This window comes from Mycobacterium sp. HM-7 (genome assembly GCF_053852335.1).
In genome coordinates, this window is the sequence record NZ_CM132657.1 from 1979251 (window position 1) to 2206117 (window position 226867).

General features: G+C 67.2%; 220 protein-coding genes, 3 tRNA genes and 2 pseudogenes (2 of these 225 running past the window's edge). 146 read left to right on the plus strand and 79 right to left on the minus strand.

The window, feature by feature from the left end; translation table 11 throughout:
- The 10 genes from murG to ACWW1C_RS09525 form a co-directional block, all read left to right on the plus strand.
- On the plus strand, positions 1-378 hold the end of the coding sequence (murG, locus tag ACWW1C_RS09480; protein ID WP_455984212.1) for an undecaprenyldiphospho-muramoylpentapeptide beta-N-acetylglucosaminyltransferase. The gene continues 693 nt to the left of window position 1, outside the view; only the last 378 of its 1071 coding nucleotides appear in the window; its start codon lies off the left edge, out of view; its stop codon occupies positions 376-378.
- Between the two features lie 38 nt (positions 379-416).
- Positions 417-1826: a UDP-N-acetylmuramate--L-alanine ligase gene (gene murC, locus ACWW1C_RS09485; protein WP_455984213.1), complete on the plus strand. Its 1410-nt coding sequence runs from the start codon at positions 417-419 to the stop codon at positions 1824-1826.
- On the plus strand, positions 1823-2839 hold the full coding sequence (locus ACWW1C_RS09490) for a cell division protein FtsQ/DivIB (protein WP_455983194.1): 1017 nt from the start codon (positions 1823-1825) through the stop codon (positions 2837-2839). Before murC ends, ACWW1C_RS09490 begins: the two co-directional genes overlap by 4 nt.
- A gap of 217 nt (positions 2840-3056) precedes the next feature.
- Entirely contained in the window at positions 3057-4235 is a 1179-nt protein-coding gene (ftsZ, locus tag ACWW1C_RS09495; protein WP_455983195.1) for a cell division protein FtsZ, read from the plus strand.
- Positions 4236-4277: 42 nt separating this feature from the next.
- Positions 4278-4988, plus strand: a complete 711-nt coding sequence (gene pgeF / locus ACWW1C_RS09500) for a peptidoglycan editing factor PgeF (protein ID WP_455983196.1) — start codon at positions 4278-4280, stop codon at positions 4986-4988.
- On the plus strand, positions 4985-5764 hold the full coding sequence (locus tag ACWW1C_RS09505; protein WP_455983197.1) for a YggS family pyridoxal phosphate-dependent enzyme: 780 nt from the start codon (positions 4985-4987) through the stop codon (positions 5762-5764). Before pgeF ends, ACWW1C_RS09505 begins: the two co-directional genes overlap by 4 nt.
- Before the next feature lie 65 nt (positions 5765-5829).
- The gene (locus ACWW1C_RS09510) at positions 5830-6474 is read left to right on the plus strand and encodes a cell division protein SepF (protein WP_455983198.1); all 645 of its coding nucleotides are present in this window, start codon (positions 5830-5832) and stop codon (positions 6472-6474) included.
- A 122-nt stretch (positions 6475-6596) separates the two neighbouring features.
- Complete coding sequence (locus ACWW1C_RS09515; RefSeq protein WP_061005129.1) at positions 6597-6890, plus strand: YggT family protein; 294 nt, start codon at positions 6597-6599, stop codon at positions 6888-6890.
- Between the two features lie 268 nt (positions 6891-7158).
- The gene (gene wag31, locus ACWW1C_RS09520; protein WP_455983199.1) at positions 7159-7956 is read left to right on the plus strand and encodes a DivIVA-like cell division protein Wag31; all 798 of its coding nucleotides are present in this window, start codon (positions 7159-7161) and stop codon (positions 7954-7956) included.
- A gap of 10 nt (positions 7957-7966) precedes the next feature.
- Positions 7967-8464: a hypothetical protein gene (locus ACWW1C_RS09525; RefSeq protein ID WP_455983200.1), complete on the plus strand. Its 498-nt coding sequence runs from the start codon at positions 7967-7969 to the stop codon at positions 8462-8464.
- Between the two features lie 141 nt (positions 8465-8605).
- Here ACWW1C_RS09525 and ACWW1C_RS09530 read toward each other — a convergent pair whose 3' ends face one another.
- Positions 8606-8848: a hypothetical protein gene (locus ACWW1C_RS09530; RefSeq protein WP_455983201.1), complete on the minus strand. Its 243-nt coding sequence runs from the start codon at positions 8846-8848 to the stop codon at positions 8606-8608.
- 117 nt (positions 8849-8965) lie between these two features.
- Between ACWW1C_RS09530 and ACWW1C_RS09535 the strand changes: the two genes are divergently transcribed.
- The 8 genes from ACWW1C_RS09535 to ACWW1C_RS09570 all read left to right on the plus strand — a co-directional run bounded on the left by ACWW1C_RS09535 (position 8966) and on the right by ACWW1C_RS09570 (position 20143).
- A complete protein-coding gene (locus ACWW1C_RS09535; RefSeq protein WP_455983202.1) occupies positions 8966-10459 on the plus strand; it encodes a nitrate/nitrite transporter in 1494 nt (497 codons plus the stop codon).
- Positions 10460-10583: 124 nt separating this feature from the next.
- Complete coding sequence (locus ACWW1C_RS09540) at positions 10584-11288, plus strand: FadR/GntR family transcriptional regulator (RefSeq protein WP_455983203.1); 705 nt, start codon at positions 10584-10586, stop codon at positions 11286-11288.
- A 12-nt stretch (positions 11289-11300) separates the two neighbouring features.
- Positions 11301-12131, plus strand: coding sequence for a sterol desaturase family protein (locus tag ACWW1C_RS09545; protein WP_455983204.1), 831 nt, complete (start codon positions 11301-11303; stop codon positions 12129-12131).
- A 149-nt stretch (positions 12132-12280) separates the two neighbouring features.
- Positions 12281-16333 carry a molybdopterin-dependent oxidoreductase gene (locus ACWW1C_RS09550; RefSeq protein ID WP_455983205.1) on the plus strand — a complete coding sequence of 1351 codons (4053 nt, stop codon included), beginning with the start codon at positions 12281-12283 and terminating at the stop codon, positions 16331-16333.
- A gap of 65 nt (positions 16334-16398) precedes the next feature.
- Entirely contained in the window at positions 16399-17691 is a 1293-nt protein-coding gene (locus tag ACWW1C_RS09555) for a GTP cyclohydrolase II (RefSeq protein WP_455983206.1), read from the plus strand.
- Complete coding sequence (locus ACWW1C_RS09560) at positions 17688-18911, plus strand: URC4/urg3 family protein (protein WP_455983207.1); 1224 nt, start codon at positions 17688-17690, stop codon at positions 18909-18911. The genes ACWW1C_RS09555 and ACWW1C_RS09560 overlap by 4 nt, the downstream gene beginning before the upstream one ends.
- A gap of 9 nt (positions 18912-18920) precedes the next feature.
- The gene (gene upp / locus ACWW1C_RS09565; protein WP_455983208.1) at positions 18921-19550 is read left to right on the plus strand and encodes a uracil phosphoribosyltransferase; all 630 of its coding nucleotides are present in this window, start codon (positions 18921-18923) and stop codon (positions 19548-19550) included.
- Positions 19551-19561: 11 nt separating this feature from the next.
- Positions 19562-20143 (plus strand): nucleoside deaminase, encoded by a 582-nt coding sequence (locus tag ACWW1C_RS09570; RefSeq protein ID WP_455983209.1) that lies wholly within the window; start codon positions 19562-19564, stop codon positions 20141-20143.
- A 19-nt stretch (positions 20144-20162) separates the two neighbouring features.
- On the opposite strand, the gene ACWW1C_RS09575 is transcribed toward ACWW1C_RS09570, so the two are convergent.
- The 5 genes from ACWW1C_RS09575 to ACWW1C_RS09595 form a co-directional block, all read right to left on the minus strand.
- A complete protein-coding gene (locus ACWW1C_RS09575) occupies positions 20163-20516 on the minus strand; it encodes a hemophore-related protein (RefSeq protein WP_455983210.1) in 354 nt (117 codons plus the stop codon).
- Between the two features lie 74 nt (positions 20517-20590).
- Positions 20591-21985: a glycoside hydrolase family 1 protein gene (locus ACWW1C_RS09580; protein ID WP_455983211.1), complete on the minus strand. Its 1395-nt coding sequence runs from the start codon at positions 21983-21985 to the stop codon at positions 20591-20593.
- A gap of 29 nt (positions 21986-22014) precedes the next feature.
- The gene (locus ACWW1C_RS09585) at positions 22015-22596 is read right to left on the minus strand and encodes a TetR/AcrR family transcriptional regulator (RefSeq protein WP_455983212.1); all 582 of its coding nucleotides are present in this window, start codon (positions 22594-22596) and stop codon (positions 22015-22017) included.
- A gap of 37 nt (positions 22597-22633) precedes the next feature.
- Positions 22634-23257, minus strand: a complete 624-nt coding sequence (locus ACWW1C_RS09590; RefSeq protein WP_455983213.1) for a mycothiol-dependent nitroreductase Rv2466c family protein — start codon at positions 23255-23257, stop codon at positions 22634-22636.
- A 105-nt stretch (positions 23258-23362) separates the two neighbouring features.
- Entirely contained in the window at positions 23363-23986 is a 624-nt protein-coding gene (locus tag ACWW1C_RS09595; protein ID WP_455983214.1) for a TetR/AcrR family transcriptional regulator, read from the minus strand.
- 104 nt (positions 23987-24090) lie between these two features.
- Between ACWW1C_RS09595 and ACWW1C_RS09600 the strand changes: the two genes are divergently transcribed.
- From ACWW1C_RS09600 to ACWW1C_RS09615, 4 genes are read left to right on the plus strand one after another with little or no spacing between them, the layout of a single operon-like run.
- Positions 24091-24630: a carboxymuconolactone decarboxylase family protein gene (locus ACWW1C_RS09600; RefSeq protein ID WP_455983215.1), complete on the plus strand. Its 540-nt coding sequence runs from the start codon at positions 24091-24093 to the stop codon at positions 24628-24630.
- 40 nt (positions 24631-24670) lie between these two features.
- Positions 24671-25318 (plus strand): nitroreductase family protein, encoded by a 648-nt coding sequence (locus tag ACWW1C_RS09605; RefSeq protein WP_455983216.1) that lies wholly within the window; start codon positions 24671-24673, stop codon positions 25316-25318.
- 53 nt (positions 25319-25371) lie between these two features.
- Positions 25372-25884: a YkgB family protein gene (locus ACWW1C_RS09610; RefSeq protein ID WP_455983217.1), complete on the plus strand. Its 513-nt coding sequence runs from the start codon at positions 25372-25374 to the stop codon at positions 25882-25884.
- A gap of 31 nt (positions 25885-25915) precedes the next feature.
- Positions 25916-26365, plus strand: coding sequence for a cupin domain-containing protein (locus tag ACWW1C_RS09615; RefSeq protein WP_455983218.1), 450 nt, complete (start codon positions 25916-25918; stop codon positions 26363-26365).
- A 108-nt stretch (positions 26366-26473) separates the two neighbouring features.
- On the opposite strand, the gene ACWW1C_RS09620 is transcribed toward ACWW1C_RS09615, so the two are convergent.
- Positions 26474-27814, minus strand: coding sequence for an FAD-dependent oxidoreductase (locus tag ACWW1C_RS09620; RefSeq protein ID WP_455983219.1), 1341 nt, complete (start codon positions 27812-27814; stop codon positions 26474-26476).
- Between the two features lie 255 nt (positions 27815-28069).
- Here ACWW1C_RS09620 and ACWW1C_RS09625 point away from each other — a divergent pair, with 255 nt between their 5' ends.
- The gene (locus ACWW1C_RS09625) at positions 28070-28513 is read left to right on the plus strand and encodes a hypothetical protein (protein WP_455983220.1); all 444 of its coding nucleotides are present in this window, start codon (positions 28070-28072) and stop codon (positions 28511-28513) included.
- Between the two features lie 427 nt (positions 28514-28940).
- A complete protein-coding gene (locus ACWW1C_RS09630; RefSeq protein ID WP_455983221.1) occupies positions 28941-30638 on the plus strand; it encodes a diguanylate cyclase domain-containing protein in 1698 nt (565 codons plus the stop codon).
- Positions 30639-30776: 138 nt separating this feature from the next.
- Here the strand turns inward: ACWW1C_RS09630 and ACWW1C_RS09635 are convergent.
- Positions 30777-30862, minus strand: a tRNA-Leu gene (locus ACWW1C_RS09635).
- A 74-nt stretch (positions 30863-30936) separates the two neighbouring features.
- Between ACWW1C_RS09635 and ACWW1C_RS09640 the strand changes: the two genes are divergently transcribed.
- The 3 genes from ACWW1C_RS09640 (at position 30937) to ACWW1C_RS09650 (ending at position 34296) form a co-directional block, all read left to right on the plus strand.
- Positions 30937-32268, plus strand: coding sequence for a M20/M25/M40 family metallo-hydrolase (locus ACWW1C_RS09640; protein WP_455983222.1), 1332 nt, complete (start codon positions 30937-30939; stop codon positions 32266-32268).
- A 29-nt stretch (positions 32269-32297) separates the two neighbouring features.
- The gene (locus tag ACWW1C_RS09645) at positions 32298-32822 is read left to right on the plus strand and encodes a YbhB/YbcL family Raf kinase inhibitor-like protein (RefSeq protein WP_455983223.1); all 525 of its coding nucleotides are present in this window, start codon (positions 32298-32300) and stop codon (positions 32820-32822) included.
- A 118-nt stretch (positions 32823-32940) separates the two neighbouring features.
- Positions 32941-34296, plus strand: a complete 1356-nt coding sequence (locus ACWW1C_RS09650) for a hypothetical protein (RefSeq protein WP_455983224.1) — start codon at positions 32941-32943, stop codon at positions 34294-34296.
- On the opposite strand, the gene ACWW1C_RS09655 is transcribed toward ACWW1C_RS09650, so the two are convergent.
- Positions 34274-35743 carry a WS/DGAT/MGAT family O-acyltransferase gene (locus ACWW1C_RS09655; protein WP_455983225.1) on the minus strand — a complete coding sequence of 490 codons (1470 nt, stop codon included), beginning with the start codon at positions 35741-35743 and terminating at the stop codon, positions 34274-34276. The two genes, ACWW1C_RS09650 and ACWW1C_RS09655, sit on opposite strands and share 23 nt — an antisense overlap.
- Before the next feature lie 32 nt (positions 35744-35775).
- Positions 35776-36327, minus strand: coding sequence for a 2,4'-dihydroxyacetophenone dioxygenase family protein (locus ACWW1C_RS09660; protein ID WP_455983226.1), 552 nt, complete (start codon positions 36325-36327; stop codon positions 35776-35778).
- Positions 36328-36428: 101 nt separating this feature from the next.
- Between ACWW1C_RS09660 and ACWW1C_RS09665 the strand changes: the two genes are divergently transcribed.
- Positions 36429-37433, plus strand: a complete 1005-nt coding sequence (locus ACWW1C_RS09665; protein WP_455983227.1) for an AraC family transcriptional regulator ligand-binding domain-containing protein — start codon at positions 36429-36431, stop codon at positions 37431-37433.
- Here ACWW1C_RS09665 and ACWW1C_RS09670 read toward each other — a convergent pair.
- The 3 genes and pseudogenes from ACWW1C_RS09670 to ACWW1C_RS09680 form a co-directional block, all read right to left on the minus strand.
- Positions 37430-38488, minus strand: a complete 1059-nt coding sequence (locus ACWW1C_RS09670) for a quinone-dependent dihydroorotate dehydrogenase (protein WP_455983228.1) — start codon at positions 38486-38488, stop codon at positions 37430-37432. The two genes, ACWW1C_RS09665 and ACWW1C_RS09670, sit on opposite strands and share 4 nt — an antisense overlap.
- Positions 38489-38648: 160 nt before the next feature.
- Positions 38649-38858 (minus strand): annotated as a pseudogene (locus ACWW1C_RS09675) (DUF5703 family protein); the annotation flags it as partial.
- Positions 38858-39892: a YncE family protein gene (locus ACWW1C_RS09680; RefSeq protein WP_455983229.1), complete on the minus strand. Its 1035-nt coding sequence runs from the start codon at positions 39890-39892 to the stop codon at positions 38858-38860. The gene ACWW1C_RS09680 and the pseudogene ACWW1C_RS09675, both read right to left, overlap by 1 nt.
- A 127-nt stretch (positions 39893-40019) precedes the next feature.
- Here ACWW1C_RS09680 and ACWW1C_RS09685 point away from each other — a divergent pair, with 127 nt between their 5' ends.
- The 6 genes from ACWW1C_RS09685 (at position 40020) to ACWW1C_RS09710 (ending at position 44121) form a co-directional block, all read left to right on the plus strand.
- Complete coding sequence (locus ACWW1C_RS09685; RefSeq protein WP_455983230.1) at positions 40020-40331, plus strand: hypothetical protein; 312 nt, start codon at positions 40020-40022, stop codon at positions 40329-40331.
- A gap of 53 nt (positions 40332-40384) precedes the next feature.
- The gene (locus ACWW1C_RS09690; protein WP_455984214.1) at positions 40385-41215 is read left to right on the plus strand and encodes an undecaprenyl-diphosphate phosphatase; all 831 of its coding nucleotides are present in this window, start codon (positions 40385-40387) and stop codon (positions 41213-41215) included.
- Between the two features lie 16 nt (positions 41216-41231).
- A complete protein-coding gene (locus ACWW1C_RS09695) occupies positions 41232-41951 on the plus strand; it encodes a histidine phosphatase family protein (RefSeq protein ID WP_455983231.1) in 720 nt (239 codons plus the stop codon).
- A gap of 29 nt (positions 41952-41980) precedes the next feature.
- On the plus strand, positions 41981-42574 hold the full coding sequence (locus tag ACWW1C_RS09700) for a DUF3090 domain-containing protein (protein WP_455983232.1): 594 nt from the start codon (positions 41981-41983) through the stop codon (positions 42572-42574).
- Positions 42561-43376 carry an SCO1664 family protein gene (locus ACWW1C_RS09705; protein WP_455983233.1) on the plus strand — a complete coding sequence of 272 codons (816 nt, stop codon included), beginning with the start codon at positions 42561-42563 and terminating at the stop codon, positions 43374-43376. The genes ACWW1C_RS09700 and ACWW1C_RS09705 overlap by 14 nt, the downstream gene beginning before the upstream one ends.
- A gap of 79 nt (positions 43377-43455) precedes the next feature.
- Positions 43456-44121, plus strand: a complete 666-nt coding sequence (locus tag ACWW1C_RS09710) for a GNAT family N-acetyltransferase (protein ID WP_455983234.1) — start codon at positions 43456-43458, stop codon at positions 44119-44121.
- A gap of 66 nt (positions 44122-44187) precedes the next feature.
- Here the strand turns inward: ACWW1C_RS09710 and ACWW1C_RS09715 are convergent, their stop codons facing one another.
- Complete coding sequence (locus tag ACWW1C_RS09715; protein WP_455983235.1) at positions 44188-44445, minus strand: hypothetical protein; 258 nt, start codon at positions 44443-44445, stop codon at positions 44188-44190.
- A gap of 142 nt (positions 44446-44587) precedes the next feature.
- Between ACWW1C_RS09715 and ACWW1C_RS09720 the strand changes: the two genes are divergently transcribed.
- Genes ACWW1C_RS09720 through ACWW1C_RS09735 form a run of 4 tightly spaced genes read left to right on the plus strand, consistent with a single transcriptional unit; the run spans position 44588 to position 48990 of the window.
- The gene (locus ACWW1C_RS09720) at positions 44588-45361 is read left to right on the plus strand and encodes a 3'(2'),5'-bisphosphate nucleotidase CysQ (protein WP_455983236.1); all 774 of its coding nucleotides are present in this window, start codon (positions 44588-44590) and stop codon (positions 45359-45361) included.
- A gap of 38 nt (positions 45362-45399) precedes the next feature.
- On the plus strand, positions 45400-46659 hold the full coding sequence (gene mshC / locus ACWW1C_RS09725; RefSeq protein ID WP_455983237.1) for a cysteine--1-D-myo-inosityl 2-amino-2-deoxy-alpha-D-glucopyranoside ligase: 1260 nt from the start codon (positions 45400-45402) through the stop codon (positions 46657-46659).
- A gap of 31 nt (positions 46660-46690) precedes the next feature.
- A complete protein-coding gene (locus tag ACWW1C_RS09730) occupies positions 46691-47566 on the plus strand; it encodes an SDR family oxidoreductase (RefSeq protein WP_455983238.1) in 876 nt (291 codons plus the stop codon).
- Positions 47567-47568: 2 nt separating this feature from the next.
- Positions 47569-48990: a DUF1254 domain-containing protein gene (locus tag ACWW1C_RS09735; protein WP_455983239.1), complete on the plus strand. Its 1422-nt coding sequence runs from the start codon at positions 47569-47571 to the stop codon at positions 48988-48990.
- 220 nt (positions 48991-49210) lie between these two features.
- Here ACWW1C_RS09735 and ACWW1C_RS09740 read toward each other — a convergent pair whose 3' ends face one another.
- Entirely contained in the window at positions 49211-50068 is an 858-nt protein-coding gene (locus ACWW1C_RS09740; protein WP_455984215.1) for a PAC2 family protein, read from the minus strand.
- Positions 50069-50333: 265 nt separating this feature from the next.
- On the opposite strand from ACWW1C_RS09740, the gene metH reads away from it, so the two are divergent.
- From metH to ACWW1C_RS09760, 4 genes are all read left to right on the plus strand, one after another.
- Positions 50334-54128, plus strand: coding sequence for a methionine synthase (gene metH, locus ACWW1C_RS09745; RefSeq protein WP_455983240.1), 3795 nt, complete (start codon positions 50334-50336; stop codon positions 54126-54128).
- Between the two features lie 25 nt (positions 54129-54153).
- The gene (locus ACWW1C_RS09750) at positions 54154-54795 is read left to right on the plus strand and encodes an HAD family hydrolase (RefSeq protein WP_455984216.1); all 642 of its coding nucleotides are present in this window, start codon (positions 54154-54156) and stop codon (positions 54793-54795) included.
- A 78-nt stretch (positions 54796-54873) separates the two neighbouring features.
- Positions 54874-56328 (plus strand): sugar porter family MFS transporter, encoded by a 1455-nt coding sequence (locus ACWW1C_RS09755; RefSeq protein WP_455983241.1) that lies wholly within the window; start codon positions 54874-54876, stop codon positions 56326-56328.
- Positions 56329-56496: 168 nt separating this feature from the next.
- Positions 56497-57462 carry a hypothetical protein gene (locus ACWW1C_RS09760; RefSeq protein ID WP_455983242.1) on the plus strand — a complete coding sequence of 322 codons (966 nt, stop codon included), beginning with the start codon at positions 56497-56499 and terminating at the stop codon, positions 57460-57462.
- A 182-nt stretch (positions 57463-57644) separates the two neighbouring features.
- Here ACWW1C_RS09760 and ACWW1C_RS09765 read toward each other — a convergent pair whose 3' ends face one another.
- Positions 57645-59051, minus strand: coding sequence for a DUF222 domain-containing protein (locus ACWW1C_RS09765; RefSeq protein WP_455983243.1), 1407 nt, complete (start codon positions 59049-59051; stop codon positions 57645-57647).
- Positions 59052-59213: 162 nt separating this feature from the next.
- Between ACWW1C_RS09765 and ACWW1C_RS09770 the strand changes: the two genes are divergently transcribed.
- From ACWW1C_RS09770 to ACWW1C_RS09785, 4 genes are all read left to right on the plus strand, one after another.
- On the plus strand, positions 59214-59495 hold the full coding sequence (locus ACWW1C_RS09770) for a phosphoribosyl-ATP diphosphatase (protein WP_455983244.1): 282 nt from the start codon (positions 59214-59216) through the stop codon (positions 59493-59495).
- Positions 59492-60361, plus strand: a complete 870-nt coding sequence (gene hisG, locus ACWW1C_RS09775) for an ATP phosphoribosyltransferase (protein WP_455983245.1) — start codon at positions 59492-59494, stop codon at positions 60359-60361. Before ACWW1C_RS09770 ends, hisG begins: the two co-directional genes overlap by 4 nt.
- A gap of 63 nt (positions 60362-60424) precedes the next feature.
- Complete coding sequence (locus ACWW1C_RS09780; protein ID WP_455983246.1) at positions 60425-60928, plus strand: DUF4126 family protein; 504 nt, start codon at positions 60425-60427, stop codon at positions 60926-60928.
- A complete protein-coding gene (locus ACWW1C_RS09785) occupies positions 60915-62291 on the plus strand; it encodes an FAD-containing oxidoreductase (RefSeq protein WP_455983247.1) in 1377 nt (458 codons plus the stop codon). Before ACWW1C_RS09780 ends, ACWW1C_RS09785 begins: the two co-directional genes overlap by 14 nt.
- Here the strand turns inward: ACWW1C_RS09785 and ACWW1C_RS09790 are convergent.
- From ACWW1C_RS09790 to ACWW1C_RS09800, 3 genes are read right to left on the minus strand one after another with little or no spacing between them, the layout of a single operon-like run.
- On the minus strand, positions 62275-62910 hold the full coding sequence (locus ACWW1C_RS09790) for a flavodoxin family protein (protein WP_455983248.1): 636 nt from the start codon (positions 62908-62910) through the stop codon (positions 62275-62277). The two genes, ACWW1C_RS09785 and ACWW1C_RS09790, sit on opposite strands and share 17 nt — an antisense overlap.
- Positions 62911-62919: 9 nt before the next feature.
- Positions 62920-63447 (minus strand): SRPBCC family protein, encoded by a 528-nt coding sequence (locus tag ACWW1C_RS09795; protein ID WP_455983249.1) that lies wholly within the window; start codon positions 63445-63447, stop codon positions 62920-62922.
- On the minus strand, positions 63434-63760 hold the full coding sequence (locus ACWW1C_RS09800; RefSeq protein WP_455983250.1) for an ArsR/SmtB family transcription factor: 327 nt from the start codon (positions 63758-63760) through the stop codon (positions 63434-63436). The genes ACWW1C_RS09795 and ACWW1C_RS09800 overlap by 14 nt, the downstream gene beginning before the upstream one ends.
- A 362-nt stretch (positions 63761-64122) precedes the next feature.
- Between ACWW1C_RS09800 and ACWW1C_RS09805 the strand changes: the two genes are divergently transcribed.
- Positions 64123-64419, plus strand: coding sequence for a hypothetical protein (locus ACWW1C_RS09805; RefSeq protein ID WP_455983251.1), 297 nt, complete (start codon positions 64123-64125; stop codon positions 64417-64419).
- A gap of 639 nt (positions 64420-65058) precedes the next feature.
- Positions 65059-65295 (plus strand): hypothetical protein, encoded by a 237-nt coding sequence (locus tag ACWW1C_RS09810; protein WP_455983252.1) that lies wholly within the window; start codon positions 65059-65061, stop codon positions 65293-65295.
- A 10-nt stretch (positions 65296-65305) separates the two neighbouring features.
- On the opposite strand, the gene ACWW1C_RS09815 is transcribed toward ACWW1C_RS09810, so the two are convergent.
- Together ACWW1C_RS09815 and ACWW1C_RS09820 are read right to left on the minus strand one after the other, a co-directional pair.
- Complete coding sequence (locus ACWW1C_RS09815) at positions 65306-66106, minus strand: thioesterase family protein (RefSeq protein ID WP_455983253.1); 801 nt, start codon at positions 66104-66106, stop codon at positions 65306-65308.
- A complete protein-coding gene (locus tag ACWW1C_RS09820) occupies positions 66103-66936 on the minus strand; it encodes a RecB family exonuclease (RefSeq protein WP_455983254.1) in 834 nt (277 codons plus the stop codon). Before ACWW1C_RS09820 ends, ACWW1C_RS09815 begins: the two co-directional genes overlap by 4 nt.
- Positions 66937-67056: 120 nt before the next feature.
- Here ACWW1C_RS09820 and ACWW1C_RS09825 point away from each other — a divergent pair, with 120 nt between their 5' ends.
- Positions 67057-67884, plus strand: coding sequence for a tRNA (adenine-N1)-methyltransferase (locus ACWW1C_RS09825; RefSeq protein WP_455983255.1), 828 nt, complete (start codon positions 67057-67059; stop codon positions 67882-67884).
- Here the strand turns inward: ACWW1C_RS09825 and ACWW1C_RS09830 are convergent.
- Genes ACWW1C_RS09830 through ACWW1C_RS09840 form a run of 3 tightly spaced genes read right to left on the minus strand, consistent with a single transcriptional unit; the run spans position 67881 to position 69242 of the window.
- A complete protein-coding gene (locus tag ACWW1C_RS09830; protein ID WP_455983256.1) occupies positions 67881-68174 on the minus strand; it encodes a DUF503 domain-containing protein in 294 nt (97 codons plus the stop codon). The two genes, ACWW1C_RS09825 and ACWW1C_RS09830, sit on opposite strands and share 4 nt — an antisense overlap.
- Positions 68175-68181: 7 nt before the next feature.
- A complete protein-coding gene (locus ACWW1C_RS09835; RefSeq protein ID WP_455983257.1) occupies positions 68182-68718 on the minus strand; it encodes a hypothetical protein in 537 nt (178 codons plus the stop codon).
- Between the two features lie 17 nt (positions 68719-68735).
- Positions 68736-69242 carry a hypothetical protein gene (locus ACWW1C_RS09840; RefSeq protein ID WP_455983258.1) on the minus strand — a complete coding sequence of 169 codons (507 nt, stop codon included), beginning with the start codon at positions 69240-69242 and terminating at the stop codon, positions 68736-68738.
- Positions 69243-69409: 167 nt separating this feature from the next.
- Here ACWW1C_RS09840 and arc point away from each other — a divergent pair, with 167 nt between their 5' ends.
- Positions 69410-71248: a proteasome ATPase gene (gene arc / locus ACWW1C_RS09845; protein ID WP_455984217.1), complete on the plus strand. Its 1839-nt coding sequence runs from the start codon at positions 69410-69412 to the stop codon at positions 71246-71248.
- 57 nt (positions 71249-71305) lie between these two features.
- On the opposite strand, the gene ACWW1C_RS09850 is transcribed toward arc, so the two are convergent.
- Positions 71306-72460, minus strand: a complete 1155-nt coding sequence (locus ACWW1C_RS09850) for a hypothetical protein (protein ID WP_455983259.1) — start codon at positions 72458-72460, stop codon at positions 71306-71308.
- 42 nt (positions 72461-72502) lie between these two features.
- Here ACWW1C_RS09850 and dop point away from each other — a divergent pair, with 42 nt between their 5' ends.
- From dop to prcA, 4 genes are all read left to right on the plus strand, one after another.
- Positions 72503-74011 (plus strand): depupylase/deamidase Dop, encoded by a 1509-nt coding sequence (gene dop / locus ACWW1C_RS09855; RefSeq protein ID WP_455983260.1) that lies wholly within the window; start codon positions 72503-72505, stop codon positions 74009-74011.
- Between the two features lie 74 nt (positions 74012-74085).
- Positions 74086-74280 carry a ubiquitin-like protein Pup gene (locus ACWW1C_RS09860; RefSeq protein ID WP_061001614.1) on the plus strand — a complete coding sequence of 65 codons (195 nt, stop codon included), beginning with the start codon at positions 74086-74088 and terminating at the stop codon, positions 74278-74280.
- Complete coding sequence (prcB, locus tag ACWW1C_RS09865; RefSeq protein ID WP_455983261.1) at positions 74277-75143, plus strand: proteasome subunit beta; 867 nt, start codon at positions 74277-74279, stop codon at positions 75141-75143. Before ACWW1C_RS09860 ends, prcB begins: the two co-directional genes overlap by 4 nt.
- Positions 75143-75928, plus strand: coding sequence for a proteasome subunit alpha (gene prcA / locus ACWW1C_RS09870; protein ID WP_455983262.1), 786 nt, complete (start codon positions 75143-75145; stop codon positions 75926-75928). The genes prcB and prcA overlap by 1 nt, the downstream gene beginning before the upstream one ends.
- On the opposite strand, the gene ACWW1C_RS09875 is transcribed toward prcA, so the two are convergent.
- On the minus strand, positions 75929-76543 hold the full coding sequence (locus ACWW1C_RS09875) for a TetR/AcrR family transcriptional regulator (protein WP_455983263.1): 615 nt from the start codon (positions 76541-76543) through the stop codon (positions 75929-75931).
- An 83-nt stretch (positions 76544-76626) separates the two neighbouring features.
- Between ACWW1C_RS09875 and ACWW1C_RS09880 the strand changes: the two genes are divergently transcribed.
- The 4 genes from ACWW1C_RS09880 to ACWW1C_RS09895 all read left to right on the plus strand — a co-directional run bounded on the left by ACWW1C_RS09880 (position 76627) and on the right by ACWW1C_RS09895 (position 79574).
- Positions 76627-77610, plus strand: coding sequence for a nitrilase-related carbon-nitrogen hydrolase (locus ACWW1C_RS09880; RefSeq protein WP_455983264.1), 984 nt, complete (start codon positions 76627-76629; stop codon positions 77608-77610).
- On the plus strand, positions 77607-78632 hold the full coding sequence (locus ACWW1C_RS09885; RefSeq protein WP_455983265.1) for an agmatine deiminase family protein: 1026 nt from the start codon (positions 77607-77609) through the stop codon (positions 78630-78632). Before ACWW1C_RS09880 ends, ACWW1C_RS09885 begins: the two co-directional genes overlap by 4 nt.
- A 165-nt stretch (positions 78633-78797) precedes the next feature.
- Positions 78798-79073: a DUF3303 domain-containing protein gene (locus ACWW1C_RS09890; RefSeq protein WP_455983266.1), complete on the plus strand. Its 276-nt coding sequence runs from the start codon at positions 78798-78800 to the stop codon at positions 79071-79073.
- A 63-nt stretch (positions 79074-79136) separates the two neighbouring features.
- Positions 79137-79574, plus strand: a complete 438-nt coding sequence (locus ACWW1C_RS09895) for a VOC family protein (RefSeq protein ID WP_455983267.1) — start codon at positions 79137-79139, stop codon at positions 79572-79574.
- Here the strand turns inward: ACWW1C_RS09895 and ACWW1C_RS09900 are convergent.
- From ACWW1C_RS09900 to ACWW1C_RS09915, 4 genes are all read right to left on the minus strand, one after another.
- A complete protein-coding gene (locus tag ACWW1C_RS09900; protein WP_455983268.1) occupies positions 79561-82128 on the minus strand; it encodes an NAD-glutamate dehydrogenase domain-containing protein in 2568 nt (855 codons plus the stop codon). The genes ACWW1C_RS09895 and ACWW1C_RS09900 overlap by 14 nt on opposite strands.
- 76 nt (positions 82129-82204) lie before the next feature.
- Positions 82205-83659: an NAD-dependent succinate-semialdehyde dehydrogenase gene (locus ACWW1C_RS09905; protein ID WP_455983269.1), complete on the minus strand. Its 1455-nt coding sequence runs from the start codon at positions 83657-83659 to the stop codon at positions 82205-82207.
- Entirely contained in the window at positions 83656-84996 is a 1341-nt protein-coding gene (gabT, locus tag ACWW1C_RS09910) for a 4-aminobutyrate--2-oxoglutarate transaminase (RefSeq protein WP_455983270.1), read from the minus strand. Before gabT ends, ACWW1C_RS09905 begins: the two co-directional genes overlap by 4 nt.
- A gap of 140 nt (positions 84997-85136) precedes the next feature.
- Positions 85137-86150 carry an AraC family transcriptional regulator ligand-binding domain-containing protein gene (locus tag ACWW1C_RS09915; protein WP_455984218.1) on the minus strand — a complete coding sequence of 338 codons (1014 nt, stop codon included), beginning with the start codon at positions 86148-86150 and terminating at the stop codon, positions 85137-85139.
- A 121-nt stretch (positions 86151-86271) separates the two neighbouring features.
- Here ACWW1C_RS09915 and ACWW1C_RS09920 point away from each other — a divergent pair, with 121 nt between their 5' ends.
- Positions 86272-88293 carry a fatty acid desaturase gene (locus ACWW1C_RS09920; RefSeq protein WP_455983271.1) on the plus strand — a complete coding sequence of 674 codons (2022 nt, stop codon included), beginning with the start codon at positions 86272-86274 and terminating at the stop codon, positions 88291-88293.
- A 164-nt stretch (positions 88294-88457) separates the two neighbouring features.
- Here ACWW1C_RS09920 and ACWW1C_RS09925 read toward each other — a convergent pair whose 3' ends face one another.
- From ACWW1C_RS09925 to ACWW1C_RS09940, 4 genes are all read right to left on the minus strand, one after another.
- Positions 88458-89999 carry an APC family permease gene (locus ACWW1C_RS09925; protein WP_455983272.1) on the minus strand — a complete coding sequence of 514 codons (1542 nt, stop codon included), beginning with the start codon at positions 89997-89999 and terminating at the stop codon, positions 88458-88460.
- On the minus strand, positions 89992-90843 hold the full coding sequence (locus ACWW1C_RS09930; protein WP_455983273.1) for a universal stress protein: 852 nt from the start codon (positions 90841-90843) through the stop codon (positions 89992-89994). The genes ACWW1C_RS09925 and ACWW1C_RS09930 overlap by 8 nt, the downstream gene beginning before the upstream one ends.
- A 3-nt stretch (positions 90844-90846) precedes the next feature.
- Positions 90847-92790 carry a primary-amine oxidase gene (locus ACWW1C_RS09935; RefSeq protein WP_455983274.1) on the minus strand — a complete coding sequence of 648 codons (1944 nt, stop codon included), beginning with the start codon at positions 92788-92790 and terminating at the stop codon, positions 90847-90849.
- Between the two features lie 62 nt (positions 92791-92852).
- Positions 92853-94283: a gamma-aminobutyraldehyde dehydrogenase gene (locus tag ACWW1C_RS09940; RefSeq protein ID WP_455983275.1), complete on the minus strand. Its 1431-nt coding sequence runs from the start codon at positions 94281-94283 to the stop codon at positions 92853-92855.
- A gap of 139 nt (positions 94284-94422) precedes the next feature.
- On the opposite strand from ACWW1C_RS09940, the gene ACWW1C_RS09945 reads away from it, so the two are divergent.
- Positions 94423-95958, plus strand: a complete 1536-nt coding sequence (locus tag ACWW1C_RS09945) for a PucR family transcriptional regulator (protein ID WP_455984219.1) — start codon at positions 94423-94425, stop codon at positions 95956-95958.
- Here the strand turns inward: ACWW1C_RS09945 and ACWW1C_RS09950 are convergent, their stop codons facing one another.
- On the minus strand, positions 95959-98766 hold the full coding sequence (locus ACWW1C_RS09950) for an MMPL/RND family transporter (protein ID WP_455984220.1): 2808 nt from the start codon (positions 98764-98766) through the stop codon (positions 95959-95961).
- A 41-nt stretch (positions 98767-98807) separates the two neighbouring features.
- Positions 98808-99239: an MmpS family transport accessory protein gene (locus tag ACWW1C_RS09955; protein WP_455983276.1), complete on the minus strand. Its 432-nt coding sequence runs from the start codon at positions 99237-99239 to the stop codon at positions 98808-98810.
- Positions 99240-99766: 527 nt separating this feature from the next.
- Here ACWW1C_RS09955 and ACWW1C_RS09960 point away from each other — a divergent pair.
- Positions 99767-100036, plus strand: coding sequence for a metal-sensitive transcriptional regulator (locus ACWW1C_RS09960; RefSeq protein ID WP_455983277.1), 270 nt, complete (start codon positions 99767-99769; stop codon positions 100034-100036).
- A gap of 13 nt (positions 100037-100049) precedes the next feature.
- Here the strand turns inward: ACWW1C_RS09960 and ACWW1C_RS09965 are convergent, their stop codons facing one another.
- Positions 100050-100754, minus strand: coding sequence for a cupin domain-containing protein (locus tag ACWW1C_RS09965; RefSeq protein ID WP_455984221.1), 705 nt, complete (start codon positions 100752-100754; stop codon positions 100050-100052).
- 222 nt (positions 100755-100976) lie between these two features.
- Here ACWW1C_RS09965 and ACWW1C_RS09970 point away from each other — a divergent pair, with 222 nt between their 5' ends.
- Positions 100977-101183 carry a hypothetical protein gene (locus tag ACWW1C_RS09970; protein WP_455983278.1) on the plus strand — a complete coding sequence of 69 codons (207 nt, stop codon included), beginning with the start codon at positions 100977-100979 and terminating at the stop codon, positions 101181-101183.
- A 75-nt stretch (positions 101184-101258) separates the two neighbouring features.
- On the opposite strand, the gene ACWW1C_RS09975 is transcribed toward ACWW1C_RS09970, so the two are convergent.
- Positions 101259-102098 carry an alpha/beta hydrolase gene (locus ACWW1C_RS09975; RefSeq protein WP_455983279.1) on the minus strand — a complete coding sequence of 280 codons (840 nt, stop codon included), beginning with the start codon at positions 102096-102098 and terminating at the stop codon, positions 101259-101261.
- 112 nt (positions 102099-102210) lie between these two features.
- Between ACWW1C_RS09975 and ACWW1C_RS09980 the strand changes: the two genes are divergently transcribed.
- The 7 genes from ACWW1C_RS09980 (at position 102211) to ACWW1C_RS10010 (ending at position 110315) form a co-directional block, all read left to right on the plus strand.
- Entirely contained in the window at positions 102211-102774 is a 564-nt protein-coding gene (locus ACWW1C_RS09980; protein WP_455983280.1) for a TetR/AcrR family transcriptional regulator, read from the plus strand.
- 52 nt (positions 102775-102826) lie between these two features.
- Positions 102827-104185 carry a Pup--protein ligase gene (gene pafA, locus ACWW1C_RS09985; protein ID WP_029105057.1) on the plus strand — a complete coding sequence of 453 codons (1359 nt, stop codon included), beginning with the start codon at positions 102827-102829 and terminating at the stop codon, positions 104183-104185.
- Between the two features lie 71 nt (positions 104186-104256).
- Positions 104257-105243 (plus strand): helix-turn-helix transcriptional regulator, encoded by a 987-nt coding sequence (locus ACWW1C_RS09990; RefSeq protein WP_455983281.1) that lies wholly within the window; start codon positions 104257-104259, stop codon positions 105241-105243.
- The gene (locus tag ACWW1C_RS09995; protein WP_455983282.1) at positions 105240-106220 is read left to right on the plus strand and encodes a helix-turn-helix transcriptional regulator; all 981 of its coding nucleotides are present in this window, start codon (positions 105240-105242) and stop codon (positions 106218-106220) included. Before ACWW1C_RS09990 ends, ACWW1C_RS09995 begins: the two co-directional genes overlap by 4 nt.
- 31 nt (positions 106221-106251) lie before the next feature.
- On the plus strand, positions 106252-106515 hold the full coding sequence (gene tatA, locus ACWW1C_RS10000) for a Sec-independent protein translocase subunit TatA (protein WP_455983283.1): 264 nt from the start codon (positions 106252-106254) through the stop codon (positions 106513-106515).
- A 61-nt stretch (positions 106516-106576) separates the two neighbouring features.
- Positions 106577-107518, plus strand: coding sequence for a twin-arginine translocase subunit TatC (gene tatC, locus ACWW1C_RS10005; RefSeq protein ID WP_455983284.1), 942 nt, complete (start codon positions 106577-106579; stop codon positions 107516-107518).
- Positions 107502-110315: a DEAD/DEAH box helicase gene (locus ACWW1C_RS10010; RefSeq protein ID WP_455983285.1), complete on the plus strand. Its 2814-nt coding sequence runs from the start codon at positions 107502-107504 to the stop codon at positions 110313-110315. The genes tatC and ACWW1C_RS10010 overlap by 17 nt, the downstream gene beginning before the upstream one ends.
- Before the next feature lie 12 nt (positions 110316-110327).
- On the opposite strand, the gene ACWW1C_RS10015 is transcribed toward ACWW1C_RS10010, so the two are convergent.
- A complete protein-coding gene (locus tag ACWW1C_RS10015; protein ID WP_455983286.1) occupies positions 110328-111206 on the minus strand; it encodes an MBL fold metallo-hydrolase in 879 nt (292 codons plus the stop codon).
- Positions 111207-111394: 188 nt separating this feature from the next.
- On the opposite strand from ACWW1C_RS10015, the gene ACWW1C_RS10020 reads away from it, so the two are divergent.
- Positions 111395-112141, plus strand: a complete 747-nt coding sequence (locus ACWW1C_RS10020) for a DUF4333 domain-containing protein (RefSeq protein ID WP_455983287.1) — start codon at positions 111395-111397, stop codon at positions 112139-112141.
- A 73-nt stretch (positions 112142-112214) separates the two neighbouring features.
- Here ACWW1C_RS10020 and ACWW1C_RS10025 read toward each other — a convergent pair whose 3' ends face one another.
- A complete protein-coding gene (locus ACWW1C_RS10025) occupies positions 112215-113165 on the minus strand; it encodes a 5'-3' exonuclease (protein ID WP_455983288.1) in 951 nt (316 codons plus the stop codon).
- A gap of 67 nt (positions 113166-113232) precedes the next feature.
- Between ACWW1C_RS10025 and ACWW1C_RS10030 the strand changes: the two genes are divergently transcribed.
- Both ACWW1C_RS10030 and ACWW1C_RS10035 read left to right on the plus strand, forming a co-directional pair.
- The gene (locus tag ACWW1C_RS10030) at positions 113233-114357 is read left to right on the plus strand and encodes a M24 family metallopeptidase (protein ID WP_455983289.1); all 1125 of its coding nucleotides are present in this window, start codon (positions 113233-113235) and stop codon (positions 114355-114357) included.
- A 43-nt stretch (positions 114358-114400) separates the two neighbouring features.
- Positions 114401-115726, plus strand: coding sequence for an ABC1 kinase family protein (locus ACWW1C_RS10035; protein WP_455983290.1), 1326 nt, complete (start codon positions 114401-114403; stop codon positions 115724-115726).
- A gap of 37 nt (positions 115727-115763) precedes the next feature.
- Here ACWW1C_RS10035 and ACWW1C_RS10040 read toward each other — a convergent pair whose 3' ends face one another.
- From ACWW1C_RS10040 to ACWW1C_RS10060, 5 genes are read right to left on the minus strand one after another with little or no spacing between them, the layout of a single operon-like run.
- Positions 115764-116429 (minus strand): TetR/AcrR family transcriptional regulator, encoded by a 666-nt coding sequence (locus ACWW1C_RS10040; RefSeq protein WP_455983291.1) that lies wholly within the window; start codon positions 116427-116429, stop codon positions 115764-115766.
- Positions 116429-117349, minus strand: a complete 921-nt coding sequence (locus ACWW1C_RS10045) for a fumarylacetoacetate hydrolase family protein (protein WP_455983292.1) — start codon at positions 117347-117349, stop codon at positions 116429-116431. Before ACWW1C_RS10045 ends, ACWW1C_RS10040 begins: the two co-directional genes overlap by 1 nt.
- Before the next feature lie 11 nt (positions 117350-117360).
- A complete protein-coding gene (locus ACWW1C_RS10050; RefSeq protein ID WP_455983293.1) occupies positions 117361-118026 on the minus strand; it encodes a VOC family protein in 666 nt (221 codons plus the stop codon).
- Positions 118023-118421, minus strand: a complete 399-nt coding sequence (locus ACWW1C_RS10055) for a hypothetical protein (protein ID WP_455983294.1) — start codon at positions 118419-118421, stop codon at positions 118023-118025. Before ACWW1C_RS10055 ends, ACWW1C_RS10050 begins: the two co-directional genes overlap by 4 nt.
- A 59-nt stretch (positions 118422-118480) precedes the next feature.
- Positions 118481-119308, minus strand: coding sequence for an SDR family NAD(P)-dependent oxidoreductase (locus tag ACWW1C_RS10060; RefSeq protein ID WP_455983295.1), 828 nt, complete (start codon positions 119306-119308; stop codon positions 118481-118483).
- Positions 119309-119485: 177 nt separating this feature from the next.
- Between ACWW1C_RS10060 and ACWW1C_RS10065 the strand changes: the two genes are divergently transcribed.
- Positions 119486-119818 carry a hypothetical protein gene (locus ACWW1C_RS10065; protein ID WP_455983296.1) on the plus strand — a complete coding sequence of 111 codons (333 nt, stop codon included), beginning with the start codon at positions 119486-119488 and terminating at the stop codon, positions 119816-119818.
- A gap of 170 nt (positions 119819-119988) precedes the next feature.
- The gene (locus tag ACWW1C_RS10070; protein ID WP_455983297.1) at positions 119989-120525 is read left to right on the plus strand and encodes a class I SAM-dependent DNA methyltransferase; all 537 of its coding nucleotides are present in this window, start codon (positions 119989-119991) and stop codon (positions 120523-120525) included.
- On the opposite strand, the gene ACWW1C_RS10075 is transcribed toward ACWW1C_RS10070, so the two are convergent.
- On the minus strand, positions 120503-120898 hold the full coding sequence (locus ACWW1C_RS10075; protein WP_455983298.1) for an MmcQ/YjbR family DNA-binding protein: 396 nt from the start codon (positions 120896-120898) through the stop codon (positions 120503-120505). The genes ACWW1C_RS10070 and ACWW1C_RS10075 overlap by 23 nt on opposite strands.
- 114 nt (positions 120899-121012) lie before the next feature.
- On the opposite strand from ACWW1C_RS10075, the gene ACWW1C_RS10080 reads away from it, so the two are divergent.
- From ACWW1C_RS10080 to ACWW1C_RS10090, 3 genes are read left to right on the plus strand one after another with little or no spacing between them, the layout of a single operon-like run.
- Positions 121013-122950: an alkaline phosphatase family protein gene (locus ACWW1C_RS10080; protein ID WP_455983299.1), complete on the plus strand. Its 1938-nt coding sequence runs from the start codon at positions 121013-121015 to the stop codon at positions 122948-122950.
- Positions 122951-122978: 28 nt separating this feature from the next.
- On the plus strand, positions 122979-125036 hold the full coding sequence (ligA, locus tag ACWW1C_RS10085; RefSeq protein ID WP_455983300.1) for an NAD-dependent DNA ligase LigA: 2058 nt from the start codon (positions 122979-122981) through the stop codon (positions 125034-125036).
- A gap of 17 nt (positions 125037-125053) precedes the next feature.
- Positions 125054-125758: a hypothetical protein gene (locus ACWW1C_RS10090; protein ID WP_455983301.1), complete on the plus strand. Its 705-nt coding sequence runs from the start codon at positions 125054-125056 to the stop codon at positions 125756-125758.
- Here ACWW1C_RS10090 and ACWW1C_RS10095 read toward each other — a convergent pair.
- The 5 genes from ACWW1C_RS10095 to ACWW1C_RS10115 form a co-directional block, all read right to left on the minus strand.
- On the minus strand, positions 125749-127335 hold the full coding sequence (locus tag ACWW1C_RS10095) for a polyamine aminopropyltransferase (protein ID WP_455983302.1): 1587 nt from the start codon (positions 127333-127335) through the stop codon (positions 125749-125751). The two genes, ACWW1C_RS10090 and ACWW1C_RS10095, sit on opposite strands and share 10 nt — an antisense overlap.
- Positions 127335-127793 (minus strand): DUF350 domain-containing protein, encoded by a 459-nt coding sequence (locus ACWW1C_RS10100; protein WP_455983303.1) that lies wholly within the window; start codon positions 127791-127793, stop codon positions 127335-127337. Before ACWW1C_RS10100 ends, ACWW1C_RS10095 begins: the two co-directional genes overlap by 1 nt.
- A gap of 25 nt (positions 127794-127818) precedes the next feature.
- On the minus strand, positions 127819-128235 hold the full coding sequence (locus tag ACWW1C_RS10105; protein WP_455983304.1) for a DUF4247 domain-containing protein: 417 nt from the start codon (positions 128233-128235) through the stop codon (positions 127819-127821).
- 9 nt (positions 128236-128244) lie between these two features.
- Positions 128245-128856 (minus strand): DUF4178 domain-containing protein, encoded by a 612-nt coding sequence (locus ACWW1C_RS10110; RefSeq protein ID WP_455983305.1) that lies wholly within the window; start codon positions 128854-128856, stop codon positions 128245-128247.
- Between the two features lie 100 nt (positions 128857-128956).
- On the minus strand, positions 128957-129622 hold the full coding sequence (locus ACWW1C_RS10115) for an amino acid-binding protein (RefSeq protein ID WP_455983306.1): 666 nt from the start codon (positions 129620-129622) through the stop codon (positions 128957-128959).
- A 113-nt stretch (positions 129623-129735) separates the two neighbouring features.
- On the opposite strand from ACWW1C_RS10115, the gene gatC reads away from it, so the two are divergent.
- Genes gatC through ACWW1C_RS10130 form a run of 3 tightly spaced genes read left to right on the plus strand, consistent with a single transcriptional unit; the run spans position 129736 to position 132607 of the window.
- Positions 129736-130035 (plus strand): Asp-tRNA(Asn)/Glu-tRNA(Gln) amidotransferase subunit GatC, encoded by a 300-nt coding sequence (gene gatC / locus ACWW1C_RS10120; RefSeq protein WP_455983307.1) that lies wholly within the window; start codon positions 129736-129738, stop codon positions 130033-130035.
- Complete coding sequence (gene gatA / locus ACWW1C_RS10125) at positions 130032-131516, plus strand: Asp-tRNA(Asn)/Glu-tRNA(Gln) amidotransferase subunit GatA (RefSeq protein WP_455983308.1); 1485 nt, start codon at positions 130032-130034, stop codon at positions 131514-131516. Before gatC ends, gatA begins: the two co-directional genes overlap by 4 nt.
- Positions 131517-131575: 59 nt before the next feature.
- Positions 131576-132607 (plus strand): ATP-dependent 6-phosphofructokinase, encoded by a 1032-nt coding sequence (locus ACWW1C_RS10130; protein ID WP_455983309.1) that lies wholly within the window; start codon positions 131576-131578, stop codon positions 132605-132607.
- Here ACWW1C_RS10130 and ACWW1C_RS10135 read toward each other — a convergent pair.
- Positions 132604-133605, minus strand: coding sequence for a glycerophosphodiester phosphodiesterase family protein (locus tag ACWW1C_RS10135; RefSeq protein ID WP_455983310.1), 1002 nt, complete (start codon positions 133603-133605; stop codon positions 132604-132606). The two genes, ACWW1C_RS10130 and ACWW1C_RS10135, sit on opposite strands and share 4 nt — an antisense overlap.
- A 58-nt stretch (positions 133606-133663) precedes the next feature.
- Here ACWW1C_RS10135 and gatB point away from each other — a divergent pair, with 58 nt between their 5' ends.
- On the plus strand, positions 133664-135160 hold the full coding sequence (gene gatB, locus ACWW1C_RS10140) for an Asp-tRNA(Asn)/Glu-tRNA(Gln) amidotransferase subunit GatB (protein ID WP_455983311.1): 1497 nt from the start codon (positions 133664-133666) through the stop codon (positions 135158-135160).
- Here the strand turns inward: gatB and ACWW1C_RS10145 are convergent.
- Together ACWW1C_RS10145 and ACWW1C_RS10150 are read right to left on the minus strand one after the other, a co-directional pair.
- Entirely contained in the window at positions 135157-136266 is a 1110-nt protein-coding gene (locus ACWW1C_RS10145; RefSeq protein ID WP_455983312.1) for a hypothetical protein, read from the minus strand. The two genes, gatB and ACWW1C_RS10145, sit on opposite strands and share 4 nt — an antisense overlap.
- A gap of 27 nt (positions 136267-136293) precedes the next feature.
- Positions 136294-137469 (minus strand): PQQ-dependent sugar dehydrogenase, encoded by a 1176-nt coding sequence (locus tag ACWW1C_RS10150; protein ID WP_455983313.1) that lies wholly within the window; start codon positions 137467-137469, stop codon positions 136294-136296.
- 139 nt (positions 137470-137608) lie between these two features.
- On the opposite strand from ACWW1C_RS10150, the gene ACWW1C_RS10155 reads away from it, so the two are divergent.
- Entirely contained in the window at positions 137609-138505 is an 897-nt protein-coding gene (locus tag ACWW1C_RS10155; protein ID WP_455983314.1) for a DoxX family protein, read from the plus strand.
- A gap of 35 nt (positions 138506-138540) precedes the next feature.
- Here ACWW1C_RS10155 and ACWW1C_RS10160 read toward each other — a convergent pair whose 3' ends face one another.
- Complete coding sequence (locus ACWW1C_RS10160) at positions 138541-138951, minus strand: PH domain-containing protein (RefSeq protein WP_455983315.1); 411 nt, start codon at positions 138949-138951, stop codon at positions 138541-138543.
- Between the two features lie 261 nt (positions 138952-139212).
- Between ACWW1C_RS10160 and ACWW1C_RS10165 the strand changes: the two genes are divergently transcribed.
- The 3 genes from ACWW1C_RS10165 to ilvC all read left to right on the plus strand — a co-directional run bounded on the left by ACWW1C_RS10165 (position 139213) and on the right by ilvC (position 142692).
- The gene (locus tag ACWW1C_RS10165; protein WP_455983316.1) at positions 139213-141063 is read left to right on the plus strand and encodes an acetolactate synthase large subunit; all 1851 of its coding nucleotides are present in this window, start codon (positions 139213-139215) and stop codon (positions 141061-141063) included.
- A 37-nt stretch (positions 141064-141100) separates the two neighbouring features.
- Positions 141101-141607, plus strand: coding sequence for an acetolactate synthase small subunit (gene ilvN, locus ACWW1C_RS10170; RefSeq protein WP_155899492.1), 507 nt, complete (start codon positions 141101-141103; stop codon positions 141605-141607).
- Between the two features lie 83 nt (positions 141608-141690).
- Positions 141691-142692, plus strand: a complete 1002-nt coding sequence (gene ilvC, locus ACWW1C_RS10175; protein WP_455984222.1) for a ketol-acid reductoisomerase — start codon at positions 141691-141693, stop codon at positions 142690-142692.
- Between the two features lie 63 nt (positions 142693-142755).
- Here the strand turns inward: ilvC and ACWW1C_RS10180 are convergent, their stop codons facing one another.
- The 3 genes from ACWW1C_RS10180 to ACWW1C_RS10190 form a co-directional block, all read right to left on the minus strand.
- Positions 142756-143085, minus strand: a complete 330-nt coding sequence (locus ACWW1C_RS10180) for a hypothetical protein (protein WP_455983317.1) — start codon at positions 143083-143085, stop codon at positions 142756-142758.
- Positions 143086-143239: 154 nt separating this feature from the next.
- Complete coding sequence (gene wrbA, locus ACWW1C_RS10185) at positions 143240-143839, minus strand: NAD(P)H:quinone oxidoreductase (RefSeq protein WP_455983318.1); 600 nt, start codon at positions 143837-143839, stop codon at positions 143240-143242.
- A 14-nt stretch (positions 143840-143853) separates the two neighbouring features.
- The gene (locus ACWW1C_RS10190; protein ID WP_455983319.1) at positions 143854-145314 is read right to left on the minus strand and encodes a phytoene desaturase family protein; all 1461 of its coding nucleotides are present in this window, start codon (positions 145312-145314) and stop codon (positions 143854-143856) included.
- An 87-nt stretch (positions 145315-145401) separates the two neighbouring features.
- Here ACWW1C_RS10190 and serA point away from each other — a divergent pair, with 87 nt between their 5' ends.
- From serA to ACWW1C_RS10240, 10 genes and pseudogenes are all read left to right on the plus strand, one after another.
- The gene (gene serA, locus ACWW1C_RS10195; protein ID WP_455983320.1) at positions 145402-146988 is read left to right on the plus strand and encodes a phosphoglycerate dehydrogenase; all 1587 of its coding nucleotides are present in this window, start codon (positions 145402-145404) and stop codon (positions 146986-146988) included.
- Positions 146985-147995: a 3-isopropylmalate dehydrogenase gene (locus ACWW1C_RS10200; protein WP_455983321.1), complete on the plus strand. Its 1011-nt coding sequence runs from the start codon at positions 146985-146987 to the stop codon at positions 147993-147995. Before serA ends, ACWW1C_RS10200 begins: the two co-directional genes overlap by 4 nt.
- Positions 147996-148008: 13 nt before the next feature.
- Positions 148009-148587 carry a hypothetical protein gene (locus tag ACWW1C_RS10205; protein WP_455983322.1) on the plus strand — a complete coding sequence of 193 codons (579 nt, stop codon included), beginning with the start codon at positions 148009-148011 and terminating at the stop codon, positions 148585-148587.
- Between the two features lie 28 nt (positions 148588-148615).
- Positions 148616-149497, plus strand: coding sequence for a class A beta-lactamase (gene bla / locus ACWW1C_RS10210; RefSeq protein WP_455983323.1), 882 nt, complete (start codon positions 148616-148618; stop codon positions 149495-149497).
- A gap of 9 nt (positions 149498-149506) precedes the next feature.
- Complete coding sequence (locus ACWW1C_RS10215; protein ID WP_455983324.1) at positions 149507-150781, plus strand: DUF7373 family lipoprotein; 1275 nt, start codon at positions 149507-149509, stop codon at positions 150779-150781.
- A gap of 78 nt (positions 150782-150859) precedes the next feature.
- Entirely contained in the window at positions 150860-151486 is a 627-nt protein-coding gene (locus ACWW1C_RS10220) for a dihydrofolate reductase family protein (protein WP_455983325.1), read from the plus strand.
- Positions 151483-151791, plus strand: coding sequence for a hypothetical protein (locus tag ACWW1C_RS10225; protein ID WP_455983326.1), 309 nt, complete (start codon positions 151483-151485; stop codon positions 151789-151791). Before ACWW1C_RS10220 ends, ACWW1C_RS10225 begins: the two co-directional genes overlap by 4 nt.
- Before the next feature lie 33 nt (positions 151792-151824).
- On the plus strand, positions 151825-152109 hold the full coding sequence (locus ACWW1C_RS10230) for a hypothetical protein (RefSeq protein ID WP_455983327.1): 285 nt from the start codon (positions 151825-151827) through the stop codon (positions 152107-152109).
- Positions 152110-152225: 116 nt separating this feature from the next.
- Positions 152226-152700, plus strand: a pseudogene (locus ACWW1C_RS10235) (DIP1984 family protein).
- A gap of 535 nt (positions 152701-153235) precedes the next feature.
- A complete protein-coding gene (locus ACWW1C_RS10240; RefSeq protein ID WP_455983328.1) occupies positions 153236-155248 on the plus strand; it encodes a hypothetical protein in 2013 nt (670 codons plus the stop codon).
- A gap of 128 nt (positions 155249-155376) precedes the next feature.
- Here the strand turns inward: ACWW1C_RS10240 and ACWW1C_RS10245 are convergent, their stop codons facing one another.
- Positions 155377-156591 (minus strand): MFS transporter, encoded by a 1215-nt coding sequence (locus ACWW1C_RS10245; protein ID WP_455983329.1) that lies wholly within the window; start codon positions 156589-156591, stop codon positions 155377-155379.
- Between the two features lie 74 nt (positions 156592-156665).
- On the opposite strand from ACWW1C_RS10245, the gene ACWW1C_RS10250 reads away from it, so the two are divergent.
- The 5 genes from ACWW1C_RS10250 (at position 156666) to ACWW1C_RS10270 (ending at position 160468) form a co-directional block, all read left to right on the plus strand.
- A complete protein-coding gene (locus ACWW1C_RS10250; protein WP_455983330.1) occupies positions 156666-157856 on the plus strand; it encodes a prolyl oligopeptidase family serine peptidase in 1191 nt (396 codons plus the stop codon).
- Between the two features lie 26 nt (positions 157857-157882).
- The gene (locus ACWW1C_RS10255) at positions 157883-158665 is read left to right on the plus strand and encodes a fumarylacetoacetate hydrolase family protein (protein WP_455983331.1); all 783 of its coding nucleotides are present in this window, start codon (positions 157883-157885) and stop codon (positions 158663-158665) included.
- Position 158666: 1 nt separating this feature from the next.
- Positions 158667-160136 (plus strand): glutamate--tRNA ligase, encoded by a 1470-nt coding sequence (gene gltX / locus ACWW1C_RS10260; protein WP_455983332.1) that lies wholly within the window; start codon positions 158667-158669, stop codon positions 160134-160136.
- A 127-nt stretch (positions 160137-160263) separates the two neighbouring features.
- Positions 160264-160335: transfer RNA gene (locus ACWW1C_RS10265), tRNA-Gln, on the plus strand.
- A gap of 60 nt (positions 160336-160395) precedes the next feature.
- Positions 160396-160468 (plus strand) — tRNA-Glu (locus tag ACWW1C_RS10270).
- Between the two features lie 54 nt (positions 160469-160522).
- Here ACWW1C_RS10270 and ACWW1C_RS10275 read toward each other — a convergent pair.
- The 3 genes from ACWW1C_RS10275 to ACWW1C_RS10285 all read right to left on the minus strand — a co-directional run bounded on the left by ACWW1C_RS10275 (position 160523) and on the right by ACWW1C_RS10285 (position 163883).
- Positions 160523-161737, minus strand: coding sequence for a DUF1501 domain-containing protein (locus ACWW1C_RS10275; RefSeq protein WP_455983333.1), 1215 nt, complete (start codon positions 161735-161737; stop codon positions 160523-160525).
- 10 nt (positions 161738-161747) lie between these two features.
- The gene (locus ACWW1C_RS10280; protein ID WP_455983334.1) at positions 161748-163061 is read right to left on the minus strand and encodes a DUF1800 domain-containing protein; all 1314 of its coding nucleotides are present in this window, start codon (positions 163059-163061) and stop codon (positions 161748-161750) included.
- Positions 163062-163181: 120 nt separating this feature from the next.
- A complete protein-coding gene (locus ACWW1C_RS10285; RefSeq protein ID WP_267316889.1) occupies positions 163182-163883 on the minus strand; it encodes an IclR family transcriptional regulator in 702 nt (233 codons plus the stop codon).
- Positions 163884-163958: 75 nt separating this feature from the next.
- On the opposite strand from ACWW1C_RS10285, the gene leuC reads away from it, so the two are divergent.
- The 3 genes from leuC (at position 163959) to ACWW1C_RS10300 (ending at position 166915) form a co-directional block, all read left to right on the plus strand.
- Positions 163959-165395 carry a 3-isopropylmalate dehydratase large subunit gene (leuC, locus tag ACWW1C_RS10290; protein ID WP_455983335.1) on the plus strand — a complete coding sequence of 479 codons (1437 nt, stop codon included), beginning with the start codon at positions 163959-163961 and terminating at the stop codon, positions 165393-165395.
- Positions 165396-165407: 12 nt separating this feature from the next.
- The gene (gene leuD / locus ACWW1C_RS10295; RefSeq protein ID WP_455983336.1) at positions 165408-166001 is read left to right on the plus strand and encodes a 3-isopropylmalate dehydratase small subunit; all 594 of its coding nucleotides are present in this window, start codon (positions 165408-165410) and stop codon (positions 165999-166001) included.
- Positions 166002-166249: 248 nt separating this feature from the next.
- A complete protein-coding gene (locus ACWW1C_RS10300; protein ID WP_455983337.1) occupies positions 166250-166915 on the plus strand; it encodes an HU family DNA-binding protein in 666 nt (221 codons plus the stop codon).
- A gap of 70 nt (positions 166916-166985) precedes the next feature.
- On the opposite strand, the gene mutT1 is transcribed toward ACWW1C_RS10300, so the two are convergent.
- The 3 genes from mutT1 to cofC all read right to left on the minus strand — a co-directional run bounded on the left by mutT1 (position 166986) and on the right by cofC (position 170909).
- The gene (gene mutT1, locus ACWW1C_RS10305; protein ID WP_455983338.1) at positions 166986-167915 is read right to left on the minus strand and encodes an 8-oxo-(d)GTP phosphatase MutT1; all 930 of its coding nucleotides are present in this window, start codon (positions 167913-167915) and stop codon (positions 166986-166988) included.
- A 58-nt stretch (positions 167916-167973) separates the two neighbouring features.
- A complete protein-coding gene (locus ACWW1C_RS10310; protein ID WP_455983339.1) occupies positions 167974-170166 on the minus strand; it encodes an RNA degradosome polyphosphate kinase in 2193 nt (730 codons plus the stop codon).
- A gap of 77 nt (positions 170167-170243) precedes the next feature.
- A complete protein-coding gene (gene cofC, locus ACWW1C_RS10315) occupies positions 170244-170909 on the minus strand; it encodes a 2-phospho-L-lactate guanylyltransferase (RefSeq protein ID WP_455983340.1) in 666 nt (221 codons plus the stop codon).
- Positions 170910-170971: 62 nt separating this feature from the next.
- Between cofC and ACWW1C_RS10320 the strand changes: the two genes are divergently transcribed.
- The 3 genes from ACWW1C_RS10320 to ACWW1C_RS10330 all read left to right on the plus strand — a co-directional run bounded on the left by ACWW1C_RS10320 (position 170972) and on the right by ACWW1C_RS10330 (position 174255).
- Positions 170972-171952: an NAD(P)H-dependent glycerol-3-phosphate dehydrogenase gene (locus ACWW1C_RS10320; RefSeq protein ID WP_455984223.1), complete on the plus strand. Its 981-nt coding sequence runs from the start codon at positions 170972-170974 to the stop codon at positions 171950-171952.
- Between the two features lie 3 nt (positions 171953-171955).
- Positions 171956-173059, plus strand: a complete 1104-nt coding sequence (locus tag ACWW1C_RS10325; protein WP_455983341.1) for a cystathionine gamma-lyase — start codon at positions 171956-171958, stop codon at positions 173057-173059.
- Between the two features lie 77 nt (positions 173060-173136).
- Positions 173137-174255 carry a D-alanine--D-alanine ligase family protein gene (locus ACWW1C_RS10330; RefSeq protein WP_455983342.1) on the plus strand — a complete coding sequence of 373 codons (1119 nt, stop codon included), beginning with the start codon at positions 173137-173139 and terminating at the stop codon, positions 174253-174255.
- Here ACWW1C_RS10330 and ACWW1C_RS10335 read toward each other — a convergent pair.
- A complete protein-coding gene (locus ACWW1C_RS10335; protein ID WP_455983343.1) occupies positions 174252-174827 on the minus strand; it encodes a DUF3515 domain-containing protein in 576 nt (191 codons plus the stop codon). The genes ACWW1C_RS10330 and ACWW1C_RS10335 overlap by 4 nt on opposite strands.
- Before the next feature lie 69 nt (positions 174828-174896).
- Between ACWW1C_RS10335 and ACWW1C_RS10340 the strand changes: the two genes are divergently transcribed.
- Positions 174897-175859, plus strand: a complete 963-nt coding sequence (locus ACWW1C_RS10340; protein WP_455983344.1) for a thiamine-phosphate kinase — start codon at positions 174897-174899, stop codon at positions 175857-175859.
- A 9-nt stretch (positions 175860-175868) separates the two neighbouring features.
- On the plus strand, positions 175869-176552 hold the full coding sequence (locus tag ACWW1C_RS10345; RefSeq protein WP_455983345.1) for a uracil-DNA glycosylase: 684 nt from the start codon (positions 175869-175871) through the stop codon (positions 176550-176552).
- A 233-nt stretch (positions 176553-176785) separates the two neighbouring features.
- On the opposite strand, the gene rpmB is transcribed toward ACWW1C_RS10345, so the two are convergent.
- Positions 176786-176980, minus strand: coding sequence for a 50S ribosomal protein L28 (gene rpmB, locus ACWW1C_RS10350; RefSeq protein WP_029105766.1), 195 nt, complete (start codon positions 176978-176980; stop codon positions 176786-176788).
- Between the two features lie 261 nt (positions 176981-177241).
- On the opposite strand from rpmB, the gene ACWW1C_RS10355 reads away from it, so the two are divergent.
- Genes ACWW1C_RS10355 through ACWW1C_RS10365 form a run of 3 tightly spaced genes read left to right on the plus strand, consistent with a single transcriptional unit; the run spans position 177242 to position 181873 of the window.
- Positions 177242-178915, plus strand: coding sequence for a DAK2 domain-containing protein (locus ACWW1C_RS10355; protein WP_455983346.1), 1674 nt, complete (start codon positions 177242-177244; stop codon positions 178913-178915).
- 2 nt (positions 178916-178917) lie between these two features.
- Positions 178918-181137, plus strand: coding sequence for an ATP-dependent DNA helicase RecG (recG, locus tag ACWW1C_RS10360; protein ID WP_455983347.1), 2220 nt, complete (start codon positions 178918-178920; stop codon positions 181135-181137).
- Between the two features lie 28 nt (positions 181138-181165).
- Complete coding sequence (locus tag ACWW1C_RS10365) at positions 181166-181873, plus strand: HNH endonuclease family protein (protein ID WP_455983348.1); 708 nt, start codon at positions 181166-181168, stop codon at positions 181871-181873.
- Positions 181874-182196: 323 nt separating this feature from the next.
- Here the strand turns inward: ACWW1C_RS10365 and ACWW1C_RS10370 are convergent, their stop codons facing one another.
- From ACWW1C_RS10370 to ACWW1C_RS10380, 3 genes are all read right to left on the minus strand, one after another.
- On the minus strand, positions 182197-182550 hold the full coding sequence (locus tag ACWW1C_RS10370; protein ID WP_455983349.1) for a hypothetical protein: 354 nt from the start codon (positions 182548-182550) through the stop codon (positions 182197-182199).
- Positions 182551-182941: 391 nt separating this feature from the next.
- Positions 182942-183778: an aldo/keto reductase gene (locus tag ACWW1C_RS10375; protein WP_455983350.1), complete on the minus strand. Its 837-nt coding sequence runs from the start codon at positions 183776-183778 to the stop codon at positions 182942-182944.
- A 5-nt stretch (positions 183779-183783) separates the two neighbouring features.
- Positions 183784-184638 carry an aldo/keto reductase gene (locus tag ACWW1C_RS10380; protein WP_455984224.1) on the minus strand — a complete coding sequence of 285 codons (855 nt, stop codon included), beginning with the start codon at positions 184636-184638 and terminating at the stop codon, positions 183784-183786.
- On the opposite strand from ACWW1C_RS10380, the gene ACWW1C_RS10385 reads away from it, so the two are divergent.
- From ACWW1C_RS10385 to mutM, 10 genes are all read left to right on the plus strand, one after another.
- Complete coding sequence (locus ACWW1C_RS10385; protein ID WP_455983351.1) at positions 184631-185782, plus strand: alpha/beta hydrolase; 1152 nt, start codon at positions 184631-184633, stop codon at positions 185780-185782. The genes ACWW1C_RS10380 and ACWW1C_RS10385 overlap by 8 nt on opposite strands.
- Before the next feature lie 48 nt (positions 185783-185830).
- Positions 185831-186664, plus strand: a complete 834-nt coding sequence (locus ACWW1C_RS10390; protein ID WP_455983352.1) for a DsbA family protein — start codon at positions 185831-185833, stop codon at positions 186662-186664.
- Between the two features lie 32 nt (positions 186665-186696).
- Complete coding sequence (locus tag ACWW1C_RS10395; RefSeq protein WP_455984225.1) at positions 186697-187269, plus strand: vitamin K epoxide reductase family protein; 573 nt, start codon at positions 186697-186699, stop codon at positions 187267-187269.
- A gap of 34 nt (positions 187270-187303) precedes the next feature.
- A complete protein-coding gene (locus ACWW1C_RS10400; RefSeq protein ID WP_455983353.1) occupies positions 187304-190687 on the plus strand; it encodes a pyruvate carboxylase in 3384 nt (1127 codons plus the stop codon).
- Positions 190684-191241, plus strand: a complete 558-nt coding sequence (gene rsmD / locus ACWW1C_RS10405; protein ID WP_455984226.1) for a 16S rRNA (guanine(966)-N(2))-methyltransferase RsmD — start codon at positions 190684-190686, stop codon at positions 191239-191241. Before ACWW1C_RS10400 ends, rsmD begins: the two co-directional genes overlap by 4 nt.
- A gap of 43 nt (positions 191242-191284) precedes the next feature.
- Positions 191285-191761 carry a pantetheine-phosphate adenylyltransferase gene (gene coaD / locus ACWW1C_RS10410; RefSeq protein WP_455983354.1) on the plus strand — a complete coding sequence of 159 codons (477 nt, stop codon included), beginning with the start codon at positions 191285-191287 and terminating at the stop codon, positions 191759-191761.
- 89 nt (positions 191762-191850) lie between these two features.
- Entirely contained in the window at positions 191851-192588 is a 738-nt protein-coding gene (sepIVA, locus tag ACWW1C_RS10415; protein WP_455983355.1) for a cell division protein SepIVA, read from the plus strand.
- 57 nt (positions 192589-192645) lie between these two features.
- Positions 192646-193218: a YceD family protein gene (locus tag ACWW1C_RS10420; protein WP_455983356.1), complete on the plus strand. Its 573-nt coding sequence runs from the start codon at positions 192646-192648 to the stop codon at positions 193216-193218.
- Positions 193215-193946, plus strand: a complete 732-nt coding sequence (gene rnc, locus ACWW1C_RS10425) for a ribonuclease III (RefSeq protein ID WP_455983357.1) — start codon at positions 193215-193217, stop codon at positions 193944-193946. The genes ACWW1C_RS10420 and rnc overlap by 4 nt, the downstream gene beginning before the upstream one ends.
- Positions 193939-194799 (plus strand): bifunctional DNA-formamidopyrimidine glycosylase/DNA-(apurinic or apyrimidinic site) lyase, encoded by an 861-nt coding sequence (gene mutM, locus ACWW1C_RS10430; RefSeq protein WP_455983358.1) that lies wholly within the window; start codon positions 193939-193941, stop codon positions 194797-194799. The genes rnc and mutM overlap by 8 nt, the downstream gene beginning before the upstream one ends.
- Positions 194800-194808: 9 nt before the next feature.
- On the opposite strand, the gene ACWW1C_RS10435 is transcribed toward mutM, so the two are convergent.
- From ACWW1C_RS10435 to ACWW1C_RS10445, 3 genes are all read right to left on the minus strand, one after another.
- A complete protein-coding gene (locus ACWW1C_RS10435; protein WP_455983359.1) occupies positions 194809-195585 on the minus strand; it encodes an Rv0361 family membrane protein in 777 nt (258 codons plus the stop codon).
- Between the two features lie 94 nt (positions 195586-195679).
- Positions 195680-196414, minus strand: coding sequence for an Rv0361 family membrane protein (locus ACWW1C_RS10440; RefSeq protein WP_455983360.1), 735 nt, complete (start codon positions 196412-196414; stop codon positions 195680-195682).
- An 87-nt stretch (positions 196415-196501) separates the two neighbouring features.
- The gene (locus ACWW1C_RS10445; protein WP_455983361.1) at positions 196502-197203 is read right to left on the minus strand and encodes a hypothetical protein; all 702 of its coding nucleotides are present in this window, start codon (positions 197201-197203) and stop codon (positions 196502-196504) included.
- 102 nt (positions 197204-197305) lie between these two features.
- Between ACWW1C_RS10445 and ACWW1C_RS10450 the strand changes: the two genes are divergently transcribed.
- The 9 genes from ACWW1C_RS10450 to ACWW1C_RS10490 all read left to right on the plus strand — a co-directional run bounded on the left by ACWW1C_RS10450 (position 197306) and on the right by ACWW1C_RS10490 (position 210342).
- Positions 197306-197713: an OsmC family protein gene (locus ACWW1C_RS10450; protein ID WP_455983362.1), complete on the plus strand. Its 408-nt coding sequence runs from the start codon at positions 197306-197308 to the stop codon at positions 197711-197713.
- A gap of 14 nt (positions 197714-197727) precedes the next feature.
- On the plus strand, positions 197728-198015 hold the full coding sequence (locus ACWW1C_RS10455) for an acylphosphatase (RefSeq protein ID WP_455984227.1): 288 nt from the start codon (positions 197728-197730) through the stop codon (positions 198013-198015).
- Positions 198016-198066: 51 nt separating this feature from the next.
- Complete coding sequence (gene smc / locus ACWW1C_RS10460; RefSeq protein ID WP_455983363.1) at positions 198067-201651, plus strand: chromosome segregation protein SMC; 3585 nt, start codon at positions 198067-198069, stop codon at positions 201649-201651.
- A gap of 62 nt (positions 201652-201713) precedes the next feature.
- Positions 201714-203066 (plus strand): signal recognition particle-docking protein FtsY, encoded by a 1353-nt coding sequence (ftsY, locus tag ACWW1C_RS10465; RefSeq protein WP_455983364.1) that lies wholly within the window; start codon positions 201714-201716, stop codon positions 203064-203066.
- A 251-nt stretch (positions 203067-203317) separates the two neighbouring features.
- Entirely contained in the window at positions 203318-204637 is a 1320-nt protein-coding gene (locus ACWW1C_RS10470) for an ammonium transporter (protein ID WP_455983365.1), read from the plus strand.
- Positions 204638-204688: 51 nt separating this feature from the next.
- Positions 204689-205027, plus strand: coding sequence for a P-II family nitrogen regulator (locus ACWW1C_RS10475; RefSeq protein WP_020103781.1), 339 nt, complete (start codon positions 204689-204691; stop codon positions 205025-205027).
- Between the two features lie 17 nt (positions 205028-205044).
- On the plus strand, positions 205045-207534 hold the full coding sequence (locus ACWW1C_RS10480; protein ID WP_455983366.1) for a [protein-PII] uridylyltransferase: 2490 nt from the start codon (positions 205045-205047) through the stop codon (positions 207532-207534).
- A gap of 134 nt (positions 207535-207668) precedes the next feature.
- Positions 207669-209243, plus strand: coding sequence for a signal recognition particle protein (ffh, locus tag ACWW1C_RS10485; RefSeq protein ID WP_455983367.1), 1575 nt, complete (start codon positions 207669-207671; stop codon positions 209241-209243).
- Between the two features lies 1 nt (position 209244).
- On the plus strand, positions 209245-210342 hold the full coding sequence (locus ACWW1C_RS10490; RefSeq protein ID WP_455983368.1) for an amidohydrolase family protein: 1098 nt from the start codon (positions 209245-209247) through the stop codon (positions 210340-210342).
- 1 nt (position 210343) lies between these two features.
- Here the strand turns inward: ACWW1C_RS10490 and ACWW1C_RS10495 are convergent, their stop codons facing one another.
- Both ACWW1C_RS10495 and ACWW1C_RS10500 read right to left on the minus strand, forming a co-directional pair.
- Positions 210344-211177 (minus strand): D-alanyl-D-alanine carboxypeptidase family protein, encoded by an 834-nt coding sequence (locus ACWW1C_RS10495; RefSeq protein ID WP_455983369.1) that lies wholly within the window; start codon positions 211175-211177, stop codon positions 210344-210346.
- Between the two features lie 64 nt (positions 211178-211241).
- Positions 211242-212120 (minus strand): D-alanyl-D-alanine carboxypeptidase family protein, encoded by an 879-nt coding sequence (locus tag ACWW1C_RS10500; RefSeq protein ID WP_455983370.1) that lies wholly within the window; start codon positions 212118-212120, stop codon positions 211242-211244.
- 72 nt (positions 212121-212192) lie between these two features.
- On the opposite strand from ACWW1C_RS10500, the gene ACWW1C_RS10505 reads away from it, so the two are divergent.
- The 5 genes from ACWW1C_RS10505 (at position 212193) to trmD (ending at position 214727) form a co-directional block, all read left to right on the plus strand.
- Positions 212193-212624: a nuclear transport factor 2 family protein gene (locus ACWW1C_RS10505; RefSeq protein WP_455983371.1), complete on the plus strand. Its 432-nt coding sequence runs from the start codon at positions 212193-212195 to the stop codon at positions 212622-212624.
- A 165-nt stretch (positions 212625-212789) separates the two neighbouring features.
- Positions 212790-213266: a 30S ribosomal protein S16 gene (gene rpsP / locus ACWW1C_RS10510; RefSeq protein WP_455983372.1), complete on the plus strand. Its 477-nt coding sequence runs from the start codon at positions 212790-212792 to the stop codon at positions 213264-213266.
- Positions 213263-213505 (plus strand): RNA-binding protein, encoded by a 243-nt coding sequence (locus ACWW1C_RS10515; RefSeq protein WP_003881089.1) that lies wholly within the window; start codon positions 213263-213265, stop codon positions 213503-213505. Before rpsP ends, ACWW1C_RS10515 begins: the two co-directional genes overlap by 4 nt.
- Before the next feature lie 2 nt (positions 213506-213507).
- Positions 213508-214035, plus strand: a complete 528-nt coding sequence (rimM, locus tag ACWW1C_RS10520) for a ribosome maturation factor RimM (RefSeq protein ID WP_455983373.1) — start codon at positions 213508-213510, stop codon at positions 214033-214035.
- A 5-nt stretch (positions 214036-214040) separates the two neighbouring features.
- Positions 214041-214727 (plus strand): tRNA (guanosine(37)-N1)-methyltransferase TrmD, encoded by a 687-nt coding sequence (trmD, locus tag ACWW1C_RS10525; RefSeq protein ID WP_455983374.1) that lies wholly within the window; start codon positions 214041-214043, stop codon positions 214725-214727.
- Between the two features lie 19 nt (positions 214728-214746).
- Here trmD and ACWW1C_RS10530 read toward each other — a convergent pair whose 3' ends face one another.
- Positions 214747-215667, minus strand: coding sequence for a serine hydrolase (locus ACWW1C_RS10530; RefSeq protein ID WP_455983375.1), 921 nt, complete (start codon positions 215665-215667; stop codon positions 214747-214749).
- A gap of 315 nt (positions 215668-215982) precedes the next feature.
- Between ACWW1C_RS10530 and rplS the strand changes: the two genes are divergently transcribed.
- The 4 genes from rplS (at position 215983) to ACWW1C_RS10550 (ending at position 218357) form a co-directional block, all read left to right on the plus strand.
- Positions 215983-216324 carry a 50S ribosomal protein L19 gene (rplS, locus tag ACWW1C_RS10535; RefSeq protein WP_133762512.1) on the plus strand — a complete coding sequence of 114 codons (342 nt, stop codon included), beginning with the start codon at positions 215983-215985 and terminating at the stop codon, positions 216322-216324.
- Positions 216325-216367: 43 nt separating this feature from the next.
- Positions 216368-217237: a signal peptidase I gene (gene lepB / locus ACWW1C_RS10540; protein WP_455983376.1), complete on the plus strand. Its 870-nt coding sequence runs from the start codon at positions 216368-216370 to the stop codon at positions 217235-217237.
- 8 nt (positions 217238-217245) lie between these two features.
- Positions 217246-217959, plus strand: coding sequence for a ribonuclease HII (locus tag ACWW1C_RS10545; RefSeq protein ID WP_455983377.1), 714 nt, complete (start codon positions 217246-217248; stop codon positions 217957-217959).
- Positions 217960-218051: 92 nt separating this feature from the next.
- Positions 218052-218357, plus strand: a complete 306-nt coding sequence (locus ACWW1C_RS10550) for a DUF2469 domain-containing protein (protein WP_003893809.1) — start codon at positions 218052-218054, stop codon at positions 218355-218357.
- A 17-nt stretch (positions 218358-218374) separates the two neighbouring features.
- Here the strand turns inward: ACWW1C_RS10550 and ACWW1C_RS10555 are convergent, their stop codons facing one another.
- A complete protein-coding gene (locus tag ACWW1C_RS10555; RefSeq protein ID WP_455983378.1) occupies positions 218375-219589 on the minus strand; it encodes a cytochrome P450 in 1215 nt (404 codons plus the stop codon).
- A gap of 142 nt (positions 219590-219731) precedes the next feature.
- Here ACWW1C_RS10555 and ACWW1C_RS10560 point away from each other — a divergent pair, with 142 nt between their 5' ends.
- Both ACWW1C_RS10560 and ACWW1C_RS10565 read left to right on the plus strand, forming a co-directional pair.
- Positions 219732-220265: a TetR/AcrR family transcriptional regulator gene (locus ACWW1C_RS10560; RefSeq protein ID WP_455983379.1), complete on the plus strand. Its 534-nt coding sequence runs from the start codon at positions 219732-219734 to the stop codon at positions 220263-220265.
- Positions 220266-220325: 60 nt separating this feature from the next.
- On the plus strand, positions 220326-220994 hold the full coding sequence (locus ACWW1C_RS10565) for a PadR family transcriptional regulator (RefSeq protein ID WP_455983380.1): 669 nt from the start codon (positions 220326-220328) through the stop codon (positions 220992-220994).
- Positions 220995-221027: 33 nt separating this feature from the next.
- On the opposite strand, the gene ACWW1C_RS10570 is transcribed toward ACWW1C_RS10565, so the two are convergent.
- Entirely contained in the window at positions 221028-222581 is a 1554-nt protein-coding gene (locus ACWW1C_RS10570; protein ID WP_455983381.1) for a PTS transporter subunit EIIC, read from the minus strand.
- 138 nt (positions 222582-222719) lie between these two features.
- On the opposite strand from ACWW1C_RS10570, the gene ACWW1C_RS10575 reads away from it, so the two are divergent.
- Positions 222720-223202 (plus strand): PTS sugar transporter subunit IIA, encoded by a 483-nt coding sequence (locus ACWW1C_RS10575; RefSeq protein WP_455983382.1) that lies wholly within the window; start codon positions 222720-222722, stop codon positions 223200-223202.
- A 3-nt stretch (positions 223203-223205) separates the two neighbouring features.
- Entirely contained in the window at positions 223206-223592 is a 387-nt protein-coding gene (locus ACWW1C_RS10580) for a DUF2237 family protein (RefSeq protein WP_455983383.1), read from the plus strand.
- A 3-nt stretch (positions 223593-223595) separates the two neighbouring features.
- Here ACWW1C_RS10580 and ACWW1C_RS10585 read toward each other — a convergent pair whose 3' ends face one another.
- The gene (locus ACWW1C_RS10585; protein ID WP_455983384.1) at positions 223596-225302 is read right to left on the minus strand and encodes a 3-ketosteroid-delta-1-dehydrogenase; all 1707 of its coding nucleotides are present in this window, start codon (positions 225300-225302) and stop codon (positions 223596-223598) included.
- Positions 225303-225446: 144 nt separating this feature from the next.
- On the opposite strand from ACWW1C_RS10585, the gene ACWW1C_RS10590 reads away from it, so the two are divergent.
- The 3 genes in view from ACWW1C_RS10590 to ACWW1C_RS10600 are tightly spaced (at most 4 nt apart) and all read left to right on the plus strand, a layout consistent with a single transcriptional unit that may run on beyond the window.
- Positions 225447-226577, plus strand: a complete 1131-nt coding sequence (locus tag ACWW1C_RS10590; protein WP_455983385.1) for a Rieske 2Fe-2S domain-containing protein — start codon at positions 225447-225449, stop codon at positions 226575-226577.
- Positions 226577-226855, plus strand: coding sequence for a ferredoxin (locus tag ACWW1C_RS10595; protein WP_455983386.1), 279 nt, complete (start codon positions 226577-226579; stop codon positions 226853-226855). Before ACWW1C_RS10590 ends, ACWW1C_RS10595 begins: the two co-directional genes overlap by 1 nt.
- A gap of 4 nt (positions 226856-226859) precedes the next feature.
- Positions 226860-226867 carry the 5' end (the start) of an SDR family NAD(P)-dependent oxidoreductase gene (locus ACWW1C_RS10600; RefSeq protein ID WP_455983387.1) on the plus strand. It continues 793 nt past the right edge of the window, so 8 of the gene's 801 nt are visible here — the first part of the coding sequence; the start codon lies at positions 226860-226862; its stop codon lies beyond the right edge, outside the window.

The window sequence follows — 226867 nt, forward strand, 5'->3', positions numbered from 1 at the left end:
GGCCTGCCGTACCTCGATCGCATGGATTTGGCTTACGCGGCAGCAGATCTGGCCATCTGCCGGTCCGGGGCGATGACCGTCGCCGAGGTCAGCGCGGTCGGTCTGCCCGCGGTCTACGTGCCGCTGCCGATCGGCAACGGCGAGCAACGACTCAATGCACTCCCGGTGGTCGACGCCGGCGGCGGCCTACTGGTCGACGACGCCGAGCTGACCCCGGACTACGTCACCGAACGGATCGGAACTTTGATGGGCGACACCGCCGCACTGGACCAGATGACGACGGCGGCCGCGCTGGCCGGCCACCGCGACGCGGCCCGGCGGGTGGCGCAGATCGCCCTGGAAGTCGCGGGCCTCACGGCCGAATCGGGCCTTCGGTGACGGCGCGGGAGCTGCCGCCCGAGCTGGCTCGGGTGCACATGGTCGGCATCGGCGGTGCCGGCATGTCCGGGATCGCCCGGATTCTGCTTGACCGCGGCGGTCAGGTGTCCGGCTCGGACGCCAAGGAGTCCCGTGGTGTCGCGGCGCTGCGGGCGCGCGGTGCCGCGATCCGGATCGGGCACGACGCGTCGTCGCTGGACATGCTGCCCGGCGGCCCGACCGTCGTGGTCAGCACGCACGCCGCCATCCCGAAGGACAACCCGGAGCTGGTGGAGGCCCAGCGGCGCGGCATCCCGGTGATCATGCGTCCGGTCGTGCTCGCGAAGCTGATGGACGGCTACCGCTCGGTGCTGGTGACCGGCACCCACGGCAAGACCACGACCACCTCGATGGTCATCGTGGCGTTGCAGCACAGCGGCTTCGACCCCTCGTTCGCCGTCGGCGGCGACCTGGGTGAGGCCGGCACCAACGCGCACCACGGCAGCGGTGACTGCTTCGTCGCCGAGGCCGACGAGAGCGACGGCTCGCTGCTCGAGTACACCCCCGACGTGGCGGTGGTGACCAACATCGAGGCCGACCACCTGGACCACTTCGGCAGCGTCGAGGCCTACACCGCCGTGTTCGATGATTTCGTGGCCCGGCTGCGCCCCGGCGGCGCGCTCGTGGTGTGCGCCGATGACCCGGGTGCAGAGGCGCTGGCGCAGCGGTCGGCGGAGCGCGGTGTTCGGGTGCTGCGGTACGGCATGGGCAGTGCACAGCGCACGGATCTGGAAGTGACGCTGCTGACCTGGCAGCAGCAGGGCACCGGTGGGGTGGCGGCCATCCAGCTGGCGGGGGAGCCGCACCGCCGCGGCATGCGCCTGTCGGTGCCGGGCAAGCACATGGCGCTCAACGCCCTGGCCGCGCTGCTGGCGGCCCGGGAGGTCGGCGCCGATCCGGAGGCGGTGCTCGACGGCCTCACCGGGTTCGAAGGTGTGCGCCGCCGCTTCGAGGCGGTCGGAACCGCTTACGGCGTCCGGGTTTTCGACGATTACGCGCACCATCCCACCGAGGTCCGGGCGACACTCGAGGCGCTGCGGGCAGTGGCCGGGACGTCGCGGTCCATCGTCGTTTTCCAGCCCCATTTGTATTCGCGGACACAGACTTTCGCCAAGGAATTCGGCCAGGCGCTGGACCGTGCCGACGAGGTGTTCGTCCTCGATGTCTATGCCGCGCGGGAAACCCCGATGGCCGGGGTCAGCGGCGCGAGCATCGTCGAACACGTCTCGGCCCCGGTGCATTACGTGCCGGATTTCTCCGCCGTCGCTGAGCAGGTGGCGGCCAAGGCCGGTCCCGGTGACGTCATCGTCACCATGGGCGCCGGCGACGTCACGCTGTTGGGTCGCGAGATTCTGACCGCTCTGGAGGTCAAGGCTGACCGCGCCGCTCCGGGACGGCCCACGTCGTGACCGTGGCGGACGGCTCGGGGGAGCCGGATCCGGTTGCGGCGCAGGGCGACAGGGCGGCAGAGGTCGCTCCTGACGCGGCCGAGCCGGCCGACGCGGCAGAGGCCACGACGGAGCCGATCGAGGGCGCCGCGGCAGACGGGTCCGCAGCAGAAGAGGCTGCTGCGCCGGACTCCGCGTCGGCCGATCCCGCGTCACCCGACTACGAGGGGCCCCGTCGCCGCGCTCGGCGCGAGCGGGAGGAACGCCGGATCGCGCTGGACCGGGCCAGGGCCCTGGAGCAGGCGCGTCAGGAAGCCCGGCGCCGGGCGGCGGGCCTCAGCGAGCAGCCGAAGGCGCCCACCCGGGGCGTCATCCGCGGGCTGAAGCTGTTGCTGTGGTCAGCGGTGGCCGCCGTCCTCGCGGTCGCACTGGGCCTGGTGCTGTACTTCACGCCGATCATGGCGGTCCGCCACACCGTGGTCACCGGCCTGGGAACGCTGACCGAGGACGAAGTGACGAAGGCGGCCGCGGTGAAACCGGAGACGCCGCTGCTCCAGGTCAACACCGACGCGGTGGCCGAACGGGTCGCCACGATCCGGCGGGTGGCCAGTGCCCGGGTCCAGCGGGAGTACCCGTCCACGCTGCGGATCACGGTGCTGGAGCGGGTCCCGGTGGCGGCCAAGGAGTACCCCGATGGCCCGCACCTCTTCGACCGCGACGGCGTGGATTTCGCGACCGAACCGCCGCCGCAGGGACTGCCCTACCTGGATGCCGACAATCCCGGGCCGAAGGACCCCGCGACCCTGGCGGCCCTCGAGGTGCTGCTGTCGCTGCGTCCCGAGGTGTTCAGCCAGGTCGCCAGGGTCGGGGCGCCGTCGGTCGCCGGTGTCACCCTGACCCTGAACGACGGTCGTGAGGTCATCTGGGGGACCACCGACCGTACGGAAGAGAAGGCCCTGAAATTGGGGGCGCTGCTCACCCAGCCGGGTCACACCTATGACGTGTCCAGTCCTGACCTGCCGACTGTGAAGTAGCTCATCACTTGCCGGCCGGCCGGCGCAGCTCGGTGCGCAAGGGCCGAAGAAAAAACGCGTGAACTCTCGGCGCGCCTGCACGGCTGCGGCGTGGCGGCGCCCTACCGTTCTGTTTGCGCGGAACAACTTGACATAACTCTAACCCTATGGTTGAGGTTTAGGGTTGGAATTCGAGAAGTTTTGCTCCGGACAAACCCAGCAGGGAGGAAGACGACCCATGACACCCCCGCATAACTACCTCGCCGTCATCAAGGTGATCGGTGTCGGCGGCGGCGGCGTCAACGCCGTCAACCGCATGATCGAACAGGGCCTTCGTGGCGTCGAGTTCATCGCGATCAACACCGACGCGCAGGCGCTGCTGCTCAGTGAGGCAGACGTCAAGCTCGACGTGGGCCGCGACTCGACCCGCGGCCTGGGTGCCGGCGCCGACCCCGAGGTCGGGCGCAAGGCTGCCGAAGATGCCAAGGACGAGATCGAGGAGCTGCTGCGCGGCGCCGACATGGTGTTCGTCACCGCCGGTGAGGGTGGTGGCACCGGTACCGGTGGCGCGCCCGTCGTCGCGTCCATCGCTCGCAAGCTCGGCGCGCTGACCGTCGGTGTGGTGACGCGGCCGTTCTCCTTCGAGGGCAAGCGCCGCTCGAACCAGGCCGAAACGGGTATCCAGGCACTGCGCGAGAGCTGCGACACCCTGATCGTCATCCCCAACGACCGCCTGCTGCAGATGGGCGACGCCGCCGTCTCGCTGATGGACGCGTTCCGCAGCGCCGACGAGGTGCTCCTCAACGGTGTGCAGGGCATCACCGACCTGATCACCACGCCCGGTCTGATCAACGTCGACTTCGCCGACGTCAAGGGCGTCATGAGCAGCGCCGGTACGGCGTTGATGGGTATCGGCTCGGCCCGCGGCGACGGACGCGCGCTCAAGGCCGCCGAGATCGCCATCAACTCGCCGCTGCTGGAAGCCTCGATGGATGGCGCCCAGGGCGTGCTGATGTCGGTGGCCGGTGGCAGCGACCTGGGTCTCTTCGAGATCAACGAGGCCGCGTCGCTGGTGCAGGACGCCGCGCACCCCGAGGCCAACATCATCTTCGGAACCGTCATCGACGATTCGCTGGGTGACGAGGTCCGGGTCACGGTCATCGCGGCCGGATTCGACACCGCGGGTCAGAGCCGCAAGCCGGTCACCTCGGCAGTGCCGGGCGCCGGATCGGCGGCACCGGCCGCCGGCGGCGCGCACCGGGCGCAGACCTTCTCGACCGCCAGCGCGGGCAAGCTCGGAGCCTTCGGCACCGACCCGGGCAGCGTGCCGGCGGCGACGAACGGTGTGACGGTGAGTGTTGGTGGCCGCGGTGACGACGATGACGACGTCGACGTGCCGCCGTTCATGAAGCACTGACGATCGCCGAGTGACGCGGCTACGCATGATAAATCTGGAATCGTGACGTTCCGTATCCGCAGAGTGACTACGACGCGTGCGGGCGGGGTCTCGAAGGCCCCGTTCGACACGTTCAACCTGGGTGACCATGTCGGCGACGACCCGAAGGCGGTGGCGGCCAACCGGACTCGGCTGGCCGACGCCATCGGGCACGGCCCGCTGGTGTGGATGAACCAGGTGCATGGTGACCATGTCGAAGTTGTCGAGGGCCCTGGAACTGGAGCCGGGGGAGCCTACGACAACACCGACGCGCTGGTCACCGCGACGCCGCGGCTGCCGCTTGCGGTGATCACCGCCGACTGTGTGCCGGTGCTGTTGGGTGATGCGCGCGCGGGTGTGGTGGCCGCCGTGCATGCCGGACGGGTCGGCGCGCAGAAGGGCGTGGTGCTGCGGACCGTCGAGGCCATGCAGAAGCTCGGCGCCCAGGTGCAGGACATCTCGGTGCTGCTCGGACCGGCGGTGAGCGGCCGTAACTACGAGGTGCCCTACGAGATGGCCGACGACGTGGAGGCGGTGCTGCCCGGCAGCATCACCACGACCGCGCGCGGCACCGTGGGTCTGGATCTGCGGGCCGGCATCGCCAAGCAGTTGGCGGGGTTGGGTATCAAGGCCATCGACATCGACCCGCGCTGCACGGTCGACGATCCGAAACTGTTCAGCCACCGACGTGGCGCCCCGACCGGGCGGCTGGCGTCGGTGGTGTGGATGGAATGACCGGCGCGCCGCGCGAGGCCGAACTGGCCGCGTCGCTGGCCCGGATTCAGGCGCGTATCGACGCTGCCGCGGCAGCTGCCGGCCGGGATCGGGCCGATATCGAATTTCTTCCGGTGACCAAATTCTTTCCGGCCGCCGATGTTGTTGCTCTCTATGGACTGGGGTGCCGGGCATTCGGCGAATCGCGGGAGCAGGAAGCCGCGGGCAAAGTCGTTGAGGTGTCGCACACTTTGTCTGGCAAATTGTTCGATTGGTCATCGAACATAGAGTCGAACAATGTAATTCGGTGGCACATGATCGGTCGAATTCAGCGCAACAAAGCGCGGGCCGTGGCCGGCTGGGCTTCGGTGGCGCATTCGGTGGACACCGGACCTTTGGTGGCGGCGCTGTCCCGTGGTGCGGTCGAGGCGCTGGACCAAGGGCGCAGGTCCGAGCCGCTGCAGGTCTATATCCAGGTCAGCCTCGACGGGGATCCGGCTCGCGGTGGGGTGCCGGTGGATCGGCCCGATCTGGTCGACGAATTGTGCGCGGCCGCGCATGCCGCCCCCGGACTGGGTTTGGCGGGCCTGATGGCGATCCCGCCGCTGGCCAGTGTGGCCGAAGCGGAGTTTGCGCGGCTGGAGACTGAATTGCTCAGGGTCCAAACGCAATACCCGCACCGGCTGGGGCTGTCCGCGGGCATGTCGAATGACCTCGAAGTTGCGGTGCGACACGGGTCAACGTGTGTGCGTGTCGGTACCGCGCTAATGGGACCACGTCCTCTAACGTCACCATGAGTAGTCACTCCAGTCACACTTACATCACAGTCACCAGACACCACATTCTTAGCTAGGGGCATCCCATGAGCACACTGCACAAGGTCAAGGCCTACTTCGGTATGGCGCCGATGGACGACTATGACGACGAGTACTACGACGACGAAGAACGTCCGGCTCGCGAGTACGCGCCGCCGCGTCGCCCCCGTGAGGAGCGCTTCGAGGAAGAGGGCTACGGCCGTGGTGAGCCGCGCGGCTACGACGACCGTCGCGAATACGCACGCGAAATGGAAAGCGCCCCAATGGGTTACCGCGGCGGATACGACGAGATGCCGGCTCGCGGCCCGCGCGAGTTCGAGCGTCCGCGCTTCAACACCCTGCGTGGTGCGACCCGTGGGGCCGTGGCCATGGAGCCCCGCCGCATGGCCGAGCTGTTCGAGGCCGGCAGCGCGCTGGCCAAGATCACGACGCTGCGGCCCAAGGATTACAGCGAGGCTCGCACCATCGGTGAGCGCTTCCGCGACGGCACCCCGGTGATCATGGACCTGGTGTCGATGGACAACGCCGACGCAAAGCGCCTGGTCGACTTCGCTGCGGGCCTGGCGTTCGCGCTGCGCGGCTCGTTCGACAAGGTCGCCACCAAGGTCTTCCTGCTGTCGCCGGCCGACGTCGATGTCAGCGCCGAAGAGCGTCGCCGGATCGCCGAGGCGGGTTTCTACAGCTACCAGTAACACCACTACAGCTGCACGCAAGACCCCTTCGGCCACCGGCCGGAGGGGTCTGCGTTAGGTAGGCTCGTTCCCAGGCGCCGACAGCAGTCGGCGCTTTTCCCGCGCTAGTGAGGTCTGTTGCATTGACCCTGTTCTTCGACATTCTGGGTTTTGCGCTGTTCGTCTTCTGGCTGCTGTTGATCGCCCGCGTGGTGGTGGAGTTCATCCGCGGATTCAGCCGGGACTGGCAGCCGAGGGGACTGACCGTGGTGATCCTCGAAGTGATCATGACGGTGACCGATCCTCCGGTGAAGCTGCTGCGGCGCTTGATCCCTCCGCTGACCATCGGACCGGTCCGGGTCGACTTGTCGATCGTGGTGCTGCTCATGGTGGTGTTCATCGGTATGCGGCTGTCGTTCGATCAGGTCGGGGCCTGAACGCGACATTCCTCTGACCTGCAGAAGCGCATTAATTACATTTATGTAATTAATGCGCTTCTTTCGTTTTGGTCAATTGGCGCACAGCGCCGGGCGGCGCCCGCGAATTCCAATGAAACATTGAAATTCGTTCTTAATTCCGGACCTCGCCTGCAACCGACGGGTCTGCTGTGACAGGATGGACGCCAGTTACTCCACGATCGCTCTACACTTTGATCGCTCTACACTTTGACACCGATTGACGGTCCAGACTGCAAGGGGGCAGAAGATGCCGCTAACTCCGGCTGACGTCCACAACGTCGCATTCAGCAAGCCGCCGATTGGCAAGCGCGGTTATAACGAGGACGAGGTCGATGCATTCCTCGATCTCGTCGAGACTGAGCTGACCCGGCTGATCGAAGAGAACAGCGATCTGCGGCAGCGGGTCGCCGAGCTCGACGCCGAGCTCCAGTCGGCCCGCACCGGCCAGCCGGTCGCGGCTCCGGTCTTCACCAAGCCCGAGCCGGAGCCCGAGCCCGTTGCGGCACCCGCGCCGGTGGCGGCTCCCGTCGCCGCGCCGGTTGGCGAGGACCACCACGTCCGCGCGGCCAAGGTGCTGAGCCTGGCCCAGGACACCGCTGACCGCCTCACCGGTTCGGCCAAGGCCGAGGCCGACAAGACCCTCGCCGATGCCCGCGCGCAGGCCGACGCCCTGCTCAGCGATGCCAAGCACACCGCCGAGACCACGGTCGCCGACGCCAAGGCCCGCGCCGAGGCCATGCTGGCCGACGCGCAGACCCGTTCGGAGACCCAGCTGCGTCAGGCTCAGGACAAGGCCGACGCCCTGCAGGCCGACGCCGAGCGCAAGCACACCGAGATCATGGGCAACATCAACCAGCAGCGCACCGTGCTGGAAGGCCGCCTGGAACAGCTGCGCACGTTCGAGCGCGAGTACCGCACCCGCCTCAAGACCTACCTGGAGTCCCAGCTCGAAGAGCTCGGCCAGCGTGGCTCTGCCGCGCCGGCGGATTCGGCGGCCGGTGGCGAAGGTGCTGGCTTCGGCCAGTTCAACCGGGGCAACAGCTGACGGCTGACCAATGCTGATCATTGCCCTGGTCCTTGCCCTCATCGGCCTGACCGCGCTGGTGACCGCAATCGTCACCAGCAATGAGCTGATCGCCTGGGTGTGCATCGGCGCCAGCGTCATCGGGGTCTTGCTGCTCATCGTCGACGCGTTGCGGGAACGCTCGCGCGGCGGTGGAGCAGCTGCCGAATCCGGCGCTGCCGCTGACGACGCCGCCGACACCGCTGTGGTGGCCGCCGTGGACTACCCCGAAGACGACGCCGAGGGTGAAGCCGAAGCTGAAGCGGAGCCGGAAACGGTTGTCGCCGAAGCGGTTTCGGTCGAAGCCGACGAGGCCGAGCCCGAAGAGGTCGAGCCCGAAGAGGTCGAAGCCGAAGAGGCGGAAGCCGGCGACTCTGAAGCCGAAGCTGCCGACGCCGACGCTGAAGCCCAAAACGCCGAAGCCGAGGACGTCGAAGTCAAGGACACCACAGAAACCACAGCGGACGAGGGCGAAGCCAAGAAGGCCTGAGTCCTGCCCCACCAGTTTCACCGAACTCACCGTCGCGACGGATTTCCACCACGTGTGGCCGTCACGGCGGTGATTTTTCGTTCATCCCCGCCACGGTGTTCGGCGGTCTCCCGACGCCGACAGGGAAGTACCTGCCGTCAATCACGAGGCACTGGCAGCCGCGGTGATTGAGCCCAGGTACTTTCTCGGGCCGTCGGAGGTCCCTGAGTTCAACAACCGTCGGCGGATCGCCGCTGCGGTTGAAGTCACGTACTTCTCGGCCCTTTCCACCGGATCGGCCATCTGATCGGCGTCGCTGCCGGTAGCAATGCGCCCCGCCCGGGCGAGCGCCCCACATTTCGTGCTTGTTGCGTCGATACGACGGCTGTGAATCACACCGGTCACCAACCACAGGGTCCTCCAAGTGAGTCCCTATTGACTTTGCTGACATCGAAGGGCAACAGCTGCGGAATCGCGTCCCCGTACATATGTAGCCAACCAATTTCCTAACTGGGAGGCTTCGTGAGTCTGTTGAGTCGTAACCGCGACATCGAGCACTGGGATGCTGAGGATGTTGCTGCGTGGGACGCCGGTAACAAGGACATCGCCAAGCGGAACCTGATCTGGTCGATCTTCGCCGAGCATGTCGGCTTCTCTGTGTGGAGCATCTGGTCGGTGATGGTGCTGTTCATGCCGCAGGCCGTGTACGGCATCGACGCGCTGGGCAAGTTCGTCCTCGGCGCGGTCCCGATCGCGGTGGGTGCCTTCATGCGCATTCCCTACACCGTGGGGCCGGCCAAATTCGGTGGCCGCAACTTCACGATCTTCAGCGCCTTGATGCTGGCCATCCCGTGCGCGCTGACCATGTACTTCATGATGCATCCGGGGACGTCGTACACGACGTTCCTGATCGTCGCGGCCGTCGCGGGTTTCGGTGGCGGTAACTTCGCGTCGTCGATGACGAACATCAACGCCTTCTACCCACAGCGCCTGAAGGGTTGGGCGCTGGGCCTGAACGCCGGCGGTGGCAATATCGGCGTCCCGGTCATCCAGATCATCGGCCTGGTCACGATCGCCACGCTCGGCAACCGCCGCCCCGAGGTCGTCTGCGCCATCTACCTCGTGCTGCTGGCCGCCGCGGCCCTCGGTGCCGCGCTGTTCATGGACAACATCCAGGGCCAGAAGTCGAACCTGTCGGCAATGGTCGAGGCCATGAAGTTCCGCAACTCGTGGGTGATGTGCTTCCTCTACATCGGCACGTTCGGTTCGTTCATCGGATTCAGCTTCGCGTTCACGCAGATTCTGAACATCAACTTCACCGCGCAGGACGTCGCGCCGCTGCTCGACAAGTACCACGTCGCCTCGGTGGCCAAGCTGCCGAAGGAAGCCGCCAAGGAACTGGCGAAGGCCAACTTCGACGCCTCCATCCACACCGCGTGGATCGCGTTCCTGGGCCCGCTGCTCGGCTCGATCTCGCGTCCGTTCGGCGGCAAGCTGGCCGACAAGATCGGCGGCGGCAAGATCACGCTGTACACCTTCGCGGCGATGACGGCCATCACCGCCGTCCTGGTCGGTGGCGGCATGTGGGACGACGCCACCAAGGGTCCGGCCACGGGCGCGCAGATGGCCGTCTACATCACCGCGTTCATGGTGCTGTTCATCCTGACCGGTCTCGGCAACGGCTCGACCTACAAGATGATCCCGTCGATCTTCGAGGCCAAGGCCCAGAGCAAGGACGAACTCGGTGCGACGGAGAAGATGCTGTGGTCGCGCGCCATGTCCGGTGCCCTGATCGGCTTCGCCGGAGCGGTCGGCGCGTTCGGTGGCGTGCTCGTCAACATCGTGCTCCGCACGTCCTACGCGGGTCCGTCGCACTCGGCGACCACGGCGTTCTGGGTGTTCCTCGCCTTCTACGTGGTCTGCGCGGTCGTCACCTGGTTCGTGTTCCTGCGCCAACCGCACCTGCGCGCGGCGACGGGCGAGCACGTCGGCCGGGCAGCTGTGCCTGCTACCTGATCAGTTGGCCGAAATGCCCCGCGGGAGCTTCCCGCGGGGCATTTCTGTGTCCGGGACGCGTATGTGATCCACATAACTGGTCCAACCAGTTGACCAGCTCTCGTAGCGACCCGATCATTGACCCATGGACATCGCACCCGTCACGAGGTCGGCGGTCAGTGACTCGGTTTTCGCGCACCTCGTGGACGAGATCCTGTCCGGTCGCGTCGCGGTCGACGAGGCACTGCCGTCCGAGCGTGAGCTGGCCCTCGCCTTCGCGGTGAACCGGCATGCCATTCGGGAAGCACTCAAGAGGCTGCAGCAGGCCCGGCTGGTACGGATCAGCCACGGCGGCAAGACGCGGGTCCAGGATTGGCGGCAGACGGCTGGTCTGGACGTGCTCAGCACCCTCGCCGCCACCGGGGCCGTGCCGGCCCTGCAGGTCGCTCGCGACATCATGGTGATGCGCCGGTCCGTGGCCGCCGATGCGGCCCGGTTGTGCGCGCGCAACGCCTCTGACGACGAGCTGGCGGTGATCGCCACCGCGGCCGCCGCGTACCCGGCCCGGCGCACCGACGAATCGTTCGCCGCAGACCTGACCTTCTGGACCGCGATCATCGACGGCAGCGGCAACCTGGCCTACCGTCTGGCGCTGAACACGCTGGTCGCGGCGTTCGCGGACATCGGCTTCGAGTTGATCGCGCAACTCGGGATGGCCGCCGAGCTGGCCGACCGCGACGCCCACATCACGCTGGCCCAGCACCTTGTCGCGCGTGACGCCGACGCCGCGCACCGCGTGGCCGACGACCTGCTGGGCCGGGTCGTCGAAACCCTTTCCGCTCAGCAGTAGGAGTCGTTGGCCATGTTCGATCTGATCCTGCACGCGGTGCCGGTGTTCGTGCTCTGCCTGGTGCTGGAGGCGCTGTCCTTCCGTTTTCTGCCGGATGACGACGAGGTCGGTTACGAATTCCGGGATTCCCGAACAAGTCTCACCATGGGCATCGGCAATGTCATCATCAACATCGGCTGGAAGCTGGTGGTGCTGGCGGCATTCAGCGCGGCGTACCTGGTGGCGCCGGTGCATCTGCCGGCCGACAATCCGCTGACGTGGATCGCGCTCTTCGTGGCCGACGATTTCGCCTACTACTGGTATCACCGCACCCACCACACGATTCGGGTGTTCTGGGCCAGCCACGTCGTGCATCACTCCAGCGAGCACTACAACCTGTCCACCGCGCTGCGGCAGACCTGGACGCCGTTCACGGCCCTGCCGTTCTGGCTGCCGTTGGCATTTCTCGGCTTCTCGCCGTGGATGATCCTGCTGCAGCAGTCGGTGAGCCTCCTCTACCAGTTCTTCATCCACACCGAGCGCGTCGGAAAGATGTGGCGGCCCATCGAGTTCGTGCTGAACACGCCGTCGCATCACCGCGTCCATCACGGCTCCAACGACCAATACCTGGACACGAACTACGGCGGCATCCTGATCATCTGGGATCGGCTGTTCGGGAGTTTTCGGCCAGAGGGAGAGCGCGTGGTCTACGGTCTGACCAAGAACATCAAGACGTTCAACCCGTTCCGGGTCGCCACGCACGAATACACCGCGATCTGGCAGGATGTGCGCACGGCAAAGACCTGGAAGCACCGCCTCGGGCACACGTTCCGCGGACCGGGCTGGTCGCCCGACAGCGCGTAACCCAGGTCACAGATTTCCGGCACGTTTCCATCATGATTCAGGCATGAAACATGTTGCGCACCAGTGCTTGACGGTCATGTGAGCTCCGGTTGACGCGCAGTACATGGTCGCGCAACGGTTGCGGAATTGACGGCCCGTAGAACTGAGTCATGACCACCCCGGGAGCACACACCACGCGCACCGCGTGCTCCTACTGCGGTGTCGGCTGCGGTATTTCGGTCGAGACCCGTACCGATGCCGGCACCGGGCTGCCCGTGATCGCGCGCGTGTCGGGGGACCGGTTGCACCCCACCAACTTCGGGCGGCTCTGCACCAAAGGCGCCACCCACGCCGACCTGATGGCTGCGGACGAGGGCCGGCTCACCTCGGCGCTGACGCGCCGCAACGGCGAGATGGTCAGCGTCACAACCGACGACGCCACCTCCGAAGCGGGCCGCCGGTTGCGGGCCATCATCGACGAACACGGTCCTGACGCTGTGGCGCTGTATGTTTCGGGCCAGATGACCATCGAGGCCCAGTACCTGGCCAACAAGCTGGCCAAGGGCTTCATCCGTACCGTGCACATCGAATCCAACTCGCGGCTGTGTATGGCGAGTGCCGGCACCGGATTCAAGCAGTCTCTCGGTGCCGACGGCCCGCCCGGGTCGTATACCGATTTCGATTCTGCCAACCTGTTTTTCGTGATCGGCGCCAACATGGCCGATTGCCACCCGATCCTGTTCCTGCGCATGGCCGACCGGATGGCCGGCAAGAACGGACCGGCCGCCAAGCTGATCGTCGTCGACCCGCGCCGCAACGCGACCGCCGAGAAGGCTGATCTCTTCCTGCAGATCAAACCGGGAACCGACCTGGCGCTGCTCAACGGGCTGCTGCACCTCCTGGTCGAGACCGGCGCGATAGATCGGGAATTCATCGCCGCGCACACCGAGGGCTGGGAGACCATGCCCGCTTTCCTTGCCGACTACCCGCCGGCCAAGGTCGCCGAGATCACCGGAATCCCCGAAGCCGACATCCGCCGCGCCGCCGAGCTGATCGCCGAGGCAGGGGAGTGGATGTCGTGCTGGACCATGGGCCTGAACCAGAGCACGCACGGCACCTGGAACACCAACGCCATCTGCAATCTGCACCTGGCCACCGGCGCCATCTGCCGGACGGGCAGCGGCCCGATGTCCCTGACCGGCCAGCCGAACGCCATGGGCGGCCGCGAAATGGGTTACATGGGACCGGGCCTGCCCGGACAGCGCGCCGTGACATCGGCCGAGGACCGGGCGTTCGTCGAAGAGCAGTGGGAGCTGGAACCCGGCACCATCCGTACCGACGTCGGACCCGGCACCATCGAGATGTTCCGGCAGCTGGCCGGCGGTGACATCAAGGCCGTGTGGATCATCTGCACCAATCCTGTTGCCACCGTGGCCAATCGGCAGACCGTGATCGAGGGCCTCCAGGCCGCCGAACTGGTGATCACCCAGGACGCCTACCAGGACACGGCCACGAACGCCTATGCCGACATCGTGCTGCCGGCGACACTGTGGGCCGAGGCCGACGGCGTCATGGTCAACTCCGAACGCAACCTGACCCTGTTGCAGCAGAGCATCCCTGCCGCCGGCGACGCCCGACCAGACTGGGAACTGATCTGTAATGTGGCCCGGCACATGGGCTTCGGCGACGAGTTCGACTACAAGTCCAGCGAGCACGTGTTCGCCGAGATCCGCCAGTTCGCCAACCGCCGCACCGGCTACGACCTCAGCGGCGTGACCTACGAGCGGCTGCGGGAAACCCCGCTGCAATGGCCGTGCCCGCCGGACAGCGGCGATCGGAACCCGATCCGCTACCTCAACGACGGGGTGAGCCAGGATCTCTTCATCGACGCCGACGGGCACCAGCCGCGGCTGGCGTTCCCGACACCGTCTCGGCGGGCGGTGTTCCACGCGCGTCCGCACATGGACGCCGCGGAGCTGCCCGACGACGAATTCCCGTTGGTGCTGAACACCGGTCGGCTGCAGCACCAGTGGCACACCATGACCAAGACGGGGAAGGTCGACAAGCTCAACAAGCTGACCGGGAAGCCGTTCATCGAGGTCCACCCCACCGACGCGGCCGACCTCGGTATCGCCGATGGTGCGGCCGTCGAGGTTTCGTCGCGGCGCGGCACCGCGGTCTTACCGGCCGTCCTGACCGACCGGGTGCGCCGGGGCAATTGCTTCGCTCCGTTCCACTGGAACGACGAGCACGGCGAGCGCCTCACGATCAATGCCGTCACCAACGACGCAGTGGACCCGGAATCGCTGCAGCCGGAGTTCAAGGCGTGCGCGGTGCGGCTGGCGCCCGCGGTGGTCGAGCCCGTCGTGGCGCCGCCTGCCACACCCGCGGAGGCCGAGGTCCATCCGCTTGCCGCCGCACTGGGTCTGGCTGGACCGCCGACGCTCAACGACGCCGAAAAGGTCTATCTGTCCGGCTTTTTCAGTGGTATCCAGCACGCCGCAGGCGTCCCGGTGCTGCCCGCGTCGGCACCTGTGACGCCCACGGTGCGGCTGTGGATCGACGGGGCGCTGGCCGGTTCGCACAGTGTCTCGAGTCCGGTCGCGGTGATCGAAGTCCAGCCGCAGCTCGAGCAGCCGTGCGGCCCGTTGGTGCTGTGGGCATCGCAGACCGGCACCGCCGAGGAATTCGCCGCCGGACTGGCCGCGAAGATCGCCGGGGCCCGGTTGCAGGTGTTGGACGACACCGCGCTGGACGACGTGGCCGCCGCAGGTGAAGTCCTGGTTGTGACAAGCACTTTCGGCGACGGCGGGCCACCCGACAATGGAGCCGACTTCTGGACTCGCTTGAGCGCCGCCGACGCGCCCGATCTCTCCGGGGTGCGGTACTCCGTACTCGGCATCGGCGACCGCGCGTACGAGAACTTCTGCGGCTACGCCAAATCCCTCGATCGCCGGTTCGCCGAACTCGGGGCCACCGCCCTGCTGGACCGCGCGGATTGCGAGGCCTACGACGACGAGCCGCGCACTCAATGGGTTGATACGGCAGCGGACCTGGTCGCCGTCGCTCCCGAAGCTCCGGTTGCCAGGCCTGCGGCCCCCACCAAGTCGGTCCCCAAACCCGCAAAGCCGTTCACCCGCAACAACCCGTTGCCGGTCCCGCTGTGCCGCAACACTCTCCTGACCAGGGGCGGCGCGAAGGAAGTCCGCCAGATCGGGTTCGACCTGTCCGGGCACGACGTCAGCTACGGCGTCGGCGATGCGCTGGGCGTGGTGGTGGCGAACGCGCCGGAAGCCGTGACGGCCTGGCTTACCGCCACTGGGCTGTCCGGCGACGAGGTCGTCGAAATCGACGGCGGCGAAGCCCCCTTGCGAGATGCGCTGACGACGTCATACGACATCTGCAAGGTGTCGCCGACGCTGATCAACTTCCTGGCCGAGCGCAGCAGTGCCAAGATTCTGCGGGCGCCCCGGGAAGAACGCGATCGCTGGCTCGACGGCCGCACCGGCCTCGACCTCGTCGAAGAGTTCAGAGTCCGAGCCGAGCCAGAGGAATGGCGGGACGCGTTGGTGCGCCTGGCGCCTCGTTCGTACTCGATCTCGTCCAGCCCGCTGGTGAGCCCCGACGAGGTGCAGTTGACCGTGTCGGTGGTGCGCTACAAGGGTGCCCGCGGTGGCATCCGGCACGGTGTCGCGTCCACTTACCTGGCCGACCGGGCCGAGACCGTCCCGGTGTTCCTGCAGTCGGCTCCGCACTTCCGGCCGCCTGAGGACGCGCTGACCCGGATGATCATGGTCGGCCCCGGTACGGGCGTCGCACCGTTCCGTGGCTTCCTCCACGAGCGCCGGGCACTGGGCCACACCGGGCGTAACTGGCTGTTCTTCGGCGACCAGCACCGGGCCGAAAACTATTACTACCAAGACGAACTGGAGGCATTCGTCGCCGACGGACTCCTGACCCGGCTGGATACTGCGTTCTCCCGGGACCAGGCGCGGCGGGTGTACGTGCAGCACCGGATGCGCGAGCGCGGTGAGATTCTGTGGCGCTGGCTCGAGGACGGCGCGCACTTCTACGTGTGCGGCGACGCGACGCGGATGGCGAAGGACGTCGACGTGACGCTCACCAACATCATCAGGACCCACGGCGGCATGTCCGAATCGGCCGCGCATGAGTACAAGCGTGAGCTGATCGCCGACAAACGCTACGTCCGCGACGTGTACTGAGCCGTACCGCTGCATACCCGGCAATTTCAGGGTTGACTGGACAGTGCCGGGAAGGAGCGATGTCGATGGTCATCGAATCAGATGCAGCATCGGGGCCACCGCTTGCGGTCCCGCCACGGGGGTCCGCCCGCCACATCCGGTTGACGTCGCACAGCGGCGCCGCCGACGCGCTGGCCATCCGCTGGGGCGCGGCGACCGCCGCCGAGCGCGGCCCGGTGATCGGCACGACGGCAACCCGCGCGCACCGCAATGTGATCGGTACCCACAGCGGCTCCTACAGCGTCTACCGGGCACTGGCCGTGGCGTCCGGGGCACTCTCGCCGGCGCACCGCGCTGACCTGACCAACACCGCGCCCACCGATGTGATCGGCCCGTACCCGCAGTGGAGCGAGCCGGGGGCGATCGTGAGTCTGGACCCGTGGGGTGCCATGGTGGCCGAGGCGTTCACCGCCGAGTTGGCGAGTGGTTACGACATCCGGCCGACCATCGCCATCACCAAGGCCCACGTCATGCTGCCGGAGATCGCCGAGGCGATCGCCAAGGGCCGGCTCCGCCCGGACGGCCGGGTGCTGCTGGCGAACGGAGCTGCCCTGGTGACGAAGGCGGCTGTCGAACCCGTCTGGTTCCTGCCCGGGGTCGCGGCCCGATTCGGTTGCAGCGAAAACGAATTGCGTCGCGTCCTGTTCGAGGAGACCGGCGGCATGTACCCCGAACTCGTCACTCGCGGCGACCTCGAGGTCTTTCTGCCGCCCATCGGCGGACAGACCGTCTACATCTTCGGCGAGGCCCGCGATCTTGCCGACCCAGACGTGGAGCTGACCGCGCGGGTACACGACGAATGCAACGGGTCAGATGTGTTCGGCTCCGATATCTGTACCTGCCGGCCCTATCTCACCCATGCCATCGAGGAGTGCATCCAGGGTGCGCAGCGTGGCGGGGTCGGGCTGGTGGCCTACTCGCGCAAGGAGGGCCGCGCACTGGGTGAGGTCACCAAGTTCCTGGTGTACAACGCGCGGAAGCGTCAGGTGGGTGGCGATACCGCCGATCAGTACTTCGCCCGTACGGAATGCGTTGCCGGAGTGCAGGATATGCGCTTCCAGGAACTCATGCCCGACGTGCTGCACTGGCTGGGCGTTCGCAAGATTCATCGCCTGGTGTCGATGAGCAACATGAAGTACGACGCCATCACCGGCTCGGGCATCGAGGTCGTCGAACGCGTGAACATCCCCGACGATCTGATCCCGGCCGACGCCCGCGTCGAGATCGACGCCAAGACGGCCGCCGGGTACTTCACCCCGGGGCCGGTACCCGATGCCGACGAACTCAGGATCGCCAAGGGCCGCGGACTGACGTCATGACAATCGGCACCGGCCCAGCCACGGATGCCGACCGTGCTGTTGCCGTCGGCATCCTGCGCAGCACCGCCGCCATCCGCGAACGTGCCGCATTCCTGCTGCAGCGGGCGCGCGCGGGGGAGTCCACCTGGTTCGTCGTCGACGATGTGGCGCTGTCGCCTGCCGCTGATCTCGTTGGCGCCGTAACCCGCGAGCGCTACCCGGAGCTGGCGATTCCGTATCACAGCCGCTGGCGCCATTTCGAGGCCGGCGGCATCGATCGCACCGCCGATCTGCGCGTGCGGCTGGCCGGGTTGGACAGTGCCGCGCGGGCCCGCGCGATGATCGACCTGGCCGTGGTCAGCGTGCTGCTCGACGCCGGCGCGGGTCCGGACTGGGGTTACGTGGAATCGGCTACCGGGCAACGCTTTAGCCGGTCCGAAGGGCTCGGCGTGGCCAGCTGGCACGCCTTTGTCGACGGGCTGTTCTCGAGCGATCCCGCCCAGCCCTGGCAGGTCGACGCCGCAGCACTGCGCGCTATCGACGACGCCGCTCTCGGCCGGGCATTCCAGGCCGGACCGGGCAATCCCTTGCTGGGACTCACCGGACGGGTGCAGCTGCTGCGGCGGCTCGGCGACGCGCTGGCCGGCCTCTGCGGCCCGCACGGACGTCCTGGCAGCCTGTTCGACGTGCTCGCCGGCCCGACAATCGCGGCCCACGACATCCTGACCCGGCTGCTGGACACTCTCTCCGGGGTCTGGTTGGCCGACAACGACATTGGTGGTATCCCGCTCGGCGACTGCTGGCACCACCCTGCCGTGCCGGGGCCCGGGCTGTCGTCCGGGTGGATGCCGTTCCACAAGCTGTCGCAGTGGCTGACCTACTCGCTCCTCGAACCGTTCGAGTGGGCGGGCGTAACGGTCACCGGGCTCGGCGCCCTGACCGGCCTGCCCGAATACCGCAACGGGGGACTGCTGCTCGATACCGGTGTCCTGCGCTTGCGGGATCCCGAGACGGCAGCCCGAACCTGGTCGGTGGCCGACGAATTGGTGGTCGAATGGCGGGCCCTGACCGTCGCGTTGCTCGACGAACTCGTGCCGCTGGTGCGTGCCCGGCTCGGGGTCGACCTGCCGTTGGCCTGCATCCTCGAGGGCGGCACGTGGGCGGCCGGGCGCACCCTGGCGCAGCAGCTGCGGGCCGGGAGCCCGCCGTTGTCCATCAGCAGCGACGGCACGGTCTTCTAGGAGGACGTCATGGGCAATCTACATCTGGTCGACCACCCGCTGGTCCAGCACAAGCTCACGCTGATGCGGCAGAAAGAGGTGTCCACCAAGGGCTTTCGTGCACTGCTGAACGAGATTTCCATGCTGATGACCTATGAGGTGCTGCGCGACATCCCCGTGCACGAGATCGAGATCGACACGCCGCTGGAAGCCACCACCGGCATGGTCATCGACGGCAAGAAGCTCGTTTTCGCCTCGATCTTGCGGGCGGGCAGCGGCATTCTCGATGGCATGCTCAGCGTCGTTCCCGGCGCGCGCATCGGCCACATCGGTCTGTACCGCGACCCGAAAACCCATGTTGCCGTCGAGTATTACTTCAAGATGCCCAGTGAGTTGCACGAGCGCGACATCGTGGTGTGCGACCCGATGCTCGCCACCGGCAACTCCGCGGTCGCCGCGATCGACCGCCTCAAGGAATACCGGCCGCGCTCCATCAAGTTCGTCTGTCTCCTGACCTGCCCGGAGGGTGTCGCAGCGATGCAGGCCGCGCACCCCGAGGTGCCGATCTACGCCGCGGCCCTGGATCGCCGGCTCGACGAGCACGGCTACATCGTGCCCGGTCTCGGCGATGCGGGCGACCGCATCTTCGGCACCAAGTAGCGTTCACGCCCATGCTGGAGCCCAACCGCAGGACCGTGTTGCGCAGTGCCGGAATGATTCTCGGTGCGTCTGTGACGGCATTCGCCACCGCAGCGGAGTCCATCGCGTCACCTGACCCCAGCCTGCAAGACCTCGCCCACCTCCGCCGGACGTTCGAGCTCGCTGAACAGGCGCGCCAACTCGGCGGTGCGCCCTACGGCGCTTTGGTCACCGACGCCGCCGGAAACGTTGCGGCCGAACACGGCAACACGTCGGCGGTCGACGGCGGCGACCCCACCGATCACGCCGAGATGGTCACCGTCCGCAGTGCCTGGCGCGCGCTCGGCGACGACGGCATGAAGTCGGCGACGCTGTACGCCAGCACCGAGCCGTGCACGATGTGCGCCGGCGGCACCTTCTGGAGCGGTATCGGCCGCGTCGTGTACGGCATGTCCAACACTCGGTTGCTCCAGTTCACCGGCGGTGATCCGAACAACGCGGGGTACGCGCTGCCGTGCCGCGACATCCTGCTGCACGGCTACCGGCCCATCACGGTCATCGGACCGCTCGTGGAAGACGAAGCGGCACAGGCGCATCAGGGCTACTGGCACTGACGGCCCGGGCCGCCGCGGCTCAGGACGACAACGCGTCGAACAGTGCCGACATCTGGGCGGGGCTGACCGACATGCCACCGCACTGACCGCGCAGCGTCGTCAGGGGCCGTGCGATGTTCTTCAGGTCGAAGAATTCGCCGGGGTGTGCGGTGAAGTACGCCCGGACGGCGCCTTCCGCGTCTCCCGACGAGCTCGCGTTGGTCAGGGCGTCGTTGGCGCCCGGGTGGGCGTCGAGGTAGGCGCCGGCCTGGGACAGGACTGTCCCCGCGGTGCTGGCCAGTCCGCTCGCGGAACACGGCGCGGCGGTCGCGTTGGGGATGGCGATCGTGAGCGAGGCGAACCCGGCGAGCGCGAGCATGGCAGTCAGTTTCATACCGCTGATCCTGCTGGAAACCCCGCGATCTCGGGCGCATTGCGTGGAATTCGGCCCGCGTGTTGGGACCTGACTCAGCGCAGCGCGACCGTCGGCCCGTTCACGTCCAGCGGCGCGCAGCTGTCCTTGCCGACGGTCGTCGAGCACTTCGCCGCGGGGATCACGGGCCGGTACCCCGGCGGCGTCCCACCGTCATGGGTGATTTGCGTGTAGGTCTGGACGGCGTCGGTCGGCACCCGCTTCAGTGACGGATCGCCCAGGGCGTCAACCGAATACAGGCCGAAACGCGGCCGGTAGCTGCCCCATTCATAGTTGTCGACCAGCGACCAGTAGTTGTAGCCGATGATCGGGATGCCGTCGGATTTGGCGCGCTGCAGCCAGAACACGGTGTCGCTGAGGTACTGCGATCGCGTCACCCCGTCGGTTCGCGGTTTGGCGTTGTCGGTGACCATGCCGTTCTCGACGACATAGATGGGCAAGCCGGGATACCGCTGGGCGTAATGCCGCGCGACGTAGTAGATGTCCTCGGGCTGCAGTTTGATGTGCCAGCGCTGCGCCATGCTCTGCGCCGACGCCGGATTGTCTTCGGCGGTACCCGTGTAGTAGTCGAATCCGAGGTAGTCGAGGGTGTCCTTGACCCGATCGAAGAACGAACCTTCGATGCCCTTGACGCCGAAACCGGCGAACTGCGCCAACACTTCTGGCGGGATGTACGCCTCGTTGGTGGTGACCTTGGCTTTCGGATCGGCGTCATGCGCGGCGCGGTACACCGCGCGGTGGGCGTCAGCGACCCGGTCGAGGAACGTGCCGAACTGGTCGGGCTTGATGGCGCCGGTGCGCACTTCCATGGCGCCGAAGGCCAGGGGCTCGTTGATGCTCACCCACAGCACGCCCTGTCCCGCGTAGCGTTTGGTGATCGCCTTGGCGAAGTCGTCGAACGCGGCGACGTTGTTCATGAATCCGCCGCGGTCGGAGATCCAGCCGGGATAGACCCAGTGCATCAGCGTGATCATGGGCGTCATGCCGTTGGCGAGCAGCGTGGCGACCACGTCGTCGTAGTAGGCGAGCTCTTTCTCGTCCCACTTGCCGGGCTGCGGCATCACCCGCGCCCATTCGACGCCGAAGCGAAAAGTGTTGACGCCCATGGCATGCGCGTTGGCGATGTCCTCCTTGTAGCGGTGCCGGAAGTCGTCGGCCTGCTTGTACGGGTCCACCGGACCGGCGCTCAACGGGTCGGCGCCGGGTGCGACGGGCTTGCCGGCCGTCCGGTCGACGTATCGGCGCCAATTGCTGTCGGGAGCGTCGCCTTCCACCTGGTAACCGGCGGTCGCGGTACCCCAGTAGAAGTTGCGGCTCCATGACGAATTGCTGTCCGTCCGCTCCTGCTTCACAGCCTGCTTCGCGGCGCAGGCGGAGAGGCCCAGGGAGAGGACAACGGCTGATGCCACGGCGACCCGGTTCCACTTCATGCAAAAACCATACACTGCACTGTTTTGGGTCAGGCGAGAAGCGTGCGCCACACCGCGCGCACGTGAGCGCCCATGTCGATCGACCGATCGGACATCCACTGGATCTGAATCCCGTCAGCCGCGGCGATCAGTGCGGTGGCGGCGAACTCGGCGTCGACGTGTGCGGGGATCGTGCCGGCCGCCTGCCGGCCACGCACGTAGTCGGTGATGGTCGCGCGCATCCCTTCGTATCGCCGGCGCAGGTATTGCGCGGCCGGGTGCGACGGGTCGACCGCGGCGGCGGCGGCCAGGGACAGATAGACCGTGCCCGACCCCGGCTTCGCGGCCTTGTCCACCATCGCTTGCGCCATGACCTCGCCCGGATCGATGTCGATGTCCGAATTGCGGTACCGCTCTTCGAATTTCGCGTCGCCGTCGCGCTGCAACTCGGTGAGCAACACATCGCGGGTCGGGAAGTAATGCATCAGGCCCGCCAGGCTGATCCCCGCTTCTTTGGCGATCACCCGCATGGAAGCACCGGCCTCGCCGTCGCGTTCCAGCACCGCGAGTGCGACGTCCTTGATTTCGGCACGCTTGGCCTCGCCCTTGGCGTACCGCCCCACAGTTGGCATGTGGTGAGGTTAGTCCGCCGCTCATACCACTTCGGGCTCAGTCGAATTCAGGGTCTTCGTGCCGGGTCCGCTTGAGTTCGAAGAAGTGTGGGTAGGACGCGAGTGCGACGATGCCGTCCCACACCCTCCCGGCGTCCTCGCCGCGCGGGATGCGTGAGAGGACGGGGCCGAAGAAGGCGACGTCGTTGACGTGGATGGTTGGCGTTCCGACGTCGGGCCCCACCTTGTCCATGCCGGCGTGGTGGCTCTTGCGCAGTGCCTCGTCGTAGTCGGTGGAGCTCGCCGCCGAGGCCAAGTCGGGGTCGGCGCCCACTTCGGCAAGTGCCTCGCCGATGATCTCGGCGGTGTCCGACCGGTGCTGGTTGTGGATTCGAGTGCCCATCGCGGTGTACAGCGGCAGCAGGATCTCGTCGCCGTGCTGCTGGGCCGCGGCGATCAGCACCCGCACCGGCCCCCAACCGGTCTTCAGCAACTCGACATATCGCTCGGCCAAGCCTTCGCGGCCTTCATTGAGTACGGCGAGGCTCATAACATGGAAGCGGCATTCGATGTCGCGTACCTTTGCCACCTCGAGAATCCAGCGTGAGGTGATCCAGCACCACGGGCAGAGCGGGTCGAACCAGAAGTCTGCGCGGTCCTTCTCGGCGGCAGTGTTGTTCATGTGTGTCTCCTTGCGGTGCGCGAATTCCCTTGGGTGGTATGGGCTACCAAGCCCATTCGGTGAGTCAACCCGACTGTGATTGGGCTGTCAAGCCCATTTTGTAAATTACGTCGCGAAGGTCTCCACGTGGTCGATGGCCGCATTGAGGGCGGTCTTCAATGGCGTGACGTCCCGCTGAACCTGCGTGAGGACCATGCCGCCCTGGAACGCAGACAGCAGCAGGTTGGCCAACTGGGTGGGGTCGGCGTCGGCGTTGATGCGGCCGAGGCTCTGCATGCGCTCGAGTCCGTCGCGGAAGATGTCCCGCCACTGATCAAATGCCCGAGCCAGTTCGTCGTGAACGTCCAAGTCCGACTTGAGGATCTGGCTCGCCAGGGAGCCGAGGGTGCAGCCGTCCTGATAGGCGCTCTCGTGAGCGGCGTAGTAGTCCACCCAGGCGCGAAGCGCAGCGATGTTGTCGAAACCGGCGAATTGCTCGCCGCCGTAGAACTGCATGACGTGTTCGGCCTGCCATTCGATCACTGCCAGGATGAGGCTCTCCTTGGTTGGGAAGTAGTGGTTGAGTTGCGAGCCGCTGACGCCGGCGACGCGACGGAGCTGCTCGTTGTTCGTCGCGGCGACGCCCTTGGTGTGGATGAGCTCGGCGGCGTGCTCGAGGATGCGAGCTCGTGTCGCCTGCCCCTTGGCGGTGAGTTTTTTCGGTTCCTGAGCTGCCGTTTCGACCGTCATCGCACCACGATATCAAAATTGGGCTTGACAGCCCACTGTTTGGCGTGTTCACTCCAGAAGTGGGCTAACCAGCCCATAAAAATCAACTACTGGAGGTTCCAGCCATGTCACGTCTGACCACTCCCGCCGCCGCAGAAATCGCCACCGACGCGCAGAGCGTCCTCGGCAACGTCGGCAAGCAGTTCGGCTTCGTCCCGAACATGTTCGCGATGCTCGCGTCGAATCCGACGGTCCTGGACGTCGTCATGTCTCTGCAGGGCAGCTTGGGCCGAGTCTTGGATGCCAAGACCCGGCACACCATCGCGCTGGCGGTGTCCGAAGCCAACGGCTGCGACTACTGCCTGGCGGTGCACTCGTACGTGTCCGCCGAGCTCGGTGGCATGTCGGGTGACGACATCGCCCTGGCCCGGTCGGGTAGCTCGATCGACCCCAAGCGCGCCGCCGTCGCGCGCTTCGCGCAACGGGTGGTCGAGACCCGCGGGAAGGTCGCCGATGTCGACCTGGCCGCCGTGCGGGGCGCCGGGTACACCGACCCGCAGATCCTGGCGATCATCACCGTCGCCGTTCAGACCCAGCTGACCAACTTCATCAACAACGTCAACCAGACCGTCATCGACATCCCGGCGGCCGGCACCGCCGCTTGACCCATCCGTCCCAAAATCGTTGTAAAGAAGGCGAATTGACATGAACCTCGACAACCTCATGAGCAAGCACCTCACGAGATACTTCGACTCGAGCAGGACCATCCCGGCGGATTCACTGCAACAGCTACTGCGGTTCCTACGTTCGACGCCGTCATCGGTGAACGTGCAAGCCAGTCGCTACTACGTGCTCGGCACGCCCGAAGGGAAGGAGCGGCTCGCGGACAATCTCGGAGAACGGTTCCTGGACAACGGCGGAAAAATCCGCGACGCCTCTCACGTCATCATCTTCACCACGAGAGCCGATCTGCCCGACAGTCATCTCGACGAGGTGTTCGGCAAAGAGAAGGCCGATGGCCGATTCGGTGATCCGGCGAAGCAGTCGCTGTGGGAATCGATGACCCGCGATTTCCTCAATCTGCGCACCTACGGCTACAAGGACCTGAGTCACTGGATGGAGAAGCAGGCCTACATGGCGCTGGGCATGACCATGATGGCGGCGGCCGAGCTGGGCTTCGATGCCACGCCGCTGGAAGGCTTCGACCCGACCAGCGTCGACACGGCATTCAAAATCCGGGAAACCGGATACACCACAACCGTGCTGCTGGCCCTCGGCTATCCGGACGCGGCGAAGGCATACGGCAACCCGATCTCGCGCTTCGAGCCCGACCGGCTCTTCACCTTCATCTGAACCACAGCACTCAAATTCGGCTCACCCCAACGTTTCCCTGAAAGGCATCCAACATGACCACCAAAATCGACCATCTGACCACCGTCTGCCAGAACAATGGCGCAGCCGTGCGGGCCCTCGCGCATATCGTCGCCCGCTACGGGCTGGCAATCGTCATCGGCTGGATCGGCATCTTCAAATTCTGTTCCTACGAGGCTCTCAACATCCAGCCCTTGGTCGCGAACAGCCCCTTCATGGGTTGGCTGTACAGCGTGTTCAGTGTCACGACGTTTTCGTCGATTCTCGGCGTCGTCGAGATCGCCACCGCGGTGTTGCTGGTGGTCAAGCCCTGGTATCCGAGGGTTTCACTGCTGGGAAGTGCTTTGGCGATAGTGCTTTTCGTGAGCACGTTGTCGTTTCTTCTCACGACACCGGGTGTCGGCGAAGCATCGGCCGGAGGCTTCCCGTTCCTGTCCATGACGGGGCAGTTTCTTCTCAAGGACATCGTGCTGCTGGGGGTCTCGATCTTCACCCTCGCTGATGCGATGGAGGCCGTCGCTCATCGTGCTGCGCCGCCGGCAGCGTGAATTCGCTTACCTCAGAAGGGAGGGAGATCACGTGTCCGCAAAAGCCGCACTCGCAACGTTGATCGTCGGCGCGGTTCTGGTGTCGGCATGCGCCAAGCCGGCAGCGCCGAATGCCGAGCAGGGTCCTGTTGCGCCCGCGCAGAAGCCAGTTGTCCACCAAGTATTCGATCAGCCGACGAACGTGCCCGGGAAATCGCTGGTGAGTGTGACGGTCAGGTATCCACCGGGAACGAAGAGCGCTGCCCACCGCCACGCCAACTCGGCGTTCATCATGGCGTACGTGATCTCTGGATCTATTCGTAGCCAAGTGGAGGGTGAGCCCGCGCGGGTCTACCAAACCGGTGAAACCTGGCGAGAGGCCCCAGGGGCGCATCACGTGATCAGTGAGAACGCGAGCGCCGCCGAACCGGCGGAACTGCTGGCCATCTTCCTGCTCGACACCGGGGACCATCCGCTCAGCACCGACGGCCCTCCGGCGTAGGGCAGTCGAGTCGGAGCGCTATCACGTTGCGGGACAAATGATTCACCGCCCGGCAGACCCAATCGGCCCGGAAACGAACGCACCGTTCGTTTCCGGGCCGCGGCGCAATCAGCCTCTACCGGCCCTGATCATGTCCGCACGGGGCACCACCTTGACCCGCTCCCGGCCCTGCTGTTCGCCAAGGGCGATCTCGTGAGCGTCGAGGCGTTCCCAGTCCTCCCATGTGGTGTAGTCGATGCCGTTGCCGGCCAGGTGTTCCAGGATGGCATCGGGTTCACCGATCTCCGGTGCGCGGAGCCCGGGCAAGTCGGCCAGCAGGCTGGTGATCGTTTCGGACGCATCAGATTTGGTGTGCCCGATGAGTCCGATCGGCCCGCGTTTGATCCAGCCGGTGACGTAGGTCCCTTCGATCAGCTCGCCATCGAGGTCCAGTACCCGGCCGGCGTCATGCGGGACGACGCCGGCGTGGTGGTCGAACGGCACATCGGCCAGGTGTGAGGACAGATAACCGACGGCGCGGTACACGGCCTGCACCGGCCAATCGGTGAAATCTCCGGTGCCCCGGGCGGTTCCGTCACCGATCAGTTCGGTGCGCTCGGTTCGCAATCCTTCGACCCGGTCGGTGCCGAGCACCGCGACCGGGGATTGGCACAGATGAATGTGGATGCGGTGCGGGGCTCCGGTGGGCTCGGCGTCGAGGTAACGCATCATGGTGTTGACGACGAGCTTGGTGGATTTGCTGGCGTTGATGGCCCGCTGGCTGCCCTCGTCGACCTCGAAGCCCTCCGGATGCACGATGACGTCGACGCTGGGGGAGTGGGACAACTCGCGGAATTCCATTGGCGAGAACTTGATCTGGGCGGGGCCACGCCGGGCGAACACATGTACATCGGTGGCCTGATTCAGCGAAAGGCCTTGGTACACATTGCCGGCGATCTCGGTGGTCAGCTGCTCGTCTGCGGGTTTGGCCAGCATCCGGGCGATGTCGAGGGCCACATTGCCCGCGCCCAGGACCGCGACGCTCTGGGCCTCCAGTGGCCAGGTTCGCGGCACGTCGGGGTGGCCGTCGTACCAGGACACGAAGTCTGCGGCGCCGTAGCTGCCGGGCAGCTCGATCCCGGGAATGTCCAGCGGGCGGTCGGCGCGTGCACCGGTGGAGAAGATGACCGCGTCGTAGTAGCGCCGCAGATCGGACAGTTTCAGGTCGGTGCCGTAGTGGACGTTTCCGATGAAGCGGATCTCATCGCGGGAGAGCACGCGGCGTAGCGCCTTGATGATTTCTTTGATCCGGGGGTGGTCGGGCGCGACTCCGTACCGGACCAGCCCGTACGGGGCCGGCAGCCGGTCGAACAGATCGACCCTGGCTTGCGGGTATTCGTCGGCCAGGATGTCGGACGCATAGATTCCCGCTGGGCCTGCCCCGATCACCGCAACCCGGATGTCGCGCATTTAAGCACCTCCCTCAATTAGGTAAGGCAAGCCTAAATTGGTACGGCGGTACTGCAAGGTCTACGTCATGGCGACGTCGGAGATGCTCGTCACAACCTACGACTGTCTCCAGCCCGAAAGTCGTTGGCCGGCAGCGCACCAAGAAATCACCAAGGCGTCGGCCGCAGCCTTGGGAGTGACCGACGAACCGTCGACACCCGCCATGAAGCACTTACCGAACAGAGGCAGGCCACAAAGATGATGAAGCTCGCGCTGATGGCCACACAGCTTTCTGTGGCCATCGCGACCACCGTCGCGGTGGCCGCCTGCTCGACGAGCGGCGCGCCGTCGGCCTCCGCTGATCCGCAACCGACTCTCGGTGGTGTCTGGAACCCGAGCGTGCGGGGCTACGGAACGGTCCGGCCGATGAGAGTCTTCAACGGCGGCGACCCGACAGGCGATATCTGGGACATCACCTGGTCGTCCTGGGGCGGAGAACAGGCCGTCGGCAGAGGACTTTCCTACGGGCTACCGCCGGGCGCCACCAGCGTCGCGGAGTCGATCAAGCAACCGGCGACGATCGTGGCCTACAACCTCGGCACCTGCGATGGCCGGCTGATGTACCAGGCGGCGAAGTGGTACTTCCCCGGCAATGGAGAGACGTTCGATCCGGCCGGGCACTACAACATCTGCACCGGCGATTACGTCAACGGCATTTGACGAGGCGGCCGCCGGCGGGGCGGTGTTGACAGGCCGTCGTACAGCCCTGAGCGGTAACAGGTGGGCCGCGAAAAACGTTCGTACTGAGTGCAATCGGTGTCTGACGCGTCGAGTGGGGACGCGGTGGAAGGGTAACCCGACAAATTCGCTACAACGCCTTCGACGTGAACTGCGTCGCGCATCAACCAGCGCCATTTGAACGGGGGAAACACGCAAAACAGAGCCGCCAAACACGCTTGGGTGGATCATTGTGGCTCATCGACACTGCCTAGCGGAGGGGCGGGCAATGCAAGGTCCGGGCGCTGGTGTGCATCGGGAGGTGGGGCTGGCAGCCGCGGGGGCGGTTTTTGTTGTCGCAGCGTTGGATTGGGTCGGTTGGGCGCTGGGGATCGAGGCATTCACGCGAGTGTTTCGGACCTGGCCGCCGATGACACCTTGGACGGCGTTGTGGGTGGCAGTGCTGGCGCTGTCGATCCGCATGCAATCGGGAAATCCGGCGCGGAGTCGTGTGTGGGTCGGCCGGGGCCTGGCCGTAGTTGTGGGTGTACTCGCCTGCGCGACTCTCGTGGAGTACGCGACCGCCAGGTCACTGGGCATCGATCAATTCTGGTTCGGCGCGGCAGTACGCAGCCAGCAATTGTCTTGGCCGGGGCGGCCGGGCCCGCAGGCGGCAGCAGCGGTCCTGCTCTTGGCCACCGCCGTCGCATTGACCCGGGTGGACCGCCGCGGGGTCGGCGTGGTCTGGCCGGTGTGCCTGGCCGGTGGTGGGCTCATCCCACTGGTTGCTGTCGTGGCCTATCTGTTCGATGCCGAGACGCTCGTGCAGGTGCGGCCGTCGACCGGCATAGCGATGTTGACCGCTGTGGCAGCGATACTCCTCGTCACCGTCGCGTCGGCAGCGCGTCCGGACAGGGTTCCACTCGTCTGGCTGCTCGCCCGGCCCGACCGGGTCGCGCTGCTCCGCTTGTACGGCCTCGCCGTGGGCGTGCCGGTCTTCGTGTCGTTGGGCCGGCTCGCGTTGTTGGCCCTCGGTATGAACGAGAACGCGGCCTTCGCTCTGTCGGTCACGTTGGCCACGGTGGTAGCCGCAATGGTCGGTTTCCGCTTGCGCCGCCAAGAGCAACATCCCCTGATCGAGCAGGAGCGGTTGAGCAGGGAACGCGCCGAAGCCGAGCGCAGACGTGCTGAAGCTGAGGGGCGATATCGGATCCTGGCCGACAACAGCGTGGACATCGTTGTTCACCTTCGCGAAGGCCGCGTCGTGTGGATTTCACCGTCGGTGGAAGGCCCTTTCGGAGATCCACCCCAGAAGTGGATCGGCTCTGACTATCTCTCCCATGTCCACCCTGATGACGTCGACAACGTGAGAGCCCGGCTGCAGGAGATCGGCAACGGCAACATGGCGGCCGCGCGGTATCGGATCCGCGCCGACGCGGGGGCCTATCACTGGGTCGACGCCCACGGCAAGCCCTACATCGACGCGGAGGGCAACGCCGACGGTGCCACTGGGTCGATGCGTGTCGTCGACGATCGGGTCGAGGCGGAGCAGCGTCTGGATCGGTTGGCCCGGTTCGACATTCTGACCGGTCTGCCGAACCGTGCCGAGGCGTTGGGAATCCTTGAGGGCGCAATCGCGCACGCGCGATCGCCCGGCGCCGACCTCGGCGTCCTGTTCTGCGATATCGACCATTTCAAGGACATCAACGACACCTGGGGACACGCTGTCGGTGACGCTGTGCTCGCGACAATGGCAAGGCGGGTCCGCGAAAGTGTGCGCCAGGGAGACATGGTGGGGCGGATAGGCGGAGACGAGATGCTCGTCGTCCTGTTCGGCCTGCACGGGTATGACGAGGCCGTCAAGATCGCCGACGTGATTCGATGTCGTGCCGCCGAACCGATCCATGAATCCGGGCGCACGGTACATGCGACCCTGAGCATTGGTGCCACCCTGGCCGTTCCCGGCGAATCCGTTTCGTCGATCATCGGCCGCGCTGACACGGCGATGTACCAGGCCAAGTTGGGCGGTAGAAACGCGGTCGTCCGGATCGAATCAACCGAGCCGCGAGCTCACGTCGGCAACTCCAAACGCGACATCTCGACCCGCGGCGTCACCGCAACGCGGTGACGGTCGACCTATGTCCTGTTGTTGTCTTGTGTGATCGCGGCTGCCCGCTCAACACACTCCATCGGCCAAAAAAATGAGGCGAGCGTTGTCGCTCGCCTCAGTCGTGTGTGTGATCGCGGCTTCGCCGCTCACTACGTGTGTCCGAGGGGGGACTTGAACCCCCACGCCCGTTAATAGGGCACTAGCACCTCAAGCTAGCGCGTCTGCCATTCCGCCACTCGGACCTGCCCTGCCGTCTGGCCGGGCAGCTTAGGCTAACGGATCGAGGTGCCCAGTCCAAAACCGAGGTGGTACGAATGTGACTGTGACTGCGCCCGAAGACGAAGTCGTCGACCTCGTCAGCTCCCTCATCCGGTTCGACACCTCCAATACCGGGGAGCCGGAGACCACCAAAGGCGAGGAAGACTGCGCCCGCTGGGTGGCCGAGAAACTGCGCGAGGTGGGCTACACCACCGAGTACGTCGAAGCGGGTGCGCCGGGCCGCGGCAACGTGTTCGCACGGCTCAAAGGCGCCGACTCGAACCGGGGCGCCCTGCTGATCCACGGCCACCTCGACGTCGTCCCCGCCGAGCCCGCCGACTGGAGTGTCCACCCGTTCTCCGGCGCGGTGAAAGACGGTTATGTGTGGGGCCGTGGCGCGGTCGACATGAAGGACATGTGCGGCATGATGATCGCCGTTGCGCGGCATCTGAAGCGCGAGAACATCGTCCCGCCCAGAGACCTGGTCTTCGCCTTCGTGTCCGACGAGGAGCACGGCGGCACGTACGGCTGCCAGTGGCTCGTCGACAACCGCCCCGACCTGTTCGACGGCATCACCGAGGCCATCGGCGAGGTTGGTGGTTTCTCGCTGACCGTCCCGACCAAGGACGGCGGCGAACGCCGCCTGTACCTCATCGAGACGGCCGAGAAGGGCCTGTCCTGGATGCGGCTGACGGCGCGCGGCCGGGCCGGGCACGGCTCGATGGTGCACGACGACAACGCCGTCACCGAGATCGCCGAAGCCGTCGCGAAGCTGGGCCGGCACCAGTTCCCGCTGGTGCTCAGCGAATCGGTCGAGCAGTTCCTGGCCGCGGTCTCCGAGGAGACCGGCTACGACCTCGACCCGAACTCGCCGGACTTGGAAGGCAGCATCGCCAAGCTGGGCGGTATCGCCCGCATCGTCGGCGCCACCCTGCGTGACACCGCGAACCCCACCATGCTGAAGGCCGGCTACAAGGCCAACGTCATCCCGGCCACCGCCGAGGCCATGGTCGACTGCCGGGTCCTACCGGGCCGCAAAGAGGCGTTCGAACGCGAGCTCGACGCGCTGCTCGGCCCCAACATCACCCGCACCTGGGAGCGCGACCTGCCCAGCGTGGAAACCACGTTCGACGGCGACCTGGTCGACGCGATGAACTCGGCGATCCTGGCCGTCGACCCCGACGCCCGCACCGTCCCGTACATGATGTCCGGTGGAACGGACGCGAAATCCTTTGCTCGCCTTGGCATCCGGTGCTTCGGCTTCGCGCCGCTGAAGCTGCCGCCCGAGCTGGACTTCGCGGCGCTGTTCCACGGGGTCGACGAGCGGGTACCCGTGGACGCACTACAGTTCGGCGCCAAGGTCCTCGAACACTTTCTGACGCACTGCTGACCGACTCTGCCGACCATCGAAAGGACATCATGACCGCTTCGCCGTATGACAACCTGCCGCAGCTGCCGACCTTCACCCTGACGTCCGCGTCGCTGTCGGACGGTGGTCCGCTGGCCAACGATCAGGTCAGCGGCATCTTCGGCGCCGGGGGAGAGGACGTATCGCCGCAGCTGAGTTGGTCGGGCTTCCCGGCCGAGACCCGCAGCTTCGCCGTCACCGTCTACGACCCGGACGCCCCGACCGCGTCGGGCTTCTGGCACTGGGCCGTCGCCAACCTGCCGGCCGACGTCACCGAGCTGGCCGCCGACGCGGGCAACGGCGATGCGCTGCCCGGTGGTGCCATCACGCTGACCAACGACGCCAGCCTGAAGCGCTACCTCGGTGCCGCCCCGCCGGCCGGTCACGGCCCGCACCGCTACTACATCGCCGTGCACGCGCTGCCGGTGGACAAGCTCGACATCCCCGAGGACGCCACCCCGGCCTTCCTGGGCTTCAACCTGTTCATGCAGGCCATCGCGCGGGCCGTCATCCACGGGACGTACGAGCAGAAGTAGGACCGCGGCGTCGGGTCGCGCAGGCCAGGACGCCGACCTAACATCGGACCGAGGCCGGTGGCAGCGATGCCCGCCTGCCGGAGCAAGGGGGCCATCCGCTTTGTCCACATCTACGCCGGTGAGCAAGCGCTCGGCACCGACGGATCAGGACCGCCTCGACTACATCGACCAGGCCACGTTCCTGTCGTACCGGGCCAGCGGCCGGGTCCAGGTCGGCATGGCGTTGTGGTTCTACGAGGGCCCGGTGGACCTCGACGGGTTGCGCCGGTTCAACGAGAACTTCGGCAAGGGGTTGGTGGCCCGGTACATCGAGCGATCCCCGATACCTTTCGGCCGACATCGTTGGGTGGCCGCCACCGGCGCCCCGCGCCCGATCGACATCGCCGAAACAGCTTGTCCGCGTTCCGAACTGAGCGACTGGCTGGAGGAGCGGTCGCGGATACCGATCGATCCGGAGCGCGGGCCGGGCTGGCACCTCGGCGTCCAGCCCTTCACCGACGGCTCGACAGCAGTTGCGATGGTGCTGTCGCACTGTCTGATCGACGGCACCGGATCGGTCGTCGCATTCATGGACGCGGTCCTGGGCAACGAACGCAACCTCGGTTACGGGCGGCCCCATTCCCGCACCCGCTGGCAGGCGATCCGCGCCGACCTGCGCCAGACACTGAGGGACCTGCCCGAGGTTCGGCGCACCGTCGCGGTCGCCGCAAAGCTGGCCTACCATCGTCGCGGTGAGATGGCCGCGGGCCCTGCGGCGGCAGACCCGGCCGGCGCCGACGAACTCGTGCAGGTGCCCTTCGCCTCCGCCAATATCGACATCGGCCACTTCGACGCCCGCGCCGCCGAGCTCGGTGGCAACGGCTATTCGCTGGTCTCGGCGTTCGCCGTCCGTCTGGGGGTCCGGATGGGCAGGCAGCGCGCGCGGGACGGTGCCATCTCGTTGATGGTCGCGATGAACGACCGCACCTCGCTCGAGGACACCCGGGCGAACGCGATGACCTTCACCACCTTCACCGTCGACCCCGCCACGGCCACCACCGACCTCACCGAGCTCCGCGGCGCGATCCGCACCGCGCTGCGCAGTGCCCGGGAACAGCCCGACGAGTCCTTCCAGCTGCTGCCGCTGACGCCGTTCATCCCTCGGCGGGCGGTGCGTAAGACCGCGGCCATGGTGCTCGGCGAGCTGCCGGTCACCTGCTCGAATGTCGGCGACGTGCCGGATTTGGTCGGCCGCATCGACGGAGTGCACCAGGCCGACATCGTGAACTGCTGGGGCGTCGAACAGAACGTCAAGAAGGCGGACATCGAACAGGCCGGCGGTCTGCTGGTGGTGACGGCCCTTCGCCACAACGGCAAGGTCACCCTGGGCATCGTCGGTTACCAGGTCGGTGCCGAGAACACCAAGGCCGTGCTGCGCGACCACGTGCAGCAGACCCTGGATGAACTCGGTGTCACGCCGCTGGCGGTTTACTGACCGCGGTCGTCAGCTCCGCCAGGGAGCCCCGCACCGCGTCGAGCAGAGGCCACGGATCGTCGAGCTGCGCGCGGTCGACCACGATGCCGAAGGCGAGCTCCTCGCGGTAGCTGAACACCGTGATGTTCAGACCGACGCCGTGCAGCACACCCGAGACGGGGAACTGCGAAAGCTGTTCGGCGCCTGCGCAATACAGGGTGGTGGGGGAGCCGGGCACGTTGGAGATCGCGGCGTTGACCGCCGGCTGCAGGAACGACGCGCCGTGGCGCAATGCGGTGCCCGTGGCGCGGGCGAACAGGGCCGGCGGGATGAGATCGTTCGCGTCCTCCAACAGGGATGCCGGCAGTGTCCGATGACGCTGTTTCGCGGCGGTCATGGTGGCGCGCGCCCGGTGGAGCCGCTGGACGGGGTCGGGTTCGTCGGTCGGCAATTCAGCCATCATGACCGAGACCCGGTTGCCGAACGTGCCGATCTGTTCGGGTGTCCGGACCGACACTGGGACGAATGACAGCATCGGCCCGTCGGGCAGCTCATCGTGCTCCGTCATCCACGACCGCAGGCCCGATGCACACATCGCCATCACGACATCGTTGATGCTGCAGCCGAACTGGTCCTTGACGGTCTTCACCTCGGCCAGCGACACCGAACCGAACGCCACGCTGCGATGCTGCGAGATGGGCGTCTGGAATCTCGTCCGCGGTGCGACGAGCTCGGTGCATTCGGCAGCGTCGCTACGTTCCAGGAATGCCTTGGCGGACCGGCTGTTCCGGGCGATGGTGTTGACGCCGGGCACGCCTCGCAGGGTGGGGACCTCGTCGAGGTGCGGCAGGGCCCGCAGCGCGGCGCGGATCGACCGCACCGGGTACCGCGATGCGTTGAGCAGGCCGCGGCCCAGGAGGTCGACCTGCGACGGCTTCCGCCGCGGTTCCCGCGCGACCGGAGGTTCGACGACGCGTCCTTCTGCGGTGTCATCGAGCAGGACCCGCAGCACATCGGCGCCCGAGACGCCGTCGACCGCCGCGTGGTGCATCTTGATCAGCAGTGCGACGGACCCGTCGGCCAGGCCGCTGATCACATGGATTTCCCACAGCGGCAGTGACCGATCCAACGGGCGCGCGATGAGTTCGGCGACGTGGTCGGCGAGGCCGCGGTCGTCACCCGGTGCGCACAGCGCGGACTCCTGGACATGGTAGCTCAGGTCGACGTCGCCGGAGTCGTCCCAGTAGGGGTGGTCGAGGTCGAACGGCACCCTCACCAGTCGCCAGCGGAACGGCGGCAGCAGCGGCAGCCGCTCGGCCACGAGGTCCCGGATGACGTCGGCGGTCAGTGCGCGGCCGTCGGCGGTGGTGGGCGCGTACGTGCCGAGCACACTGACGTGTCCGTGTGCGCGGCCGTCCTCCATCGCCAGGAACTGGGCGTCGAGGCTGGTCAACTTCCGGTAGGTCATGGCCGGTCCTTTCAAGGCTCGGTGGCTGATGGTCAGGGTTTGAGGACACCGGCGGTGCCGCCGTGGACGAAGACGGGGTTGGTGCCCTGGGCCGCGGAGACCGTCTCGGTCAGGTAGTGCAGGGACACCGCGTCGAGGATGGAGTGGAACGAGCCGTCCTCGTTGAAGTTGACGTTCGCGCCGTCGACGATGATGAGCGCGACGGTGTCCTCGGTGTTGTCCTCGGGCGTGAAGAAGGTGTGGACCGAGCCACCGGGTTCGTAGAGGTAGGAGCCGGCGGTCTGGGGCTGGTCGGGGTACTCGCGGTACAGCCAGCAGCCCTGCAAGGTGTACACCTGCGCAGGACCGGTGTGGTAGTGGAGCTGCAGGCCGACGCCCGGGGCCATCCGGGCGAGGATGACGTACTCGCCGCGCTCGGTGTCCAGCCGCAGCGGGTGGAAGCTCATGCCGGGGCCGAGGGCGTCCTTCAGCAGCGGGGTCTCGGTGAGGTTGACGGTCAACAGCTCGCCTTGCGGCAGCGCGACCAAGGGGAGCGGGGCGCCGCTGAGCGTGGTGACCATTTCGGGGGATGCGATGGCGGTCATGTCAGGCCTTTCGGTGTGGGCTGGGTTGCTATGGGTCAATTCTGTGATCTCCAACGCGGCAATACTTGACATCAAGCGACAGCTTCTTGACAGTGGACGACATGTCGTTCGTGCGGGGCACGTCGTTGCAGGGCTTCCTTGAGCTCGTCCGCGAACTGGGCGCCGATCCTGAGCCCCTGCTCGACCGGAGTCGCATCCCGATCGAGGCGGTCGGCGACCAGGACAATTTCATCGACTACCGGAGCGTCGTCACGGTTCTGGAGGCCGCCGCCGCGGCGACCGCAGCGCCCGACTTCGGCCGGCGGCTGGCCCTGCGCCAAGGCCTGGACATCTTGGGACCCGTCGGGATCGCGGCGCGGACGGCGGCGAACGTAGCGGCTGCGCTCGCCGCGATCGACCAGTACATGGCGGTGTACAGCCCCGCGCTGTCGGCGGCCATCGACCCGCAGCCGACCGCGCGCTACGCCCGTTTCGACTGGCGTCTCGCCGTGTCCCGGCCCATCGTGCACCGGCAAGCGGCCGAGTTGGCTCTCGGCGTATCCCTCCGGGTGTTCCGGCTGCTGACGGGGCCCGACTTCAGTCCGGCCGTGGTGCACTTCCGGCACGAGCCGCTGACGACCGCCGAGAGCTATGCCGAGTACTTCGGGTGCCCGGTGCGCTTCGCCATGTCCGACAACGGCTTTCGCTTCCCGCGCGCGGTCCTCGCCCAGCCGCTGGCGGCGGACGGCGCGGTGCACGACGTGGTGCGGGGCTACCTGAACACCATCGCGGTGCCGGCTGATTCACAGACGGCTGAACCGGTCCGGCTGCTGATCCGCCGGATGCTGCCCACCGGAGGCCTGACCCTCGACCTGGTTGCGCAGCAACTCGCGGTACATCCGCGCACGCTGCAGCGGCAACTGGAGGCGCAGGGGACGTCGTTCGCCCTGCTGGTCGACGAGGTGCGTCGCGAGGACACCGACCGCTACCTCCGCACCACCGACATGCCGTTGGGTCAGTTGGCCGGACTACTCGGCTACAGCGAGCAGAGTGTGCTGTCGCGGTCGAGCCGGCGCTGGTTCGGGATGTCGGCGTCGGCGTATCGGCGCACCGGAGTCAAGGGCTAAGCGCCGGAGCCCACCGCGTCGGCCAGCGACGCGAACCCGCCGGCCTTCAATTTCACGGCCAGGCCGTCGTGAATGTGCTTGGCCCACAAGCCGCCGCCGTAGATGAAGCCCGTGTAGCCCTGCACCAGCGATGCGCCGGCGACGATTCGCTCCCACGCGTCGTCAGCGGTCTCGATGCCGCCGACGCTGATCAGCACCAACTGGTCGCCGACCCGTTTGTGCAGCCGCCGCAGCACCTCGAGCGACCGCGCGGCCACCGGCGGGCCGGACACTCCGCCCGCACCCAGTTCGGCGACGCCGGGGGTCAGCAGTCCTTCGCGGGAGATCGTGGTGTTGGTGGCGACGATGCCCGCGAGTCCCAATTCGACGGCCAGGTCGGCGATCTCGTCGACGTCGTCGTCGGACAGGTCCGGTGCGATCTTCACCAGCACCGGCTTGGTGGTCTCGGCGCGCACCGCGGCCAGGATCGGCCGCAGCGATGCCACGGCCTGCAGGTCGCGCAGCCCCGGCGTGTTCGGTGAGCTGACGTTCACCACCACGAAGTCGGCCAGCGGCCCGCACAGGCGGGCGCTCTCGGCGTAATCGTCGACAGCGTGCTCGGCCGGCGTGACCTTCGTCTTTCCGATGTTCACCCCGATGGGTACCGTCGCCTGGCTGCGGGTGAGCTTGAGGGCAAGTTCACCGGCGCCGTGGTTGTTGAAGCCCATCCGGTTCAGCAGCGCGCGGTCGTCGGCCAGCCGGAACAGCCGCGGCGCCGGATTACCGGGCTGCGCCTGGGCGGTGACGGTGCCGACCTCGGCGTAGCCGAAACCAAGCGGACCCCACGCGTTGATGCCGCTGCCGTTCTTGTCGAAGCCGGCCGCCAATCCGACCGGGCCGGGGAATGTCACCCCGAACACCGTGGTCTGCAACACCGGATCCGACGGTGCCAGCCACTTGGCCAGCAACCGGCGGCTCACGCCCAAGCCGGTCGCCACGCGCAGCAACGCGAACACCCAGGTATGAATCCGTTCCGGGGGCACCCGGAAGAACACCCAGCGCAGGGCGCGATACATCAACGGCTCCTCACATCGACGGCTGTTCGGGCGCCAACCTATCGGGCACATTCCCCGTCGCTTCGCCCGCCCTGGACACATTCCCCGTCGCTTCGCTCGCCCCGGGCCCAATTCCCGTCGCTTCGCCCGTCCCCGGCACACTTCCCGTCGCTTCGCTCGCCCTGATCTTGCGACGACGCAGCAGCACCCGGCGCGAACCATCGGTGTACAGACGCACCCGGGTCAGTTCCCACCCGCGATATTCAGCCTCGATCGACAGCCGGATCGATGCCGACAGTCTGGTGACTTCGGGAGGCAGTCGGAGCGGAATCCATTCGTAGTCGTCGGACAAGTCCTCCGCCCACGCCGCCGGCATCCGCCCCCGCTGCATCAGTGGTTCCCGGCGTTCGCGATCACTTGGACTCCGGCACCCGACCCCGACACCACGAACAAGGTGCCGGTGCGTTCGTCGAAAGCGAGGACGTCAGGCTGCTGCACGGTGCGGTATCGGACTTTCTCGACAGGGATCCCAGTCGAAAGATCGTAACCAACCACGCTGTTTGTCGCGGTCTGTGAAACCCAGGCGAGTTTCGACGATCCGACGAGGCCGTACGGCGCACCCCGCACCGGCGCCTGCTGGCGCAGCATCAGCGGTGTCGTACCGAACACCAGCAGACTGTCGCCGCGGGTGTCGGCGACCAGTACCCGGCCTGCGGGGTCGGCGGCCACCGTCGTGGCACCCTCGCCGGCGCGCAACGCTTGCGCGACGTCGGTGCCCTCGGCGTTCACCTCGGTCACCGAGGTCTGCCCACGGTCCAGGACCACGACGGTATTGCCTTGCGCGGCAAGACCGTCCACGCGGGCAAAAGCCTTCATCCGGGACTGCGCGGCGCTGCCGTCGACGATCAGCACCGCCCCGTCGGCGGTGCCCAGCGCCAGTTTCCCGTCGGCGCGGCGGGCGATGGCGGTGAAGTCGGTGCCCGACTGGCCGTCGACCGCGATCGATTGCACCGTGCGCTTGCCGATGTCGAACCGCAGGTAGCCGCCGCGGGTGGACAGAAACGCCAGGCCCGCGCCGTCACCGGTCAGGCCGGTCGCGGCCGCCGGCAGCAGCACCGGCGGGGTGCCGGGGACCGTCGCCACGGGGCGTCCCGTCGCATCGGTGCCCAGCACCACGAGCGACGACGTCGCCGCATCGAAGGTCGCGCCGGCCCCGGGGCCGGGGAGCGGACGGACCACGCCGTCGGGGGCGCCGCTGACCGTGGGTGATACCGCGGCACGCGCTGGGGAGATGGTCGGCGGCGGCGTCTCGGCCGGGTGTGACGAACATGCCGTCAGGGCGCCGATGGCCAGTGCGGCGGTTGCGAATCTTGTTACGCTCACTCGATATTCACGCGGCCGACAATTAATGGGACGGTGATCCATTGACACAGGCGGTCTTTCGGTCGGTGAACAGCAGGTAAGCGCTAATTGCCAGTTTAGGCAAATATATTGGCGTTAATTATCGTCGTCCGGCAGGTACGTCTCGTACCGGCGGGGTATGGTCGGAGTCATGAGCATTGCCACCGACGGCGATCTTGCCAACGGTAATTTTGCTATCGAGGACCTTTCGACAGGTCTGCGGGCCAGCGGGTTTGGCCAAGTCGGCGACGGCCGGAGTTTTTCCTTTCGCCTGGATGACAAACGCATGTTGATTGTCGAGGTCTACCGGCCACGTTTGTCGGGTCCGGTGCCCCAGGAAGAGGACATCGTCGCGCTGGCCTCGCGAAGCCTGGCTCACGTCGACGTGCACGACGAGCGCAGTCTCGCCGCCGCCGTCCGCGACGCTGTCGCCGACGCACAACCGGTGCAGCGCAACCACTAAGGCCCGCGTCCGCCGCTCACGGTACGGTCGTCGGCGTGACTGACGTGGCAGCCATGAGCTGGTGGCAGACGATCGTGCTGGCCGTCCTTCAGGGGCTCACCGAGTTTCTGCCGGTGTCGTCGTCGGGCCACCTGGCCATCGCGTCCCGGCTGTTCTTCGCCGGCGACGCCGGCGCATCCTTCACCGCCGTCTCACAGCTGGGCACCGAGGCCGCGGTGCTGATCTATTTCGCCAAGGACATCTGGCGCATCCTCACCGCCTGGTTCGGCGGCCTGACCGATGCGGCCCGCCGCACCGCCGACTACTGGCTGGGCTGGTGGGTGATCATCGGCACCATCCCGATCTGCGTGCTGGGACTGCTGTTCAAGGACCAGATTCGTTCCGGCGCCCGCAATCTGTGGGTGGTCGCCACCGCGATGATCGTGTTCTCCGCGGTCATCGCCCTCGCCGAGTACGTCGGCAAGCAGACCCGCGACGTCGAGCAGCTGACCTGGAAGGACAGCGTCATCGTCGGCCTGGCGCAGTGTCTGGCGCTGGTGCCGGGGGTGTCCCGGTCCGGTGCGACGATCAGCGCCGGCCTGTTCCTCGGCATGAATCGTGAACTGTCGGCGCGCTTCGGCTTCCTGCTCGCGATCCCCGCGGTGCTGGCGTCCGGATTGTTCTCGCTGCCCGACGCCTTCAAGCCCGTCACCGAAGGCATGAGCGCCACCGGCGCCCAGCTGGCCGTGGCCATCGCGATCGCGTTCGTGGTCGGCTACGCCGCGGTGTCATGGTTCCTGAAATTCCTGGTGCGGCACAGCATGTACTGGTTCGTCGGCTACCGCGTCGTGCTCGGCGTGACGGTGCTGGCGCTCCTCGGTACCGGCGTGGTGGCAGCGCAGTGACACCGAAGGGAACCCGATGACCGTCATCCTCCTGCGGCACGGACGGTCGACGTCCAACACCGCACACACACTGGCCGGCCGGTCCGAGGGCGTCGACCTCGACGACAAGGGGCGTGCCCAGGCACAGGGCATCGTCGACAGGATCGGCGAGCTGCCGGTCAAGGCCATCGTCCGGTCGCCGCTGCTGCGTTGTGAGAACACCGTCGCTCCGCTGGCCGGCGCGCTCGGCCTGCAGCCGCGCGTCGACGACCGGCTGACCGAAGTCGACTACGGCAGCTGGACCGGCCGCAAGATCGCCGAATTGGTCAAAGAGTCCTTGTGGCCCGTCGTCCAGCAGCAGCCCAGCGCCGCGGTGTTCCCCGACGGCGAGGGGCTGGCGCAGGTGCAGTCGCGCGCCGTCGCGGCGGTCCGCGAGATCGATCGGACCCTGGCCAAGGAGCACGACGGTGACACGCTGTGGATCGCGTGCACGCACGGCGACGTCATCAAGGCGGTACTGGCCGATGCTCTCGGCGTGCATCTCGATGGCTTCCAGCGGATCGTCGCCGACCCGGCCTCGATGAGCGTCGTCCGTTACACGCCACACCGGCCGTTCGTCCTTCATGTCAACCACACCGGCACGGATCTCAGCTCGTCGCTTCGTCCCAAGCCTGAGGAGCCCAAATCCGACCAGCCCGGCAAGCCCGACGATGCCGCGCCGACACACGACGCAACCGTCGGTGGCTCGACCGACTAAACCGGTGAACCGGTATTTTGAAAGGTGCCATGGCCCGCGCAATTCACGTCTTCCGCTCTCCCGACCGCTTCGTGGCCGGGACCGTTGGGCAGCCGGGTAACCGGACGTTCTACCTGCAAGCCGTGCACGAGCAGCGGGTTGTCTCGGTGATGCTGGAGAAGCAGCAAGTCGCGGTCCTGGCCGAACGCATCTCCGCGCTGCTCGTCGAGATCAACCGCCGGTTCGGGACGCCGATCCCGCCCGACACCGGCGAGGTGACCGACCTCAACCCGCTCGTCATGCCGGTGGATGCCGAGTTCCGGGTGGGCACCATGGGCCTCGGCTGGGACTCCGAGGCGCAGACCGTCGTGGTGGAGTTGCTGGCCGTCACCGACTCGGAGTTCGACGCCTCCGTCGTGCTCGACGACGCCGAGGAAGGTCCGGACGCAGTCCGGGTGTTCCTGAGCCCGCAGTCGGCGCGAGACTTCGCGAACCGCTCGAATCGGGTGATCTCCGCGGGCCGGCCGCCGTGCCCGCTGTGCGAGGAACCGCTCGACCCCGAGGGACATATCTGCGTGCGCACCAACGGATATCGGCGGGGCCTGCTGGATGCCGGTGGTGATGAGCCGGATGACGCTTCCTGACCCGGAACAGGTGCTGCTACGCGGTGAGCTGACGGCGCTCGGGCGCATCAGGTCGGCCAGCAACGCGACGTTCCTGTGCGAAGCCGAACTGGACGGCGCCCTGCTGCACTGTGTGTACAAACCGATCTCCGGGGAAGCGCCGCTGTGGGATTTCCCCGACGGCACACTGGCCGGCCGGGAGCTGGCCGCCTACCTGGTGTCGGCGGCGCTGGGCTGGAACCTGGTGCCGCACACCATCATCCGTGACGGACCGGCGGGTCCGGGCATGGTGCAGCGGTGGGTCGATCAACCTGGTGACGCGCTCAGTGAGACCGAACCCGCATCCGGTCCGGACCTCGTCGACCTCGTTCCGGCCGGTCACGTGCCGGCGGGCTACCTGCCGATCCTGCGGGCCTACGATCACAAGGGCGACGAGGTGGTGCTGGTGCACGCCGACGACCACCGGCTGCACCGGCTGGCGGTGTTCGACGTGCTGATCAACAACGCCGATCGCAAGGGCGGCCATGTGCTGTCCGGCGCCGACGGTCAGGTGTACGGCGTCGACCACGGCGTCAGCCTGCACTCTGACGACAAGCTGCGCACCGTGCTGTGGGGCTGGGCCGGAAAACCGATCGACGACGATGTGCTCGGTGCGGTCGCCGCGTTGCAGGACACCCTGCGCGACACCCTCGCGGCGGAACTGGCCCCGCACCTGACGCGCCACGAGATCGCCGCCTTGCGGGCGAGAGTTGTTGAGCTGCTTGATAATCCGATCATGCCCACCCCGGATCGGCATCGGCCGATCCCGTGGCCGGCCTTTTGATCGCGGTTTGCACACAGGTAGCGATTTGCGTAGTGATTTCGGGAGCCCTACCGATCGGTAGTGCTCTAGGCTCGTCGGCATGACCGACCACGACAAGGCCGCAGCCCGCCGCGAGATCACCGACGCCCTCCAGAAAGCACTGGATCGCCGGCATGAGGTGCTCGACGTCATCGTCGAAGCCGACAACAAGGCCGCCGCTGTTGATGCCATCGCCAAGCTGCTGGGCACCTCCCATGCCGGTGGCGAGCAGGTCATGGCGATGTCCTTCGATCTGCTGACCAAGGATGCACGCAAGCGCATCGCCGACGAACTGGAAGATCTGAACGGCCAGCTGTCCTTTGCGGTGAAGGACCGCCCCGCCAGCTTCGGGGACAACTTGTCGCTGCGCCCGTTCTCCGGCGCCGCCGACCGCGACATCTTCGCCACTCGTACCGCCGATGTCGGTGCGTCCGGCGATGGCTCGGGCCGTGCCGCCGGTGACCTGGACGACGAGATCAAGGCCGCCCTTGCCCGCGTCAACGCCGAGGAAGCGGTGTGGTTCGTCGCCGAGGAAGACGGCGCCAAGGTCGGCATGGTGTTCGGCGAACTGGTCGGCGGCGAGGTCAACGTCCGGATCTGGGTGCACCCCGAGCATCGCCACCGTGGCTACGGCACCGCGGCGCTGCGGCGGTCGCGGTCGGAGATGGCGTCGTACTTCCCGGCTGTGCCCATGGTGGTTCGCGCCCCGGGTGCGACGCCGAAGTAGGCTGTGCCCCAACGTAAAAGGGCTCCGGGGAATTCCCCGGAGCCCTTTTACGCGCCTGTCGTCAGCTCAGCCGGAGTACGGCTTGGCCTTGACCGGCGGGGAAGCGACGGTGACAGGCTCGACGCTGCTGGGCGTCGTCGGCGTTTCGGTGGCGCCCATGTTGATCGCGGCGACGGTCGGCTGGTTGTAGACGCCCGACGAGGCGCCGTGTCCCGACGAGGCGACGGGCGCGACGGCGGGCGTGGGGGCGTGGGTCGTGCCGTAGACGCCGAGTGCGACACCCGCCGCGACGCCGACGAATCCGAATGTCTTCGCCACCTTCATGACGTCCTCCTTAATGACCACGTGGTAAATAGTTGTCCAAAATGCTATGAGTCCTATTTCGGCAGGACCTGCCAGCAGCCTGCAACGTGCCTGTGAATAGGCGATTTCGGCTGTGACGTCGCCCTCGGCGATACTCATTGGCATGGCGGACAGCGGCAGGGCGCGCAGCGATGTCGCGCTGGCCGCCGAGGTTGCGCACGAGGCGGGGGAGTTCCTGCTGTCGGTGCGTGACCGACTCGGCTCCCACGATCCGTACACCCTCGGCGCGGCCGGCGACCGGCACGCCAACACGCTGATCCTCGACCGGCTGCGCACGGCCCGCCCCGACGACGCCATCCTGTCCGAGGAGGCCGCTGACGACCTCGTCCGGCTCCGCTCGAACCGCGTGTGGATCGTCGACCCGGTCGACGGCACCCGCGAGTTCGGCCGGGGCCGGCCGGACTGGGCCGTCCACATCGCGCTGTGGCAGCGCGACGGCAGCCCGCACGGGTCCATCACCGACGCGGCCGTCGCGCTGCCCGCACACGGCGAGGTGCACCGCACCGACACCGCAACCGCGCCGCCGCCGCGCCGGCCCGGCCCGATCCGCGTCGCCACCAGCACCTACCGGCCGCCGGCTGTGGTCTGGTGGCTGCGCGACGTGCTCGACATGGAGCTCGTCGGCATCGGCTCGGCCGGTGCCAAGGCCATGGCCGTGGTGCGCGGCGACGTCGACGCCTACGTACATGCCGGCGGGCAGTGGGAATGGGACTCGGCCGCACCGGCGGCCGTGGTGCAGGCGGCGGGGCTGTTCGCCTCGCGTCTGGACGGCTCGCCGCTGCGGTACAACCGGCCCGACCCGTACCTGCCGGACTTCGTCATGTGCCGCCCCGAATTCGCCGACACCCTGCTCGACGCCGTGCGCCAGGTGTCCTGACTGAGCCGTGTCTCGGGACACACCCTAAAGTCGATGTCATGCGATCGTGGCTGGCGCCCAGCGTCCCGAACCTGCCGGGCCGGCCGAGACAGGCCGGTCCCGAACTCCGGCTCTATGACACCGCGGACCGTCAGGTCCGGCCGGTCTCGGCGGGCCCGAAGGCCACCATGTACGTCTGCGGGATCACGCCGTACGACGCCACCCACCTCGGCCACGCCGCCACCTATCTGACCTTCGACCTGGTGCACCGGTACTGGCTCGACGCCGGCCACGACGTCCACTACGTGCAGAACGTCACCGACGTCGACGACCCGCTGTTCGAGCGCGCCGCGCGCGACGGCATCGACTGGCGCGCCCTCGGCGACCGCGAGACCGAGCTGTTCCGGCAGGACATGGCGGCGCTGCGAGTGCTCCCGCCGCACGACTACGTCGGCGCCATCGAGTCGATCGCCGAGGTCGTCGAGCTCGTGGAGAAGCTGCTGGCCTCCGGTGCCGCGTATGTCATCGACGACGCCAATGAACCTGGGTACCCCGACATTTATTATCGGGCCGACGCCACCGTCCAGTTCGGCTACGAGTCGGGCTATGACCGCGACACCATGCTGGCGTTGTTCGGTGAGCGCGGCGGTGACCCCGACCGCGTCGGCAAGGTCAACCCGCTGGACGCCCTGCTGTGGCGTGTGCAGCGGCCGGGCGAGCCGAGTTGGCCGTCGCCGTTCGGCGCGGGCCGGCCGGGCTGGCACATCGAGTGCGCGGCGATCGCGCTGAACCGCCTCGGCCCGGGCGTGGACATCCAGGGCGGCGGCAGCGACCTGGCCTTCCCGCACCACGAATTCTCCGCCGCGCACGCCGAATCGGTAACGGGGGAGCGGCGTTTCGCCCGCCACTACGTGCACGGCGGGATGATCGGCTGGGACGGCCACAAGATGAGCAAGAGCCGTGGCAACCTGGTGCTGGTGTCGCAGCTGCGGGCCGACGGCGTCGACCCGGGCGCCATCCGGCTGGGCCTGATGGCGGGGCACTACCGCGCCGACCGCTTCTGGAGCCCCGAGGTACTCAGCACCGCGCAGCTACGGCTGCAGCGCTGGCGGGCCGCCGCCGCGCTGCCTGCCGGACCTGATGCCGCCGATCTGCTGGCGCGGGTGCGCCGCTACCTCGCCGACGACCTGGATACTCCGAAAGTTCTTGCTGCCCTTGACGGTTGGTCGACGGACGCGCTGGAGTACGGTGGCCATGATGCGGCCTCACCGCGCTTGGTGGCCGACACCGTCGACGCACTGCTCGGGGTGACCCTCTAGTCACTTCGCCGTGAGAGTACGTTTTCGGACCATGGGTTCTGTGTACGGAAAAGTCGTCTTCATCACCGGTGGTGCTGCGGGGGTCGGGGCCGAAGTGGCCCGCCGGTTGCACCGGAAAGGTGCCAAGCTGGTGCTGACCGACGTCGACGCGGCAGCGTTGGACGCCACGGCCGCCACGCTCGGTGACGACGTCCTGACCGTGGTCGCCGACGTCCGCGACCTGTCGTCGATGCAGGCCGCCGCCGATGCGGCCGTCGAGCGTTTCGGCGGCATCGACGTCGTCATGGCCAACGCCGGTATCGCCACGTACGGCTCGGTGTTGCAGGTCGACCCCGAGGCCTTCAAGCGGCTGCTCGACATCAACGTGCTCGGGGTGTTCCACACCGTGCGCGCCACGCTGCCGTCGGTCCTCGACCGCCGGGGCTACGTGCTGATCGTGTCGTCACTGGCCGCCTACACCGCTGCTCCGGGTCTGGCGCCCTACAACGCATCCAAGGCCGCGGTCGAGCATTTCGCCAACGCGCTGCGTCTCGAGGTCGGCTACCGCGGCGTCGACGTCGGCTCGGCACACATGTCCTGGATCGACACCGCCATGGTGCGCGATTCCAAGTCCGACCTGTCGACCTTCGCCGAGATGCTGACGAAGCTGCCATGGCCGATCAGCAAGACGACGTCGGTCGACAAGTGCGGTGAGGCCTTCGTCGCCGGTATCGAGGGACGCAAGACGCGAGTGAACTGCCCCGGCTGGGTCGGCGGGCTGCGCTGGCTGCGCCCGCTGCTGGCGACGCGCATCGGCGAGGTGCCGGTGGCCAAGTTCGTGCCCGATCTGCTGCCCCGGATGGACGTCGAGGTGGCCGCCCTGGGCCGCTCGTCCAGCGCGCACACCGAGCAGCTCGACAAGCACTGACCATGCGGGTCGGTTTCTTCTGCCTCGGCCTCATCGCGATGCTGTTGGCGGTGACCGGGTGCGCGGACCACGAGTCGTCCGGGCCCTCGGCGCCGCAGCCGCCGACCCCCGAGCAGGTGCGGGCCATCGCGAAATCGGCTTACACGTACGGGTTTCCGATGGTCGACAACTATCGGGTCCAGCACTCGTACTTCGTCGACAAGGCCGGGCCCGAGTACAAGGGCGCCTGGAACCAGATCCACAACACCGCGCGGGTCTACACGCCGGCGGACACGGCGATCCAGACCCCCAACTCGGACACCCCGTACTCGTTCCTGGGCGCCGACCTGCGCGCCGAGCCGCTGGTGCTGAGCGTCCCCGAGGTCGAACCGCGCCGTTACTACTCGCTGCAGTTCGTCGACGGCTACACGTACAACATCGCGTACGTCGGTAGCCGCGCGACCGGCAACGGCGCGGGCAAATACCTTCTGGCCGGGCCGAATTGGCACGGCGCGACGCCGCCGGGCATCGAGCGGGTGATCCGCAGCTCGACCGAATTGGCCTTTGTGATGTACCGCACCCAGCTGTTCGGGCCGACGGACATCGACAACGTCAAGAAGATTCAGGCCGGTTACCAGGTGACCCCGCTGTCGGGCTTCCTGAATCAGCCACCGCCACCGCCGGCCCCGCCCATCGACTTCGTCGCCCCGCTGTCCGCGCAGGACGAGCGCACGTCGCCGAAGTTCTTCGAAATCCTCAACTTCGCAATGAAGTTCGCGCCGGCGCAGCCCGCCGAGGAGGTCATGCGGCAGCGCTTCGCCACGATCGGCATCGGCTCCGACGGCACCTTCCGCGCGGACAAGCTGACACCCGAGAACCGCAAGGCCGTCGAGGACGGGATGGCCGATGCCTGGGCGGCGTTCAACACGCTGAAGAAGGACAAGATCGATACCGGCGAGGTGACGTCGGCCCAATTGTTCGGCACCGCAAGCGATCTCAAGGGCAACTACCTGTACCGGATGGCCGGTGCGGTGCTCGGCATCTACGGCAACACCGCGGCCGAGGCGATCTATCCCAGTTCTTCGAACGACAGCAGCGGAACGCCACTGACCGGCGCCCACAACTACACCCTGCGGTTCGCGCCCGGTCAGCTGCCGCCGGTCAATGCCTTCTGGTCGGTGACCATGTATGAGCTGCCGCAGAGCCTGCTCGTGGCCAATTCCATCAACCGGTACCTGATCAATTCGGCGATGCTGCCCACCCTGATCAAGGACCCCGACGGCGGCATCACGCTGAACCTGCAGAACAAGTCACCGGGGCCGGCCCGCGAAGCCAACTGGCTGCCCGCGCCGACCGGGCCGTTCGTCATCGCGATGCGGCTGTACTGGCCCAAACCCGAGGCGCTCGACGGCACCTGGAAGGCCCCCACGCCCGTCCGCGGGTAGCCCCTCCCGCGGTACCCCATCACCCGCGGTAGCCCATCACCCGCGGTAGCCCATCACCCGCGGTAACCCATCCCGTGGTACCCCATCACCCGCGAGCGTGCGTGTTTGTACACGACACACCGCGTGATCGCGTACGAATGCTGTCGCTCGGCGGCCGCGAACGTGCGCAATGTGCACGTCAGCCGCGGCGTGTCGGTGTGCAGACACGGCCGCTCGCGGGTCAACGACCTCTGCGCTTGAGGTACCGCTCGAACTCCGCCGCCAGTGCGTCGCCGTCGATCTTGCCGAGTGCCTCGTTCATGTCGACCTCGGCGTCGCCGCGTTCTTCCAGGGACTGCACGTATTCGGCGATCTCGTCGTCGTCGGCGGTCATCTCGGTGACCGACTGCTCCCACTCCTCGGCCTGTGCCGGCAGGTCGCCGAGGGGCACCTCGATGTCCAGGGCGTCCTCGACGCGGCGCAGCAGCGCGACGGTGGCCTTGGGGCACGGGGGCTGCGACACGTAGTGCGGCACCGCGGCCCAGAACGTGACCGCCGGGATACCGGCCTGCACGCAGGCGTCCTGGAAAACCCCGGCGATGCCGGTCGGGCCTTCGTAGCGGGTCTCTTCGAGGCCGAAGAACTTGGCCGAGTCCGCGGAGTACGCCGCGCCGGAGACCGGCACAGGGCGGGTGTGCGGGGTGTCTGCGAGCAGTGCTCCCAGGATGACGACGGTCTGCACATTGAGCTTGTCCAGGATCGCCAGCAGCTCGGCGCAGAACGTTCGCCACCGCATGTTCGGCTCGACGCCGTGCATCAGCACCACATCGCGATCCGAGCCCGGCGGACGACAGTGGGAGATGCTCATCGACGGCCACACCAGCTCGCGCGTGACGCCGTCGACCTGGCGGATCACGGGGCGATTCACCTGGTAGTCGTAGTAGCTCTCATCGTCGATCTCGACGATGGTCCGGGCCTCCCACATGGCATCCAGGTGCTCGAGGGCGTCACTGGCGGCGTCACCGGCGTCGTTCCACCCCTCGAACGCCGCGACGACGACGGCATCGTGCAGTTCGGGCAGGTCAAGGCCCTGGGGCAGGGGCCGGTCGGACGGACTCACAACGCCAGCGTAAGCCCTTATCGGCACCCGCGAGCGCTACCCCTGGGCGGGTCGGGCCGGCAAACCGATTTGGCGGGCCGCCTACCATGTTCATGTGACTGCACCGGACAAACTGCTGTCCAACGTGGGCGTCCGAACCTCTGTCCGCTGACGACGTAGACTCTTTGAGGTCGAGAGGCGTTGCAACGGATTCCAGTCTCACTGGTATCCGCCACGCTCGGCAGAGTTAAGGACGCCTTCCGCAATGGAAGGAACGCATGTGACTGCCGCACCATCGAGCACTTTCGTGCCGAACATCCGCCCCGACTGCACGGCCGAACTGACGGCTGCGCTGGGTCAGCGGATCATGGTCATCGACGGCGCGATGGGCACGGCGATCCAGCGGGACCGGCCCGATGAGGCCGGCTACCGCGGCGAGCGGTTCAAGGACTGGCCGAGCGATCTGATCGGCAACAACGACCTCCTCACCCTGACGCAGCCGCAGATCATCGAAGGCATCCACCGCGAGTACCTCGAAGCGGGCGCGGACATTCTCGAGACCAACACGTTCAACGCGAACGCGGTCTCGCTCGCCGACTACGGCATGGAGGAGTTCGCCTACGAACTGAACTATGCCGGCGCCGCACTGGCCCGCGAGGCCGCCGACGAGTTCAGCACCCCCGATAAGCCGCGCTACGTCGCCGGTGCCTTGGGCCCGACGACGCGGACCGCGTCGATCTCGCCGGATGTCAACGATCCGGGCGCCCGCAACGTGTCGTACGACCAGCTGGTCGCCGCGTACCTCGAAGCGGCCAACGGCCTGGTCGACGGCGGCTCCGACATTTTGATCATCGAGACGATCTTCGATTCGCTGAACGCCAAGGCTGCGGTGTTCGCCGTCGAGACGCTGTTCGAGCAGCGCGGCCGCCGCTGGCCGTTGATCATCTCGGGCACCATCACCGACGCGTCGGGCCGGACGCTGTCGGGTCAGGTCACCGAGGCGTTCTGGAATGCGATCCGGCACGCCAAGCCGCTCGCGGTCGGCCTCAACTGCGCGTTGGGCGCGCCCGAGATGCGGCCGTACATCGCCGAGGTCGCCCGGATTGCCGACACCTTCGTCTCCTGCTACCCGAATGCGGGTCTGCCCAACGCCTTTGGCGAGTACGACGAGTCCCCGGAGCGTCAGGCCGGCTACATCGAGGAGTTCGCCGAGGCCGGTCTGGTCAACCTGGTCGGCGGCTGCTGCGGAACCGCGCCGCCGCACATCGCCGAGATCGCCAAGGTGGTCGAGGGCAAGACGCCGCGCGAGCTGCCGGAGATCCCGGTGGCCACCCGGCTGTCGGGCCTGGAGCCGCTCAACATCACCGAAGACTCGCTGTTCGTGAACATTGGTGAGCGCACCAACATCACCGGCTCCGCCCGGTTCCGCAACCTGATCAAGGCCGAGGACTACGACACCGCGCTGTCGGTCGCCCTGCAGCAGGTCGAGGTCGGTGCGCAGGTCATCGACATCAACATGGACGAGGGCATGATCGACGGCATCGCCGCGATGGACCGCTTCACCAAGCTGATCGCGGCCGAGCCGGACATCAGCCGTGTCCCGGTGATGATCGACTCCTCCAAATGGGATGTCATCGAGGCGGGTCTGAAGAACGTGCAGGGCAAGCCGATCGTGAACTCGATCTCCATGAAGGAGGGCGAGGAGAAGTTCATCCGCGAGGCCCGGCTCTGCCGCAAGTACGGCGCCGCCGTCGTCGTGATGGCCTTCGACGAGCAGGGCCAGGCCGACAACCTGGAGCGCCGCAAGGAGATCTGCGGGCGTGCTTACCGGATTCTGACCGAAGAGGTCGGCTTCCCGGCCGAGGACATCATTTTCGACCCGAACTGCTTCGCGCTGGCGACCGGCATCGAGGAGCACGCCACCTACGGCATCGACTTCATCGAGGCCTGCGCCTGGATCAAGGAGAACCTGCCCGGGGTCCACATCTCGGGCGGTATCTCGAACGTGTCGTTCTCGTTCCGCGGTAATAACCCGGTTCGCGAGGCCATCCACGCGGTGTTCCTGTTCCATGCCATCAAGGCGGGTCTGGACATGGGCATCGTCAACGCCGGTGCGCTGGTGCCCTACGACGAGATCGATCCCGAGCTGCGGGACCGCATCGAGGACGTCGTACTGAACCGCCGCGAGGACGCCGCCGAGCGGCTCCTGGAAATCGCCGAGCGGTTCAACACCAAGGCCGCGGACGAAGATCCGAAGGCGGCCGAGTGGCGCAGTCTGCCGGTGCGCGAACGGATTACGCATGCTCTGGTCAAGGGCATCGACGCTCATGTCAACGATGACACCGAGGAACTGCGCGCTGACATCGCGGCCGCGGGAGGCCGGCCGATCGAGGTCATCGAGGGTCCGCTGATGGACGGCATGAACGTCGTCGGCGACCTCTTCGGTGCGGGCAAGATGTTCCTGCCCCAGGTCGTGAAGTCGGCCCGCGTGATGAAGAAGGCTGTCGCGTACCTGCTGCCGTTCATCGAGGCGGAGAAGGAACAGAACGGCACTTCCGGGGCGGGCGAAGCGACGGGAAATGGCAAGGCGGCCAAGGACACCAACGGCACGATCGTGATGGCGACGGTGAAGGGCGACGTCCACGACATCGGCAAGAACATCGTCGGCGTTGTCCTGCAGTGCAACAACTTCGAAGTGATCGACCTCGGTGTCATGGTGCCCGCCCAGAAGATCCTGGACGCGGCCAAGGAACACAACGCCGACATCATCGGGCTGTCCGGCCTGATCACGCCGTCGCTCGACGAGATGGTGAACTTCGCCGTCGAGATGGAACGCGAGGGCCTGGAGATCCCGCTGCTGATCGGTGGTGCGACGACCTCGCGTGCGCACACGGCCGTGAAGATTTCGCCGCGCCGCAGCGGTCCGGTGGTCTGGGTCAAGGACGCGTCCCGCTCGGTGCCGGTGGCGGCTGCGCTGCTCGACGACAAGCAGCGTCCCGCCCTCATGGAGGCCACCGAGAAGGACTACGCCGCGCTGCGTGAACGGCACGCCCAGAAGCACGAGCGACCGATGCTGACGCTGGAGAAGGCGCGCGCCAACCGCACGCCCATCGAGTGGGCCGGCTACCAGCCGCCGGTGCCGGCACAAGGCGTCGGCGTGCGCGAGTTTCTCGAGTACGACCTCGCCGAGCTGCGCGAGTACATCGACTGGCAGCCGTTCTTCAACGCCTGGGAGATGAAGGGCAAGTTCCCCGACATCCTCAACAACCCGGCGTCGGGTGAGGCCGCCCGCAAGTTGTACGACGACGCCCAGGAGATGCTCGACACCCTGATCAAGGAGAAGTGGCTGCGCGCCAACGGCGTTATCGGCTTCTTCCCGGCCAACGCCGTCGGCGACGACATCGAGGTCTACACCGACGAGGCCCGCACCGAGGTGCTCACCACGCTGCGCAACCTGCGCCAGCAGGGCGAGCACCGCGACGGCATCCCGAACAAGTCGTTGGGTGACTTCATCGCGCCCAAAGACACCGGTCTCGCCGACTATGTCGGCGCCTTCGCGGTCACGGCGGGCCTCGGTAGCCAGGACAAGATCATGGAGTTCAAGGCCGCCCTCGACGACTACAGCGCCATCTTGCTGGAGTCCATCGCCGACCGGCTGGCCGAGGCGTTTGCCGAACGGATGCACCAGCGGGTCCGCGAGGAATTCTGGGGCTACCGGCCCGACGAGCAGCTCGACAACGAGGCGCTCATCGGGGAGAAGTACGTCGGAATCCGGCCCGCGCCCGGCTACCCGGCCTGCCCGGAGCACACCGAGAAGACCACGCTGTTCTCGCTGCTGGACGCCACCGAGCGCACCGGCATCGAGCTGACCGAGTCGATGGCGATGTGGCCCGGCGCCGCCGTCAGCGGCTGGTACTTCTCGCACCCGCAGTCGCAGTACTTCGTCGTCGGCCGGTTGGCCCAGGACCAGGTCGCCGACTACGCGCGGCGCAAGGGCTGGACCCTGAAGGAAGCCGAGCGCTGGCTCGCCCCCAACCTCGGCTACAACCCGGAGGACTGATTTGTTCAAGGCCGTGTTGTTCGACATGGACGGCACACTCGTCGACTCCGAAAAGCTCTGGGACGTCGCGATGCACGCCTTTTACGCCCAAAAAGGCGGCGTGCTGACCGACGCCATACGAGAGACGACGGTCGGCGGTTCGGCGGAGAACGTCATGCGGATCGTCTACGACGACCTCGGCCTGGACCCGACGCCGGAGTCCATGGCCGAGTCCGCGGACTGGCTGCACGACTACACCGGCGAACTGTTCGAGCAGGGGCTGCCGTGGCGGCCGGGCGCGCAGGAGTTGCTGCAAACCTTGGCTGCCAGCGAGATTCCGCTGGCACTGGTGACCAACACCAGGCGCACCCTGACCGAACAGGCGCTGAAAACCATTGGTAGTCACTATTTTACGGTCACGGTCTGCGGCGACGAGGTGCCCGACGGCAAGCCGCATCCGGCCCCGTATCTGCGGGCCGCGGAACTGCTCGGCGTCGCTGCGGAGGACTGTCTGGCGATCGAGGATTCGGTGACGGGTGCGCAGTCGGCCGACGCCGCGGGCTGCGTCGTGCTCGTCGTTCCCAACGACGTCGCGGTGCCCGACGGCCCACGCCGTCGCCACATCGAATCGCTGGCCGGGCTCGGGGTCTCCGACCTTCGTGATATCCACACCGAAATGTGTTCGTAGCCGCTGGTTCTGGTCCGGCAGCGCCGCCTGCTGTGCGATTGTTGACGCACCCCACGCAGCGTTGCGAAAGGACGTCCGATGTCCCATGGCCCGATCGGTGACGACACCACGGCGATCTTTGACGACGAGGAGTTCGGCTCCGGCCGCAGTGCGGTGCGCATAGCGTCGGTAGCGGCGCTCGGCGGCCTGCTCTTCGGCTATGACAGCGCCGTCATCAACGGTGCGGTGAAGTCGATCCAGTCGAACTTTGCGATCGACGACAAGTCATTGGGGATCGCCGTCGCTTCGGCGCTGCTCGGTGCGGCCGTCGGCGCCATGACGGCCGGGCGACTGGCCGACCGCGTCGGCCGGCTGGCCGTGATGACGATGGCTGCCGTGCTGTTCCTGATCAGTGCACTCGGCGCCGGGCTGGCGTGGAACATCTGGGTTCTCGTGGCGTTCCGGGTCATCGGCGGCCTCGGCGTCGGCATCGCGTCTGTGATCGCTCCGGCCTATATCGCCGAAACCTCACCGAGGAGCATCCGAGGTCGGCTCGGCTCTCTGCAGCAGCTGGCCATCGTCACCGGCATCTTCCTGTCATTGGCGGTCGACGCGCTGCTGGCGCATCTGGCCGGTGGGGCGAGCAACATGCTGTGGCTGGGGCAGGAGGCCTGGCGCTGGATGTTCATCCTGATGGCCATTCCCGCCATCGTGTACGGCCTGTTGGCCTTCACCATTCCTGAGTCGCCACGTTATCTCGTTGCCACACACCGGATTCCGGAAGCGCGCAAGGTGCTCACCACGTTGCTGGGGGAGAAGAACCTGGAGATCACCATCGATCGCATCCAGCAGACGCTCGAGTCCGAGGAGAAGCCCACCTGGCGTGACATGTGCAAGCCCGGAGGTGGACCCCTCAGCCTCTACGGCATCGTCTGGGTCGGCTTGGCGCTGTCGGTGTTCCAGCAGTTCGTCGGGATCAACGTGATCTTCTACTACTCGAACGTGCTTTGGGAGGCAGTCGGATTCGACGAGAGCTCGTCGTTCATCATCACCGTCATCACCTCGGTGGTGAACATCGTGACGACAGTGGTCGCGATCATGCTGATCGACAAGATCGGCCGCAAGCCGCTGCTGCTCATCGGCTCCACGGGGATGACGCTGACGCTCGCCACGATGGCCATCATCTTCGGCACGGCCCCGCAGGTGAACGGGGTGCCGCAATTGAGCGGCATCGAGGGGCCCATCGCCCTGATCGCCGCCAACTTGTTCGTGGTGGCGTTCGGCATGTCCTGGGGTCCGGTCGTGTGGGTCCTGCTGGGGGAGATGTTCCCCAACCGCATCCGTGCTGCGGCGCTGGGTCTGGCCGCGGCCGGTCAGTGGGTCGCCAACTGGCTGATCACCGTCACCTTCCCCGAACTGCGCAGCATGCTCGGCGTCGCATATGGCTTCTACGCCCTGTGTGCGCTCCTGTCGCTGGTGTTCGTCGCCAAGTGGGTTCGCGAGACCAAAGGCGTTGCGCTGGAGGACATGCACGCCGAGTTGCTGGCAAAGTAAGGCACGCTGAGTGCCGCATCGTGGCAGTGGCTGACTGAATCCGGTCGCGAGCCCCGTGAAATCTCCACCAGATGACTGATGCCAGCAGTATTGACGTGCTAGATAATTAGCGGCGGTGAGCGTTGGTGCTGCCGTGGTTCGGACGCTCCTTCCTGGAAGGGGCGCGCGATGGTCAACACCGGCTCTGGTGGTGTGGTTCGTCTGAACGTCGCTGGTGCGGTTGCCGCCGCCGGCGTCGTGATACTTGGTTTTGTCGGCGTCCCTCCGCCCGTGCATGCGGTCAATGTCGGCATCAGTGCTGTCCGGACGGCGGCTGTTGATACGTCGCTATCGGCGCAATGGGCCGCGCTGGACCAATTCGTGGACACCCACGCCGACTTGGTGGCATCGGCGGCGCAGGTGGTGGCTGGCGGCAGCTCGGGTATCGGTGCTGCAGGCGCCACGGCGCCGGGGGCTGGATCCGTCACGGCGCCAATGCCTCTGGCAGCAACGTCGACCCCGCAGCCTGCTGGGGCCGTCGCCGTCATCGAGCAGGCAATTGTGTCGGCGCTGTCGACGGCGTTCGTGACGCTGGCTCAGCCGCTGGTCAGCACGCCCGAGCTGGCTGCGATCTTCGGCCCGTTCGTGTTCGTGGGCATCATCTTGTACGGATTGGTCGTGGGTGTGCCGCTCACAATTTTCAACTCCATCGCTGCCCCGATACTCAACTTGCTGCCGTTCGCGGCGGTGCCGGCACCGGTCTCCGCGACGCCCGCGCCGACGGCAGCCGAATCGACCGCGGGCGTTGCACCCGCCGCGACCGTCTCCGGCCCAGTGCTGCCATCTGCCAAGGCGACGCACAACGGGCGGGTGTTGCCGACGTTGCGGATGTCGAAGGGCGCGGCGGCGACTCCCGATACGACCGCTGACGACGTGGCGGGGCAGATCAAGTCGACGGGGCGGCAGTCGGTGCAGCGCGGGCTGGTGTCGGCTGCCGGTGAATCCCAGGATCGGAATCCCGGCGGCCAGAATGCCCGATCGCAGGCAGGCCTGCCAAAGGGCGTCGGCAAGGCGGGGGCATCGCCGTCGCGTAGCTCAAAGGCGGGCCACGGCAGTCGGCCGGTTCGCGGTGACACGGCAACTCCTAGGTCCTAGGCGCGGTTGAGTCTCGGTACAGGTGCAGGCTCGGCGTCGGCGGCCATCGCGCGTTGTGGTGCGTCGCGTCGAGTGGGCGCTGTGAATCGATGCGACCCGTATTGCCGCGTGGGTGCCGCAGCGCGTGCGGTACCGCCGCCGCGGTTGGGTGGCGTGGCCTTCCGGCGTCATTGGGTGCCGTATCACCTTGCGGGACTGTCGCTTTCACCATCGCCGTCGGCGTCTCCGCCGCGCTCTGTGGTGTACAGCGTCGGGCGGTGGTACTGGTTGGTGCGTGGTTGGCCCACATCTAGGAGTGGTGGTGGGGTCCAGTGGGTGCGGCCGTCGGGGCCCATGGCGGTGCGCCAGCCGCCGGTGTCGGCGAGCCGGTTGTCGCAGCCGCAGGCCAGGGTCATGACATCGACGTTGGTCAGTCCGCCGTCGCGCCAGTTGGTGAGGTGATGCACCTGGCTGCGCGAGGCCGGGGCGGTGCAGTTGGGGCGGGTGCAGCCCCGGTCGCGGGCGAACAGGGCCAGCCGCTGCGCGGTGCTGGCGGTGCGCGCGGCCCGGCCCAGATAGAGCGGTTGGCCGGTGTGGTCGTCGAAGACGGCGAGGTAGTTGTCCGACCCCTGTGCGGCCATCCGGATCAGATCTTTGACCGGCAGCTTGGTGCCGGTGTGGGTCAAAGCGACCCCGGCACGTTTTTCCAGGTCGGTGAGGGTGCAGCTGCCGACCACCGCGACCGGGAAGCCGTTGTGCACCCCGGCGGATGAGGCCAGCATCATCCGCCCGACCATTTTGAACGCGTCGTATTGCCGCTGGGCCAGGGTGCGGGTATCCGCATCGATCTGTTCTTGGGTGGGCGTGCCCGACACGCACGGCACCTGGTCGGCGGGGTTGCACATCCCCGGGGCGGCGTATTTGTCGAACAGTGTCTGCCAGTAGGCCCGCCCTTCCGGATCGAGGTGGGCAGTGACCTCGGTGCGGCCGTCGGGCCGCTGCTTACCCATTACGAAGGAGCGTTTCGGGTCGGGCTCGTCGTCGTCGGGTTCGGGCCCGTCCTGATCGAGTCGGTACAACAAGTCCGCGGCCGCGCGCCGTAGGTCCTCGGGGGTTTTGACCCTCGCGTCGGCCACCAGATCGGCCTCGCACTGGGCCAGGGTGACCGGGTCGGCCGCCCACAGCGGCAGCTTCTGGAAAAACCAGGTGATCACCTGCACGTGCTCACCGTTGATGACGCCGTCGGCCTGGGCGGCGGCGACCAGCTCCCACACCGGACCCAACGGTTCCCCGGTGATCGCCGACCGCGGCCCCAGATGATCGCAGTCCCGGACCCGGCGGCGGGCCTCGTCGCGGCTGATGCGCAGCCGCACATGCAGCACCTCGGGCCAGTCCTTGGCCCCGATATCCTTGGCGGTGGCCTGCGTCTGCGCCGCCGCGAGGATGTGGTGATCGACCGCCTCGGCCGCGCACTTCACCGTTTCGCGGCGCGACTGCAACTCCAACAGGGTGCGCACGTCCAGGCCGGTGTGGTCCAGGGACGCGATCGTGGCCGCGGCAGCTTCGTACGCGGCGTACGCCTGCTCGATAACGGCCCGATCACTACCCATGCATCGAACACTAGTTCGATGCACCGACAATTCGCTGTGACCTATGCGGCCTCAGTTATCCACCGTGACCAGCGGGAACAAAGTGACCAAAGTTTTTCCGAATGCCGGTACAGCCCCGCCGCGCGGCCCCGGGCAGCCACGTGCACAGCCCGCGTCCGCAGCGTGAAACAATTGCAGCCCGTGAAGACCTTCGATGCGCTATTCGCCGAGCTCAGTGAGCGAGCGCAGACCCGGCCGGCCGGCAGCGGCACCGTCGCGGCGTTGGATGCCGGGGTGCATCATCTGGGCAAGAAGATCATCGAAGAGGCCGGCGAAGTATGGATCGCCGCGGAACACGAGAGCGACGACGAGCTGGCGGGCGAGATCGGCCAGCTCCTGTACTGGACGCAGGTACTGATGATCAAGCGCGGCCTGACCCTCGACGACGTGTACGGCAAGCTGTGACCGGCGCATCGTCCAACGGCCTCCTGCGCGTCGCCGTCCCGAACAAGGGCGCGCTCAGCGAGTCCGCCTCCCACGTACTGTCCGAGGCCGGATACCGCCGCCGCACCGATCCCAAGGATCTGACGGTCGTCGACCCGGTGAACAAGGTCGAGTTCTTCTTCCTGCGCCCCAAGGACATTGCCATCTATGTCGGGTCCGGGCAGCTGGACTTCGGCATCACCGGCCGCGACCTGGCGGCCGAGTCGATGGCGCCGGTCAGTGAGCGGCTGGCCCTGGGCTTCGGGTCGTCGACGTTCCGGTACGCCGCGCCCGCCGGCCGGGACTGGACGGTCGCCGACCTGGCCGGCAAGCGTGTCGCCAGCGCCTACCCGAACCTGGTGCGGAAAGACCTGTCCGACAAAGGTATTGAAGCCACGGTGATCCGACTCGACGGCGCGGTGGAGATCTCGATCCAGCTCGGTGTCGCTGACGCGATCGCCGACGTCGTCGGCTCCGGCCGGACGTTGGCGCTGCACAACCTGGTGGCCTTCGGTGAGTCGCTGTGCGATTCGGAGGCGGTGCTGATCGAGCGCAGTGACGTCGCGCCGGATCCGGCTCGCGATCAACTCGCGGCCCGCATCCAGGGCGTGGTCTTCGGGCAGCAGTACCTCATGCTCGACTACGACTGCCCGCGCACTGTTTTGGAGCAGGCGACGGCCATCACGCCGGGTCTCGAATCGCCGACCATCGCCCCGCTGGCCGATGCCGACTGGGTGGCCGTGCGTGCCCTGGTGCCGCGCCGCCAGGTCAACGCGATCATGGATGAGCTGGCTGCCATCGGAGCCAAGGCGATCCTGGCTTCCGATATCCGGTTCTGTCGCTTCTGACCGAGAGCGGTGTTAGCGTCCCCGTACGGTCTGCAACCCGCACTTCCTAACTGGAGGGGTCACGTGACACAAGCGCTGATTCTGCTGTTCGCCTTACTTATCGGTGTGGTCGCGGGCCTGCGGGCGCTGACTCCGCCTGCGGTGGTCGCCTGGGGCGCCAAGCTCGGTTGGCTGCCGCTGGTGGGCACCTGGGCCGAATGGGTCGGTAACTGGATCACGGTGACGGTGCTGACGATCCTGCTGGTGGTCGAGTTGATCACCGATCAGCTGCCCAAGACTCCCGCGCGAACGGTGCCGTCGCAGTTCGTTGCCCGGTTGTTCACCGGGGCGTTCGCCGGTGCGGTCATCGGTGCCGGATGGCACCACACATTCATCGGCATGGGCGCCGGCATGATCGGCGCGGTGATCGGGACGCTCGCAGGTTTTCACGCGCGCCGAATCCTGGTGGCGCGCAACGGCGGACGCGACCTGCCGGTCGCGCTCGCCGAGGATGTCCTCGCGGTAGGCGGTGGCTTCGCGATAGCGGCCGTCGCGCTGAGTGCCATCGGTCCGTATGTCGTCGTCTGAGGCGACCGCGTTCGACGCCATCATCGTCGGCGCGGGGCAGGCGGGACCGCCCTTGGCCGGCCGACTCACCGAAGCCGGCCACACCGTGGCGGTCATCGAGCGCAAGCTCGTCGGCGGCACCTGCGTGAACTACGGCTGCATCCCCACCAAGACGTTGGTTGCCAGCGCCCACGCCGCACACCTGGCCCGCCGCGGTGCCGAGTACGGCATCGGAACCGGCGAAATCACGGTCGACATGGCAAAAGTCAAGGGCCGCAAGGACGGGATCGTCACAGCGGACCGCGACGGCGTCGAGAGCTGGCTGGAAGGCATGAACGGCTGCACGCTGCTACGCGGGCATGCACGTTTTCTCGACCCGCACACGCTGCAGGTCGGCGACCAACAGATCACCGGCAAGAAGATCTTTCTCAACACCGGTGGCCGCGCGACGGCCCCCGACATCCCCGGTCTGGCCGACGTCGACTACCTCACAAATGTCGGCATCCTCGAACTCGACACGGTGCCAGAGCATCTGGTGATCATCGGCGGCAGCTACATCGGCCTGGAGTTCGCGCAGATGTTCCGCCGGTTCGGCGCCGAGGTCACGGTGGTCGAACGCGGGCCCAGACTGGCCTCGCGCGAAGACGACGATGTCTGCGCCGCCATCAAGGACATCCTCGAACGTGAGGGCATCACAATCCATCTGGGCGCCAGCGATATTCGGGTGGCCAAAGACGGCGACGGGGTGGCGGTCAGCACGGGGAGTGCCGTCGTATCTGGCTCGCACCTGCTGGTCGCCGTCGGCCGCGTCCCCAACACCGACGACCTGGGTCTCGAAAAGGCCGGCGTGGCAACGGACTCCCGGGGATACATCACCGTCGACGATCAGCTGCGGACCACCGTCGATCACATCTGGGCCATGGGCGACTGTAACGGCAAGGGCGCGTTCACCCATACGTCGTACAACGACTTCGAGATCGTGGCGGCCAACCTGCTCGACAACGAACCTCGCCGGGTCAGCGACCGCATCCCCACCTATGCGCTGTACATCGATCCACCGCTCGGGCGGGCCGGTATGACCGAGGCTCAGGTGCGGGCATCGGGGCGAAAAGCATTGGTGGGGAAGCGCCCGATGACGCGCGTCGGCCGGGCAGTCGAAAAGGGGGAGACCCAGGGCTTCATGAAGGTCGTGGTCGACGCCGAGACCAACCAGATTCTCGGCGCGTCCATCCTCGGCGTTGGTGGGGACGAGGTGGTGCACTGCATCCTCGATCTGATGGCCGCGAAAGCCCCGTACACCACCATGACACACACCGTGCACATCCATCCGACGGTCTCCGAGCTCGTGCCCACCATGCTCGAAGGGCTCAGGCCCCTGCGGTAACGGGGTCGGTAACAGCCTGTGCCGCGAAGCGTCCGGCAATCAGCTGCCGGGTGACCTCGGCGACGCGTCGGCCCAGGTGCTCGCAGGTCGCGGCATCGGACGGGTGCACCTCATCCGGGTTGGCGTCGACGTCGGTCGCCGCCGCGGCACCCAGCCAGAAGCCCAGCCTGTTCAGTTCGCCGTCGCTTGCCGTGGAGTGGTTCCAGCCCGGACCCAGGCCCAGGTTGACCCAGTGCATGTGATGCTGGGCGGCGAAGACCGCCAGCGAGACAAGCGAATTGAGCTTGTCGCCGCTCTTGCATCCCGAGTTGGTGAAGCCGGCCGCAACTTTGTCACGCCACGTGCCCTGCTGGCAGCGACGGCCGGTCTGCTCGGCGAACGTCTGGAATGCCGCCGACACGTTGCCCATGTAGGTGGCGGTGCCGAAGATGATCGCGTCCGCGGTGTCGAGGGTCTGCCATTCGTCTTCGGTGACATCACCCAACCGGATCAGGGTGACGGCCGCCCCCGTCGACCTGGCTCCGGCGGCGACTGCCTCGGCCAGGAACGCGGTGTGGCCGAACCCGGACTGGTAGGCGACGACCACCGAGGGAGCCTCGTGAAAGGTGTTGTCCGACATGCTGTTCTCCTAGGTATTCGGGACGGCGGGTGGGGCATCGAGCGGGCTGTGCCCGGCGATCTCGGCGTATCGCTCCAGCCAGCCGGGCAGGGGAGTGCCGTCGAGCAGTGCTTGAAGACGATCGAGGAAAGCCTGTGTGCCGGGCCGGAACCCGTTGGCGTTGGGCACGCCGAGGCCGCGATGGGTCATCCGGAGCAGGGTGCCGGTGCCGTCGGCGGCGAGTTCGTAGCGGACCACACCGGGTTCGACGATCTGCTGGTGCCACTCGTGCTCGAACACGTGCGGCGGATCCCAGACCAGGATGCGACCCGTCATGCGCTTCATGTCCGGTGGTACGGGCGGACCCGAGGCGACCGTCTCGATCGAGCCACCCTCGCGGCCGTCGATGACGGTTCTGCCCATCCAGATGTCGCGATGCGCGGGCTCGGTGATCGCGGCCCACACACGCTCGACGGGGTGCCTCAGTCGCCGCTCGAATGTCAGCGTCGCTCGGTCGCCGTCGACGGTGACGACGCCCTCGAGTTCATTGGCTGTCATTTTCCTCCTCGAATGTCGAATCCAGATGGCGCTCAAGGGCGTCCAGATGATTGGTCCAGTAGCGGCGGTAGCGGTCGATCCACTGATCCATCGCGACCAGGCCGTCGGCGCGCAGGGCGTAGATACGGCGTTGGGCATCAGGCCGAACCTCGACCAGTCCGACCTCACGCAGCACGCGGAGATGACGGGAGACCGTGGGCTGGGTCAGACCGGGGAGGGTGGCGACGAGTTCACCGGCCGTGCGTTCACCCTCGGCGAGTACGTCGAGCAGGGCGCGCCGGTTCGGTTCGGCGACCGCTTCGAAGACGTCCATAGCGCCAGTATGCCTAGTCGTCTATATAGACGCAAGTAGATATAGACGGCCGCCTGGGCACTCGATCTGGGTTTGAGAGGCTGAGCAGCTCCGATGCGACGGTTGACCTCGGCTACAGCCACGAGTGAAAGACCAGAGCCGAGCTCGAGCTGGTGCTGGCTGCGTCAGTGTGCCCGGGATCACTTGACGTGCACGTTCGGTTCCCGCCCCCAGCAACGACTAACCCTACAAAGCGGTGAGACCACCAACGACGGTTCCGGAAGCGAGACTCACCGCTCACGAGATGACCCATCGAGTAAATGCTGTCAACCGCCATCCCTCCTGGCGGGGGAGCAGTGCTCGAGGCGGAAAGAGGAGTTCCGATGACTGCGTTGACCAGCGAGTCCGACGTCGCGTGGGAGTTGGTGGAAGCCATCCGTTTCGGCTTGACGCCCACAGAGCTCAACGACGCCTACATCAACCTCGGCATCAGCGAGTTCGGCGGCGTAATCGAGTCGCTGATCGCAGTCGTCGAACGCGAAAAGCTTGCGATCCCCGATGCTCTCGTGGCGAAACTGGAGGCCTGGCGTGCACTGCACCACCCCGACGGCCCCATCTCCGAGCGGCTCGTCCGCCAACTCGAAGGCTGCCGGCAGCACAGCCCCGATAGCACGGCTTGATACCGCCGACCAGCAAATGGCACGCATCGAATCGAGCACGGATTTGACGGGCGGGGAGAACCGTCCGAAGTAGACACCTCTCGAAAGGGGAACCAGGGCAACATGTTCAGCCGCATACTGTCGCTCGCCGGCACCGCCGCAGTCCTCGGCGCGCTGCTGTCCACGGCAACCCCAGTTCACCTGGGAGCTGTCGACCGGGCCGGATTCGCAATCCCCTGCGGGAACGGCTTTCACCCACGCTTCGAAGTTGCCCGAGAGCAAGACCGGCTCAACTTCGAACAGCACACCAGTGGCGGACCCCAGTTCGTGGCGAGCAACTATGTCGAGCAGTGTCAATCGATACTGTCTGACCGGCAATCGACCGCCCTACCGGTGGGGGCGGCCGGCGGTGTGGCACTCATCGCCGCCGTCGTTCTGCGGCGTTACCGTCGTGTCCACTTGGAGCAATACTCGGAGCCGCACCCGGCTGTGGCAGCCGTACTGATGCCGTCGATCACCCCAAAGGGCGCAGTGTTGTAGCAGCCGCTGATGATCCGCGGTCCCGAAGGGGATTCGTTCCGGCCCGACGGACTTCTCGTGGCTCTGCCTGCCCTGTTCTCGGGGCGAGCGCCCAGAGGTCAGTCGACGGCGGTGGGAATCGTGGTGGACGGTGTCACCGTCCAGTTGAGCGTCACCGAGTCCGGCATCGAGGTGGGCTGGCCCGACGGTCGCAAGCTCGATGCCGTGCTCACGGCCGAGGCGCAGATTGTTCTGGGGCTTGCGGCAGGCCTACTCGCCCTTGACGACATCGCTCCGCTCGTCGACATCAAAGGCGATATTTCCGCATTGCGTGTTTTCTTCGACGCGCCGAAGTCCGCCGTCGACGTTTCGAAGTGATCCCGCTTCGTCAGCGTCGCTGAACCAACAGCGTCTGCGCCGATGTCCCGATGAAGCCCTGTTCGTCGAACAGCTCGGCCGTGGTCGACCCGAGGCCGTCGGGCCCGATCGAGCCGCGGGCGCGCAAGCAGAACTCCGCGCCCACGGGGGCGCGGTGCAGGTGCACCGTGGTGTCGGTGTTCATGAACATGAACTCATTCGGATCCAGTGTCGCGCCAACGCCATTCGCGGAATCGACCACCATCGCCAGCCGCTGCAGGTCGGTCGGTTCCTCGTCGTCGACCAACGAAATGAGCGGCCGCATCCACACCACCGAGGCGTTGGCATCGTCGGGCTGCGGCACCCAGGTGACGGTCTCGAGGTAGCCGGGCCGGCCCTGCCAGGAATGGCGGAAACCGGTGTCGGGCACCCGGGGCATCGGCGGGTACCGATCGAGGGCCGCGTCACGAGTGTCGGTTGTCGCCAAGAGCCACGCCGACATTCGCGCGACCGCACGTTCCGAACCGTCCCGCTGGGCGGCCGTCATCTCCGCGGTCATCATGCAGATGCGCGAGCCTGGTCGGGAGACCCAGGCCCGGACCGCAACGGGCGCAACGGGAATCGCGCCGAGGATGTCGAGGGTCAGCCGGCCCACCTGCATGCCGTTCCCGGCGGCCAGCTCTTCGATGGATTTGGTCAGCAGCGCCAGCGGCGGCGACCCGTGCTGGATGCTCTCGTCCCAGTTGCTGCCGGTACCTTCGGTCGATTCGAAGCGCTGCAGACCGCCGACAACGCCACCGTCGTCCAGCCGACGGTAGTAACAGTCGATCATGCGGCCCCGAAACTCTCGGGCCAGCCGGGATACGGCGGGGGAGTGCCACCGAAGGCGGGGCACAGGTCTTGATGGGTGCACCAGGAACACAGCTTCGACGGGTTGGGGCGGAAATCGCCGGTCTCGCCGGACTTCTGGATGGCGTGCCAGATGGCCATCAGCGTCTTCTCGAACCTTTCCAACTCGGCCAGATCGGGGCTGTAGTCCAGCACCTGACTGTCCGCCAGATACAACAACCGCAGCCGAGCCGGCACCACGCCACGTATGCGGAGCAGGGCCACCGCGTAGAACTTCATCTGGAACATGGCCTTGAATTCGGCCAGCGCCCGCGCTTCCGGCGGGGCCTTGCCGGTCTTGTAATCGACCACGCGCAGCTCACCGGTCGGCGCCACGTCGATCCGGTCGACGAATCCGCGCAGCAGCGTGCCGTCGGACAACTCGACCTCGACGCGTTGTTCGCAGCACTGCGGATCGAAGCGCGTCGGATCCTCGAGCCGGTAATACCCCGACAGCAGGGCCCGCGCTTCGTCGAGCAGCGTCTCCCGCAGTTCGGGCGCGATCTCCTCGGCCAGCTCGGGCTTCTCTGCCACCACGGCATCCCAGGCCGGCGTCACCAGGGACAACGCTGTCTCCGGCACGCGGTCGCTAGCCGGCAGCGCGTACAGCTGCTCGAGTGCGGCGTGCACCAGTGAACCTCGCAACTGCGCGGTCGACGACGGCTCCGGCAGTCGGTCGATGGCCCGGAACCGGTAGAGCAGCGGGCACTGTTTGAAATCACCGGCCCGCGACGGTGACAGTGCCGGCCGCCGGGTCGGGGCGGCAGATGTCATGCGCGATCCGCCTTCGGCTCCTCGCTGGTGGTGCTCATGGCAGCAGCTTATGTGGGGGCAACGACAAAGTTGCCGAACCCCGGCCGTCTACCGGGAGGGGTCGGCTGGCAGGCTGGCCCGGTGAGAATCACCGGACCCTTCACCGTCGGCGACCGCGTCCAACTGACCGACGCCAAAGGCCGGCACTACACGATGGTGCTGGCCACAGGTGGGGAATTCCACACCCATCGCGGCATCGTCGCGCACGACTCGGTGATCGACCAGCCAGAGGGCAGCGTCGTGAAATCCACCAACGGCGACCCGTTCCTGGTGCTGCGCCCGCTGCTGATCGACTACGTGCTGTCGATGCCGCGCGGCGCGCAGGTGATCTACCCGAAGGACGCCGCGCAGATCGTGCACGAGGGCGACATCTTCCCCGGCGCACGGGTTTTGGAGGCCGGCGCCGGCTCCGGTGCACTGACCTGTTCGCTGCTTCGGGCGGTCGGCCCGGGCGGTTCCGTGACCTCCTATGAAGTCCGTGACGACCATGCGGTGCACGCGGTGCGCAACGTCGAGACCTTCTTCGGCGAGCGGCCCGAGAACTGGAACCTGGTCATCGCCGACCTCAACGACTACGACGGCGGGGAAGTCGACCGCATCGTGCTCGACATGCTCGCGCCGTGGGACGTGCTGGAGACGGTCGCGAAGGCGCTGGTTCCGGGCGGCGTCCTGATCGTCTACGTCGCGACGGTCACCCAGCTGTCGAAGACGGTCGAGGCGCTGCGTGCGCAGCAGTGCTGGACCGAACCGCGGTCGTGGGAGTCGCTGCAGCGCGGCTGGGACGTCGTCGGCCTTGCGGTACGGCCGCAGCATTCGATGCGCGGCCACACCGCGTTCCTGATCAGTGCGCGTCGCCTCGCGCCGGGCGCGGTGACGCCGCAGCCGTTGCGGCGCAAGCGCAACATCTAGTCGTCGCTGCTGACCAGGCCGCGTCGCACGGACAGCAGTTCGATCTCGGGACGCGCCGCCACCTGACGTTCGGCGGCGTCGAGTACCTCGACGACGTGATGGCGGTCAGCCGCGACGACCGACACCCCGATCGCCGCGCGGCGGTGCAGATCCTGATTGCCGCTCTCGGCGGCGGACACGAAGAACTTGCGCTGCAGTTCGGCGATGATCGGACGGATGACCGAGCGCTTCTCTTTCAATGAGTGCACGTCGCCGAGCAGCACGTCGAATTCCAGCCATCCGACCCACATCGGCGGCTCAGCGACCAGGCGCGGGTGACGCGCCCGGGCCGCCTGGACCGCCCGGCTGCCCCACCTTGAGCAGCAGGTTCGCGGTCTGGCGATTCAGCTGCCAGGCATCCCGGATGGGACTGAATTCCATGGGGAACGTGAACTTGTTGTCCGGTACGGCGACCGAACTGATCGTGATGGTGGCGATGATGTCGCCCGGCTGCCCGGCCGACCACAGCAGGTCCGTCGCCGTCACGTTCATCGGATTGAAGCCGTTGTCGCGCAGCGCCTTGGTGAAGTTGTCCAGCCCGGCCTGATCCTCGGCGGTGCCGTATTGGATCAGCCCGATCTTTTGTGCCGAGGGCACCGCGGGATCGGCGATCTTGTACAGCACCGCGGTGATCGCATCGGGTGAGGGCAGCGGCGCCGCCGCGGGTGCCTTGGCGTCGGTGGTGAGCAGCGAACGGGGCATCGGGTCGGCCGGCGGCTCGACGTGTTCACTGCACCCGGCCAACCCGATCGCCGCCGCGATGACGGCGATCAGGGTCCCTCGGATCGGCTTCACCGGGCTGGTCCTGGCGCCTACTTCACCGACGACAGCAGGGCCATGGCCGACCCCTTGGACAGTTGCCAGCCGGTCGGGCTGGGGCCGGCGACGAAGGTCAGCGGCTGGGATGCGGTTGCGCCGGTGGCGGCGGTGGCCGTGACGTTGGCCGTCGCGGTGCCGTCTCCGAGGTCATCGATGTCGGCAACGGCGAAGTTCATGGGGAACACACCCTGCTTCACGGCGTTGCTGTACGCCCGGTCGGCGGTGATGGCCTCGAGGCGGCCGACGCCACCCTGGATGTAGCTGCCCTTGGACCCGGCGAAGCTCCCGGCAGCCGTCAGCCCGGTGAGCGTGGACACCAGAGTCGTCTGCAGGCCCGGCGCGGGCGCCTGGGGCAGCGGCACCTGGCGCACGACCGGCGCGACGGCCGTCGACGTTCCAGTGGTCGGGATGGCCGTCTGCGAAGCCACGGTCGTACCGACGGCGGCAGCACCGACCAGGGCGGTGGCTGCGATGCCGGTGACGAGGGATTTGACGATCACTGCGGTCCTTTCGATGAGCCCGACTCGGGTATGAGGTTAACAGCGCGGTCAGAGCAACACCCGTGTGTCGCGATTCCTTGAACGCCCATGAATGACGGATGGCCGGTAGCGTTGAGGTATCCGCCGCACCAACTTCCGGTGTGGGAAAGGAGCTCAAGATGTCTGAAATGGATCGCCCGGACGCCTTCGGTAGCCCGGGCACATCTCGTCAGAACCCCATGTCCAGCACCGATGCCGCCGAGTTGGCGCGGCTTCGCAGCGAGACGGCGGCGCTGCGTGAGCAGCTCACGAATGCGGCCGCGGCGCACCGCGGACCGCGTGACGTGCAGCAGCTCGAGGCCCGCATCGATTCGCTGACGACCCGCAACGGCAAGCTGATGGACACTCTCAAAGAGGCGCGGCAGCAGTTGCTGGCGCTTCGTGAAGAGGTCGATCGGCTGGGGCAGCCGCCCAGCGGGTACGGCGTCTTGCTGCTCGCCCACGACGACGACACCGTCGACGTCTTCACCTCCGGTCGCAAGATGCGGCTGTCGGTCTCACCGAACATCGAGGTGTCCGAACTCAAGCAGGGGCAGACCGTCCGCCTCAACGAGGCGCTGACGGTGGTCGAGGCCGGCTCGTTCGAGTCGGTCGGTGAGATCTGCACCCTGCGCGAAATCCTGAACGACGGAAAGCGCGCGCTGGTGGTCGGCCACGCCGACGAGGAGCGCATCGTGTGGCTCGCCGAACCGCTGATCGCGCTGGAATATCTGGATCCCGAGATCGTCGAGTTGCTCGACGACGCCGACGACCTGTTGGACGAGCGGGCGCGCAAGCTGCGGCCGGGCGACTCGCTGCTGGTCGACAGCAAGGCCGGGTACGCCTTCGAGCGGATCCCCAAGGCCGAGGTCGAGGATCTGGTCCTCGAAGAGGTGCCTGACGTCAGCTACGAGGACATCGGTGGCTTGACGCGGCAGATCGAGTTGATCCGCGACGCGGTGGAACTGCCGTTCCTGCACAAGGATCTGTACAAGGAGTACTCGCTGCGGCCGCCGAAGGGCGTGCTGCTCTACGGCCCTCCCGGTTGCGGCAAGACGCTGATCGCCAAGGCCGTGGCCAACTCGCTGGCCAAGAAGATGGCCGAAATCCGGGGCGACGACGCTCGCGAGGCCAAGAGCTACTTCTTGAACATCAAGGGCCCCGAGCTGCTGAACAAGTTCGTCGGCGAGACCGAACGGCACATCCGGCTGATCTTCCAGCGGGCGCGCGAGAAGGCCTCCGAGGGCACCCCGGTGATCGTGTTCTTCGACGAGATGGACTCGATCTTCCGCACCCGTGGCACCGGCGTCAGCTCCGACGTGGAGACGACGGTTGTGCCGCAGCTGCTTTCGGAGATCGACGGTGTCGAGGGCCTGGAGAACGTCATCGTCATCGGCGCCTCCAACCGCGAGGACATGATCGACCCGGCGATCCTGCGGCCCGGCCGCCTGGACGTCAAGATCAAGATCGAGCGGCCGGATGCCGAAGCGGCACAGGACATCTTCTCCAAGTACCTGACGGAGAACCTGCCGGTGAACGAGGACGACCTGGCCGAGTTCAACGGTGACCGCGCGCTCACCATCAAGGCGATGATCGAGAAGATCGTGGACCGGATGTACGCGGAGATCGACGACAACCGCTTCCTGGAGGTGACCTACGCCAACGGCGACAAGGAGGTCATGTACTTCAAGGACTTCAACTCCGGGGCCATGATCCAGAACGTCGTGGACCGGGCCAAGAAGTACGCCATCAAGTCGGTGCTGGAAACCCAGCAGCGCGGTCTGCGGGTGCAGCATCTGCTGGACTCCATCGTCGACGAGTTCGCCGAGAACGAGGACCTGCCCAACACCACCAATCCCGATGACTGGGCGCGCATTTCGGGCAAGAAGGGCGAGCGGATCGTCTACATCCGGACTCTCGTCACCGGCAAGAGCTCGTCCGCGAGCCGGGCCATCGACACTGAATCCAACCTGGGTCAGTACCTGTAACAGCACGACCGGTGTGAGGGCTGTGCGCGCAATTCTCCGGAATTGTCCGCACGGTCCTCACATTCGTTTGCGGTCGGCGAGGTAGCGGTCCCGCGCGTCGAGCCGGCGACGCAGGCTGTCGATCTGTGGGTCGACGAACTCGGCGCGGTACTCGGCATCGGTCGTGGTGCGCGCGGTGATGTACATGAAGGTCAGGGCGCCCAGGAAGAGCGTCGTCTGGATCAGCGCTTCCGGAATCGGCAGCGTCATGCCGAAGATGGTGCCGTCGAGTGACCCGTTTTTGCGCGTCCACTCCGCCAGGAGTTGCGGGCTGATCAGGATCAGGCCGAGCACCAAGAAGATGAATGCGGTCACCAGGGCGACGATCAGCAACTGCAGTACTTGCGACATGGCAAGGACGAACACCACGTTGACACGTTCGATGCGGGACAACGGGATTCGGTGGTCGGGCGCGGGCAGGTGCGCGAACGGCGTGTCGGCCAACACGGCGTTCTGGGTCTCGGGTGCCTCGGGCGCCGATGCGGTCAGGATCGGCCGGACCCGGTCGATAGTGGTCGCGATGACGAACGCCACGGCGATCAGTGCCAGGAAGCACAGTGCGGACCACAGCCGGGCTCGACTGACGATGGCCGCCATCAGCCAGACGTAGGTGTTGAAGAACACCAGCACTGTCAACAGCATGATCGGCAGGGCGCGCACGAACAGGGTGCCCACCAGCGTCAGGTTGTGCGCCGTGGTGTCCAGGGCCCAGCCCAGGATCGACCCGATGCCGGTCGCGGTGCAGACCAGGATGACGGCGATGATCACGCCGACGTAGATCAAGTTGCCGCCGACTTTGGGACCAGGACCACCGAGCACCGCGCCGACGGCGCACACCGCCACCGATACGGCGGCCGCGGCCGCGCGGGTGCGCCACGACGAGACGCGCGACACCAGCCAGCCGGCCAGCGCGGCCACCGGCGCCACCAGCAGGAGCAGCGCCAGGACGAACCACTCGGTCCGGGTGGGTTGGCCCTCGATGTTGATGGTGTGTTTGCCGGTGACGGCGGTGACGAGGATCGAGTTCGCCATGAACACCGCGAACGCGGCCAGCGCCGGCGCCGAGCGTTGCCACAGCCGTCGCACGAGCGCTCCCGGGCGTAGCACCGCGGGCAGCCCCCGGCGCAGAAACCAGGTCTCGGCGGCGACCCGGTCGGCCGCAGATGTGGTCATGGGCCCAATCGTGCAACATGACACCCGTCTAGGCTGTGCGGCATGCAACGGATCATCGGAACAGAGGTCGAATACGGCATTTCCTCGCCGTCAGATCCGACCGCGAACCCGATCCTCACGTCCACCCAGGCGGTGCTGGCGTACGCGGCGGCCAGCGGTATCCAGCGGGCCAAGCGCACCCGGTGGGACTACGAGGTCGAGTCCCCGCTGCGCGACGCCCGTGGCTTCGACCTGAGCCGCTCCACCGGGCCGGCGCCGATCGTCGACGCCGACGAGATCGGCGCGGCCAACATGATCCTCACCAACGGTGCCCGGCTGTACGTCGACCACGCGCACCCGGAGTACTCCGCTCCCGAGGTCACGGACCCGATGGACGCGGTCATCTGGGACAAGGCCGGCGAACGCGTCATGGAGGCCGCTGCGCGGTACGTGGCGAGCGTCCCGGGCGCGGCCAGGCTGCAGCTGTACAAGAACAACGTCGATGGCAAGGGCGCGTCGTACGGCACGCACGAGAACTACCTGATGAGCCGGCAGACGCCGTTCAACTCGGTGATCGCCGGGTTGACGCCGTTCTTCGTGTCCCGTCAGGTCGTGACGGGTTCCGGCCGCGTCGGCATCGGGCAGTCGGGGGACGAGCCGGGCTTCCAGCTGACTCAGCGCGCCGACTACATCGAGGTCGAGGTCGGGCTCGAGACGACGCTCAAGCGCGGCATCATCAACACCCGCGACGAGCCGCATGCCGACGCCGACAAGTACCGCCGGCTGCACGTCATCATCGGTGACGCCAACCTGGCGGAGACGTCGACGTACCTCAAGGTGGGCACCACGTCGCTGGTGCTCGACCTGATCGAGTTCGGGCCGGCCGAGGGCATCGACCTGTCCGATCTGGCGCTGGCCCGCCCGGTGCACGCGGTGCACGTGATCAGCCGCGACCCGTCGCTGCGTGCGACCGTGGCCCTGGCCGACGGCCGCGAGCTGACCGCCCTTGCCCTGCAACGCATCTACCTCGACCGGGTGGCCAAGCTGCAGGAGCGGCGCGACCCCGATCCGCGCGCCGACCACGTCCTCGAGACCTGGGCGCACGTGCTGGATCTGCTGGAGCGCGATCCGATGGAATGCGCCGAAATCCTGGACTGGCCGGCCAAGCTGCGCCTGCTGGAGGGCTTCCGGCAGCGGGAGAACCTGGGCTGGAACGCCCCGCGCCTGCACCTGGTGGACCTGCAGTACTCCGACGTGCGGCTGGACAAGGGGCTGTACAACCGCCTGGTCGCGCGTGGCTCGATGAAGCGGCTGGTCACCGAGCAGCAGGTGCTGGATGCGGTGGAGAATCCGCCCACCGATACGCGCGCCTACTTCCGTGGCGAGTGCCTGCGCCGGTTCGGCGCGGACATCGCCGCGGCCAGCTGGGACTCGGTGATCTTCGACCTCGGCGGCGAGTCGCTGGTGCGGATTCCGACGCTGGAACCGCTTCGTGGAAGCAAGGCACACGTCGGTGCGTTGCTGGATTCAGTGGACAGCGCCGTCGAGTTGGTGGAACAGCTCACGACGTAAACGCTTGTGTTCCCGGGGAACCCGGGCGCGGACCGGTAGTGTGAAGTTAGATATCGAGCAATCAGGAGGCGGCGATGGCTCAGGAACAGACCAAGCGCGGTGGCGGCGGCGGCGAGGACGACGACGTCTCGGGCCCGTCTGCCGCAGGTCAGGAACGTCGCGAGAAGCTCGCCGAGGACACTGATGATCTGCTCGATGAGATCGATGACGTGCTGGAAGAGAACGCTGAGGACTTCGTGCGCGCGTATGTCCAAAAGGGCGGCCAGTGACCCCTGCGTTCGAGCCTTTCTCTGATCGACTGGATGTCACCTCACCCCACCTGAACCTGTCCTCGTTTTCGGACTTTCTGAGCCGGCAGGCGCCCCACTTGCTGCCGGCCGCGGATGTGAGGAGCAATTGGGGTTCAGCGGGTGATCCTCGATCTGGTGCGGACCTGCCCCATGGCACGACGATCGTCGCGATCAAGTACCCCGGTGGTGTGCTGATCGCGGGCGACCGCCGGGCCACCCAGGGCAACATGATCGCCAGCCGTGACGTGCAGAAGGTGCACATCGCCGACGACTACACCGCGACCGGTATCGCCGGCACCGCGGCCATCGCGGTGGAGTTCGCGCGGCTGTACGCCGTCGAGCTGGAGCACTACGAGAAGCTCGAAGGGGTGCCGCTGACGTTCCGCGGCAAGGTCAACCGGCTGGCCATCATGGTGCGCGGCAACCTCGCCGCGGCGATGCAGGGCTTCGTCGCGCTGCCGCTGCTGGTGGGTTATGACCTGGACGACTCCGACCCCGGCAACGCCGGTCGCATCGTCTCGTTCGACGCCGCCGGCGGCTGGAACATCGAGGAAGAGGGCTACCAGTCGGTGGGCTCGGGTTCGCTGTTCGCCAAGTCGTCGATCAAGAAGCTGTATTCGCATGTGACCGATGCCGATTCGGCGCTGAAGGTCGCCATCGAGTCGCTGTACGACGCGGCCGACGACGATTCGGCCACCGGCGGACCCGATCTGACCCGTGGTATCTATCCGACCGCGGTGCTGATCGGTGCCGAGGGCGCCGAAGAGGTGACCGACGAGCGGATCGCCGCGCTGGCCCGGGAAGTCATCGCCAACCGGACGCGCGCGAGAGGTAATGCCTGATGAGCTTTCCGTATTTCATCTCGCCCGAACAGGCGATGCGGGAACGTTCCGAGCTTGCGCGCAAAGGCATTTCGCGGGGCCGTAGCGTGGTCGTGCTGGCCTACGAGGGCGGCGTGCTGTTCGTCGCGGAGAACCCGTCGCGGTCGCTGCAGAAGGTCAGCGAGCTGTACGACCGGGTGGGCTTCGCCGCGGTCGGCCGGTTCAACGAGTTCGACAACCTGCGTCGCGGCGGCATCCAGTTCGCCGACACCCGTGGCTACGCCTACGACCGGCGCGACGTCACCGGCCGTCAGTTGGCCAACGTCTACGCCCAGACGCTCGGCACCATCTTCACCGAGCAGGCCAAGCCCTACGAGGTGGAGCTGTGCGTCGCCGAGGTCGCGCACTACGGCGAGACGAAAGCCCCTGAGCTGTACCGGATCACCTACGACGGGTCCATCGCCGACGAGCCGCATTTCGTCGTCATGGGTGGCACCACCGAGCCGATCATCGCCGCGCTCAACGACTCCTATGAGGAGAATGCGAGCCTGGCCGACGCGGCGAAGATCGCCGTCGACGCGCTGCATGCCGGCGCCGGCGACCGGGTGCTGGGGGCGGCCACGCTCGAGGTCGCGATTCTCGACGCCAACAAACCCCGTCGGGCATTCCGCCGGATCACCGGTGCGGCGCTGGACGCCGTCCTGCCGAAGGCCGAGGCCGAAGCGAAGGACGACGAGTCCGACGACAAGGCCGACAAGGCCAAGGGCGAGGGCGGCGACAAGCCCTTAGACGACGCCGCCGAGTAATTACCTGGCCGACGGCACCGTCGCCAGTCCGCGCAGTAGCACCGTGAGGCCGAACTCGAAGGCGTCGTCGGCGCGCTCGGGCTTGCTGCTGCCCGTCGCCAGTGCGGCCGCGAACGCCGGCGCGACCTCGGAGCCGGCCTGCCAGGGTTCGTCGGGTGCGGCGACGTCGAGGGCCGAGCCCAGGACGAACGAATCGATCAGCGTGATGGCGCGCAGGGTGTCCGCGGGGTCGAATCCGGCCCGGCTGAACGCGACCGCCAGCACGTTGTACATGGTGAGGGCGTGGTCGCTGTTCACCGCATGCGCGGTCAACAGGGGGATGAGTCGCGGGTAGCGGGCGTAGCTCTGGCGGTAGGACCGCATGATGTCGGCGACGACGTCGGTCCACGGGCGCTGCGGGTCGTCGGCGGGCAGCGCGACGTCGGACATCGCCCGTTCGCGCAGCAGTTCGACGATCTGTTCGCGCCCGGCGACGTGGTTGTACAGCGATGACGGGCTGACCTTCAGGGCCCGAGCCAGTTCCGGGACGGTGAAGCCACCGGTCCTGTTGACCAAATCCATTGCTGCGCCGGCGATGCGGTCGGTCGAAAGCAGCGGTTTGGAGGGGCGGCCCATGGCATATGTCTACTACCTCTTTACAAACAGGGGTAAGTGGGGTCACAATAAAACGAATTGCATTCGTTTTAGGAGTACAGCTGATGATCACCCTGACCGCCACCGCACCCGAGTCGCTGTCCCGCAGCACCGAGTCGACGCGACCGCCGGTCCGGGTCGGTCTGGTGCAGCACCGCTGGCGTTCCGACGCCGACGAACTCGCCAAGGTGCTGCGCGACGGCATCGACCGGGCGGCGGGAGAGGGCGCCGCGCTGGTCTGCCTGCCGGAGATCACGCTGTTGCGGTACCCCGCCGACACCCCGGCCGGCCCGAATCCGGGCGACACCGCCGAAGACCTCCTGGAAGGTCCCACGTTCGCGCTGGCCGCCGAAGCGGCCCGGGCCAACGACGTCTTCGTCCACGCTTCTCTCTACGAAAAGTCACCGGCTGCAGACGGTTTGGGCTTCAACACGGCGATCCTGGTGGCTCCGTCGGGCGAGCTGGCGGGCCGGACCCGCAAGATGCACATCCCGATCTCCGCGGGTTACTACGAAGACACCTACTTTCGTGCGGGCCCGGCCGAGGGCAACCCGTATCCCGTCTACGAGCCGGACGGCCTCGGCGCCAAGCTGGGCATGCCGACGTGCTGGGACGAATGGTTCCCCGAGGTGGCCCGCAACTACTCGCTCGGCGGCGCCGAGATCGTCATCTACCCGACGGCCATCGGCTCCGAACCGGTCTTTCCGGCCTTCGACACCCAACCGCTGTGGCAGCAGGTCATCGTCGCCAACGGCATCAACAGTGGCCTGTTCATGGTGGTGCCCAATCGAATTGGCGATGAGGGCGCCGTGACCTTCTACGGCTCGTCGTTCATCTCCGACCCGTACGGGCGGGTGCTGGTGCAGGCCCCGCGCGACGAGGAGGCGGTGCTGGTCGCCGATCTGGACCTCGACCAGCGCCGCGACTGGCTGGAGCTGTTCCCGTTCCTGCTCACTCGGCGGCCGGAGAGCTATGGCGCGCTGACCGCGCCCGTTGACGCGCAGCGACCCTACGGTGCCGGCCACGCGGCCACCGCGGTGGTGAAATGACGAACTATGTGATGCCCGCCGAGAGCGCGCCGCAGGACCGGGTGTGGATGGCGTTTCCGTCCGAGGGCTATTCGTTGGGGGACAACGAGACCGAACACCACGAGGCCCGCTCGACGTGGTCGGCGGTGGCACACGCGGTGCTGGAGTTCGAACCCGTGACCGTGGTGGTGGACCCCGCTGAGATGGCTGTCGCGCGGCGCTACCTGTCCACCGAGGTCGACATCATCGAGGCTCCGCTGAACGACGCCTGGATGCGTGACATCGGCCCGACCTTCGTGCACGCCGGCGACGGTTCGGTGGCTGCGGTGGACTGGGTGTTCAACGGTTGGGGTGGCCAGGACTGGGCGCGCTGGGATCACGATGCGAAAATCGCTGCGGCAGTCGCCGATTGGGCCGGTGTTCCGTTGGTCAGCTCGTCGCTGGTAAACGAAGGCGGCGGCATCCAGGTCGACGGGCAGGGCACGGTGCTGGTCACCGAAACCGTCCAGCTGGACCCGGGCCGCAACCCCGGTGCCACCAAGGCTGATATCGAGGCCGAGCTGGTCCGTGCCATCGGAGCCACTCATGCCGTGTGGTTGCCGCGCGGTCTGACGCGTGACTCGGAGCGCTTCGGCACCCGTGGACACGTCGACATTGTCGCGGCCATCACCTCACCGGGGCGTCTACTGCTGCATGCGCAGCGCTCCGACGCGCATCCGGACCACCTGGTGTGCAAGGAGATTCGCGCGGCCCTCGCCGAGACCTGCGACGCCACGGGCCGGCCGTGGGAGATCGTCGAACTCCCGGCACCGGATCTGCTGACCGACGCCGAGGGCTACGTCGACTACAGCTACATCAACCACCTCGTGGTCAACGGCGGCGTCATCGCGTGCGCATTCGGGGATCCGCGCGACGCCGACGCGGCGGCGATCCTGGCCGAGCAGTACCCCGGCCGCCGGGTGGTCAGCATTGATGCCCGGCCGCTGTTCGAGCGCGGCGGCGGCATCCACTGCATCACACAGCACCAGCCGTCGGCGCGGTGATCTGAGCCTTTTGGGATCTCAGCTGTTTGGCTGATGCCCGGCTACTCGAGTGGTGCTTTATTGAAGTCATCGCCCCATGGACGCCGCTGATTGTTCGGGAGGTCGCGACGGCTCCTCGGCCGCGACCTGCACTGCCCGACAAGTGACTTCAGAAGGCGGCTTCTCATGAAATACCTGGTGCAATGGCATGCGATCGATCCGGCCCGGATGCGGACGACGGCCGAACACTTCCTGCAGACGGGCGCAAAACCGCCCGATGGCGCAACCCAACTCGGGCGGTGGTTCGGTCTCAACGGCAGCGGCTGCTCGGTGATCGAGGCTGCTGACGCCAAGCCGGTGTTCGAGCTCATCTCCGAATGGCAGGAGTATCTCCAGATCGAAGCCACACCCGTAATCGAAGACGACGAGTTCGGCGCGATCGTCGCCAAGCTCTACGGATAGCGGGCGCTCACGGCGGCCCGCCGGGCGGGTTTGGCCGAGGCCCTGCTGGGTACCATCCACGACATGGCCATCAAACTCGAGAACGTCGGCATTGCCGTGCGCGATCTCGACGCGACTATCGCGTTCTTCACCGACCTCGGCCTCACCGTTGTCGGGCGCACCACGGTGAGCGGCGAGTGGACCGACACGGCCGTCGGTCTCGATGGCAACCACGCGAACGTCGCGATGCTCGAGACGCCCGACGGCCATGGCCGCGTCGAGCTTTTCGAGTACATCCATCCCGAGGCCATCGAGTCGGAACCGATTCTGCCCAACGTCATCGGTATGCATCGCGTCGCGTTTTCGGTCGACGACATCGACGCGGCCCTCGAGATCGCCGCTCGCCACGGGTGCCACCCGCTCCGTGGCGTGGCGACCTACGAGGACATCTACAAGCTGACGTACGTCCGCGGCCCCAGCGGCATCATCGTGATGTTGGCCGAGGAGCTCAAGAAGAGCTGACCGCCATCAAGCGGCTGACGGCGGCGCTCACCCGGTCGCGGTTGCCCGCGCCGTTGCGCACCACCCACGATGTCAGGTGCTCGAGCAGCTCCCGGATCTCCAGCAGCGCCTGAATGCGCCCGCTCTCATCGGTCTTCCCGGTCAGCACCTCGGACCACAGGGTGTCGAGATCGAGGATGTCACGCACCGTCGCGTAGGCCATCGCCACGTCGGATGTGCTCACCGAAAGCCGTTCCTGCATACGGTAGATGGTGCCGGGGCCGACGCGGTTGATCAGCTCACCGGCCACCGAAGTCGCGACGATCTCGCGGCGCAGCGGGTGGTTCGCGATCTCGGTCCGAGCCTGCTCGGCGATCCCGGCCGGGAAGTACTGCTCCAGGCGGCCGACGAACATCTCGTGGTCCGGCACGTCGGAGGCCAACAGCTCCTGCGACACCAGGTTTTTGGATTGCGCCAGCAGTACAGCGATTTCGGGACGGGTGAGCCCGAGCCCGACGAGGCGACGGCGGTCCAGTTCCTGCTTGGACGGCAGTCCCTCGACGTCGGGGTCGACGCCTGCTTGGTCCCGCAGATTGCCGATGAGCCGCACGTGCCGCTCCAACAGCGAGCCGGCCTCTGCGGCGGCCATGCTGATCGCGAGAATCTGGTCGGCGTTGTCCGCCAGTACCCGTGCGGCGACGTCGTCGGTGGCTCCGGCGAGCAGCGTATTGCGTTGAGCGGTGGCGATGTTGCCGGCGTCCAGCGCGATCTTGAGGTTGACTTCGAGGTCCGAGGTCGCGACCCCGGCGGCGTTGTCGATGAAGTCGGCGTTGACCCGGCCTCCGTTCAACGCGAACGCGATGCGTGCCTGCTGCGTCAGGCCGAGGTTTCCGCCCTCGCCGATCACCTTGCAGCGCAACTGCGACGCGGTGACGCGTACCCGGTCGTTCGCCTTGTCCTGGGCGTCCGCGTCGGTTTCGTTGTCGGCGCGGACGTATGTGCCGACGCCACCGTTCCACAGCAGATCGACCGGTGCGCGCAGCACGGAATTGATCAGCTCGTCGGGCGTGCACGCGGTGGCTTCGATGCCGAGGCTCGCCCTCGCCTGCTGTGACAGCGGGATCGACTTGGCGGTGCGCGGCCACACCCCGCCGCCGGCGGAGATCAGCGCCGGGTCGTAGTCCTGCCAGCTCGAGCGGGGGAGCGCGAAGAGGCGCTCGCGCTCGACGAAGGACACCCCGGGGTCCGGATTCGGGTCGAGGAAGATGTGCCGGTGGTCGAACGCGGCGACCAGCTTGATGTTGCGGGACAACAGCATTCCGTTACCGAACACGTCACCGGACATGTCGCCGATACCGGCGACGGTGAACGGGTCGGCGTCGATGTCGTGACCGGCCTCGGCGAAGTGCCGGCGCACCGACAGCCACGCACCGCGGGCGGTGATGCCCATGGCCTTGTGGTCGTATCCGGCCGATCCGCCCGAGGCGAAGGCGTCGCCCAGCCAGAAGTCGTACTCGGCGGCAATGGAATTGGCCAGATCGGAGAAGGTTGCGGTGCCCTTGTCGGCGGCCACGACAAGGTAGGCGTCGTCGCCGTCCGGGCACACGGTGTGGTCCGGGTGGACGACAGAGCCGTCGACGATGTTGTCGGTGACGTCGAGCAGACCGCGGATGAAGGTGCGGTAGCCGTCCGCGGGGTCGACAGTGGCAGAACGCAAGACGAACGCACCCTTGGCGCCGGTCGGCACGATCGGGGCGTTCTTCACGGCCTGCGTCTTCATCAGGCCCAGCACCTCGGTGCGGAAGTCCTCGGCGCGATTCGACCAGCGCAGTCCGCCCCGGGCGATCGCGCCGCTGCGCAGATGCACGCCCTCGACGGTGTCGGAGTGGACGAAGATTTCGCGGTAGGGGACAACGGGTCCGGTGATCGACAGTCGCGACGAGTCGATCTTGAACGACACGTAGTTCTTGGGCAGGCCGTCTGCGCCCAGCTGGAACCAGTTGGTGCGCAACGTCGCGGTGACGAACGCGTGCAGCGCCCGCCGGATCCGGTCGTCGTCGAGTGAGGTGGCGGCAGCCACCAGGCCGGCGACCTCGCGATCGGCCGACTCGATGTCCGCCGTCGCGTTCGGATTGAACCGGGCGTCGAACAGGGTCAGCAGTGCGTTGACGAATTCGGGCGCGGCGACGAGGGATTCGACGATGTAGTCCTCGGAGAAACTCAGCCCGGTCTGCCGGAGAAACCGGCAGGCGGCGCGGATCAGCACCGCCCGGCGCCAATCGACCCCGGCGGCCGCGATGAGCATCGCGTACCGGTCGACGCTCCAGCGGCCCGCGATGCTGGCCTCGCAGGCCTGCGCAACCAGATCACGTGTGGCGTCGGAGAGCGAGAGGTCGCCGAACTCGTAGCAGTGTCCGGCATTTTCCGAGTGGTGGTAGGAGGCGACGCGCAGTCCGAAATGCTCGAACATCGCGCAGACGTCGGCCAGCAGCGGTGGCTGCCCGGGCCACTGGATTTGGGCGTGGCTGTATTGCCCGTCGGCGTCGAAAGACACCCGGGCAGAGGAACTCTGCATGGGAGGACTACTCCGGTCTATGTACTTGGAGGTCTGTGTGTGGAGGAGGGAGATTCGGAAAGTTGTTGCAGCGCAGCTACTGAAGGGCGATGTACTTGGTCTCGAGGTATTCCTCGATGCCCTCGCTGCCGGCTTCACGGCCGATGCCGGACTCCTTGATGCCACCGAAGGGCGCGGCCACGTCGGAGATGACGCCGCGGTTGACGCCCACCATGCCGGCCTCGACGGCCTCGGCGACCCGCAGTGCCCGGTCCAGGCCCTGCGTGTAGACGTAGGCGGCCAGGCCGTATTCGGTGTCGTTGGCGGCGTCGATGCCGGCCTGCTCACCGTCGAATCCGATGATCGCCGCGACCGGACCGAAGATCTCCTCACGCAGGAGGCGGGCGTCGGTCGACACGTCGGCGAGCACGGTGGGCGGGTAGAAGAAGCCTTCGCCAGCGGCGGGTTTGCCACCCGTGGCCACCGTGGCTCCCTTGCCGACGGCGTCCTGCACCAGCTCGTCGACCGTCGCCCGCTGCTTTGCGGTGATCAGCGGACCGACCTGGCTCCCGTCCTGGTCGCCCGGGCCGGTGTTCAGCGCGGCCATCCGCGCGGTGAGCTTTTCGGTGAACTCGGCACGCAACGCGTTGTCGACGTGGATGCGGTTGGCGGCGGTGCAGGCCTCGCCCATGTTGCGCATCTTGGCCGCCATCGCGCCGTCGACCGCCGCGTCCAGGTCGGCGTCGTCGAACACCACGAACGGGGCGTTGCCGCCGAGTTCCATCGAGGTGCGTAGTACCCGTTCTGCGGACTGCGCCAACAGCTTTCGGCCGACCCCGGTGGAACCGGTGAAGGTCAGCTTGCGCAGGCGCGGGTCGGTCAGCAGAGGTCCGGTCAGGCCCGCGGCATCGGTGGTCGGGAGGATCGACAGCACACCGGCGGGCAGGCCGGCGTCGGCGAACACCTGACCGAGCAGCAGCATGGTCAGCGGGGTCTCTGCCGCGGGCTTGACGATCATGGTGCAACCGGCTGCCAGCGCCGGACCGATCTTGCGCGTGCCCATGGCCAGCGGGAAGTTCCACGGTGTGATCGCCAGAGTGGGGCCGACCGGCTGCTTGGTCACGAGGATGCGGCCGTTGCCGGTGGGCGACTGCGTGTAACGGCCGTTGATCCGCACCGCCTCTTCGGCGAACCAGCGCAGGAACTCGCCGCCGTAGTTCACCTCACCCTGGCTCTCGGCCAAGGGCTTTCCCATCTCCATGGTCATGGTCAGGGCGAAGTCGTCGCGGCGCTCCATGACCAGTTCCCAAGCGCGCCGCAGGATCTCGGCGCGTTCGCGGGCCGGGGTGGCGGCCCACGAGGACTGGACGGCAACCGCTTCATCGAGAGCGCGGGCGCCGTCGGCGGGCGAGGCGTCGGCAACCTCCACGAGCACGGCGTCCGTGGCCGGGTCGTGCACGGCGAACCGCGCTCCCGTCGAAGCCGGCACCTGAAGACCGCCGAGCCACAGCTCGGTGGGCATGGACTCCAGCAGCGTGGTGCGGTCGATCATCGGGCTGCCGCCATTTCGCGCACGACGTCACCCAGGACTGCGATGCCCTCGTCGAGCAGCTCGTCGCTGATCACCAGCGGCGGGAGCAGGCGGATGATGTTGCCGTACGAGCCGCAGGTCAGGATGATGACACCGCGCTTGAATGCCTCTGCCGCAACGGCTTTCGTGAATACCGGATCCGGGTCGTTCGTTCCCGGTTTGACGATCTCGATGGCCAGCATGCCCCCGCGGCCGCGGACGTCGCCGATGACTCCGGTGTCGCTGAGAGCCTGCAACTTCGGCAGCACCGAGGCCTCGATGGCGCGGGCCCGGGCGGGCAGGTCCATCTCGGCCATGGCGTCGAGGGTGGCGAGCGCCGCGGCGCAGGCGACGGGGTTGCCGCCGTAGGTGCCGCCCAGGCCGCCGGGGTGTACCGCGTCCAGCAGGTCGGCGCGGCCGGTGATGGCTGCCAGCGGCATACCGCCGGCGATGCCCTTGGCCATGGTGATGATGTCGGGGACGATGCCGTCGTGCTCGGAGGCGAACCATGCCCCGGTGCGGGCGAAGCCCGTCTGCACCTCGTCGGCGATGAAGACGACGCCGTTGGCCTTGCACCAATCAACAATGGTGGCAAGGAATCCCGGCGCGGGCACGATGAATCCGCCTTCGCCCTGCACGGGCTCGATGATCACCGCGGCGAGAGAAGCGGCGCCGATCTGGGTCTCGATGCGGCTGATGGCGGCCTTGGCGGCGGCCTCGCCGGTCAGGCCGTCGCGGTACGGGTAGGACGCCGGCATCCGGTAGATCTCGGGTGCGAACGGGCCGAACTGCGTCTTGTAGGGCATGGCCTTGGCGGTCAGCGCCATGGTCATGTTGGTGCGGCCGTGGTAGGCGTGGTCGAAGGCGACGACGGCCTGCCGGCCGGTGGCGAGACGTGCCACCTTGACGGCGTTCTCGACGGCTTCGGAGCCCGAGTTGAAGAATGCGGTGCGCTTCTCGTGATCGCCGGGGGTCATGGCGTTGAGCCGCTCGGCGAGTTCCACGTAGCCCTCGTACGGGGTGATCATGAAGCAGGTGTGGGTGAATCGTGCGGCCTGCTGCGCCACCGCCGCGGCGACACCGGCATGCGATGCGCCGACGCTGGTGACGGCGATGCCCGAACCCAGGTCGATCAGCGAGTTGCCGTCGATGTCGACGATGACGCCACCGTCGGCATCCGCCGCGTACACGGGGTTGGAGGAGCTGACGCCACCGGCCACGGCGGCCTGCCGGCGCGCGGACATTTCAGCCGATCGCGGACCGGGCAGCGCGGTGACGATGTTGCGCTTCTGCGCCAGTCGATAGGTGATGTCGGTCATCGGTTGCTCCTGGTGATCGAACGGCTTGTGTACTGCTGATTCTCTGCCGTTGTGGCGCGGATAACTATGTCCACATTGTCGATTTGAAGTGCGGCCCGCACTCCGTTTTGTCGTATCCGTGGGAGCGCTGCGAAAGCCGCCTACTGCGACCTGCGGAAGTAGCTCGGCGCGGTGCCTTCCCAACGCTTGAAAGCGTGGGTGAAGTTGGCGGTTTCGGCGTACCCGAGGTGGCGGGAAATCTCCTCCACCGACAGGTCCTGCTGGAGCAGTTCGACGGCGAGGTGGCGGCGGACCTCGTCGAGCAACGCGCGATAGGACGTGCCTTCGGTGGCGAGCCGACGGCGCAGGGTGCGTGGATCGACGTGCAGTTCGCCGGCGATGGTCGGCATCGACGGCAGCTCACCGGGGTTGTGCAGCAACCGACTGCGGACCTGCCCGGTGACGCCGACACGCGACAACCTGCGTTCGAGCAGGTCTCGGCATTGCTGCTCGATCTTGCGCGCCGTGTTCGCGTCGGCGAGCGGCGACGGCATCTCGAGTACTTCATGTGTGGCGGCGATGCGGTTGGTGCCCTGGCCGGAACGTACGTCGGATGCGGGAAGCCCCCACAGCTCGGCGAGCTTCGCGGCGCGATCGGCGTCGAGCGTCGTCTCTGCCCACGCCGGTGTCAGCGCGAGGTTCGCGCCCTGTGTCGCGGCGACGAATCCGGCAAGGTCGCGCTCGACGATGAATGACCGGACGTCCGTGGGTAATTCGCTGTCATCGGCGACGAGGTACCCGTAGTTGTCGTCGGTCTCCACCGAGAATCGCAAGTGGGTGGGGGAGAGTGCGAGATAGGGCAGGATCAGTTCGACGCCCTGTCGCAGCGTGGGGCTGGCGAGGATCAGGAAGCCCAGCAGGCCGGCCCGTCCCAGCGTGGAGTGCAGTCCCACGTCGATTCCGACGCCTGGCCGGTCGCCAAGTCCCGCAATGAGATTACGGATGACGTCGAATTCCTGGTGTGCCCAGATCTCGGCGTTCTCGTCGTCCAGGTCGGCCTCGGTCAGTCCGCTGCCCGCGAGACACTCCGTCGGCGTCATCCCATGCGCGATGCCGCCCTGCACCATGATGCGGACGCCTTCGGTGCCTCGCGGCACCGCCCAGACCGGGGTCATTCCCACTGTCCGAAAATACCAAATCGGCGTCCCGTTGGAACATTCAATCGTGCGCCCGGCCTCCGTAGCGTTTTCTCCGAGACGCAACCAACGATGGTTGCCTGACAAGACGGAGTGTCGAATGTCGCCAGTTGATGTGGTTGATCGGACGGACAGCGAGGCGGCCGCGCGAACGGCGTTGCCGGATCCGGGGGAGCAGGTACCCAAGCTGGCGTGGCCGACCATGGCGCTGTTTCTCGCCGGCGGAGTGGCATTCGTCGCATCCACCGCCGGCTACCTCGTCGGGGCCGTCCCGACATGGGTCCCCATCGTCGTCAATGCGGTGGTGAGCTTCACGATGTTCACCGTCGTGCACGACGCCGTGCACTACGCGATCAGTTCGACACGCTGGGTCAACGGGTTGGTCGGGCGATTGGCTGTGCCCTTCGTCCAGCCGCTGATCTCGTTTCCGTCGTTCGGGTTCATCCACATTGAGCACCACCGGCATTCGAACGACGACGAGAACGATCCGGACACCTTCGCCTCCCACGGCCCTGTGTGGCAGCTGCCGTTCCGCTGGGCCGTGCTCGATGTCTCCTACGGCAACTATCTGATCCGCAAGATGGGTGGTCGCCCCAAGGCCGAGGTCGCCGAAACCCTGGCATGCGTGGCCATTTCGGTGACCGGGTTGATCGTCGCGATCATGTCGGGCCACTTCTGGACGCTGGCTGTCGTCTTCATCATCCCGCAGCGGATCGCGGTGGTGGTCTTGGCGTGGTGGTTCGACTGGATGCCGCACCACGGTCTCGAGGACACCCAACGCAGTGACCGCTACCGGGCGACCAGAACCCGCGTCGGCATGGAGTGGCTCTACACGCCGTTGATGCTCTCGCAGAACTACCACCTCGTGCACCACCTGCACCCCTCGGTGCCGTTCTACCGGTATACCAAGACCTGGCGCCGCAACGAGGAGGCATACCTGGACCGAAACGCCGCGATTTCCACGGTGTTCGGGCACGGTCTCGACTCCGACGAGTTCCGGGAATGGAAGCAACTGAACGGCAAGCTGGGACGGCTGCTGCCGGTACGGATGCCCGCCCGGTCGAGTTCCCCGCACGCGGTGTTCCACCGCATCCCTGTCGCTGCCGTCGACCCCATCACCGCGGACAGTACATTGGTGACCTTCGCGGTTCCCGAGGCGCTACGCGACGAGTTCCGATTCGAACCAGGTCAGCATGTCTCGGTACGCACCGACCTCGGTGGTCAAGGGGTGCGTCGCAGCTACTCGATCTGCGCGCCGGCCACGCGAGCGCAACTGCGGATCGCGGTGAAGCACATTCCAGGAGGTACGTTCTCGGGTTTCGTGGCCGATCAGCTCGAGGCCGGCGACGTCCTCGACGTGATGACCCCGGCGGGCAGCTTCAGTTCCGCGTTGCATCCGCTGCAGCGGAAGCATTACGTGGGCCTGGTGGCGGGCAGCGGCATCACGCCGGTGTTGTCGATTTTGGCCACTGTCATGGAAATTGAAACCGAGAGCCGCTTCACGTTGATCTATGGCAACCGCACGAAAGAGTCGACGATGTTCCGTGCCGAACTCGACCGTCTCGAATCCCGCTATGCCGACCGCCTCGAAATCCGCCACGTGTTGTCGGGAGAGCCGCGGCACACCCCGAAGCTTTCCGGCCGAATCGATGCGGAACGACTGACCGGCTGGCTGACGGCGGATCTTCGTCCCGACACAGTCGACGAGTGGTTCCTGTGCGGTCCTGCCGCGATGTCCACCGGTGCGCGCGAGACGCTGATCGGGCACGGCGTCGAGCCGGAGCGGATCCATCTCGAATTGTTTACGGGCTTCGACCGCACCGACACACCGGCGCGCGACTACCAGGCAGCGGCCGTCACCGTCCAACTGTCCGGAAAGAGGCAGACTTTCGGCCTCGCCGCCGGCGACACGATCCTGGAAAGCGCATTGCAGGCCGGCAGCAACGCGCCCTACTCGTGCATGGGCGGCGCGTGCGGCACCTGCCGCGCCAAGCTGCTCGAGGGCACGGTCGAAATGGAGCAGAACTTCGCCATTGGCCGGAAGGACCTCGACGCCGGCTACATCCTCACCTGCCAGTCGCATCCGACCAGTCCGACGGTGTCGGTCGACTACGACGGGTGAACCGGGGGATGTCCGGCCATGGCGTTGGTCCTGCGCCCACGCACATCGCTACTCGGCCTTGTGCGCCCAGGATGCAGGGTCAACGGGCACAAGGGAATTGACCCGCCAACGGAAACGCGCCCCGCCATGCCGAAGCGTGACGGGGCGCGTCAGAACGAACTACCTCAGGGCAACGGGGGAGTATCCATCGTCAAGGTCTCGCCCCGGAAGAACGCCGGCTGCGACGCGCGCATGGCGATCATCAGCACCGCGCCGAAGATCAGGATGCCGAAGCCCAGATAGAACACCAGGCCGATGCCGCCGATCTCCGCGCCGCTGCCGCTGGCCGTCGGATCCATGCTGACAAGCACCGACTTGACGAAAACCGAGAGCAGCATGACGCCGCCGAGTAGTGGGAACACCAGCTTGTAGATGACATTGTGCGCGTTGAGGAACAGTTCCTTGCGGAAGAACCACACACAGGCGAATGCCGTGATGCCGTAGTACCAGCAGATCATGATGCCAAGGGCGGCAATGGTATCCAGCAACGTGCGCTCGGACAGCAGTGTCACGATGGTGTAGAACGCGGCGGTGACCACACCGGCGACGACGGTGCTGAACACCGGCGACAGGGTGCGCGGGCTGACGCTGGCGAACCGCTTGGGGAACGCGCCGTAGGTGCCCATCGCCAGCATGGTGCGGGCGGCCGGCAACACGGTGGTCTGCAGGCTGGCGATCGACGAGGCGAACACCGCCAGGAGCAGCAGCGGCCCGCCCCATTCGCCGAGCACCGGGTAGGCCAGCGCGCCGAATACGTTGGCCGCGTTGTCCTTGTTGCCCAGTCCCAGGCCGGTGTCGCCGATTCCGGCGTACATCATGACGGCGACCGCGACCAGGAGGTACGTCAACAGAATCGACAGGACGCAGAGCAATCCGGCGCGACCGGGCACCTTGGTGGGATCCTTGCACTCTTCGCCCAGGGTCAGGCAGGTGTCCCAGCCCCAGAACGCGAAGATGGAGCCGATCAGGCCGATCACGAAGGCGCTCATGGTGAGTCCGGTGAACGGGTCGAACCAGTCGATGTCGAAGGTCAGGTGCCCTTCGGCGCCGCCCGACCGCACGATCGCGACGATCGAGAACGTGACCAGCACGATCATCTGGAAGCCGACCAGGACGTACTGCACCTTCTCGCTGGTCGTGATGCCGCGACAGGAGATGTAGGTGGCGATGGCCAGCAGTGCGACGGTGGACCCGATGTTGACCCAGACGTTGTCGGCCGAGAGCGTGGCGAGCTTCTCGTTGTGCAGCACGTTGCCCAGGAATTCGTAGCCGAACTGGACACCGATCGACGCGAGATTGGACAGGACGATGATGGTGGCGATCACCATGCCCCAGCCACACATCCAGCCGACGTACGGGCCAAAAGCCTTGGTGGACCAGGTGAATGACGCGCCGCAGTCGGGTGCTCGCGAGTTGAGCTCGCGGTACGCATACGCGGTCAGGAACATGGGGATGAAGCCGGCGATCAGGATGGCCGGCATCTTCAGCCCGACGGCCGCGACGATCAGCCCGATGCTGGCGGTGAGCGTATAGCCCGGTGCCACGGTCGAGATACCGAGGATGGCTCCGGTGAAGGTGCCGATTCTGCCTGCGGCGAGGCCCTTGGCGACGAGGCCTTCTTCCCGCTCTACGCGAGCGAGGTCGGAATCGGCCACTTGTTCAGTCATTATCAGCCCCTTCATCTTTCGGAACCACGATCATGGGGACCTGCAGGACGCGCAGCATTTTTGCCGCGGTCGACCCCAGGAAGAGTCGGCGCGGCTGCGCGAGCCGACTGGACCCGACCATGATCACGTCGCCGTCGTGCCAGCCGAGTTTGTTGACGGCGTCCTCGACGCCGGCGCCGGTGGCCACGCGCGAGCTGACCGGAATGCCTTCCGGAAGAAAGGCTTTCGCTTGGTCCAGGGCGTTCTGTGCGTGCTGTTGGGCCAGCTCCAGATCGTCGGAGTCGTCGACGGCGACCAGCGACACCAGGCGCAGAGGTGTGCCGGTGTCCCGGCACAGTCGCAGCGCGCTGTCCAAGAGCAGCTTGGCGCCCGGGCGAGTGCCGACGGCACAGGTGACTTCCCGGATCCGGTCATTGTGCTTCAGGCGGGCACCGCGGGGCGCGATGACCACCGGAATCGGTGACGCGTGGACCAGATCGTTGACCACCGAGCCGAGCGACAGCGAGCCGGCGATGCCACCGCCGGCGCCGCCGACGACCAGTGCCTCGGCCCCGGAGGCTTCTGCCGCCGCGATCAGACCCGCGGTGCTGGACTCGTCGAAGCTCAGGTGGGTGGTCACCTTGAGGTCGCTGGGGACGCTGGCGGCGGCTGCGGCGAGCCAACTTTCGCCTTCGCGCTGCAGGATGCCGCCGGGTGTGGTGGCGAGGGCCGACCGGTCGCTGGGCAGCACCATGCAGAGATCGATCTCGGCGCCGAGGGTGCGGGCGATCTGCTCCCCGACGGCGACGGCGTCGTCACCGCCGGGTGTCGCGAGATATGCGACGGCGATTCGTGGATTACTCACGGGCTAGCCTTCTTCACAATTGGTCGACGTGTGGCAGGCCTTCGGCGGCGTCGGCGCCACGTCGATCGAGGGGTTGCGGTCGAAGAAGCCGACGGGCTTGAGCCAGAAGTTGACGGTGTCGACCGGCATGATCGGCCAGTCCTCCGGCCGGGTGATGTGGTGGATGCCGAACACGTACCACAGCACGACGTCGGTGTTCTCGATCGAGCGGTTGGCCTCGGTCCACCGCGGCAGGCCGGTGTCTTCCTTGCTCTGCGTGACGAATTCGCCTGCGGGCCAGCGCTCGTCGGGGGAATTGGGGGTGACCCACACGGTGTGCTCGATGGCCCGGCAGCGCGCCAGGACCGGAGAGTTCGGATCGAACATGGCCGGGAAGGCGCCGCCGGGCACCAGCTTGTAAGCCGGCGCGGTGCCGATGCCGTTGCGGACGTTGTCGTTGACGACCTTCCACGCCCGCTGGGTCTGGAAGTTCATGTCCTGCTTACCCTCGGCCTCGGTGCGCAACGGGGTGTTGCGCTGCCGCAGCGACAGGCCGTAGGGGTTGTCCGGTCCCATCGGTTCGATCTCGGTCTCGGTGGCGTAAACCGTGTTGTCGGTGCCGTCGACGTCCAGGTCGAGGCGGGCGACGAGGAAGTGCTGGTGGTACGGCGCGTAGGTGCGGTTGTCGACCAGCGTGCCGTGCGGGTGGGCCTGGCCCTCCGGGAAGTTGCTCACCACCATGATTCCCGTTGCGCGGACCTCACATTCGATGTTGCCGTCCTGGTAGAACCGCCAGTAGGTGAGGTACTCGTAGTTGGCGACGGTGACGTGGAACGACACCGTGAGCCGGCGCATGCGGCGCACTTCGGCACCGCCGTGGTGGTCGACGTGCTTCCACAGCACGGCGTTGTCCTCTTCGTGGATGCAGATCGCGTTCTTGATCGTGAACGGCTCGCCCTTGCTGTTATGCAGCACGGCGTCCAGGTACCGGATCTCACCGAGACAGTCGCAGCCCAGCTCCAGGGAGGTGGTCATGAAGCCGATGCCCCACTCGCCGATGTCGAAAGCCGTTCGGCGGTAATGGTCGGTGCAGTGGTCGCGGTAGGGGACCATCATCTCGGCGAACGAGATCCGGTTGGCCACCGACCGTACGTTGCCGTTGTCGTTGTAGGTCACCGCGTGCAGCGTCATGCCCTCGCGGTAGTTGAAACCGACCCGCAGTGACCAGTTCTGCCACTTCAGCAGATTGCCCTCGAGGGTGAACGAAACCCCTTCGGGCTGGGTGATGTTCAGCGGCTGCAGCGGTTCCCGGGTGCCGGCCTTGCGGATGCGCTCGGGAATGTGTTGTGGCACATATTCACCCATCATCTCCGGCCGGTCGACGGTGAAGGTGTCCTCGATCTCCAGCAGCTCCATGGTGTTCATGTCGATGACACAGTGGAAGCCGTTGACCGGACCGGCGTAGGGGTTGGCGCCCTCGGCGGCGCGCACCCAGGTGTCGGTCCAGCCCAGACGGCGGTCCTTGTACTTCTCGGGCATCACCACGTCGCCGTAGGTCCAGGTGTCCATGAACACCAGCTCCATGTCGGTGATGCCACGTTTGGCCAGGGCCGCAATGACGTCGGGGTTCTTGCGCAGTACCTCGTCGGCCTCTTCCCACTCGTCCACGGTGAAGTTGGGCTGTACACCGGGGATGTGATCCCACGACAGCACCGACTCGCCCGTCAGCGACACGACGCTCTTGTAGGTGCTGTTGTTCGCGGTGTCGAGCAGTGTCGCCAGCGCCCGGCGGTCCGGAGCCGCGCCGGTCGCGTCGAATGCCGCAACGTCAGCCTTCGCCGGTTCCACCATCTCGATGGAGGTGTACCGCCAGCCGTCCCCGACGCCGTGTGCTGCCGCGAGGATTTCGGCGACCTTGGTGAACTCCGCTGCGGTCAGCGGGTCGAGGGGGTGGAAAGTGTCGGGCATGGGTGCGGCTCCTGTCGGCAGGGTGGAATTCGAGGCGGAGGGGAAGAGAGGGTGACGGCGGATCAGTCGTGGGCACTCATGACGTGCTTGATCCGGGTGTAGTCCTCGACTCCGTAGATCGACAGGTCCTTGCCGTAGCCGGACTGCTTGAAGCCGCCGTGGGGCATCTCGGCGGTGAGCATGATGTGGCAGTTGATCCAGACACACCCGAAATCGAGTGCGCGGGTGAACTTCTCGGCGGTGGCGTGATCCTTGGTCCAGACGCTGGACGCCAGCGCGAAGCGCACGCCGTTGGCGAGTTCGATGGCCTCTTCGTCGGTCGAGAACGGCTGCACGGTGATGACGGGCGCGAACGTCTCCTCCTGGACGATCGCGTCGTCCTGACGAACCCCGCTGATGATCGTCGGCTCGATGAAGAAACCCTTGTCGCCCCACTGCTTTCCGCCGGTGACGACGGTGGCGTGCGGCGGCAGGCTCTGGAGCTTCTTGATCACGGTGTTGAAGTGGTTGATGTTGTTCATCGGCCCGTAGAACGCGTCAGGGTCGTCGGGCAGGCCGGGACGCAGGTTCTGTGCGGCTGCCGCGAGCGCGGCGACGAACTCGTCGTGGATGGACTCGTGCACGATCACGCGGGTCGCGGCCGTGCAGTCCTGGCCGGCGTTGAAACAGCCGCCCTCGGCGATACCGGCCGCGGCCTTGGCGATGTCGACGTCAGGGAAGACCACCACCGGGGCCTTGCCGCCCAGCTCCAGGTGGCTGCGCTTGAGCTGCTTGGCCGCAGACTCTGCGACGGCGATGCCGGCCCGCACGGAACCGGTGATCGAAACCAGGCCTGGGACAGGGTGTTCCACCAGCGCCGCGCCGGTCTCGCCGGTGCCCAGGATCACGTTGAACACGCCGTCGGGCAGGATGCCCTTGCTCAGCCGGGCCAGGACCAGGGTGCTCTCCGGGGTGGTGTCGCTGGGCTTGAGGACGACGGTGTTGCCCGTGGCGAGGGCGGGGCCGATCTTCCAGATCGCCATCAGGAAGGGGAAGTTCCAGGGCGCGACCTGCCCGACGACGCCGATCGGTTCGCGGCGGACGTACGAGGTGTAGCCCTCCAGGTACTCACCGGCGGACAGGCCGTGCACCATCCGGGCGGCGCCGGCGAAGAAGCGCAGCTGATTCGCGCCGGCGATGGCCTCTTCGGCGTGCACGATGGCCTTGGGCTGGCCGGTGTTGCGGCACTGGGCCTCGACGATCTCGTCGGCGTGGGCCTCGATGGCGTCGGCGAGCTTGAGCAGCGCCTGCTGGCGGTCGCCGGGGGTGCTGCGGCCCCAGGTCTGGAAGGCACGGTCGGCGGCCGTGACCGCAGCATCCACATCGGCACGGTTGGAGACCGGTGAACGTCCCACGACGGATTCGTCGACCGGGCTGATCAGGTCAATGGTCTCCGGCGATGACGACGCGACGAATTGCCCGTCAATGTAGTTCTGCAGTGTTTCGATCGACATCGCGCCGTCCTCGGGTGAAGTTGGTCAGACAACTGGCTGCCCAAGTGTGCGCCAGGACACACACCTCAGCATCGGACAATACGGGGATTTTCGGTGGAATTTTTCGACATTCTGTACATTCATGCCCGTGACGGTTCCGGTGCGATGGGTGCTGGACCAGGCCGATCTGCGAATCCGGCTGCGCGGCGGTGCCGGCGGTGTCGGTGGCGAGATCAGCTTGGTCCTGACCACGGAGTTGGCTGACCCGGCCAAATGGCTGTCCGGTGGTGAGCTGGTGCTGACCACGGGGATCGGTCTGCCGCCGGCTTCTGCGGACCGGCGGCACTACTTGCAACGCCTGCACGAAAGTGGCGTCGCCGGAGTCGGATTCGGCATCGGACTCACCTTCGACGAGATACCCGAAGAACTGGTGTCCGCCGCCGAGGAGTTGGGGCTGCCGCTGCTGGAGATTCCGTTGCGGACGCCGTTCGCGGCGGTCGTGCAGAAGGTCAGTTCGCGTATTGCCGCACTGCAGTACGACGCGGTGCTGCGGGCGTCCCGTGCCCAGCCACGGATCACCCGGGCCGTCGTCAGCGGCGGCCCGCAAGAGGTTGCCGCCGAACTGGGCCGGGCGTTGCGGGCCAGTGTGGTGGTGCTCGATCCGTCCGGCACGGTGATCGCGTCCCACCCACGCAATCTCAACGTCACCACCGTCAACCTGGTGCGCGACGCCGTCGAACCCGGCGCGGCGTCGGCCGTTGCGGTGCTGGCTGAAGGCGTCACCGTCGCACAGCAGTCCATCCGAGTCGGTGGCCGCTCGCACGGCGTCCTCGGCGTGGTCAGCGAGACGGCTCTGAGCCCGGTCGATCAGGTGCTGTTGGGTCACGCAAACTCGTTGCTCGCGTTGGATTTCGAGAAACCGGTGCGGTTGAAGGAGGCTCAGCAGCGCCTCAACGAGCAGGCCCTGGGCCTCATTCTGACCGGTGAGGCCAACCTCGAGCCGGCCTGGGCGCAGCTGTCTCCGGCCGCCGATCACCGGGGCCGGATCAGGGTCCTGGTCGTTCAGGCGGATTCGGACACGAACGCCGATGCCGACACCGCGAACCTGCTGAAGAAGGTGAATGCCGCGATCTTCGATGAGCTGGACGAGGCAGGTCAGCCCGCGTTCGTGCACGGCGCCGACAAGTGGCTGGCGGTGCTGTTGCCCGGGGCGGAGGCCGCGCAGATCGCCGACGCGCTCGTCGCCCGGATCGATGCGTCATTGCGCCGGACCATCCGCCTGGGCCTCAGCGGAATTCAGCCCCTGGCCAAACTGGCCGAAGCCGTCGACAACGCGCGGTTGGCGGCCTCCGTCGCGGAATGCGGGCGGCCGCCGGTCGAATTCTCGGCGCTGGCCGGCAGTGCGCTGCTGGCATTCGGGGAGAGCCGGGACGTGCTGGTTGCGCTCGGGGCGGCCGTACTGACCCCGGTACTCGACCACGACGCCGAGTTCGGCACCGGATTGCTCACGTCGCTGCGCGCATTCCTGGAAGCCAACGGCCACTGGGAATCTGCCGCCGCGGCGGTCGGCGTGCACCGGCACACCATGCGCAAGCGCATCGAGACGGCCGAGACCCTGCTCGGTTGCGATCTGGCGATCGCCCGGGTCCGCGCCGAGCTGCTGCTGGCGATCCTGGCGCGGACGCCCGGCGACTGATCAGCCCACCGGTGCGGGGGAGCGCTGTTCAGTTGCCGCCGCCGCCCGGTGCCGGGGCCGCAGCGGCCACCAGAACCACCGGCCGAGGAGTGCCGCGACCGACGGCGTCATCAACGACCGAACGATCAAGGTGTCGAACAACAATCCGAGTCCGATGGTCGTGCCGGCCTGACCGATGGAGCTGAGATCGCTGGCCGCCATCGACATCATGGTGAAGGCGAACACCAATCCCGCTGTGGTGACGACACTGCCCGTCTCGCCCATCGAGCGGATGATGCCGGTTTTCAACCCCGCACCGATTTCCTCCTGGAACCGGGAGACCAGCAGCAGGTTGTAATCGGAGCCGACAGCCAGCAGGATGATCAGGCCGAAAACCGGTGCGATCCAGTTCAATTCGAGGCCAAACAGGTCTTGCCACACCAGCACCGAGAGTCCGAACGCCGCACCCAGTGAGAGCAGGACGGTGCCGACGATCACCAGCGATGCGACCAGCGCCCGCGTGATGAGCAGCATGACGACGAAGATCAACGTCAGCGCGGCGGTGCCGACGATCAGCAGGTCGTATTGCGAGCCCGACTGGATGTCTCGATAGATCGCGGCGGTGCCGGCGAGGTAGAACTTGGCGTCGGTGAGGGACGATCCCTTCACCGATTGATGCGCGGTTTCGAGCGTCGGCAGGACCGCCGCGATGCCGCCCGGCGTGGCCGGGTCCTCGGCGTGCGTGATGAGGAAGCGTGCGGCCTTGCCGTCGGGGGAGAGGAACAGCTTGAGGCCTCGCTGAAAGTCGGCATTTTGAAAGGCTTCTGGCGGCAGGTAGAAGTAATCTCCGCTGCGGGAAGCGTCGAAGGCCTGGCCCATGGCGCCCGCGGTATCGGTCATGGCGGACATCTGCGTGATCAGACCGGAGAAGCTGCTGTGCAGCGTGAGCAGCGTGCCGCGCATGGACTCCACCGTCGCGATCATCGACGGGAACTGCGCTTTCATCTGCGGCAGCAGCGCCACGGTGCTGTCCATGTCGGTGCCCAGCGCGGCCATGTCCGAACTGAACGTGTCCACGTTGTCGATCGCGTCGAACACCGACCGGGTCGCCGCGCAGACCGGGATGTCGGTGCAGTGCTGTTCCCAGTAGAAGTAGTTGCGCAGCGGCCGGGCGAAATCGTCGAAATCCGCGAGGTTATCGCGCAGTTCGCCCATCGTCGTGCGCATTTGGTGCACGTCGGTGGCCAGGTGCTGCGTTGCGCCACCCATCTGGTCCACCAGGGTTTGCAGCCGCTTCATCGGTCCGATCAGCCCGCCGAGATCGTCGCTCATCTTCAGGATGTCGCCCATGCGGTCCTTCATGATCTGAAGGTTCTGCTGGATCGGAATGGACTGGGCGCTGACCTGGAAGGGGATGGAGGTGTGGTCGGTCGGCCCGCCGTACGGCCGAGTGATGCTCTGCACCATCGCAATTCCCGGGAGCTTGAAGATGTCCTTGGCGAGCTTGTCCAAGATGATCATGTCGGCGCTGTTGCGCATGTCGTGATCCGCCTCGACCATCAGGATGTCGGGATTCATTGTGGCGGCGCTGAAATGGCGCTCGGCAGCGTCGTATCCGACGTTCGACGGCAGTTCGCGGGGGATGTAGAAGCGGTCGTTGAAACTCAGCTTCATGGTGGGCATGAACATGATCCCGACGAGCGCGACCAGCAGGGACGCGACGAAGATCGGCGCCGGCCACCGGACCGTTGCGGTGCCGATGCGCCGCCAGCCCTTGGTCTTGGCCGTCCGCTTCGGTTCGAGCAGACCGCGGCGGGTGGCGACCGCCACCACGGCCGGCGCCGCGGTCAGTGCGCCCGCGACAACCACGACCAGCCCCAGCGCCGATGGGATGCCCAGCGCCTTGAAGTAGGACAGCCGCGCCAGGTGCAGGCACAGCGTGGCGCCGGCGATGGTCAGGCCGGAGCCCAGGATGATGTGGGCGGTGCCGCGAAACATGGTGTAGTAGGCGGCTTCCGGGTCCTGCCCGGCCTGGCGGGCCTCGTGGTAACGGCCCACCAGGAAGATCGCGTAGTCGGTCCCCGCGGCGATGGCCAGCGACGACAGCATGGCGACCACGAATGTCGAGAAGCTCAGGAGGCCGTGGTCTCCGAGCAGCGCGACCAGGCCTCGGGCGGTGCCCATCTCGAGCCCGACCATGACCAGCACCAGCGCCACGGTCGCGGCGGAGCGATAGGCCACGGCCAGCATGATGATGATGACGACGCCGGTCACGGCCATCATCGTGAGCATGCTCTTGTCGGCGGCTTCGTTCATGTCGGTGGTGAGCGGCGCCGGCCCGGTCACATAGGCCTTCAGGCCCGGGGGCGGCTTTTCGCGGTCGACGATTTCGCGCACGCGGTCGACCGACTCGTTGCCCAGCGTGCTGCCCTGGTCGCCGGCGAGATTCAGCTGGACGTAGGCGGCCTTGCCGTCGCGACTCTGCACACCGGCCGAGGTGAGCGGGTCGCCCCAGACGTCCTGGACGTGCTGCACGTGCGCGGGATCGGCCCGCAGCGCTTTCACCAGCCCGTCGTAGTAGCGGTGTGCCTCGGCGCCGAGTTTCTGGTCGCTTTCCAGGACGACCATCGCGATGCTGTCGGAATCCGACTCGTGGTAGGTCGCACCGATCTTCTTGGCCGCGATCAACGCCGGGGCGTCCTGTGGCGACATCGTCACCGCGTGTTCTCTGGCCACCGATTCGATCTGCGGCACAAGCACATTCAAGGCGACGGTCAGTAACAGCCAGCCGATGATGATCGGCCAGGCGAACCGCCGGATGAACCGCATGTAGGCCGGCCGGGCGGTGGTGTCGGGGGAGTTGTTGCCGCTCATGCGTTCTTGACCAGACATGAGAGTTGGGCATCACGTCCGGTTGCGGACTGTTCCTGGCGGGTCTCACCGTCCACGGTGATGCGACACCCGAGCCGGTCGCCGTCGCCCTGCGCCACCACACTCGCGATCGTCGCCGGTGCGGTCGTGCTGATCTCGATGGTCCACGGCAGCCTGCGGAAACTAGCCTGCACCGGCTGGGCGTTCTGATCGAGGTAGTTGACGCTGCCCGTGGTGCCGCCGGGGCCGAGAAGTTCGTAGACCACGCGTTTGACGTGCGTGGGCTCGAGAGGTGCGGCAGTGGTACCGGTCGAGGTGAAGATCGGTTCGGAGCCGAAAGCGCCTCGTAGTTCCGTGACCGCTGCCGTGCCGAGTGCGACGGCCACGACGGTTACCGTCGGCACCCAGATTCTCGCCAGGACAGTTGGCATCGTTGTCTCCCTCCACCAATGGGCTGCGTCGAGCGCACACAGGGCGGCGCGTCGAGCCTCGTCGTGATCCGATCTGGAAATACCCCATGGGGTATCGCGAAGCGCGCTCAACGTACCATACCCCCTAGGGTATAGATGAAGTCGTGAGATGCCACACGAGTTCCTTGACGTATACCCCAGGGGGCATGCTATGAAGGAAGGGTATGGGCCGGGGCGGAGAGCCTGGTCGGGTTGAACGGCCAAGGAGTGCAACATCACTCACCGGGTCGACGGTCCGCGCGGCCACTGAAGGGAGCGAATCATGTGCCACGCAAAGCGTTGCTCGCAGTGCGGCAAGACCACCTGGTCAGGCTGCGGAATGCATGTGGACGCCGTCAAGGCCGCTGTGCCAGCCGGCCAGTGGTGCGACGGCCATCCCAAATCCGATCGACCGTCCCGCTTGAAGTTCTGGAGGTAAGCACCGGCCGGCCGCTGATACCCTGAGGGGTATAGCGGTTCGGGGTGAACCAACGAAAGGTAGGTGCGACATGGTCGGTGATGAAGAGGCCATGGCCGCAGTTCTGGCCCGGTTGCGTCGGGCGCAGGGGCAGTTGGCCGGGGTCATCTCGATGATCGAGCAGGGCCGGGAGTGTAAGGACGTCGTCACGCAGCTCGCGGCGGTATCGAAGGCGCTCGACCGCGCCGGGTTCAAGATCGTCGCCACCGGGCTGCGTGAATGCCTGGCCGGGAACGCCGAGGAGGGTCGTGCCCCGATGACCGAAGCCGAGCTGGAGAAGCTGTTCCTGTCGTTGGCCTGAGCCGCGGGCCGGATCAGCTGGGCCGTTTGATGATCGTCAGCGACTGGTCGATCTTCTTGAACTTCGTGAAAGTTTCTGCGGGAACACCGAACACGACGCTGAGCACGTCGGGCGGCAGCTTGCTGATCGATGCGCCGATGCCGATGTCGTCCTTGCCTTCTTCGGTGCTGGCGTTGAAGACGATGAGCAGACCGAGTTCCTCGGTGCCCTTGTTCTCGAAGTAGTGCAGCGAGCCCTGGGGAGCGAACACCACGTCGCCGACATTGGCTTCGAAGTGTTCGGAATGGCCCAGCGGGTCGAGCAGGGTCCACGTCGCCACGCCACGGGTGATCACGTTGATCTCCCAGGCACTGGGGTGCCAGTGTGGTTCGCGGATGCCGCCGGGTTCCAGCGTGACCATGACCACGCTGGCCTCTTGACCCATCAGGATCGGCCAATTCCCTTCGTACGCCTGGCGCAGCGTCCCACCTTCGAACTGGGTTCGGGGCAGGGCGCCGAGGTGGAACATGTGCGGTTGTGCGGTGTCGAGCTCGGCGGGAATGCGGGGATTGCCGAAACGGGCGGCGTCATCAGTCATGGTGGTGTCCTGAGTGTTGTTGTGCGGCATGGGCGACGAGGGCGCGGGCGATGAGAACGCGCGGTCGGCACCGGCACCGGCAAGAGCGGCGATGCCGACTGCGCCGGCTCCGCCGAGAATCGTCCGTCGATTGATCAAGATGTGGCTCCGTCCTGGCGTCAATCGCAGTGGGCCGACCCCTCGGGCCGACGGGTTTCAGCGTGGTGGTCGGGGACCGGTGCGTCGTCAGGGCTGGCGTCCAAAGTCGTCTACCGGCTAGCTGGAATGCCGAACTGAGGCCTGCGGGAACGACTTTTTCCTGGTCAGACGCAATGCTGAAGTCAGTCCGAAATCGGACGACCACTTCGACAGAAAGAGCCGACCATGAAGAACCCGCTGAAGCTCATCGCCCCCGGACTGGCGGTCGCCGGTATCGCCGGAGCCCTGCTGCTGGCGCCGATCGCCAGTGCCGACACCAACCCGCTGGTGCCCAATGGCACGGACCCGCACTCGTCCTACGTGCTTGGCGAACACTTCTCGAACCACGACGAGGCCAACCAGAGCGCGGGCGGTCTGGACACGTCGTTCTGATCGAGCTTCTGTTTCCCACGCGCGTACGCTCCGTCCGCCGCACACCAGGTGTGCGGCGGACGGAGCGCGTTGGAATCAGAAGCGGCGGACGAAGTTCAGCGCGGTGTCGGCGACCTCTTTCCATCCGCCATCGATGACCAGCGAGTGGCCGCGACCGGGGAGTTCGACGATCTCTGTGACGTTCGGGTTCTTCTTGTACTGCTTGTAGGAGGCGTTGGCGATCGCCGGGGGAACGGTGTTGTCCTTCTCGCCCGAGATGATCAGCAGCGGTCCGCGGTCGGGGTTCCTGGTGTCGACCTTGGCCTGGGTGCCCGGGTTGAAGTTGGCCAGTGCGGCCTGGAACAGCGGCACACCGGAGCCGGCGACCGAGTACTCGTCATACAGCCGGTTCGCCTCGTCCTCGGGCACCGCGTTGGCGAACGCGAAGCGGAACTGCTTGGGGGTCAGTGCGATCGCCCGTCCGCGGTTGAGCGGGTTGCCGAGCACCGGGAAGGCGGCGCGCAGGGCCGACAGTGGCAGTGGCAGGACGCCACGGAACGGCGCGGGGTCGATGGCGACCGCGGTCTCGGTCAGGCCCAGGCCGGCGAGCTTCTGGGTGATCAGGCCACCGAAGGAGTGCCCGATGACGATCGGTTTGCGATCGAGCGCGCGGATCACGTCGGCGTAGTGCTCGGTGACGTCGCCGACGCTCTTGTGCGCGAAGACCGACGGGTCACGGCGAGCTTCCGCGGTGGTCGCCGGATCATCCGGCCATCCCGGCGCCAGCGTGACGAAACCCTGCTCCTCGAAGTAGGCGCGCCAGTCGTTCCAGCTGTTCGGAAGCAACCACAGGCCGTGCACGAACACGACGGGTTGCGCGGCGGAGGCGTTCGCGCGGTCGATTTCGGCCTGCTCGCGGGCGGTGATGACGGACATTGCGGTCTCCTTCAGTAGAAAGAACGGTCGTTCTGTCTGGATAACCGGTGACAGCGCCGATCTGTTCCCGCAACGAGAAAGAACGTTCTTCCGTGCGGAGTACCGTGGCGACATGACCACCGCTGCGGTATCCGGACCCCGCGAACGTCTGCTGCGTACCGCCGCGGAGCTGTTCTACCGCGAGGGAATCCACGCGGTCGGTGTTGACCGGATACTCGCCGAAGCGGGCGTCACGCGTGCCACCATGTACCGCCACTTCACGGGCAAAGAAGGCCTCGTCGAGGCGTATCTGGCTCTCGAAGACGCGACGATCCGCGGCTACTTCGCCGACGCCGGGGCGCAGGCCGGTCCCGACACCGACATGCTGGAGTTGGTGATCGACGGCATCGCCGAGGACATCGCCAGGTACCACACGCGGGGTTGCCCGTTCATCAACGCCGCTGCCGAATACCCGGCGTCCGACAGCCCGGTGCGCCAGCTCATCGCACAGCACCGCAGCTGGTTTCGCGGCGCGCTGCAGGAGGCCGCTGCCGGGCGGGAGAGCCCCGAGCAGGTCGCCGCATCTCTGGTGTTGCTGCGCGACGCCGCGCTGGTCGGCGGATATCTCGACGGAATCGACACCACCAAGGCGGCTTTCGTCCGAGCCGCCCGGCAGGCCGCTGGGATCGCCGGATGACGCGCCGCCCGTTGCGCACCCATACGTAATCGCAACCCGTAAGCTCGATTATGTGCAGCGACGGATCATGGGAATCGAGACCGAATTTGGCGTGACCTGCACTTTTCACGGTCACCGCCGACTCAGCCCTGACGAGGTGGCGCGTTATCTGTTCCGGCGAGTGGTGTCGTGGGGCCGCAGTTCGAACGTCTTCCTGCGGAACGGTGCACGTCTGTACCTCGACGTGGGCAGCCACCCCGAGTATGCGACCGCCGAATGCGACAACCTCGCGCAGCTGGTCACCCACGACCGGGCCGGCGAGCGCGTCCTGGAAGACCTGCTGGTCGACGCCGAACAGCGGCTCGCCGACGAAGGCATCGGCGGCGACATCTACCTGTTCAAGAACAACACCGACTCGGCCGGTAACTCCTACGGGTGCCACGAGAACTACCTGATCGTGCGGGCGGGCGAGTTCTCCCGGATCTCCGACGTGCTGCTGCCCTTCCTCGTCACCCGGCAGTTGATCTGCGGCGCCGGCAAGGTGCTGCAGACCCCGAAAGCCGCGACGTTCTGCCTGAGCCAGCGCGCCGAGCACATCTGGGAGGGCGTCTCCAGCGCCACGACCCGGTCCCGGCCCATCATCAACACCCGTGACGAACCGCACGCCGATGCGGAGAAGTACCGCCGGCTGCACGTCATCGTCGGCGACTCCAACATGTGCGAGTCCACCACCATGCTCAAGGTGGGCAGCGCCTCGCTGGTGCTCGAGATGATCGAAGCGGGCGTCCCGTTCCGGGACTTCTCACTGGACAATCCGATTCGGGCGATCCGCGAGGTCAGCCACGACCTGACCGGTCGGCGCGCCGTGCGCCTGGCCGGCGGCCGGCAGGCCTCGGCGCTGGACATCCAGCGTGAATACCATTCGCGTGCCGTCGACTACCTGCAGACCCGCGAGCCCAACGTGCAGCTCGAGCAGGTTGTCGACCTGTGGGGCCGCCAGCTCGACGCCGTCGAGAGCCAGGACTTCGCCAAGGTCGACACCGAGATCGACTGGGTGATCAAGCGGAAGTTGTTCCAGCGCTACCAGGATCGTTACAGCATGGAGCTGTCCGACCCGAAGATCGCCCAGCTCGATCTGGCGTACCACGACATCAAGCGCGGTCGCGGTGTGTTCGATCTGTTGCAGCGCAAGGGATTGGCTGCCCGGATCACCACCGACGAGGAGATCGACGCGGCGGTCAACACCCCGCCCCAAACCACCCGGGCCAAGCTGCGTGGCGAATTCATCACGGCCGCACAAGAAGCCGGGCGCGACTTCACCGTCGACTGGGTGCACCTCAAGCTCAACGATCAAGCGCAGCGCACGGTGCTCTGCAAGGATCCGTTCCGGTCGGTCGACGAGCGGGTGAACCGGCTGATCGCCAGCATGTGAGCGGTGCCGCCAAGTTTGCGGCGGGCGCGCCCATGCCGGGCAACCCACGCTGACCACTTACTCTGTTGGACGTGGCGACGTCCAAGGTTGAGCGGTTGATGAACCTCGTCATTGCGCTCCTGTCCACCCGTAGTTACCTGTCGGCGGAGCAGATCCGGGCCAACGTCACCGGCTATCAGGACCCGCCGACCGATGAGGCGTTCTCCCGGATGTTCGAGCGGGACAAGAACGAGCTGCGCGATCTCGGCATTCCGCTCGAGACCGGGCGCGCCTCGATGATGGATGTCAACGACGGGTACCGCATCAATCGCACCGCCTACGAGCTGCCGCCGGTCGAGCTGACGGGCGACGAACGGGCCGTGGTCGCGATCGCCACCCAGCTCTGGGAGTCGCAGGAGATGGTCACCGCCACGCAGAGCGCGCTGCTCAAGCTGCGGGCCGCGGGCGTGGACGTCGACGCGCCCGACGCCGGCGTCGCGATCACCACCGGCACCACCCAGGGGCTGCGCGGTTCCGAGGAGGCGTTGGGAATCCTGTTGTCCGCCATCGATTCCGGCCGTGCCGTGCAGTTCGCGCATCGACCCAACCGCAGCTCGCCCTACGTCGACCGGACCCTGGAACCCTGGGGTGTGGTCACCTATCGCGGCAGGTGGTACGTCGTCGGTCATGACCGGGACCGCGACGACGCGCGCACCTTCCGGGTGTCTCGGATCGCCGGTGAGGTGCGCGCGGTGGGGCCCGACCGCGCCGTCACCCGGCCCGACGGTGTCAACCTGCGGGACATCGTGCACCGCGCGGTGGCCGAGTGGCCGGCCGGCGAGCAGGCGCGGGTCTGGGTGGCCGAGGGGCGGGCGACGGCGTTGCGCCGGCAGGCCGTCAGCATGGCACCCAGCGCGCGTGGCGGGCGTAGTGGCGACGAGATCGTCATCGACATCGGCATGGTCGACCGGCTGGCTCGGGAGGTCGCCGGTTACGGTGCCGACGCCGTCGTTCTGGAACCGAAATCTTTGCGGGACAATGTGATCGGTCGGTTGCGGGCACAGGCGGATCGCGCATGAGCAACGTGTCCACCCGCCTCGTGCGACTGTTGAACATGGTCCCGTACTTCCAGGCCAATCCGCGGGTCAGCCACACGAAGGCCGCTGCCGATCTCGGCGTGACCCGGAAGCAGTTGGAAGCCGATCTCTGGCAGCTGTTCGTCTGCGGGCTGCCCGGCGGCGGTCCCGGGGAACTGATCGACCTCGACTTCGAGGGCGACACCATCGAGGTGATCTTCTCGGCCGGCATGGACCGCGCGCTGCGGCTCACCTCGCCGGAGGCCACCGGCGTGCTGATGGCCCTGCGCGCCCTGGTCGACGTACCCGGGGTGGTCGATCCCGACGTGACCCGCAGCGTGATCGCCAAGATCGAGGCCGCCGCCGGGACCGCCGGCGCGACCGCGGCAGCGGTGCCGGCCCCGGACGTCACCGGCGATGTCGAGAACAAGGCGACCGCGACGGTGCGGGCCGCGGTCCGCGACAAGCGGGCGTTGTCGCTCGAGTACCACTCCGCTTCACATGACACCGTCTCGCAGCGTGTCGTCGACCCGATCCGGGTGGCCCTGATCGGCGACCACAGCTACCTCGAGGCATGGTGCCGCACCGCCGAGGGTGTGCGGCTGTTCCGCTTCGACCGCGTTGTCGACGCGACCGCCCTGGACGAACCGGCCGCACCACCGGCGCCGGCCGTCCAAGCCGGACCGGACACATCGCTGTTCTCGGCCGAGACCGCGGACCCGACACTCCCGGTGGCGACTCTGCTGATCGACGCCTCGGCGGCGTGGATGTTCGACTACTACCCGCTGGCGGTGCAGCGCGAGATTCCCGACGGCAGCTGGGAAGCCACCATGAGCTACGCGTCGACCGAGTGGATGGCCCGTTTCGTCCTCGGTTTCGGTTCGGCCGTGCGGGTCCTGGACCCGCCGGCGCTCGCCGAGCGGGTGCGCGAGTCCGCGGTGGCGGCGCTGGCGGCGTATGAACCCGGCCTTGGCGAGTAGACTCGGCCTCAACTTCTGGAGGTGACCCAAATTGGGCGGTTTGCAACCGTGGCACTGGTTGATCGTCATCGCGGTGTTCGTGCTGCTCTTCGGCGCGAAGAAGCTGCCGGACGCCGCGCGTTCGCTTGGTAAGTCGATGCGCATCTTCAAGTCCGAGTTGAAGGAGATGCAGTCGGAGGGTTCCGAGCAGCAGGCCGGGCAACCGGGGCCGCGCCCGATCACTGCCGAGCGCGTCGAGAACCCGGCGCCTGCACCGCAGGCGGCACCGGACGCCGCGGACAAGCACCCGGCCTGACCTTTGCCGTGATCCCGCCGCGGGCCCAGCGCACGCGGCGGTCGGCGTCTTTCACACTCACGTGCCAGTAACTGGAATCTTCCGAAAGCTCGACCCGCGCCGTCGACGGTCGCGGGTCAATCCCGACGGCACCATGTCGCTCGTCGACCATCTCGAGGAGCTGCGAACCCGTCTGCTGATCGCGGTGATCGCGATCCTGTTGACCACGGTCGTCGGCTTCCTCTGGTACGAGCACAGTTTCTTCGGCCTACCGAGCCTCGGCGACTGGCTCCGCGGCCCGTACTGTTCGCTGCCCGCCTCGTCACGTGCGTCGATCGCCCCCGACGGCGCGTGCCGGCTGCTCGCGACGGCGCCGTTCGACCAGTTCATGCTGCGCCTCAAGGTCGGCATGGCGGCGGGCGTCGTCCTGGCCTGCCCGGTGTGGCTCTACCAGATCTGGGCGTTCATCACCCCCGGCCTGTACAAGAAGGAACGCCGGTTCGCGTCGCTGTTCGTCGGTGTCGGCGCGGTGCTGTTCGTCTCGGGCGCGGTCATGGCGTACGTCGTGCTGTCGACGGCGCTGTCGTTCCTGCTGACCGTCGGCAGTGATGTGCAGATCACCGCGCTGTCGGGTGACCAGTACTTCGGCTTCCTGATCAACCTGCTGGTCGTATTCGGCATCAGCTTCGAGTTCCCGCTGCTGATCATCATGCTGAACCTGGTCGGGGTGCTCACCTACGAGAAGCTCAAGGCCTGGCGCCGCGGACTGATCTTCGGCCTGTTCGTGTTCGCCGCGTTCGTGACACCCGGGTCGGACCCGTTCTCGATGCTGGCGCTGTCCCTCGCGTTGACCGTGCTGCTGGAGCTGTCCATTCAGGTGGCCCGGCTCCACGACCGGCGCAAGGCCCGCCTCGAGGCAGAGGCCGTGCCCGACGACGAGGCCGCGCCCATCGACGAACCGGAACCCATTGCCGCGCCCTCTGCTGTACCTACACACCTGACCATCGATGACGACGCAACCTGAGCCGCAGCAGGTGAGTCCGGTCGAGCCGGGCCTTCAGCTGCGCGACTTCGCCGCGGGCCTGTCGTTCACCCTCGACGACTTTCAGACCAAGGCCTGCGTGGCGCTCGAGAACGGTCGCGGCGTCCTGGTGTGCGCCCCGACCGGTGCCGGCAAGACCGTCGTCGGCGAATTCGCGGTGCATCTGGCGCTGGCCGCCGGGCGGAAGTGCTTCTACACCACACCCATCAAGGCGCTGAGCAACCAGAAACACAACGACCTGGTGGCCCGGTACGGCCCCGAACGCATCGGTCTGCTCACCGGCGACCAGGCGATCAACGGCGACGCCGACATCGTGGTGATGACCACCGAAGTGCTGCGCAACATGCTGTACGCCGATTCCCATGCGCTGCACGGCCTGTCGTACGTCGTGATGGACGAGGTGCACTTCCTGGCCGACCGCATGCGCGGCGCGGTGTGGGAGGAAGTGATCCTGCACCTGCCCGACGAGGTCCGGCTGGTCAGCCTGTCGGCGACGGTGAGCAACGCCGAGGAGTTCGGCGGCTGGATCCAGACCGTTCGTGGTGACACGACCGTCGTCGTCGACGAGCACCGCCCGGTGCCGTTGTGGCAGCACATGCTGGTGGGCAAGCGGCTCTTCGACCTGTTCGACCTGTCCAAGGGCGCCGCCCCCGGCAAGGGTAAGGCGCGCGTCGACCCGGAGTTGTTGCGGCACATCGCGCATCGTCGCGAAGCAGACCGGCTGATGGACTGGCAGCCTCGCGGGCGCGGCCGCGATGGGCATCGGGGCCGACCTGCCATGTACCGGCCGCCGAGCCGGCCCGATGTCATCGGCACGCTGGATCAGGCCGGCCTGCTGCCGGCCATCACGTTCGTGTTCTCCCGCGCCGGGTGCGACGCCGCGGTCAAGCAGTGCCTGCGGTCGGCGGTGCGCCTGACCAACAAGGCCGAACGCGACCGGATCGCCGAGATCGTCGACCGGCGCTGCGCTGATCTGGCCGAGTCCGATCTGGTGGTGCTCGACTATCACGAATGGCGCGAAGGCCTGTTGCGCGGCCTGGCCGCCCACCACGCCGGCCTGCTGCCGGTATTTCGGCACACCGTCGAGGAACTGTTCACCGCCGGTCTGGTCAAAGCCGTGTTCGCCACGGAGACACTGGCTTTGGGCATCAACATGCCGGCCCGCACCGTCGTGCTGGAACGGCTGGTCAAGTACAACGGCGAGCAGCACGCCCCATTGACGCCGGGGGAATACACCCAGCTGACCGGCCGCGCCGGGCGCCGCGGCATCGACGTCGAGGGCCACGCCGTCGTGCTGTGGCACGCCACCGACGAGATGGCCGACCCGGCGCAGGTCGCCGGCCTGGCCTCGACCCGAACGTTCCCGCTGCGCAGTTCCTTCGCGCCGTCGTACAACATGACCATCAACCTGGTGCAGCACATGACGCCGGCCGCGGCACACCGACTGCTCGAGCAGTCGTTCGCGCAGTATCAGGCCGACCGGTCGGTCACCGGGCTGGTGCGCGGCATCAAGCGCGGCGAGCGGATGCTCGCCGAGATTGCAGCCGAGCAACGCGGAAGTTCGGATTCAGCGCAGGGTGGCGATTGGAACTCGGTGCTGGAGTACGCCCGGCTGCGGGCGGCCATCACCGAACGGGAGCGGGCGCAGTCCCGCGCCGGCCGCCTGACGCGGCGCAAGGGCATCGCCGACGCGTTGGCCGCGCTGAAGCGCGGTGACGTCATCGCCATCGGCATGGGCCGTCGCAGCGGACTGGCCGTGGTGCTGGAGGAGGCTTTCGACGCCGACGATCCGCGGCCGCTCGTGCTGACCGAACATCGTTGGGCGGGAAGGATTTCCGCCGCCGACTACGCAGGGACGTCGCAGCGGCTGGGCAGCATGTCTCTGCCCAAGCGGGTGGAGCACCGGCAACCCAAGGTGCGCCGTGATCTGGCACTGGCGCTGCTGCGGGCGGCCGACAGCCTGGACGTGCCGTCGGTGCGGCGCAGTCGCGGTTCCGCCGAGGCGACCCCGGATATCGACCCGGAGCTGGCCGGTCTACGTGAGCAGATGCGTCGGCACCCCGCGCATCAGTTGCCCGACCGCGAAGCCAAAGTGCGTGCCGCCGAACGGTATCTACGCATCGAACGCGACAACGACCAGACCCAGCAGAAGGTCGCCGCGGCCACCAACTCGCTGGCCCGCACATTCGACCGCATCGTGTCGCTGCTCAGCGAACGCGGCTTCATCGAAGGTGCCGACGGCGAGCCGGCGGTGACCGACGACGGACGGCTCCTGGCCCGGATCTACAGCGAGAGCGACCTTCTGGTCGCCGAGTGTCTGCGCGGCGGGGTGTGGGACAGCCTGAATCCGGCCGAGTTGGCCGCGGTCGTGTCGGCGGTGCTGTTCGAATCGCGCGGCGACGGCCCGACGGTGCCGCCGGGCTCCGAGCAGGTCACCGACGAGGTGCGTCGGGCGCTGGCGAAGACCCGCAGGTTGTGGACCGACATCCGGGGCGACGAGCGCCGGCACCGGCTGCCGTTCAGCCGCGAACCGGACGCCGGGTTCGCGGCCGCGATGTACAGCTGGGCCACCTACGGCGACCTGACGGCGGCGCTGCTGATGTCCGACAACGGCAACGGAAATGCTTTGCCTGCAGGTGATTTCGTACGTTGGTGCCGTCAGGTGCTGGATCTGCTGGACCAGGTACGGCTCGCCGCGCCGTCGCCGCAATTGCGCGTCACAGCCAAGCGGGCCATCGGTGCCGTGTGCCGCGGTGTCGTCGCCATCGACAGCATGTGACCCGCCGCCGGCTCAGGCCAGGCTCAGATCCAGCCAGTCGTCGACCATGAACCGGTCGCCGCGCGCCACGATCGTCGCGCCGCCGTGTCCGGCATAGTGCGCCGGGATCACCGCAGCCCTTCGTCGCGATGCCTCGGTGAACACCCGCTTGCGGGTCACGGTCGCCTCGGCCGCGTTGACGTCGAACGCGCACGGATCATCCGGGCGGGGAATCTGGATCGGGCAGTGCGTCAGGTCGCCGACGAACACGGCCGGCTTGCCGGCATCCAGCCACAGCACCGACGAGCCCGGCGTGTGGCCGGGGGCCGGCCGCAGCCACACCGAGTCGCTCAATTGGTGGTCGCCGGAGAACTGCTCGGTCTGGTCGGCCACCGGGATGATGCTGTCCTCGAACACCGTTCGCATCTCTTCGGTGGTGTCGGGGTTGTCGGGCGCGAAGAACCGGTAGTCGGCCTCGGGCATCAGGTACCGGGCGTTGGGGAAAGTAGCCGTCCAGGCGTCGTCGACCAGTTGGGTGTTCCAGCCGACATGGTCGGTGTGCAGGTGTGTGTTGAGCACGACGTCGACGTCCAGCGGGTCGATGCCGGCCGCCCGCATGTTGTCGAGGAACGGCGTGTCGAGGTGATCCAGCGGCAGCATGTGCGGCCGGTGCCGGTCGTTGCCCGCGCCGGTGTCGATGACGATGGTCAGCCCGTCGACCTGCAGCACCCAGCTCTGGATCGCGATCCGGAACAGGTCGGTCTCGGGATTCCAGAACCGCGGTGCGAGCAGGTCGGCCTCGGCGTGCCAGGCCTCCGGCGGCGTCGACGACCACAGTGTCGTGGGGATTTGTACCTGGGTTTCCGCGATACGGGTCAAGATGGCGTTGCCGAGCCGGATTTGGTCCGTCATACCGCGAGACTAAGGCCGACCGATGCTTCCGGCTGGAACAAACGCGGGGTGGTTCGTCAGCCGATGTCCAGACACGCGCCCCGCGGAAGACTGTGCAGGTCATCCATGAACGGATGCAACGGTAGTGTGGTTGACCAGCAGCCCGGAGTCGCTGACGTCCGGGTAGGGGAGAGCACCGAGGAGAGACGATGAGCGGTCCAGAGGGAACTGACCCGTCACAGCAGTGGCAGGGTCAGCAGCCCGCTTGGGGGCAGCCGGCGCCAGGCGCTGAGCAGCAGCCGACCACTGCCGCCCCGGCGTGGGGGCAGCAGCCGGCCTACAACCCGGAGCAATATCAGCAGCAGTACCCGGCGGTTCAGCCTGGTGCCGCGCAGCCCGGCGCTCAGCAGACTCCGGGCTACCCGCAGCAGCAGTACCCGGGTTACCCGCAGCAGGGGTACCAGCAGCCAGGCGCCTACGGCCAGCCGCAGTACGGCCAGCCGGGACAGTACGGTCAGCCCCAGTACGGCCAGCCGGGCCAATACGGTCAGCCCCAGTTCGGCGAGGGCGCCGCGGGTCAGCAGTTCGATCAGCAGTTCGGCGCACCGGCCGCCAAGAAGGCCAGCAGCAAGACGCTGCTGCTCATCGGTGGGGTCGTGGCCGTGGTCATCGTCGCGGTGGTCGGCGTGCTCGGGTTCCTGTGGCCGGGCTTCTTCGTCACCACCAAGCTCGACATCAACGCCGCGCAGTCCGGAGTGCAGAAGATTCTGACCGACGAGACCAACGGCTACGGCGCCAAGAACGTCAAGGACGTCAAGTGCAACAACGGCACCGATCCTGAGGTCAAGTCCGGGCAGACGTTCGACTGCGACGTCAACATCGACGGCACCAAGCGCACCGTCAAGGTCACTTTCAAGGACGACAAGGGCACCTACGAGGTCGGCCGCCCCAAGTAGCGGTCTCTGCCTACCCGACGTAAATGTCCCCGACACGCCGAGCGTGCCGGGGACATTTACGTCGGGTCGTGTGTCAGAGCCGGTCGAGCGCTTTCTGCAGTCGCGCGACCGAATTGGTGACGCCGTACTTGCCGGCCAATTCGGCCACCCGCTGCGGGTCGCGGGCGGCGAGCGGCAGGGCGTCAGACTCGGTCGACAGGGACACCGGCGCATCGGTCGCGACCAGGACGACCGGTAGTGCAGCGGTGATGTAGTCGGCGGCAGCCAGCAACTTCTTCCGTTGCGCCGCAGCCATTTTCGATGTGGGGTCCTGGGCTGCGGCCTCGATCGCGGCCAGTGAACCGTAGGTCTGCAGCAGGGTCGACGCCGTCTTCTCGCCGATGCCGGCAACGCCCGGCAGGCCGTCGGACGCGTCGCCACGCATCAGCGCGAGTTCGGCATAGGCGGCGCCGGCGCGATCAAGCGGCACGCCGTAGGTCTCGGCGACCTCGGCGGGCCCGTAGAGCACCGCCTTGGCCAGCCCGCGGCCGATATAGAACACCCTGATTCCCGGCCCGTCATCGCTCGCGAGCTGCAGCAGGTCGCGGTCGCCGCTGACCACGATCGCGGGGTCGGCCTGTTCCCGCGTGGCCAGCGTCCCCAGGACGTCGTCGGCCTCGAAGCCCGCGGCGCCCGCCGTGGCGATGCCGAACGCGTCGAGCAGTTCCATGATCATGTCGACCTGGGGCGTCAGCTCGTCGGGCACTTCCTCGACATCGGGTTCGCCGTCCGGGTGTTCTTCGAGCACGCGGTGCGCCTTGTAGGACGGGATCAGGTCGACGCGCCACTGCGGTCGCCAGTCGAGGTCCAGGCACACCACCAGACGGCCGGGACGGTGCTGCGTGACCAGGGCGGCGATGTTGTCGATGAAGCCGCGAACCGCGTTGACGGGCCGGCCGTCCGGCGCGGTGATCGAGGACGGCACCCCGAAGAACGACCGGAACCACATGCTGGCGCCGTCGAGGAGCAGGATCGGCTGGTTCATGCTGGGCTCGTTCATGCGGGAGCCCGCCTGTCGCGGATGTCGATCGGCATCGCACTAGCCTATTGCCATGAGCTCAGGCCGATTCAACACCGACGTCTATGCCGCGCGTCTGCGCTCGGCTGCGGCCGCCGCCCAGGCGGCCGGCTTGGCCGGACTGGTCATCACTCCCGGCTACGACCTCCGGTATCTGGTGGGGTCACGGGCGCAGACCTTCGAGCGGCTGACGGCGCTGGTGGTGCCCGCGGACGGCTCGACACCGACGGTCGTGGTGCCACGGCTGGAACTGGCCTCGCTGAAGGAGTCGGCGATCCTGGAACTCGGCCTCGCGGTGCAGGATTGGGTCGACGGCGACGACCCCTACGCGCTGGTTGCAGGGGCGCTGTCCGGGAATCTGGTGGCGGTGACGGACGCCATGCCGGCATTGCATCTGCTGCCGTTGGCAGCGGTCCTCGGCGCGGTGCCGGTGCTGGCCACCGAGGTGCTGCGGCAGCTGCGAATGGTCAAGGACCCCAGCGAGATCGACGCGCTGACAAAGGCCGGCGCGGCCATCGACCGCGTGCACGCCCGGGTGCCCGAGTTCCTGGTCCCTGGCCGCACGGAGGCTGATGTGGCCGCCGATATCGCGGAAGCGATTGTCGCTGAGGGACATTCGGAGGTGGCGTTCATCATCGTCGGCTCGGGGCCGAACGGGGCGGACCCGCACCACGAATGCTCCGACCGCGAATTGCAGGTCGGTGACATCGTCGTCGTCGACATCGGCGGGCCGGTCGAGCCCGGCTACAACTCGGACTGCACCCGGACCTACAGCATCGGGGAGCCTGATCCGACAGTGGCGCAACAGTATTCGGTATTGCAGCGGGCGCAGGCGGCCGCGGTGGCCGCGGTCCGGCCCGGGATGACCGCCGAGCAGATCGACGCCGCGGCGCGCGACGTGCTGGCCGCCGAAGGACTGGCCGACGTATTCGTGCACCGCACCGGCCACGGCATCGGGCTTTCCGTCCACGAGGAGCCGTACATCGTGGCCGGCAACGCGTTGACGCTGGAGCCGGGCATGGCGTTCAGCGTCGAGCCCGGGGTGTATTTCGCGGGGCGGTGGGGTGCGCGCATCGAGGACATCGTGGTGGTGACCGAGGATGGCTGCATCTCGATGAACAACCAGCCGCACGACCTGGTGGTTGTCCCGGTTTCGTAGCGGGTTGTTGTCAAGATCGGCTAAGAAAGACAAGATCAACGCCATGGCTGAAATCCGCCGTGGCCGCACCGGACGTGCCGCCAAGCTGGCATCCCTCCCCGCCGGTATCGCGGGCCGCGCCGTCCTGGGCGTCGGCAAGCGCATGGCCGGCAAGTCGAAAGAGGACGTCAACGCCGAGCTGGTCGAGAAGGCCGCTGAGCAGCTGTTCCAGGTGCTGGGGGAGCTCAAGGGTGCCGCGATGAAACTCGGTCAAGCGCTTTCGGTGATGGAGGCCGCCATTCCGCCGGCGTTCGCGGAGCCCTATCGCGAAGCGCTGACCAAGCTGCAGAGCGACGCTCCGCCGCTGCCTGCGGACAAGGTGCACCGCGTGCTCGACAGCCAGCTGGGCACCAAGTGGCGCGAGCGATTCCAGTCGTTCGACGACACGCCCGTCGCCTCCGCGAGCATCGGTCAGGTGCACAGCGCGGTGTGGAGTGACGGCCGCCGGGTTGCGGTCAAAGTGCAGTACCCGGGTGCCGATGAGGCGGTGCGCGCCGACCTCAAGACCCTGCGGATGCTCACCACGCTGTTCAAGCAGGTCGTACCGGGTGCCGATGTCAAGAGCATCATCGACGAGCTCATCGAGCGCACCGAGGAAGAACTGAACTACCGCATCGAGGCGGACTATCAGCGTGCTTTTGCCAAGGCTTTTGCCGGGGACCCGCAGTTCTACGTCCCGGCGGTCGTAGCGTCGTCGCCCAAGGTGGTCATCACCGAATGGATGGAGGGCCGCAAGCTCTCCGAGATCATCGCCAGCGGCACCGAAGACGAGCGCAACCGGTGCGCGCACATGCTGCTCGAGGTAACCATCAGCGCGCCCTATCGCTGCGGGCTGCTACATGTCGACACCCATCCCGGCAATTTCATGTTGCTCGACGACGGCCGGTTCGGCGTCATGGATTTCGGTGCCGTCGCGGTCCACGAGGGCGGCCTGCCGCGCGCGACCGGTCCGATCCTGCGGCTCGCACGCGACGAGAAGTGGGAGGAGATGACGGCCTACCTCAAGGAGGAGGGCTTCATCCCCGCCGGTGCGACCGTGTCGCACGAAGAGATCAACGCTTACTTGCTGCCGTACATCGAACCGCTGCGCCACGAGAGTTTTCATTTCAGCCGTCGATGGCTCCAGGGCATCGCCGCGACGGCCACCGATCTACGGAGCGAGCAGTTCAGCGCGTCGTTCAAGACCGGCCGCCAACTCAATCTGCCGCCCAACTACCTGATGATGTTCCGGGTGCTCGGCGGGCTGGTCGGTATCGCCGCGCAGCTCGACGCGACGATCAACTATGCCGAGATCGTCGACAAGTGGGTGCCCGGATTCCGCGAGGACTGATGGCGCCGCGGAGTCCGGGCTGCGTGCTGGCGCCCGGTCAGTCCGTGGTCTGATTCGCGACCAGGGCGGCGAGTTCGCGGTGCGCCTCAGAGGGATAGGCGATTGTGGGCTCGATCGCCGTGACGGTGAGCAGGGTGCTTGCCAGCGCCGCGGTCGCGAGTTCGACGAGCGTTTCCGCGTCGGTGTCCTGGTGGGTGATGCGGTCGATCATCATTTCGTCGAGGTATCCGACCCAGCCACGCATGGCGGTGCGCAAGGCCGGCGGCACCGGTTCGGAGATGCCGAGTGCGAGCAGAATTCGTTGTGCCCCAAGCCAACGCAGGTTGGCGATGGCGGCCTGATGTTCAGGATCGGCGCCGAGCGCTCCGCGCATCAGGGGAATGAACGTGTCGGCGTGGGTATCGATGTAGGCGATCTGATGGCGCAGGGCATGGCGTAACCGGTCGGCCAGCGATGAGCCCGGGGGCGGCGGCGAGAGTTGGACGTCGGCGATCTCGTCGGCGATCTGACTCATCACCGCGAGATAGAGGCCGCGCTTGTTTTCGAAGTGGTGGGCGATGAGCCCGTAGGCGACCCCGGCCTTCTTGGCGATTTCAGTGGTGGTCACCTGGTCGTAGGGACGAGTCGCGAACAGCGCACGTGCCGCGTCGATGATCGCTTGCCTGCGGTCGACGGTGGCTACGGCGGCGTTGTCGGCGGTCATTACTGCAGGCTAGCCGGTGTGCTTGCGATCACCGGGTTGTCGAGGTGTCCGATGCCGTCGATCTCCACGCGAACGGTGTCGCCGGACTGCAGGAATCGCCCCGCCGGCCATCCCGTGCCGGCAAAGGTGCCGCACGCTATGACATCGCCGGGTTGCAGCACGCAGAATCGACTGAGCCGGCTGATGATCTCGGCGGGGGACAAGATGAGGTCGGCTATGCGGCCACGTTGCCGCAGTTCGCCATTGAGGTAGGTACGCAGTTCCATGTCGGCCGGATCGATGCGGTCGACCGTGACCAGCCATGGTCCCAGTGGACCGTGGCTCGGGTAGCTCTTCGCGAGCGCTGCCGACGTCGGGTTGTCGAACTGCCAGTCGCGCACCGAGACATCGTTGGCCACTAGGTAACCGGCGATGCTCTTACCTGCCGTTTCCTGGTCGACGTCATGGATGGTGGCACCGATCACCACCGCAAGTTCACCCTCCCAATCCACGCGGGAGGTGTTCTCCGGCAACACGATCGGATCAGTTGGGCCGACAACACTCGACGTGGCCTTGGCGAAGAAGAACGGCTGCTTTGGCCGGGGGTGGGCCAGTAGGTACCCGGCCGCGAGCAGGATGAGTTTGGGCTCGCGCATCAGCCACCGGGCGTTGATGTCCTTCCGATGGTCACGTGCGTTGAGTCCGATCGCCATGAACTTCGGTGGGGTGGGAATCGGTGCGTGCAGTTCCACCGCTGACAGCGCAATTCGGGGCGCCGCGCTGAGCAGCGATGTGACCGACTCGCGCCAATCCCCGCGCGCCAACAGTTCCAGCATGCTCATCGGACCCGTGTCGACAGCCGTAAGATCGGCGATCTCGTCGGCGATCACGACGCCAACGTGCCTCGACTTGTCATCGGTGGAGAAAGTGGCCAGACGCATCGTCGACCTCCTCAGAGAGTTTTCCAGCGCAGGGTGCGCAGTCCGGAGCGGGCTCGGCGGCCGTCCGGTGGCGCTGACCCTCGTTTGACCAATGTCGTCGCGGGCACACCGGCCGCGAACCGGCGTCCGAGTACGTCGGGGTCGAACTCGACGCCGATGGGGTTCTCGGCGAACTCGCCGCTCGACAACCACTGCAGCAGTTCAGAATTGGTGGCGAAGTTGTCGACTTGCAGCTCGACTCGATTTCCGTCCGGGTCCTCGTAGTACATCGACGTGGTGGGCCCATGGTTGATACACCACACGGGTGCGATACCGGCATCAGCCAGACGGCGGTACGTTGCGACAAGCTCGTCGAGCCGGTCGTAGGTGAAGGCGACGTGGTCGACGCCGTACACCTTACGATGCAGCTTCCAGACCGTTCCCGGGAAGCGCAGCAATCCAGGAACTTTGATCAAGGCGACCCGGTGGTGTTCCTGGTCGTAGGTCAGGAACGTGATCCGTTTGTCGGCGAACACCACGACGGCGTCGAGAACGGTGGTGTACCAGTCGGTCATCTCCGCGGGGCGCGGAGTTTTGAATACGATGTGCGCCAACCGGTTCGGTGCACCTGACCTCGGCAGCTGATCAAGGTCGCCGGCGCCGACCTGCAGCCCCGTGTGGGGCGTGGGCGAATTCATGCCGGCACCGCCTCGCGGTCGAACTGGCCGGCCACGATCAAGCCGCCGAGGCCCAACAGCAGGTCGCTGGCGATCACGAAGGCTGACAGCGGGCCGGTTCGGTCACCCTTCATCGTGGCGACGGTGCGCACCGCGGCCATCAGAAGCCCGCTGATGGCGGTGCTCCGCACGAACGTCGCATCCCGGTGGCCGGTCAGCATCCGGATCATGCCGTACGCGAAACCGGCATTAACGGTGCCGGTTTCGCGCCGGAACCACGGGTCGGCGACCAGCCCCAGTGGTTCTTCCAGGCGTGGTGGCACCGTGAAGTGCGCGACCAGCGCGACGGTGACGTGGGCGATGCCCAGCCACGTCCCGATTCGGATCAGCGGGTCAGCGATCACCGCACGTGTCATTTCCTGGGTTTCCCTTCTCCGGAAGAGTCGAATGGTCCTGTTTGCCTCACGACTTTGCCTCACGACGCGGTGATCGCCCCGAGCGTGTCGACACGCCGCCCGCCGATGGTCGCGACCAGGCGTCCGAACGCCGGTACCTCCAGTGGGACAAGCGAATACGCCGGGTAGACGACGCGTTCGGCACCGCGCTTGAGGGCGCGAACGATGGCGTTGGCGGTCGCGGTGGGGGCGACGGGAGGCAGTGTGCGAGGCGGCGTGGTTTTCCATGGCAGCTCATCGATGTCACGAAGCGCGGTGTCGGTGGCGCCGGGTACCACCTCCATGACGTTGATCGGGGTTTCGGCGAGTTCGCGGCAAAGCGACCGGGTTGCCTGCGCCAGAGCGGCTTTCGATGCTGCGTAGTAGCCGAGAAGTGGTAACGGCACCGATTGCACGGTCGAGGTGACGTTGACGATGGTGCCCGAGCCGGCGGCGTGCATCGCGGGCAACACCGCAGCTGTCAGCGCAAGGGGGGACCAGACGTTGGTTTCGAAAACGGCACGTGCTTCGGGTGCATCCGCGATGCGCGACTGGGCTCCGGTCAGATTGGTGCCCGCATTGTTGATCAGGATGTCGGCGGTCCCGCCGAACGCCTCCAGTGCCGCTGCGCCCAGCTCCGATGCCGCGCCGGGCTCGGACAGGTCGGCGGTGATGACGATGGGGCGGGCCTGGCCGCGGTCGTTGATCTCGGTGGCCAGGTCGTCGAGCAACGGTTTGCGGCGGGCGGCCACGACGAGCAGCGCACCCTCGGCCGCCAGGGCCTCGGCGAGCGCTCGCCCGATGCCGCTCGATGCGCCGGTGAGAATTATTCGCTTGTCCTGCAGGTTCATTCGGCCGTTCGCGGTCATGGAGTCCTCCGACTGAATTGGGCCGGAGCGTTGACCATTCCGGCTGACCCACTCTACTGTTACAGACTGACTGATAATCAGTCAATAGGAGGAACGATGTTCAAGATTGAAGGCAGGCCACGACCGGAATCGCGCCTCGGTTCAATCGAGTGGCTTATCGGGACTGGCGCACTCGCCATGGCTGTCGGTGCCTTCGGCGGCCACCTGCTCGCACCCGACAGGGTCGCCGACCACTATGGGTGGAAGCGAAATCGTTGGTACCAAAGGGAGATCGGTGCGCTCAACGCCGGGTTGGGCTACGGGCTTGTGGTGTATGCGCGGGGCCGGGATCGGGATGCTTTCGTGGGCTCCTGGTCGTTGGCCGCGCTGCTGTTGGCCGTCGTCCGGCTGTGGGCGATTGTCAGCGGCGATCGCCGAGGGGTATGGAATATCGCGACCGTCGTCGAGGATGCGGCGCTGGGCCTTGGCGGATTCTGGCTCCTGCGCCGACGTACGCAGGCGGGCCACTAACATCGGATCGTCACGAAATGGCGTGAGACGGGGGTGGATTTTGCGTGCATGACGATGCCGTAACGGAACCCGAGTTTGTCACGCTGACCCGTGCTGGCTATGACCGTAGTGCCTCGCCCTACGTCGCCCGCTTTCAGCGTCACCTTGACGACCGGCCAGTGGATCGCGCCATGATCGGTGCCTTCGCCGAACTCATTGACCCCGGCGGCCGCGTCCTGGACGTGGGTTGCGGCACGGGCGTGGCGACTGCCGCCCTCGCCGCTGCCGGCCTGGACGTCATCGGAATCGATCTGTCTCCCAACATGATCGAGCAGGCGCGGCAGCACAACCCCGGTCTACCGTTTCGGGTCGGTTCGATGCTCGAGCTCGAGGTGCCCGACGGCAGCGCCGCCGGGCTCTGCGCCTGGTACTCGATCATCCATGTGCCCGATACGCATCTGCCCCGGGTCTTCGCCGAGTTCCACCGGGCGCTGGTCCCGGGCGGCGTGCTGCTGCTGGCATTTCAGGTCGGTGATGAACCGCGGGTGCTGACGGACTTCGACGGCGAACAGGTGAACTTGACGTTCATCCGCCGCCGGCCGGAATTCGTCGCAGACCTGTTGTCGAACAGCGGCTTTCGTGTCTACGCCGAAATGATCCGGCAACCCGACGACGACGGAGCCGAATCCACGCCGCAGGCCTATCTCATTGCGCATCGAGCAGCCTGACCAGTCGCTTCGTCGCGATCAGCCGGAACGACGCGTCCAGCAGCTCCCGGACCTCGTCCCAGTCGACCCTCGCCGCCGTGAAGTCGAGCCCGAGCCAGCCTGACGGACCCAGGTAGGCGGGGTAGTAGAAGCGTGAATCCTGCTGCAGCGCGGCCCGTTCGGACTCCTCGACCTTGACCAGCACGGAATGCGGATATGCGACCATCCCGCCCGTCGCCTTCGAGTTGCCGCCGTACATCGCGAACATCTTCGGCGCGCAGAACACCGGGCGCCCCCAGGACACCTTCTCGAAGGCCTCGGGGAAGCTCAGCGCCACCGCACGCAGCTCCGCCAGGCCTGGATCGTCATCGTCGAACATGATCGGGTGCGGCACACTGCCACGGTAACCGCCGCGGCGCGCGGTGGGGCCGACCAACCTTCGGAATGGCTGTGCATCAGGTTGGCGATTCCTGTGCGGCCGGTAATTGTCGCGCGTTATACATTCCGGATGACAGCTGGAAGATGCATTGGTCGGGTCGGGGGACTGGCGGTCGCGCTGGGGATCGGTACCGCGCTCGCGGGGTGGAGCGACTGTCCGGCCCGGGCCGACACCACCGCGGGAGCGACGACCACATCGCAGACCGCCCAGCCGGCAGGCGCGTCGTCGGACGCTCCGGCGAAGAAGCAGCGCAAGGCGGCCAAGTCGAAGCCGAAGCCCGCCGGCAAGGACCAGGCCGGCAAGCCGGAGAAGAAACGCCAGAAGCCCGTGGCCGCGGGCCAGCCGGACACGGCTGAACAGGCCAAACCTGCGCCGCGCATCAGCCAACCGCGCTTCCCGAGCCTCAAACGCGAAGCCCACGTGACCGCCGGTGAACCGGCCAAGCCCGTCAAGACCGCCGCGGCTCCGACGGTCACGGTCACCACCCTGCCGCGAGCCGACGCCGAACAGCCGACCGTCAAGGTGGCGGCGGTATCCACCGCTCCCATCGCCAAACTCACCAAGGCGCTGCGGTCGCTTCAAGCGCCGGTATCGCCGCTCAGCTCGACATCGGTGATGGTCGCCCTGGCCGCGCTGCGTGACGAGCTGGAACGCAAGACGCTCAAACCCGCCAGTGCCACAGTGGCGCAGCCGGTTTCGACGCTCGCCGACACCACGCCCAACGTCCTGGTGATCGGCGTCGACGGCACCAACCTCAGCCGGGTACTGGCCGACCCGGCCAACGCGAACTTTTTCCAGCTCATGCAGGGCGGCACCACGGCGCCGGCGAGCATCGTCGGGCACACCACGATCAGCAATCCGTCGTGGACCGCCATCCTCACGGGCGCCTGGGGTGAGAAGACCGGTGTCATCAACAACATCTTCAATCCGGCTGTCTACGACAGATGGCCCACGGTGTTCAACCAGCTCGAGACCTTCAACCCCGGCATTCAGACCACTGCGATCGCGAACTGGGACGTCATCTCGGCCATCGCCGTATCAGGGTCGGTCGGTGCCGACCACGTCGTGAACATCTCGCACAGCGCGGGTGACTCCGACTGGTCCCTCACCGACGACGCCGTCGGCGACGCGACAGAGGCGGCGATCGCCGCTGCCGACCCGAACAAGCCGAACTTCGTGTTCAGCTACTTCGTCGGCGTCGACGAGAACGGGCACAACTACGGTGGCGCGTCCCAGCAGTACGCCGATGCGGTGCGCAATGTCGACCAGAACATCGGCGAGATCATGCAGCAGGTCAATGACTGGGAAACCGCCACCGGGGAGCAGTGGACGGTCATCGTCGTCACCGATCACGGTCACCAGGCCGGCAAGGGCCTCGGTCACGGCTTCCAATCACCCAATGAGACATCGACTTTCGTCATCGCCAACAACCCGAATCTGTTCACTGCCGGTGGCGTCAACCTGAAGTATCAGATCGTCGACGTCACGCCGACCGTCGTGACGCTGTTCGGCGGCACGCCCGCGTCCAAGACCGACGGTGTCTCCATCACCAACCTGGGGGGCAGCACGGTCACACCGATCGACGACGACGCCGCGCTGCGAGCCGCGGTGCTCGAGGTGATCGGCAAGTACGGGTACCCCGACATCGGCACCGATCTGAAACTCGGCGTCCGGACGGTCTTCGCGTCCGTGCCCTACTTCCTCAACCAAGGGTTCGATGCGGTGACGGCGCAACTGGAGTCGATCGCGGCGCAGCACATCTTCGTCATCAGCCCGCTGGCACAGGCGATGACGGTGCCCGTGCAGCTGGTCGGCAACCTGACATATGCGGCGACGAACGCTGTCGCGCAGATCGTCGCCAGGCTGACGGGGGTCACCGGCGCCAGTCTCGTGCCGATCTTCATCCCACCGCTGCCGCCACTGATCGGTACCGAGGATCCGGCTCCGGTGGCTGCGTGCACGGTCCTGGTGGCATGTGGGACGTCGTCGGGGATCATCGCGGCCTGACGTCAGACCCCTTCGCTAGCCTTACCGAGTGAGCTCACCCGATCCCGACGTGCGCCGGCAATGGCAGGAACTGGCCGAAGAGGTTCGCGGTCACCAGTTCCGCTACTACGTCAAGGACGCACCGATCATCTCCGACGGTGAGTTCGACAAGCTGCTGGGGCAGCTGCAGCAGATCGAGGAGACATACCCCGAGCTGCGGACACCGGATTCGCCGACGCAGCTCGTCGGCGGCGCCGGGTTCGCGACCGAGTTCGGCGAGGCGCAGCACCTGGAGCGGATGCTGTCGCTCGACAACGCGTTCAACACCGACGAGCTGACCGCGTGGGCGGCGCGGCTCACCAACGAGTTGGGCAGCGACCTCGAGTACCTCTGCGAGCTGAAGGTCGACGGTGTCGCGTTGGCGCTGGTGTACCGCGACGGCAAGCTGGTCCGCGGCGCCACCCGCGGCGACGGGCGCACCGGCGAGGACGTCACGCTCAACGCCCGCACCATCACCGACGTCCCCGAGCAGCTGACCGGCACCGACGAGTTCCCGGTGCCGGCCGTGCTGGAGGTCCGCGGCGAGGTGTACTTCCGCATCGAGGATTTCGCCGCGCTCAACGCCAGCCTCGTCGAGGAAGGCAAGGCGCCGTTCGCCAATCCGCGTAACAGCGCGGCGGGCTCGCTGCGGCAGAAGAATCCGGCCGTCACCGCGCGCCGCCGGCTGCACATGATCTGCCATGGGTTGGGCCTCACCGAGGGCTTCGAGCCGGCCTCGTTGCATGACGCGTATCGCGCGCTGAAGGCCTGGGGACTGCCGGTGTCGGACCACACCACGCGGGTCACGGGCATCGCCGCGGTGGCCGAACGCGTCGCGTATTGGGGCGAACACCGCCACGACGTCGATCACGAAATCGACGGTCTGGTGGTCAAATTGGACGACCGCACACTGCAGCGGCGCCTCGGTGCCACCAGCCGGGCGCCCCGCTGGGCCATCGCCTACAAGTACCCGCCCGAGGAAGTCACCACCAAGCTGCTCGACATCCGCGTCAGTGTGGGGCGCACCGGCCGGGTCACGCCGTTCGCCTACATGGAGCCCGTCACCGTGGCTGGGTCGACGGTGGGGTTGGCGACGCTGCACAACGCCACCGAGGTGAAGCGCAAGGGCGTGCTGATCGGCGACACCGTGGTGATCCGCAAGGCCGGCGACGTCATCCCCGAGGTGCTCGGCCCGGTGGTCGACCTGCGTGACGGCACCGAACGTGAATTCGTCATGCCCGCAACATGTCCCGAGTGCGGCAGCACGCTGGCGCCGTCGAAGGAGGGCGACGCCGACATCCGTTGTCCCAACACGCGGTCGTGTCCCGCGCAGCTGCGCGAGCGCGTTTTCCATGTCGCGGGCCGCGGTGCCTTCGACATCGAGGGCCTCGGCTACGAGGCGGCCACCGCACTGCTGGCCGCCGGCGTGATCACCGATGAGGGTGACGTCTTCGACCTCACCGCCGACGAACTGTTGCGCACCAACCTGTTCAAGACGCAGAAGGGTGAGCTCTCGGCCAACGGGGCCAGGCTGCTGGCCAACCTCGGCAAGGCCAAGCAGCAGCCGCTGTGGCGCGTGCTGGTGGCGCTGTCCATCCGGCATGTCGGCCCGACGGCGGCCCGGGCGCTGGCCGCGGAATTCGGTGATCTGCAAGCGATTACCGAAGCCTCCGAGGAGCGGCTGGCTGCGGTCGAGGGCGTCGGACCGACCATCGCCGCCGCCGTGATCGACTGGTTCACCGTCGACTGGCACCGCGCCATCGTCGACAAGTGGCGGGCCGCGGGCGTGCGGATGGCCGACGAGCGCGACGCAAGCATCGAGCGGAACCTGGAGGGCCTGTCGATCGTGGTGACCGGCTCGCTGACGGGCTTCTCGCGGGACGAGGCCAAGGAGGCGATCCTGGTCCGCGGCGGCAAGGCGGCCGGTTCGGTGTCGAAGAAGACCGCCTACGTGGTGGCCGGGGACGCGCCAGGATCCAAGTACGACAAGGCCGTTGAGCTCGGCGTGCCGATCCTCGACGAAGACGGCTTCCGGCGGTTGCTGGAGGAGGGGCCGGGCGCGCTCTGACCTCGATGGCGGCGCCAGTGTCCCGCAGAATCCCGGAAATCACCACACGATTCTGGGCGAGCAAGACATTGATCACCGCGGCATCGGTGTTCTGGCCCGATTATCTCTACGATCGCCTGGGCCGGGGGATCGCGACGACACTGCTCGTGGTGGCGCTGGCAACAGTGCTTGTGGTTCAGCTGCGCGGCGACCGGTTGCGGCCGTGGGCATTCTGGTCCGCCATGCTGACCGCCGGCGCTGTGGGGACCGAGATCGCCAATGGGTTGCACGTGGCGCTGGGACTTGGGTACGCGGCAATCGCCGTCGTGTGCCTCATCGGTTTGGTGGGGCTGATTGTGCTCGGCGGTGCCACGGTGGGCAGGTCTGTGTTGATCGCTGTCGACACCCGTCGAGCGGAATGCTGGTTCTGGGCTATTTCGCTGCTGGCCTTAGCCACCGGGACGGCGTTGACCCACGTGACGCCGACCCCGATACTGCCGCACCCGGTACTGCAGCTGGCGCTATGGGCTGCGTTGATCGGCGGTGTGGCAGTGGCGTGCCGCGCGTTCGGTGGACTGTCGACGGTACGTTTCTGGGGCTGCTTCGTCCTGACTCGGCCCCTGGGTGCCGCGGTCGCGTTCCTGCTGACCAACGACACTGCGACCGGCGGACTCGGCTTGGCGCGTCATGCGGTCAGTGCGGTGTTGACCGCCGTTCTCGTCGGCTCGGTGCGCTACCGATAGCCGCGCCGCATGTCGTCGACGATCAGTGGATGTTCCAGCGTCGACGGCGGCAGGTGCTGTGGCGCCGTGTCGGGCGCGAAGACGGTGGCGGCATCGAGGACCTGCTGATTCAGAAACCTCAGTGGCGGAACGTCTTTGGGAATCATCGGCGCGGGCGGCACCGGGCCGCGTCGGGCCAGGGTGAAGCCCCAGTCGCCGAACGTCGGCACCTCCACGTGGTACGGCGTCACGGCCAGTCCCGCCGACGCGATGGTGGATACCGTGCGCCAGAACACGGTCGGCGTCGAGTAGGGGCTGCCGGACTGCACCACCAGCAGTCCCTGGGGCGCCAACACCCGGGCGATGAGGCTGTAGAACTCGGTGGAGTACAGCCGGCCGAGGACCGGATTGTCGGGGTCGGGCAGGTCGACGATGACCGCGTCGAATCCGCTCGGCGGCACCACGTCCGGGTGCGGCGCGCGCAGCCACGTCATGGCGTCGTCGAGAATCAGGTGGACGCGCGGATCGTCGAGTGCGCCGGCATTGGCGTCCCGCAGCTTGGTCCGCGCCACCGCCACCACCGCCGGATCCAGCTCGACCTGAACGATTCGCTCGATACCTTTCTGGCGCAACAACTCCCGCGCCGCCAGGCCGTCGCCGCCGCCGATCACCAGCACCGACCGCGCGCCCTGGCCCAGCGCCGGGTACACCAATGACTCGGTGTAGCGGTACTCATCGCGGGTCGAGAACTGCAGTCCGCCATCGAGATACAGCCGCGTGTCGTCGCCGCGGCGGGTCACCACGATCTCCTGATAGGCCGAATGCTGATAGGCCACGATCGGATCGGCGTAGAGCCGCTGCCGGGACGTCGTTTCGATGCCGTCGGCCGATGCCATGAGCGTGGCCAGCACCGCGAATGCCAGCACCAGCACGCAGAGCGCGCCGATGAACTCGCGCCGGCTGAGGATGCGGCGCAGCAGGAAAACCGAAACCACTGCTGCGGCGGCAAGATTGATCATCCCGGTGGCTGCCGCGCCGCGGATCATCCCCAGGTACGGCAGAACCACGAACGGCCACGCCAGACCGCCGAGCAGCGCGCCCAGATAGTCGGCGGCATTGAGGTTGGCCAGCACCCGGCCGGCGTCGGTGGCTCCGGCCACCCGGCCGCGTTGCAGCAGCGTCATCAGCAGTGGTACCTCCGCGCCGACCAACCCGCCGATCAGCGCGGTCGCCACACCCAGTACCCAGTCCGAGTCACCGAGGAACGCGAACGTCACGTACAGCACCGTCGCGGACAGGCCGCCCACGACACCCAGCGCCGTCTCCACCGCGATGAAGCTGATGGCCGCACGCGCCAGCAGTGCTTTGGCCAGCAGCCCGCCGACGCCGAGGGCCGCCACATAGCCCGCGACGATCAGCGACGTCGATACGACGCCGCCACCGTTCAGGCTCGTCGAAAGGGTCAGCAGCGCAAGCTCGTAGACGATGCCGCACGCGGCGCACGCCGCCACCGCCGCCAGCAGGAGGGCACGCCAACGGGTTCCGATGACCGGTCCAGAGGCTGTGGCCTCGAGAGTCCCGTCGGCCTCGGTGACCATCAGGTGAGGGCGGCGGCGTTGATACCGCCGATGGTCAGCAGTACCACCGCGACGGCAACGGCGGCGGGATGGAACTCTTCGGCGTGGATGTCGTTGCGGAAGTGGCCGGGCGCCAACAACTCGACGGCCACCAGGGCCAGGCCCTGCAGGGCGACGCCGATCAGCCCGTAGATCACCGTGTCGATCAGGCCCTGTCCTAGACGGTCGGAGCTGGAATGAATCGCGGTGATGATGATGGCGGCCAACGAGACATCCATCGCGGCGGTGATCGCCACCGCGTTGGGGCGCCGGTCGACGAAGACCTGGCGGCGGAGGTTGCCGGGCGTCAGCACGTCGACCATGACGAAGCCGGCGGCCAGCACCAGTACTCCCACCAGGAAGTACAGCACCGAGCTGACGACGTTCTGGATGATCGCGTCGGTGTGGACGGTGCCGAAGTCGATGGCGGCCAGGTTCATCGGAGTCTCCTCGGAATTGATGTGGTCACTTGACGCCGCCCGGTCCGCCCGAGCTGCCGCCGGAACTGTGCGACGGCGAGCCGGGGCTGAACCCCGGGCCGAGAAAGAAGTAGCTGCCGTGGTTGTAGCCCGAGTTCAGGCTCTCCAGCCGGACGGTGCACGTCTGTCCCGAGCCCGCACCCACGATGGCGATGGAGTCGTTGTATCGCAGGTAGTAGTTGCCGCCATCGGTCGCGCGGGCCTGCGGCGCGTGGGCCTCGGCGAGGTCGTCGGCCACGTCGCTCGGAGACCCGTCGCATCGGTAGGTGTTGTAGCCGACGTTCTGATAGTGGTCTTTGACGTATGACTCGATGGTGCGCGCGGTGCTGATGCCGATCACCAGGCAGATCACCGATGCGACCGCGAGCACCCCGGCGAGAATCAGCATCTTGCCCCGGGTCATGGCGCCTGCCTAGGCACCGGCAGGGGGAGCGGGATACACCGTCAGCTCACCGGGCGACATGATCTTGCCGGTCGACACCTCCCACGGCGAATTCGGTGACCACTGCTCGAAACTCAACAGGGCGGCGCGGCCGGCGCTGGCGTAGTCGACGTAGTTCATCTGGCCCTGCGCGGGCAGGCCGGTGGTGCCTTCGGAGGTGTAGTGCGCGTCACCGGTCTCGACCTCGTGGTACTGCATCCCGTCGACGGCAAGTGGACCGATGGGTTGCAGCGTCAGGTCGGGCCGCTTCGTCCAGAACGCGAGTTCCAGCCGTCCCTCGTCCTCTTCGACGCTGAACCAGATCGGTTCTCCCTGACCGCCTTCCAACAGGTGCTCCCACCAGATGAACGGACCTTCGCGATACGTCACCGAGCCGCGCACCACGTAGTCGACGCCGCCGTAACTGACGATCGCGCCGGGGCCGAGCTGCTTGGGTCCGAACACCGGCATCTCGCCGGACTTGAGCGGGTCCTGGCGGGAGCCCGAGGTGTCCGGCTTCCTGGCGCGGGTGAAGGCGAGCACCACGACGACGATGGCCGCGATCATCAGCAGGACGCCGATGACGATCAGAAATGTGCTCACGCGTGCCTCCAGCGAGATGTGGCGAGAACGCTAGCAGTTGGCGCCGCGGCACAACGACGTTCGCGCACTACAACCCAGGCTGGGAATTCGCTGGTAACGACTAGCGCAGGATGGTCGCGACGATGCCCGCGAGGTATCCCAGCCGCGCGACCTCCGACGGGCGGAAGGCCGGTCCGCCCGGGCGGCCCAGCATGATCGCGGTGTGCGGGTCACCCAACGGCGCCGCGGCCAGGGTCGTGTCGATGTCCCGCCAGAATTGCGGCACCCAGTCGCCGGTGGCATCCAGGGCAGCAGGGTGTTCCAGCGGCAGCCATGGTGCCGAGTCGGCGAGCGTCTCGGGTGCACCCGGGCTGCCGGCGATGCGGCGGGGCGCCACGCCTTCCTTACCGCCGGTCACCACGACGCACCAGCCGACCCGCAGTACGTGCGGTGCTTCGTCGGCCAGCACTTGGAGCCTGGCGGCCTTGCCCTTGGCGGCGGCGACGTGGTCGATCAGTTCCAGTTCGCGATGGGCTTCGAGCAGCCCGATGTGGGGCCGGATGCTGTCGACGTACACGCCCTTGAGCGCCTCTGCCGCGGTGATCAGGGCGTCGGGCATGGACCCGAGCGGCAGCTCGACCACGAGGTCGTCGACGGCGTAGCCCGGACCGCGCTCGACGACGTCGAGCGACAGGATGTCGGCGCCCACCGAGCCGAGAGCCACCGCGAGGGAGCCGAGGCTGCCGGGGCGGTCTTCGAGCTGCACCCGCAGCAGATAGGAGGACACGCCACAACTGTGGCACAGCGGCGTGGCTGTGGCATGACGTGCGGGTGCGGTGCGTGTCACGGAACCATTCCCCGTGGCTGGGCCCGCCCCGCCTCCCACTAGGGTGTTTAGACGTGTCGAAGATTTCCCGGGACGATGTCGCCCATCTGGCGAATCTGGCCCGGCTCGCCCTGACCGATGGTGAGCTGGACAGTTTCGCAGGCCAACTCGATGCCATCCTGGCGCACGTCGGCAAGATTCAGGCCGTCGACGTCACCGGTATCGAGGCGACCGGCAACCCACTCAAAGAGGTGAACATCACCCGGCCGGACGTCGAGGTGGCGAGCCTCGGGCAGGACCAGGCGCTGGCCGAGGCTCCACGTGCCGAGGACGGCCGGTTCGCCGTGCCGCGCATTTTGGGGGAAGCAGAATGAGCGACCTGATCCGTTTCGACGCGGCCACGCTCGGCGAGAAGATCGCCGCCGGCGAGGTGTCGGCCACCGAGGTCACCCAGGCGCACCTGGACCAGATCTCCGCCACCGACGAGACCTACCACTCCTTCCTGCACGTGGGCGCCGAGGCGGCACTGGCCGCTGCCGCCGCGGTGGACAAGCAGGTGGCGGCAGGCGAGCCGCTGGCGTCGCCGCTCGCCGGAGTTCCGTTGGCGCTCAAGGACGTTTTCACCACCACCGACGCGCCGACCACGGCCGGCTCGAAGATTCTGGAGGGCTGGCAGTCGCCGTACGACGCGACCGTCACCGCCAAACTGCGCGCCGCCGGCATCCCGATCCTCGGCAAGACCAACATGGACGAGTTCGCCATGGGGTCGTCGACCGAGAACTCGGCCTACGGCCCGACCCGCAACCCGTGGGACGTCAACCGGGTGCCGGGTGGCTCCGGCGGCGGTAGCGCCGCGGCGCTCGCGGCGTTCCAGGCGCCGCTGGCGATCGGCACCGACACCGGTGGCTCGATCCGTCAGCCCGCCGCGCTGACCTCGACCGTCGGCGTCAAGCCCACCTACGGCACCGTCTCGCGGTACGGCTTGATCGCGTGCGCGTCTTCGCTGGACCAGGGCGGGCCGTGCGCCCGTACGGTGCTCGACACCGCGCTCCTGCACCAGGTGATCGCCGGCCACGACCCGCGCGATTCAACCTCGGTCGACGCTCCCGTGCCCGACGTCGTGGGAGCGGCCCGGGCCGGCGCCGCCGGTGACCTCAAGGGCGTCCGGATCGGCGTGGTCAAGCAGCTGCACACCGGCGAGGGCTACCAGCCCGGCGTGCTGTCCTCGTTCAACACCGCGGTGGACCAGCTGACCGAGCTCGGCGCCGAGATCACCGAAGTCGACTGCCCGCACTTCGACTACTCGCTGGCGGCCTACTACCTGATCCTGCCGTCCGAGGTGTCCTCGAACCTCGCCCGATTCGACGCGATGCGCTACGGCCTGCGGGTCGGCGACGACGGCACCCGCAGCGCCGAAGAGGTCATGGCGCTGACCCGCGCCGCCGGCTTCGGCCCGGAAGTCAAGCGCCGCATCATGATCGGCACCTACGCGCTGTCCTCGGGCTACTACGACGCCTACTACAACCAGGCGCAGCGGGTACGCACCCTGATCGCCCGCGACCTGGACCAGGCATACGAGAAGGTCGACGTGCTCGTCACCCCGACCACCCCGACCACCGCGTTCGGGCTGGGCGAGAAGGTCGATGATCCGCTGGCGATGTACCTGTTCGACCTGTGCACGCTGCCGCTGAACCTGGCCGGCCACTGCGGGATGTCGGTCCCGTCGGGCCTGTCGCCGGACGACAACCTGCCGGTCGGTCTGCAGATCATGGCGCCGGCCCTGGCCGACGACCGGCTGTACCGCGTCGGCGCGGCCTACGAAGCCGCGCGCGGCGCCTTGCCCACGGCCGTCTAGCGGCGAGCCGGCCGCTCGTTCAACAAGAACGAGAACCCGCGAGCGGGCAGTATGGGGACATGCGGATAGGCGTGTTGACCGGTGGCGGTGACTGTCCTGGCTTGAACGCGGTGATCCGGGCGGTGGTCCGCACCTGCGATGTGCGGTACGGCTCGACGGTCGTCGGGTTCCGGGACGGCTGGCGTGGCCTGCTCGAGAACCGCCGCGAGCAGCTCAGGAACGACGACCGCAACGACCGGCTGCTGGCCAAGGGCGGCACCATGCTGGGTACCGCGCGCGTCAATCCCGACAAGCTGCGGGCCGGGCTGGACCAGATCAAGCAGACGCTCGAGGACAACGGCATCGACGTGCTGATCCCGATCGGTGGGGAGGGCACGCTGACGGCGGCGCACTGGCTGGCCGAAGAGAACGTGCCCGTCGTGGGCGTGCCCAAGACCATCGACAACGACATCGATTGCACCGACGTCACTTTCGGCCACGACACCGCGCTGATGATCGCCACCGAGGCCATCGACCGGTTGCACAGCACCGCCGAGTCGCATCAGCGGGTGATGCTCGTCGAGGTGATGGGCCGGCACGCGGGCTGGATCGCGCTGAATTCCGGCCTGGCATCGGGCGCCCACATGACACTGATCCCCGAGCAGCCCTTCGATGTCGAAGAGGTGTGCCGGCTGGTGAAACAGCGCTTCGTACGCGGTGATTCGCACTTCATCTGCGTGGTCGCCGAAGGTGCGCGGCCGGCCGAGGGCTCGATGCAGTTGCGCGACGGCGGAATTGACGAATTCGGGCATGTGAGGTTCACCGGCGTCGCCCAGCAGTTGGCCATCGAGATCGAGAAGCGCATCAAGAAGGAAGTCCGCACCACGGTGCTCGGTCACGTGCAGCGCGGTGGCACCCCGACGGCCCACGACCGGGTGCTGGCCACCAGGTTCGGGGTCAACGCCGCCGACGCCGCGCATTCGGGCGAATACGGGATGATGGTGGCGTTGCGCGGCCAGGAGATCGGCCGGGTTCCGTTGGCCGACGCCGTGCGTCAGCTCAAGCTGGTGCCGCAGACCCGCTACGACGACGCCGCGGAGTTCTTCGGCTAGCGGTAGGCCTTCGGCAGCGGCATGCCCAGCTCGGATTCCACCGTGCGCAGCCGGCTCGGGTAGTCGGTGATGATGCCGTCCGCGCCGGCGGCGATCTGCGCCCGCATGGTGTCGGCGTCGTTGATCGTCCACGGAATCACCTTGAGCCCGACGGCATGTGCCCGGTCGATGAACGCTCTGTCGGCGACGAGTGCGAATCCCGGATCCTTCGGGGTGAGTCCGTAGGGCACCGAGTAGCCGGGCGACAGGATGTTCGCGCCGACCGAGGCCGCCCCCGCGATCGGGTCGCCCACCACCGCCGGGTTCACGTCGGCCGTCCACGCCGAGTTCGGCACCCAGGTGGTCTCGTCCCACAGCGCCACCAGTGGAATACCGGGTTCCTGCTTGCGGACGAGTGGCAGCGTGCGCCAGTCGAAACTCTGGATCTCGACCTTGTCGAGCTTGTTGGCGGCCCGCACCGCGCCGAGGATGACGTCGACGAATTGTTGTGGTGGGGCTGATGTTTCGGGCTTGTCGGCTTCGAGCTTGGTTTCGATGTTGTACCGGACGCCGGCGTGGTGCGCGTCCGCCAGCGCGAAGACCTGATCGAGGGTGGCGATCTTGTTGCCGGCCACCGCCTCGGCCCCGGGGAACCCGTCGAGCAGTTTGCCGCAGTTCAGTGAGTGCAGCTGCGCCCGGGTGAGGTTGTGCACGAGCTTGCCGACGTAGGGGTACTGCGGGTCGCCGGGGAAGGCCGGGCCGGTGTCGGCACACTTGTCGGCCTGGATGGCCGGGTCGTGCCAGACCATGGGCGCGCCGTCCTTGGAGAGGACGATGTCGAGTTCGAGCGTGGTGACGCCGAGTTCGATGGCCTTGGTGAAGGCGCGCAGCGATTCCTCGGTGGTCTCACCGCGTCCGCCGCGGTGCGCCTGCAGGTCGAAAGTGCCGGGGTCGGCAGAAGCGAAGGGCATGGCCGTCACCGCGACGGTGGTCAGTAGGGCGCCGATGCGTGCGAGCATCCGCGCAGGTTAACCGGGCCGAGGAAATGGCCGGTGAACGACAACTAGGATTCAACGCATGGCTGACGCTGACCTTCTCGACTACGACGACGTCCTCGCGACGTACGAGCCCGTCATGGGTATGGAAGTCCATGTCGAGCTGTCCACCGAGACCAAGATGTTCTGTGGCTGCGCGAACCGGTTCGGTGCCGAACCGAACACGCTGGTGTGCCCGGTGTGCCTGGGCCTGCCCGGCGCGCTGCCGGTCGTCAACGAGGCCGCGGTGCAGTCCGCGATCCGGATCGGGCTGGCACTGAACTGCGACATCGCCCCGTGGGGCCGGTTCGCCCGGAAGAACTACTTCTACCCGGACCAGCCGAAGAACTATCAGATCAGCCAGTACGACGAGCCCATCGCCGTGAACGGTTACCTCGACGTCCCGCTGGAGGACGGCAGCACCTGGCGCGTCGACATCGAGCGCGCCCACATGGAGGAGGACACCGGCAAGCTGACCCACCTGGGCAGCGACACCGGCCGGATCTCCGGTGCCACCACCTCGTTGGCCGACTTCAACCGGGCCGGGGTGCCGCTGGTCGAGATCGTCACCAGGCCGATCGAGGGTGCCGGAGAACGCGCCCCGGAGATCGCGCGCGCCTACGTGACGGCACTGCGGGATCTGTTGCGCGGCTTGGACGTTTCCGACGTCCGCATGGACCAGGGGTCGATGCGGTGTGACTCCAACGTCTCGCTGAAACTCAAGGGCGCCGCGGAGTTCGGCACCCGCACCGAGACCAAGAACGTCAACTCGCTCAAGAGCGTCGAGGTGGCGGTCCGGTACGAGATGCGCCGCCAGGCCGCCGTGCTGCAGGCCGGCGGCACCATCACGCAGGAGACCCGGCACTTCCACGAGGACGGCCACACCACGCCGGGCCGAAGCAAGGAGACCGCCGAGGACTACCGCTACTTCCCGGAGCCGGACCTCGAGCCCATCGCCCCGTCGGATGAGTTGGTGGAAAGGCTGCGCGGCACCATCCCGGAGCTTCCGTGGTTGGTGCGCAAGCGGATTCAGGACGATTGGGGCATCTCCGACGAGGTGATGCGCGACCTGGTGAACAACGGTGTCATCGATCTGGTCGCCGAGACCGTCGCCCACGGCGCCGCCAGCGAGGCGGCCCGCGCGTGGTGGGGCAACTTCCTGGTGCAGAAGGCGAACGAAAACGGTGTGGCAGCGGCCGATTTGGCCATCACCCCGGCGCAGGTCGCCGCGGTGGTCAAGCTGGTCGACGACGGCAAGCTGTCCAACAAGCTGGCCCGCCAGGTCGTCGAGGGCGTGCTGGCCGGTGAGGGCGAGCCCGAGCAGGTGATGAACGACCGCGGACTCGTCGTGGTGCGCGATGACTCGCTCATCCAGGCCGCGATCGATGAGGCGCTGGCCGCGCAGCCCGACATCGCCGACAAAATCCGTGGCGGCAAGGTTCAGGCCGCCGGCGCGATCGTCGGCGCGGTGATGAAGGCGACGAAGGGCCAGGCGGACGCGGCGCGCGTGCGCGAACTGGTCATCGCGGCCTGCAGCTAGCGCAGTACCTCCTGCGGCGCGGGTGTGGCCCTCGGGCTGAGTGACGAGACACCCGCGACGCAGTAGCCCGCGATCACGAAACACACCGCGGCGCAGGGCAGATTGCCGGTCGGCGTACCGGCGCCGGTGACGCCGTCGATGGCGCCGGCGAAGTCCGGCAGCGCCGCGAGCCACAGCACCGTGAAGGTCAGTAGGTACAGCACCCCGAACACCCGGACGTACGGGCTCGGGTGCAGTGTCCCGACGCGGCGCGTGATTCGCCACTCCTGCACCAGGATCGGTATCGCCACGAAGGTGAATACCGCCACCTCCACGCCGAGTACCGCGTACTGCATCGCGCTGTGGCGAGCCGACAGTAATGTCGGCAGGCTGAGCAGCCCCGTGATGACGGGCGCCAGCACACTGATCGCGGGTATGCGCCAGGCCAGCGACAGCGCGCGCGGCGGGGTTCCGGCGTCCACCCGGCGCCCGACCAGCACATGCGTCAGGAACGCGACCGCCGCAGGTCCGACCACTGCCAGGCTGACCCAACTGCTCACCGGCACGCAGCCCAGCGTCGGATGGTTCAGCGGGTTCGCGGTGTTCCAGACCCACCAGCGCAGCTGCGGTCCGAGGTGGTCGAAGACGCCGTATACGCAGCCGTGCACGAATCCGACGCAGATGGCGCCGATGGCCGCACCACGTCGCTCGAACACGCCCGTGGCGCGCACGATGTCGTAGGCCAGCGTGATGGTCGCCGGGTACAGCGCCACGATGTACAGCGGCAACCGTCCGTCGACGAAATCGACGCTGAACACGTTGTGCACCAACATGACGCCGAGCCGGGTGCCGGCGAAGATGTCCGGTGGATGCCGGGGGAGTTCGGTCACCAGGGCGTAGGCCACCGACGCCAGCCAGATCGTGATCCCGGAGGGGTCGTGGCGGACCCGCCGCAGTGCGTACGCCAGGGCCAGCGCCGCGCCGACCAGCATCAGCAACTCGACGACCGGCATGCTCCAGTGGGTCAGGGTCAACGGGTTACGCACCTTGACCCAGGAATCGTCGTCGCAGGAAAAGCCCAGGTATCCGGCCAGCCGAGCGAAATCGGCCGGGCACGCGCGCATCATCGAGCGACGCTCATGTCGGGCGCCAAATTACGTCTTGTCGTCCGTGCTACGCGGGAATCCGCCCTGGGGGAACAGCGGGAATACGACGTCGTCGAACTTCTCGACGTCGCCGGCCGTCTTGTTCACCGTGGCGCCCCAGACATTGCCGTCGGGGGAGAGTTTCAGCGCGAAGACGTGGCCATGGGTGTCGGTGCGCAGGGCCTCGGGGTCGCCCGTGACCGCTCCGGTTTCCTTGGACAGCCGGACCGCCACCGTCTTCTTCGTGTTGACCAGGTTGACCATGACGGTGTCGTCGGTCGCCACGCAGCCGGCGACACCGGGCCGGTCGGGCCAGTTCCACACCGTGGAAACCTTCGAGTCCTTGGTGATCCGCTGCAGCCGGTCGCCGGTCGGGGTGCGGTCGGTGACGTACAGCGCGCCGCTCGCGCCGTCGATGCACAGCCCGCCGCCGGAACCCATGCCCGACAGCGCGGTCGTCGGCGGCGCCTGGCCGACGGTCGTCGGCTGTTCGATGCGCAGCAGCTTGCCCGCCAGCGAAGCCGGATCGGCTGCCGCAGCGGGGTTCCCGGCGTCTCCGGTGAGCACCACGAGAGTCGTCGGGCTGCTGAAGATCAGAGCTCCGGTGTTACCCGTGGGGCCCTTGGGGATGCCGGTGAGAATCGGCTTGGGCACGTCCCCGTCGGCGATCCGGACCACGCGGTTGTCGGTGGGCGTGGTGATGTACGCGTACATCAATCGGTCCTGCTGGTAGCTCGGTGACAGCACGATGTCCATGAGCCCGCCGTCGCCGGAGGCGTCGACCGGAATCACGGTCTTGACCTTGGGTTCCGCGGTCGTGGAGATGTTCTTGATGGCGCCGGTGACCCGTTCGGCGACGATCGCCGACTTGCTGTCGCCGCCCATGATCAGACCGCTGGTGCTCTCCAGGCAGCCCTGCAGGACGGCCGGGGCCGGGCAGGCCTTCGGGAACGGGTTCGGCGGCAGCGGCGGCGGGGGCGGCGGGGGTGAGCTGGGTGCCCCGCCGAGGTCCGGCTCGATGGTGAACGGCTCGGATGCCGCGGAATCGAAACGGGCGCAGGCGGGCAGCGCCAGCAAAGCGATGGCGCACAGCGCCAGGACCCGTCGAGCGGGTGCAGAGCTGGAACGCTCAGGCCGGTGTTCGGGCCTCGTCAGCGCAGTCCGCGTCGACCGCCGCAATGTCATGCCCGCCAGGTTACGGACTGTTCGACGATGCTCGCCACGTCGGGGCCGCGCGCCGGGCCGGGCAAATCCCGTGAACAAGCCGCCCAAACCGCCCCTCAAATCCACGGTCAGCAGTGCAATTGCACTTACCCTGGCAACTATGACCAGTACTTCCCATGGCTCGCGTGCATGGCAACGGCCCGACGAGTCGGCCGCCAGGCCCGCGTCGGCACGCCTGGTCGATCCCGAAGACGACCTGCCCATCACGACCTACCGCGGCAGTGGTGGTGCGGACGGCGGTGAGACCGCCGCGACCACCGCCATCCCGCGATTCGACACCGATTCGTCCGACGAGGCGACCGAGGTGACGGCTGCACCGTCGGCGACGCCGTCCGCGATGGCGTTCGATCTCATGCACGAACCCGAGCCGCTGCCGTACGTGCAACCCCGGGAACGCAACTCGCAGCAAGCTGTCGAGCCCGCCGAGATCGAGCCCGACCCCGAGACCGATGCCCGGGTGCGCGTGGCCAAGCGCCGCGGCACCCAGGACCTGGGGCTCATGGTGTTGCGCGTCGGCCTCGGCGCGTGGCTGGTGGTCCACGGGTTACAGAAGGCCTTCGGGTGGTGGGGCGGCCAAGGCCTGAACGGGTATGAGCACGCGCTGGCGGCTGCCGGCTTCAAGCACGCCGGGATACTGACCTATCTCGCCACCGGGGCGCAGATCGGTGCCGGGGTCCTGCTGGTGCTGGGGCTGTTCACTCCGGTGGCCGCCGCTGTCGCCCTGGGTTACCTGGTCAACGCCCTCGCGGTGGAGGTGGCCGCACAACCCGTGCACGGCTACTTCCCGTATTTCCTGCCCGAGGGCCACGAGTATCTGGTGACCATGATCGTGCTGGCCGCGGGGCTGACGCTGACGGGACCGGGGCTCTACGGCTTCGACGCCGGACGCGGTTGGGCCCGACGCCCCTTCATCGGTTCGTTCGTCTGCCTGCTGATCGGTGTCGGCGCCGGCATCGGCGCGTGGCTGCTGCTGAACGGCTCAAACCCGCTGCACTGAGCGGGTCCGCTCGATCGATGCCGAGCGGGGCCGGTTCACTCGTTGTACGGGTTGGGCACGACGCCGCCGCTGGCGGCGGTCAGCACCGGCAATGACGCGAACGTCACACCCGGCAGTCGCAGGTCGGTGCCGTCGGTCAATTCGGCCTTGGCCCACTTGGAGCGGTCGAAACGAAGTCCCTTGATGTCCTGCCACGTCACCGTCCGGCTGCCGAGCAGCGACCGCGCGGTGACGCCTTTCTTGTCGGCCACCGTGCGGTAGCGAATCACCATCGCCGACAACAGAATCGGGATGACGAGCAGCACCGCGCACCACGCCGGCCCGGCGAACACCAGGGCCAGCAAGCCGATGGCGAAGAACCCGACCGCCAGATGGGCGACCCCCGGGATCTTGATCACGACGGGTTGGGCTGCGGTCGAAGAGGTTCGGCGGCTCACATCAGTCATCTTCCCAGGCGCTCGGTGCGCCGGTTGCCGGGTGTGTCCGCCAAGGGAACTGATTTGACCTGCGCGCGCAGTGGGGACTACCGTCCTTGCTTATGCAGAACTCGGGATTGCTTGTAGTAACTGGGCGCGTTGGTGCGTGACCAGGCTGACTAAGCCGACTACAAGCATCGACGCGCAACCCTCGTACAGCCACCCACGCTGACGGGGGTTTTTTGTTTGCCCGAGAACGCCGAAAACCGCAACGAGATCAAGAGGACAAGAGTGAGCGCACCCACCACGCGACCGCCAGAGTCGACGCAGCAGGCCCACGGCACCAGTGGCCTCAGTGGTACGGCCAACGGTTCTTCCAAAGCCGTTGCCCCAGAACAGATGACCGGTGCTCAGGCCGTCGTCCGGTCGCTCGAGGAACTCGACGTCGACACCATCTTCGGCATCCCCGGTGGTGCCGTGCTGCCGGTCTATGACCCGCTGTTCGACTCGAAGAAGGTCCGCCACGTCCTCGTGCGGCACGAGCAGGGTGCCGGCCACGCCGCATCGGGCTACGCGCACGCCACCGGCAAGGTCGGCGTGATGATGGCCACCTCGGGTCCGGGCGCCACCAACCTGGTCACGCCGCTGGCCGACGCCCAGATGGACTCGATCCCGGTGGTCGCGATCACGGGCCAGGTCGGACGCGGGCTGATCGGCACCGACGCCTTCCAGGAAGCCGACATCTCCGGCATCACCATGCCGATCACGAAGCACAACTTCCTGGTCCGCAACGGTGACGACATCGCCAAGGTCATCGCCGAGGCGTTCCACATCGCGGCTTCCGGCCGTCCCGGCGCCGTCCTCGTCGACATCCCGAAGGACGTCCTGCAGGGTCAGTGCACCTTCAGCTGGCCGCCGGTCATCGACCTGCCCGGCTACAAGCCGAACACCAAGCCGCACAGCCGCCAGGTGCGCGAGGCCGCCAAGCTGATCGCCGCGTCGCACAAGCCTGTGCTGTACGTCGGCGGTGGCGTGATCCGCGGCGAGGCGTCCGCGGAACTGCTGGAACTCGCCGAGCTGACCGGCATCCCCGTCGTCACCACGCTGATGGCGCGCGGCGCGTTCCCCGACAGCCACCCGCAGCACATGGGTATGCCGGGCATGCACGGCACGGTGTCGGCCGTGGCGGCGCTGCAGAAGAGCGACCTGCTGATCGCCCTCGGCACCCGCTTCGACGACCGGGTCACCGGCCAGCTGTCGTCGTTCGCGCCCGACGCCAAGGTGATCCACGCGGACATCGACCCCGCCGAGATCGGCAAGAACCGCCACGCCGACGTGCCGATCGTCGGTGACATCAAGAACGTCATCATCGACCTGCTCGCGGCGCTGCGCCGTGACGGTGTTGCCGCCGACACGCTCGACCTGGCCGACTGGTGGACCTACCTGAGCGGCATCAAGGAGACCTATCCGCTGAGCTACGGCCCGCAGAGCGACGGCAGCCTCTCGCCGGAGTACGTCATCGAGAAGCTGGGCCAGATCGCCGGGCCGGACGCCCTGTACGTGGCGGGCGTCGGTCAGCACCAGATGTGGGCCGCGCAGTTCATCAAGTACGAGAACCCGAAGACCTGGCTGAACTCGGGTGGTCTCGGCACCATGGGCTTCTCCATCCCGGCCGCGATGGGCGCCAAGTTCGCCCGCCCCGAGGCCGAGGTGTGGGCCATCGACGGTGACGGCTGCTTCCAGATGACCAACCAGGAGCTGGCCACCTGCGCCCTCGAAGGGGCGCCGATCAAGGTCGCGCTGATCAACAACGGCAACCTGGGCATGGTGCGGCAGTGGCAGACGCTGTTCTACGACGAGCGTTACAGCCAGACCAACCTGTCGACGCACTCGCACCGCATCCCGGACTTCGTGATGCTGGCCGAGGCGCTGGGTTGCGCCGGTCTGCGTTGCGAGCGTGCCGAGGACGTCGAGGACGTCATCCGGCAGGCCCGCGAGATCAACGACCGCCCCGTCGTCATCGACTTCATCGTCGGGGCCGACGCGCAGGTGTGGCCGATGGTCGCCGCCGGCACCAGCAATGACGAGATCATGGCGGCGCGCGATATCCGTCCGCTGTTCGACAACGAGGATCAGGTGTAGTGATGAGCGCTTGCGCGAAGAACCAAGGAGCCCAGGCGTGACTACTACGCATACGTTGTCGGTCCTGGTCGAGGACACGCCCGGTGTGCTCGCCCGCGTGGCGGCGCTGTTCTCCCGGCGCGGCTTCAACATCCAGTCGCTCGCGGTCGGAGCGACCGAGCAGAAGAACATGTCCCGCATGACGATCGTGGTCTCGGTCGAGGAACAGCTGCCGCTGGAGCAGATCACCAAGCAGCTCAACAAGCTGATCAACGTGATCAAGATCGTCGAGCAGGAGCCGGACAACTCCGTCTCCCGCGAGCTGGCGCTGATCAAGGTGCGGGCCGACGCCACCACCCGTGGACAGGTGATCGAGGCCGTCAACCTGTTCCGCGCGAAGGTCGTCGACGTGTCGACCGAATCGCTGACCGTGGAGGCCACCGGCACCCAGGAGAAGCTCGACGCATTGCTGCGAGTGCTGGAGCCGTATGGTATTCGCGAGCTGGTGCAGTCCGGTGTGGTTTCGTTGGCGCGCGGTCCGCGTGGCATCGGCGCGGCCAAGTAACCGAGCTGGACACCAAAGCAAACTCGAACAACAGATCTTCGAACAAGAGAAACAAGGGTAAGGAAAAGCAAGTGGCAGTTGAGATGTTCTACGACGACGATGCGGACCTGTCGATCATCCAGGGGCGCAAGGTCGCGGTCATCGGCTACGGCAGCCAGGGACACGCGCATTCGCTTTCGCTGCGCGACTCGGGTGTGCAGGTCAAGGTCGGTCTGAAGGAGGGCTCGAAGTCCCGCGAGAAGGTCACCGAGCAGGGCCTCGAGGTCGACACCCCGGCCGAGGTCGCCAAGTGGGCCGACGTCATCATGCTGCTGGCGCCCGACACCGCGCAGGCCGAGATCTTCACCAACGACATCGAGCCGAACCTGGAAGACGGCAACGCGCTGTTCTTCGGCCACGGCCTCAACATCCACTTCGGCCTGATCAAGCCCCCGGCCAACGTGACCATCGGCATGGTGGCCCCGAAGGGCCCGGGTCACCTGGTGCGTCGTCAGTTCGTCGACGGCAAGGGTGTGCCCGCGCTGATCGCCGTGCACCAGGACCCCAAGGGTGAGGGTCAGGCACTGGCGCTGTCCTACGCCAAGGGCATCGGTGGCACCCGCGCCGGCGTCATCAAGACGGACTTCAAGGAAGAGACCGAGACCGACCTGTTCGGTGAGCAGGCCGTGCTCTGTGGCGGTACCGAGGAACTGGTGAAGGCCGGTTTCGAGGTCATGGTCGAGGCCGGTTACGCGCCGGAGATGGCCTACTTCGAGGTGCTGCACGAACTGAAGCTGATCGTCGACCTGATGTACGAGGGTGGCATCGCCCGCATGAACTACTCGGTGTCCGACACCGCTGAGTTCGGTGGCTACCTGTCCGGTCCGCGCGTCATCGACGCCGACACCAAGGAGCGCATGCGCGCCATCCTGAAGGACATCCAGGACGGCACCTTCGTCAAGCGCCTGGTCGCCAACGTCGAGGGCGGCAACAAGGAGCTCGAGGGTCTGCGCAAGGCCAACGCCGAGCACCCCATCGAGGTCACCGGCAAGAAGCTGCGCGACCTGATGAGCTGGGTCGACCGGCCGATCACCGAGACCGCTTAGTCAGTTGCCGAAAGGCCGGTTGCAGCACGCGAAACAGCGTGCGGCAACCGGCCTTTCGTCGTTTCAGCAGACGGCGTAGCCGATGGCGGCCAGCGCGCGGGTCACGTTGCGCCCGTCCGCGCTGCCCGGCAGCTTCTGGGTCCGGTCGATCGCCAGTCCTTCGCCCGCCACCGCGTAGATCTCGGTCGACACCGGGTCATCGGGTTCGGGTGGTTCGAGACGTCCATCCGGGTAGATGCACTGTGCCCGCATCGCCCAAATGCTCTGCTCGACGGCGACCACGTGATAGCCGCACAACGGCGGGCGCATCTGATACAGCTGGCGATCGCCGACCGCGAACCACCGCTCATTGGGTACCGAACCGACCAGGCGGGCCGTGCCTCCGAAGATCACCCATCCACGCTAAGCCGGGTTCGACGGGTGCTCCGACGCCAATTTCTCACTGACCTCTGTCTACCCACACTCGGACCGACTTCAAATCGCAAGTGCCGCAGGAGAGACGACGCGCCGGAGCCAGAAGCGCACGACACGCCGGACCTGCGAATGCCTAGTCGCTCAGCTTGTCCGCAACCGAGACCACCCGGCGCGCCAGGTGGTCCAGCGCGGCGTAGGTGTTGTCGTCGAACTGGCGGATGTTGTCGTGGTTGGCCAGCAGACTCACGCCGTAGGGATTGCCGTCGGCGAACTTGAGTGGGTCGGTGTAGCCGGGCGGGACGATGATGCCGCCCCAGTGCATCAGCGTGATGTACAGCGACAGCAGCGTCGTCTCCTGCCCGCCGTGCGCGGTGTTGGTCGAGGTGAACCCGGCGTACACCTTGTCTGCCAGCTCGCCCTTCGACCACAGCCCGCCGAGGGAGTCCAGGAATCCCCGCAGCTGCGATGCGACCGAGCCGAATCGGGTCGGCGAGCCGAAGATCACCGCGTCGGCCCAGACGATGTCGTCTCCGGTGGCGGCCGGAAGGTCTTTGGTCGCTTCGTAATTCGCGGTCCACGCCGAGTTGTGGGCGAACGACTCGGGAGCGGCGGTCTCGGCGACGGGCCGCAGCCGCACCTCGGCGCCCAACGATTCGGCGGTGCTCGCGACCCGCTGCGCCATGGAAGTGCCGTGCCCCGTTGCGGAGTAATAGATCACAGAAAGCTTGGCCATGAGCCAAGCCAACACTATGGCGCCAGCGACGGCAGCGTCTTCACCCCGAATTCACGACGCAGCACGGTGCGCGCGGCATAGAGACCCGCCATGCCGTGGACTCCGGTACCCGGCGGGGTGGCCGACGAGCATAGATAGGCCTTGGGGATCGGGGTGGTCCACGGATCGGCCCGCAGCGTCGGTCCGATCATCGCGGCCTTGAGCGTCGCGCCGCCGACGATGATGTCGCCGCCGACATAGTTGGCGTTGTGCTGCGACATCGCGGCCGCCGGCACCGCGCGGGCCGCCAGCACGAGATCGCGGAAACCCGGTGCGGCGTCTTCGAATAACCCGATGACCGTCTCGGTCTGGTCGACGGTCGAGCCCGCGGGGACGTGGCAGTACGTCCACAGTGGCCGGCGCCCCTGGGCATCGATGCGCGACGGGTCGGCGAGGTGGGGCAGGGAGGCCAAGGTCATGGGGTGGTCGGCATGACGGCCTCGCCAGATCTCGCGTTCGGCGTGCGCCATCTGAGCCCGGGTGCCGCCGAGGTGGACGGTGGGTGACGACGCCATCCGCGGGTCACGCCAGGGGATTTCGCCCGACAGCACGAAGTCGATCTTGCACACGCCGGGGCCGAACTTGTAGCGGCGCAGCGCTTTTGCGTAGCGGCTCGGAACGGCCGGTCCGTAGATGTCGAGCAGTGCGGTCGGTGAGGTGTCGTAGATGACGACGCCGTCGGGCGGGCTCGTCACGGGCGAGCCGGTGATCAGCTCGCCGCCGTGCGCCCGCAGGTCGGCGATCAGCGCATCGGTGATGGTCTGGGTGCCGCCGACGGGGACGGGCCAGCCCGCCGTGTGCGCGACGGTGCTGAGCATGATGCCCGCGCCGCTGTTGACGGGCGACGGAATCGGGTGGATGGCGTGCGTGCCCACGCCGGTGAACAGCGCCTGGGCGTCGTCGCCGCGCAGCAGGCCCCACGCCGGGCTGCCCTGAGTGAGCACCCGCAGTCCCGCGCGAACGGTGCTCGGCAGGTCCGGCGGCAACGAACGCTTGTCACCGAGGAAGAAACCGAGGACGCCGTCGACGTGCTCGACCAACGGGCCCAGCAGCCGGCGCCACGACGAGCCGTGCGTCAGCTCCGCGCAGGTGCGCTCGAGCGAGCGGTATCCGATCGCGGCACGTCCAGAGACCTTTCCCGTCGCTTCGCTCGCCCCGGCGGGCAGGGGATTGGCGTACGAGATCTCCGGCGTCACCATCTGCACACCGCGCGCGGCCAGGTCGAACTCCGCGAAGAACGGCGACGCCACACCCAGCGGATGCACCGCCGAACAAATGTCGTGCAGAACGCCTGGATATTCCGGGTCGGGGGCGCTGCGCGCACCGCCGCCGGGCGTCGGCTGGCCTTCGATGACCCGGACCGACAGCCCCGCTCGCGCGCAGATGACGGCCGCGGCCAGTCCGTTGGGCCCACTACCGACCACGGTGACGTCCACCACTCGATGGTAGTGACGGCCGACGACAACCCAGATCAAGGCAACCGCGATTGGTAGCGCGGCCATGCCGCCCACTAGTCTGTGCGCGTGAGCCTTCCTGTCGTACTCATCGCTGACAAACTCGCCGAATCGACCGTCGCCGCCCTCGGCGACCAGGTAGAGGTCCGTTGGGTCGACGGACCCGACCGCGAAAAGCTGCTGGCCGCCGTGCCGGACGCCGACGCCCTGCTGGTGCGCTCGGCTACCACCGTGGACGCCGAGGTGCTGGCCGCGGCGCCCAAGCTCAAGATCGTCGCCCGCGCCGGCGTCGGCCTGGACAACGTCGACGTCGACGCCGCCACCGCGCGTGGCGTGCTGGTCGTGAATGCCCCGACCTCGAACATCCACAGCGCCGCCGAGCACGCGCTGGCATTGCTGCTCTCGACGGCCCGCCAGATTCCGGCCGCCGACGCCACGCTGCGCGAGCACACCTGGAAGCGCTCCAAGTTCTCGGGTACCGAGATCTTCGGCAAGACCGTCGGCGTCGTGGGCATGGGCCGCATCGGCCAGCTCGTCGCGCAGCGTCTGGCCGCGTTCGGCGCGCATATCGTCGCCTACGACCCCTACGTGTCGCAGGCCCGTGCCGCCCAGCTCGGCATCGAGCTGCTGACGCTCGATGAGCTTTTGGGTCGCGCTGATTTCATCTCGGTGCACCTGCCCAAGACCAAGGAAACCGCCGGCCTGATCAACAAGGACGCGCTGGCCAAGACCAAGCCGGGCGTCATCATCGTCAACGCGGCCCGCGGTGGCCTGATCGACGAGCAGGCCCTGGCCGACGCGATCACCAGCGGCCACGTCCGTGGCGCCGGTCTCGACGTGTTCGCCACCGAGCCCTGCACCGACAGCCCGCTGTTCGAGCTGCCGCAGGTCGTCGTCACCCCGCACCTGGGCGCCTCCACCGAAGAGGCCCAGGACCGCGCGGGCACCGACGTCGCCGCGAGCGTGAAGCTGGCGCTGGCCGGCGAGTTCGTGCCGGACGCCGTCAACGTCGGCGGCGGTGTCGTCGGCGAAGAGGTCGCGCCGTGGCTCGACCTGGTGCGCAAGCTCGGTCTGCTGGTCGGTGCCCTGGCACCGGCGCTGCCGGCTTCGCTGAACGTGGAGGTGCTCGGCGAGCTGGCGTCGGAAGACGTTGAGATTCTGAAGCTTTCGGCGATGCGCGGCCTGTTCTCGGCCGTCATCGAGGACCAGGTGACGTTCGTCAACGCGCCGGCGCTGGCCGCCGAGCGCGGCGTCGAGGCCGCCCTCACCACGGAGTCCGAGAGCCCCAACCACCGCAGCGTCGTCGACGTGCGCGCCGTGGCCGCGGACGGTTCGGTCTTCAACGTGTCGGGCACCCTGAGCGGCCCGCAGCTGGTCGAGAAGGTCGTGCAGATCAACGGCCGCAACCTGGACCTGCGTGCCGAGGGCGTCAACCTGATCCTCAACTACGGTGACCAGCCGGGCGCGCTCGGCAAGATCGGCACCCTCCTCGGTGGGGCCGACGTCAACATCCTGGCCGCCCAGATGTCGCAGGATTCCGACGGTTCGGGCGCGACGGTCATGCTGCGGCTGGACCGCGAGGTGCCCGCCGACGTGCTCGGCGCGATCGGCGACGCCGTCGGCGCGACCACGCTGGAACTGGTGGACCTGTCGTGAAGCTCGCCGTCATCGCCGGTGACGGCATCGGCCCCGAGGTCATCGGCGAGGCACTGAAGGTCCTCGACGTCGTGCTGCCGGGTGTCGAGCGCACCGAGTACAACGTGGGTGCCAAGCGCTATCACGAGACCGGCGAGACGCTGCCCGACGGCATGGTCGACGAGCTCAAGACGCACGACGCAATCCTGTTGGGCGCCATCGGCGATCCGTCGGTGCCCAGCGGCGTGCTCGAGCGCGGCCTACTGCTGACCATGCGGTTCGCCCTGGATCACCACGTGAACCTGCGGCCGTCGCGGTTGTTCGCGGGCGTCGACAGCCCGCTGGCCGGCAACCCGGACATCGACTTCGTCGTCGTGCGCGAGGGCACCGAGGGGCCGTACACCGGCACCGGCGGCGCCATCCGTGTCGGCACCCCGCACGAGGTGGCCACCGAGGTGTCCACCAACACGCGGTTCGGCGTCGAGCGCGTGGTGCGCTACGCCTTTGAAAAAGCACGGACCCGGCGCAAGCACCTGACCTTGGTGCACAAGAACAACGTGCTGGCCTTCGCCGGCTCGCTGTGGACGCGCACGCTCGACGAGATCGCCACCGAGTACCCGGATGTCGAGACCGCGTACATGCACGTGGATGCGGCAACCATCTATATGGTGACCGACCCGGGCCGGTTCGACGTGATCGTCACCGACAACCTGTTCGGCGACATCATCACAGACCTGGCCGCGGCCGTCTCCGGCGGCATTGGCCTGGCGGCATCGGGCAACATCGACGCGACGGGCACCAACCCGTCGATGTTCGAGCCGGTGCACGGTAGCGCGCCCGATATCGCCGGTCAGGGTCTTGCCGACCCGACTGCCGCCATCGTGAGCGTGGCGCTGCTGCTGACTCACCTCGGCGAGACCGAAGCCGCGGCCCGCGTCGACAAGGCTGTGGCCGAGCATCTTTCGACGCGCGGCGACGCCAAACTCTCGACGTCGGAGACCGGCGAGCGGATCCGCAGCTTCCTTTAGTGCCGTGATCGGCATGACCGGCCTCGCCACCCTCACCAGGCTGTTCGCCATCGGCTCGACGTTCTTCGCGCTGGCCACGGTTCCGGGGTTCCCCTCGGCGGCCGGGGCCGGTGCGGCGAACGTGTTGTGCTTCGTCGGATCGTGGTTCTTCACCACGGCGGCGCTGATGCAATACGTGCTGGCGCCCCCGGGGATCCAATGGTGGTCGGCGGCAATCCAATTCATGGGCACCGTGTTGTTCAACGTCAGCACCGGCGCGTCCGTGTGGGCGCACGCCGTGCTCGCCGAGCGTCGCTACGTCTGGGCGCCCGACGCAGCCGGCTCGCTGGCGTTTCTCCTCAGTGGCCTGCTGGCCGTCCTCGTCGTCGGCCTGTGGTCACCGAAATCCGTTGACTGGCAGGCATCCTGGATCAACCTGATGGGCTGTGTCGCATTCGAGGTCTCGGCGCTGGCGGCGTTCGTCCGCACGACCGGTGTGACGGTCGACGAGTGGCTGGCCAATTTCGGGACCTTCGTCGGAGCCTTGTGCTTCCTGGTCGCCGCGCTGTTGGTGCGGCCCAAGGGCGATCCCGATAAATGTCGTTTGGCGTAGCGCGCCGATGCATGGTTGGCTGGGATGCGTGGGGGTATCGCTGAGCCGACGGGATTTCATCGTCGGGTTGGCCGCGACGGGTGTGCTGGCCGGGTGCCGGCCCGCCCAGGCGGACGAGCCGACCAGCTTCGCGGATTTGGAAGATCGCTATCAGGCGATAATCGGCGTCTACGCAGTTGATCTGGAGTCTTCGGCGACGGTCGAGCACCGTCCCGACGAGCGGTTCGCGATCTGCTCGACCTTCAAAGCGTATGCGGCGGCACGCATCTTGCAGATGGCCAAGGCAGGCCAGGTGAATCTCGATGCCATGGTGCCCATTACCGCTGCGGACATCGTGGTCAACTCGCCGGTGCTGGGCCAGGCGGTGGGGGCGCGGATGGAGTTGCGGGAGATTTGTGCCGCGGCCCTGACCCAGAGCGACAACGCCGCAGGCAACATCATGTTGCGGACCATCGGCGGGCCGCCCGCGTTGACGAATTTCGCCCGTTCGATCGGTGATTCGCAGACGCGACTGGATCGCTGGGAACCGGACCTCAACGACGCGGCTCCCGGCGACCTCCGCGACACCACCACACCACGGGCCCTGTGCGGCGGATACCGTGCGATTCTCGTCGGCGACGCGTTGTCCGGCGCGAGCCAGTTTCAGCTGCAACGGTGGATGAGCGACACCACCACGTCGACCAGGCGTTTTCGCGCGGGGCTGCCCGCGGGATGGACCAGCGCGGACAAGACCGGCAGCGGTGACTACGGGTCGACCAACGACGCCGGCATGCTCATCGGACCCAAACGCGAGCGGGTCATGCTCACGGTGTTGGTCCGTACGCGCACGCTGCGGCGCGACGCCGGGCCGTTCAACGAGGCGGTAGCGGAGTCCGTGCGATCAGTGCTGGCGCGCCTCGGCCACGGTTAGTGTTGGATCGTGGGGATCCGGAAGCTGGCACTCGCCGTGGCGACGTGTGCGTGCGTGGTGGCGAGCTGCTCGACGACCATCACGGGCACCTCGCGGTTCGGGGGCTCGCTGAGCGACCCCGAACCGGACGTCAGCCAGCTGAGGACCGGTAACTACCAGATCAAGCCGAGCACGCCGTTCTTCAGCGCCGGGCCCAATCCGCTCACGCAGTCGATCGTCGAATCGACCCGCATGGCCGAATACGTCGTCGGGCCTTGGGAAATCGACGCGTCGGTGACCAAGCCCGGCGCCATCGGGACCGGCACCATGACGTCGGAGTTCGGCGTCGACAACATCCTCGGGGTGTCCAAGGACAATGTGATGCAGGGCATTGCCAGGGCGCACAACCTGGCCGCCGGGTTCGGGTCGTACCGGTCATCTGGGACACGGGACTCTGACCTGGAAATCCAGAACGCGGTCCTGATGTTCCCCGATGATGCCCAGGCCGCGGCGGCCGCGGGCGAGTTCACCGCGCAGTTCGGCCCCGTCGTGGCCACTCCGTTCCAGCCATATCCGGTCCAGATCTCGGTCGGCACGGGCACGGTGCCGGCGGTCGGCGTGGATTACGGCACCGGGGCCAGTGGCGTCGCGGCGTACACGGCGCAGGGACGTTTCGTGCTGTATCAATTCGTGAGCGCGAAAGCCACCAAGTTGACCAAGGCGCCGCTGCGGGCTCAGCTGCTGACGTCCGACCTGCTCGGCAGGCAGCAATCGCTGATCAAGAGTTTCGTGCCGACCGAACAGGCGAAACTCGCTGACCTGCCCAAAGATCCGAGCGACGACCAGTTGCTGTCGAAGACCATCACCACTCCAGATCGGCAGCAGGGAGTACTGATCGGGACTTGGCGACCGCGGGCGTGGCTGCATTTCGAATCCGATCCGGTGAGCATGACTACCCAGTTCGAGCGCGCCGGCGTCCAATGGGTGACGCAGCGGTGGGGCAGGGTCTACCAGGCACCCAATGCGGATTCGGCAGCGCAGCTGCTGGACTCCACCAGCGCCTTGATCATGAAGAATCCGGACGTGCAGCTGGCCGGCCCGGTGCCGGGGTTCCCCGGCGCGCAGTGTTTCGAGCATCTTCACGACTATGCGCAACCGGACGCAACCGTGACATGGCGCATCCTGGGGTGGCACTACAGCTGCCTCGCACGCACCGACCGTTTTGTGTTCCAGGTCTTCGCCGATGACGAAACCGCTGTGGACCAACAGATTTCGGCACAGTACCGGGTGCTGTCCGGGAAGTAGCCGGTAGCTCCGATGAGTTTCGCGGAGTCCGATGGTCTACCTCACCAACAGACACCATCGACTTGTCAGGAGCTAGAAATGGGCCAGATCCACCTCGCGTTGTTCGCCACTCTCGACCTCGTCGGGCAGGCGCCCGGCGGGCCAGGAGAGGACTCCGACGGCGGGTTTCCATTCGAAGGATGGCAGGCGCCGCTGATCGACGAGGTGTCGGGGGAGCAGGTCGGCGCTGCGTACGAAGGCACCGACGCGTTACTGCTCGGCCGGCGGACGTACGACATCTTCGCGGGCTACTGGCCGCACCAGGACGACGAATTCGCCGACATGTTCAATCGCATCCCCAAGTACGTCGCCTCCCGCGGCGAGCCCGACCTGTCGTGGTCCGGATCGACGCAGATCGGCGCCGATTTGGTGGCCGAAGTGCGTGCGATCCGCGAGCGGCACGAGCACGTCAAAGTGGTCGGAAGTTTGAATTTCGTACAGACCTTGTTGCGCGAAAAACTATTTGATCGCATCGACCTTTGGGTGCATCCTGTGGTCTTGGGGGTCGGCAAGAAGGTGTTCGACGGCGGCGCGGTGCCGTCGAATCTGACGCTGCTCGCGCCTGCGGTGTCGAGTCCGGCGGGAATTGTGTACCTGCAGTACGGGTTGGCCGGGGGCGTGCCGGCGACGGGGGATATGAGTGCACCGGATCGAGGGAACGTTTGACTGGTAGGAACTGGACCCGCGGCGTGCTCGCCGGTGCGGTCGTCGGGGGCATCGGTTGGGGGCTGCTGGCCGTCGACGCGGTGAGCGTGTCGAGCGATGACGCGTATATGGGCGGGGGTGGTGGAATGAAATTGCCTGTTGCGGTTGTTATTTCATTGTTATGCCTGGTGGCTGCCGTAGTGCTGCCCCCTGCGCGGGTATCGCGCACGGTGGCCGTCGCGCTGGTGGTGGCACCCGTGAGCGGTTGGTTCGTGGTCGGACTGCTGTACCTGCAGGCCGTCGCGATAGTGGCGATAGGGCGGTGAGCGGCGGCTCGCCGGCGTCTGGAGGGGGTACGCATGTCCTTCGAGCATGAGAGCTTGCTCGACCCACTCACCGAGCGGAAGGTCGATCCGCGGTATCTCCTCGGTGGTTATCTCCTCGGGCTGTTCGCGATGTCGCTCGCACCCTTGATGTTCTACTGGCTCTTCGCGCCCGTCGGCGCGCTGTTCGTCGCCGCAGTGGCGGTGCTGGCCGCGACGGTGCGGCCACGGTTTGACGATGCGGCATGCGGTGCATTCTTCGCGGCGGTGTTCGGTGCGGTGGCGATACTCGTATTGTCGTTTGTCGTCGCTCAGCGCTGACGGGTTCCCGCGGGCTCGCCGCTGAAAATGCGTTGCGGGACAACTGCATTCCGCTCATCATGGTTCGGGCCAAGGAAGATTCTGCTTGACCGGTGTCGCCAGAAGCGAGGTGAATCATGAAATTGGCGGAAGCTTTGTCGTTGCGCGAACGCAGTTCGTCGCATGGAGCAGCTGCGTGTGCGCGTCGTGGGTAACGCCCGGTTCCAGGAGGGTGAAGAGCCCGCTGAGGACGCCGCAGCGCTACTCGTCGAGATCGACAGCGCGCTGGGCGATTACGGATCCCTGATCCGGCGGATCAATCGGACCAACGCGGCCAGCTCGGCCGGGCTCGACGGCACGCTGACCGACGCGCTCGGCCGGCGTGACGCGCTGCGGCTGCGGTACCACGTCCTGAGCACGGCGGCGGATGCGGCCGCGGGGGCGGGCGCCAACCAGTACGGCCACTCGCGGCAGCTGCGCTCGGAGCTGAAGATGTTGTCCGCCTTGTTCGTTGGTGACCTGCGGTCGCAGGCAGATCAGGCTGCGCAGGAGTTGCGCGAGCTTGACGTCCGGATTCAGAAGGCGAACTGGGAGATCGAGCTGCTGGACTGACAGCGGCATGGTGTAGCAGGTAGTTGTCGCGGAGGCGTGCACAAACCTCAAACGGCTCCAAACCGTTCCAGTCGCACGGAGGGCAGTGCAATGGGTTCAATTCCCACATCACATCGCAGCCCAGAAATGCGTACAGGTGACAGAGCACGAGGCACATCGCATCACCACGTGCAGATCTACGACAACGAGGGTGGGTAAGGGGTTACACCTCCAATGGTCGAGATGCGTTTCAACGCCAGGGCACGGAGACGTGATCGGCCAGATTCGGCTGCGTCTGTGACGGGAACTACTGTGACGGATGCGCTGAAAGTGACTGGCAGTCAGGGCTTTCTGTGCGTCGCTATGTGCGGGCTATGGGTTGATGAGAATGCCGTTCATGGCCTGGCAGGAGTGCGGAGACTGCGTAGCCTTTAGTTGTGCTCAGTAGTTCTGGTGGGCCTGAATGCCGGCCGGAACCAGCGGGTACTTGTATCCGGAATCGCGCGGGTCGGGAGCGCCGCGACGACGGCCACCCGTCGTAGTTGAGGAGGTCGACATGACGACTTTCAGTTCCCCGCCCATTCACGTTGTTCCGCCCCCTGCACCCACATCGCGGTGGCGCAGGCTCATTCCACGGACCCACCGGCGAAAGGCGGCCGTGGCCGCTGGTGTGGCGGTAGTGCTCGTGGCGGGTGTGCTGGGCGCGTCGTACGAAGCAGCACCGGGCGGCATCCTCTGGGGCGTCGACAAGACGGCGTTTCCCGGGCATGCGCAGGAGGTCGCGCTGACCGCAATCGTCAACGATCTGAAGGCGGCACAGGGCATCCTCGGCAGTGGGCAACAGCCGACGCCCGATCAGCTGACGGCCGCGCGCACATCACTCAACGAAGCCAAGCAGGGTTTGGACTACCTGTCACCCTCAGCTCAACGGACCAGCCTGCAGAACCTCTATTTGCAGCTGACCCAACAGCTTCTGCAGGACACACCCGATTCGGCCCAGCAGCTGCCGGCGTTGCCGGCACCGGCCGCCGAGCCTCAGGCGGTAGATCCGGGCAGCGCACCTCAGGCACCCGACGTGGCCTTGATGAGCGCTTCCGCGCCCACGTGGGGATACCAGGACTCAGCCGATGGCTCGGCTCCCATCGACCAGATGTCCGACACTTTCGTGCCGCCGCCACCCGATGTGCCCGCCGCCCCGGCGGCCGATTGGTCGCCGCCCGTCGATCCTCCGGCGACACCGAATCTGCAGGACCTCGGCTACTACGACCCGTCTTGGGGGCAGCTCTACGGCTACAACTCCGACAATTGGTACAACTACGACCTCGGTGGCTACAACCAGTACGGGTACGACTTCCTCGGTTTCGACCGGTGGGGTTACGACCGCTGGGGCTACGACCGGTGGGGTTACGACCGCTGGGGTTACAACTGGGCGGGCTACAACTGGTCGGGTTATGACCGCGACGGCTGGGATCGGGGCGGCTGCAACGAATGGGGCCAGCGCCGTGACCATCCCGGGGACCCGCGCAACCAGGCTTGGTACAACGACCACCACCCCTACGTGCAGTACTACCAGTGGAAGTTCCGGCACGACGATCCGGTGTACGGACGCACGCAATGGGATCAGGCCCATGGATTCAACCCGAATCAGTACCAGAACTGGAACATGAACCGGGACTGGCACGACCCGCGGAACCGTGATTGGGCGCCGCCGGCCACTGCCGTCAGTGCCACGCACTCGATAACGGATGTGACCGCCCATGTGTCGTCTCCGGTGGTGAATCTCAATGTCTCACTGGCACAGTTCATCTCGAATGACAAAGCGACGAGCACCTCGGGTCGTCTGCTGAAAGACCTCTCGGACAAGCCGGCCCGGGATGTCACCAAAGTCCTCGACTCGACCACTACAGATGCCGGGATGCAGGCGCCGTCGACACCGGGACTGCACTCCGCCAGTGCGGTGGCCGACCACTCGACACCGGCGGCGCCACCGGCGTTGACGGCATCGGTGCCGACGGCACCGCCATCGAAGGTGCCGGCCGGGTTCACCGCGCCCAAGCTGGCCGCGGTGCCGCCGCCCGCGCCGGCCAAGTCGCAAGAAAAGCCGAGCGCGGCATCGGATGATCGGGTGCATGGGCCTGGGCCGAGCGCCTCGCCGAGCGCGATGGTGCCCGTGCCGAAGGTAGACGCACCGGATGCGATCGTGCCACCGAATGGTGCTGTCTCACCGTCGGCCGAGCCGAAAGCGCTGACACGGCCGGCGCCGGAAGCAGCCCCGCCGAGCCACGCCGCGGAAACACCCCAGGCCAATCCTGTTCCACCGAAACCGGTTTCAGGGCCGCCGGCGAACCCGGTGAGACACGCCCCACAGCAATCGGTGTCACGGCCGCCCGTGAAGCGTGCGGCGGTGCCTGAACCCACGGCGTCCGAAGCCCCCGTGCGCGAAGCCCCGGCTCCGGTCCGGCAGGCTCCGCCGCCCCCGGTGCACGAGGCGCCGCCTGCTCCGGCGCCGCGTCCGGCGCCCGCGCCGCGGGGTGCCACGTGCCCGCCGCCCATGTGCCCGGCGGGATAAACCTCTGCCGTCGGTTTCGGTTGGATGACCCGTATCCGGTACGTGATGTCAACGGCGATATCGCGTTCCGGATACGTTTGCGCCCGAAGGCTGCGCTGACGATGCCCCGCCGCGCTGTCCGGGCCCGGTCAGTTCGGCGACGGAGCGGGAACGGGCTTGGCGCGCAACGGGTCTGCGGCGACCGGCACCAGGGGTACGGCCAGCACCGGGAACAGTGCGCACACCGCGAACGCGGCCGGGAATCCGAAGACTCCGATCAAGGCGCCGAACGCCGGCGGCACGATGCCTGCCGTCAACAGCTGCGTCGTGTTCTGCATACCCAACGCCCGACCGCTCCAGAACGGGCCGGCGATTTCGGCAATCGCGGTGAAGGACAACCCGTTATCGGTCACGGTCACCACCGATGCCACCACCATCACGAAAACGGCCACCGGCCAGTGCAGGTAGTCGCACAGTGCCAGCAGCCCCATCGTGACGCCGGCCAAGACGGCGATCACCCGCACCGGATGCAGTCGCGAGCCGGTCAGATCCGACCACCGTCCGGCGCCGATTCGCCCTGCGGCACCGCATAATTGGGCCACTGTCACCATGGTGCCTGCCGCGCCGGCCGACCAGCCGTGCGATGTCATCAGCCACACCAGCGAGAAGGTCCACACCAGACACTGCGGCACGACCAGCAGCACCGACACGGCATGGATACGCGCCAGCACCGACGATCCGCGGTACGGATTGGCCAGATCGGTTGCGGGGGCGGAGGATCGGGGCGGCCGGGGCGGATCGATGACGCCCACGACGGTCACGACGGCAGCCACCAGACAGGCGATGGCGGGGAACAACAGCGCCGCGGACACACCTGACGACTCGGCCAGTCGCGGAATCACCAAGGCGCCCAGTCCAACCCCCAGTGGCTGTGCCGTCTGGCGGATGCCCATCACCAAACCGCGTTGCTCCGGCGGGAACCAGCCGACCACCAACCGACCGCTGGCGGAGTTGGAACTGGCGGCTGCCATGCCGCCCAGCAGCAGGAAGGCTCCCACGGCCACCAACGTGTCGGCCCAGGCCGCGGCGAACGCCGCAATCGACGTCAGGAGCGCGCCGGCTGTGAGCACGAATCGTTCACCGACCCGGTCGACCACCCAGCCCCACGCGATCAGCGTCAGGACCATGCCGAAGCTCGGCATGGCGGAGACGAGGCCGGCGCGCGACAGGTCGAGTCCGCGTTCGCCGTGCAGCGTCGGGATCAGGAAGGCGGCCCCGTTGATGAACACGTTGGCGCACATCGTCGAGCCGAGGGCGATCACCAGCATCGACCAGCGGCGGGCGACTGAGACGTTGGTGACCATGGCTTCATGGTGCCACCGCACTTCTCAAGATATGAATCCAATTCTCATGATATGAGATGGCTACAGTCCTGGGTATGGCTCAGCGGGCGAATCTCTCTCGGCTCACGGCGGCCTTCGCCGTCGGCTTGGCGCTGGTGACGGCACCGATGCCCACAGCGTGGGCAGCCGCGCCCAATTGGTCAGGGCTGGACGCCCGGGCATTCTGGAACCCGGTACCGCCGCCGGGCGCGCTCCTCCGGACCGTCCCGCTCGATCCGGCCTTGTCGGTCGCCGGTGCGGCACGCGCCTACCGAATCCTGTATTCGACCACCGACCAACACAATTCGCCCGCGGTGAGCACCGGAGTGGTCTTCGTGCCCAAAGGTCAAGCGCCCCAGGGCGGGTGGCCCGTCATCGCCTGGGCGCACGGCACCGTCGGCCTCGGCGACGACTGCACGCCCTCGGCGCAGCCGCGTAGCGCACGTGACAACGAGTACCTGAGCCACTGGCTGAGTGAGGGTTACGTCGTCGTCGGTTCCGACTACACGGGACTCGGTACCCCTGGCCTGATGAGCTACCTCAACAGCGTCGCGACCGCGCACGCCATCATCGACTCGGTGATCGCCGCGCACCAGATGGACCTGCCGCTGTCACCGAAATGGGCACTGGTCGGTCAGTCCCAGGGCGGCGCGGCGGCGGTCGCGAGCGCGCGCTGGGCCACCGACTTCAGCAAGGGGACGGGCCTGGACTACCGCGGCGTCGTCGCGACCGGCACGCCGGCCAACATCGACGACGTCGTCATCACAGCAGGTCCCGACATGGTGCTGCCGCCGGGGCTGGGGCCCATTGCATCGGCCTATACCGCTTACATCCTCGCTGGGTTCCGAGAGCTTCGTCCGGACGTCAACAGTGTGCTCACGCCGGCCGGCCTGACCGGTGCCGGCCAGGCCGAGACATTGTGCACCGCACCTCTGAGTGCCGCACTGGCAGGAATCACGCCGCCGGAGTTCTTCTCCGCCGCGCTTGCGTCGCTACCGGATATGCGCCGCGCGCTGGCCGACTTCATGGGCACGCCGATCACCGGCTACGACCGGCCGATCTTCCTGGGCGTGGGCCTCAAGGACCGTGACGTGCCGCCGTCGTCGACGCTGAAGTTCGCCGATCAGCTGAAAGCCAACGGCCAGGATGTGGCGCTGTACGTCTATCCCGAGGATGACCACTCCAGCACCGTGCTGACCTCGATGGCGGACTCCACTCCGTTCCTTCAAGCCCAGTTCGCGGGCTGACCAGGGGCCCTCATTAGGCTGGACGGATGCGTCTAGGTCGAATTGCCAGTCCAGACGGTGTCGCTTTTGTCGTGATCGAGGGCGACCCGAACTCCGATGCGGTCTGCAAAGAAATCGCCGAGCAGTACCTGTCCCGCAACCCCACCTTCACCGGACGCTCGTGGCCGCTGGCCGACGTCCGGCTGCTGGCGCCGATCCTGGCCAGCAAGGTGGTCTGCATGGGCAAGAACTATGCGGCGCACGCCCGTGAGATGGGTAGCGAGCCGCCCGAGGATCCGGTGATCTTCCTCAAGCCCAACACCGCGATCATCGGGCCGAACATCCCGATCCAGCTGCCCGCCGACGCCAACCCGGTGCATCACGAGGGCGAACTGGCAGTGGTCATCGAACGGCCGGGCAAGGACATCCCGGCCGCCAAGGCCAAGGACTACATCCTCGGCTACACCATCGCCAACGATGTTTCGGCACGTGATCAGCAGAAGAAGGACGGCCAGTGGATGCGGGCCAAGGGACACGACACGTTCTGCCCGGTCGGACCCTGGATCGAGACCGCCGTCGACCCCGCAGACCTCGACATCCGGACCGAGGTGAACGGTGAGAAGCGTCAGGACAGCAACACCGCGCTGCTGCTGCACGACGTCGGCGCCATCGTCGAATGGGTCTCGGCCGTCATGACACTGCTGCCCGGCGACATCATCCTCACCGGAACCCCTGAGGGGGTCGGCCCGATCGAGGACGGCGACACCGTCAGCGTCACCGTCGAGGGCATCGGTACCCTCTCCAATCCCGTTGTACGTAAAGGAAAATAACGTGACGACACCTGTCCGCGTTCGCTTCTGTCCGTCACCGACCGGCACCCCGCACGTCGGTCTGGTCCGCACCGCGCTCTTCAACTGGGCCTACGCGCGACACACGGGCGGCGACTTCGTCTTCCGGATCGAGGACACCGACGCCGCACGCGACAGCGAGGAGAGCTACAACGCGATCCTCGACGCGCTGCGCTGGCTCGGGCTGAACTGGGATGAAGGCCCCGAGGTCGGCGGCCCCTACGAGCCGTACCGGCAGTCGCAGCGCAGTGACCTCTACCGGGACGTGATCGCGAAACTGCTTGCCGCAGGCGAGGTTTACGAGGCCTATTCGACGCCCGAAGAGGTCGAGGCCCGGCATCTCGCGGCCGGTCGCAACCCCAAGCTGGGTTACGACAACTACGACCGCAACCTCACCGCCGAGCAGAAGGCCGCCTTCGAGGCCGAGGGCCGAAAGCCGGTGCTGCGCCTCAAGATGCCCGACGCGGACATCACGTGGGTTGACCTGGTGCGTGGCGAGACGACGTTCGCCGCCGGTGTGGTCCCGGACTTCGCGATCACCCGCGCGAGCGGAGATCCGTTGTACACGTTGGTCAATCCGGTCGACGACGCGCTGATGAAGATCACCCACGTGCTGCGCGGAGAGGATTTGCTGCCGTCGACGCCGCGGCAGATCGCGCTGTACCAGGCGCTGATCCGCATCGGTGTCGCTGACGCGGTGCCCCAGTTCGCCCACCTGCCAAGCGTTCTCGGCGACGGCAACAAGAAGCTGTCCAAGCGCGACCCGCAGTCCAACCTGTTCCTGCACCGCGATCGCGGATTCATCCCCGAGGGCCTGCTGAACTATCTGGCATTGCTGGGCTGGGGCATCGCCGACGACAACGACATCTTCAGCCTCGACGAGATGGTGGTCGCCTTCGATGTGGCCAACGTCAACTCGAACCCGGCGCGCTTCGACCAGAAGAAGGCCGACGCCATCAACGCCGAGCACATCCGCCGACTCGCGCCTGCGGATTTCGCGCAACGACTCGACGCGTTCCTGAAGCAGCACGGTCACGACACCACGTTGGACGACAAGGGTTTCGCCGCGGCGGCCGAGTTGATCCAGACCCGCATCGTCGTCCTCGGCGACGCGTGGGACCTTGTGAAGTTCTTCAACGACGACGCGTACGTGATCGACGAGAAGTCGGCGGCCAAGGAGCTCAAGCCCGAGGCTGCCGAGGTCCTGGACGCCACGCTGAGTGCCTTGGCGGATGTCCGTGAATGGAACACCGCCAACATCGAGGCCGCGCTCAAGGCGGCGTTGCTCGACGGGCTGGAACTCAAGCCGCGCAAAGCGTTCGGTCCCATCCGCGTGGCGGTCACCGGCGCGGCCGTCAGTCCGCCGCTGTTCGAGTCGATGGAACTCCTGGGTGCCGACCGCAGTCTGGCCCGGATTCGCGCGGCGCGAGAGGCGCTTGGGGCGGGGGTGTAAAAAGCACCCCCAAATGTTTGGTAATGTGCTCGTCGGCCCGAAAAGTGAAAACGAGGTCCCGGAGACGGAACCAAGGTGACACGGATTGGGTCGAGAAGGCCTCTGACCTGCGGTTATTGGCTTTCAATGGGGTATGGTGTAATTGGCAACACTAGGGATTCTGATTCCCTCATTCTAGGTTCGAGTCCTGGTACCCCAGCTGCCGGAGCGATTAGGTCAGCAAGCTCACTTGAGCTAAGCTGACGCTCCGGAAGTTCTGGCCCCCGTCGTCTAGCGGCCTAGGACGCCGCCCTCTCACGGCGGTAGCGTGGGTTCGAATCCCATCGGGGGTACGTACGAACGCCGGACCTGACAACAGGTCCGGCGTTTTGTCTTTCTCGGGGTAACTAACTGCGGCCGGCCAGGAATCCGATATCCCGCCGTCCGCGGCCGACCGACGGCTCCGGATCCGCGCCGAGGGTGCGGGACAGCAGTTCGTGATAAACGTCACGGAAATCGACGGTGGTCTTCAGATCGCCGTCGGCAAGGTCGGTCAGGCTCGGCTCGTCGCCGTAGAAGCCGCCCTTGACGGGAGTGCCGGCGATGAACACCGGACCCGACGTGCCGTGGTCGGTGCCCTGTGAGGCGTTGGCCGCGACCCGCCGCCCGAATTCGGAGTACATCAGCACCACGACATTGCGGCCGTACGGCGAGCCTTGGAGCTTGTGGAAGAAGGGCGTCAGGGCGTCGTCGAGAGTCTTGAGCAACGCCTGCTGAGGAGCGCGCTCGTCGGCGTGCGTATCGAAGCCCAGCAGCTGCGTCATGTACACCTGCGTCGGCACCCCGGCTCGGATGCAGCGGGCCACCAGCTCGAGGTCGCTGGCCAACTGGTTGTCTGCCTGGCCGATGGTCTGCAGGCGGCCGTTGATCACCGGCGCGAAGCGGCTGTTGGTGGAGTGGTTGGCCCGGTAGGACTCGCACACCTGGCTCATGGCGGTGGTGTCGTGCGGGTCGTCGGTGCTGAGCGCGGCCAAGGTCCGGGCGACATCGGGCGGGATGGCCGGCACAAAGTCGGAAAGCGATGCCGCGACGTGCTTTTGGCCGACAGCCAGAGGCGGGAGCACGGTGCCGATGTTGACGGCCCGGATCGGATCGTCGCCGGTGGTGTCCAGCCAGCGGCCGATCCAGCCGCTGGTGACCGCGTCGACGGGATTGGCGGTCTGCCAGATGTCCATGGAGCGGAAGTGGCTGCGATCGGGCTTCGGGTAGCCGACGCCGCGCACGATCGCGAGCTTGTTGGACTGCCACAGCTTCGACATCCCGGTGAGCGCGGGGTTGAGCCCGAACGCCGGGTCCAGGTGGAGCACTTCCTCGGGCTTGTAGGCGAGCTCGGGCCGGGCGTCGTGATAGGCGTTGTCCGCGTAGGGGATAACGGTGTTGAGGCCGTCATTGCCGCCGTAGAGCGTGACGATCACCACGATGCCCTGGTTGGTTTGCAGCGGACGGTCCTGACCCTCGCGGAGTAGGTCGGGCAGGGTCACCGCGGCGACGCCGCCGAGCAGACCGGCGGCGCCGGCCCCGGCGCTGGCGATCAAGAATTTGCGGCGATTGAACTCGGGCATCGGGATCTCTTCAGGACGTCACGTATTCGGGGGTGATGACGGCCGCTGCCACCAGCCGGTGTGGATCGGAGACCAACGGTTTGAGCGCGGCCGCCGAGCGATCCGACCAGGCGCCGATCCCGAACAGGTAACCGACGCCGTCGATCCGCTCACTGGACGACATCTTCTCGACCGCGCTGATATCGCTGAGGGCCAGTAGCCGGTTCGCGGCCCAGACCCGGGCCGCGGCGCTGTTCGTCGACAACCAGAGCTGCCCGCGGGGCCAGCCGCCGACGTCCGGCGGATAGAACGGACGCTGGCCCATGACCCGCAGTACCTGGTCGAGGTCGGCGAGGACGTGCTCGTCGTCGAGCGGAACCGCCAGCGACCGGACGATGCCCATCAACCATTCCACTGGCGTGCTGACGAGGGTGCCGGAGGCCTTGGTGAATTCGGGATCGAGCACGACGGCCTTGGTCAGCGCCTTGAGATCTCGGTTCGCGCCGTAAGCGGCGACCAGGCGGGTCACGGTGTCGGGGGAGGCCGGCTGGTCCGACGCCAGCAGGCGCCAGAGGGTTCCGGCGACGAACGCGGCGGACGCGGGCTGACGCAGCACGATGTTGCAGAAGTCGGTGTCGGTGAGATTGCCGGTGACACCGAGCACAGTCTTGACGGACTCGTCGTGATGTTCGGCGTAGACGGCGGTGCTGCCGTCAGGTCGCAGGTGCCGCCCGGTGAGGGTCTTGGCGCCCTCTTTCACGTCGATCTCGGTGTAGCCGTTGGCATGTCCCATGGTGAAAAGCTCCATGAACTCCCGGGACAGGTTCTCGTTGGGGGCGGCGGCGGTGTTGACGTCACCGTCCAGCCAGTGCAGCATCGCCCCGTCCGTGAGCATGGCCCACGCGAGGCTGCCGAAGTCGCCGAGCTTGAGCGTGCGCAGCTTCTCGTTCTGCTCACCCATCAGCTGCGCGGCGTTGACCTTCTCGGCCGAGGTGGCAAAGTGGTTGTGCCACAGCAAGGTCAGCTTCTCGTGGATCGGCTGTTGCACCGCCGCCATGCGGCGCAACCACCAGCCCGACAGCTCCTGCATGCGGGCCACGAGTTCCTGGCCGAAGTTGGCGATCTCGGTGGCCGACGCACCCGACGGCGGGTACTGCGGGATCGCGGATTTCGGCATGGGGGTCGCGACGGCGCCCGGGTCGGCGTTCGGATCGAGGCTCAGCACCCAGTCGAGGTAGGCCGACCAGTCCTGCTTGACGACGGCGTCCACCTGGGCTCCGGTGGTGCCGAAGCCCGTGCGGCGCAGCATCCGTGCGGTTGCCAGCCACTGCGGTGGCTGCGACACGATGAAACCTACTTTCCTACAGCGGTACGTACCGGCGCGGCCGGGGCCACTTAGGAACTTAGGTGATCGGCGCCGCCGTCGTCACCGTATGCAGCGGATTCAAAGGTTTGCTGGTTTGTGTCACAGGCGGCGGGTGAGCGCTTCGGCGGCGGCCAGCAGATCGCTCGCCCAGCGCACGCCGGGGCGGCGGCCCATCCGGTCGATCGGCCCGGATACCGAAACCGCGGCGATCACCGCGCCGCGGTTGTCCCGCACGGGTGCCGAGACGCTGGCCACACCAGGTTCGCGTTCGGCCGCGCTCTGCGCCCAACCCCGCCGGCGGACCTCGGCCAGCACCCGGTCGGTGAACTTCGCCGTCGGCAGCACCGCCTGCTGGGTCGCGGGATCGCTGTACGCCAGCAGGACTTTGGCGCCGGAGCCGGCGGTCATGGGCAGCCGGCTGCCGACCGGCACGGTGTCGCGCAAGCCGGACGGTGGTTCGAGGGCCATGACGCAGACACGCGCCATGCCTTCGCGGCGATAGAGCTGCACGCTCTCGCCGGTGATCTCCCGCAGCCGGGGGAGCACCGCGCCCGCCGCGCTCAGCAGTGGATCGTTGACCTGGCCCGCGAGTTCGGTCAATGCCGGGCCGAGTCGCCACCGTCCTTCGTTGTCGCGGGCCAGAAGTCGGTGGACCTCGAGGCCTGCGGCCAGTCGGTGGGCGGTCGCCCGGGGCAGCCCGGTGCGGGCGCACAGTTCGGCCAGTCCGCACGGTGACTCGGCCACTGAATGCAGCACACCCACCGCTTTGTCGAGGACGCCGATGCCGCTATCCTGTCTCACAGGGAGATACTAGCGTCTCGCATTGTGAGACGGTAGGCCAGCCTCCCTGGGTATCGCGGAAGGAACTGCACAGTCATGACGAACAAGCCACGCACCATGGCGGAGAAGGTCTGGGCGGACCATGTGGTGGTCGAGGGCGCCGGCGAAGGCGCTGCCCGCGAACCCGATCTCATCTATATAGATCTGCATCTGGTGCATGAGGTCACCAGCCCACAGGCATTCGACGGTCTGCGCCTGGCGGGTCGCCCGGTGCATCGCCCGGACCTCACCATCGCCACCGAGGACCACAACGTCCCGACGATCGACATCGACAAGCCGATCGCGGATCCCGTGTCGCGCACCCAGGTTGAGACGCTGCGCCGCAACTGCGCTGAATTCGGCATCCGTCTGCATCCGATGGGTGACGCGCAGCAGGGCATCGTGCACATCATCGGCCCGCAGCTGGGGCTCACCCAGCCCGGCATGACGGTGGTGTGTGGTGACAGCCACACCTCGACACACGGCGCCTTCGGCGCGATCGCGATGGGCATCGGCACGTCCGAGGTCGAGCATGTGCTGGCCACCCAGACGTTGCCGCTCAAGCCGTTCAAGACCATGGCGGTCAACGTCGACGGCGAATTGCCGCCCGGCGTCAGTGCAAAGGACATCATCCTCGCCGTGATCGCCAAGATCGGTACCGGCGGCGGACAGGGCCACGTCATCGAATACCGCGGCAGCGCCATCGAATCGCTGTCGATGGAAGGTCGCATGACGATCTGCAACATGAGCATCGAAGCCGGTGCCCGCGCCGGCATGGTGGCGCCTGACGAGACGACGTTCGAATTTCTCAAGGGTCGCGCGCACGCGCCGCAGGGTGCGGATTGGGATGCCGCGGTGGCGGCCTGGACGCAGTTACGTACTGACGAGGGTGCCGAATTCGACACCGAGGTGTACCTCGACGCGGCCAGCTTGAGCCCGTTCGTCACCTGGGGTACCAACCCCGGACAGGGTGTGCCGCTGTCCGCGAATGTGCCGGATCCAGAACAGATGTTCGATGAAGGCGACCGCCAGGCCGCTGAAAAAGCGTTGGCCTACATGGACCTTCGGGCCAATATGCCGATGCGGGACATCGCGGTGGACACCGTGTTCGTCGGTTCCTGCACCAACGGCCGCATCGAAGATCTGCGCGTGGTGGCAGACGTGCTGCGTGGCCGCAAGATCGCCGACGGCGTACGGATGCTGGTGGTGCCCGGTTCGATGGCGGTGCGCGCACAGGCTGAATCAGAGGGTCTGGGAGAGGTTTTCACCGCCGCCGGCGCCGAATGGCGGCAGGCGGGATGCTCGATGTGTCTGGGCATGAACCCGGATCAGCTGGCTCCGGGGGAGCGCAGCGCCTCGACATCCAACCGGAATTTCGAAGGCCGCCAAGGCAAGGGCGGCCGCACCCACCTGGTGTCACCTGCCGTCGCCGCCGCCACCGCGGTGCGCGGAACCCTGTCCTCACCCGCTGACTTGAGCCCAGTTCTGAGCTAGGAGCGCATCATCATGGAAGCTTTCCACACCCACACCGGAATCGGCGTTCCGCTGCGCCGGTCGAATGTCGACACCGACCAGATCATTCCCGCGGTGTACCTGAAGCGGGTCACCCGAACGGGTTTCGAGGACGGACTGTTCGCCGGATGGCGCACCGATCCGTCGTTCATCCTCAACCTCCCGCCGTTCGATCGCGGCTCGGTTCTGGTCGCCGGCCCTGATTTCGGCACCGGCTCATCACGCGAACACGCGGTGTGGGCGTTGATGGATTACGGATTCCGGGTCGTCATCTCGTCGCGCTTCGCAGATATTTTTCGCGGAAATTCTGGCAAGGCCGGATTGCTCGCCGCGGAGGTCGCGCAGGACGATGTCGAACTGCTCTGGAAGCTCATCGAGCAGAATCCGGGGCTGGAAATCACTGTGAATCTTCAAGATCGGAATTTGACCGCGGGAACGGTCGTGCTGCCCTTCAAGATTGACGATTACACCGCATGGCGGCTGCTCGAAGGTCTTGACGATATAGGCCTTACGCTGCGGAAACTCCCGGAAATTGAAGCATTCGAGGCGGCCCGGCCGAGCTACAAGCCGCGCACTCTGCCGGCCTGACCAAGGTGCTCCGCAGGTCCCTTCCGAGGGCCTGCGGAGCAATTTCGGCACTCGGGCGCAGCTCGAATCCCTGCCCCCGCAACCAGGTTCGAAAAACCTGTGAACCACTCCCAAGTGGGCCAACCGGATTGCCGAATTCGGCCATAGCTATGCCCGAAACTGGGCGTGGCTCTTGGAAATCGGCGGGTACTGGGTTTACCGTGTGCATTAGTCGGTCCACCCAGGGCCACTGAAATCGGAGGTTTTGGATGAACAAAGCAGAACTCATCGATGCCCTGACAGAGAAGTTGGGCACCGATCGTCGTCAGGCCACCGCGGCCGTCGAGCACATTGTGGACACCATCGTTCGCGCCGTGCACAAGGGCGAGAGCGTCACCATCACCGGCTTCGGCGTCTTCGAGCAGCGTCGCCGTGCCGCCCGCGTCGCGCGCAACCCGCGCACCGGTGAGACCGTCAAGGTGAAGCCGACGTCGGTTCCGGCTTTCCGTCCGGGCGCTCAGTTCAAGGCTGTCGTGGCTGGCGCGCAGCGCCTTTCGGCTGACGGCCCCGCCGTGAAGCGCGGCGCTACCGCAGCTCCGGCCAAGCGCGGCGCTGCCAAGAAGGCCGCTCCCGCCAAGAAGGCCGCTCCGGCCAAGAAGGCTGCTGCCACCAAGGCTCCGGCCAAGAAGGCTGCTCCGGCCAAGAAGGCCGCTCCGGCCAAGAAGGCCGCTCCCGCCAAGAAGGCCGCTGCCACCAAGGCTCCGGCCAAGAAGGCTGCTCCGGCCAAGAAGGCTGCTGCACCGGCCAAGAAGGCCGCTCCCGCCAAGAAGGCCGCTCCCGCCAAGAAGGCTGCTGCACCGGCCAAGAAGGCCGCTCCGGCCAAGAAGGCCGCTCCGGCCAAGAAGGCCGCTCCCGCCAAGAAGGGCCGCCGCTAAGCCCTATCCGATAGGTCCGACTCGGACACGCCGTGGATCAACCGATCCACGGCGTGTCTGTGTGTGAGGCCTAGCGCTTCGTCGGCAGTGGGCTGCCGAGGTGATCGGCGGCGATCAGCGCGTCACCGTGGAATGTCAGCACCCACATGCTGCCCTTGCGATTACGCGACTTGTCGGGCCGGATGCCGCTGCGTTCGCACCACCAAGAAATCAGGTCCGGGATCACCTCGCCCTGGGTGCAGATGACGGGGACTGTTTCGCCGTCGCTTTTCGCGGCAATCTTCACCACCCGCTTCCGTGCCGCACCGGCATCCGCCGCATAGGCCTCTGCAGTGAGTGCGGGCTCGTCCCGGATCTGGACACCGAGCTCCTGTGCCAGCGGTTCCATCGTCTGGTGGCACCGGGTCCGCGATGCCGCGTAGACGTCGCTGGCGCCGAAGGCGAGCAGTTGGCCGACAAGCGATTCCGCTTGTGCCCGGCCCTTCTTGTCGAGCGGCCGCAGCCGATCGTCGCCCTTGTACCGGTTCTTGCGCCCCGCGGTGGCGTGCCGGACGATCAGGACCGTGCGGGTATCGGCAGGTCGACGGATGAAGCGCCGCAGTACCTTTCGATCATGGGGGTACTGCAGCCGGAGCATGGCGTCGGCAACCGGTAGCCAATCGAGCTTGTCCGCTTCGGCATTGGGGCTGAACTCACCACCGGTCGTGCGGGCCGCCCAGTAGCGGACCTTCTTGGTGCCGTACTCCAGGGGATAGGTGACGGACGCCAGCCGGCGGCCCAGTACCGACTCATAGCCGGTTTCTTCCAAGACTTCGCGCACGGCGGTAACCGGTTCGGTCTCACCGGGATCCACTTTGCCCTTGGGTAGTGACCAGTCGTTGTAACGCGGGCGGTGGATGACGGCGATCAGCGGATCGCCGGATTCACCGGGGCGCCACAACACCGCCCCGGCCGCGAACACCGGCGTCGCGGGGGCGTCGTGCGCCGTCTTGTTCGGCACCTGTGCTCCTGGGTGTGGTTGTCGGGATCAGGTTTTCGCGGTGCGTCGGCTGCGAAAACTACGGTGTCCGGTGCCGCTCCATGATCGACACCTGGTGATCCCGCACCTTCTCGCCTTCCCGTGGGAACGCTGTCCAGTGCCCGTCGGGACCCAGCTCCCAGCAGCGGGTGGCCGGATCCATCGCGGAATCGAACACCCCGCTCAGTTCTTCGGTCAGTCTCGGGTCCTTCACCTGTGCCATCACCTCGACGCGACGGTCGAGATTACGATGCATCATGTCGGCACTGCCGATCCAGAATTCATTGATGGCGTTGAAGTGAATAACGCGTGAATGCTCAAGGAAGCGGCCGAGAATCGAGCGCACCACGATGTTCTCGGAGAATCCTTCTTCGCCCGGCCGCAGCGCGCAGATACCGCGCACCACGACCTCGACGCGTACCCCAGCCTGCGACGCCCGGTACAGCGCGTCGATGACCTGCTCGTCGACCAGGGCGTTCATCTTCATCCGGATACGGCCGTCGCCGCCGGCCCGCTTGGCCTCGATCTCGCGTTCGATGCGCTCGATGATGCCGCGCCGCACACTGTGTGGGGCGACGAGCAGGTTGCGATACGACACCTTGCGTGAGTAGCCGGTCAAGGAGTTGAACAGATCGGTAAGGTCCGCGCCGATCTCCGGCGAGGCGGTCAGCAGACCCACGTCTTCGTACAGGCGCGCGGTTTTCGGGTTGTAGTTGCCCGTACCCACGTGGCAGTAGCGGCGAATGGTCGAGCCCTCGCGCCGCACCACCAGCGCCGTCTTGCAGTGAGTCTTGAGCCCGATGAGCCCGTACACCACGTGCACGCCCGCCTGCTCCAGCGCGCGGGCCCACTTGATGTTGGCTTGCTCGTCGAACCGGGCCTTGATCTCCACCAGTGCCACCACCTGCTTGCCGGCCTCGGCGGCATCGATCAGAGCATTGACGATCGGGGAGTCGCCCGAGGTGCGGTACAGGGTCTGCTTGATGGCCAACACATTCGGATCGGCGGCGGCCTGCTCGATGAAACGCTGCACCGTCGTGGAGAACGAGTCGTACGGGTGGTGCACCAGTACATCCCCGTCGCGGAGCGTCGAGAAGATGCTCTTCGGGGTCTCGCGTTCGCCGAACGCCGGGGGAGTGGCCGGCACGAACGGCCGGTCCTTCAGGTCGGGCCGGTCCACGCCGTAGATCTGCCACAGCGACGAAAGATCCAGCAATCCAGGAACTTCGATCACGTCGCCCGGGTGCACGTCCAGCTCGCGCAGCAACAGGTCGAGCATGTTCTCGGTCATGTCGGTGGCGACCTCGAGTCGCACCGGCGAGCCGAACCGGCGGCGCGCCAACTCACGCTCCAGCGCCTGCAGCAGATCCTCGTCGCGGTCCTCTTCGACTTCGAAGTCGGCGTTGCGGGTGATCCGGAACGCGTGGTGCTCGACGATCTCCAGCCCAGGGAACAGCACCGGCAGGAACGCCGCGATGAGCTCTTCCATCGGAAGGAAACGCACCCGGGACTTCACGCCGTCCCCCGTCGTCCCCGGGTCGGGCAGCTCCACGAACCGATCGACGTTGTCCGGCACCTTGATTCGGGCGAAGTGCTGGGTGCTGTCGCCGGGATTCCGCACGGTGATGGCGAGGTTGATGCTCAGGCCGCTGACGAACGGGAACGGGTGCGCGGGGTCGACGGCCAGTGGCGTCAGCACCGGGAACACCTGGTCGTGGAAATACGTCGACAGCTTGGACTGCTCGTGCTCGTCGAGCTCGCTCCAGTTGACGATCGTGATGCCCTCTTCGGCCAGCGCGGGCCGCACCACCTCTCCGAACACGGCGGCGTGCCGGGTCGAGATCTGCTGGGTGCGTTCACCGATCCGGCGCAGCTGTTCGCGTGGCGACAGGCCGTCCGCCGACCGGACCGACAGACCGGTCTCGTCGCGGCGCTTCAGCCCGGCCACCCGAACCATGTAGAACTCATCGAGATTCGACGCGAAGATCGCCAGGAACTTGGCCTGCTCCAACAGCGGCAGCGAGCGGTCGGCAGCGAGCGCCAACACCCGGGCATTGAAGTCCAGCCAGCTCAGCTCGCGGTTGAGGTAACGGTCATCGGGTAACGCGCCGTCCGTTGGATCCGCGGTGGCCGCGGGTAGCGGTTCCGGGTCGGAGTCGATAGCCGCCCGTGGCGGCGGGCCGTTGACTGAGTCCCGTTCGGACTGCATTGATCGGGTGTCGGCTTCGGTCACCCAGACGATCATTCCCTATCGGAAGGGCACAGGCCACATGGTTGGTGAACGCCGTTGATCGGACCGCGGGGCCGCCATCACCGAGTTGCGCCGACGATGCGGGTCGTGGCCGGGCCGACGCCGATCCTGCGCGCCGTCTCCAGATCGTCCGGGGTGTCGATGTCGCAGCGCAGCCCCGGCCAGTCGCCCGACAGTTCGACCGCACCCGAATCGGCATGGCGCCGTGCGGAATCGGCACCGAACTCGGGTACCAGCGGGGCGCCGAACGCGAAGAGTGCCGCGGTGCCGGTGCGGTGCCGGTCGGCGATGAAACTGCGGGCATGGCGGCTGGCGCCGGCGATGGCCTCGGCCAGTTCGACGGTGCGCAGCGCAGGCAGGTCGCCTTGCAACACCGCGATGTTCGTCACGCGGTCCCGCAGCGCCCGCTCCGTGGCGGCGAGCGCGTGATTCAGCGGATCGGGGTGTCCGGCCGGAGTGGGGTCCAACAGCACGTCGGCACCGAGCTCGCGCACGGCGGCGGCGGCGTCGGCGTCCGGGGTGACGACGGTCACGGAGCCGACGGCCGGCACGGCCAGCGCCGCGGTGATGGTGTCGAGGAGCATCGCCAGCACCACCTGCTCGCGCAGATCGCCGGCGAAAACCGGGGCCAGTCGCGTCTTGGCCGCGGCCAGCCGTTTCACCGCGATGATCAACCCGAGACCGCCGGCACCGCCGGTCGTTTCCACACTCGGGTCACCGCTCATGACCGCCATACTGCCAAAGCGTCGGCGGGGCTACTGTTGACGCCGTGGTGGAGGCAGCGGTGATGGGTGCCGGCGCGTGGGGGACGGCACTGGCGAAAGTCCTGGCGGACGCGGGCAACAACGTGACGTTGTGGGCGCGCAGCGCGGAGGTGGCGCGCGAGATCAACGAGACCCACCGGAACTCGAAATACCTCGGTGACCGGGCACTCCCGGCGTCCGTCAAGGCGACGGCGGACCCCGCCGAGGCGCTGACGGGCGCCTGCACGGTGCTGTTGGCCGTGCCGTCGCAGACGCTGCGCACCAATCTGACCGCGTGGACCGGCCATCTCGGTGGCGACACCACGCTCGTCAGCGTGGCCAAGGGCATCGAACTCAACAGCCTGTTGCGCATGAGCCAGGTGATCGTCCAGGTGACAGGTGCCGATCCGAGCCGGGTCGCCGTGCTCAGCGGACCCAACCTGGCCAGTGAGGTGGTCGACGAGCAGCCCGCCGCCACCGTCATCGCGTGCACCGACTCCGGTCGCGCGGTCGCGTTGCAGCGCGCGTTCGCCACCGGTTACTTCAGGCCGTACACCAACGCCGACGTGATCGGTGCCGAGGTCGGCGGGGCCTGCAAGAACGTCATCGCACTGGCCTGCGGGATGGCGGCGGGCGCCGGCTTCGGTGAGAACACCGCCGCGGCGATCATCACCCGCGGCCTGGCCGAGATCATGCGATTGGGAATCGCGCTCGGCGCCAAGGGCGTAACGCTGGCCGGGCTGGCCGGCGTCGGCGATCTGGTCGCCACCTGCACGTCGCCGCAGTCCCGCAACCGCAGCTTCGGCGAGCGTCTGGCCCGCGGCGGCACCATGGAATCGGCGATGGCGGCGGCGAGTGGCAAGGTCGCCGAGGGCGTCACGTCCTGCCAGTCGGTGCTGGCGCTGGCCGAGAGCTACGACGTGGAGATGCCGCTGACCGACGCCGTGAACCGGGTGTGCCACAAGGGTTTATCGGTGGACCAGGCGTTCGCGCTGGTGCTCGGCCGCAGCACCAAGCCGGAGTGAGCGATGGACGGCCAGTTCGGCGACTCCACCCGTAGCGTCAAAGCGACGGCATCGCAACGGGTTCCAGGGCTACCGGTCGCGCCGCCCCCGGTTCCGGTGGCGGCGTATCACCTGTCCGATGACGAATCCGACGGTCTGGACTTTTACGGCCGCAACTCCAATCCGGCTTGGCGGCAACTGGAATCGGCCCTGGCCGAACTGGAAGGCGCAGTGTCGGCGCTGACGTTCTCGTCCGGAATGGCCGCCATCTCGTCCGCACTGCGGGTGCTGGCGACCCCGGGGACCACTCTGGTGGTTCCGGCCGACGGCTACTACCAGGTACGCCGGTACGCGGCCGAGTATCTCGCGGCCCGCGGCGTCACGGTCATCGAGGCGACCGCCGCACAGATGTACGACGCGGCCGTGGGTGCCGACGTCGTGCTCGCCGAATCTCCGGTCAACCCGACGCTCGATGTCGTCGACCTGCACCGGTTGTCCACGATCTGCCGCTCGCGTGGCGCCACCCTGGTGGTGGACAACACCGCCGCGACCCCGCTCGGCCAGCGGCCCCTGTCGCTCGGCGCGGACCTGGTGGTCGCCAGCGCCACGAAGGGGTTGTCCGGGCACAGCGATCTGCTGGCCGGCTACGTCGCCGGATGCCACCGGGAGCTGATGGCCGCCATCGAACGGGACCGGCTGCTCGCCGGCGCGATCCTGGGGCACTTCGAGGCCTGGCTGGCGCTGCGAAGCCTCGGCACCGCCGGTCTGCGGTTCGAGCGACAGTGCGGCAATGCGCTCGCGCTGGCCGTGACGCTCGACGCCCACCCCGCCGTGCGAGCCGTGCGCTATCCCGGACTGCCGACCGACCCGGCGCATCCCGTCGCGCGGGACCAGATGCGACGTTTCGGCGGCCTGATCGCGATCGAGCTGGCCGACGCCGCCGCCGTGCGCGACCTGGTGAACGGCAGCGCGCTGCTGGTCGCCGCGACCAGTTTCGGCGGCATCCACACCTCGGTGGACAGGCGCGCACGCTGGGGCGATGCGGTGGCGCCGGGCTTTGCGCGGATATCGCTCGGCATCGAGGACACCGACGACCTACTGGCCGACATCACGGGTGCGCTGGGGTAGTCAGGCGCACCCGTGATGGTGACCGCCGCGGCACCGGCGTGCCGACCGACGTTGGTGAGGGCTAGCCTCTCTAGTTTGTGACTGCCCCTCATTCCTCAGCAGCCGCCGGCCGTACCCGGGTCGCCGTCGTTTACGGCGGACGCAGTTCGGAGCACGCCATCTCCTGTGTTTCGGCCGGGAGCATCCTGCGCAACCTGGATCCGGCCCGTTACGAGGTCGTCGCCGTCGGCATCACCCCGGAGGGCTCCTGGGTGCTCGGCGACGGTCGCCCGGAGAGCCTCGCCATCACCGACGGACAGCTGCCGGGCGTCACCGAGGCGTCCGGTACCGCGCTGACGCTGGCCGCCGATCCGAACCGCCGCGGTGAACTGCTGTCGCTGCAGGACGGCGTCGCGCAGGTCCTGACGGCCGTCGATGTCGTCTTTCCGGTGCTGCACGGTCCGTACGGCGAGGACGGCACCATCCAGGGCCTGCTGGAACTGGCCGGCGTGCCGTACGTCGGCGCGGGCGTGCTGGCCAGCGCGGCCGGCATGGACAAGGAATTCACCAAGAAGCTGCTGGCCGCCGATGGTCTGCCGATCGGCGACCAGGTGGTGCTGCGGCCGCGCGACGCGACGCTGAGCCTCGACGACCGGGAACGGCTGGGTCTGCCGGTGTTCGTCAAGCCGGCCCGCGGCGGATCGTCCATCGGGGTGAGCCGCGTCGCCTCGTGGGACGAGCTGGATCAGGCCATCGCCTATGCGCGCCAACATGATCCGAAGGTGATCGTCGAAGCCGCGATGCCGGGCCGCGAAGTGGAATGCGGTGTGCTGGAGTACCCGGACGGCCGGGTCGCGGCCAGCGCGCTCGGTGAGATTCGCGTGGGCAGTGTCGGCACAGGGTTCTACGACTTCGCCACCAAGTACCTCGAGGACGCCGCCGAGCTCGACGTGCCCGCCAAGGTCGATGACGAAACCGCTGACGAGATAAGGCAATTGGCCATCCGCGCGTTCAAGGCGCTGGACTGCCAGGGCCTGGCCCGCGTCGACTTCTTCCTGACCGAGAACGGGCCGGTGATCAACGAGATCAACACCATGCCCGGCTTCACCACCATCTCGATGTACCCGCAGATGTGGGCGGCCAGCGGTGTCGACTACGCCACGCTGCTGGGCGTCATGGTGGACACCGCACTCGGGCGGGGGACCGGCCTCCGTTAGCGGGCCGGTGCCGGGTCCAGCGGACGGGCCGGCATCACCTTCTCGATGAGCTCGGAGACGGTCTGGATCGGCGTCGGACCGGAACCCTGCGGCAGTGTCAGCGCCACGTAGGTGGCCTGCGAACCGTGGTCGACGGCGTACCAAGTGCTGGCCGAGGGGCCGCTGGACTCGAACCACGAGACCGCATTCACCATCTGCAGCGGCGCGCCGACGACGAAGCTGTCGGGGCGCTCGACACCGCAGCGCAGCACCACCGCGTCGATACCGGTCGGCCCCAGCCATGCGGCGGCGCCGGGCGGAGCGGGGTCGGCAAGCGTAGCCCGGCGGAAGTCACCCATGGTGTCCGGCAGGGCGGCGAGCAGTGCGCGGCACTGGTCGCTGTCGGCCTGCGGCGCCGGCGCGCCCGCCAGCGGGATCGCAACCGGCTTGTCCTCAGGTGCTTGACGCAGCGCCGCATACGCGAGCAGGCCGACGATCGCGGCGACCGCCACGACGATGGCCGCGATGATGGCGCCGCGGGGCGGGCCATCGGGATCGCCGGCCGGGTCGCTGTGGTCGCCGGGTTCGGTCATGACGGCAACTCTAGAGCGCCCGTCGCCCCGGGAGGCCGACGGCGGCCACCGTGCATAGACTCCACCACCATGACCAGCGCTCAATCCGGAGAGACCCTGGCGGGGCTCGGCGAGTTCGCGGTCATCGGGCGGATCACCGCCCGCCGTACCCAACCCGCCGAGGTCGTCGTCGGCCCGGGTGACGATGCCGCACTGCTGACGGTCGCCGACGGCCGGGTCGTGGTGTCCACCGACATGCTGGTCGAGGGGCGGCATTTCCGGTTGGACTGGTCCACGCCGCATGACGTGGGGCGCAAGGCAATCGCGCAGAATGCCGCGGACATCGAGGCCATGGGCGGACGGGCCTACGCGTTCGTCGTCGGTTTCGGGGCGCCGGTTCACACCGAGGCCGCGGATGCGCAGCGACTCTCCGATGGAATGTGGTCGGAGGCAACGAAATTCGGTGCCGGAATCGTCGGCGGCGACCTGGTGGCCGCGCCGCAATGGGTGATCTCGGTGACCGTACTCGGCGACTTGGCCGGCCGCCCGCCCGTGCTGCTCTCCGGTGCGCAACCGGGGGACACCGTCGCGGTCGTCGGTGACCTGGGCTGGTCGGGTGCGGGATATGCCTTGTGGCGGGGCGGTATCCACGAATTCGACGAGCTGCGCCGGCGGCACTTGGTGCCGCACGTCCATTACGGACAGGGTGCGGCGGCCGGGGCGGCGGGCGCAACCGCACTGACGGACGTGTCCGACGGCTTGGTCGCCGACCTCGGCCACATCGCGGCGGCCTCCGGCGTCGCCGTCGACCTGTCGATGGCAGCGCTCGGCACTGACGTGGCGACGCTGGCGCCGGCGGCCGCGATGGTCGGCGGCGACGCGCGCGACTGGGTGCTCGGCGGCGGTGAGGACCACGTGCTGGTCGGCACCTTCGCCGGCGCGCTGCCGGACGGGTGGCGGGCCATCGGCACCGTTGGCCCCGGGGAATCACGTGTGACGATCGACGGTGCGTCATGGCATGGAGCCGGCGGCTGGGAATCGTTCGGTCAGTAAGGTACTGGCGTGACCGCCCGACCCCTGCACGACCTGATCGACCCCGGCTGGGCCGTGGCCCTGGAACCCGTCGCCCCCCAGATCACCGCGATGGGCGAATTCCTGCGCGCCGAGAACGCGGCCGGCCACGGCTATCTGCCGGCGGGGGAGAATGTGTTGCGCGCCTTCACCTTCCCGTTCGACGAGGTGCGGGTGCTGATCGTCGGGCAGGACCCCTATCCGACCCCGGGGCATGCCGTAGGGCTGAGCTTCTCGGTGGCACCCGACGTGCGGCCGCTGCCGCGCAGCCTGTCCAACATCTTCACCGAGTACACCGCCGACCTGGGCTTCGAACAGCCCGGCTGCGGCGATCTGAGCCCGTGGTCCAAGCAGGGCGTCATGATGCTGAACAGGGTGCTGACGGTCCGGCCGGGCAATCCCGCGTCGCACCGTGGGAAGGGCTGGGAGGCCGTCACCGAATGCGCGATCAGGGCCCTGATCGCGCGGCCGCAGCCGTTGGTGGCGGTGTTGTGGGGCCGGGACGCGCAGACGCTCAAGCCCATGCTCACCGGTGACCGGTGTGCGAGCATCGAATCGGTGCACCCGTCCCCGTTGTCGGCGTCCCGCGGGTTCTTCGGATCCCGGCCGTTCAGCCGGGCCAACGAGCTGCTGACGCGCCTCGGCGCCGAGCCCATCGACTGGCGCCTGCCCTAGTCCCGGAGCGCTGTTTCCTCGTCCCGCGACCAGCGCTGCGATTACCTCCCGCGAGCGGCCGTGTTTGTACGCCGACACGCCGGTTCTGGTGTGCATTTTGCGGCCGCTCGGCGGCGGTGAGCGGCCGCGGCCCGCACCTGAAGACACACAAAAGCGCTGCGCGGGATACGCGCAGCGCTCAGGTGCAAAGCTTCAGTTGTCGGCGGAATCGATCCGCCCGGCGGTAGCCGGAACTAGCCGCGGGTAACCTTGCCGGCCTTGAGGCAGGAGGTGCAGGCGTTCACGCGCTTGCGGTTGCCACCCGGACGGTCCACGGCACGCACGGTCTGGATGTTCGGATCCCAGCGGCGGTTGGTCCGACGGTGGGAGTGCGAGACGGACATGCCGAAGCCCGGTCCCTTTCCGCAGATGTCGCACACGGCGGCCATGAAGAACTCCTCGAAATCAGTACTTGGGGGTCTGAGTCCGACGGCCACACAGTGATGCGGCGCGAACAGACAACCTGACCAGGATACCGGGCGGCCCGACGATCACCAAAATGGGTCCCGTGGCCGGCCGGACATCGTGCGCTCCATGGGAGTTGGTCAGGAGATTTGTCGGGGCCAGTGGCTAGGCTGGCGGGGCACCGAGGGGTACGGGCGGGCGACTGGAGAATCGGGGCGAACCCGGGCGGACGCGATGGAGGTCACATGTCAGCTGGCGTGGGTCGCACACCCCGTCCGCTGGATGGGATCGCGCTGCGTGACTGGGCTCACGCCGCGGTCCTGCACCTGATCGCCCACACCGACGAGATCAACCGGCTGAACGTCTATCCCGTCGCCGATTCTGATACCGGCACCAACATGTTGTTCACCATGCGCGCGGCCGCCGCGCAGGCCGACGAGGCCGTGGAAGCGGCGGGCAACGATGTGGTGGCGGTGTCGGCGGCGCTGTCGGCCGGGGCGTTGCACGGCGCTCGGGGCAACTCGGGTGTCATCCTGTCGCAGATCCTGCGCGGCGTGGCCGACGTGGTCGCCGAGGCCGCGTTGCAACGTGGTGAGACCAGAGAATGCGGTGAGATCACCGCCCCGGAGTTCACCGCGGCCCTCCATCACGCCCAGGTGCTGGCCGTCGCATCGGTCGGGCAGACCGTGCCCGGAACCATCGTGTCGGTGCTGCAGGCAGCTGCGCTGGAAGCGGAGAACCACAACGGGGTGACCGACCTCGCCACCGTGGCGGCCGCGGTCTCGGACGCCGCCGCGGTGGCTCTCGAGCGCACGCCCGATCAGCTCGACGTGCTCGCGGAAGCAGGTGTCGTCGACGCCGGCGGCCGCGGACTGCTGGTTCTGCTCGACGCCCTGACCGCGACGCTCTCCGGTGGCTCGACGCCGCGTCCTCAGTACCAGCCGGGGACCGGCTACCCGCGGGCCGACCACGACCATGACCATCACGAAATCAACGGCACACCACCGCAATTCGAGGTGATGTACCTGCTGGGCGACTGCCATCCGGACGACGTCGAGGTGTTGCGCGCCCGGTTGCTACGGCTCGGTGAATCGGTCGCCATCGCCGCCGCGATCGCGGGTGTCCAGTACAGCGTGCATGTGCACGCCGACGATGCCGGTGCCGCGATCGAGGCCGCCCTGGATCTGGGCACGGTCAGCAGGATTCAGGTCACCGCGCTGATCGGGACTGCCGGGGCCCGGCCGTCCGGGGGCTGGAGCCGGGACCGCGCCGTGCTGGCGATCGTCGACGGCGACGGCGCGGGGGAGTTGTTCGGCGGGGAGGGCGCGCATGTGCTGCGGCCGGGCGACGGACCGGTCAGCGCACAGCAGTTCCTCGCCGGGCTGGTCGGCACCGGCGCCGCACAGATCATGGTGCTGCCCAACGGTTTCCTCGCCGCCGAGGAACTGGTGGCCGGCTGCGCCACCGCGATCAGCTGGGGCATGGACGTGGTGCCGGTACCGGCGGGATCCATGGTGCAGGGATTGGCGGCGCTGGCCGTGCACGATGCCACCCGGCAGGCCGTCGACGACGGTTACACCATGGCGCGCGCCGCGGCGGCCGCCCGGCATGGATCGGTGCGGATCGCGACCGAGGCGGCGTTGACGTGGGCCGGCCGGTGCCGTCCGGGTGACGGCCTGGGCATCGCCGGTGACGAGGTGCTGATCGTCGGCCACGATCTGGTCAGCGCCGCCAGCGGCCTGATCGATCTGCTGCTGTCGTCGGGGGGCGAACTGGTGACGGTCCTGACCGGCGCGGGTGTCGACGCGGAGGTGGGTGCCGCGCTGGCCGAGCACGTGCGCCAGGAGCACCTGGCGGCCGAGTTGGTGACTTATCACACCGGTCACCGCGGGGATGCGCTGTTGATCGGGGTGGAGTAGCGGTGGTCGCGCTGACCGACTCTCTGGTGCACGTACTGGGCGCGAAATCGGCCGCGCCACTGGAAGAATTCTTCGGTATCCGCACCGTCAACGACCTGTTGCGGCATTACCCGCGCAAGTACAGCCAGGGTATGACGGTGCTCGGTGAAGACACCGAACTGCCGGAGGAAGGCGACCACGTCACGTTCGTCGACGTCATCACCAAGGCGGAGACGCGCTGGACCAATCGGGCGCCCAAGCGCGAGTACCTGGTGGTGACGCTGGGGAACCGTAATCCCAAGGTCACCGCGACCTTCTTCAACGCCAAATTCCTCAAGAAATCCCTTGTCGAGGGCACCCGGGTGATGCTGTCGGGTGTCGTCGGATTCTACGGGCGCACAATGCAATTGACACATCCCGCACACCTGGTCCTCGGTTCCGCGGGAGGCCGCACGTTCGGGTCGCCGGCGCTGAAGAAGATCGCCGATGCCTCCGAGAAGATGCACGGCGAACTGCAGATGTCGGCGTTCGAGCGGGAGTTCTTCCCGATCTACTCGGCGTGCGCGAAGGTGCAGAGCTGGGACATCTACGCATGCATCCTGCAGGTGCTCGCCGTGCTGGACCCGATATCCGACCCGCTGCCGGAATCGATTCGGGCGCAGCGTGGTCTCATCTCCGAGGATCAGGCGCTGCGCGATATCCACCTCGGCGAGCGTGAAGCCGATCGCGAACAGGCCAGGGAGCGGCTGACTTTCGACGAGGCCGCGGGGCTGCAGTGGGCGCTGGCCGCCCGCCGGCACGGCACGCAGTCGCAGTCCGGCCCACCCGCGCCGCCCATCGACACCGGCCTCGCGGCCGCGTTGCGCGACCGGCTGCCGTTCGAATTGACCGCAGGCCAACGTGATGTGCTCGACGTGCTGTCGGCCGAGCTGTCCGAGTCCCGCCCCATGAACCGCATGCTCCAGGGCGAGGTCGGTTCGGGCAAGACCATCGTCTCGCTGATCGCCATGCTGCAGATGGTCGATGCCGGATACCAGTGTGCGCTGCTCGCTCCGACGGAAGTGCTTGCCGTGCAACATGCGCGGTCGGTTCGCGACGTGCTGGGACCGCTGGCCATGGCGGGCCAGCTCGGCGCCCCCGACGATGCGACCTCGGTGGCGCTGCTCACCGGATCCATGACCGCACAGCAGAAACGGCAGGCGCGCGAGGAAGTTTCGAGCGGGCGCGCCGGCATCGTCATCGGCACCCACGCCCTGCTGCAGGATGCGGTGGAGTTCGACCGGCTCGGCATGGTGGTGGTCGACGAGCAGCACCGGTTCGGAGTGGAGCAGCGAGACCGGTTGCGTGCCAAGGCCCCTGACGGGCTGACGCCGCACCTGCTGGTGATGACGGCGACCCCGATCCCGCGTACGGTCGCGCTGACGGTGTACGGCGATCTGGAAACCTCGACCATGCGGGAGCTGCCGCGGGGCCGGCAGCCGATCGACACCAAGACCATCTTCGTCAGCCAGAAGCCGGCCTGGCTCGACCGTGCGTGGGCCCGCATCCGCGAAGAGGTCCAAGCGGGACGGCAGGCCTACGTGGTGGCCTCCCGGATCGACGAGAACGACAAGACGACCGAGAACAAGGAGGCCGGACCGCCGCCGGTGACGGTCGTCGAGCTCTACGACAAACTGCGCACCGGGCCCCTGCACGGACTGAAGCTGGGGCTCATGCACGGCCGGCTGCCCGGCGACGAGAAGGACGCCATCATGTCGGCCTTCCGGGCCGGACAGATCGATGTGCTGGTGTGCACCACGGTCATCGAGGTCGGCGTCGACGTGCCCAACTCGACGGTCATGGTGGTGATGGACGCCGACCGCTTCGGGATCAGCCAGCTGCACCAGCTGCGGGGCCGCATCGGCCGCGGCTCGCACGCCAGCCTCTGCCTGCTCGCGACGAAGCTGCCCGAGGGATCGAAGGCCGGAGCCCGGCTGCAGGCGGTGGCCGGCACCCTCGACGGTTTCGAACTGGCCGACCTGGACCTCCAGGAGCGTCGCGAGGGAGACGTGCTGGGGCTCAACCAATCCGGACGGGCAGGGCACCTGCGGTTCCTGTCGCTGGCCGACCATCAGGAAGTCATCGAGTCGGCCCGCGCGTTCTGTCAGGCCGCCTACGCGCAGAATCCGGACGATCCGGGGATGTCGGCGCTCGCGGCCCAATTCGTCGACACCGAGCGCGTCGAGTACCTGGACAAGGCGTGACCAGGCGAGCGCAGCGACGGGAGTCGTGGTGAAGCGCCTGCTCTGGCTCGTGGCGGCGGTGGTCCTGGCCGTCGTGGTGGCCATCCAGGTCGGCACGGCCGACGAACCGGCAGCGGTCGCCGACGGCGTCGACGGTGCCGTCATCCCGACGGTGGCGCCCGGCACCGACATCGTGGCCGGTGTCGCGGTCATACCGCGGCGGGTGCGTGACCCCAACTACCGGCGCGCCGCGTTCGGGGAATCCTGGTCCGACGACAACTCGGCGCCCGGTGGCCACAACGGCTGTGACACCCGCAACGACATCTTGAACCGGGACCTGACCGACAAGACTCTCGTATCGCTCAAACGCTGCCCACAGGCAGTCCAGACCGGCGTGCTGCGCGATCCCTACACCAACGGCACCATCGCCTTCACACGCGGAAACCAGGTCGGCGCTGCGGTGCAGATCGACCACATCGTGCCGCTGGCCCTCGCCTGGGACCTCGGGGCCAGGGACTGGAATGACGAGCTCCGGCTCCGATTCGCGAATGATCCGGCGAATCTGCTCGCGGTGTCCGGGAAGTCGAACCAGGACAAGGGGGACAAGCAGCCGTCGGACTGGATGCCCCCGAACCATGGCTTCTGGTGCCAGTACGCGGTGCAGTACATCGCGGTCCTACGCGGCTACGGGCTGCCCGTCGACGCGCCGTCGGTGCCGGTTCTGCGAGATGCCGCGGCCACCTGCCCGACGAGCTAGGAGCCCTGGTCGTAGTACACGGCCACACTTCCGCGTAGTTGTTGCCTGTTCGACTGATCTCGCACCACAAATGGCTGGAGATCGTTTGCTGTGATGCGCGGAGGTGGAAAGGCCGCTAATTCGAATGCGGTCGGCGCCAAATTGCGCAGATATTGGTTGCCGAGCTACCGCGTCTCGGCAACCAATATCTGCTCATAGTGCCACGGCGAAATGACCGAGAGCGGGGCGACTGAATTTCGGGTCGGAATGCCGTCAATTCAGCTATCGGTCAATAATTCGCCGCGGTCCGATGTCAAATTCGCTCCTGTCTGTTGCGGTATCCGCTAGCGACGTCCGAAAATGCCGCCGATGGTCTTCAGGGTGCCGTTGAGTGCACCGGCGACGGTCTTGGTCGTGCCGTCGAGCGCACCCGCGGCCGTCTTGGTGGAGTTGTGCAGCCCGCCCGCGACGGTCTTGGTGGTGCCGTTGAGATCGGCGGCGACGGTCTTGGTGGTGCCGTTGAGTGCGCCGGCGACGGTCTTGGTGGTGTTGTGAAGGCCACCGGCCACCGTCTTCACCGTGCCGTCGAGTGCGCCCGCGATGCCGCCCACCGGGCTACTCGAGGTGGGCGCGTTGGCGTGGCTCGTGACCCCGGAGGTGTCGGCCTGTGCCGTGCCCGCGCCGAATGTGAATAGCAATGCGCCCAGTCCAATTGTTGCCGCACCCAATATCAAGCGTTGAGAGCTGCGACCAATTGTCGGTGTCGTTAATTCGGAAGTGTTCCTGAATGGATGAATCATTTCTCGAACCCCCTGCTCGATGATGTCCGGCTGCGTCGGAATAAACGGACGCAATATCAAATTAACGCACCAGAGGTAATAGTGGGATAGTTAACACGAACCAATTGCTGCGAGTTGTTCGACAATCGACACACGCGACCCACTGGAAACATCTGTGACAGGGGAGCGCAGACGCCCGTCGTACCGACGTGGCGCTTACCCAAAATCGTTCGCGCCAAACACAAATGGCCGTCCTCCCCGATGGGAGAACGACCATTTGTGTCTGTGTCGGTTGAAACCGCGGGCGGACTCAGATGCCGGTGTACGTGGCGGGGTCCGGGCGGTAGCGGGTGCCGTCGTCCAACCCGTTCAGGGCGTCCATGTGCTCGGCGGCCAGCTCGAAGCCGAACACGTCGAGGTTCTCGGCGATGCGCTCCGGCGACGACGAGCGGGGGATGACCGAGTTGCCCAGCTGCAGGCTCCACCGGATCAGCACCTGCGCCGGGGACTTGCCGTACTCGGCGGCAACGGACTGCACGGTTGGGTTGGTCAGCAGGCTGCCGACGCCCAGCGGGCTGTAGGCCTGCGTGACGATGCCCCGCTCGGCGTGCACCGCGCGCAACGCCGACTGGTTGAGCAGCGGGTGCAGCTCGATCTGGTTGACCACCGGGCTGACGTAGCTCAGGTCGATGATGGTCGACAGGTCCTCGTCGGAGAAGTTGCACACGCCGATGGACTTGGCACTGCCGTCGTTGTGCAGCTTGATCAGCGCACCCCAGCTGTCGACGTACTTGCTGATGTCGCCGGCCGGCCAGTGGATCATGTACAGGTCGACGTACTCCATGCCGAGCTTGTCCAGGCTGACCTTGATGGCGTCCTGTCCGGCCTGGAAACCCTGGTCGGCGTTGGCCAGCTTGGTGGTGAGGAAGATCTCGGCGCGCGGGATGCCCGAAGACGCGATCGCGCGCCCGACGGCTTCCTCGTTGCCGTAGACGGCAGCGGTGTCGATCAGTCGGATGCCCATCTCGAGCGCTGCCGAGACGGCACGCTCGGTGTCGGCGTCCGACAGTTCGGCGACACCGAGGCCGAGGGCCGGAATCGTGTTGTCGTCGTGGAGCGCCAGATTGGGAATCTCTGCGGAGGCCATGTCACCTACCCTGTGAAGTTGAACGTTCGTGGGTCGGGGCCCAGACGGGTGCCGTTGTCGAGGGTCGCGATGGACGCCATGTCCTCATCGCTGAGCTCGAAATCAAACACGTCGAAATTGCTCGCAATCCGCTCTGGGTTCACCGATTTCGGGATGACGATATTACCCAGCTGTACATGCCACCTAATCAGTACCTGCGCTGGCGTTTTTCCGTGTCGCTCGGCGATGGCGGTGATGATCGGGTCCTCGAGCAGGGAACCCTGCCCCAGCGGGCTCCACGCTTCGGTGGCGATGCCGTACCGGGCGTGGGTCTCGCGCAGCTCGGTCTGCGGCAGGCGCGGATGCAGCTCGATCTGGTTCACCGCGGGCACGATCCCGGTTGCGTCGACCAGCAGTTTGAGGTGCTCGGGTTCGAAGTTGCTGACGCCGATCGCACGAATCCGGCCCTGGTCGCGCAGGTGGGCGAACGCCTTGAAGGTGTCGATGAACAGGTTCTGCGCGGGCGTCGGCCAGTGGATCAGGTAGAGATCCAGGTAGTCGAGTCCCAACTGCGCCATGCTGGCGTCGAATGCGGCGAGGGTCTTCTCGTAGCCCTGCTCGGAGTTCCACAACTTCGTGACGACGAAGACGTCTTCACGCGGGATCCCGGAGGAGACGACGGCCCGCCCGACACCGGCTTCGTTGCCGTAGGCAGCGGCAGTGTCGATATGGCGATATCCGGCGTGCAATGCTGCACTGACGGCGCGTTCGGTCTCCTCGGCCGGTGTCTGCCACACCCCGAGCCCGACCACGGGGATGGCCGTACCGTCGTTGAGCGTCAGTGTTGGACTCGGAGCACCTGAAGGATCAGCCATGACCATGAGCATGCCAGGCGATGCTGTCCAGTCGGCGGCGACAACCGACGCCGAACTGGTTGTCCGCCCAGAGCATCCGATCGCGGGCCGCCCCAGCCGACTGCGCCTGGCGGTCCTGACCCGGGCCGGCGGCACCGCTCTCCGCATCCTGCCCAAGATTCCCGACCGGGTGAAGCGCCTGCTGCTCGGTGGGCGCCGGGTCACCATCGACGGCAACACCCTGGACACGACCTTGCAGCTGATGCTGACGGCGCAGAACTCGAGCGGCGCCGGCGGCCTGGTCGCCAGCAGTGACGTCACCGTCGCGCGCGCCCAGCTGACGACGCTGTCGCAGTACCTCGACCCGGCCATCGCCGTCACGACGACAGACTTCACCATCCCCGGCCCGGCGCAGGCGCTGCGCGCCCGGCACTACCGGCCCGACGTCACCGGCCCCACGCCGATGCTGGTCTTCTTCCACGGTGGCGGGTTCGTCGTCGGCGGCATCGAGTCGCATGACGGGCTGTGCCGCCTGATCAGCCGGGATGCCGGAGTGCAGGTCGTGTCCGTCGAGTACCGGCTGGCCCCCGAGCACCCGGCTCCGGCCGCCTCCGACGACTGCTACGCCACCTACCTCTGGTGCGTGGAGAACGCGGCGCGGCTGGGTGCGGACCCGGCGAAGATCGCGGTCGGTGGCGACAGCGCCGGCGGTAACCTGGCGGCCGTCGTGTCGCAACAGGCCCGCGACAACCGCGCGCCGTTACCGGCCCTGCAGCTGCTGATCTACCCGGTCACCAATTTCGCGGGGGACACGCGATCGAAGGTGCTGTTCGCCGACGGCTACTTCCTCAGCAAGATCGACATGGACTGGTTCCGGGCGAACTATCTGGCTGAATCGAAGCTGGACCCGTCGGATCCGCGAGTGTCGCCGCTGCTGGCCGACGATCTGTCAGGCCTCCCGCCGGCGCTGGTGCTCACCGGCGGGTTCGATCCGCTGCGGGACGAAGGCGACGCCTATGCCGCGGCGTTGGCCGCTGCCGGGGTACCGGTGGATCACCGCACGTACGGGTCCCTGATCCACGCCTTCGCGAATTTCTTCCCGCTCGGCGGCGACAGCGCGGTTGCGACTGCGGACTTCATATCCGCCTTCCGGGCGCACCTCACCCGCTGAGGCACGGGTCCGGCCGAGTTTCGGGACGGCGTCGGTACCCTTGACGCCGTGCCGTCGAAATCGTCGAAGTCATCGAAGAACGCCAGCTATGACCTGAAGGCCGCGGACCGCAAGCGGGACTGGGTGGTCAAGGGCGGGCTGACCGCGCTTGTCATCATCTTCGCGGTGGTGCTGGTGGCGTACATCGTCATGAACGGCAAGCCCAAGGCCGACCCGCACAAGGTGCAGGCCGTCCAGATCGCGGCGAGCAACGTGGTCACCAATCCCGGCACCAAGGATCCGAAGGTCACCCTGACGATCTACGAGGACTTCCTCTGCCCGGTCTGCGGCGTCTTCGAGAAGACGTACGGCCCGACCATCGCCAAGCTCATCGACAACGGCGACATCGCCGTCGACTACAACATCGTCTCGATCATCGGCCGCGGCGACCCGAAGTCGTACTCGACGCGCGCCGGCGCCATGGCGTACTGCGTCGCCGACGAGGACAAGGCAGCGTTCCGGCGCTTCCACGACGCGCTGTACAAGAACCAGCCCGAGGAAACCGCGGCCACCTTCCCGGACAACGCCAAGCTGCTGGAGTACGCGCGCCAGTCCGGCCTCGCAGTCGGCCCGAACGACCCGCTCAGCAAGTGCGTCGAGAACGGCGTCTACACCGAGATGGTCAACAACATGGCCCGCAACGCGGAGATCCAGGGCACCCCGACCATCAAGATCAACGGCACGGAGACCAGCCTGGTCCCGAACGGCGACCCCAACAGCCTGGTCGAGAAGATCAAGGCCATCGCGCCCGACCTGCCGAACCTGCCCGCGGCGCCGGCGGCCCCTGCCGCTCCGGCACCGGGCGCCCCGGCCCCGCAGCCTGCTCCGGCACCGCACCAGTGACCGACGTCGAGACGTCTCAACGGCCGGCGGGGATGGCGGTCAGCCGCCCCGCCGCCGTGTGGGTTCTTCTCGCCGGCATCGTCGGCGAGGTCGCCGCGTTCGTGCTGACGGTCGAGAAGGTCCGGCAGCTGCAGAACCCGTCGTACGTCCCGTCGTGCAGCATCAACCCGGTGCTGTCCTGCGGGTCGGTGATGCTGACCAAACAGGCCTCACTGTTCGGATTTCCGAACCCGCTCATCGGCATCGCCGCCTTCAGCGTGGTGATCGTGACGGGTGCGCTGGCGGTAGCGGGAGTCCGGTTGCCGCGCTGGTACTGGGTGGGCCTGGCGGGTGGCACGCTGCTGGGTGCGGTGTTCGTGCACTGGCTGATCTACGAGAGCCTGTACGAGATCGGCGCCCTGTGCCCGTACTGCATGGTGGTCTGGGTCGTCACCGTGGCGCTGCTGATCGTGGTGGCGTCAATTGCCTTGCGGCCCTTGGCCGGCAGCAACAAAGTAGTGGACACGCTGTACCAGTGGCGCTGGCCGCTGTACGCCGTGTGGATCACCGCGATCGCGTTGCTGATCCTTGATCGATTCTGGAGTTATTGGTCCACGCTTATCTAGCGCGCCACCTAGCCGTACCCGCTAGGGTCACTGGGTGATTTCCAAACTCCTGGTGGCCAATCGCGGCGAGATCGCGATCCGGGCCTTTCGCGCAGCCAACGAACTGGGTATCGCGACTGTCGCGATATACCCGTTCGAGGATCGCAACTCACTGCATCGGCTCAAGGCTGATGAGTCGTACCAGATCGGCGAAACGGGCCATCCGGTCCGGGCATACCTGAACGTCGACGACATCGTCGCCACCGCGTTGGCATGCGGCGCCGACGCGATCTACCCGGGCTATGGCTTCCTGTCGGAGAATCCCGAATTGGCGGCCGCCTGCGCTGCCGCCGACATCACATTCGTCGGACCCAGCTCCGACATTCTCGAACTGACCGGCAACAAGGCGCGAGCCATCGAGTCGGCCCGCGCCGCGGGGCTGCCCGTGCTGGCGTCGTCGGAGCCGTCGTCGTCGGTCGAGGACCTTCTCGTGGCCGCCGAACGGATGCAATTCCCGTTGTTCGTCAAGGCCGTCGCCGGCGGTGGCGGCCGCGGTATGCGCCGGGTGGCGGACCCGGCCGACCTGCGGGAGGCCATCGAAGCCGCATCCCGTGAAGCCGATTCGGCCTTCGGCGACCCGACGGTGTTCCTGGAGCAGGCCGTCGTCAACCCGCGCCACATCGAGGTGCAGATCCTCGCCGATACCCACGGCAACGTCATGCACCTGTTCGAGCGCGACTGCAGCGTCCAGCGCCGGCACCAGAAGGTCATCGAGCTGGCACCCGCGCCGAACCTCGATCCCGAACTGCGGAAGCGCATGTGTGCCGACGCCGTGGCCTTCGCCCGGCAGATCGGCTACACGTGCGCCGGCACCGTCGAATTCCTCGTCGACGAGCGCGGCCAGCACGTGTTCATCGAGATGAACCCGCGCATCCAGGTGGAGCACACCGTCACCGAGGAGATCACCGCCGTCGACCTCGTCGCTTCGCAGTTGTGTATCGCCTCCGGCTCATCCCTCGAAGACCTGGGGCTGAGCCAGGAGACCATGCAGGCGCGCGGCGCCGCGCTGCAGTGCCGCATCACCACTGAGGACCCGGCCAACGGCTTCCGTCCGGACACCGGCCGGATCACCGCGTACCGCACACCGGGCGGCGCCGGAATCCGGCTCGACGGCGGCACCAACCTGGGCGCGGAGGTATCGGCGCACTTCGACTCCATGCTGGTCAAATTGACTTGCCGCGGAAGAGATTTGACGACGGCAGTGGCTCGCGCCAAGCGGGCCCTCGCCGAATTTCGGATCCGCGGTGTCTCGACGAACATCCCGTTCCTGCAGGCGGTGCTCGACGACCCCGACTTCGTCGCCGGAAAGGTGACGACGTCGTTCATCGACGAACGCCCGCAGCTGCTGACGGCGCGCAGCAGCGCCGATCGCGGCACCAAGATCCTCAACTACCTGGCGGACGTCACCGTCAACCAGCCGCACGGGCCACGCCCGTCGGCGGTGTACCCGCGCGACAAGCTGCCCGCAGTCGATCTGAAGGCGGCGCCGCCGGCCGGGTCGAAGCAACGGCTGACCGAGCTGGGGCCCGAAGGCTTCGCCCGCTGGCTGCGCGACACCCCGGCCGTCGGCGTCACCGACACCACGTTCCGCGACGCACACCAGTCGCTGTTGGCCACCCGGGTGCGGTCCACCGGCCTGCTGGAGATCGCCCCGTACATCGCCCGGTCGACCCCGCAGCTGCTGTCGGTGGAGTGCTGGGGTGGCGCCACCTACGATGTGGGCCTTCGCTTCTTGAAGGAAGACCCGTGGGAGCGCTTGGCGGCACTGCGTGAGGCGTTGCCCAACATCTGTCTGCAGATGCTGCTGCGTGGCCGCAACACCGTCGGCTATACGCCGTACCCGGAGCTGGTGACGTCGGCTTTCGTCGAGGAGGCCACGGCGACCGGTATCGACATCTTCCGCATCTTCGACGCCCTCAACAACGTGTCGTCGATGCGTCCCGCCATCGAGGCGGTGCGCGAAACCGGTTCTGCGGTAGCCGAAGTCGCGATGTCGTACACGGGCGATCTGACCAACCCCGGCGAGAAGATCTACACGCTGGACTACTGGCTCAAGCTCGCCGACGAGATCGTCGATGCCGGCGCGCACGTGCTGGCCATCAAGGACATGGCCGGCCTGCTCCGGCCGCCGGCCGCGGCAAAGCTGGTGTCGGCGTTGAAGTCTCGCTTCGATTTGCCGGTCCATGTGCACACCCACGACACCCCGGGCGGACAGCTGGCCACCTACATGGCCGCCTGGTATGCCGGGGCCGACGCCGTCGACGGTGCCTCGGCGCCGATGGCCGGCACCACCAGCCAGCCCGCGCTCTCGTCCATCGTCGCGGCGGCGGCACACACCCAGTACGACACCGGGCTGTCGCTGGACGCGGTCTGCGACCTGGAGCCGTACTGGGAGGCGCTGCGCCGGGTGTATGCACCGTTCGAGTCCGGCCTGCCGTCGCCGACCGGTCGCGTCTACACCCACGAAATCCCGGGCGGCCAGCTGAGCAACCTGCGTACGCAGGCGATCGCGCTGGGGCTGGGGGACCGGTTCGAGGAGATCGAGAACGCCTACGCGGGTGCCGACCGCATTCTCGGCCGGTTGGTGAAGGTGACGCCGTCCAGCAAGGTGGTCGGTGACCTGGCCCTGGCGCTGGTCGGTGCCCACGTCACCGCCGATGATTTCGCGGCCGACCCGGCCCGCTATGACATCCCGGACAGCGTCATCGGATTCTTCCGCGGCGAGCTGGGCGACCCGCCCGGTGGTTGGCCGGAGCCGTTGCGCAGCAAGGCGTTGGAGGGTCGTGGCCCGGCCCGGCCGGAGCAGCAGCTGACCGAGGAGGACGAGGCTCAGCTGGCCACCCCGGGCCCGGTCCGCCAGGGTGCCCTGAACCGCCTGCTGTTCCCGGGCCCGACGAAGGAGTTCCTGGCGCACCGCGAGGAGTACGGCGATACCTCGCGGCTCAGCGCCAACCAGTTCTTCTACGGCCTGCGCCGCGGCGAGGAGCACCGCGTGCACCTGGAGAAGGGCGTCGAGCTGCTCATCGGTCTCGAGGCGGTGTCCGAGCCCGACGAGCGCGGCATGCGCACCGTGCTGTGCCTGATCAACGGGCAGCTGCGGCCGGTGCTGGTGCGTGATCGCGCCATCGCCGCGGAGGTGCCGGCCGCCGAGAAGGCAGACCGGACCAACCCGGACCATGTCGCCGCGCCGTTCGCGGGTGTGGTCACGGTCGGCGTCGCGGTCGGAGACCAGGTGGACGCGGGCCAGACCATTGCCACCATCGAGGCCATGAAGATGGAGGCGGCCATCACCGCGCCCAAGGCCGGCACCGTCGCGCGGATCGCCGTCACGCCCACCGCAGGCGTGGAAGGTGGCGATCTGCTCGTGGTGATCAGCTGACCCGGATCATCGGCGGCCGCCACGGCGGCCGCCGGATCTCGGTGCCTGCCAAAGGGACTCGGCCGACGACGGATCGGGTGCGCGAGTCGTTGTTCAACGTGCTGGCGGCCCGGGTGGATTTCGAGGGCGCCCGGGTGCTCGATCTGTACGCCGGCTCGGGTGCGCTCGGGCTCGAGGCGCTGTCCCGCGGAGCGGCGTCGGCGCTGTTCGTGGAAGCCGATCGGCGTGCCGCGGCGGTGATCTCGCGGAACATCGCCGAGCTCGGCGTCGACGGCGCCGCGGTGCGGTGCGGCACGGCAGCCGGCGTGGCGGGGACGACGGCGCCGCGGCCGGTGGACCTGGTGTTCGCGGACCCGCCCTACGACGTGCCGGCAACCGACGTGGAAGCCGTTGTCGGGCAACTGGTTTCGGGTGGCTGGCTGGCGGAGGGTGCTCTTGCGGTGATCGAGCGCCCGACGTCGGGCCCGGCGCTGGTCTGGCCGGACGGTTGGACTGTGCTGCGGGAGCGGCGATACGGCGACACCCGGCTGGAAATGGCGGAGTGGACCGGCTGACCAGTCGGGCCAGAGTCGACTGCGCCTTGTACCGTCATTGGCTATGAGTGGTGCGGTCTGCCCGGGATCCTTCGATCCGATAACGCTTGGTCACCTCGACGTCTTCGAGCGGGCAGCGGCCCAATTCGACGAGGTCGTGGTGGCGGTCCTGGTGAACCCCAACAAGAAGGGCATGTTCACCGCCGAGGAGCGCATCGCGATGATCATCGAGGCGACGTCGCACCTGCCGAACCTGCGGGTCGAGGCCGGGTCGGGTCTCGTCGTCGACTTTGCCCGGTCCCGTGGGCTCACGGCCATCGTCAAGGGCCTGCGCACGGGCACGGACTTCGAGTACGAGCTGCAAATGGCGCAGATGAACCGCCACGTCGCCGGTGTCGACACCTTCTTCGTCGCGACCAAGCCGCAGTTCTCGTTCGTCTCGTCGTCGTTGGCCAAGGAGGTGGCGGCGCTCGGCGGCGATGTCACCGATCTGCTGCCCGCGGTGGTGAACAAGAGGCTGCAGGCCAAGCTGGCCGGATAGTTCTGCGCGACACACCGGCCGTCAAAGCCGAGTCACACGAGTAACAACAGGCACACTGGTAACAACAACTACGCCTGGAGGGTGTTGCCGTGTACCGAGTATTTGAGGCGCTGGACGAGCTCGGCGCGATCGTGGAAGAGGCACGCGGAGTGCCGATGACCGCGGGCTGCATGGTGCCGCGGGGCGATGTCCTGGAACTGCTCGACGACATCAAGGACGCGATCCCGGGCGAGCTCGACGATGCCCAGGACGTCCTGGACGCGCGTGACGGGATGCTGCGAGAGGCCAAGCAGCACGCCGACGCGATGGTGTCGTCGGCCACGGCCGAGGCGGATTCGCTGGTCAACCATGCCCGTTCCGAGGCAGACCGCCTGCTGTCTGATGCGAAGGCGCAAGCCGATCGCATGGTCGCCGAAGCCCGTGCGCACAGCGAGCGCATGGTCGGGGAGGCACGCGAAGAGGCCAACCGGATCGCCAGCACCGCCAAGCGGGAGTACGAGGCCAGCACGAACCGGGCCAAGGCCGAGGTCGACCGGCTGCTGGAGAGCGGCAACCTGTCGTACGAGAAGGCCGTGCAGGAGGGCATCAAGGAGCAGCAGCGCCTGGTGTCGGAGACCGAGGTGGTTCAGACGGCCCACGCCGAGGCCACCCGCATGGTCGATTCCGCCCACGCCGAGGCCGACCGCCTGCGGGGCGAATGCGACATCTACGTCGACACCAAGCTCGCCGAGTTCGAGGAGCACCTCCAGGGCACCCTGCGCTCGGTCAGCCGCGGCCGGCACCAGCTGCGTACCGCCGCCGGCACGCACGACTACGCCCAGCGCTGAATCGGTTTGCGGGGAATGGCGTCCGGTCGATGTTCGGCGCCGACGTAGGATTGACCAATGCCTGGTCCGAGTCCGCTGATCATTGACATTGCACGATTGGGCCGACGGCCCGGGTCGATGATCACGCACGTCGAAACCGTGCCCAGTCCCGAGCGGATCGGCCTCGATCTGATGGCGATCGCCGCCGGAGCACCGATCGATCTCGACCTGCAACTGCAGTCGGTGTCCGAGGGCGTGCTGGTGACCGGGTCGGTGTCCGCGCCGACCACCGGCGAGTGCTCGCGGTGCCTGAACCCGCTGACCGGGGACGTCACCGTCGACCTCACCGAGCTGTTCGCCTACCCCGACAGCGCAACCGAGGCCACCACCGAGGAAGATGAGGTCGGGCACGTCGTCGATGACACGGTCGACCTCGAACAGTCGATCATCGACGAGGTCGGGTTGTCGCTGCCGTTCTCCCCGTTGTGCACCCCCGACTGCCCGGGCCTGTGCCCGGATTGCGGGGTGCGCCTGCTCGACGCCGAACCTGACCACCACCACGACAAGATCGACCCGCGGTGGGCGAAGTTGTCGGCGCTACTGCCGGAGAGCTCCGACGCCGACGGGGCATCGCCGGAGGACGGTCCGTGATCGCAGATCGTGCGCCGCTGCTCGCGGCGCTGGGTGTGCAGCTGCCCGACGATCTACTGACTGTGGCGCTGACCCACCGCAGCTACGCATACGAGAATGGCGGTCTGCCGACCAACGAACGGCTGGAGTTCCTCGGTGACGCCGTGCTCGGATTGGTGATCACCGCCGAGATTTTCCGCCGTTACCCGGATCGCAGCGAAGGGGAGTTGGCCAAGCTCAAATCCGCGGTCGTCAACACCCAGGCGCTGGCCGAGATCGCGCGCGGTCTCCCTCCTGACGGGCTGGGTAGCTACCTGCTGCTGGGCCGCGGCGAAATGGCCAGCGGCGGTGCGCAGAAAGCCAACCTGCTGGCCGACGGACTCGAATCACTGCTCGGCGCAACATATGTAGAGCACGGTCACCAGGTGGCCCAAACCGTGGTGATGGGGCTGTTCAGCGCCGCGCTCGATACCGCGGCCGGCCTCGGTGCGGGCCTGGACTGGAAAACCAGCCTGCAGGAGCTGTCCGCGGCCCGCCGCATCGGCGTCCCGTCCTACGTCGTGACGTCCACCGGCCCGGAGCACGACAAGGAATTCACCGCGCGGGCCGTGGTCAATGGCATCGACTACGGCGAAGGCGTCGGGCGCACCAAGAAGGAAGCCGAACAGCACGCCGCTGCGGCGGCGTACCAGGCACTGGAGGCCAGCCCCGAAGTCGGCCCCGACGCTGACGCCGTCAGCAATGCCTGAGCTTCCCGAAGTCGAGGTCGTCCGACGGGGCCTCGAATCCCATGTCGTGGCAAAGGGTTTCACCACAGTGCGGGTGCTGCATGCGCGCGCTGTGCGGCGGCACGACAACGGCCCCGCGGATTTGGCCGGCCGGCTGGCCGGACGCCGCATCACCGGGACGGGCCGCCGCGGCAAGTACCTGTGGCTGACCCTCGACGGTGACGAAGCGCTCGTGGTGCATCTGGGCATGAGCGGCCAGATGCTGATCGGGCCACCGGCCAGGCCGTCACACCTGCGCATCGCAGCGGTGCTCGACGACGGCACCGAACTGAGTTTCGTCGACCAACGCACTTTCGGCGGTTGGCAGGTCTGCGACCTGGTCGAGGTCGACGGCAGCGTCGTACCCGTACCGGTGGCGCACATTGCCCGCGATCCGCTGGATCCCGATTTCGATCCAGACGCCGTGGTGAATGTTTTGCGGCGCAAGGACTCCGAGATCAAACGCCAGCTGTTGGACCAAACCGTGGTGTCCGGCGTGGGCAACATCTACGCCGACGAATCGCTGTGGCGGGCTCAGGTCAACGGTTTCCGCCTGGCCTCGGCGTTGGCCCGGCGCCGGCTCGGGGAATTGCTCACGCACGCAGCAGATGTGATGAATTCGGCACTGGCACAAGGCGGCACGTCATTCGACTCGCTTTATGTCAACGTCAACGGCGAGTCCGGATACTTCGACCGCTCGCTGGACGCCTACGGCCAGGAGGGGGAGCCGTGCCGCCGCTGCGGCACGGCGATCAGACGAGAGAAGTTCATGAACCGCTCGTCGTACTACTGCCCGAAATGTCAACCGCGGCCACGCCTCCCGCGTCCGATCTGACGGCCCGGGCTACTTCAGCCCGGGAATGCCTTTGAACTTCGGCGAATCCGTCATGCAGAACTTCCACTCGCCGCCTTCTTTGCGCAGCGGAACGCTCGTGACCCCGGAGGCCGAGTTGACACTCACCGTCGCCCGATCGCCGTTGACGTTGATGTCGGTGATCTCGGCGCGTTTGGTCGAACCGGGGCCCGCGTCGTCGCCGCTGCCGCCCTTGCCGAACTTGCCCGCGATCGACGGCACTTTGTCGTACAGCTTCACGTCGTTCACGCAGGAGTGCGCCTTGAAATCGTCGAAGGTGTCGATCTGCGACGTCATCAGGTCGCGAATCTTCTCCTCGTCCGACGACGGCCCGGCGACTGTCACCGCGCTACCGCCCGACGCAGAGTTCGAATCCGATCCGGACGTCACCATGGCGAAGACGACGCCGATCACCAGGACGACGGCGAAAATCCCCGCGCCGATGAGCGCGAACTTACGGGTGTTGTTGGGCGGTGTGGGCGGCGGGAACCCTGGCTGCCCAGGGAAACCGGGTCCCATCGGATAGCCGGGCTGGCCGTAGGCGGGTTGGCCGTAGGCACCCGGCTGGCCGTAGCCGGGTTGGCCGTAGCCGGGTTGGCCGTAGGCACCCGGCTGGCCATAGGTCGGCTGGCCATATGCGGGTTGACCGTACGCGGGCTGACCGTAGGCCGGTTGACCATACGCAGGCTGGCCGTATCCCTCGGATGGCTGCTGTGGCGGCTGCCAGGGCTGGGCGCCCGGATCCGAGCCGGACGGGGGATAGGTCATGTCTGCGCGCTCCCTGTGACTGTGCTTGGTGTCCAACGTAACACCGGCGCTCTCGCCCGAAATGCCAACAGCGGCCGGGCAAGTCACAGGTCGGTTACTTCATGCCGGGCAGATTCTGCAGCTGCTTCAGCTGCGGCGAATCGGTGAAGCAGATTTTCCACTCGCCGCTTTCTTTGCGGAAGTACAGCGTGCCGGAACGCTCCAGGCCGGTGCCCGAGGTCGCGGTGACTTCAGCGGTGGCGGTGTCACCGCTCACGTTGACGCTGTCGACGGTCGCTTTGCCTTTGGCGCCGGTCGGGTTGGTGCCCGTGCTGTCGGCGATGCCGGGGAACTTGCTGAAGAACTTCTGGTCGTTGGCGCAGGCTCGCTCTTTGATCGACGACGGTCCCGAACTCATCAGGCTCCGAATCTGGTCTTCGTCGGAGTTGCCGCCCAGTGCGCTGAGCCCACCGCCGGAATTCGAGACCAGGACCACCGCGACCACGATGCCGACGACGATGATGGCCGCCAGACCAGCGATCAGCGCCCACTTCGGTCCGTTCGATTTGGGTTGCGGTGCGCCGGGGAAGCCCGGGCCCATCGGGTAGCCCGGCTGCTGGCCGTACCCGGCCTGGCCGTAGGTCGGCTGCCCGTACGCGGGCTGGCCGTATGCCGGCTGACCGTACTGGGGTTGTCCGTAGGCGGGTTGCGGCTGGCCGTATCCGGGTTGGCCCTGTTGGCCCGGTTGGCCCTGTTGGCCGTAGCCGCCCGGCGGGTACCCGGGTGCAGGCTGCTGCGGCTGCTGCCACGGCTGAGCGCCTGGCTGCGGCCCGAGCGGGGGATAGGTCATGGCTGGTCGCTCCCTGTGAACTGTGCTTGCCGTCCAAGTTAACACCGCCGGAGCGTCTACCACCGGAAACGCCGGTCAGGCCCGGTGTTACTTCATCCCGGGCAGGTTCTTGAACACGGGATTGTCGGTGGAGCAGAACTTCCACTCGCCGCCTTCTTTACGGAGCCAGATGGCAACCTGCGACGACCCCGGGGGTTGGACCGTGGCTCGGTCGCCGGTGACGGTGATGTCGAGGTTCTTGAGGCTCTCCGGGTCACCTGAGACCTTCGGCATCGGCATGCTGCCGAAGGCGCCGCCGCCTGCCTGGCCGAAGAACTTGCGGTCGCCTGCACATGAGATCGACGCCATGTCGCCCCCACCGAAAGTGGCCAGGAACTGGCGAATCTCGTCCTCGTCGGTACTGCCACCGCCCGACGCTCCCGGCTTCGTGGCCTCGTCCGTCGGATCTGCGCTGCCTGCTGCACCCTTGCCGTTGCCGGACTGACTGCTCGCCGAGGTCGACCGGTCGTCGTCGGAGGAACTGCCCATCGCATAGAGCCCGACGCCGCCGAGGACCAGGACCAGCACCACCGCGCCGGCGATGAGAATCCACTTGCCCGGACCACCGGAGCTCGGCGGTGTGGCACCCGGGTAGCCGTAGCGATAGGGCATCTGCTGGCCGGGCATCGGACCGTATCCGGGCCGGCCATATGCGGGGTAGCCGGGAGCAACCGGTTGGCCGGCGCCGTACGCACCCTGCTGCGGGTACCCGGACGGCCCTGGATTCGGACCTGGGTATGGGTACGTCATGTGAACTCTCCCCCCCGAGAGTGTTGCGCGAGTGTCTGACTTTACCTGCGGCCCAGCAGGGTTCCCTCCGGACATTTGGCGTCGACGCGGTACAAATGTGCCATGACGGAACTGTGGGTCGAACGGACCGGGGTGCGCCGCTACACCGGGCACAGCTCGCGGGGGGCCGAGGTCCTGGTCGGGTCCGAGGACGTCGACGGCGTCTTCACCCCGGGCGAATTGCTCAAGATCGCGTTGGCCGCGTGCAGCGGAATGAGCAGCGACGCGCCACTGCGTACCCGCCTCGGCGACGACTACCAGACCACCATCCGGGTGTCGGGGCCGCCCGACCGCGAGAACGAGGTCTACCCGCTACTGCAGGAGTCCATGGAACTCGACCTCTCGAGCCTGTCCGAGGACGAGATCAAGCGGCTCAAGATCGTCGTCGAACGAGCCATCGACAAGGTCTGCACGGTTGGCCGCACGCTCAAGGCAGGCACCGAGGTCACCTTCGGGTTCGCCGACAAGTGAGTGCGGAGGACCCGATTGTCGGCTCCGCCGACGTTGTCCGGCTGTCGGCCTGGGTACACGGCCAGGTGCAGGGCGTGGGATTCCGCTGGTGGACCCGGGCCCGGGCACTGGAGCTCGGCCTGACCGGTTATGCCAGTAACAAGCCGGACGGGCGCGTGCACGTCGTGGCGCAGGGTTCGCGCGCCGACTGTGAGCGGTTGTTGGCGCTCCTGCGCAGCGGCAGCACCCCGGGGACGGTGACGACGGTCGTCGACGACTGGGCCGCCGCAGGCGACCCGATCGAGGGATTTTCTGAGCGTTAGAAGCGCAGGGGTCCCCGGCATTTAACCGCCGCGACGGTAGGGTTTCACCCCATGCATCTGAAGAGTCTGACGCTGAAGGGCTTCAAGTCCTTCGCGTCGCCGACGACTCTTCGCTTCGAACCCGGCATCACCTGCGTGGTGGGGCCGAACGGCTCGGGTAAGTCGAACGTCGTCGACGCCCTGACCTGGGTGATGGGTGAGCAGGGTGCCAAGACCCTGCGCGGCGGCAAGATGGAAGACGTCATCTTTGCCGGCACGTCCTCGCGGGCCCCGCTGGGCCGGGCCGAGGTGACCCTGACCATCGACAACTCGGACAACGCCCTGCCTATCGAGTACTCGGAGGTGTCGATCACCCGCCGCGTGTTCCGCGACGGCGCCAGTGAGTACGAGATCAACGGCAGCAGTTGCCGGCTCATGGACGTGCAGGAACTGTTGTCCGACTCGGGTATTGGCCGCGAAATGCACGTCATCGTCGGCCAGGGCAAACTCTCGGAGATTCTGGAATCGCGCCCCGAGGATCGTCGCGCTTTCATCGAGGAAGCCGCCGGCGTGCTCAAGCACCGTCGGCGTAGGGAGAAGGCGGTCCGCAAGCTCGATGCCATGCAGGCCAACCTGGCCCGCTTGACCGACTTGACCACCGAACTGCGCCGTCAGCTCAAGCCGCTGGGCCGGCAGGCCGAGATGGCGCGGCGCGCGCAGACCATCCAGGCCGACCTGCGGGACGCCCGGCTGCGCCTGGCCGCTGACGACTTGGTGACCAGGCAGGCCGAGTTCGACGACACCAACCAGACCGAGACCGCGCTGCGGCGTGAGCACGGCGAGGTGGCCGAACGCCTCGAGGCCGCATCGGCCGAACTGGCCGGCCACGAAGCCGCGGTGTCGGGCCTGTCCGGCCGGGCCGAGGCGGCCCAGCAGACCTGGTTCCGGCTGTCCGCGCTCGCCGAGCGGGTGAGTGCCACCGTGCGCATCGCCACCGAGCGCACCAACCTGCTGGACTCCGATCCGGAGGTGTCGACCGGACCGGACCCCGACGCCCTGGACGCCGAGGCCGACGCCATTGCCGAGCACGAGGAACAGCTGCTCGCCGAACTCGCCGAATCCCGGACCCGGCTGGAGGCCGCCCGTGGCGCGCTGGCCGAATGCGAACGTGCCGCGGCCGACGCCGAACGTGCCCAGATGGCAGCGGCCCGCGCCGAGGCGGACCGGCGCGAAGGCCTCGCGCGGTTGTCCGGCCAGGTCGACACCATGCGCACCCGCATCGAATCGATCGATGAGCGCACGGTCCGGCTGACCGGCAGCATCGAAGAAGCGGCCGCTCGCCGGCAGCAGGCATGGGCCGAGTTCGAGACCGTGCAGGGCAAGGTCGACGAGCTCGACGCAGGTGAATTCGGCCTCGACGAACATCACGACCGCACCATGGCGGCGATGCGGCAGGCCGACGAACGTGTCGAGGAACTGCAGGCCGCCGAGCGCGCCGCTGAGCGGCAGGTGGCCTCGCTGCGGGCTCGTATCGACGCGTTGTCCGTGCGCCTCGACATCAGCGACGGGCCGGGGTGGCTGCAGAAGAACCACGATGGCGCAGGGCTTTTCGGCTCCGTTGCCGAATTGCTGCGGGTGCAGTCCGGTTTCGAGGCAGCCATCGCGACGGTGCTGGGCGCTGCCGCCGATGCACTGGCAGCCGAGAGCTTGGAAGCGGCACGGGCCGCGGTGGATGCGCTCAAGAAGGGTGATGGTGGGCGCGCGGCCATCGTGCTGGGCGATTGGCCCGGCGAAACCGCTGCTCCGCGTGGAGAATTGCCGCCCGGCGCGCAGTGGGCGCTGGAGCTGGTCGAGGTGCCGGCCCGGCTGAACGGTGCGATGACGGCCATGCTGGCCCGTGTCGCGGTGGTCGGTGATCTGTCCAGCGCGCTGGATCTGGTTGCCGCTCAACCGGATCTACGGGCAGTGACCTCCGATGGTGATCTCGTCGGCCCCGGCTGGATCAGCGGCGGTTCGGATCGCAAGCCGAGCGCCCTGGAGATCACCTCCGAGATCGACAAGGCCCGCGCGGCGCTACTCGATGCCGAACGTCAGACCAGTGAATTCGGCGCCGCGCTCTCTGGTGCACTTGCCGAGCAGACGGCCCGGCGGGACGCCGTCGAACACGCGTTGGCCGCGTTGCACGAATCCGATGCCGCCATTTCGTCGATCTACGAGCAGTTGGGCCGACTCGGCCACGATGCCAGGACCGCCGACGCCGAATGGCAGCAGCTGGTGGCCCAGCGCGATGAGCTGGAAGCCGGCCGCAGCCGCACCCTGGCCGAGCTCGCCGAGCTGGAAGACCGCTTCCACAACGCGCAGCAGGAGCCGATGTTCGACGTCGAGTTCGTCGACCGATCTGAGACGACGGCGGCCGCCGAAGAGGCGCGCGCAGTCGAGGTCGAAGCCCGGCTGGCGGTGCGCACCGCTGAGGAGCGGGCAAATGCCGTTCGGGGACGGGCAGATTCGCTGCGCCGGGCCGCGGCAGCCGAACGTGAGGCCCGGGTGCGGGCGGCGCGGGCCCGCGAAGCCCGGGAGAACGCGGCGAAGGTCGCGGCCGCGGTCGCCGACTCTGGACGCCTGGTGGCTGAAAAGCTTTCTGCCACAGTGACTCTCGCGGCGCGCAAGCGCGATGAGCTGGCCACCGAGCGAGCGCAGCGGTCCGAGGGTTTGACCCGCGTCCGGGCGGAAGTGTCCGAACTCAGCGCCCGTGCCGGCGCGCTGACCGAGGCTCTGCATCGCGACGAGGTCGCGAAAGCGCAAGCGGCCCTTCGTATCGAGCAGCTCGAGCAACAGGTGCTGGAGCAGTTCGGTATGGCGGTCGCCGACCTGGTCGCCGAGTACGGACCGGACGTGCCGTTGCCGCCGACCGCACTCGAGATCGCCGAGTACGAGCAGGCCAAGGAGCGCGGCGAGCAGGTCAGCGCACCCACACCGATGGCGTTCGATCGGCCCACACAGGAACGCCGCGCGAAGAAGGCAGAGAAGGAACTGACCGAGCTGGGCCGCGTGAATCCCTTGGCGCTGGAGGAGTTCGCCGCGCTCGAGGAGCGCTACAACTTCCTGTCCACTCAGCTGGAGGACGTCAAGGGCGCGCGCAAGGACCTGACGGACGTCATCGCCGACGTCGACGAGCGCATCCTGCGGGTCTTCACCGAGGCTTACGCCGATGTGGAGGCCGAGTTCAGCCAGGTGTTCCAAACGCTGTTCCCCGGCGGTGAGGGTCGGCTGCTGCTGACCAACCCCGGCGACATGCTCACCACCGGTATCGAGGTCGAGGCCCGCCCGCCGGGCAAGAAGGTCAAGCGGCTGTCGCTGCTGTCCGGCGGTGAGAAGTCGCTGACCGCGGTGGCGATGCTGGTGGCGATCTTCCGGGCGCGCCCGTCACCCTTCTATGTGATGGACGAGGTCGAGGCCGCGCTGGACGACGTGAACCTGCGCCGGTTGATCAGCCTGTTCGAGCAGCTGCGGGAGAAGTCGCAGCTGATCGTCATCACCCACCAGAAGCCGACCATGGAGGTCGCCGACGCGTTGTACGGCGTCACCATGCAGGGCGACGGCATCACGCAGGTGATCTCGCAGCGCATGCGCGGCCAGGAGTTGGTCTCCAGCCCTTGACGCAACGTGGTGTCAGCGGTGCTGCGAGAATGCGCCGTCAGCGGAGCTGACAGAATGACGCGGTGTCGGATGGTCTCTGGATCGCGGTAGCGATCGTCGCTGTTCTCGTTGTCACCGCTCTGGTGGTCGGATTCGTCCGTTACCGGCGCAGCAGGATTTCGCTGTCCGCGCCGGAGGAGACTCCGAAGCTGGACCGGTCTGGCGGGTACACGGCGTCCTCGGGCATCACGTTCAGTAGTTCGGACACCGCGGAGAAACTGCCGACCGTCGGCGACGACGCCGAGATTCCGCGCGATTCGCGCAAGCGCACCATCGCCGATGTTCAGCTGCCCGAACCGGAGGTCGTGGCCGAGCCGGAAGTCCTGGCCGAGCCGGAAGTCGTGGCCGAACCCGAGCCGACCGTTGCGCCCGAACCCGAGGCGACTCCCGAGCCTGAACCTGAGGCGGCTCCCGAGCCGGAGCCTGAGCCTGACGTCGCCCCGCGCGAGGAGATCGCACCCACCGCAGGCCGGCTGGAGCGCCTGCGCGGCCGCCTCGCCAAGTCGCAGACCACGCTGGGCCGCAGCATGCTGGGCCTGCTGGGCGGCGGTGACCTTGATGAGGACTCCTGGGAGGCGATCGAAGACACCCTCCTGATCGCCGATCTGGGCCCCGTCGCGACCGAATCGGTCGTCACCGCGCTGCGCAGCCGGATGGCCGAGGCCAACGTGCGCACCGAGGCCGACGCTCGCGCGGTACTGCGCGAGGTGCTGATCAAGGAACTGCGGAGCGACCTGGACCGGTCGATCAAGGCTCTGCCGCACGCCGACAAACCGTCGGTGCTGCTGGTCGTCGGCGTCAACGGCGCAGGCAAGACCACCACCGTCGGAAAGCTGGCCCGCGTGCTCGTCGCCGACGGCCGTCGCGTCGTGCTCGGCGCGGCCGATACCTTCCGCGCCGCTGCGGCCGACCAGCTGCAGAGCTGGGGCGCCCGCGTGGGCGCCGACATCGTCCGGGGCCCGGAGGGTGCGGACCCCGCCTCCGTGGCGTTCGACGCCGTCGACAAGGGCATCGCAGCGGGCGCTGACGTCGTCGTGGTCGACACCGCGGGCCGGCTGCACACCAAGACCGGCCTGATGGACGAGCTGGGCAAGGTCAAGCGCGTCGTCGAGAAGCGCGCCAAGGTCGACGAGGTGCTGCTGGTCCTCGACGCCACCATCGGTCAGAACAGCCTGCCGCAGGCCCGCGTCTTCGCCGAGGTGGTCGACATCACCGGCGTGGTGCTCACCAAGCTCGACGGAACCGCCAAGGGTGGCATCGTGTTCCGGGTGCAGCAGGAGCTCGGCGTGCCGGTCAAGCTCGTCGGCCTCGGCGAGGGACCTGACGACCTCGCGCCCTTCGAGCCCGCGGCGTTCGTCGACGCCCTCCTGGGGTAACCGACCTCCGACGAGCAGTCACATATGTCCCCGAAACTCGGCGTGTCGGGGTGCCCACACGTTTGTTCGGGGCGTCCTCACAGCGAGGGTCAAGGGCGATGAAGAGGGCATTAACCGGCCCGAAACGTAACTGGTCGATCCGTTCACATACGTGAAACGCCCGCGCGCCGTCGGCGAAACAACCGATGCGCAAAGTTCTGGCCTAGGTCATCGGCATCTGCCTGTGACATGGGTTAAGGAGGAAGCGGCCAGTGGATGGATTCCCGATCTTGGGCACGCCGGACACCGGTGACACAGCATGGATGCTGGTCAGCTCAGCGCTCGTGCTGTTGATGACACCGGGTCTGGCGTTCTTCTACGGCGGCATGGTGCGCCGTAAGGGCGTGCTCAACATGATCATGATGAGCGTCAGCGCCATGGGTGTGGTCACCGTGTTGTGGGTGCTGTTCGGTTACTCGATGGCGTTCGGCAATGACAAATGGAGCATCGTCGGGGACCCCTCGCAGTACTGGGGGCTCAAGGGTCTGATCGGCGGCAACTCGCTCGTCTCGCACCTGCCCGCGGGAACCACTGCGGCAGTGCAGATTCCGCTGGCCGGGACCATCCCGCAGCTGGTGTTCGTCGCGTTCCAGCTGATGTTCGCCATCATCACCGTCGCCCTGATCTCGGGCGCGGTCGCCGACCGCCTCAAGTTCGGCGGCTGGCTGCTGTTCGCCGGGTTGTGGGCCACGTTCGTCTACTTCCCGGTCGCACACTGGGTGTTCGCGTTCGACGGCATCACCGCCACGCACGGTGGCTGGATCGCCAACCACCTCAAGGCAATCGACTTCGCCGGCGGTACCGCGGTGCACATCAACTCCGGTACCGCGGGCCTGGTGCTGGCGATCATCCTGGGTAAGCGGGCCGGCTGGCCCACCACGCCGATGCGGCCGCACAACCTGCCGTTCGTCATGCTGGGCGCCGGGCTGCTGTGGTTCGGCTGGTACGGCTTCAACGCCGGCTCGGCACTGACCTCCGACGGTGTCGCCGCGTCGACGTTCATCACCACCACCGTGGCGACCGCCGCTGCGATGCTGTTCTGGCTGCTGACGGAAAAGATTCGCGACGGGCACGCCACCTCCCTGGGTGCGGCGTCGGGCATCGTGGCCGGCCTGGTGGCCATCACCCCGTCCTGCTCGTCGGTCAACGTGATCGGTGCGCTGGCGATCGGTGCGGGTGCCGGTGTGGTCTGTGCGCTGGCGGTCGGCCTGAAGTTCAAGTTCGGCTTCGACGACGCGCTCGACGTTGTGGGCGTGCACCTGGTCGGTGGTCTGTTCGGCACCCTGATGGTCGGCCTGGTGGCGACCAAGGAGGCGCCGGCCGCCGTCGCGGGTCTGTTCTACGGCGGCGGATTCGACCAGCTGTGGCGTCAGGCGGTCGGTGCGTTCGCGGTCCTTGGATACTCGGCGATCGTTACCGCTATCTTGGCCTTGATCGTCAAGTACACCATCGGCCTGCGCCTCGACCGTGAGGACGAGGCAAACGGTATCGACGAGGCCGAACACGCGGAAACCGCTTATGAATTCGCGTGATCGGGAAGGATTTACGGTGGCATCCATGGGGATTTGGAAGGACTCAACCAAATGAAGTTGATCACGGCGATCGTCAAGCCGTTCACGCTCGAAGACGTCAAGACCGGACTGGAGCAGATGGGCATCCTCGGGATGACCGTCAGTGAAGTGCAGGGCTATGGGCGGCAGAAGGGCCACACCGAGGTCTACCGTGGTGCGGAGTATTCAGTGGACTTCGTGCCCAAGGTGCGGGTCGAGGTCATTGTCGACGACGCGTCGGTCGACAAGGTCGTGGATGTCATCGTGCAGGCCGCACGGACCGGCAAGATCGGTGACGGCAAGGTGTGGGTCACCTCCGTCGAGACCGTGGTGCGGGTCCGCACGGGTGAACGGGGCAGCGACGCCATCTGACGGCGGCTGATCACCAGATGACAAAGCAGACACCAGATTCCGCTGCCGGAGCCGACGACACTGCGGTTTCGCAGGCTTCGGCAGCGGGATCACCACGTCCGGCGAGCGACCTGAGTGCCGCCGTCGAGCAGCTGCTTGCCGGCGGCGCGCGCCGCCTCGATTCGGCGGCGTTGCGCGAGGCCCTGGTTGATCTGTATGAATTCTGGCTTACCGCAAAAGCAACCGAGATCGGGATCACCGAGACCAGCGGTTTCGCCATCGTGGCGACCGGCGGCCTCGGACGGCGGGAAATGTTGCCGTACTCGGACCTGGATTTGATGCTGTTGCACGACGACCTGCCGCAGGACGTCGTGACCGAGGTTGCCGAGTCGCTGTGGTACCCGTTGTGGGACGCCAATATTCACCTCGACCACAGCGTCCGCACCGTGCCGCAGGCACTCAAGACGGCGGCCGGTGACACCTCCGCCGGGCTGGCCATGCTCGACGCCCGGCACATCGCGGGAGATTCGGATCTGTCGTCCCTGTTGGTCGGCGGTGCCCGGCGGCAGTGGCGGACCGGGATCACGTCCCGTTTCACCGAATTGATCGAGCACGCCGCGGCCCGGTGGGAACGGGCCGGTCAGATCGCGCACCGCGCCGAACCGGATCTGAAGAGCGGCCGCGGCGGGCTGCGTGACGTGCAACTGCTCAACGCGCTGGCCATGGCGCAGTTGGCCGACGTCTACCCGAGTCGTTCGGTGGCCTCGCCGATCGGCACCCTGGGCGACGCTCACCTGGCGCTGCTCAACGTTCGTACCGAGCTCCATCGCGCCTCCCACAAGGGTCGCGAGATGGTGCTCGCTCAGTACGCCGACGAGGTCGGCGCCGCGTTGGGCATCGGTGACCGCTTCGACCTGGCGCGCATGATCAGCGATGCCGCCCGCACCATCAGCTTCTACGTGGACGCCGGGGTGCGTACCGCCGGTAATGCCCTGCCGCGCAGGGGCTTCGCGGCACTCAAACGGCCGATCCGGCGGCCGCTGGACGAGGGCGTACTGGAGTTCGGGGGCGAGGTCATCCTCGCCCGCGACGCCAAGCCGCAGCGCGACCCGGGCCTGATACTGCGCGTGGCTGCCGCGGCGGCCACCAATGGACTGCCCATCGCGGCCTCGACGTTGGCGCGGCTCGTCGAGTCGGCGCCCGAGCTGCGGGCACCGTGGCCGAGAGAAGCGCTCAACGACCTGCTGGTGATGCTGGCGGCCGGACCGGGCGCGGTGGCCACGGTGGAGGCCCTCGACCGGACCGGGTTGTGGGGTCGGCTGTTCCCGGAGTGGGGCGCGATCCGCGACCTGCCGCCACGCGACGTCGTGCACATCTGGACCGTCGACCGCCATCTGATCGAAACCGTTTCTCGGGCAAGTGCTTTCACCACCCGGGTGGATCGACCCGACCTGCTGGTACTGGGTGCCCTGCTGCACGACATCGGCAAGGGCCGGGGCGGCGATCACAGCGTGATCGGCGCCGAACTGGCCAACCAGATCGGTATCCGGCTGGGCCTGTGGCCTGCCGACATCGAGGTGCTGGTCAAGATGGTGCGCTACCACCTGCTGCTGCCGGAGACCGCCACTCGTCGAGACCTACAGGACCCCAACACGATTGCGTCGGTCGTCGACGCGCTCGGCGGCGACGCGCTGTTGCTGGAGCTGCTGCACGCGCTGGCCGAAGCGGATTCGCTCGCCACCGGCCCCGGCGTATGGGGCGATTGGAAAGCGTCCCTGATCGGCGATCTCGTCCGGCGATGCCGGATGGTGATGGCGGGGGAGGGCCTGCCGCACCCCGATCCCATTGATCCGCAACTGCTTTCGCGGGCCAATCAAAACGGTGTCCACGTGGAACTCGCCGCGGGGGACAGTGCGCACCTGTTCAACGTCACGATGCTCGCTCCGGACCGGCGCGGCCTGCTGTCCAAAGCCGCCGGGGTACTGGCCCTGCACTCGCTGCGGGTGCATTCGGCGTCGGTCAACAGTCACGAGGGACTGGCGATCAACACATTCGTGGTGTCGCCGCACTTCGGCTCCCCGCCGGCCGCGGAACTGCTGCGTCAGCAGTTCATCCTGGCGCTCGACGGCGACCTTGACGTGATCGCCGCGCTGGAGCAGCGGGACGACGAAACGCCGGCCGCGACGCGGCGAGCCGGTGAGATTCCGGCAGCCGTGCCCGGCTACCACACGATCGCGCCGCCGCGCGTGCGATGGTTCGCCGGCTCCTCGGCCGGTGAGCTCGTGGTCCAGATTCGCAGCGCGGACCGGCCCGGCCTGCTCGCCCGGCTGGCCGCGGTGGTCGAGCGCAAGGGCGTGGACGTTGCCTGGGCCAAGGTGACGACGCTGGGCGCGACCGTCGTCGACGCCTTCGGTCTGCTCGTTCCGGAGTCCTTCACTGCCGCCGAGGCCCGGACCGCGTTCGAACAGGACCTGTACGCGGTGTTGCCTGCCCCGTTACCGGCCAAGCCGGCGACCGCCGCGAGTTGAGTCCTGTCAGCAGGCGCGCAGGGGCATGTCGATCGCTGTCATCAGGCCGCCGAGACGTTCTGGTCACGTGCGTGACCAGATCAACCTCGACGGTGCGCTCCAGGCCAAAGCCTGCCGACCGTTAGGCTTGTCGGGTGTTTGAATCCCTGTCCGACCGGTTGACCGGTGCGCTGTCGGGTCTGCGCGGCAAGGGCCGGCTGACCGACGCCGATATCGACGCCACCGCCCGCGAAATCCGCCTGGCCCTACTCGAGGCCGACGTGTCGCTCCCGGTGACGCGCGAATTCATCGGCCGGATCAAGGAACGCGCCAAGGGCGCCGAAGTCTCCGGTGCGCTGAACCCGGCTCAGCAGGTCGTCAAGATCGTCAACGAGGAGCTCATCGGCATCCTCGGCGGTGAGACGCGTCAGCTCGCCTTCGCGAAGAACCCGCCGACGGTCATCATGCTGGCGGGTCTGCAAGGTTCCGGTAAGACCACCCTCGCCGGCAAGCTGTCGAAATGGCTTGCCGAGCAAGGGCATACGCCGCTGCTGGTGGCCTGTGACCTGCAACGCCCCGGCGCGGTCAATCAGCTGCAGATCGTCGGTGAGCGGGCGGGCGTCAGCGTCTTCGCGCCGCACCCGGGAGTCTCGCCCGGCGGCGTGACCATCGACCAGATGACCACCGGCGACCCGGTGTCGGTTGCCGCCGCAGGCCTCGCCGAGGCCAAGGCCAAGCACTTCGACGTCGTGATCGTCGACACCGCCGGCCGTCTCGGTATCGACGAGGAACTGATGGCCCAGGCCGCCGCGATCCGCGACGCCGTCAAGCCCGACGAGACACTGTTCGTCCTCGACGCGATGATCGGTCAGGACGCCGTCACGACCGCCAACGCCTTCCGTGAGGGCGTCGGCTTCACCGGTGTCGTGCTGACCAAGCTGGACGGCGACGCCCGTGGTGGTGCGGCGCTGTCTGTGCGGGAGGTCACCGGCGCGCCGATCCTGTTCGCCTCCGCCGGCGAGAAATTGGAGGACTTCGACGTCTTCCACCCCGACCGGATGGCGTCGCGCATCCTGGGCATGGGCGACGTGCTCACCCTCATCGAGCAGGCCGAGCAGGTCTTCGACCAGAAGAAGGCCGAAGAAGCCGCGGCGAAGATCGGTTCGGGCGAGCTCACGCTGGAGGATTTCCTCGAGCAGATGCTGATGATCCGCAAGATGGGTCCGATCGGAAACCTGCTGGGGATGCTGCCCGGCGCCGGTCAGATGAAGGACGCGCTGGCCGCCGTCGACGACAGCCACCTCGACCGGATTCAGGCCATCATCCGCGGTATGACGCCCGCCGAGCGGTCCGACCCGAAGATCATCAACGCATCCCGGCGACTGCGCATCGCGAACGGCTCCGGCGTCACCGTGGCCGAGGTCAACCAGCTGGTCGACCGCTTCTTCGAAGCCCGCAAGATGATGTCGCAGATGGCCGGCCAGATGGGAATGCCGTTCGGCCGCAAGAACTCCCGCAAGGTCGCCAAGGGCAAGAACAAGCAGGCGGGCAAGAAGAAGGGCGGCCGGGGTCCGACGCAGCCGAAGGCCGCCGCCAACCCGTTCGGCCTGGACCCCAGTGCGCTGCCCGGTGGGTTCCCGGACCTGTCGAACATGCCGCAAGGGCTCAACGAATTGCCGCCGGGCCTTGCCGACTTCGATCTGTCGCAGCTGAAGTTCCCGAAGAAGTAGCGTGACGGCGGTGCCTCCCGTCGCTTCGCTCGCCCCGGCCATACACATTCGTGGTCGGGGGCTGCCCGACGGTGAAGAGGTGCAGTGGTGGATACACCGCGGTGTGCTGTCGGCTGAACCGGTAGCCGGCGCCGAGACCGTCTTCGACGGTGGCTGGATCATCCCCGGCCTCGTCGACGCGCATTGCCACGTCGGCATCGGGCCGGGTGGCCCCGTCGAACTCGACGAGGCCGAGCGGCAGGCCGAGACCGAGCGGCAGGCCGGTGCGCTGCTGCTGCGTGACGCCGGCTCGCCGGTCGACACCCGCGGCTTCGACGACCGTGAAGACCTGCCGAGGATCATCCGAGCGGGACGGCACCTGGCGCGGCCCAAGCGCTACCTGCCGGGCCTGCCGATCGACATCGAAGACGAGTCTCAGCTGCCGCAGTATGTCGCCGAGCAGGCCCGCCGGGGCGACGGCTGGGTCAAACTCGTGGGCGACTGGATCGACCGGGGAGCGGGAGACCTGGCGCCGCTGTGGTCCGACGACGTCCTCAAGGCCGCCATGGACGCCGCCCACGCCAACGGTGCCCGGGTGACAGCGCACGTGTTCGGCGAGGAGGCGCTGCCAGGGCTGATCAACGCCGGTATCGACTGCATCGAGCACGGCACCGGGATCACCGACGACATCATCGAGCTGATGCTGGCCCACGGCACGGCGCTCGTGCCGACCCTGATCAACATCGAGAATTTCCCCGGGATCGCGGAGAAGGCGGCCAAGTTCCCGGCGTACGCGAAGCACATGCGCGATCTGTATGCGACGTGCCCGCAGCGGGTCGGTGCCGCACACGAAGCCGGGGTGCCCATCTACGCGGGTACCGACGCCGGCGGCATGATCGCCCACGGCCGGATCGCCGACGAGGTCGCCGCGCTCGGCCGGGTGGGCATGAATCCGACCGCAGCGTTGGGGGCGGCCAGCTGGGCCGCCCGCGCCTGGCTCGGGCGGCCGGCCTTGGAGCACGGCGCGTCAGCCGATCTCGTCTGCTATGCGGACGACCCGCGGTCACCGGGCGTGCTCGACCACCCCGCGTTGGTGATCCTGCGCGGACGGGTCTACTGACTCAGGCGTACTGGCTGAAACCCCAGTCCAGCAGCTGCCGTGCCTGGGGGTAGAGATCACCGGTGCCGTACATCTGGACCACGACCAGCCGGTGGTTGCCGCGTTGCGCGGCGCCGGCGTACGTCTTGCGAGCCCGGTCGGTGTAGCCGGTCTTGCCGGCGAAATCGCCTGGGTAGCCGGTCAACAGCTCATTCTGGCTGGTGAGGGTCCGACCGGGGAACTGCGCGGAGGTCTGCCGGAAAATCTCGGCGATCACGGGATAGGTCAGCGCCGCCCGGTAGATCACCGCGAGATCGCGCGGTGTGGTGATCGATTCCCAGCCGGGCCCGTCGAGCCCCGACGGTGAGCCCGCCCGGGTGCTTCGGGCCCCGAGCGCAAGCGCCTTGCGGTTCATGGCGGCGACCGTGACGCGTTGCCCGCCGAGCATGTCTGCCAGCATGTTCGCGGCGTCGTTGCCCGACACCATGAGCAGCGCATCCAAGAGTTGCCGCGCGGAGTACACCTGGCCGGGTTTGAGCCCGACGCACGAGCACTCGACCTTGGTGTGCGAGTCGTTGGCCCGGCCGAGGGCGTCCGGTCGCAGGTTGTCCAGGACGACCATGGCCAGCAGTGGCTTGATGGTGCTCGCCGGCGCGTAGGAGCCGTTGGGGTCCTGCGAGGCCAATACCTGTCCGGTATCGAGGTCGGCGACCAGCCACGCTTTCGCCGGGCCGTTCGCCAGTGCCTGTGCGCCCGTGGGCTGCCCGGTCGGCTCGGCGACGGCGGTGGGCGTTGCGATCGGCGCTGCCAGTAGTGCGCTGAGGACCAGCGCGGTCGCCGTGAACAGTCTGCGCACGAGCGCCGACGCTACGGACGCCAGGCTGCGATCAGCTCGCGCCGAGATTCCGGTCGGGTATCGGTTAGAGGGAGCCGACGCTGGCCGAGTGGTCCTGCGCGAAGCCCCAGTCCAGCAGCTGCGCGGCCTGGTCCCAGTAGGTCGGGCCGCCCTCGTGCACCATGCCGTACATCATCGCGATGACGAGTCGGCGGCCGCCGCGGTCGGCCGCGGCCACGTACGTCTTCTTGGCGGCGTCGGTGAACCCGGTCTTGCCGCCGATGGTCCCGGGGTAGCGCTGCAACAGCTGATTCTCGTTGACGATCTGCTCGTTGCCGTTCTTGCCCGGGAACGTCGCGGCGGGCTGCGCGGTGATCTGCGCGAAGTAGGGGTTGCCCATGGCGGCGCGGAAGATGATCGCCAGGTCGCGGGGTGTGGTCCAGCCCGAACCGCCGGCCCCGTCCAGGCCGGACGGCGTGGCGGCATGGGTGTCGACGGCGCCGATGGCGGCGGCCTTCGCATTCATCTTGGCGACCGCAGCGTCGTAGCCACCGATCATGTCCGCCAAGGCGTTGGCGGCGTCGTTGCCCGAGGCCAGCAGGACCGCGTCCAGCAGTTGGCGCGCGGTGTAGACGTGGCCGGGGACGATCCCGGCGCAGTTGCACTCCACCTGGGTGTCGGCGACGGTGCCGACCACGGTCGCGTCCAGGCTCGGCAGCTCGCTGAGCGCGGTCAGCGCGAGCAGCGTCTTGATGGTGCTGGCGGGCGGATGCCGCAGGTCGATATCTTGCCCGGCGAGGATCTGGCCCGAATCCATGTCGGCGACAATCCAGGCCGGGGCCGGCCCCGCCGGGATCGGCCTGGTGCCGACCGGCTGGATGTCGGGGTCAGCAGCTGCGATCTGCGGCGTGACCAGGAACACGAGCGTCAGGGCCGCCATGACGGCGGTTGCGAACCTTCCCATGGAGCCAGCAGCCTACTGGCCGAACCTGGACGGTGTCGTTTCAGCGACGGTCCGGTGGTGTTCAATCGGATCATGCTGAGTCTGGAAGAGATCTCGGACCGTCTGGAAATCCAACAGCTGTTGGTCGCCTACTCGACGGCCATCGACACCCGTCAATTCGATGATCTGGCACAGGTTTTCACACCCGATGCCTACATCGACTACCGGGCGATGGGCGGCATCGACGGACGCTTCCCCGAGGTCAAGGAATGGCTGGCGCAGGTGCTGCCCAATTTCCCGGCCTATGCGCACATGCTCGGCAACTTCGACGTCACCATCACCGGTGACACCGCGAAGTCACGCACCATCTGCTTCAACCCGATGGTGCTGCCGGCCGGCGGGCCGGACCAGCAGAGCCAGGTCCTGTTCTGCGGGCTCTGGTACGAGGACGAATTCGTCCGCACCGCCGAAGGGTGGCGCATGACGCGGCGCGTCGAGACCAAGTGCTTCGACCGTGTGGTCTAGCGGGATTTGGGCGGGTCGTGGCTGCTCTGGCAGAATGGTCGGCTGTCTGTCCGCGACTCGTTCAATGCGCCGCGCGGCAGTCACACACGTGAGGCAAGACCGGACCGGGCAATCCGCCTGAGTCGCTGAATTGCGGCGTGGCAATCATCAGGAGAAGTGCAGAACATGGCTGTCAAGATCAAGCTCACCCGGCTTGGCAAGATCCGCAACCCCCAGTACCGCATCATCGTCGCCGACGCGCGCACCCGCCGCGACGGCCGCGCCATCGAGGTCATCGGCCGGTACCACCCGAAGGAAGAGCCGAGCCTGATCGAGATCGATTCGGAGCGCGCGCAGTACTGGCTGGGCGTCGGCGCACAGCCGACCGAGCCGGTGGCCGCCCTGCTGAAGATCACGGGTGACTGGCAGAAGTTCAAGGGCCTGCCGGGCGCCGAGGGCACCCTGAAGGTCAAGGAGCCCAAGCCCTCCAAGCTGGATCTGTTCAACGCCGCGCTGGCCAACGCCGACGCCGCCGCCGGTGGCGAGGCCGTCACGCTGAAGAAGCGCAAGGACAAGAAGGAAGAGGCCGCCGAGGCCGCCGCCGAGACCCCTGCTGCCGACACTGAGGCTTCTGCATCTGAGGCCGAAGCTCCCGCCGAATGAGCAGCGTCGTCGTCGACGCCGTAGAGCATCTGGTGCGCGGGATCGTCGACAACCCTGACGACGTCCGGGTCGACATGGTGACCAGCCGCCGCGGTCGTACCGTCGAGGTGCATGTGCACCCCGACGACCTGGGCAAGGTCATCGGGCGTGGCGGCCGCACGGCCACCGCGCTGCGGACGCTGGTCGCCGGTATCGGCGGCCGGGGCATCCGCGTCGACGTGGTGGACACCGACCAGTAAATATGGACCTCGTGGTCGGCCGCGTCGTCAAGGCGCATGGCATCAGCGGCGAGGTAGTCGTCGAAGTACGTACCGATGATCCCGGCGAGCGTTTCTCGCCGGGATCATCGCTGCGTGGCAAGCCGGGAGCCCGAAATCCCGGTCCCGAACGCACCTACGTCGTCGAATCGATGCGCGAGCATGGCGGCCGGCTGTTGGTGCGCCTCGATGGCGTGACCGACCGCAACGCGGCAGATGCGTTGCGCGGCACCCTGTTTCTGGTGGACTCCGCCAGTCTGCCGCCCATCGAAGAACCCGACGAGTTCTACGATCACCAACTCGAAGGCCTCAAGGTCCGCACTGTCGACGGTGTCGATGTGGGTGTGGTGACCGAGGTGCTGCACACGCCCGGCGGCGAATTGCTGTCCATCAAAAGAGAGTCCGGCGCCGAGCTGCTGGTGCCGTTCGTCACGCACATGGTGCCGACGGTGTCGCTGGCCGACGGTCTGGTGGAGATCGATCCGCCCGACGGCCTGCTCGAGTTGGACTGACATCCATGCGGATCGACGTCGTCACCATTTTTCCGGCGTATCTCGATGCGCTGCAACAGTCCCTGCCGGGCAAGGCCATCGCCAACGGCACGGTCGAACTCGGTGTGCACGACCTGCGGAACTGGACGCATGACGTCCACAAGTCGGTCGACGATTCCCCGTATGGCGGCGGTCCCGGCATGGTGATGAAAGCGCCGATCTGGGGCGCCGCCCTCGACGAAATCTGCACGCCGGAAACCGTTTTGGTGGTCCCGACGCCGGCGGGCCGGTTGTTCACGCAGGAACACGCGCACCGCTGGACCGGCGAGAAGCACCTGGTGTTCGCCTGTGGACGCTACGAGGGCATCGACCAGCGCGTCGCCGACGATGCCGCGCGCCGGATGCGCGTCGAAGAAGTGTCGATCGGTGACTATGTGCTGCCCGGCGGTGAGTCCGCGGCGCTGGTCATGATCGAAGCCGTGGTCCGGTTGCTGCCCGACGTCCTGGGCAATCCGCAGTCACACCAAGATGATTCGCACTCGGCGCATGTCGGGGGAGTGCTGGAGGGGCCGAGCTACACCCGGCCGCCCGTCTGGCGGGATCTCGAGGTGCCGCCGGTGTTGCTGTCAGGTGATCACGCGAAGGTGGCCGCCTGGCGCCGCGAACAGGGCCTGCAGCGGACCCGCGAGCGCCGCCCGGACCTGTTGGGCTAGAACGACTTCCGTCGCCTCGTTAGCTGATTCGCCCGCCCGGGAACATCGTCTTGACGGCGCCCGTGATGGTGGCGCGTGCCGTGGCGTCATCGGTGGGCTGTAGCGAGCCGATCGCCATGACGTAGCGCCGGTCGGCGCCGATCACGCCGGTGGACATGTGCATCCAGTTGTTGCCGCCCCATTCCGGCATCCACCCCTGCTTCACCGCGACCGGTTCGCCGTACAGGCCGTCCGGGATGCCGAAGCGCTGTGGGTAGCCGTCGGCGCCGGCGGGCGTGGACGCGGCCAGATTGGACAGGATGATGCTGGCCCGCTCCGGCGGGAGGCCACCGGAGCCGTTCAGCAACTGGTCGTAGTAGTGCACCAGGTCGGTCGTGGTGCTCATGGTGTTCCACCACTTGCCGTCGTACGGCACCGACGTCCCCGTCAGCCCGTAGCGCGCCGCGACGCGGCTGACGACGCTGTTGCCGCCACTGCGGTTCCAGAAGACCTCGGCCGCGGAGTCGTCCGACGAACGCAGCATGGTGTCGAGCGACTGACGGTCGGCTGCGGTGAGCTCGATCTGGCCTTTCGCCTCCTGCAGCAGCAGATCGTCGGCGATGAACAACTTGGCCACCGACGCGATGGGCATGGCGGACTTGTTGCCGGTGGCGATCAGCTGGCCGGTGTCGCGATCGAGAACCGCCACGCTGATCTGTGCGCCGGCTGCCGCCGCGTCGTTTGTCGCACTGCGTTCGCGAGCGTCGAGACCCGCCAGCGCGGTGGCGGGCTCGGCGGCCGGAGCCTCCGGCATTTCCAGCGCGGTGACGACGGGCACGACGGTCAGCGCGATCTTGTTCGGCGGCGCGGCGCCGTAGACCTTGGCCTCGCAACCGGCTGTGAGCATCACCGCTGCCGTGGCGGCGGTGATGGTCAGCAGCTTCAACTGCTGCGGGCGCATGAGTCTCCTCGGATCACGACGGATAAAATTCTGGTTGATCAGCGTAACCGGTAATGCTGAGTTAGGTGTGACGTCTGTGACGGTGCCGTGTGTGATGTCTGCTGCACCAGCCCCGCTGGAGTCACGATTTCGTCACCCGGCGGCCGTCTGGCACAATTGAGCAGTTGTCTGCGCTGGGCGCGGGGTCGGCGTCTGTTTCGGATGTGTCCCCGCCCGCTACGGCATCCGACCAACGTCCGTAAAGAGAATGGCTTTTCCGTCGCGCCGCATGGCGTCCGGCGGCTGTAGCCGCGAGTTAGCAAGGAAGTGTCACCGATGAAAACGCTGGACTTCGTCGACCAGGCGTCGCTGCGCGACGACATCCCGGCCTTCAACGCCGGCGACACCCTCAACGTCCACGTCAAGGTCATCGAGGGCAACAAGCACCGCATCCAGGTGTTCAAGGGCGTCGTGATCCGTCGTCAGGGTGGCGGCATCGGTGAGACCTTCACCGTCCGCAAGGAGAGCTACGGCGTCGGCGTCGAGCGGACCTTCCCGGTGCACTCGCCGAACATCGACCACATCGACGTCGTCACCCGCGGTGACGTCCGTCGCGCCAAGCTGTACTACCTGCGCGAGCTCCGTGGCAAGAAGGCCAAGATCAAGGAAAAGCGCTGAGCCTGTTCGGCGACCTTTCCGCCGAACTGATTAGCCTGGTGCCGTGACCGGCCCAAGCGAAGACAGCACCACTCCGGACAGTCCGACGACGGACGACGCCGACACGACAGCGACCGCCGACTCGGCCGCGAAGGCAGACGAGGCCGCCAAGGCCAAAGAGGCCGACGAGAAGCCGAGGTCGAAACTGGCCGCGCTGCGCGAAGGCGTCGTCCTCGTCGTCACGGCGGTGCTGCTGTACTACCTCGTGCTGACGTTCGTCGCACGGCCGTACCTGATTCCGTCGGAGTCCATGGAGCCCACGCTGCACGGCTGCAGCGGCTGTGTCGGCGACCGGATCATGGTCGACAAGCTGACCTACCGGTTCAGCTCGCCGGAGCCCGGTGACGTCGTCGTCTTCAAGGGCCCGCCGAACTGGAACATCAGCTACCGGTCGATCCGTTCGGACAACCCGACCATGCGCTGGATCCAGAACGCGCTCTCGGTCGTCGGCTTCGTGCCGCCCGATGAGAACGACCTGGTGAAGCGCGTCATCGCGGTGGGCGGCCAGACGGTGCAATGCCGCAACTCGACTGGCCTGACGGTCGACGGCAAGAAGCTCAAAGAGCCGTACCTGGACCCGGCGACCATGTCGGTCGACCCGGCGACCGATCCGTGCCTGGGCAACGAGTTCGGCCCCGTGAAGGTGCCGGACGGCAGGCTCTGGGTGATGGGGGACAACCGCACCCACTCGGCCGATTCGCGTGCCCATTGCACGAACACGCCGGCTGACGCCATCAACGCGCTGATGTGCACCGGTGACCCGACCGCGGGCACGGTGCCGGTCGCCAATGTGATCGGGAAGGCCCGGTTCATCGCCTGGCCGCCGTCGCGCTGGGGCGGTGTCGTCACGGTCAATCCGCAGACCGGCCAATAGGTTTTCCGGTGCCGCGGGGTACATGCTCTTCGCGCGAGCGCTCATCGTGGCCACCGCGCACGGTGATCCGCAAGTCCTCGGGCCTGCGCACCCTGGAGTCCGCGCTGTACCGCGGCGGACTGGGGCCGGTCGCGGGGGTGGACGAGGTCGGGCGTGGGGCCTGTGCCGGTCCGCTCGTCGTGGCGGCCTGCGTGTTGGGACCGAATCGTCTGGAAAGCCTGGCGGCCCTTGACGATTCGAAGAAGCTGAACGAAGCCGAACGGGAACGGCTGTTCCCGCTGATCCGGCGCTATGCCCTCGCGTACCACGTGGTTTTCATCCCGTCGGTCGAGGTCGACCGGCGCGGGGTGCACATCGCGAACATCGAAGGCATGCGACGCGCGGTCGCGGGCCTGTCGCTGCGGCCGGGCTACGTGCTCTCCGACGGGTTCCGGGTGCCGGGTCTGTCGGTGCCGTCGTTGCCGGTGGTCAGCGGGGATGCCGCGGCCGCCTGTATCGCCGCGGCCAGCGTGCTGGCCAAGGTCAGCCGCGACCGCCTGATGGTGGAGATGGATGCCGTGCACCCGGGCTACGGGTTCGCGGTGCACAAGGGGTACGGCACCGCCGCGCATACCGCGGCGCTGGCGGAACTGGGGCCCTGCCCCGAGCACCGGTTTTCGTTCGCCAATGTGCGCAAGCTGGCCGCCAACCCGGCGATAGAGCAGCGCTGCCGTTCCGGGTAAGGAAAAATGGGAACTGGTCGCCGATCCGAACAACACATGGCCCCGAAAAACCGAGTAGACCGAAGGACCGCTGAACTGATGAGTTTGTGCCGATGAGTGCCGAGGATCTCGAGAAGTATGAAACCGAGATGGAGCTCTCGCTGTACCGCGAGTACAAGGACATCGTCGGACAGTTCAGCTATGTCGTGGAGACCGAGCGTCGCTTCTACCTCGCCAACAGCGTCGAGCTGATCCCGCGCAACGCCGACGGTGAGGTCTACTTCGAGCTGCGTCTGGCCGACGCGTGGGTGTGGGACATGTACCGTCCTGCGCGCTTCGTGAAGCAGGTCCGGGTCATCACCTTCAAAGATGTCAACATCGAAGAGGTCGAGAAGCCCGAACTGCGCCTGCCTGAATAACCGACCATCGGCGGCGATCAGCGGTAGCGAAGCTCCAGGCGCCGGTGCCGGCGCACCATGAGGCTGGGTACCCATTCGGCATCGGCCAGCTCGAACCAGTTGGTGGCCTCCAGCAGCATGGTGATGCCGATGCGGGCTTCGGTACGGGCCAGCGCGGCGCCGACGCAGAAGTGCAGACCCTTCCCGAACGCGAGGTGATTGCGCAGGTTCGGCCGGTGCAGCTGCAGGACGTCGGGGTCGTCGAAGGCCGCCGGATCGCGGTTGGCCGAACCCCAGAGCAGTAGTAGGTGACCATTTTTGGGCAGCGGTACGCCGGCCAGCGTGGTGTCCTGCCGGATGTGCCGGTGATGGTTGCGGAACGGCGACTCCAGCCGCAGGGTTTCCTCCAGCAGTGCGGGCACCAGTTGGGTGTCGCCCCGCACCTGTTCCTGGGCGTCGCGGTGGGTGGCGAGTAGCCGGGCCGCGTTGCCCATCAGCCCTGCGGTCGATTCGCCGCCCGCGCCGACGAGCTGAATCAGCATCAGCACCGCCACCTCGGTCGTGATGGCGTTCTCGGCCGCCGCGCGGGCCAGGTCCCCGAGCAGATCGTCGACTGGGTTCGCTTGGGCCGCAGCGAATTTGGCATACAGGTAGCCGGCCAATTGCGTCGACGTCTCGACCGCGGTGCCGATGTGTTCGAGGTCGAAGACGCCGCTGAGCAGTTCGGTGCTGCCGTAGCCCCACCGCACCAGTTGCGGCACGTCGTCGTCGGGCAGCCCGATCAGTCTGGCCACCAACGTCATCGGCAGGCGATCACCGATGGCGGACATCCACTCGATGTGGCCGTCGACTGCGTCCTCATGCCACAGCTGCCGGGCGATGTCGGTGATCGCCGGCTCGAGGGCCCGAATCCTCTTGGCCACCAGGGCCGGCAGCACCAGCTTGCGTTCATGTGCATGCCGCGGGTCGTCGCCGGTGGCGAGGACATGTCCCGCGGTATCGACGGCCCCCATGTCGAAAGTCCCCGCTCGAACGGGCCCGCCCGGTGTTCCGTCATTGACCAGCGTGGCGGTCAGGTTGGAGGAGAAGTGCTCCGGGCGGCTGACTGCCTCTTGCACGGCATCCCAGGTGGTGGCGAGGTAGAAGTCGGTGCCGGGTATGCGGTGCACCGGACCGGCGATGCGAAGCTGCGCATAACAGTCGTACGGATCGTCCAGCGTGGACGGGCTGAGAAGATCTGTAACTAGTTGCACGCCTTGAGTTTTGGGTTCCGGAAACGGCATGTCAAGGACGATTTCCGCCTGTCTCACGCACGGTTCGCGAGCTGCGGCGATGCAGACGAATTTCGGAAATCCGTCTCGCTATGAGACACAATTCTCGATTAGTATCACGCTTATGGACTGGCTGATCGGCGCCGATCGCCGCGACGCGGGCATCGAACGGATCTATGCCGCCGCGGCGGCCAGCGCTGCGAAACGGGGCCTGGACCGGTTGAACATCGACGAGGTGGCCGCCGGCGTGGGTTGTTCCCGTGCCACGGTGTACCGGCACGTCGGCGGTAAACAGGCGCTGCGGGACGGGGTGCTGGCGCGCGCGATCATGCGGGTCGGCCAGGAGATCGCGCAGGCGGTGTCCGGGCATACCGGGACCGAGCGGATCGCGGCGGCCGTGCTGTCGGCCCTGCGGGTGGTCCGGGCGGATCCGCTGGCCTCGGGTGTGGTGCGGGCCGGAACCCTCGCCGACTTCGACTCACCGCGGCTCGCGCAGGCGGCAGCAGAGCTGACAGGAACCACAGATCCGCTTCTCGCGGATTGGATCGTGCGGGTTGTCCTGTCATTGCTGTACTGGCCATTGGCCGACGAAAAGGCCGAAGAGCTGGTGGTACGCCGGTATGTGGCCGCGGTAGCCGGGCCGAAGGGACATCGATGACTGTCCCGACAGGCGGTCATGACTAGGGCCTTTGCGGCAATAGATTGTTAGGCTAAACAGATGGCAAGCAAGCCGCAGAGCAAACCGTCGCTGGCAGCGACGAGTTGGACGCTGCTCGGCATGTTGTCGTACGAAGAGGAACTCAGCGGCTACGACATCAAGAAATGGATCGACTGGAGCGTCGGCTTCTACTACTGGAGCCCGTCCTACAGCCAGATCTACACCGAGCTGAAAAAGCTTGAGGGACTTGGCTATCTCGATTCCCGTGTCGAGCAGGATGAGGGCCTGCGGTCGCGCCGCCTGTACAAGATCACCGAGTCCGGCATGGCCGCCGTGACCGACTGGACCAACAATGCGCCCGTCGACCCCCCGGTGCTCAAACACAGTGTGCTGCTGCGGGTTACGTTCGGCCACCTGAGCAATCCGACCCGCCTGCGCGAGCTGCTGGAGCAGCACGTCGCCTATTGCGAGGCCATGGAGCGGCAGGCTGCCGAGGACTCCGACGGCGCCAAGGCCCAGCCGGTGTGGGCGTATTCGGTGATCGCGCTGCGCTGGGCGGCCAAGTACTACGCCGCCGAGCGGGAACTCGCGCTCGAGCTCATGAAGGACATCGACGAAGCCGACGCGGTGTTGCAGACCGCGGCGAAAGGTGTTGCGGGCATGCCGCGTTCGATGCCGGGCCTGTGGCGTGAGGTCGAACGCGAGGTTCAGGGCCGCCACGACGTTTAGCCGGGGCGTTTTCCCGCCGCCGGGCCGCCGCGTCTAGAGGATCTCGGCGATGTCGTTCTTGAGGGCCTCGGCGTCGGTGCCGAAAACCGCTTGGACACTGTTGCCGACCTCGATGACACCGGCCGCACCGAGGCTCTTCAGCCGGTCCTGATCCACCTTGCCCTTGTCGGCGACCTCGATGCGCAGTCGCGTGATGCACGCGTCGACGTTGACGAGGTTGTCCCGGCCTCCGAAGGCGGCGATCACCTGCTCCGCCCTGCTGTCGGTCACCGCGCGTGCCGGTGCGACCACCGCGATGGTGGAGTCCGCGCCTTCGCCGAGGTTGGCTTGTTCCTCCGCCTCGAATTCGGTTTCCGGCTCCCGCCCCGGGGTCCGCAAATTCCATTTCGTGATGGCGAACCGGAACAGCACGTAGTAGACGACGAAGAAGACGACACCCATGCCGATGAGCAGCGGGATGTTCTTCGCGGCGGGCGCGGTGCCGTAGAGCAGGAGGTCGGCCAGCCCGGCGGAGAACGAGAAGCCCAGGTGGATGTCGAGTAGATACGCGATCGCCAACGACAGCCCCGTCAGCACAGCGTGGATGACGTACAGCGGGAACGCCACGAACATGAACGAGAATTCGAGCGGCTCGGTCACCCCGGTGAGCAGCGCGGTCAGCGCGGCCGCCGACAGAATGCCGACCGCGACCTTCCGCTGTTTCTTGTTCGCGACGTGGATCATCGCGAGGGCGGCGGCGGGCAGTCCGAACATGAGCACCGGGTAGAACCCTGACGTGAGGATGCCTGCCGTGGGGTCGCCCGCGGCGAATCGCGTGAGTTCGCCGGTGACGACGTGGCCGTCGGGAGTCTGGTAGTCGCCGTAGAGGAACCACACATAGGAATTCGGGATGTGATGGAGGCCGAGTGGAATCAGCATGCGGTTGGCGAATCCGTACACGAAGGCACCGAAGGCGCCCGAGCTGCCGATGAACTTGCCGAGGCCGGTGAGGCCGGCATCGAAGAGCGGGTAGCAGTAGCTCATCGCGAACGCCAGGAACAGGCAGGCGACGGACACCACGATCGGCACGAAGCGCCGGCCTCCGAAGAATCCGAGGTACGCGGGCAACTGGATGGTGTGGTAGCGGTCGAAGAGCCACGCGGTGAGCAGACCGACCACGATTCCCGCGAACACGCTGTAGTTGATCTGGGCCTGGCCGCCCGCTTTGTCGACCTCGCCGGCGAGCACGACCGGCGACATGGTCTTGAACACCGCCTGCACGACGAGATAACCGACGGCAGCGGCCAACGCTGTCGAGCCGTCCGCCTTCCTGGCGAATCCGATGGCCACACCCAGGGCGAACAGCAGCGGCAGATTGGTGAAGATCGCGTCGCCGGCAGCGCTCATCGCGTGGACGAACGGCCCGATGACGGGAGCTTTGATCTTGCCCAGCAGATCGTCTTGACCCAGCCGCAGCAGGATTCCCGCGGCGGGCAGCACCGCGATGGGCAGCATGAGGCTCTTGCCGAGCCGCTGAAGCTGTGCGAAGCCAGGAATGCGCAGGTCCGACTTTTCCTGTGCACCTGCGATTTTCGCTGTGCCGTTCATGTGCGAGGCCCTTCTCTGCCGCAAAAAACGCCACTCGGCGCGGAAGCTGTGCGGAAGCTTAGACGAGAACATGTGGCCGTGAGAGCGCGTTCGGCGGCGCTCGTATTGTTGGAGCGCAAGAACAGAGGAGATACGACAGTGAGTCAGACGTCAGTTCTCGCCCCGGTCGCTGGGCGCGCGGTTCTGCTCGAGGACGTCCCGGACCCGGTGTTCTCGGCGGGGATGGTCGGCTATGGTGCCGCGATCGACCCGCCGCGCCGGGTGATCGAGGCGGTCGCCCCGGTCAGCGGCAGGCTCTTGAAACTGATGCCACACGCCTATGTCATCGTGACGCCGGACAACGTGGGCGTTCTCGTACACCTCGGTTTGGACACCGTGACGCTGAACGGTGACGGCTTCACGGCCCACGTCAGTCAGGGTGAGGACGTGACCGCGGGCCAGGTCGTCATCGGTTACGACGTCGCCGCGGTCGAGGCCAAGGGGCTCAATCCCATTGTCGCCGTTGTGGTCATGGACGAACGTGTGCCGGAGAACGTGACGGTTTCCGACGCGGTCATCTCAGGTGCCGACATCGATTCCGGGGCATGCCTTTTCACTGCGAACAAGGTAAGGAAGGATTGACCGGTGGCAGACCGCAATGTGCTCGGAGCTCCGCTGGACCCGTGTGGCACAGAACCGCTGACCGGCTTCTACCGCGACGGCTGCTGCTCGACCGGTCCCGAGGACGCCGGCCGGCACACCATCTGCGCGGTCGTGACCGCCGAGTTCCTGACGCACCAGCGTTCGATCGGCAACGACCTGTCCACGCCGATGCCGCAATACCGCTTCCCGGGCCTGTCGCCCGGTGACCGCTGGTGCGTGACCGCGGTCAACTGGCTTCGCGCGCACAATGACGGATACGCGGCGCCTGTGGTACTCGCCTCCACGCACGAGCGGACCTTGGAGGTCGTGCCGCTCGAGGTGCTCAAGGCATACGCCGTCGACGTGCCCGACGATCTCGGCGGTCTCTGAGCGCTAGAACTTGCCCGCGGCATCCCGTCCGGCGATGTAGCCGTACACCAGGCCCTGCGCGATGGTGGCGCCCGCGCCCGGGTACACCGCACCGAAAGCGTTGGCCGCGGTGTTGCCCAGCGCATAGAGGCCTTCGATGACGCCGCCGTCCTCGCGGTGCACCCGGCCACGCTCGTCGGCGACCACGCCGCCGCAGGTGCCGAGGTCGCTCAGCGTCATCTTCACCGCGTAGAACGGGCCCTTGACCAGCGGCCGTAGGTTCGGGTTCGGCGTCACGGTCGGGTCGCCGTAGTAGCGGTCGTAGGCACTGAGGCCGCGGTCGAAATCAGGATCGATACCGGCAGCGGCGCTCTCGTTGAACCGCGTCATGGTCCGCTCGAAATCAGCGACCGGGACGCCCATCTGCGCCGCCAGGTCGGCGAAGTCGGTGGCCTTGGCCGCGATACCGGCCCGGTACCAGGACTTGGGCAGTGGCATCCGCGGGAACGAGCCGGCGGCGAAGACGTAGCTGTTGCGGTACTTCTGGTCGAACACGATCCACATCGACTCGACGGGGGTGCCGGCATGCTCGCGTTCGAGTACCTGCTGGCCGAACGACATGTAGTCGGTCGATTCGTTGGCGAAGCGCTTGCCGTCCTGATCGACGATGAGCGAGCCGGGCAGCGAGCGCTCGGCCAGCAGCACGGCGGGTGGGCGGCCGTCCGCGGATGCGACGGCCGGGAACCACCAGGCCTGGTCCATCAGGGCCGTCGCGGCACCGAGATCGGTGGCGGCCCGGATGGCCTCGCCGGTGTTGGAATCGGCGCCGAGGCTCTCGTGGTCACCGAGTGATTCGGATTGGTACTTGTGACGCATCGCCATGTCGTGGTCGAAGCCGCCGGCCGCCAGCACCACACCGCGCCGGGCGGTGACGGTCACTTCGCGGCCCGCGTGTGACAAGACCGCACCGGTGACGCGCCGGCCGTCGCCGGTCAGCCGAACCAGCGCGGTGTCGGTCCAGATCGGGATGCCGGCCTGCAGCACGCCGGCGAACAGTCCGGCCGCCAGTGCCTGGCCACCGGCGATGTACTCGCGGCCGAGCAGCTTGCCGCCGACGCCCTGGGCGAGGCGTTTTGCGATGAGCGGCAAGCCTTTTCGCGGCACTCGCGTCATCAGGTTCATCCACTTGTAATCCGCACCGGTGGTCGGCATCGGGACCTTGACCTCCATGACGCCGCCGCGCAGCCGATCCCGGTACTTGCCGAGCACGCGGGCGTTGAGAGGTCGGCACTCACAGGTGCGGCCGGTGGCCCGGCCGCCCGGCAGCTCAGGGTGATAGTCCGAGTACTCGCGGGCCCAGAACAGCCGCATCGGAGTGGTCCGACCCAACATGTCGACGGTCGCGTTGACGTGCTGGAGAAAGCCGGTGGCACGGGCCGGCGGCGCGGTCCCGTTCACCACGGCATCGAGGTAGGTCGAGGCGCGGTCCGCGGTATCGGCGGTGCCCTCGTCGGTCAGCAGGGGAGTGGTCGGCAGCCAGAGCGCGCCCCCCGAGCGGGCGGTGGAGCCGCCCACGTCGGATGCCTTCTCGACGACGAGGACGTTCAGCCCGGATTCGTGCCCGCTCAGTGCGGCGGCCAGGCCGGTGCCGGAACCGATCACCAGCAGATCGACGGTGGTGTCGGTGATGTCGAGGCCGGCCGGAATCGTGGCCGCGGCAGATGTCGTCACGGCCGCTAAGCGTATTGCGGCAGACGGGTTTCCGGTCTCGGACGTCCCTTCCAGCGGGATAACACGTGCATTCGCCACCGTGTTGCTGTTAGACCTGAATCATCAAACTGCAGCCCAGTTTTCAATGTGAGGATGGTCCATCAGATGTCGCTGGATGATGTCGATGTTCGCCAGATCGAAGCCGGTGAGGCGCCGGCCCGGTTCGCCCGTGGTTGGCACTGTCTCGGCCTGACCAAGGAGCTCGGTGACGGCAAACCGCACTCGATCAACGCTTTCGGTCAGAAGCTCGTCGTGTTCCGGAGCGGGGACGGCCAGCTGAACGTGCTGGACAGCTACTGCCGGCACATGGGCGGCGACCTGAGTCAGGGCACCGTCAAGGGCAACGAGATCGCCTGCCCGTTCCACGACTGGCGCTGGGGCGGCGACGGCAAGTGCAAACTGGTGCCGTACGCCAAGCGCACGCCACGGCTCGCACGCACCGCGAAGTGGGCGACCCTCGAGCAGGACGGGATGTTGTTCATCTGGAACGACCCCGAGGGCAGCGCCCCGCCGGAGGATTGCTACATCCCGCGCATCGAGCAGGCGGGCAGCGATGAGTGGACCGATTGGCATTGGTACACAACGGTTGTGAACGTCAACTGCCGCGAGATCATCGACAACGTCGTCGACATGGCGCACTTCTTCTACATTCACGGCTCGGTGCCGTCGCACTTCAAGAACATCTTCGAAGGGCAGGTCGCGACGCAGTACATGAACGGTGGCGGCCGCGAGGACATGCAGGGCACCGAGGGTGCGAAGATGCTCGGCTCGACGTCGGTGGCGTCGTACTACGGACCGTCCTTCATGATCGACGACCTGACGTACCACTACCCGGACGCCGATCACAAGACGATCCTGATCAACTGCCACTACCCGATCGACGCGAATTCCTTTGTGCTGCAGTACGGGATCATCGTGAAGAAGATGGCGGGCCTGCCGGAAGAGGCCGCCATGGCGACCGCGGTCGCGCTCGGCGACTGGGTGAAGCAGGGCTTCGAGCAGGACGTGCAGATCTGGAAGAACAAGGCCCGCATCGACAATCCGCTGTTGGTCGAAGAGGACGGCCCCGTCTACCAGCTGCGGCGGTGGTACGAGCAGTTCTACGTCGACATCGCGGATGTGGTACCGGAGATGGTCGACCGTTTCGAATACGAACTGGACACCACCGTCCCGCGCGAGGCGTGGACGAAGGAGATGGCGGCCAACATCGCAGCACGGGCCGCGGAGTCGGTCTGATGACCGTGCGGCCCGACGTCCGGCTGGCCGATATGCCGATGGTGCCGGTGGCCTGCCGGGCCTGCGGCGCACAGGTTTTGGCGCGCAAGGGCAGCTGGCAGCAGACCAGCGTGCAGTGGACCACCGGCTCGGCCGCGATGTGCGAGGAGCGCCGGCGCGCGGAGTGCCTGCCGGGACGCATCTTCCTGGCGTGTGGCGAGCTGAAGGAGTCCATCGCCGCGGCCGTCGCGGCGGGTGTCGTGCACGTCGTTCAGGACGAACCGGACGTGGCACCATAGCCGCATGAGCTC

Bases quoted from the DNA above. Each gene is read 5' to 3' on its own strand.
- murC (WP_455984213.1), top strand. From the start codon at position 417: ATGGTCGGCATCGGCGGTGCCGGCATGTCCGGGATCGCCCGGATTCTG.
- ftsZ (WP_455983195.1), top strand. From the start codon at position 3,057: ATGACACCCCCGCATAACTACCTCGCCGTCATCAAGGTGATCGGTGTC.
- ACWW1C_RS09505 (WP_455983197.1), top strand. From the start codon at position 4,985: ATGACCGGCGCGCCGCGCGAGGCCGAACTGGCCGCGTCGCTGGCCCGG.
- ACWW1C_RS09510 (WP_455983198.1), top strand. From the start codon at position 5,830: ATGAGCACACTGCACAAGGTCAAGGCCTACTTCGGTATGGCGCCGATG.
- wag31 (WP_455983199.1), top strand. From the start codon at position 7,159: ATGCCGCTAACTCCGGCTGACGTCCACAACGTCGCATTCAGCAAGCCG.
- ACWW1C_RS09525 (WP_455983200.1), top strand. From the start codon at position 7,967: ATGCTGATCATTGCCCTGGTCCTTGCCCTCATCGGCCTGACCGCGCTG.
- ACWW1C_RS09540 (WP_455983203.1), top strand. From the start codon at position 10,584: ATGGACATCGCACCCGTCACGAGGTCGGCGGTCAGTGACTCGGTTTTC.
- ACWW1C_RS09545 (WP_455983204.1), top strand. From the start codon at position 11,301: ATGTTCGATCTGATCCTGCACGCGGTGCCGGTGTTCGTGCTCTGCCTG.
- ACWW1C_RS09550 (WP_455983205.1), top strand. From the start codon at position 12,281: ATGACCACCCCGGGAGCACACACCACGCGCACCGCGTGCTCCTACTGC.
- ACWW1C_RS09555 (WP_455983206.1), top strand. From the start codon at position 16,399: ATGGTCATCGAATCAGATGCAGCATCGGGGCCACCGCTTGCGGTCCCG.
- ACWW1C_RS09560 (WP_455983207.1), top strand. From the start codon at position 17,688: ATGACAATCGGCACCGGCCCAGCCACGGATGCCGACCGTGCTGTTGCC.
- upp (WP_455983208.1), top strand. From the start codon at position 18,921: ATGGGCAATCTACATCTGGTCGACCACCCGCTGGTCCAGCACAAGCTC.
- ACWW1C_RS09570 (WP_455983209.1), top strand. From the start codon at position 19,562: ATGCTGGAGCCCAACCGCAGGACCGTGTTGCGCAGTGCCGGAATGATT.
- ACWW1C_RS09575 (WP_455983210.1), bottom strand. From the start codon at position 20,516: ATGAAACTGACTGCCATGCTCGCGCTCGCCGGGTTCGCCTCGCTCACG.
- ACWW1C_RS09580 (WP_455983211.1), bottom strand. From the start codon at position 21,985: ATGAAGTGGAACCGGGTCGCCGTGGCATCAGCCGTTGTCCTCTCCCTG.
- ACWW1C_RS09585 (WP_455983212.1), bottom strand. From the start codon at position 22,596: ATGCCAACTGTGGGGCGGTACGCCAAGGGCGAGGCCAAGCGTGCCGAA.
- ACWW1C_RS09590 (WP_455983213.1), bottom strand. From the start codon at position 23,257: ATGAACAACACTGCCGCCGAGAAGGACCGCGCAGACTTCTGGTTCGAC.
- ACWW1C_RS09595 (WP_455983214.1), bottom strand. From the start codon at position 23,986: ATGACGGTCGAAACGGCAGCTCAGGAACCGAAAAAACTCACCGCCAAG.
- ACWW1C_RS09600 (WP_455983215.1), top strand. From the start codon at position 24,091: ATGTCACGTCTGACCACTCCCGCCGCCGCAGAAATCGCCACCGACGCG.
- ACWW1C_RS09605 (WP_455983216.1), top strand. From the start codon at position 24,671: ATGAACCTCGACAACCTCATGAGCAAGCACCTCACGAGATACTTCGAC.
- ACWW1C_RS09610 (WP_455983217.1), top strand. From the start codon at position 25,372: ATGACCACCAAAATCGACCATCTGACCACCGTCTGCCAGAACAATGGC.
- ACWW1C_RS09620 (WP_455983219.1), bottom strand. From the start codon at position 27,814: ATGCGCGACATCCGGGTTGCGGTGATCGGGGCAGGCCCAGCGGGAATC.
- ACWW1C_RS09625 (WP_455983220.1), top strand. From the start codon at position 28,070: ATGGCCACACAGCTTTCTGTGGCCATCGCGACCACCGTCGCGGTGGCC.
- ACWW1C_RS09630 (WP_455983221.1), top strand. From the start codon at position 28,941: ATGACACCTTGGACGGCGTTGTGGGTGGCAGTGCTGGCGCTGTCGATC.
- ACWW1C_RS09645 (WP_455983223.1), top strand. From the start codon at position 32,298: ATGACCGCTTCGCCGTATGACAACCTGCCGCAGCTGCCGACCTTCACC.
- ACWW1C_RS09655 (WP_455983225.1), bottom strand. From the start codon at position 35,743: ATGACCTACCGGAAGTTGACCAGCCTCGACGCCCAGTTCCTGGCGATG.
- ACWW1C_RS09660 (WP_455983226.1), bottom strand. From the start codon at position 36,327: ATGACCGCCATCGCATCCCCCGAAATGGTCACCACGCTCAGCGGCGCC.
- ACWW1C_RS09665 (WP_455983227.1), top strand. From the start codon at position 36,429: ATGTCGTTCGTGCGGGGCACGTCGTTGCAGGGCTTCCTTGAGCTCGTC.
- ACWW1C_RS09670 (WP_455983228.1), bottom strand. From the start codon at position 38,488: ATGTATCGCGCCCTGCGCTGGGTGTTCTTCCGGGTGCCCCCGGAACGG.
- ACWW1C_RS09680 (WP_455983229.1), bottom strand. From the start codon at position 39,892: ATGGATCACCGTCCCATTAATTGTCGGCCGCGTGAATATCGAGTGAGC.
- ACWW1C_RS09685 (WP_455983230.1), top strand. From the start codon at position 40,020: ATGAGCATTGCCACCGACGGCGATCTTGCCAACGGTAATTTTGCTATC.
- ACWW1C_RS09690 (WP_455984214.1), top strand. From the start codon at position 40,385: ATGAGCTGGTGGCAGACGATCGTGCTGGCCGTCCTTCAGGGGCTCACC.
- ACWW1C_RS09695 (WP_455983231.1), top strand. From the start codon at position 41,232: ATGACCGTCATCCTCCTGCGGCACGGACGGTCGACGTCCAACACCGCA.
- ACWW1C_RS09700 (WP_455983232.1), top strand. From the start codon at position 41,981: ATGGCCCGCGCAATTCACGTCTTCCGCTCTCCCGACCGCTTCGTGGCC.
- ACWW1C_RS09705 (WP_455983233.1), top strand. From the start codon at position 42,561: ATGACGCTTCCTGACCCGGAACAGGTGCTGCTACGCGGTGAGCTGACG.
- ACWW1C_RS09710 (WP_455983234.1), top strand. From the start codon at position 43,456: ATGACCGACCACGACAAGGCCGCAGCCCGCCGCGAGATCACCGACGCC.
- ACWW1C_RS09715 (WP_455983235.1), bottom strand. From the start codon at position 44,445: ATGAAGGTGGCGAAGACATTCGGATTCGTCGGCGTCGCGGCGGGTGTC.
- ACWW1C_RS09720 (WP_455983236.1), top strand. From the start codon at position 44,588: ATGGCGGACAGCGGCAGGGCGCGCAGCGATGTCGCGCTGGCCGCCGAG.
- mshC (WP_455983237.1), top strand. From the start codon at position 45,400: ATGCGATCGTGGCTGGCGCCCAGCGTCCCGAACCTGCCGGGCCGGCCG.
- ACWW1C_RS09730 (WP_455983238.1), top strand. From the start codon at position 46,691: ATGGGTTCTGTGTACGGAAAAGTCGTCTTCATCACCGGTGGTGCTGCG.
- ACWW1C_RS09735 (WP_455983239.1), top strand. From the start codon at position 47,569: ATGCGGGTCGGTTTCTTCTGCCTCGGCCTCATCGCGATGCTGTTGGCG.
- metH (WP_455983240.1), top strand. From the start codon at position 50,334: ATGGAAGGAACGCATGTGACTGCCGCACCATCGAGCACTTTCGTGCCG.
- ACWW1C_RS09750 (WP_455984216.1), top strand. From the start codon at position 54,154: ATGGACGGCACACTCGTCGACTCCGAAAAGCTCTGGGACGTCGCGATG.
- ACWW1C_RS09755 (WP_455983241.1), top strand. From the start codon at position 54,874: ATGTCCCATGGCCCGATCGGTGACGACACCACGGCGATCTTTGACGAC.
- ACWW1C_RS09760 (WP_455983242.1), top strand. From the start codon at position 56,497: ATGGTCAACACCGGCTCTGGTGGTGTGGTTCGTCTGAACGTCGCTGGT.
- ACWW1C_RS09765 (WP_455983243.1), bottom strand. From the start codon at position 59,051: ATGGGTAGTGATCGGGCCGTTATCGAGCAGGCGTACGCCGCGTACGAA.
- ACWW1C_RS09785 (WP_455983247.1), top strand. From the start codon at position 60,915: ATGTCGTCGTCTGAGGCGACCGCGTTCGACGCCATCATCGTCGGCGCG.
- ACWW1C_RS09790 (WP_455983248.1), bottom strand. From the start codon at position 62,910: ATGTCGGACAACACCTTTCACGAGGCTCCCTCGGTGGTCGTCGCCTAC.
- ACWW1C_RS09795 (WP_455983249.1), bottom strand. From the start codon at position 63,447: ATGACAGCCAATGAACTCGAGGGCGTCGTCACCGTCGACGGCGACCGA.
- ACWW1C_RS09800 (WP_455983250.1), bottom strand. From the start codon at position 63,760: ATGGACGTCTTCGAAGCGGTCGCCGAACCGAACCGGCGCGCCCTGCTC.
- ACWW1C_RS09805 (WP_455983251.1), top strand. From the start codon at position 64,123: ATGACTGCGTTGACCAGCGAGTCCGACGTCGCGTGGGAGTTGGTGGAA.
- ACWW1C_RS09815 (WP_455983253.1), bottom strand. From the start codon at position 66,106: ATGATCGACTGTTACTACCGTCGGCTGGACGACGGTGGCGTTGTCGGC.
- ACWW1C_RS09820 (WP_455983254.1), bottom strand. From the start codon at position 66,936: ATGACATCTGCCGCCCCGACCCGGCGGCCGGCACTGTCACCGTCGCGG.
- ACWW1C_RS09830 (WP_455983256.1), bottom strand. From the start codon at position 68,174: ATGTGGGTCGGATGGCTGGAATTCGACGTGCTGCTCGGCGACGTGCAC.
- arc (WP_455984217.1), top strand. From the start codon at position 69,410: ATGGATCGCCCGGACGCCTTCGGTAGCCCGGGCACATCTCGTCAGAAC.
- ACWW1C_RS09850 (WP_455983259.1), bottom strand. From the start codon at position 72,460: ATGACCACATCTGCGGCCGACCGGGTCGCCGCCGAGACCTGGTTTCTG.
- dop (WP_455983260.1), top strand. From the start codon at position 72,503: ATGCAACGGATCATCGGAACAGAGGTCGAATACGGCATTTCCTCGCCG.
- ACWW1C_RS09860 (WP_061001614.1), top strand. From the start codon at position 74,086: ATGGCTCAGGAACAGACCAAGCGCGGTGGCGGCGGCGGCGAGGACGAC.
- prcA (WP_455983262.1), top strand. From the start codon at position 75,143: ATGAGCTTTCCGTATTTCATCTCGCCCGAACAGGCGATGCGGGAACGT.
- ACWW1C_RS09875 (WP_455983263.1), bottom strand. From the start codon at position 76,543: ATGGGCCGCCCCTCCAAACCGCTGCTTTCGACCGACCGCATCGCCGGC.
- ACWW1C_RS09880 (WP_455983264.1), top strand. From the start codon at position 76,627: ATGATCACCCTGACCGCCACCGCACCCGAGTCGCTGTCCCGCAGCACC.
- ACWW1C_RS09885 (WP_455983265.1), top strand. From the start codon at position 77,607: ATGACGAACTATGTGATGCCCGCCGAGAGCGCGCCGCAGGACCGGGTG.
- ACWW1C_RS09890 (WP_455983266.1), top strand. From the start codon at position 78,798: ATGAAATACCTGGTGCAATGGCATGCGATCGATCCGGCCCGGATGCGG.
- ACWW1C_RS09895 (WP_455983267.1), top strand. From the start codon at position 79,137: ATGGCCATCAAACTCGAGAACGTCGGCATTGCCGTGCGCGATCTCGAC.
- ACWW1C_RS09900 (WP_455983268.1), bottom strand. From the start codon at position 82,128: ATGCAGAGTTCCTCTGCCCGGGTGTCTTTCGACGCCGACGGGCAATAC.
- ACWW1C_RS09905 (WP_455983269.1), bottom strand. From the start codon at position 83,659: ATGATCGACCGCACCACGCTGCTGGAGTCCATGCCCACCGAGCTGTGG.
- gabT (WP_455983270.1), bottom strand. From the start codon at position 84,996: ATGACCGACATCACCTATCGACTGGCGCAGAAGCGCAACATCGTCACC.
- ACWW1C_RS09915 (WP_455984218.1), bottom strand. From the start codon at position 86,150: ATGACCCCGGTCTGGGCGGTGCCGCGAGGCACCGAAGGCGTCCGCATC.
- ACWW1C_RS09920 (WP_455983271.1), top strand. From the start codon at position 86,272: ATGTCGCCAGTTGATGTGGTTGATCGGACGGACAGCGAGGCGGCCGCG.
- ACWW1C_RS09925 (WP_455983272.1), bottom strand. From the start codon at position 89,999: ATGACTGAACAAGTGGCCGATTCCGACCTCGCTCGCGTAGAGCGGGAA.
- ACWW1C_RS09935 (WP_455983274.1), bottom strand. From the start codon at position 92,790: ATGCCCGACACTTTCCACCCCCTCGACCCGCTGACCGCAGCGGAGTTC.
- ACWW1C_RS09940 (WP_455983275.1), bottom strand. From the start codon at position 94,283: ATGTCGATCGAAACACTGCAGAACTACATTGACGGGCAATTCGTCGCG.
- ACWW1C_RS09950 (WP_455984220.1), bottom strand. From the start codon at position 98,766: ATGCGGTTCATCCGGCGGTTCGCCTGGCCGATCATCATCGGCTGGCTG.
- ACWW1C_RS09955 (WP_455983276.1), bottom strand. From the start codon at position 99,239: ATGCCAACTGTCCTGGCGAGAATCTGGGTGCCGACGGTAACCGTCGTG.
- ACWW1C_RS09960 (WP_455983277.1), top strand. From the start codon at position 99,767: ATGGTCGGTGATGAAGAGGCCATGGCCGCAGTTCTGGCCCGGTTGCGT.
- ACWW1C_RS09970 (WP_455983278.1), top strand. From the start codon at position 100,977: ATGAAGAACCCGCTGAAGCTCATCGCCCCCGGACTGGCGGTCGCCGGT.
- ACWW1C_RS09975 (WP_455983279.1), bottom strand. From the start codon at position 102,098: ATGTCCGTCATCACCGCCCGCGAGCAGGCCGAAATCGACCGCGCGAAC.
- ACWW1C_RS09980 (WP_455983280.1), top strand. From the start codon at position 102,211: ATGACCACCGCTGCGGTATCCGGACCCCGCGAACGTCTGCTGCGTACC.
- ACWW1C_RS09995 (WP_455983282.1), top strand. From the start codon at position 105,240: ATGAGCAACGTGTCCACCCGCCTCGTGCGACTGTTGAACATGGTCCCG.
- ACWW1C_RS10010 (WP_455983285.1), top strand. From the start codon at position 107,502: ATGACGACGCAACCTGAGCCGCAGCAGGTGAGTCCGGTCGAGCCGGGC.
- ACWW1C_RS10015 (WP_455983286.1), bottom strand. From the start codon at position 111,206: ATGACGGACCAAATCCGGCTCGGCAACGCCATCTTGACCCGTATCGCG.
- ACWW1C_RS10020 (WP_455983287.1), top strand. From the start codon at position 111,395: ATGAGCGGTCCAGAGGGAACTGACCCGTCACAGCAGTGGCAGGGTCAG.
- ACWW1C_RS10025 (WP_455983288.1), bottom strand. From the start codon at position 113,165: ATGAACCAGCCGATCCTGCTCCTCGACGGCGCCAGCATGTGGTTCCGG.
- ACWW1C_RS10030 (WP_455983289.1), top strand. From the start codon at position 113,233: ATGAGCTCAGGCCGATTCAACACCGACGTCTATGCCGCGCGTCTGCGC.
- ACWW1C_RS10035 (WP_455983290.1), top strand. From the start codon at position 114,401: ATGGCTGAAATCCGCCGTGGCCGCACCGGACGTGCCGCCAAGCTGGCA.
- ACWW1C_RS10040 (WP_455983291.1), bottom strand. From the start codon at position 116,429: ATGACCGCCGACAACGCCGCCGTAGCCACCGTCGACCGCAGGCAAGCG.
- ACWW1C_RS10045 (WP_455983292.1), bottom strand. From the start codon at position 117,349: ATGCGTCTGGCCACTTTCTCCACCGATGACAAGTCGAGGCACGTTGGC.
- ACWW1C_RS10050 (WP_455983293.1), bottom strand. From the start codon at position 118,026: ATGAATTCGCCCACGCCCCACACGGGGCTGCAGGTCGGCGCCGGCGAC.
- ACWW1C_RS10055 (WP_455983294.1), bottom strand. From the start codon at position 118,421: ATGACACGTGCGGTGATCGCTGACCCGCTGATCCGAATCGGGACGTGG.
- ACWW1C_RS10060 (WP_455983295.1), bottom strand. From the start codon at position 119,308: ATGACCGCGAACGGCCGAATGAACCTGCAGGACAAGCGAATAATTCTC.
- ACWW1C_RS10065 (WP_455983296.1), top strand. From the start codon at position 119,486: ATGGCTGTCGGTGCCTTCGGCGGCCACCTGCTCGCACCCGACAGGGTC.
- ACWW1C_RS10070 (WP_455983297.1), top strand. From the start codon at position 119,989: ATGATCGGTGCCTTCGCCGAACTCATTGACCCCGGCGGCCGCGTCCTG.
- ACWW1C_RS10080 (WP_455983299.1), top strand. From the start codon at position 121,013: ATGACAGCTGGAAGATGCATTGGTCGGGTCGGGGGACTGGCGGTCGCG.
- ACWW1C_RS10095 (WP_455983302.1), bottom strand. From the start codon at position 127,335: ATGGTCACCGAGGCCGACGGGACTCTCGAGGCCACAGCCTCTGGACCG.
- ACWW1C_RS10100 (WP_455983303.1), bottom strand. From the start codon at position 127,793: ATGAACCTGGCCGCCATCGACTTCGGCACCGTCCACACCGACGCGATC.
- ACWW1C_RS10105 (WP_455983304.1), bottom strand. From the start codon at position 128,235: ATGACCCGGGGCAAGATGCTGATTCTCGCCGGGGTGCTCGCGGTCGCA.
- gatA (WP_455983308.1), top strand. From the start codon at position 130,032: ATGAGCGACCTGATCCGTTTCGACGCGGCCACGCTCGGCGAGAAGATC.
- ACWW1C_RS10130 (WP_455983309.1), top strand. From the start codon at position 131,576: ATGCGGATAGGCGTGTTGACCGGTGGCGGTGACTGTCCTGGCTTGAAC.
- ACWW1C_RS10135 (WP_455983310.1), bottom strand. From the start codon at position 133,605: ATGCTCGCACGCATCGGCGCCCTACTGACCACCGTCGCGGTGACGGCC.
- gatB (WP_455983311.1), top strand. From the start codon at position 133,664: ATGGCTGACGCTGACCTTCTCGACTACGACGACGTCCTCGCGACGTAC.
- ACWW1C_RS10145 (WP_455983312.1), bottom strand. From the start codon at position 136,266: ATGATGCGCGCGTGCCCGGCCGATTTCGCTCGGCTGGCCGGATACCTG.
- ACWW1C_RS10150 (WP_455983313.1), bottom strand. From the start codon at position 137,469: ATGACATTGCGGCGGTCGACGCGGACTGCGCTGACGAGGCCCGAACAC.
- ACWW1C_RS10155 (WP_455983314.1), top strand. From the start codon at position 137,609: ATGACCAGTACTTCCCATGGCTCGCGTGCATGGCAACGGCCCGACGAG.
- ACWW1C_RS10160 (WP_455983315.1), bottom strand. From the start codon at position 138,951: ATGACTGATGTGAGCCGCCGAACCTCTTCGACCGCAGCCCAACCCGTC.
- ilvC (WP_455984222.1), top strand. From the start codon at position 141,691: ATGTTCTACGACGACGATGCGGACCTGTCGATCATCCAGGGGCGCAAG.
- wrbA (WP_455983318.1), bottom strand. From the start codon at position 143,839: ATGGCCAAGCTTTCTGTGATCTATTACTCCGCAACGGGGCACGGCACT.
- ACWW1C_RS10205 (WP_455983322.1), top strand. From the start codon at position 148,009: ATGACCGGCCTCGCCACCCTCACCAGGCTGTTCGCCATCGGCTCGACG.
- ACWW1C_RS10220 (WP_455983325.1), top strand. From the start codon at position 150,860: ATGGGCCAGATCCACCTCGCGTTGTTCGCCACTCTCGACCTCGTCGGG.
- ACWW1C_RS10230 (WP_455983327.1), top strand. From the start codon at position 151,825: ATGTCCTTCGAGCATGAGAGCTTGCTCGACCCACTCACCGAGCGGAAG.
- ACWW1C_RS10240 (WP_455983328.1), top strand. From the start codon at position 153,236: ATGACGACTTTCAGTTCCCCGCCCATTCACGTTGTTCCGCCCCCTGCA.
- ACWW1C_RS10245 (WP_455983329.1), bottom strand. From the start codon at position 156,591: ATGGTCACCAACGTCTCAGTCGCCCGCCGCTGGTCGATGCTGGTGATC.
- ACWW1C_RS10250 (WP_455983330.1), top strand. From the start codon at position 156,666: ATGGCTCAGCGGGCGAATCTCTCTCGGCTCACGGCGGCCTTCGCCGTC.
- ACWW1C_RS10255 (WP_455983331.1), top strand. From the start codon at position 157,883: ATGCGTCTAGGTCGAATTGCCAGTCCAGACGGTGTCGCTTTTGTCGTG.
- ACWW1C_RS10275 (WP_455983333.1), bottom strand. From the start codon at position 161,737: ATGCCCGAGTTCAATCGCCGCAAATTCTTGATCGCCAGCGCCGGGGCC.
- leuC (WP_455983335.1), top strand. From the start codon at position 163,959: ATGACGAACAAGCCACGCACCATGGCGGAGAAGGTCTGGGCGGACCAT.
- leuD (WP_455983336.1), top strand. From the start codon at position 165,408: ATGGAAGCTTTCCACACCCACACCGGAATCGGCGTTCCGCTGCGCCGG.
- ACWW1C_RS10300 (WP_455983337.1), top strand. From the start codon at position 166,250: ATGAACAAAGCAGAACTCATCGATGCCCTGACAGAGAAGTTGGGCACC.
- cofC (WP_455983340.1), bottom strand. From the start codon at position 170,909: ATGAGCGGTGACCCGAGTGTGGAAACGACCGGCGGTGCCGGCGGTCTC.
- ACWW1C_RS10320 (WP_455984223.1), top strand. From the start codon at position 170,972: ATGGGTGCCGGCGCGTGGGGGACGGCACTGGCGAAAGTCCTGGCGGAC.
- ACWW1C_RS10325 (WP_455983341.1), top strand. From the start codon at position 171,956: ATGGACGGCCAGTTCGGCGACTCCACCCGTAGCGTCAAAGCGACGGCA.
- ACWW1C_RS10335 (WP_455983343.1), bottom strand. From the start codon at position 174,827: ATGACCGAACCCGGCGACCACAGCGACCCGGCCGGCGATCCCGATGGC.
- ACWW1C_RS10340 (WP_455983344.1), top strand. From the start codon at position 174,897: ATGACCAGCGCTCAATCCGGAGAGACCCTGGCGGGGCTCGGCGAGTTC.
- rpmB (WP_029105766.1), bottom strand. From the start codon at position 176,980: ATGGCCGCCGTGTGCGACATCTGCGGAAAGGGACCGGGCTTCGGCATG.
- ACWW1C_RS10355 (WP_455983346.1), top strand. From the start codon at position 177,242: ATGTCAGCTGGCGTGGGTCGCACACCCCGTCCGCTGGATGGGATCGCG.
- ACWW1C_RS10375 (WP_455983350.1), bottom strand. From the start codon at position 183,778: ATGGCCTCCGCAGAGATTCCCAATCTGGCGCTCCACGACGACAACACG.
- ACWW1C_RS10385 (WP_455983351.1), top strand. From the start codon at position 184,631: ATGACCATGAGCATGCCAGGCGATGCTGTCCAGTCGGCGGCGACAACC.
- ACWW1C_RS10380 (WP_455984224.1), bottom strand. From the start codon at position 184,638: ATGGTCATGGCTGATCCTTCAGGTGCTCCGAGTCCAACACTGACGCTC.
- ACWW1C_RS10395 (WP_455984225.1), top strand. From the start codon at position 186,697: ATGGCGGTCAGCCGCCCCGCCGCCGTGTGGGTTCTTCTCGCCGGCATC.
- coaD (WP_455983354.1), top strand. From the start codon at position 191,285: ATGAGTGGTGCGGTCTGCCCGGGATCCTTCGATCCGATAACGCTTGGT.
- ACWW1C_RS10420 (WP_455983356.1), top strand. From the start codon at position 192,646: ATGCCTGGTCCGAGTCCGCTGATCATTGACATTGCACGATTGGGCCGA.
- mutM (WP_455983358.1), top strand. From the start codon at position 193,939: ATGCCTGAGCTTCCCGAAGTCGAGGTCGTCCGACGGGGCCTCGAATCC.
- ACWW1C_RS10435 (WP_455983359.1), bottom strand. From the start codon at position 195,585: ATGACCTATCCCCCGTCCGGCTCGGATCCGGGCGCCCAGCCCTGGCAG.
- ACWW1C_RS10440 (WP_455983360.1), bottom strand. From the start codon at position 196,414: ATGACCTATCCCCCGCTCGGGCCGCAGCCAGGCGCTCAGCCGTGGCAG.
- ACWW1C_RS10445 (WP_455983361.1), bottom strand. From the start codon at position 197,203: ATGACGTACCCATACCCAGGTCCGAATCCAGGGCCGTCCGGGTACCCG.
- ACWW1C_RS10450 (WP_455983362.1), top strand. From the start codon at position 197,306: ATGACGGAACTGTGGGTCGAACGGACCGGGGTGCGCCGCTACACCGGG.
- smc (WP_455983363.1), top strand. From the start codon at position 198,067: ATGCATCTGAAGAGTCTGACGCTGAAGGGCTTCAAGTCCTTCGCGTCG.
- ACWW1C_RS10475 (WP_020103781.1), top strand. From the start codon at position 204,689: ATGAAGTTGATCACGGCGATCGTCAAGCCGTTCACGCTCGAAGACGTC.
- ACWW1C_RS10480 (WP_455983366.1), top strand. From the start codon at position 205,045: ATGACAAAGCAGACACCAGATTCCGCTGCCGGAGCCGACGACACTGCG.
- ACWW1C_RS10500 (WP_455983370.1), bottom strand. From the start codon at position 212,120: ATGGGAAGGTTCGCAACCGCCGTCATGGCGGCCCTGACGCTCGTGTTC.
- ACWW1C_RS10505 (WP_455983371.1), top strand. From the start codon at position 212,193: ATGCTGAGTCTGGAAGAGATCTCGGACCGTCTGGAAATCCAACAGCTG.
- rpsP (WP_455983372.1), top strand. From the start codon at position 212,790: ATGGCTGTCAAGATCAAGCTCACCCGGCTTGGCAAGATCCGCAACCCC.
- ACWW1C_RS10515 (WP_003881089.1), top strand. From the start codon at position 213,263: ATGAGCAGCGTCGTCGTCGACGCCGTAGAGCATCTGGTGCGCGGGATC.
- rimM (WP_455983373.1), top strand. From the start codon at position 213,508: ATGGACCTCGTGGTCGGCCGCGTCGTCAAGGCGCATGGCATCAGCGGC.
- trmD (WP_455983374.1), top strand. From the start codon at position 214,041: ATGCGGATCGACGTCGTCACCATTTTTCCGGCGTATCTCGATGCGCTG.
- ACWW1C_RS10530 (WP_455983375.1), bottom strand. From the start codon at position 215,667: ATGCGCCCGCAGCAGTTGAAGCTGCTGACCATCACCGCCGCCACGGCA.
- rplS (WP_133762512.1), top strand. From the start codon at position 215,983: ATGAAAACGCTGGACTTCGTCGACCAGGCGTCGCTGCGCGACGACATC.
- ACWW1C_RS10550 (WP_003893809.1), top strand. From the start codon at position 218,052: ATGAGTGCCGAGGATCTCGAGAAGTATGAAACCGAGATGGAGCTCTCG.
- ACWW1C_RS10560 (WP_455983379.1), top strand. From the start codon at position 219,732: ATGGACTGGCTGATCGGCGCCGATCGCCGCGACGCGGGCATCGAACGG.
- ACWW1C_RS10565 (WP_455983380.1), top strand. From the start codon at position 220,326: ATGGCAAGCAAGCCGCAGAGCAAACCGTCGCTGGCAGCGACGAGTTGG.
- ACWW1C_RS10570 (WP_455983381.1), bottom strand. From the start codon at position 222,581: ATGAACGGCACAGCGAAAATCGCAGGTGCACAGGAAAAGTCGGACCTG.
- ACWW1C_RS10590 (WP_455983385.1), top strand. From the start codon at position 225,447: ATGTCGCTGGATGATGTCGATGTTCGCCAGATCGAAGCCGGTGAGGCG.
- ACWW1C_RS10595 (WP_455983386.1), top strand. From the start codon at position 226,577: ATGACCGTGCGGCCCGACGTCCGGCTGGCCGATATGCCGATGGTGCCG.